The sequence below is a fragment of the Flavobacterium movens genome (genome assembly GCF_039581425.1).
Classification (GTDB): Bacteria; Bacteroidota; Bacteroidia; order Flavobacteriales; family Flavobacteriaceae; genus Flavobacterium; species Flavobacterium luteolum.
The window spans coordinates 115,343-346,028 of record NZ_JBCPXY010000005.1 but is presented as its reverse complement, the minus strand read 5'-3'; the positions used below and the strand labels follow the sequence as shown (position 1 = coordinate 346,028).

Here is a 230,686-nt window from a genome sequence, read left to right as displayed (position 1 = left end):
TCTAAGATGCTAAGATTCTAAGGTTTCTGTAGCAACTTTTTATTTTTTAGTTTCTAAGGTTTCGAGATTCTAAGAGGCTAAGATTAGTTTTTTAAAAAAAAACTCAGAACCTTAGCATCTTAGAACCTTAGCATCTTTAAATATTTCCTATTCTAATAACGTCTGCAAAAATTCCTGATGCAGTCACCGCAGCTCCAGCTCCGGCTCCTTTGATCAATAAAGGCTGATCTACGTAACGATCTGTGTAGAACAATACGATATTGTCTTTTCCTTCTAGATTGTAGAAAGGATGATCTTTTGGAATGAATTGCAGACCTACGCTTGCTTTTCCGTTTTCGAATTGCGCTACGTATTTCAATCTTGAATCTTTGGTTAAAGCTTCTTTATAAATACCTTCAAAATGCGAAGCGTGTTTGATTAACGATGCAAAGAAATCTTCGTTGTTTGTTGTAGCTAAACATTCTGCTGGCAGGAACGATTCGTTTGCAATGGCGTCAATATCCATTTCGTAACCGCTTTCGCGAATTAAGATCAGGATTTTACGTGCTACGTCGATTCCGCTTAAATCGATTTTTGGATCTGGTTCTGTGAAGCCTTGAACTCCAGCTTCTTTTACCACATCGTGGAAAGAGTTGTTTTCGTCAAAATTGTTGAAAATAAAGTTCAAACTTCCAGATAAAACTGCTTGAATTTTGTGCACTTTATCTCCAGATGCAATTAAGTTTTTTACCGTATCGATAATTGGCAATCCAGCACCAACATTCGTTTCAAATAAGAAAGGAGCATTGTATTGGCGTGATAAGCTTTTTAGTTTTTTATAGTTGTCGTAAGCAGATGAACAAGCAATTTTATTGCAAGTTACAACCGCAATACTTTCTTTTAAGAATTTCTCGTATGCTTCAGAAACCGTTGCGTTTGCTGTAATATCCACAAAAATGCTGTTACGTAAATTCAGCTCTTTTGCTTTTTTGATAAATTCTTCAATGCTTGCTGGTTCGCCTTCGCTTAAAGCGGCATCCCAATTTTTTAAAGAAATTCCGTCTTCATCAAATACCATTTTTCTTGAATTAGACAAAGCAATTACGCGAACGTTGATCTTTAAATTATCTTTTAAAAACTTTCTTTGGTTGTGGATCTGCTCGATGAATTTTTCTCCCACATTTCCAACTCCCATTACAAATAAGTTCAGCTGTTTGGTGTTTTCTTCAAAGAAGTTTTCGTGTAAAGTATTCAATGCTTTTTTAACATCTCTTTCGTTAATTACAGTCGAAATGTTTCTTTCAGAAGCACCTTGCGCAATGGCACGAATGTTTACGTTATTTTTTCCTAAAGTAGAAAACATTCTTCCGCTTAAACCTTGGTGGTTTTTCATGTTTTCACCTACCAAAGCAATAATGCAAAGATCTTTTTCTACATAACAAGGATCGATTTTGTTTTGAGAAATTTCGATTTCAAAAGCCCTATTAATTGCTGCTTCAGCATTATCAGCATCCGAATTCAGGATTCCGATACAAATTGAATGCTCAGAAGAAGCTTGAGTAATAAAAATTACGTTGATTTTTTCCTGAGACAAAACTTCAAACAAACGTCTAGAAGAACCCGCAACTCCAATCATTCCTGGACCTTCAAGCGTTAAAAGCGAAATATGATCGATATGGCTAATTCCTTTTACAACAGTATCTTTTGATGAAACCTGATTCGAAATCAAAGTTCCCTCAGCTTCTGGCTCAAAAGTATTTTTGATTAAAATTGGAATGTTTTTTCTTAAAACAGGCTGAATTGTTGGCGGATACAACACTTTTGCACCAAAATGCGACAATTCCATCGCTTCTTGATACGAAATGTTTGCAATTGGCTGAGCTTGTTTCACAATTTTAGGGTTGGCAGTAAACATACCGTTTACGTCAGTCCAGATTTCCAATTGTTCCGCATTGATTGCGCCAGCGATAATGGCAGCAGTATAATCTGAACCTCCGCGACCTAAAGTCGAAGTGATTCCGTCAAGAGTCTGCGCTATAAATCCAGGCATGATATTGATTTTCGCTTCATTCGAACCAAAATATTCCTGAATCAATTTATTTGAAACTTCGAAGTTTACAGCTGCTTTTCCGAAGTTATTATCTGTTTTAATTAATTCTCGACTGTCTTTGTAAACCGCATCTTTACTAATTTGCTCATAAGCTTTAGCAATAATGAATGACGATAGCAATTCTCCAAAACTTAAAATTGTATCGGCAGTTCTAGGAGATAATTCACCAAGCAAGAAACACCCGTCCAATAAAGTTTCTAAATGGTTAATGATTCTTTTTACATGGCTTAACAAACTGCTTTGCTCGCTTACAGGAATCAGTTCTTTTAGTGTGTCAAGGTGTTTTTTCTCGATTTCAGCCACAACATCTCTAAAGCTTTCGTCGTTTGCCGCTGCTTTTGCCGCCGCAGATTGCAATAAATCGGTTACTTTACTAAGAGCAGAAACTACTACAACTAATTGATCCTGCTTAGATTTTTGATTGACAATTTCGAGAACGAGTTTTATATTTTGAGCATTGGCAACCGAAGTTCCGCCAAATTTTAATACTTTCATTTTGTGATATTTTTTTTCTTTTGATGCAAATATTTTTATGTATCCAATAACTCTCTTCTTTCAAGAAAAAAGTATAGGTAACCTAGGATTATATGTAAAAATGTATACCCCTAAGGGGTAGTAGTTGTTGTAGTAGTAATAATGGTAGCAGCAATTGCAACTCCTGTTTGAGTTGTAATAATTGTAGATTGATATTTTATGCTGTTACTTTTCATTTTTGATTTTTCAAAAGTACAGCTTTTTATACGAGTTAAAAACTTAGAAGGCGTTTTTACGAATATTTTAATAATTCAAATCTCTATAAATCAATATTGAGTATTTGTTAAAATTGAATATGCTAAATTGATGTTTTGATATATTTTGGATCGCTTTTTTTTGGAATTTAGTCAGTGCAAATGATTGATGTTTAACTCAAAAAGACCTTAAAAATGAGATATAACAGTATATTTTGATCTGAAAAGCGATTTGAAATAGTTAAACCGCTTTTAAAGAAATCTTAATTATTGTGATAAAATGTTGCTTTTTAATATTGATTTGTTGAATTTTGGCGTTTAAAATTTACAATCATCATGAGAGAGATCCATTATATAAGTTCAGAAACGATTACTTTAGAAACATTACAAGAAATTTTAAGTCAGAACAAAATTCTTGAATTATCTGAGGAAGCTAAAGTAAATGTTCAGAAATGCCGCGATTATTTAGATAAGAAAATGGCATCGCATACTGCACCAATTTACGGTATCAATACAGGTTTCGGGTCTTTATATAGTGTGAAAATCTCTAACGAAAACTTATCTAAGCTTCAAGAAAACTTGGTAAAATCGCACTCTTGCGGTACTGGTGAGGAAGTTCCTGCCGAAATTGTAAAAATGATGCTTTTACTGAAAATCCAATCTTTAAGTTACGGACATTCTGGAATTCAACTAATCACATTGCAGCGTTTGGTTGATTTTTACAATAATGATATTCTGCCTATTATTTACACGCAAGGTTCGCTTGGAGCTTCTGGAGATTTAGCTCCTTTGGCACATTTGTCTTTGCCATTAATTGGAGAAGGAATTGTATTATTTGAAGGAAAAAAAGTGGCTTCTGCTGAAGTTTTAAAACATTTTAATTGGGAACCGATCGTTTTACAGTCAAAAGAAGGTTTGGCTTTATTGAACGGAACTCAGTTTATGAGTGCTTATGGAGCTCATATTTTAATTAAAGCTTATAAATATTCGTATTTAGCAGATTTAATCGGAACTATTTCTCTAGAAGGTTTTGATGGAAGAATCGAGCCATTCAACGAATTGATACATTATATACGTCCGCACAAAGGACAAATCGTAACGGCACAAAGAATAACTGAATTCTTAGACGGAAGTGAAATTATCGCTCAGGAAAAGAAACACGTTCAAGATCCGTATTCTTTCCGTTGTATGCCACAAGTTCATGGAGCTTCAAAAGATGCAATTGATTATGTTCGAAAAGTATTCAAAACAGAAATCAATTCGGTAACTGATAATCCTAATATATTTATAGAAGCCGATCAGATTATTTCTGGCGGAAATTTCCACGGACAGCCATTAGCTTTAGCTTTAGACTTTATGGCAATTGCTTTGGCCGAATTAGGAAGTATTTCTGAAAGAAGAACCTATCAGTTAATTTCAGGATTACGTAATCTACCAGCATTTTTGGTTGATAATCCAGGATTAAATTCAGGTTTCATGATTCCGCAATATACTGCAGCAAGTATTGCAAGTCAAAACAAGCAATTAGCAACACCTGCTAGTATCGATAGTATTGTTTCCAGCAACGGTCAGGAAGACCACGTGAGCATGGGAGCAAACGGTGCTACAAAAGCCTTACGTATTTTAGATAATTTGGAACGTATTTTGGCAATCGAATTATTAAATGCTTCTCAGGCAATTGCCTATAGAGAGCCTTTAAAATCAAGCGATTTCATTGAAATGTTCTTAAACAGCTACAGAGAAGTTGTGCCTTTGGTAAAAGAAGACAGAATCTTACATAATGACATAGAAAACACGGTGTTATTCCTTGAGAGTTTTCAAATTGAAAACGATTTGTTAACAATGGCTTAACACTGAAACGTGTTATTGAAGGTAATTTTGCGCTATCAAAAATAAAACAATGTCAATAAACAGTATTTTCCAATTTTTAGTGCCGAAAGACAAAAAATTCTTTCCACTTTTTGAAGAGGCTTCTAGCAATTTAATTGAATTAGCTTCTAACTTACACGAAGCTGTAAATTTACCATTAAAAGAAAGAGAAATTCTTTTTCAAAAGATTGACGAATTAGAACAAAAAGGAGAAGACATTACACGTCAGACTAACCTTGAGTTAAGCAGAAACTTTATTACTCCATTTGATAGAGAAGACATTCACACGTTAATTACTTCAATTGACAACGTTGCAGATTACCTTCATGGTGCATCTAGCCGTATGAGATTGTATCAAGTTGATAAGATTACAAAATCTATCAGAAAGATGACAGAAATCAACCTTGAAGCTTGTCAAAACATTGACAGTGCTGTAAAAGAGTTGAGAAACTTACAAAACTTTAAAGTTATTAAAGATGCTTGTGCTAGAATCAACAAACTAGAAAACAAGTCTGATAACGTATATAACAAAGCAGTTTTTGAAATTTTTGAAAACGAAACAGACGCTAAAAATATTATTAAATATAAAGAAGTGTTATCTGTTTTAGAATCAGCAACAGACAAATGTAAGAGTGTTGCGAACATACTAGAATCTATTTCTGTAAAACATTCTTAATTCAATTTTTCATTCTGAAGTTATAATTTTATGACGCTACTTATATTAATTATAGTACTTGCCTTAATTTTTGATTACATCAATGGTTTTCATGATGCGGCAAATGCTATAGCGACTGTTGTTGCAACAAAGGTTTTGACACCTTTTCAGGCGGTTGTCTGGGCAGCATTTTTTAACTTTCTGGCTTATTGGGTTTTTGGATTTGGTGTTGCGGATACTGTTGCCAAAACAGCGCACACAATGGAAATTAACCTTGTTGTTATCCTAGCCGGAGTAATTGCAGCAATCTGTTGGAATTTATTGACTTGGTGGTTAGGAATCCCTTCAAGTTCTTCGCATACCTTAATTGGAGGTTTTGCAGGAGCAGCTGTAGCGCACGCTATTGCAGTTCATGGCTTCTCTGGATATGTTGGAGAAGACGGAGCAACTCACTACTGGTATGAAATTGTAAGCTGGTATAAGGCCGGTAAAGATGGCGGAATGCCTTCGGGAGTCCTCATTATTATTGCATTTATTGTATTAGCACCGCTTTTAGGAGTTATTGCATCTTATTTGATTTCTATTTGGCTATTAAATGCTTCACGTAAAAGTATCGGACCAAAAATATTTACTGTAGCTTTAATGCTTGCAACGATTTGGTTTGTTTACGTTCAAATGGTTTCTTATGAAGAAATTGTAGAGCATGGAAAACCTCGTTTCGAATCTCATTTTTGGAGTGTAGTATTTGATTCTCATAATATTAAATGGTTTTTAGTTGCCTTTATTATTTTAACAGTTAGTGCATTTTGTTTAATATTCAGCAGTTTAAATCTTCATCAGGCCGATGCTGCTTTAAAGAAAATGCAATTATTATCTTCTGCGGCATTTAGTTTAGGCCACGGAGGAAATGATTCTCAAAAAGTAATGGGTATTATTGCTGCAGCTGTAGCAGTATATATCAATACTAATCCAGGAGTTCATATGGATGCTTGGTTAGATGTTGTGCTTCCGAATGATGATGCAGGTATTAAAGGTGTAATGCCAAGCTGGATTCCCTTAGCGTGTTATTCTGCAATTGCAGCAGGAACTTTGAGTGGTGGATGGAAAATTGTGAAAACAATGGGTTCTAAAATCACTAAAGTAAGCTCGTTTGAAGGTGTTGCAGCAGAAACTGCAGGAGCTTTGACACTTTACTTTACAGAACACTTAAAAATTCCAGTAAGTACAACACATACTATTACAGGATCTATTATTGGAGTTGGATTAACAAAACGTGTTTCTGCCGTTAGATGGGGGGTTACAGTAAGTTTAATCTGGGCTTGGATCTTAACTATTCCAATTTCGGCTTTATTGGCAGGTTTGGTTTATTTTATTCTAAGCGTCTTTATTTAATCTGAGAAAATGAATTTTGTAAAATGTGAAAAGTAAATCACATTTTGTTAATATAGAAAACCGATTTCAAATCTGAAATCGGTTTTTTTTGTTTTAATTTGTTTTAAAGTGAAAGAATAAAAACTTTTGAAGGTTATAGATAAAACCGATTTCACAGACTTTTGTAAATAGCTTAATATTTAAAATAATGAAGAGAATAATTTTGTTGGTTTTGATGCTGATTGTAAAAGTTGGTTTTGCTCAGGCAAATGACAAAACTTTTAAATATGGTTTTGTTGATCAGACAGGAAAAGAAATAGTTCCTTGCAAATACGACGGTATTACTGCTTTTGAAAATGGGTTTGCTGTTGTGCAATTAAAAGGCAAAAGCGGGGTGGTTGATAAAACTGGGAAAGAAGTAATTCGCTGTATTTATGATGAAATAGTTAATAAGCAGAATTGGGTAACTGTAAGCAATAAAAATGCTAAAACTCAATATTTAATCAAGTCTTCAGATATTTTGCTAACTAAAAAATACGATGATGCAAAAACTTTATCTCCAGAAATTACAGCTGTAAAACTAAATAATAAATGGGGTTTTATAGATGTGGTTGGAGAAGAAATAACTCCGAAATATGACGAAATAATTGACTTTGCAGATCGATTTGCAGTTGTGAAACTAAATGGCAAATTTGGTATTGTGGATCAGATTGGGAAAGAGGTTGTTCCTCCAATTTATGATCAAGTTCAAAATTTTAAAGATGGTTTTGCAGTAGTAGAATCTAATAATAAGTTTGGAGTAATTAGTGAAGAAGGGAAAATTATAGTGCCTGTTAAGTACGATATGAATTTTTATTTTAAGGATAATGTATCTATTGTAAAGCAGGAAAATAAATATGGCATTTTGGATAACGATGGAAAAGAAATCGTTCCAATAAAATACGATTTTATGGTTTTAAATGATGACTTAATTCAAGTGAAAATAGGCAATAAATACGGATTGATTGATAAAACAGGAAAAGAAATTGCTCCAATTAAATATTATGCAATTGAATCGTTTAAAGACGGAATTGCTGTGGTAAAGTTGGATGGGAAATATGGTTTTATTGATAAAGAAGGAAAAGAAATCGTAGTGCCTAAATATGAAAAAGCAGATGATTTTAAAGATGGTTTAGGTGTTGTTAGAATCCAGATCGGAAAATAAAAATCAAAACTTTTGAAGGTTTTTATGATTGTGTTTTCGTTTATAATGCGTCTGCTTAAGGTGTTTCTGGTCTTTTGAAATAATACTTATTGTTCCGTCAATCTCAAGCATGGCAAGTTTAATGTCTGTTAGATGTTCTAAACCGTGTTCACGTGCTGCTTCTTTTAGTTCTTCGTGCGAAACATCTAATCTGCTCAAGGTTTGAAAGTCTAATATACCATCGTGAATTAATATTTCAGGTTTGTCGAGTAGTAAATCGCCAAGAGTTTTAAATCTCTTCGTTAATTTCTTAATGGCAAAGTTGATCGAAAACAAAACCAATGCAGCAACCAATCCTCCTATTAAACTTGTATCAGGACCAACCATCGCATTTTGAACAGAGTTGCTGATCAATAAAATTAGAATTATGTCGGCAGTATTTAATTGCGAAAGTTCTTTTTTGCCAAAAACGCGAAGCGCAATTGTCATAAAGAAATACACAGCAACGCTTCTGATAATAATATCTAAATAAGGAAAAGTCATGTTTTTTATTTTAAAGTTAAATAAAAAAGCTTTGCCAAAGTTTTAAACTTTGGCAAAGCTGCTAAATTATTTATGAGAAATTAAGTTTAAATGAACTTAATTATAGTTTAAAATTCTTTTCAATAGCTCTAATCATTTCGCCAGCTACATCTTTATTAGTTGCGCCTTCAATTCCTTCCAGACCTGGTGAAGAATTTACTTCAAGCAATAATGGGCCTTTAGAAGAGCGAATAATATCAACACCAGCGACTTTTAAATCCATTGCTTTTGCGGCTTTTATGGCAATCTTTTTTTCTTCGGCAGTTACTTTAATGACAGATGCGGTTCCGCCCAAATGAATATTAGCTCTAAATTCGCCAGGCATTGCTTCACGCTGAATTGCGGCAACCACTTTTCCGTCGATTACAAAACAACGAATATCTTTTCCGTTGGCTTCTTTAATAAATTCTTGGACTAAGATATTAGCATTTAAACTTTTAAAAGCATTGATAACACTTTCTGCAGCTTTTTTGGTTTCGGCCAAAACAACGCCTTTTCCTTGTGTTCCTTCCAATAATTTTACAATTAAAGGCGATCCGCCTACCATTTTAATTAAATTGTCTGTATCAAGCGGAGAATTAGCAAATCCTGTAGTTGGAATGTCGATTCCGCTGTTTAAAAGTAATTGCAGTGAATATAATTTATCTCTCGATTGCGTAATTGCTGTCGCTGAATTTAGTACAAAGACTTTTAAAGCTTCAAATTGACGTGTCAAAGCGCAACCATAAAAAGTAATACTTGGTCGGATTCTTGGAATAATAGCGTCAAATTCGTTTAAGATTTTACCGCCTCTATAATGAATTTCGGGTTTTTTAGCGTCCAGTTTCATGTAGCATTCCTTAATATTTAAGAAATGCATTTCGTGCCCGCGCATTTCGCCAGCTTCCATGATTCTTTTATTGCTGTATAATTCTGGATTACTGGCTAAAAGACCAATTCGTAAACCTGTCGTTGCTTTTTCTGAGTTCTGGTATAATTCTTTTAAAGATTCTGCTGTAGGTTGTCCTAAAAGATATTTTTGTTCTGGATCGACTAAAACCCTTCCGCTCATCGCTTCGCGTCCTAAAAGCATTCTAAATCCCATAGAATCACGATTAGTCAAAGTCATTTCGATTGGCCATTTTGCATCGCCAATTTTTAAGTTGGTTTGGATCACATAGCGATGTTCTCTAAATCCGCTCGAACTTTTTACAATTCGCTTATCAACCAAAGGTGCTTCGCAATGAATAATGGTTTTGATATTATTCTGAATCGGGTTAATGTCGAATTTTACCCAATTCGCATCATTTTTTATAAAAGGAGCTATGTTTAGAGCGTGCATTGCCGAAGTTTTGGCGCCAGAATCTACGCGAGCCTTAATTGTCGGGATTCCTAGTTCTGGAAATGAGCACCATTCTTCGCTGCCTAAAATGACTTTGTTTTGAAGCATATTTTGTTTTGTATTATAGAATTTAAATTCAAAAATAGCTATTTGCTTTTATTAAAGATAGTGATTTTTGATAAAAAAAATACCCGTTATGTTATGAAAACGTAACGGGCATATTATGAATGTTATAAATTTTAACTAATTTATTGATTCGATGGTTCTTCGGCTTTGTGAATTTCAACTGATAATTCTTGAGAATCATCTTTTAAGTCCATCATGATTTCGTCGCCAGAATGAATTTTTGAAGTGATGATTTCTTCAGCCAACAAATCTTCAACATATTTCTGAATTGCTCTTTTCAGTGGTCTAGCTCCAAACTGTTTGTCAAAACCTTTTTCAGCAATAAATGCTTTGGCTTTGTCTGTTAAGGTTAATTTGTAGCCTAACTCTGCAATACGGGAATATAGTTTTTTCAATTCGATTTCGATAATCAAATCAATATCTGATTTTTCTAAACTGTTGAATACAATTACGTCATCAATTCTGTTTAAGAACTCAGGAGCAAAGGTTTTCTTCAATGCATTTTCGATAATGCTTTTTGAGTTTTCATCAGCTTGTGCTGTTCTTGCAGCAGTACCGAATCCAACGCCTTGTCCGAAATCTTTTAGCTGACGTGCACCAACGTTAGATGTCATGATGATGATAGTGTTTTTAAAGTCAATTTTACGACCTAAACTATCTGTTAAATATCCGTCATCTAAAACCTGAAGCATCATGTTGAATACATCTGGGTGCGCTTTTTCAATCTCATCTAAAAGAACCACACAGTAAGGTTTTCTACGGACTTTCTCAGTCAATTGACCACCTTCTTCATATCCAACGTATCCTGGAGGCGCTCCAACTAAACGAGAGATCGCAAATTTCTCCATGTATTCGCTCATGTCAATACGAACTAAAGCATCTTCAGAATCAAATAATTCTTTTGCTAAAACTTTAGCCAATTGCGTTTTACCAACACCAGTTTGGCCTAAGAAAATGAACGAACCAATTGGTTTGTTCGGATCTTTAAGACCAGCTCTGTTACGCTGAATAGAACGAGCAATTTTAAGAACCGCTTCGTTTTGGCCAATTACTTTGTTTTGAATTAGTTCAGGCAAGTGCGCTAATTTATTGCTTTCTGTCTGTGCAATTCTGTTTACAGGAATTCCAGTCATCATAGAAACAACATCGGCTACATTATCTTCTGTAACTTCAATTCTGTTGTTTTTAGAATCTTCTTCCCATTGTTCTTGTGCTAAAGCAAGATCTTTTTCGATACGTTTTTCATCATCGCGAAGTTTGGCTGCTTCTTCATATTTTTGTTTTTTAACAACCATATTTTTCATTTCGCGAACTTCTTCCAACTGACGTTCTAAATCCAAAATTTGTTTCGGAACATCGATGTTGGTAATGTGTACGCGAGAACCAGCCTCATCCATAGCATCAATAGCTTTGTCCGGTAGGAAACGCTCAGACATATATCTGTTTGTTAATTTAACGCAGGCTTCAATAGCTTCTGGAGTATAAGTTACGTTGTGGTGATCTTCGTATTTATCTTTTACGTTGTTCAAAATTGCAATAGTTTCTTCAACAGAAGTTGGTTCTACAATTACTTTTTGGAAACGTCTTTCTAAAGCACCGTCTTTTTCAATATATTGTCTGTACTCATCAAGAGTAGTAGCACCAATACATTGGATTTCACCTCTTGCTAAAGCAGGTTTGAACATGTTTGAAGCATCAAGCGAACCTGTTGCTCCACCAGCGCCTACAATAGTATGGATTTCATCAATAAAAAGAATAATATCATCATTTTTTTCAAGCTCGTTCATCACGGCTTTCATTCTTTCTTCAAATTGTCCTCTGTATTTAGTTCCAGCTACTAAACTTGCTAAATCTAAAGTAACAACACGTTTGTGGAAAAGAATACGAGATACTTTCTTTTGAATAATGCGCAAAGCAAGTCCTTCTGCAATAGCAGATTTACCAACTCCAGGCTCTCCAATAAGAAGCGGATTGTTCTTTTTTCTACGGCTTAAAATTTGCGATACACGCTCAATTTCTTTTTCTCGTCCTACAACAGGGTCTAATTTCCCTTCCTCAGCCATTTCTGTTAAATCTCTCCCAAAATTGTCTAAAACTGGGGTTTTAGATTTTTTGTTTGACTTATTGGCGGGATTATTAAAACTGCTTTCTTTTAGACTGTCATCTTGTCCTGAATCGTCATTATACGATTCGTTTCTTGGCAAGTTTTCTAAGAATTCTTCTTCGTTTGGAGTCATATTTAAGTACTGTTCTTTAGCTACGTCATAATCTATTTTTAGTTTATTCAATAGCTTGGTTGTTGGATCGTTTTCGTTTCGTAAGATGCATAACAGCAAATGTGCGGTGCTAATCGATGAACTTTGAAATACTTTTGCTTCCAGAAAAGTGGTCTTCAGGGCTCTTTCGGCCTGTCGGGTAAGATGAAGGTTTTTCTTTTCGGCATTTACTTCAACGCTCAGGTTGGCAGGGCTCAGTATTTCTACTTTTCTGCGTAAATGATCTAAATCGACATCTAGGTTATTAAGTATATGAATAGCTTTTCCGTTACCATCTCTTAAAATACCTAGCATAAGATGTTCTGTACCAATAAAGTCGTGCCCTAGACGTAGAGCTTCCTCTTTACTGTACGTAATAACATCTTTTACTCTTGGTGAAAAATTATCATCCATAATATATAATTGGTATTGTAAATTTAGTGAATTACAGTTTTAAAAACAAAAACCGTACCCATCGACATCTCCTGTCAGCTAATAGACGAAAAAAAAGACAATAAAAGAGTTAAAAAACGTTTAATTTATTAACTAAAAGCCAAAATAAAGTTGTTAATAAATCATTTAAATAAGTGTAAGGAAATAGCTGAAAAAATTTTAAAAAAACGTATCTTGGCACGCTTTGAAACTATTATAATTATTTAATATAACAACTTATGTCTGAAGGAGAAAAGTTAATTCCTATTAACATTGAAGATGAAATGAAATCAGCTTACATCGATTATTCGATGTCAGTAATTGTATCGAGAGCACTTCCTGATGTTAGAGATGGCTTGAAACCAGTGCATCGAAGAGTTCTTTACGGAATGTATGATTTAGGTGTAACATCAAGATCTGCCCATAAAAAATCTGCAAGAATCGTGGGAGAGGTTCTGGGTAAGTATCACCCGCACGGAGATACCTCTGTTTACGACGCAATGGTTCGTATGGCTCAAGAGTGGAGTATGCGATATTTATTAGTTGATGGTCAGGGTAACTTTGGTTCTGTCGATGGAGATAGTCCTGCAGCAATGCGTTATACTGAAGCCAGAATGCGTAAAATTTCTGAAGAGATTATGGCCGATATCGAAAAAGAAACAGTTGATTTTCAATTGAACTTTGACGATACAATATATGAGCCAAAAGTAATGCCAACAAGAGTTCCTACTTTATTAGTAAATGGAGCAACAGGTATTGCAGTTGGTATGGCGACAAACATGCCGCCACACAATTTAACTGAAGTTATCAATGGTACTTTAGCATATCTTGATAATAACGATATTGAAGTAGATGAATTAATAACTCATATTAAAGCACCTGATTTCCCTACAGGAGGTATTATCTACGGATATGAAGGTGTTCGTGAAGCTTTTAAAACAGGTAGAGGGCGTATTGTAATGCGTGCTAAAGTCGGTTTTGAAGAAGTAGACGGAAGAGAATGTATTATTGTTACAGAAATTCCATATCAAGTTAACAAAGCCGAAATGATCAAACGTACGGCTGATTTGGTTAACGATAAAAAAATTGAAGGTATTGCCAATATTCGTGATGAATCGGATAGAAATGGTATGCGTATCGTTTATATCTTAAAACGTGATGCTACGCCAAACGTAGTTTTAAATACTTTATACAAATACACTCAATTACAATCTTCATTTAGTGTTAATAATATTGCATTAGTAAAAGGACGTCCTCAATTACTGAATCTAAAAGACATGATTCATTACTTTATTGAGCACCGTCACGATGTGGTAGTTAGAAGAACGCAATTTGAATTACGCAAAGCAGAAGAAAGAGCACATATTTTAGAAGGATTAATTATTGCTTCTGATAATATCGACGAAGTAATTGCGTTAATTAGAGGTTCTAAAAACACAGATGAAGCAAGAGAGAAATTAATAGAAAGATTTAAATTGTCAGATATTCAGGCTCGTGCAATTGTAGAGATGCGTCTACGTCAGTTAACAGGTCTGGAGCAAGATAAATTAAGAGCGGAGTTTGATGAGTTAATGAAGTTAATCGAGCATTTAAAAGCTTTATTAGCAGATGTTAATTTGAGAATTGATTTGATTAAAGAAGAGCTTACAGAAATCCGTGATAAATACGGTGATGAGCGTCGTTCTAAAATTGAATATTCTGGAGGTGATGTAAGTATTGAAGATTTGATTGCTGATGAAAATGTGGTAATTACCATTTCGCATGCAGGTTACATCAAACGTACGAACTTGACAGAATACAAAACTCAGAATAGAGGAGGAGTTGGTCAAAAAAGTGCAGGAACAAGAGATCAAGATTTCTTGGAGCACATGTTCGTAGCAACAAACCACCAATATATGATGTTCTTTACGCAAAAAGGAAAATGTTTCTGGATGCGTGTTTATGAAATTCCAGAAGGAAGCAAAACGGCAAAAGGTAGAGCAATTCAGAACTTGGTGAATATTGAAAGTGATGATAAAGTAAAAGCTTTCATTTGTACGCAAGATTTAAAAGATAAAGATTATATCAATACTCATAATCTTGTAATGGTGACTAAACAAGGACAGGTTAAGAAAACTTCTTTAGAGAAATATTCTAAACCTCGTGTAAATGGAGTTGCCGCAATTACAATTAAAGAAGGTGATGAGTTGCTTGGTGCTCAGTTAACAAATGGTGAAAGCCAAATTATCTTAGCGGTTAAATCTGGTAAATTAGTTCGTTTTGAAGAAACTAAAACTCGTCCGATGGGAAGAACAGCTTCTGGAGTACGTGGAATTACCTTAAAAGATGAAACTGACGAAGTAATCGGAATGGTTACGGTTGATAAAAATGATATTTCTGAATCGCAAATCTTAGTGGTAACTGAAAATGGTTACGGAAAACGTACTAAATTGGTTGACGAAGATGGAGAAGATGTTTACAGAATTACAAACCGTGGAGGTAAAGGAGTTAAAACGCTTAATATTACTGAAAAAACCGGTAAATTAATCTCTATTAATGCGGTAACTGACTCAGATGATTTGATGATTATCAATAAATCAGGATTGACAATTAGAATGGCAATCGAAGATTTACGTGTTATGGGACGTGCAACTCAAGGTGTTAGATTGATCAATTTAAAAGGAAAAGATTCTATTGCTGCTGTAACAACTGTAATGAAAGATGATGTAGAAGAAGTAGAAGTGGATGAAGATGGAAATGTAATTGGAGCAATCGAGAGAGTTAAGCCAGACTTGGAAGTTCTTGAAGATGACGGATCTGCAGAAGATGACGATGATTCTGATGATGAAGAGGTAGAAGATGAAGACGATGCTGAGGCAGAAGATGAAGAGTCTGAAGAATAAGTAAAAAACAAAAAATTAAATACAAATAAATACCATTATGAAAAGTAAATATGTAATACTTGCATCAGCATTACTGATCTCTGTAGCTACGTTTGCTCAAAAAGATCAAATTAAAAATGCTGAAAAAGCATTAAAAGGAGGAGATGCGCAAGGTGCTCTTGCTCAATTAAAAGATGCAGAGAACTTAATTGTGAATGCTAAAGATACTGAGCAGGCACAGTATTATTTCGTTCAAGGAAATGCTTTTCTTGAACTTGCAAACAAAAAAGTTGAAGAAAGTAAAAATTTATTAGCTGCAGCTGACAGCTACAAAAAATTAATTGAAGTAGAAAAAACTTCTGGAAAACAAAAATATTCAACTCAAGCTGCTGCTTCAATCACAAACATTAAAGGTTTATTGATCAATTCTGCAATTGCTGATACACAAGCTAGCAAACATGTTGAAGGTGCAAAAAAATTGTACGAAGCATATGAATTAGACAAAAAAGATACTATTAACTTGTACTATGCAGCTTCTACAGCTGTAAATTCACAAGATTTTGATCTTGCTTTGCCAATGTACGAAGTGTTGAAAAAAATAAATTATTCAGGAAAAGGAACTTTGTATACAGCTGTAAACAAAGCTTCTGGAAATGATGATAGTTTTGCTAATGCTAAAGAAAGAGATTTAGCTGTTAAATTAGGTACTCACGAAAAACCTAAAACTGAAGCTATTGCTTCTAAAAGAGGTGAGATCTACAAAAACTTAGCATTAATCTTAGTTCAAAAAGGACGTACAGAAGATGCTAAAAAAGCAATCGCCGATGCTAGAAAAGCAAATCCAGAAGATTCTTCTTTAATTTTAACAGAAGCTAATTTATATCTAGAGACTAAAGACTACGATATGTACAAAAAATTAGTTAATGAAGCTTTAGAGAAAGATCCTAAAAATGCTGACTTAGTATTCAATTTAGGGGTAATCAGTGCTGGGGCTAAAAACAATGCTGACGCAGAGAAATATTACTTAAAAGCAATCGAAATCAATCCTGAGTATACAAATGCTTATTTGAATCTTGCTGCATTAAAATTAGAAGCTGAAAAACCAATTATTGATGAAATGAATAAATTAGGTACTTCTGCTAAAGATATGAAACGTTACGATGTTTTAAAAGCGCAAAGAGAGGCTGTTTTCAAAGGAGTTATTCCTTACCTTAAAAAAGCGAATGAATTAGATCCTAAAAATGAGGATGTTTCTAAAACATTATTAGGAGTTTATAGCGCTCTTGAGATGACTGCAGAAGCTAAAGCCTTAAAAGCAAAAATGTAATTATTGGCATTATAAAATAAAAAAAAACCATTCACAATTGTGAATGGTTTTTTTTATGTCTTTAACTGATTAGTTCAGCAGATAAAGTAATGGTTGTATTTAGCAGTTTTGAAATCGGACAGATTTCTTTGGCTTTAGCAGCTGTTGAAGCAAATTCCTCCGCAGATATGGATGGAACTTTACCTTTTAAATCTAAGTGAATCAAAGTGATTGATCCATCTTCAAAAGTTACTGTAGCTTCTGTAGTTAAATCGTCGGCTGTAAACCCAGCTTCATTTAGTAAAAAACTTAATTGCATCGTAAAACAGCCAGAATGAGCTGCAGCAACCAATTCTTCAGGATTTGTTCCAACGCCATCAGCGAATCTTGTTTTGAAAGACAATTGTGCATTATCTAAAGTTGTACTTTGTGTACTGATTGTTCCTTTTCCTTCCATACCGGTTCCTTTCCAGTTGGCGTGTGCTTTTCTTGTAAATTTCATATTCTCCTTATTTAAAATTAGTATTAAATGTTATTTGCTTGATTGCTAGTTAATAGTGGTAACTCAAATATAATCAATATTTTGCAGAATAATTTTATGAAATTTAATTGTTGTTAAGTTTTGGGTTTTAGGTTAGAGTGAGTTTTAACCGCAAAGCGCGAAATCACGATGGCTATCGGGATACGCAAAGTTGGCAAAGTCTTTAAGTAAAGCTTTGTGGACTTTACGTTAAAAAATAAGCGCAAAAAAAAAGTGTAACAATTGCTCGTTACACTTTATTATTCTTTAGAATTCGACTAGAATTACTCTTGTCCTAAGTTTCTTAATTGTTTCAATTTGTCCTTCCAAACTTCAAGGCTTTCTTTGTGAATTGCAATGTTTTTGCGTACTTCAGTAACTATAGAGTTTTCTTTTTTAGCATTTTTTGTATTGGTAAAGAACTGAATGTTATTTTCTAATTGAAAAATTTCATTTTGAACTTCTTCAATTTTACGCATAATAAAGATCTTTTCATTGTCTAATTTACGCGTATCATTGCTGTCAGATAAAGAATCAAGACGATTTGCAAAACGCATCATTTCAGATTCTTTTTTGCTTAAACTTAGTTTTTCAAAAAGAGCATCTAAGATTTTATTAAATTTCCCTTCAATATGTCTTCTGGAAAAAGGAACTTTTCCAAAACCTTTCCAAGTTTCTATATGTGCTTTAATGGCATCTAAATCAGTTTTGTGATCTCCAGTTAGTTGGAAAGCTCTTAAAACATCCAAATAAGCTTTCTTATTGTCAAAAGCAGTTACTTCATCACTGTTTTCTTCAGATTTATGCTCTTTTAATTTATCAAAATAATGGTTGCAAGCATCCTTAAATTCTTTCCAGATTTTGTCTGAATATTTTTTAGGAACATGTCCAATTTGTTTCCATTCTTCCTGGATTTGTTTCATTACAGGTGTAGTAGCTTGGAAATCGGTGCTTTCCTGCAATTCTTTAGCTTTTGCTACAAGAGCCAGTTTTTTATTTAAATTATCGTTTTGGTCTTTTTTAATGTCTTTATAAAACGAATTTTTAAAAGCATTGAAATTTCTAACCGCAGTTTTAAAAGTAGCCCAAGTTTCTTCATTAACTTCAGAAGGTACTTTTCCAGCTGCAAAAAACTCATTTCTTAGCTCTTCTACTTTTTGAATTTGAATAAGCCATTGAGAATGAGAATTTACTTTTTCGCTTCCCAGTGCTTCAATTTTAGCAATAATTTCTTTTTTGGCTTCAAGATTTTTTTGCTCATTTGCTCTTTGGCTTTCAAATAAAAGTTCTCGCTTGTCATGTATTTTCTTAGTCAGTTCACTAAACTGATTCCAGATGGCATCACGATGTTCTTTAGAAACAGGCCCGATTTCTTCTTTCCAGATTCTGTGTAAATCTTGTAACTCACGGAAAGATTTGCTCACATCGGCATCGTTTGCCAATTCTTCAACGCGCGCTATAATTTTTTGTTTTAATTCTAAGTTATGTTTAAAATCTAAATCTCTAGCCTCACGGTCTAAATGAAGATAATCGTAGAAATTTTCTACGTGGAAGTGGTAATTATTCCAAACGTGATTGTATTTGTCTTTTGGAATAGCTCCGGCATTTTTCCATCTTTCTCTTAATTCATTAAAATGCTTAAGAGTATCTTTTATATTTTCCTGCGGATTAATTAATTCTTTTAATTCTTCAACAATAGCTAGACGATTTTCTAAATTGCTTTTTAAATTCGTCTGTAAATGTTTAAAATGAGCATTTCTTTTCTCTCTAAAAACATTATAATATTCGTCGAATTTTGATTTTAACGGAAGGTGATACTCAAATTCTTCATTCGGATCTGGATTGGAAGCTAAAAATTCTTCTTTTTTCTCTTCTATAAGATGATGATATTGCAGCAAGAAAGCTTTTTTGATTTCTTCAATATGATCTTTTACAGACATTACCTTGTCTATATTCACCAATTTTTTCAGTTCATCAACAAGTGCATCCAGGGTAAATGTATTGTAATCTTGCATAGGAATGTCGTGACGTTCCTTTAGCGTTTCGTCTTCACTTTCAGCAGCGTTCGAATTGGTAATAACATCTAATGCCTCCTGATGGGCATCTTCTTGTTTTGTTACTTCATTTTCGGTTTCTGAGACCAAATCTTCGGTCAAAGTTTCAGAATCTGAGATTTCGATTGCATCATTTGCTACAGAATCATTTATTTCGATTCCTGATTTTCCGTCTGCTTCATGCAGGTTATCATTCTTTTCTTCTAACATCTTTAAAAATGTATAAGGTTTTTATTTTAAACAGTGCGAAAGATAGTAAAGGTGTTTCTAACTACAAAATAAATCCTTTGTTTATACGCTAATTTGCGATGAAATTCTTATTGTTTACTTCAATTTGATAGTATGATATATTAATTTTTGTTGTTTTAATTGATAAGTTAGAAATAATATTTTTTTCGATTTTTAATTGAAAAACATATAAATCCTAAAAAGTCAAGCTGAAATAGCAGTTTGTTCAAAATCAAAACAAAATCAGCATCCCGACTTCCATACCAAAATTATATGATTTTTCGCCACCAAAAGCTACGCTGGGGTGTACATAAACTAAGTTTGTTGGAGTTATTTTTCGGCCAAATTCCATAAAAGCATTATTTTGAAAGCCATCCAAAATGTAATTGTATCTAAAAGCTACATCTGTAGCAATCCAATTTTTCCCGAAGAACCATAACAAGTTGTTTTCTAGTAATGTTACACTTACATCGCTTCGATTGCTTGATCCCGCAAAACTTTGGGAATGTTCAATGGTCGCAATCCATAAAAATTTCTTTTGATTGAAGTATTTTGCAAAAATACCAGCAGGAATTACCACCCATTTTCCGCTTCCAAAACTTGGATCTACAGCAGAATTTGAGATTACACGGGTTCTAAGGCCAATGCCATTATTTTTCTTAAAATAGGGTATGAAACTTAGTCCCGCACCAATATCACCAAGTCCAGTTTGATTGATAGAATTGGAGTTGGTTGAAATTAAAGGTAAATCAAATCTCAGATTCCAAGCTTTGTTGCCTATTGGTTGTAAGACACGCAAATTTGTAGTGTTAAAAGAGCCATTCTTAGTGTCTAAATATTCATTGTACAATAGAATAGTTTGCAGAAAATAATGATATCTAGGCTCGGCAAACGGACTATTGCTTCTGTCTATATCTTCGTCTTGAGCAGCTGCAAGAAATGTAATAAGAAAAAAAATGCTAAAGTAAAGTAGTTGTTTTTTCATAACTGTCTGCAAATGAGTAGACTAATTTACGAAAAATACTTTAACATTTTAATTTTTTATTTGTTCCAAATTTTCCAAGCTTTCTCCGCCTGAAAAATAAGCATATCATGTCCATTTTTAATTACAGCTCCCATTTCTTTTGCTTTTCTTAGGAAAGTGGTTTCTGCTGGATTGTAGATTAAATCGTATGCAATATGTTTTTCTGTAAAGAATTCATAAGGCAAATTTGGACAAGCATCCACATTTGGACTCGTTCCAACTGGCGTACAATTAATTATAATTTGAAAATTATCAAAAGTGGTTGCATTAATCAAATCATAGTCAATAATGTTTTCTTTTGCTTCTCTTGAAACAAAAGTATACGGAATGTCTAATTCATCCAAAGCAAAAGCAACGCCTTTAGAAGCGCCTCCTGTACCTAAGATAAGAGCTTTCTTATGATGTGGTTCTAATAATGGCTTTAAAGACTTTTTAAATCCGTAATAATCGGTGTTGTAACCCTTTAATTTGCCGTTTTTAGTAAATTTAATTGTATTGACAGCGCCAATTAGAGCGGCTTTTTTTGATAATTTATCTAAGAAAGGAATAACTTGTTCTTTGTACGGAATCGTAACATTTAATCCCTTTAAATCAGGATTATTTTTAATTAATTCTGTGAAGTAATTAATCTCAGAAATGTCAAAATTCTCATAGCTGTTGCCAGCAAAAACTTCATTATTAAATTTCTCTGTAAAATAACCTTTTGAAAAAGAGTAGCTTATGTTGCGTCCTAATAATCCAAAACGTCTTCTTAATAAAATATCAACCATTCTTATTTACGATGTTTTTCTATATAATTTTTTACTGTTTTTTTTGTCCAAACCACAGGAAACAAATCTTCTATCAAGATATAATTGTCAAAATTTAGACGCAAACCATTGCTTAAATGAAATTTAGCTTTTGTATTGTCCTGAATCATGAAATACAATCCTGCTAAACGGTATTCGATTTCATTTTCTTCTGGAAAATATTCTGTCGCCTGCAATAAAGTCTGTATAGCAGTTTCAAATTCTCCCAAAAACTGAAGAATATCAACCCAGTATAACCAAGTATCTAATGCATAATCTCCAAATTCAACTGCTTTTCTAAAACCAAATTCGGCTTCTTCAAAGAAATTCATTTGTTTGTTGATTGTTGCATATCTTTTCCAGTACAAACGATTTTGATTATCAATCGCTAAAGCTTTATTCACAAAGAACAATGCTTTCTGATAGTTTTTCTGGCGAAGATGAAAATCTGTTATCGCAATCCAGCCTTTATCTAAAAGAGGATCTTCATGAACAGTTTGGTTATAGTATTGGATTGCTTTTGCTAAATTTCCAAGTTTTTCATAACATTTTCCAATTCGAAGCAATGCATACGATGTTGCATCGTCCAATTCAATGGTTCTGTTATAGCTTTCAATTGCTTCATTGTATTTTTTAAGGCGTTCATAAGCTTTTGCTTTTTCCATGAAAGCACCTAAAAATTCGTCATCAATCAATGTTGCGTAGTCAAATGCGCGAATAGCATTTTCATATTCTTTTACGCCATAATGAAGACGTCCAAGCTGATGCCACGCAATTTCGCTATACGGATTTCTGTTAATATATTCGTTAAGATATACAATAGCCTCTTGGTTCTGATCTAAAAATTCAAAACAATAGACTACATTATAAAGAGCAGATTGGTCTTCTAAGTCTTCTTCAAGACATTTGATAAAATTCTCCTTTGCCAGCTCGAGATTGTCCATAAATAGATATTCCATTCCGATCAAATTGTACACGTCAGCATAATCATCAGTGTATTGAAGCGCGATTTTTAACAGTTCGACTGCTTTTTCGTGCTGATCTCTTTTTGAACAGATATTGGCTTTCTGGATATAGATTTCCTCGTTGTTAGGTTCAATTGCGTATAACTCATTCAAAAGCTTTTCAGCAATCTCGAGTTTGTCATCATAAACTAGCATTTCTACTTGTACTAATTTTAAGCCTGTAGATTTTGGATGCTGGTCTAATGCAAGTTTTAAGGCCTTTTTTGCTAAATTAGCCTTACCTATGTCTAAATAATGAAGAATTATTTCTTCGAATTCTTCAGAATCAAAAAAGAGCACTTTGTTAGTTTTTAACATCGACTCAAATTTGGATAGGGATAGGTTATAATCTTCTTCTTCGTTGCTTAATTGCATACTTCGTATATTTGAAATTAGCCTGTTATAAATTTAGGCAACCATATAATTGTTGTAAGGATAGGAAATTAATTGTTTTGAACAATTTAATTAACAAAATATGGCGTTTTTTATTCTGTTTTGGGAAGAAATCTCCTTTATAATTAAGGGGTTAACTTCGATTTTGTCATTTTTTTAATTAAGCCGAAAGATTATAGTGAAATATAAATGGAATGGTACTTCCTGTCGTTTTTATTAAAAAGCACCGAAATATTTCAAAAATAATTTTTCATTTTAGCTGTTGCTCTTTTGCATTATCCCATCCATAACCTCTAAAATAATGGCGCATCCTTCTCTAATTTCGTCTTCAGAAATGGTCAAAGGAGGTGTAATTCGTATAGCACATCCTTCAAATAAAAGCCAAAATAAAATAAGTCCTCTGTCTTGACAGGTTAAAATGACTTCGTTGGTAATGTCTGCTGATTCTGTCATAGCAGCAAGCATTAATCCTTTTCCTCTAACTTCTTTAATCAAAGGGTGTACCAAAAGCGATCTGAAGAGTTTTTCCTTCTCCAACGTTTCTGCCATTAAATTTGTTTCAGTTAATTCTTGCAAAGTAGCCAAACAAGCTGACGCAATGACAGGGTGACCACCAAAAGTGGTAATATGTCCTAATTTTGGATTTTCTGTTAAAAGATCCATTTTTTCAGCAGAAGCAGTAAAAGCACCAACTGGCATACCTCCGCCCATTCCTTTTCCCATAACTACGATATCTGGAACAACATCATAATTTTGGAAACCAAAAAGTTTTCCTGTTCTTCCAAAACCAGGCTGTATTTCGTCAACAATCATTAAAGTTCCAACTTCATCACAGCGTTTACGCACTTTTTGAAGGAAATTGTTTTCTGGCTGAATAAAACCTGCTCCACCTTGGATGGTTTCTAAAAGAATGGCTGCTGTTCTGGTAGTTATTTTTTGTAGATCTTCTTCGTTATTGAAAGTAATAAAATCAACATCTGGCAATAAAGGTCTAAAAGCCTGTTTACGCTCTTCAAATCCCATAACGCTCATAGAACCCATCGTGTTTCCGTGATACGCATTGTGGCAAGAAATAAGCTGACTGCGGCCTGTAACTCGTTTTGCTAATTTTAGCGAACCTTCGATTGCTTCCGTACCTGAATTAACCAAATAGGTTTTATTTAAAGATTCAGGCAGGAGAGAAGCCATTAATTTGCAGTATTGAACTGCTGGACTCTGAGAATATTCTCCGTATACCATTACGTGCGAATATTTATCCAACTGATCTTTTATAGCCTGATTTACTCTAGGATGCTGATGTCCTAAAGTACAAGCCGAAACTCCGGCAACAAAATCTAAATATTTTTTATCGTCTGTGTCGTAAATGTAAGAGCCGATGGCATGCGAAACTTCCATTCCTAGTGGGTAAGGAGAGGTTTGCGCTTGGTATTTTATAAAATCTGGATTCATTTTTTTAGCTTCTAAGTTGCTGAGATACTAAGATTCTGAGCTTCTATGTTTTTAACTGTACACTGTGACTGCGACTGAAAACTTTTTTAGGTTCAAAGTGGCGAAGGTACTAAGGTTCTAAGTTTTTTTACTTTACGCTTAAGTTAACTTTGTGGTTTAAACAATCGTAAAGCACTGTAAACTGTAACTGCGACTGAAAACTACTTGTTTTTAGCTTTCGTGTCTGTCTTAGTGGCTGGGTTTTTCTTATCGTAATTCAAGGTTTCCTTCCTGACTTTCAGAGGAACATTTTTGCCTTTTTCTTCTTCGTCTTTACCCTGTTTAATCAGTTTTTCATTCATTTCATTTTCTTCGGCGGTAAAAATATCATCTTTCGACTTTATTCTTTCGTTTCCACGCCAATTCATGCCTCGCAGTTTACGCGCGTTTTCGGGAAGTTCATCCTCAGGAAAAATATCTCCATCAACTTTATTGAAGAACGTAATGGTTTCAATAGCATTGTTTTCCAATATCATATTAATTTTACTGCTGACATTTTTATTGATTCCGATTAGTTCATGAGCATCGTTCCGCATATAATAAATTACTTCGGTGTTTTTGATGACATCAACATCATGAAGTTTCCCATCCCGGAATTTTCCAAACAAATTGAGTCCCTTGACTTGATTAAAACCGGTTCCGAGCGTGTCCTTGGATAAGACAAAAGTATTGTTTAGAACTTTCAAAGAATCAATTTTTCTTGTTTTATTGTCGCCAATTAAGTGCATTAAATCACCAGTAATCTGGTTGTCACCATTCCAAAGAATCGGATTTCCAATCAATTTCGTTAAAGCAGTTTTAGAATTCGAATGAATAGAATCGCATTTACCGCTCATGTCTGTTTTATAGAAGCGAACATTTTTAAAAGCTCTAAGGATTCTTTCTCCTTCTTTACCTGTAACCATTAATTTTTGTCCATGAATGTAAACCGAATCATTTTCAACTAGGTTTACAGCGACAGCTCTTTTGGTAACAAACATGGAATCTTTCAGTTTGTAAAGTTCTGCATAATGGCCTTTTACAATTCCTCTGTTAATAGAATCGGTAATTTTTACATTTCGAGTTGCTGAAGCAAATTCGGTATTTCGATTATAATATAAACTATCGCCTTCTATACGTCTATCGTCATATTTGATATACGATTTTCGAAGAAAATGTGCTAAGTTTTTCTTTGTATCGTAAAAGCCTTTTTCGGTATAAATGTAATTGGCTTTACTGGTAATAGTTGAAGGTCCAAGAAGATAAGTATGTCCCGAATTACTGTAATAATCCAAATGATTGGATTTAATTACATATTTTGGATTGGTAATGGTAACTTCGGTTAAAAACTGAAACTTCTTTTCTTTTACAAAATACCTTCCCGATTTGCTGACCAAAGTATTGTCTTTGTTTACAATCGTTCCTTTTGTATTGTAAAATGCTTCTTGAATATTTCTATCAAAATTAATAGTATCAGTCTGTAAAGTAGCATCAGGTGAAGTTAGAACTGCATTTCCTGTTGCAAAAGCTTTTTTTTCATTACCGCTATACTCAGCATATTTACTATTTAAAAACAAAGTATCTCCCTGTACCAATTGTACATTTCCAAATGCTTTTAGATAATTTTCTTTTTGAAAAAAATAAGCTTTGTTGCAAGTTAAAACAACTCCATCATGGTTTACTTTTACATTTCCGGTAAGTAAAAGCGCATCAGGTACATTAACTTGATCCACGTCGGAAAAGTCAGCATTCTCGATAACAATTGTTTTTGGAGATTGTGCAGGTTTTTTTGCTTGCGCGAAAGTAAATTGAACGCTTAAAAAAGACAGGCAAATAAATATGAAAAAGAGTGATTTCTTCAACTGATTAAATTTTTGTCAAATTTATAAAAAAGGTTAGAACCTGTGGCGGTTATTAGCATTAATTTATAATTAGTCATTAACAGTCTAATGTTGAATTTGGATGCGATTTAATTTTTCAACAAAATCTCTAACTCTCACGTTGTAGTAGTTGTATTTTAAGCAGAAAAGGGTGTAAATTAGATAAATCGTTTTCGGGGTTTTAAAAAATGAGCTATTTTTAGAAAATTGTTCTGATACTTTTTGGTATCAAAATTAGATAGACAAGACAAGAATAGCCCAAAATATATGATAAGTAAAAAAATAATTGCAGCCGGAATCACATTAACTATACTTTTTTCGGCCTGTAAAACAAAAGATCTAAAAATGAGTACTGCAAAAGAGCAAACTGCAACTGATAGAAAAGTTGTAGTGTATCAAGTTTTTACACGCCTATTTGGAAATAAAAATACAAACAATAAACCATGGGGAACAATTGAAGAAAATGGTGTAGGGAAGTTTAATGATTTTACAGATAAAGCGCTTCACGAAATAAAAGATTTAGGGGTTACCTATATTTGGTATACCGGAGTTCCGCATCATGCTTTAGTACGTGATTATACAGCTTACGGAATTTCAAATGATGATCCAGAAGTAGTGAAAGGCCGTGCGGGTTCTCCATATGCCGTAAAAGATTACTACAATGTAAATCCAGATTTGGCCGTAAATCCTGCAAAACGATTAGAAGAATTTGAGGCTTTAATCAAACGTACTCATAATGCCGGTTTGAAAGTGATTATTGATATTGTTCCAAATCATATTGCCAGAAAATATGAAGGAAAATCGAATCCAGAAGGTATAAAAGATTTTGGAGCAGATGATGATGTTACAGTTGAATATAAACGAGATAATAATTTCTATTATATTCCACAGCAACATTTTGAAATTCCTGACGGAGATATTCCTTTAAACGGAGAAAAAAATGTGCTTATTGATGGAAAATTTGACGAAAACCCTGCTAAATGGACAGGAAATGGTTCCCGTAAAATTAAACCAGACCAAAATGACTGGTACGAAACGGTAAAAGTAAACTACGGAGTGCGTCCAGATGGCACCAAAGATTTTCCTGAACTCCCTGCTGGTTTTGACCAGAAATCGTATGAAGAACATTTTACTTTTTGGCAAGATAAAGATGTTCCTGATTCCTGGAAAAAGTTTAGAGACATTGCGTTATACTGGACAGCAAAAGGTGTAGATGGATTTCGTTATGATATGGCAGAAATGGTTCCGTACGAATTTTGGAGTTATATGAACTCTTCTATTAAAATGAAAAATCCGAATGCATTTTTATTGGCTGAAGTTTATAATCCGAATGAGTACCGCAATTACATTCGTTTAGGAAAAATGGATTATTTGTATGATAAAGTAGAAACGTACGATAAGCTGAAAGATGTAATTCGAGGAAAATCTTCGCCAGACGAATTAACCAAAATTCAAAACGGAATGGCAGATATAGAGCATCATATGCTTCATTTTTTGGATAATCATGATGAACAGCGTTTAGCAAGTCCGGAATTTGCAGGAACTCCAGAAAGAGGAAAACCCTTAATGGTGGTTTCGGCAACAATTAGCACCGCACCTACTATGATTTATTTTGGTCAAGAAGTAGGGGAGGCTGGAAACGAAGATGCTGGTTTTGGAAAACGCTCTAGAACATCAATTTTTGATTATATTGGAGTTCCGAATCATCAGCGTTGGGTGAATGATGGTAAATTTGATGGAGGACAGCTTTCTGAATCTGAAAAACAGCTTCGTGACTTTTACAAGCGCTTATTGAATTTTACGATTAATAGCAGTGCTTTAATGGGAAGTTTTGAAGAAATTCAAACCGTAAACCGACAAAACAATGGAGGTTATGATTCGTTGCTTTATTCTTATGCGCGCTGGTCAGAAAATCAGAAACTGATTGTAATTGCGAATTTTTCTTCTGAAAAAGGAAGTGAATTTAATCTAAAAGTCCCTTCATCGCTTATTTCTAAATGGAATTTGAAAGATGGAGAATATCAAATGAAAGATCAATTGTATCAGAATAAAACTTTTATGTTAAAGGTGCAAAATGGAGCAGGTGAGGCTACAATTTCGATTCAGCCTTCAGAATCTTTGATTTTGGAATTGAAATAAAAATAATTGAGATCATAGGAAAAACTTGTTTAGAATTGACTAAGCAAGTTTTTTGTTTTTAGACCTTTTTTAGCAAAGAAAAAATCTCTCTAATAGAAAATGTTGCGCCACAGACAAATTCGTCTGAAGCGCCGTAATAAACGGTTAGTGTGTCGCCGTCTGGTTCGACAATATGGCCGTTGGTAAAAACCACGTTTCCAAAGAAACCGCTTAACTCGTAACTCGTTTTTGGAAACATAATCGGTGTTTCTGTTCTTGAAATAACTTTTGTGGGGTCTTCTAAATCCATTAAAAAAGCCCCTAGACAATACTGGTGAAATTCATTGGCTCCGTGATAAATTTCAAGCCAGCCCAATTCTGTTTTTATAGGAGCAGCTCCAGCACCAACTCTTTTGCTGTCCCAGCTTTCTTTTCTGGTTTTGACAATGCATTTATGGTTTCCCCAATGAATGCCATCTGGAGAAGAAGCAATCCAAATATAATTTCCGCCAATATCTACGCTGCTTGGGCGATGTAAGGCGTAAAATAGGCCATTGATTTTCTCTTCAAAAATGGCGCAATCTTTATTATGTGGAGGAAATATTAATCCGTGTTTTTGAAAATTCTTCCAATTTGTAGTAGTTCTCAAACCAACGGCAACACCACTAGGAGAGACAGATGTAAAAGTGAGAAAATATTTTCCTTCAATGAGAGAGACACGACAATCTTCGATTCCAAAAGTTTCTAATATTCCTTCGCCAACCAAATGCGGATAATTTTCAGGTTCATAAAACCGTTTTCCGTCTTCACTGCACAATAATCGAATATGAGATAAAGTAGTTAAGTAGTCAATTCCTTGATAATTAATTACTCGAGCATCTGTTGCAATAAGTTCAGGATGATCTTTTAAAATTTCGATAATTTGAATGGTTCCTGCTTCTGTTAGGATTGGAAACGAGATAATGTTTTCAACTTGTTTTGGTCTTTCTGCAACACGTACTGCTAGCCATGTTTTATTTTGAAACTGAAACACACCAGGATTCAATAGACAAGTAATTTCTAAACCTTCTCTGCTGGGCGGTATATCTGATGGCGACAATAAAGGATTTTCTGTAAAACGATTGGCAATATCTTTCATGATCTTCGTTTAAGTACCTAAAAGGTATAAAAAAAAAGCTGATACTTACTTGTATCAGCTTCTTTTCTATACTTTTTTCACCTTTTTGAGTGCTTCAACGTAATATTCGTTTACTTTTTCCCAATTTATATGATTATAAAAGGCGTCAATGTAACTGCCTTTTCGATTTTGATAGTCTAAATAATAGGCATGTTCCCAAAGATCAATTCCCATAATTGGAGTTCCTGGAATCAAGGCGTTTTTCATTAACGGATTATCTTGGTTGTCTGTAGTGGTAATTTGCAATTTGCCATAACGGTCTACAACCAACCAAACCCATCCAGAACCGAATTGCTTTTCTGACTGTGCTTTAAATTGATTTGTCAGATTATTAAAAGAACCAAATTCTTTATCAATAGAACCTGCGAGAGTATCTTTTGGAGTCTGCTCTTTTGGAGTCAGAATGTTAAAATACAAAGTATGATTGTAGTATCCACCTGCATTCTGACGAAGTTTTAAATTAGTAAGAGGCATTTTCTTTAAAATGTCTTCAATAGGCATATTTTCAAACTCAGTCGATACAATTTCTTTATTAAAAGCGTTGGTGTATGACAAATAATGTTTAGAATAATGAGTCTCTAAAGTCAGAGTTCTAATGTCTGGCGCAAGTGCATCATAATTAAATGGCAGTTTTGTCATTTCAAAAGAACCGGGATCGGCTTTAACATCATTTGGTGAACCAATAGTTATTTTTTCTTCTTTTGTTGGAAGAGGAACTTCAACTACTTCAACCAGCTTATCTTCTTTACAGGAAAATAATAGTAAAAATGAAGCTAAAGTGCTGAAAAGAACAACGTTTTTCTTCATAATGTTTTTATTTTGATGTTAATGAATTGATGATTTCGATATAATTTTCTTTGGCTTCGTCTACAGACATATGGCTAATCTGCATCCAAGCATTGGTTTTAAAAGCATTTCGCAAATCAAAATTTTCAGATTGATTGTAGACTGCTGTACCAAAAGTAGCTTGTTTGTAAAAAGCGTAAAGTCTTAACTGCACATCTTGTGGCAGCGAAGCCTGAGTCATTGTCATAGCAGCTTCTACGGCTTTAGCGAAGCGAATATCTAAATCTTTATCGGCCATTTATGCTTTTGTAGCAATAATTGTTTTTCCTCCAATCGCTTTTTGATTCAACTCAACATTGATTGGTGTACCTAAAGGTAAAAATAAATCTACTCTTGAACCAAATTTAATAAAACCAGCATCGGTTCCTTGCACAACTTGCATTCCTTCTTTAGCATAGTTGACAATTCGGCGAGCCAAAGCTCCTGCGATTTGTCTGTATAGAACAGCGCCAAAAGTTTCGTTTTCGATTACTACAGTAGTTCTTTCGTTTTCTTCACTCGCTTTTGGGTGCCAAGCCACTAAGAATTTACCAGGGTGATATTTACTAAATTTAATAATACCATCCATTGCATAACGTGTTACGTGCACGTTGATTGGCGACATAAAAATAGAAACCTGTAAACGTTTATCTTTAAAATATTCTCCTTCATAAACTTCTTCGATCACCACCACTTTTCCATCAACTGGAGCTAGGATATGATCACTGTTTCTAACTGCAATTCTCTTCGGGTTTCTGAAGAATTGTAAAATAATAATCAAAATTACAAGCGCTGCAATTTGAACAAGCATTCTAAGCCAATTGATATCTATAAATCTTTCAGCAATTAAAAGTACAGCTACAGTAAATACAGTACCTAATAAAATGGACGGGCCTCCCTCTTTATGAAACATAATATAAAATTTGATAAAATAAAAATATAATTGGTGCTACAAATATAACACTATCTAATCGATCTAAAATACCTCCGTGGCCTGGCATTATCGAACCACTGTCTTTTATGCCAGCAATTCGCTTAAATTTGGATTCTATTAAGTCGCCAATAGTTCCAAAAATGCTCACAATTAATGCGATAATCGTCCAAATTAAGATCGATGTGTTGCTAAACTCAGGTTTAGGCTGAATATAGAGTTTAGAAATCAAAAATCCAGCAAAAGCTGCAAAAACAACCCCGCCAAGAAAACCTTCGATTGTTTTTTTAGGAGAAACTCTCTCGAATAATTTGTGTTTTCCCATTGATTTTCCAACTAGATAGGCAAAAGTATCGTTGGTCCAGATTAAAACAAATAGTCCTAAAATGATTTTCGGATTGTAATCATTTGTTCCAAAAGAGATTTTTACAATAAAAATAAATGGAAGCGTAATATATCCAAGCAGATATAAATACTTTGAAGAAGTGCTTATTTTCTGAATAGAATCATAAAATAAGAATATGATACATTTTATAGATACAACAATTGTGACAGCAAGAAGAATTAAGTCTAATTGTTTAATGTTAACTTCAAGGTTTATGTTGGAATTAAAAGTATCGTTTAAGAATTTGCTTGTCTGTTTATTGTAATGACTTACCAGAATAGTGGTCGAATAAATCAGAATTCCAAAAAGTATAGAAAACACTTTATTCAGGTTTACTATATTAGAAAATTCATATATCGTAATAATTAAGAAAACGCCAAAAAGAGTAATGAAGCTTTCAGTAGAAAACAATATTGAAGTTAATAATAAAGCGATATAAACAGCACCAGAAATGGTTCTCTTCAGTGTTTCGTTCATCTTAAAGATCTTCTAAAAGCAATAAATAAAGGTTTTTCGCAACACTTCCGTATTGTGTAAAATCTTCTTCTTTCGCTTTTTCGAAATATTTTATGGTAGTGATATTAGTAGGATAGTCCCTTTCGTATTTACGTTTAATTGCGCTTAATCCATCACTTTTCATGGGAAGGATTTGGCTGGTAGTGGCTATTATGACAATATTTGCGGGTAATTCGTTTGGTTTGTTTTGTTTAATTTGTCTAGACGAAAATAAGATAGAACCTTCATCGGCAATAAGGTTTTCGCAGCTTGCTAATAAGAACCTTGGCTTGGTTGGTGCGCTGTAAAAGAGTTTGTTTTCTTCTAATAAACCAAATAAAGCAGGTTCATAACATAAAACTTCTTGTTCGAACCAGTCATTTTCTTCTAAAATGTTTTCAAACTGTTCAGAAAGTTCTCCTGTGTTTTCGCAGTACAAAAATTTACCTCCATTTTTTTTGAAATTGAAAATAAATTGCTCATCTAAAGATAAATGACTGTTCTGCGCAGAAGTTCCTGCATATTCGCTTTCGTTCTCTTCGTCAGAAGCGGCTTCACTAGAGCCAAATATTTTTTTGAAAAAATTCATTTTTTATATGAAATGCTTTACATGTTAATTGAAAACGTTCAAAGATAAAAAAATCTTAATTCAAAAGGATGTTTTGAATTAAGATTTTAAAAAATTATTACGTATTTCGTAATTACTTATGAAACTACTTCTTCTAAATTTTTATCAAAAGTACGTTTTCCGAATATGTTTTCTAAGTCATCTTTAAAGATTACTTCTTTTTCAATCAGAATATCAGCAAGTTGGTTTAACTTATCTTTGTTTTCCTCTAAAATCTGAATTGCTCTCTGATATTGACCTTCAATTAACTCAGAAATTTCTTTGTCAATAATTTTTGCAGTCTCATCAGAGTATGGTTTAGAGAAGTTGTATTCGCCCTGTCCAGTTGAATCGTAATACGTAACATTACCGATTTTGTCATTCAATCCGTAAATAGTTACCATAGCACGAGCTTGACGAGTTACTTTTTCTAAATCACTTAATGCACCAGTCGAAATTCTGTCGAAAGTTACTTTTTCAGCAGCTCTACCTCCCATAGTAGCACACATTTCGTCTAACATTTGATCTGTTCTAACGATTTGTCTCTCTTCTGGTAAATACCATGCAGCTCCTAAACTTTGCCCACGAGGAACAATTGTTACTTTAATTAGTGGTGCAGCATGCTCCAGCATCCAGCTTACAGTAGCGTGACCGGCTTCATGAATTGCAATTGCTCTTTTTTCGTCTGGAGTAATGATTTTGTTTTTCTTTTCAAGACCACCAATAATTCTATCCACGGCATCAAGGAAATCTTGTCTGTCAACTGCGGCTTTGTTGTTACGAGCAGCAATAAGAGCAGCCTCGTTACAAACATTGGCAATATCAGCACCAGAGAATCCTGGAGTTTGTTTTGCTAAGAAATCTAAATCTAGACCTTCAACTTTTTTGATAGGAGCTAAGTGTACTTTGAAGATTTCAGCTCTTTCGCGAATATCTGGTAAGTCAACAAAAATTTGTCTGTCAAAACGTCCTGCACGCATTAAAGCTTTGTCTAGAACGTCAGCTCTGTTTGTTGCTGCCAAAACGATTACGTTAGAGTTTGTACCAAAACCGTCCATTTCTGTCAGTAATTGGTTCAAAGTATTTTCTCTTTCATCGTTTCCGCCAGACATATTGCTTTTTCCTCTCGCTCTCCCAACAGCATCGATCTCATCAATGAAAATGATAGCAGGAGATTTTTCTTTAGCTTGTTTGAATAAGTCACGTACACGTGAAGCACCAACACCTACAAACATTTCTACGAAATCTGAACCTGATAAAGAGAAGAAAGGTACCTGAGCTTCACCAGCAACAGCTTTTGCTAGTAAAGTTTTACCAGTTCCCGGAGGTCCTACAAGTAAAGCTCCTTTTGGAATTTTACCTCCAAGATTCGTGTATTTTTCAGGGTTTTTAAGGAATTCAACAATTTCTTGAATTTCTTCTTTAGCACCTTCTAAACCTGCAACATCTTTAAATGTAGTTTTAATGTCTGTTTTTTCATCAAACAATTTAGCTTTAGATTTTCCGATATTGAAAATCTGTCCGCCTCCGCCAGCGCCTCCACCAGACATTTTACGCATAATGAAAATCCATACACCAACAATGATGATGATAGGAAGTAAGCTAATTAAAATATCGCTCCAGTTATTTTTTTGAAGGAAGTTGAAATCTTTTAATTTTCCTTCGCTAACTGCTTTTTCTAATTTAGTCTGAAAGATTTGATCATTACCAATTTCCAAAGTATAGTGTGGGCCTTTGTTTGGCTGTTTGAAAATATCTTCAGCAACTTTTTTGTTTGCTGGGTCTTTAAGAGCCGCAGCATTCAAGTATACCTCAGCTTCTGCTTTGTTGTAAACAATTACTTTTTCAATTTGTCCTTTTTCTAGAAGGGTGTTGAATTTAGAAGAAGTTAATTGAGCAGGTTCGCTTAAGCTTGATCCTCCTGTGGCAAAACTTATGAATAAAAAAACTAAAAGTATTGCGGTGTATATTAACCAAGGACTTATTTTAAATTTATTCGGATTTGGATTATTATCTTTAGCCATTTAATGAAAGTTTCTTTAGTATTTGTTCTCGATTGAAGTTATTTTGGCATCGCCCCAAAGGCTTTCGATGTTGTAATATTCGCGAATATGTTTCTGGAAAACGTGTACTACAATATGTACATAGTCCATTAAAACCCATTCTGCATTATCGGTTCCTTCTACGTGCCAAGGTTTATCTTTTAAGTCTTTTGATACAATTTTTTGAATTGAGTTTACGATGGCGTTTACTTGGGTGTTTGAGCTACCGTTGCAAATAACAAAATAGTCGCATACAGCAGTATCTATTTCTCTTAAGTCAAGAATATCGATATCATTTCCTTTTACTTCCTCAATCCCTTTGATTATGTTCGCCAGTAGAACATCATTATTAACAGTCTTTTTCGCCATGAATTATTTTATATGAATTTGTAAAGTTACCAAATTTTGTGATTATTTTTGAACCTTAACAAAATATTAAATTAAGATATTTAAATTATTTAATGAAACTAATCAAACTCGATGCCATAGATTCTACAAATGACTTCTTAAAAGCTTTATCAAGTCAAGATGAACTGGAGAATTTTACAACGGTAACAGCTGAAAATCAGACAAAAGGCAAAGGACAAGTAGGTGGCGTATGGAAGACTGAAGCGGGTAAGAACTTAACTATGAGTGTCTTGGTGAAAGATTTCCTGTTTAATAACGACGAAGTTTTTAATTTGAGCGTCTTGGTATCTTTATCTGTTGCAGAGGTTTTAAAAGCATTAAATATTCCTGATATTTGTATTAAGTGGCCAAACGACATTCTGTCATACAATAAGAAATTGGTTGGCATATTAATCGAAAATACCTTAAAAAGCGATGGCAGAATCGTGTCAGTTGCTGGAATCGGAATCAATGTCAATCAAACCGATTTTACCGAATTGCCAACTGCTTCTTCTATGGCAGTAATTGCTGGTAAATCTTTCGATAAAGAAGAATTGGCAATTTTAATTGTCGAAAAACTAAAAGAGAAAATTCAATTATGGAAAACAGAATCACAAACCTTTTGGAACGATTATTTCAATTTTTTATTTAAAAAGGGAATTCCGACTGCATTTAGAGATAATAATAATCAAGATTTTATGGGAATCATTCAAGGCGTTTCTCCAATTGGTAAGCTACAGGTTTTGTTAGAAGATGATTCGATTTCCGAATTTGAGATTAAGGAAGTTAAGATGCTTTACTAAGGTGCTAAGGTTCTGAGATGCTAAGATTCTAAGTTTTTTATTTTTATCTCGCAAAGTCGCTAAGACGCTAAGTTATTAATGGTTTAATCTTAAAATAAATGTTTGAGTCTCTGCGACTTTGCGAGAGCATAAAAAAAAATGTCCAACAATAGTCGGACATTTTCATTTATAATTCACAATTAATAATTCACCATTATTAAAGCTTGTTCATATTGTTTGCTAAAGTTTCAATAAACTTACTAATTGGACCTTTAACCATTATCGCCATCATAGCGTTGAATTCTCCTTCAAAAAATAATTGAACAGCGCTTTCTGAATCAGAAACAGTGTCAATATTTGAAGTTAGTGTAAACGGAAGTTTATCACTTGCAGCACCCAAAACAATTTTGTTTGGAGCTACTTTATCTTTCATCTTTAATTTGATTTCAGGCATTCCTTTCAATCCAAAAATAAAAGCGTCTTCGCCAGTCACTTCAAATTTAGCAATATTGTCTGGCATTAATTTTTCGAAATTCTTTACGTCAGTCAATTGATCGAATAAATCTTGAGCTGATTTCTGAACAGTAACTTTTGGACTTTCTAAGTTCATATTGTTTTTTGTTTTTTTTTTGTTTTACCGCAAATGTTTTTTTACCGCAAAGGACGCAAGGTTTTTTATGTTACTTTGACTTTATTTAAATTCGCAAAGCTGAAATTTAAATAAAATCCCAATTTTTTAATCCCGATAGCTATCGGGACAAATTCCAAAAGGAGCAAAGCGATTTTAAAATCTAAAATCTAAAATCTTATTCCTGTCCCCAAGTAGACGGGCTTACGCTCCATTCTTGCAGAGTAGATTGCTGATCTTCTGTGATGTATTGTTTTTGAACTGCTAAATCTAACAAGTTTTCGTAGTTGCTTAAAGTGAACAAATCAACGTTAGCTTCTTTAAAGTTTGCTTCGGCAACACCAAAACCATAAGTAAATACAGCTGCCATACCTTTAACATTAGCACCTTCGTTTCTTAAAGCTTCAACAGCCAATAAACTACTTTTTCCGGTACTAATTAAATCCTCAACAACCACAACATTTTGTCCTTTTTGCAAAAAACCTTCTACTTGGTTTTGTCTACCGTGTTTTTTTGGTTCCGGACGCACGTATACGAACGGAAGACCTAAGCTTTCGGCAACCAAAATTCCAACTCCAATGGCTCCAGTAGCAACACCAGCAATCACATCAGGTTTTCCAAATTGTTTTTCGATGTTTTTAGCAAACTCATCACGAACATAGTTTCTAATGCTCGGAAATGAAAGAATTAACCTATTATCACAGTAAATAGGAGATTTCCAACCAGAAGCCCATGTAAAAGGATTTTCGGGATTCAATTTAATTGCATTTATTTGCAAAAGCAATTCGGCTGTTTTTTCGGCAGTATCTTTATTAAAAATCATAGTACAAATGTATAAAGTTTTTGTAAACGACAAACCACTTTTTTTGACAAATGAAATCTCGAAGGAAACAGATTTCCAATTGTTCTTGTTGGAGAGTATTGATATCGAACAGCTTATTATAAAAATTTTTCAAAATAAAATTCAAAAAGCGATTCTATATCATCCTGACGAAAGTGAGATAATGAAAACCCTTAAAGCCAAGATTCCCGTGAATAAAGCGGGCGGAGGTTTTGTCTACAATAAGAAAGGCGAAGTCTTGTTTATCTTTAGAAACGGAAAATGGGACCTGCCAAAAGGCGGAATCGAGAAAGGGGAAGACATTGAAGCGACGGCTATGCGTGAGGTAGAGGAGGAGACAGGAGTAAACCAGCTTCGTATTACGAATAAACTTCAAAAAACCTATCACATCTTTAAACGCAACGGAAAATACAAACTTAAAATCACGCATTGGTTCGAAATGTTCTCCGATTTTGAAGGAACACCACACGGACAAATCGAAGAAGGAATAGAAAAAGTAGCGTGGTTAAACCCAGAACAAATCAAAGAAGCGCTTAAAAACTCCTACGAAAACATCAAATTGTTATTCGAAGAAGAAAAAAAAATTCCAGTAGATTTAAAGACAAAGAAAGAAAATTTAGAATCTTAGTAGCTTAGCACCTTAGCATCTTTAAAATAAGGGCGTGCCACCAATAAAAAAAAGACCTAATCAACTTTGCGTTCATTGGGTCTTTTTTTTATTGCTGTCGGGCTTTCGCCGCTACTTCGGTAGCCTGGCTCTATCCCTCACGCGGGCACTCGTCTTTAAAAGTTCATTTTGTTTTTTGTGAGAACTTTTTTATTCGCTATCCTCGTTTTTAATGCCCTTAAGTAAAGCATAAATTGCCATTGCATGCCCTTGCCCTAAGGCAAAATCATTTTTAAGCCAGTTTACAATATCTCCAGCTTTTACTTCAGGTTTTAATTCGCCGTTTGCAGTAAAACCTTTTTGCTCTGCCAAAGTTCTAAACTCAGCTGGACCATTTCCTGTTTTTTCTTTAATCGTTTTTAAGTATCCTTGAAATGACATAAAATATAAGTTAGAAATTAAGTAAAACGAAAATACAAATTAAAAGTAGGATTAGTATTCGGTTTTTTAATTTGTTTAGTTCAGCTTTTTCATAAAAATAGTTCTAGCGAATTCGAGGACTAGTTATTTTATCGATATAACTTATTTAACTTTTTTATAAACTTTGTACAGCAAATAAAGTATTGCTATCCCAAAAAGTAAACAAAAAAATTGCCAAGCCATCAACGAATAATCGTAATCTTTTATAATTGCATCCATAATGTCTAAAGTTTCTGTTTTATGGTTAAAAAAAATAAGGTTAAGGTAATTTAAATGACCTTTTTATTAATTATCAAAAAAGATATTTTAGAAAGCAAATTAAGACTTTTTTTTAATCTAATTTTAAGTTTGTCAAAGTTTTAAATTTTGACAAACTTCCAGTTAGCACCGTAGAATTTCAGAAACTTAGAAACTTATTTAATTTCATATCTCAAAAATCGTACTTTTGTTTAATAAGCAATACATTACAATTATGAGCACACTATCAAAACCAAGCCATATAGGAAGAAAAATAAGCCGTATTCGTGAACTTCGTGACATGAAGCAAGAAGCTTTGGCACAGGCTTTAGGAATAAGCCAACAGGCAGTTTCTAATATAGAGAACAGTGAAAATGTTGATGACGAAAGACTTATTGATGTAGCAAAAGCTTTGGGAGTAACTGTAGAAGCTATAAAGAATTTTTCAGAAGAAAGTGTATTCAATTATTTCAATACATTTAATGACACAAATAATACAGGTGCGTTTAATTTTGGTACAAATAATTGCACTTTCAATCCATTAGATAAATTGATTGAAGCTTATGAAGAAAATAAAAAGCTTTACGAACGTTTGGTTCAAGCGGAAAAAGATAAAGTGGAGTATTTAGAAAAAATATTGAAGAATAAATAAGTTTTTTGTTCTTTGTGGAAATTAAAAAAGTCTAATAGAATTTATTTTTATTAGACTTTTTAAATATTTTTTGAGTTGTCATCTGTGATATTTTTTTGATTTCGAGCTTGATAATTTCGATGAAAATATTCTTCTCTTCCTTTGTATTTTTTCATCAAATTAGAATGATAATAAGATATTAAATCAGTTTGCAAGGAATTTAATTTCCATTTATATTTTTCATCTTCAACATTTTTTGAGATCATTAAAATCTGCTTATTCTCAAAAAGACTGGTTGTTGGAAATTGTTTAAATTTCTCGTGATAAATCAATTTAGTTTTTATCCTATGTTTTGAAAGAATATCATTAATTATTGGAACGATAACATTACTTTGCAAAACTGAAAGTTTTTCAAAAACACATTTTTCAGTTTGAGTTAATATTGCAATATTGGGCATCAAATCGAGTCCTTCAAAAATGAATCTAAAATTTTGAAAAATTTCTACAGCTATCATCATGCTTTGAATCACATCTATTTGATTTACGAAGAAAGGTTTTGAAGAAAAATTTGCGGTTTTAAACAATAGTTTATTTTTATCATTTAAATCCATATGCAGGTTGTTATGGATTAAAGTAAAATCAGAAAGCTTATCATATAATTTCTTTTCTAAAGTAGAGTTTTCTAGAAGTAGTATATCTAAAATTCTACAATATTTAGCTTCAATTGTCATGTCAGAATAATTATCGGTTATTCCTGTTTTTAGAGATAAAATTTTAAGAATTGTTCCCATGAAAGAATTCACAGAAAGGTACCACATATTTAAGGCTGGAACAGTATCAATTCCATTATTAAGACTATTTACTGATAATTCTAAATCGCTTAGGCACATTACTGTAAACTTATAGGCATGTGTTGAGTAAATGTCATATTTCAAGTTGATAATTGAATGAGGAATACTAGGAATTAATATTGCACATCGATCAAACTCATTATCTCTAAAATCTTCTAAGTACATTTTCTTTTTTCTTTTTATTATTTAAAATACATAAAATAATTTCAATGTCGCGGTAAACCCTTTTATTGTTGAATGCAAAAATCTTAAAATATTCTTTGATAGCCACATCGATGTGTGACATTTCACTATAAGCAAAATGACATTCTTTCAAAATAGAAATAAGATTTGTTGAAGCGGATTCTTGTGGATATCTATTTACAACATGAATAAGAGGTGAAACTAAATTTGTGAAAGAGTTTCTAAAACTGTTATTGGTATGTTTAATATTCCAAAGGTCAAACACTTCTATTAAATCATTTTTAAAATCATAATCAGAAACTTCAAGCTTATGAATAGTTTCGCTAAAAACCTCTAAATATAGCATATGTTTAATATAAGTTTCTTGTAGAGGCTTAATTATATTTAAATACATATTAATTTTCTCCTCATTGTCACCTTCAAAAATATTTGCTTGACCAATAACTTGAAATAGTCTGGTAGCAGCTTTGACTTTTTGCTTTTTGTTGCAACATCTGACGTAGTATTTTATAAATAAGGAATAGTCCATCTTATTTAAAAATTGTAAAGGAGCATATATCATCTGTCTTACTCCAATTGCCTTATCATCAAGTATACTATATGTTTTAAAATCTGAAATCGAAGCTAAATATTGTTTTTTACATACTCTTGCTAAATCAGAAAGAAGAAGATTAATTGTATGCTTATAATTTTTACGGAGTCTATTTTCTTTAAAATAGCTAATAAGTAAATTTATAGAAGTTCCAGCGCAGAATACAAATAATGTAATTGAAACTGTGAATAATGTCTCTTTTTTGATATCAAAAAAATTACTTAAAAAAACTAGCAGTCCATCTTTTTGAACTGAACAAATGATTAAGTCCATATCTTTTACTTTTGCAATGTCATTAAATAAGCCTATTTAATTTCTAATTTAATCTTTTTTAAAATAGTATTTTATAACGCAGTTTATTTATAAGGTTCTGATATATAGCTTTGCGACCTTAGCGTTTGCTCAACCCAGTCAAGATAAAAAAACTTTGCGCTCTTTGCGGTTAAAAAAAAAAATTACAAAACCCGATAAACAGGATACTGCATATGCGCCTTTTCATAATAAACAGAATGTTTGTAGATCCAATCCAATTGTGCTTCAGGATTTTTAGCAAAAGCCGGATCATTTTGTTTTTTAGCTTCTAATTCTGCTTTTAGAGGTAGATTTTCTTTTAAAAGTTGTCCAGCAGTATCTTCAAAAATATATTCTGAGTAATGTTCTTTTTGCTGTAAAATTGCATCGAAGAAATTCCAGTTAAAGAACGAATCAACGCCCTCTGGTTCAAAAGCTTCTACAAGATATTTTACACCTTTTTGGTTGGTTGGAACTAGGTAATCTCCTTTGGCGAAATCCATTTTAACGATTTTAGAAGTTACGGTTGTATTTCTGTGTATATAATGTCCTTCGTAAGCAGATGGAACGGTTTTAAAATCGGCAATTCTGTAACTTTCTACTTCTATAATCGTATCGTTTTTAATTTGTTTAAAGGAGATATTATTGTTTTTCAAAAGGTCAATAATATTCCAATATCCTCTTGGAACAACATAAGCCGTAGGAATTACAACTTCTTTAACCGATTTAAATTCTTTAATGTACGGAACGTCTTTTTTATACGGTTTGCTTCGGTCGTAATACAAACGATTTCCTGTTGTAGCGTCGCTTTTTTTGTAACCTGCTTCATAACCTAAAAACGAAAAAGTGGTGGCTTTTGTACTGTCCAATTCCCATTTTAAAGTGTATGATTTCTTAGGCTGATATTGCTCTAAATTTTGTACTCTTAATTCTTTTATTTTTTGATAGTTTGCATCGGTAAAATCCATCGTCGATTTCATGTATTCGTAGGTCATTTTTACACGTTCCGCGTATTTTTTCAGCATGTGCGTTTCGACTACAAAACCAATTGTATTAAATAGTGAAGTATAACCCGTTGTATATCGCGGACTATCAACAAACTGTCCGAAACCTTTGTCAGGAGTATCTTTAAACGAATCGACATAAGGCGTAGTTTCGATTTTCTTTTTCTGAAGATCTTTTACCAAAGCTGGCATCATTTCGTTATTCATAAAATCGCCCAAAACTGTTCCCAGTTTGTTGTGCTGCGTCATGATGTACGTCAGTTTGTATTGATAATCAGAACCGTTACTTACGTGATTATCGATAAAAACATCTGCATTTATTTTCTGAAAAATCTCCACAAAACTTTTTGTATTTCGAGTATCCGATTTCATTAAATCACGATTCAAATCGTAGTTTCTAGCATTTCCTCTAAAACCATAAATCTCTGGCCCGTCTTGGTTGGCACGAGTTGTCGAATTTCTATTTAAAGCACCACCAATATTATAAACTGGAATGGTAACCAAAACGGTGTTTTTTGGCGCTTTCATTTTTCCTGTTGCCAAATCTCTGTAGAATTGCATTGTGGCATCGATTCCGTCAGGTTCTCCTGCGTGGATTCCGTTATTGACAAAAAGAACGGCTTTGGTTTTCTGAATTTTATCAAAATCAAATTCCTTGTCAGGATTGAAAGTAATCATGTGCAAAGGTTCACCAGAATCCGTGAGTCCCATTTCTTTCATTTGAATCGTTGGGAAATCAGCAGCAAGCATCTTCCAGTAAGCGATAGCTTCCTGATACGAAGCCGATTGATTTCCGTTTCCTTTCTCAAAAAAGGTATCGTATTTCTTATTGTTTTGAGCGGAAATAGTGATGGTGAAAAGTGAAAAGAGAATGATGAAAAGTTTCATGGTTTTGGGTTTTTGATGGTCAAATATAATAGTTTTATTTGTTTCAGGTTTCAAGTTTCAAGTTGATATGCTTTGTGGTTATTAGTCTCTCGCAGATTTTGCAGATTTAGGAGATTTTTTACTTTGGTATTTAAAATTTAATCTGCTTGATCTGCCAAATCTGCGAGAAACAAAATTCAACAGCATTCAAATCCGAACATTAAAAACTGTAAACTGCCAACTATTTTTCTCTACTTTTGCAGAATGAATAAAAAACACCATTCCAACGATATACTTTCGAATTTAGGAATTCAGAGCCTGAACGAAATGCAGGAAATGGCACACGATGCTATTTTAAACGAAAACAACGTTTTATTACTTTCTCCAACAGGATCTGGAAAAACATTGGCGTTTTTGCTTCCTATTTTAGAATTGTTACAGCCTGAAATTCTTTCTGTTCAATGTTTGATTTTGGTTCCGTCTCGCGAATTGGGGCTTCAAATTGAACAGGTTTGGAAGAAAATGGGAACGCAGTACAAAGTAAATATTTGTTACGGGGGACATTCAATTGACACTGAAATTAAAAACTTAAGCAATCCGCCAGCAGTTTTAATTGGAACGCCTGGGAGAATTGCCGATCATATTGACAGAGAAACTTTTAGAACGGATAAAATTCAGACTCTGATTTTAGATGAATTTGATAAATCGCTTCAATTAGGGTTTCACGAGCAGATGTCTTTTATCATTGGTAGATTACCAAAAGTCAATAAAAGAGTTTTGGTTTCTGCAACTTCAGATATTGAGATTCCGAAATATACACGAGTGGTAAACCCGACGGTTTTAGATTTTATTCCAGAGGAAGAAGAAAAAGCCAATCTATCTATGAAAATGGTGATTTCGCCTTCAAAAGATAAATTGCAGAGTTTGTTCAATTTGATTTGTTCGTTGAAATCAGAATCGGCTATTATCTTTTGTAATCACAGAGATGCTGCAGAACGTATTAGTGATACTTTAAACGAAAAAGGAATCTATTCGGTTTATTATCACGGCGGAATGGATCAAGAAGAACGTGAGCGTGCTTTGATTCAGTTTAGAAACGGAAGTGTAACGTATTTGGTTACAACCGATTTGGCTGCCAGAGGTTTGGATATTCCAGAAATGAAACATGTTATTCATTATCATCTGCCTTTAAAAGAAGACGAGTTTACGCATAGAAACGGACGTACGGCGCGTATGCAAGCAACAGGAACGGCTTATGTTATCATTCACGAAAGTGAAAAGCAATTGGATTATATAGATTATGAAATGAAGGTTTTGGATGTTGAAGGAAAAGTTTCGCTTCCGAATCCGCCTCAATTTCAGACTATTTACATCAGCGGCGGAAAGAAAACTAAGTTGAATAAATTTGATATCGTAGGATTCTTTTCTCAAAAAGGAAAATTAGAAAAAGACGATTTAGGTTTAATTGAAGTAAAAGATTTTGTTTCGTTTGCCGCAGTTAAATACAATAAAGTAAAAGAACTTCTGAAAAATATCAAGGATGAAAAAATGAAAGGCAAGAAGTTTAAAATAGAAGTTGCCCGTAATGTTATCAAAAAAGTAGAGGAGGAGAAGAAAGGGAAATATTGATTTTAGATAATTAAGAGGAAAGATGCGATAAGCAAGATGTAGATATGAAGATTGGAATTTGTAATTTTAATTTTTTCTGTTTATTTTATTGTATTTCAACAGTTTAGAAGTGGGTGGCTAAGTTTTACAATTTTATGTTAAAAAAATAACGAATTGATAGGTGTTTTTTCAATATTTCTATGTTTTTTTGTGTTCGTAAAATTGTAACCCCAAATACTATATGAAAAAGATTATTACTCTTGCCGCATTGTTTTTTACTTTTATTTCGTTTGCACAGGTTAAGGTTCTAGAAACAGTTCCTGTAGAAAAATTAGGAAAAGTAAATAACAACTACATTCAGAAAATTGGTGACGAATACACTGTGTATTACACTATCGTTCAAAGTGATGACGATTCGACTTTGAGAAAATTTTCATTTAAAAACATAGATAATGCTTATAATTCTTTATACAACATTATCATGGGCGGATTTACAGCTTCTCCGTTGTACGATATCAAATTAGAGTTACCTAACAACTACATTTGGTTGCACTACACAGGAAATGTGGTTCCAGACAAAGCTACAGTTCAATTTATGGTTTCTGGTAAAGAAAGAGACGCAGCAACAAACAATGTTTCTGAGCCATTTGTAAAAGACCAAATCAATAAATTATTCCAGAAATAATTTTTCGTTAGAAACAATATATTTAAAAAGCCCGTTCAGTTTTATGAACGGGCTTTTTTTTGTTTCAAGTTTCAGGTTGATATACATTGTTTTTGATTTTATCGCAATCCCGATAGCTATCGGGAGCAAAGTTTTTTTCTAATTTAAGGCTTTATAAAAGCGCAAAGTTCGCAAAGCTTTGTGAATAAAACTTTGCGAACTTTGCGTGTTTCTTTGTGTGCTTTGCGGTTAAATTATTAGTATTCTAAAAAAGCTTAGAATCTTAGCATCTCAGCACCTTTTTTAAATCTTCTTCACATATTGCGTAATAATCACAATCTGCTGTCCGTCTACTTTTCCTTCAATATATTCAGCGTTTTCGTGGTCTAAACGGATGTTTCTAACAGCAGTTCCTTGTTTAGCAACCATGCTCGAACCTTTAACTTTAAGATCTTTGATTAAAACAACCGAATCTCCGTGTTGTAGTACTACGCCGTTACTGTCACGGTGAACTAATTTATTTTCGTCATCTTCGCCTTCTCCTGTTGCTTTTGCCCATTCTAGAGTGTCTTCATCTAAATACATCATATCAAGCAATTCTTGTGGCCACCCTGCTGAACGCATACGGCTTAACATTCTCCAAGCCACAACTTGAACAGGAATATTTTCGTTCCACATACTGTCGTTAAGGCATCTCCAGTGATTTAAATCAACATTATCTGGATTTTCGATTTGGTCAATACAAGTATTACATGCTAATATAGCTTCATCAATTCCGCCTTTTTTAGTTGGCAGGACTTGATAAACTTTTAAATTTTCTTCATTTCCGCAAAGTTCACATTTTGATCCGCTTCGTTTGCTTAATTCTCTCTCGATACTCATTGTTTGGTGTTTATTTTAAAAATGCGAAATTACTTATAATTGATAAGCATTGCAAATTTAATGATTAGAACTATTTTTGATTTAAATCGGGTTTAAGGTTTTTAATCCAAGTAATAATTTCGGTCAAGGCTTTTTGGTCCATGCCATATAAATCATTGTATTTTTTTGTTTCTTTCCAGTCATCATTACCTTTTATTAAGAAGTGATTTAAGCCATCGATTATTCTAACATCAATGTTTTTATTATTGACTGAACGTAAAAGATCGGCAGTTTTTTCACTTTCTAAGAAACTATCATTAGAACCTGCTATGAATAATAAGGGGATATTTATGTTTTCAAATACAGTTTTGGCACTTACTTTTTTAATGCTATTAAAAGGGAATTGTGATTTAGTAAATCTTCCATATTTTTCAAATGGAGTTGACATCAGTACAATAAAATCTAAATTCAGACCTTTTTGATAATTATCGATAGTTGCAATTCCTCCCAAACTATGTCCCAAAATTCCAATACTTTTTTGAGATAAATTGCTTGCTTTTTTAATATTAGTATAAGCATAATATAGATCACGTATTATTTGATCTACACTAAAATTAATATTTCCTTCTGATTCTCCAACTCCACGATCATCAAATCGGTAAACAGCAATATTGTTTTTTAATATTTCTTCTGCTAAAACGTAATGAGAATTTTTTGTATTCTTTCCACTACCAGGAACAATTATAATGATCTTTGAATATTCTGTTTTGGGAGATATTAAAGTACCGCTTAATTTTTCATTATTTTCGGAATCAATAAAATCAATTTTGTCAAAATTGTATTGACTAGGATTTTCTATTTCTTTTTCAAAATCCTTATCTTTTTGTGCTAGTAATTTGTGTGATGAAATTGTCAGAAAAAATACATGTGTAATAATGTAGAAAAGAATTTGTTTCTTATTCATATTATTTTTTCACTCTAACTGCTTCTGGAACCAGCATTTCATATTCTCCACCATGACGCAATACATCGCGTACAATGCTCGAACTGATAAATGAGGTACTTGCAGCTGTTAGCAAGAAAACGGTTTCTATTTTCGAAAGTTTTCTGTTGGTGTGGGCAATGGCTTTTTCAAATTCGAAATCGGCAGGATTGCGCAAACCTCTTAAGATGAAATTGGCTTTTTCTTTTTTAGCCAAATCAATTGTTAAGCCTTCATAGGTAATCACAGAAACTTTTGGTTCGTCTTTGAAAGTTTCTTCAATAAAGCGTTTTCTTTCTTCTAACGAAAACATGTATTTTTTTTCGGCATTGACACCAATTGCAATTATAATTTCATCAAATAAAGGAATTCCTCTTTTGATGATATCTTCATGTCCTAATGTAATTGGGTCAAATGATCCTGGGAATATGGCTTTTCGCATTTTTTTAAGGTTCTAAGGTTTTGAGATGCTAAGATTCTAAGCTTGATTAGGATTATGATGAATCTTAGTTTTTATTTTTTTGGAATTTGTTTAAGTGATTCTTTTTGAGTTTATTGCTGTTACCCATTCATCTTTGTGGCAGATTTCGCAGTTTGCAGTTCCTTTTAGCAACTCTTGTGTGTGTCCGCAGAAGGAACAAGCATAGATTCCGTTGGTTGGAATTAATTTGCTCTTAGCGTTAAATAAAGAAGGTAAAATAGGCAATCCGTATTTTACTTTTTCGTCGGGATAAAAAAATACGCTTATTTCTCCGCTTGGTTCTATAAAAGCATGTTTTACTTGTCCTAAATGTTCGATTGATTTTACGCGAAGTTCTGAGAAAAATTCATCTTGTGCCAAAGTTTCTTTTTTAAAACTCGATATGGAAAATTTTCCATCATTAATTAAACATTCGGTTTTGCCTTCTATAAACTCTTCGAATTTTTTGCTTTTTCCAGTAAGCCATGTCACAGAACGGTACAAGATAATAATGACCAAAAAGACAATTGCTGCCGGAATGATTCCGACATCTTCATAAAACATAGGATCGCCAGCAGCAGAACCTAATGCAATAATGATTACAGTTTCAAAAATTGATAATTGTTTTACACCTCGTTTACCAGCCAATTTTAATGTTAGCAATAAAATAGTGAACATTACTGTCGAACGAAATATTACTTCCAAAAGGAAAACTTCTGGCAATTCATTAAAAAAAAGTCTATTCCATTCGAAGATTTCTTTCATTTTCTTTTAGTTACTAAGTTTCTAAGTTGCTGAGATTCTAAGTTTTTATTTTGTTGCTGGAATTTTGTATTCAAGTTCTTTCGCTTCTAACGGGTATTTAGCTCGTTTGATTTTTATTATTTCATTATTATCATAAAGTTCAATGATTGCTTTTTTTGAATAAGATACTTTTCGATCTGAATAGTTTTCATTTTTATCTAAATCATCTACTTCGTAAGGCATATAAGCATCAAAATCATTATGTGTTGTAAAAATGCTGTCGGTTGTTATTCTATCTATTTTAAAAGATGAATAATAACCGTTTGAAAACTTTAAATTATAAACATCACCTACCTGAGGTTTTTTTATTAAAATTGCTGTTTTGTTATTGTTGTTAATATAAGTATTTATACTATAAATAATGGCTAAAAGCATTATAATGCTTCCAGAAAACATCCAAACTGAACTTTCTAATTTTTGATTTCGTAATTTTTCTTGCGCGTTGGAAGATAAATCATTGTAATCAAATAAAATTTCACAGTTACTGCATTGTATATTTACATATTTCCCGACGGGAAAAAGAGGAATCATAGTAATATGAGTATACGTTTTGTATATACTAAAATGCAGAGTGTTTTTAATCTCGCATTTGGGACATTTTTCATTTGAAATTATCCCATTTTTCACATTTGAATCTCGAGTTCCGACTAGAAAGAGCATATTTTATTAAGGTTCAGAGAGGCAAAAAATTAAATTGTGTTATAAAAAAACAAAGGTGCTAAAATCTTAGAATCTTAGCACCTCAGTATCTTAGTGTCTATTTTAAAGCTAACTCAATTGCATTTGTGAACAAATCTTCTAGTGAAATTCCAGCTGCTTTTGCTTGCTGCGGAATTAAACTTTCGGTTGTTAAACCTGGAATAGTGTTCATTTCCAGCATGTACGGTTCGTCGTTTACGATAATGAATTCGCTTCTTGAGAAACCTTTCATTTTTAAAACTTCGTAAGCGCGTTTTGCTGTTTCGCTTACTTTTTTAGTCAATTCGTCAGAGATTCTTGCTGGTGTGATTTCCTGAGATTTTCCTTCGTATTTCGCTTCGTAATCGAAGAAATCATTGTCTGATACAATTTCTGTAATTGGCAATACTTTAATTTCTCCCTGATAGTTAATTACACCAACAGAAACTTCAGTTCCGTCAAGGAAACTTTCAATGATGATTTCGTTATCTTCTTTATACGCAACTTCAATTGCAATTGGCAATTCCGCTTCGGTTTTTACTTTTGAGATTCCGAAACTTGAACCTGCTTTGTTTGGTTTTACGAAACATGGCAATCCAACTTTTTTTACGATTTCGGCTGTATTGATTTCATCTCCTTTGTTTAGATAATAAGAAATAGCAGTTTTGATTCCGTATGGTTTTAAAACAGATAATAAATCTCTTTTATTGAATGTTAATGCAGATTGGTAATAATCGCAAGAAGATTGTGGCATGCCGATTAATTCAAAGTAAGCTTGCATTAATCCGTCTTCGCCCGGAGTTCCGTGAATGGCGTTGAAAACACAGTCAAAAGTAATTTTCTCGCCGTTTACTGTTACAGAAAAGTCATTTTTATCGATTGGGAATTCGGCATCGTTTTGGTCTACATAAACCCATTTTTCTTTGAAAATGTGAATACGGAATCCGTTGTATTTTGTTTTGTCAAGATATTGATACACGACATTCCCGCTGATTAATGATATTTTGTATTCGCTGGAATAGCCGCCCATGATGATGGCAATGTTTTTCATGTTTTTGTTTCAGGTTTTAATTTGTTTCAAGTTTCAGGTTTTGCCGTAAATCGTTTAAATCTGTTTTGAAACTTTATTTGATATATGTTTTTTTAATAAATAATGTTCTTATGAAATAGAGTGCCCTAGCCCTGATAGGAGCGGCATCTCCCGATTTAGAAAAACAAGGCTTTTTAGCCGTAGTTTTTGTTTATCGGGAATACAGCGGATAGCAGGAAGCAGCTCCTGAAAATTATCCTTCGGCTTTGCTCAGGATGACAATCATGGCACTTTCTTGTTTTAAACAAAATTATCATTTTTTTTGAAACGAAATACTTTATCTTTGTCGCTATTAAAAATAAATTTATGAGTTTACGTCAGTATTTAACAAGCCGAGTTTTTTTCTTGCAATTGCTTGCGGCCGCAGCTATAATTGCGGTTATTGGTTATTTATTTATGCATTGGTTAACTTTTACAACAGATCACGGACATGAAATTGCTGTTCCGAATTTGTCAAAACTAACTGAGGAACAAGTGGAAAACAAATTGGATGAACTTGATTTAGATTACGTTCTTTTGGATAGTGTTGATTACAGAAGTGAATACCCAAAATATAGTGTTGTGGAGCAAGATCCATTGCCTGGGACAATGGTAAAAGTGGGTAGAAAAATTTATATCAAGATTAATGCTTCTGGTTTTTCTTCTGTGAAAATTCCAGATTTAATCGAGAAAACATATCGTGAAGCTGTACCAACGTTAAAAGCATTAGGTCTTGAGCCTGGAACGATTACGTATATTCCGAATCTTGGAAAAGACATGGTTTTGGAAATGCGTTTGAAAGGAAGAAACTTAAAAGTAGGAGATAGAGTGCTTAAAGCTTCTAAAATTGATTTGGTTTTAGGAGACGGAAAAGCAAGTTATGTAGATGAAAGTCAGGCAACAGATAGTACTGCGGTGCCTGCAGAAACCCCAAATGATGAACAATAATATTGAAGAAAATTTAGATCTGGAAGACGAATTATTTGAGCACTACAGATTTGAAGTACCAAAAGGTCAGGCGTTTTTGCGTATTGACAAATATTTAATGTATTTGATTCCGAATGCCACGAGAAATAAAATTCAGAATGCGGCAACTAACGGAAATATCTTTGTAAATGATATTCCGGTAAAATCAAATTACAAAGTAAAACCTTTTGATGTGATAACGGTTATGTTGTCGCATCCTCCATTTGAAAATCATATTCTTCCTGAAGATATTCCGTTGAATATTGTTTATGAAGACGATGCTCTTTTATTGATTAATAAAGAGCCTGGAATGGTTGTACATCCTGGTCACGGAAATTATACGGGAACTTTGGTAAATGCTTTGGCACATCATTTTGATAATCTGCCAATGAATAGCAGTGAGCGTCCAGGTTTGGTTCATAGAATTGACAAGGACACTTCTGGTCTTTTGGTTGTGGCTAAAACAGAAGCCGCTATGACGCATTTAGCAAAGCAGTTTGAAGCGAAAACGACCGAACGTGAGTATATTGCTCTGGTTTGGGGGAATGTTGTGGCTGAGAGCGGTACAATTGAAGGAAATTTAGCGAGGCATTTAAAAGACAGAATGCAGATGGCGGTTTTTGATGATCCAGAAGTTGGAAAACCTGCTATTACGCATTATAAAGTTTTGGAGCGTTTTGGTTATGTGACTCTTATTTCTTGTAAATTAGAAACAGGAAGAACGCATCAGATTCGTGCACATATGAAACATATTGGTCATCCGTTATTTAATGATGAGCGTTATGGAGGTCATCTGATTTTGAAAGGAACGACTTTTACAAAATACAAACAGTTTATAGAAAATTGTTTTAAAGCTTTACCACGTCAAGCACTGCATGCTAAAACGCTTGGATTTGTTCACCCAACTACGGGAGAAATGATGCGTTTTGATACAGAATTGCCTCAGGATTTTCAGGATTGTATCGAGAAATGGCGTGTTTATGTGAAATCGCATAATACGGAAGAAGAGAATTAATTAGATAATTTGTCAATTTGAAAATTAGATAATTCTTATACTAAATAAAAAAAGCTCCTTTTTGGGAGCTTTTTTTATGATTCTATTTTTACATTTCTGTTTAGAAATATTGAGATTTTTTCTGCTATTTCATATGCATCTTTTTCTTTTAATTGTTTTTTAATGATGTAATCATTAGAAGAAATAGGAAAAACATCCAAGTATACTTTCCAGCCTAAACTATATTTCTCGTTGAGATAAACTACATTTACAGATTGTAATTTATATAATTTGCAGTGAAGTTTATTATTAATATACAAATCTTCATCTCTAATACTAAACACATGAAATTTGTTTTTGTACCATTCAAAATAATCATTAAACAGTACATATGTGAGTGCTGGCATTGCAATGATTATTGAGATAAAGGTTTCAGCGATTAGGTCAGGTTTTAATTTGCTTATAATTAATAGCAATATTGAAAAGAAAATTATCCAAGGAACAATCAGTGATTTTTTATTGAAATAAAATGAAATAGTCATTTCGTTATCACCATTTTGCAAGATCTCGTATTTTTCCATTCGTTATGACTGTTTTTAGAAAGATTTAATTCTTAAATCAGTTATTTTGACTTCTCCGTTGCTTATGAAACCTAATTTCCCTTTTTGATTTAAATTGCTTTTTTCAAGGGAACATTCTAATGAAGTCTGGTTGTCTACAGAAAAGTATAATTGGTTGTTTTGAACTCTAATTTTTATAACATACCATTTGTTGTTTTCCAACTTCATTGGTTTTTTGAATAGGGTTGGACCGCCTCGTTTGCCATACGAATCGTCTTTTTTATCATAAAGTCCGTCGCCAATTACTAGGTTTTGATCAATTTGATATAAATATGTTCTAATGTATTTTCCTTTATTCAAATTGAGCATGGTTTCGAATAAAGATGCATTTGTCATGTTGACTTTAAAATCAATTTCATAATTCTCTGGAAGCTGTTTCTTTGAAATTAAAACTCCCCAAGGTGAAAGAGAACCATTTCCAGTAAGGGTATCATTTTTTAAAATCCATTCTTTAGAATCAATTGTCCAATCTGATTTTAATTCTTTTGATGTATTAAACGTATATTCTTTTTTTACTGTTGAAATGGTGCTAGAACAAGAAATCAACACGAATGGTAACAGTAGAAATACTGCAAATTTTATTTTCATTTAATTTGATTCTGAGTGATGTTTTATTTTTCCGATTGAACCTGTTTCAGATGGCAAAAGTTCAAAAACAGAAGTAGGAGCAAGACCTTGTTCGATTCGGTGCGAAACATAGAGTATGGAAACGTTTGTTTCTTGTTTTATGGTGTTGATAAGCTGAATTACCAAATCTACATTTTCGTCGTCTAAACCTTCTACGGGTTCGTCTAAAATTAATAATGGCGGGTGTTTTAAAACTGCACGAACGATTAATGCAACGCGTTGTTGGCCAATAGAAAGATCAATAAAACGTTTTTTGCGTAAATGCGTCATTTCGATTACTTCGAGCCATTGTGTTACAATATTTTTCTGATGTGTTGTAGGTTCTGTATACAATCCGATTTGGTCAAAGAATCCTGATAATATCATCTGTTCAACCGTATGGCTTTTCTGGAACAGATCCATCATAGAAGTAGCGTAAATCCCGATTTGTTTTTTAATATCCCAAACACTTTCGCCAGTTCCTTTTTTTCTTCCAAATAAAAATAAATTCTGTCCAAAACCTTTCGGATTGTCTCCTGTAATCAAAGACAAAATAGTACTTTTTCCGGAACCATTTGGACCGACTAACTGCCAGAATTCGCCTTGTTTTATTGTCCAAGAAATATTGTTGAGAATCTTTCTTTCGTCATAACTAACTGAAACATTTTCGAGTCTGATTAATTCGTCTTCTGGAAAAGTATGGACTTCCGTTGCTTTTGGAATTGCAGTTGTGTTTAATGTTTTGAAATGATTTTCGGCTTTTTTAAATGGATGCAATTCGAATGTATTGTCTTTAATTTGAGCTTTATTGGGCACAAATTCTAGCACATCAACGGTACGATTTAAAAGCTGAATAATTGCAATATCGTGGGTTAGATCTTTTAACGAATTGGCTAAAACAACTCTTGAAGCCTGATCCAAATGGTCAAAAGGATTGTCGAAAATAATGTAATCCGGTTTCTGATTGATACAGTATTTTAAAAACTCTTTTTTTCGCTCGCCGGAAGAAAAAGTTCGAAGTTGTCTGTGCGAATCTGGAGAAGCTTCAACGCTGTCGTATTGAAACTCTTTTTCGATAAATTTTTCAATTGCAATATCAGAAAATAGTATTCCTTTTTGATTGTTAAAAACAGCTAATTCTCCAGTTGCTTCGCCGTTTAATATATTTTCTATTAATTTCTTTTTATTTACCTGATTTGATAAAAGTATATCCCAGTGTTGCATTGTAATTTTTATTTGTATTTTTTTTTAGCCACAGATTATAAGGATTAGAGAAGATTAATCATTCGAATCTTTTTAATCTGTGGCAAAAAAATATATTTTATTCTGTTTTTTGTGTTGCCATTTCGCGGTTGTTTCTTGACCATTCGCTCCAAGAACCAGCATATAATTTAGGAATTGAAAGTCCAGCGTAATCCATCGCCAATAAAGTATGGCAGGCCGTAACGCCAGAACCGCAATGTACGATTGTATTTTCTGGTTTTTTATCTTTTAAAACGGCTTTGTACTTTTCTGCTAATTCATTGGCTGGTTTAAAGAATCCGTTTTCATCCAGATTTTCTGTTAGTGGAACATTAACAGCTCCTGGAATATGTCCTGCAATTAAATCAAGCGGTTCTACTAAGCCATCATATCTGTTTTTATCACGAACATCGATTACAATATTTTGATTGTTTTTACGAGCTTTTTCGACTTCTTCGATATCGGCTAAAAGCAATTTCCATTCTTGAGAAGGATATGTTGTTTTATCAAAAGTCTCAATTCCAGAAATGGTAGGAAAACCTGCTTGAATTGCTGCTTGATAACCGCCATTTAAAACCTGAATTTTTTCATGTCCAATGGCGCGCATCATCCACCAGAAACGAGCAGCAAAATTAGAACCGTTTTTATCATCGTAAACGACAACATGATCGGAAGGTGAAATTCCTAATGAAGAAAGTACTTTAGAAAAATCTTCTGGAGATGGCAAAGGGTGTCGTCCACCATTTGCTGGATTTTCTGGAATCGCAGCCAGATCGCGATTTAAATCTACAAAACGAGCGCCTTTCAAATGTTCTTTTTGATAATTTTCGAAAGTATTCGCGCCGGCTCTAGCATCAACTAAAATGATTCTAGTATTAGCAATTAATTCTTGAGCTGAAATTATAGGAGAAAGGATAGTTGACATTTTTTATTTTTTCTTTGAATTGCCAAGCCAGAGCAAGGCATTTAAAATTAATTGACTTTGTGTTTTGTTTTCAAAAGTATAGGATAAAGTCTTGTTTGTTCCTCCTTCATAATCAATATCATTATGCCCCATATTTACATACAGCATTTTGTATTTTTTATTGGTCCAAACAACGGGATAATAACCGCTGTGCCAGATTTCATGTGCTTTTGGACCAGTTCCTAAAGGAAAACTAGATTCGTCTATTGCTAATAAAATTTCAATATCAGGATTTTTAGTCAAATCATTCGACCATCTATACCATTCGTTTGGAGCCGAAGAGAAGGTTTTAGGCAGATTTTTAGTCACAGGATGCTGATTTTCTATTCTTAAAACTGCCGAAGTCGGTTTCCATGTATTGCTTCCGTATTCGCCAGAACCTAAAAAAGTATTATGATACCAGTTCCAATCTTGATTATAGCTCGAATTATTTAAAGCAAATGCCGAAAAGTGAAATCCGATGAAACCGCCGCCATTTTCCATATATTTTTGAAAAGCTTCACGCTGTTCCTTTTTCTCAGGTCTTGTGTCTAAAAACAAAACAATTTGATATTTAGACAAGAACTTCGCATTTAGATTATCCCAATTGCTAGTTGAATCATATTGAAAATGATTCTCTTCTGCTAGCTTTGGAAAGTATTTATTGGCTTCATGTACAAAACTGATATGTGCTTGATCGTTTTTTGCGGTATAAAAAGCAATGACTTTAAATTTAGTATTTTCTTTTTTGTTTTGCGAAAAGCCAAAAAATGAAATAAGGAAAAGAATTAATAAAAGGCTTTTTTTAAAATTGGTTTGGTGGTTTTGGTTAAAAATAGTCATAAATGCTTAGGAAATTATACTGGAATTTTTTCGATTAAAATTTCATTCTCAGATTTGTCAAAATATGTGCAAGTCATTTCCACTATATCAACTCTCCATTTTGCAATTCCTGCTTGTGCACAGTGCTTACAGAAAGTCATATAATCGGTTTCGCCGTGCTGATGTTTTACCAAGTTTTCTATAAAAAGTTCTTTGTTAGGAAAATCGGCTACTTTCATTTCAGGATATTTTTCTTCTGCAGCAGCGGTGTAATTGTTTAATCCGTAATAAACAACGCTTCCGTCATGTACAAAAGTGTCATATCCTTTCACACCCAGAATTATTAAATCTTGAATATAATTAGGAAAATCTGCGCCCGTTTTTACTTTTGAATGGGCTTCTTTTATTTGTTCTATTGTAAACATATTTATATGATTTTTAAGTTAGGGTTTGCCACGAATTGCACTAATTTACACGAATTTTTTATTTAAAAATTTCGGAAAATTAATTAGTGTCAATTCGCGAAATTCGTGGCGAAAAAAAAATTATTTCAAAAATACGATTAATGCTTTTATAAATGAATCAAAAGATTCAATATGTGGCAAATGTCCTGTATTTGGAATTTCTACCAATTTTGAGTTCGGAATTTCTTTTTGAGTTCTTTTACCCAGCTCGGCATAATTTCCCATTGTTTTTCTCACTTCTTCAGAAACCAATGGTTTGCCTAAAGCCGTTTTATCTCTTGTTCCGATAATCAATAGTGTTTGGCATTTGATATTTTTAAATTCATATAATACAGGCTGTGTAAAAATCATATCGTACAAAAGAGCCGAATTCCAAGCCACAAGATCATAATCTGGTGCTGTGGTCCAGCCTGCGCCAAGTTCAGCCCATTTTTGATAATCGGCATTCCATTTTCCGTCATAATAATTTGCCATTTGGTACTGTTTAATGCCTTCGTAATTCTGTTTCAATTCTGCTTCGTACCACCAATCAACAGGTTTGTACGGAACAACCAATTTCCAGTCTTCTAAACCAATCGGATTTTCTAGAACCAGTTTTTCTGTAGTTTCTGGATACATCAATGCAAAGCGCGTTGCCAGCATTCCGCCCATAGAATGTCCTAATACAGTCGTCTTGCTAATTCCTAAGTGATCTAAAAGTTTTTTGGTGTTTTCTGCTAGCTGCTGAAAAGTGTATTGAAAATGATCTGGTTTTGTCGATTTTCCGAAACCAATCTGATCGGGAACAATTACGCGATAACCTTCTTTTGTCAACGCTTTAATAGTAGTTTCCCAATAAGCGCCATTGAAGTTTTTTCCGTGCAGTAAAACGATATTTTTCTGGTTATAGTTTTCGGGAATAATATCCATATAACTCATTTTTAGATACTGTCGCTGACTGCTCAGCTCTATAAAATGAACAGGAAATGGATATTCGTAATTGCTTAAATTAATATCTAATGCTTTTATATTTCCCTGTTGGGCAAAACTTAAGCATGGAATAAGTATGAATAATAGTCTTAGAATTTTCATTTTAGAAGGCATTGTTTTTATGATTTATAAAGTTAAACCGAACCATTTTTAAAACAAAGCTTAAAATCTTAAAGTTATCAGAAAAAAAGAGTTTGAAATGATTTTCTTGTTTTTAGTGCCAATAATCGATGTTTTGTTGAAATTTTATCGATTAAATGATGCTGATTATGAAAATAATGTATTTTAACGAATAATGGAGCACTTCAAAGGACTTCTTTTATTAATAGGAAAATAGGACGTAATTTAGTGTAAGAATGTTGTAAGCCTTAAATGATAGTATTATGAAAAAAACTATACTTTTACTCCTGCTCACAGTCCCCACATTTGCCCAAGAACTCAATACTTTTGATTTCGCCGTTATAAACTCAACCTTAATTTCTGCCAATATAGATCTTGACAAAGGTCGGAGCGTTGTTGCGGCAAATCAAGATCAATATTCAGCTTATTTTCAATACGCTCTTACAATGTGTGAAGACGATATCATTTTTGGCGCTGGAATTGACAAGTCCGAAATCGATCGTACCTATGTAGGTTATATCGGAAAGATTTGCGATAAATTTAGAGCTACAATTGGCATAGGATATGTCGATTCTAGAAGTGGTTACGAGGGAACTTTTACAGGTTTTAGCATCTCATGGCATTTTTCTGAAAATGCCTATATTGGTGGAAACTTAGAAAATTTACATTCGTCAATAATTGATTATGATACCGACGAAAGTTTTGATTATTATAAGAAACTTGTTCCCAAAGTTTTTGGAAGTTATGAAATTATTCCAAATGTGATTGCTTTTGGACAGCTGAGTTCGAGAGTAAATGATATCGCTTTAAAATATCAGGTTCGCCGATTTTCAGCGGGAGGGTTTTATTCTGGACATTCGTTTGGTGGGATTTTCGGAACCGTTAATGTCGGACGATTTGCCTTTTCTTGCAGTACCACTTTTGAAAGAGTAAATTTTGGGTTAAAGTTTGAATAACGAAATTAAAGATAAAGTTTGATTAAGAGAAAAATCCCAAAGACAATATCAGCAATTGTTTTTGGGATTTTTTATAAAATTAATTTGCTTGTTATAGTCCAACAAAATCATCGCTTTTCGGGAAAATGCTCAAAGCTTGAATTGCAATTTCTGGAGTAGGAGAAGCTAATTTTCTAAGTTTTGTATCCATCCATGCACCATCAACCGTAATGGTTGCGCAAAGCGTATCATCTTCTCTTCTAAATTCGTGAATGATAGACCAGCGAGAAGCATCGGCTTTCATTTTTGAAGTTTTGGTATGAATGAATATTTTGTCTGAAAGTTTTAATTCTTTTCTGAAAACACATTCTTCTCTAAATAAAACAGGACCAAAACCTTGTGTCTGCATTACTTTTAAAGTTAAACCTAGTTCTTCTAAGATTTCGATACGATGCTGTGCACCAAAATCGTAATAAGCACTGTGACGAACGTGAAAATTTGGGTCAAGATCTGACCAGCGGAAAGATATTTCTTTTACAAATGAAGCCATTTTATAATTGTAATTTTAATGAGAAATCGAAATTACGAATAAAAAATAAAAGAAAATTATAAAATTACTATGCGTGCATATTTTTTTATTGTTATTTGTACTCATTTACATGATGTGGAAATTCTTCTTCGTAAAACGGATAAGAAATTCCAATAATAGCTATTTCATAATGTTCTGAATCCATTCCAGCAATATAGCAACCAATTCCTTTTATTTCTTTACTACTTTCATTATAAACTTTTAGATTAGGAATAGTTTGAGTTGAAATAAGCAGATTTTCTGGATGTTTTTCTGCTTTAATTGAATTCTTTTTACAGTACTCTGTGAAGAAATTATAATTGAAATTTTCGCTTACAAAGGTAATTTTTCCAGATACAACTCCCATAGGAGCATCTGCATTTTCAAGATTGCAGGTGCCAATTTTTTTATTATCAAGAAATATAGTGTAGTTCATTTAAATTTTCATCTTCGATAATTCTACCTCCAATTTATCAAAATTCTCCTCGTTTTTGTCGACTACATATTGTTTGAGCTTCTGGCATTCTGCTTCGGTTTCAAAAAGCATTTTGAAGACTACTTTAGTTTGGTTTTCAGCAACAGTTTCAAAAGTTGTTAGAATTTGAAAAAGCGGTTTAGAATGACGTTTCCACGCAATAAGATTCGGTTTGTCAATTTTGATAAATTCACACTCATTTTCAAAATTTCCTCTTTCTGGGCCATGCATGGTAAATTTCCATATTCCACCTTCGCGAAAATCAAATTCATGAAATGTATTGGTAAAACCTTTTGGTCCCCACCAATTTTTTAAGTGTTCTGGATGACTCCAGGCTTTAAAAACTAGTTCTTGAGGGAAATTCAAAATACGTGTGGTAATAATTTCTGAATCTGGGGTTGTCGAAAGAATCTCTGAAGTCATTTTTTTAAGTTTTAAATTAAACAAAAATTCACGGTTATAAAATTACGTCTATTTTTAAATACTTTCAAGATTGTCCCATTCGTATTCGATTTTATTAATTTTCATGAAATATGGAATTAATAGCAGAATTTCTAGTCTAAAAGAAAAATGATCTTTTCCTGCACTGAATGGAAGTATGAAAAGTGAAGCAATGCATATTGCAATTCCAACTATGGCATCTATTTTGGCAATTATAATGGCGTTGGGCTTTTCAAACCAAAGAGAATATGCTGCAAATCCTTTAAGAAGCATGATAGAAATTATAAAAATTCCGGTTCCAGAATAAGCGGTATCGGTTGAGAATCCGTAAAGAGATAAATTTACGTTTGGAACAAAAAGATTTGTAATAAGAGAGCCTATCGCACATATAGCCATAAACATAAAAATCCAGCAGAAAACTTTTATCCACCAAGACAGAAGTTTACGTCTTATTATTTCTGGTTTTTCAAATTCATCAAAATTGCTTTTTAATTCTTGTTCCATGGTTTGTTTTTGGTATAGATCGATTGGTTAGATATATTTTGAGTTTAATTTTTAAGCTGTCTTTTCTCTTCTATCTTGTTTATTTTTTTGACAATCCATGGGAGTGTTAATCCTTGGCCAATTAAAGTAAGAAGTACAACTGCAATAGAAATGAAAATAATAGCATTTCTAAGCGGAAATGGCGTTCCATCTTCTAAAAATTTTGGCAATCCAATTGCAATGGCAAGCGAAACAATACCGCGCATTCCTGACCAGCTTATAATTAAGCTGTTTCCGAAGTCGAGAAGAGCATTTTCGCTTACTTTTCGCTTTTTCTTGTCGTTATTTCTAAAAGCTTTCTGAAGGTTTATTTTTTGAATAAATATTCTGACCATTCTTGTTAGCAATGCTACAATTGTTATTATTACGGCATAACCAATATAAGGCAAAATCATGTCATTTTCTATATCTTCTAAAACGTATCTGAAATTTAGTCCGATTAAGATAAAAATTAATCCGTTGAGTAAAAAGATAATAACATCCCAAAGGCTTTTAGAACTGTTTTTTAAGTGCTCTGGAAAAACTTTACTGCTTAAACGGGCCATTGCCAAACCTAAGAAAACAACTGCTATAACTCCAGAAACGTGTAAATGCTCGGCAACAAGGTAGGTGACAAAAGGCATTAAAAGCATAAAACTCACCACAACATTAGTATTTTTTCTAACCGTCCTTAGTATAATACCTAATACTTTCCCCATTACCGCACCTACCAAAAAACCTCCTCCTAATAAAAAAACAAATTGAAAAGCGGCTTTCCAGATTACAAAAGTAGCACCCATAACGGCAGCAACTGCAAAATGATAGGCAACCAAAGCAGAGGCATCGTTTATTAAGCTTTCGCCTTCGAGTATAGTTAAAGTCTTTTGAGGTATTCCGAGTCCTTTTGTAATGTTTATGGCAGCGACAGCATCGGTGGCTGATAGTACAGCTCCAAGTACAAACGATAGAGGCCATGTCATGCCGGGAATCATATAATGAGAAACGACTGCGATCCAAAAAGTAGTGAAAAAAACTAATGGTATTGCTAGTGAACTAATTGTGCCTATATTGGTTTTGAAGTGTTTAGGCGAAATATTAAAAGAAGCATCATATAAGAGCGGAGGAAGAAAAATCAGGAAAATGATTTCAGGATTGATTTCGATTTCATTGATCGTTGGAATAAATCCGATGGCAACGCCAACAATTACAAGCAGAATCGGGTAGGGAAGTTTGGCTTTGTCTGCAAAAGCAGAAATACCGATAACGATGGCTAATATGAAAATGATTATGGTGTAGTTTTCCATTTTGCTGATGCGCTAAATTTAGTTTTTAGATTTTTACCACTACAGTTCCGCTAATAATGTCATGGATTGCCCTTTTCTTTGAACTCGAAAAAATAGATATAAAAGAAAGCCATCCTAATAATAATTTGAATGAATATCGAATTATTGCCTGTAAAATATTTATTGATTTTGTTTCGTCTGAATTTTTTCTAATTCTAATGCTTTTAATATTATTTCCAATTGTTCCTCCAAAAGTTGTTGCAATAGGTTCATACATAAATAAAGCTATCAATAAAACAGCTCTTAGCCAATCAGGAACATTTTTAAAATTAGATAAAACATCCGAAAAAATGATCATGCAAGCGATTATTAATACTGAATCAATTAAAATAGATTGTATTCTTTCTAATAAAAAAGGGTATTTTTCTTTCATTGATTTTTTTAACGAATATAATTAATTCTCTTTTATGCAGGAGTGATAAAAATTTTTTATCAACCCGAATGAAAAATATATTTTATCTTATTTAATGTTCTAATAATGACACCTAAAAAGGAATATGCCACATCTGTCAGGTATGTAAAATGTCATGTTGTCAGATGATTTTTTTGGCACTGACGCAAAACTGACAATTTTATTTGGTTTTTTATATTGGCACAAAGATTGACTTATGCCACCTGAGTTATTAAAATAAAATCAAAAATTAAATATATAAAAAATGGGTAAAATAATCGGAATTGACTTAGGTACGACGAACTCTTGTGTTTCTGTAATGGAAGGTAACGAAGCAGTTGTTATCCCTAACGCAGAAGGAAAAAGAACTACACCATCTATCATCGCTTTTGTTGAAGGTGGAGAAATTAAAGTAGGTGATCCTGCAAAAAGACAAGCAGTAACTAACCCTACAAAAACGATTGCTTCTATTAAACGTTTTATGGGACACACTTTTGCTGAAACTACAGAAGAAGCAAAAAGAGTTCCTTACAGTGTTGTAAAAGGTGACAACAATACTCCACGTGTGGATATTGATGGACGTTTATACACTCCACAAGAATTGTCTGCAATGACACTTCAAAAAATGAAAAAAACTGCTGAAGACTATTTAGGTCAGACAGTTACTGAGGCAGTTATCACTGTTCCTGCTTACTTTAACGATGCGCAACGTCAAGCTACAAAAGAAGCTGGTGAAATCGCTGGTCTTAAAGTTATGCGTATCATCAACGAGCCAACTGCTGCTGCACTTGCTTACGGATTAGATAAAAAAGGAACTGATCAAAAAATTGCTGTTTACGATTTAGGTGGAGGTACTTTTGATATCTCTGTTCTTGAATTAGGAGACGGTGTATTTGAAGTATTATCTACAAATGGTGATACTCACTTAGGTGGTGATGATTTTGACCAAGTTATTATTGACTGGTTAGCTGACGAATTCAAAACTGAAGAAGGAATTGATTTACGTTTAGATCCAATGTCATTACAGCGTTTGAAAGAAGCTGCTGAGAAAGCTAAGATTGAATTATCATCTTCTGCTGAAACAGAAATCAACTTACCATACGTAACTGCTACTGCTTCTGGACCAAAACACTTAGTAAAAAAATTAACTAGAGCTAAATTTGAGCAATTATCTGATTCTTTAGTAAAACGTTCTATGGAGCCAGTTGCTAAAGCATTAAAAGATGCAGGTTTATCTACATCTGATATCGACGAAGTAATCCTTGTAGGAGGTTCTACTCGTATGCCAAGAATCGCTGACGAAGTTGAAAAATTCTTCGGTAAAAAAGCGTCTAAAGGTGTTAACCCTGATGAGGTTGTTGCTATTGGAGCTGCTATTCAAGGTGGAGTTTTATCTGGAGATGTAAAAGATGTATTGTTACTTGACGTAACTCCTCTTTCTTTAGGTATCGAAACTATGGGTGGTGTATTGACTAAATTAATTGAGTCTAACACAACTATTCCAACTAAAAAATCTCAAGTATTCTCTACTGCTGCTGATTCTCAACCATCTGTTGAAATCCACGTATTACAAGGAGAAAGAGCGATGGCTGCTGATAACAAAACTATCGGTCGTTTCCACTTAGACGGTATTCCACCAGCACCAAGAGGAGTTCCTCAAATCGAAGTAACTTTCGATATCGATGCTAATGGTATCATCAAAGTTTCTGCAACTGACAAAGGAACAGGAAAATCTCACGATATTCGTATCGAAGCTTCTTCTGGATTAACAGCTGAAGAAATCGAAAAAATGAAAAAAGATGCTGAAGCTAACGCTGATGCTGACAGAATTGCAAAAGAAAGAGCTGAGAAATTGAACGAAGCTGATAGTACTATCTTCCAAACTGAATCTCAATTGAAAGAATTAGGAGATAAATTAACAGACGATCAAAAAACAGCTATTGAATATGCTTTAACTGAATTGAGAATGGCTCACCAATCTCAAGATCTTGATGCAATCCAAAAAGGATTAGACAATGTTAATGCAGCTTGGAAAACAGCTACAGAAGCAATGTACGCTCAAGGAGGTGAAGGACAACAAGCTGCTCCACAACAAGAGCAGTCTTCTGGAGATAACGTTGAAGACGTTGAATTCGAAGAAGTAAAATAATTTACTCCGTAAAGACGTATTGCGTCTTTACAATTGAATATGAAAACCGAGTCAGAAATGGCTCGGTTTTTTTGTTTGTATCAATTAACGTAGATACGCACCACAGTTCGTCCAAATCTAGGTTTTTCACAAACTGATAATTGTCATTTCCTGTTCGGAATCTTTTTCGTAATATTACTATTGTAAATTTTCATGAATGAGAAAGATCAAATACAAGAAAGGACGCAAGCTGCAACACATTACTTTAGAGTATACAGGCTCACATAAAGAGCATGAGACCGAAATGCAGCTTTTTGTATACGATGATGCCGATGTTATTGAATACGATAAGTTTACCGTCTTGGCTCTAAATTCTTGTTTTGATTATACTAAAAACAATTGGCTTAATATTCATGGCTTAAATGACATTGATCTTATTAAAACGATTGGTGCTCATTTTAAACTTGATGATTTTCTTTTGGCCGATATATTAAATACCACCAAAAGAACCAAGCTAGAAGAACAGCAAAACGTTTTATTCTTCAATATAAAATCACTTTTACCTTCTGAGTATTCGGACAATCTTAGTGTAGAACAAATCAGTTTTATTTTGAAAGATGGACTTCTAATCTCTTTTCAAGAAAAACGAAGCGATTTTTTTGCGCATATCAGAGAGCGTCTTCGCACACACGCAGGAATTGTTAGAACTAAAAAAGTAGATTACCTCCTTTATTTATTGCTTGATGCTGTAATGGAAAACTTCTATATTACTATTGAAGATGAAGAAGATAAAATTGAAGAATTAATTAATCAGGCTAAAAAAGGGGCACATCCTGTTATTCTTGAAAAAATTGAAAACCATCGTGATAATTTTAATTTTTTAAAACGTTCCATTGTGCCACTTCGAGATTCACTTTATTATCTAAAAACAATTAAAGATGATGATGAATCAAACGGCTTAATTCAGAAAGAAACATTTAATTTCTTTATCAGGCTACATCAAAAAAGTCTGGAACTTTTAGAACAGGTAGAATCGGATATGAGCGCACTAGAAAGTGCCTCAAACTTTTATTTTTCGGAACAAAGCCGAAAAATGAATGAAATCATGAAAACGTTGACTATCATTTCAGCGATATTTATTCCGCTTACTTTTATTGTGGGAGTGTACGGAATGAACTTTGAAAACATGCCAGAACTTAAAACCCAGAACGGCTATTTTGTGGTCATGGGCATTATGTTTCTGCTGGTAATAGCCCTAATTATCTATTTCAAAAAAAGACGCTGGTTTTAACGTTTGTTACAGTCGTGAAGAATTAGGATTTATGTAATTTTGTTATTTAGAATAAATATAAATAATTATGAGTAAAGCAATATATATTGCCACTAGCGACCATAATAGTGGAAAATCAATTATTACGCTCGGTTTGATGAGCATCTTAATTGGTAAAACAGCCAAAGTAGGGTATTTTAGACCTATAATCGAAGATTTTGTGGATGGTGAAGTAGATAATCATATCGAGACTGTTTTGTCGTATTTTAACCTTGATATTGCGTTTGAAGATGCTTATGCTATTACCAAAAGCAGATTAATTAAGAAAAAGAACAAAGGGAAAATAGGAGAGGTTCTAGATTTAATTATCGAGAAGTATAAAAAACTAGAAGAACGTTTTGATTTTGTTTTGGTTGAAGGAACAAGCTTTACGGGAGAAGGAACTTCTATCGAATTAGATTTGAATGTTTTGATTGCCAAAAATCTCGGAATTCCAACCATAATTGTAGGTTCAGGAGTTGGTAAGACTTTAGAAGAACTTTTAGATAGTCTGTATTTGGTTTACGATTCTTTCAAAGTAAAAGAGGTTGAAGTTTTATCTGTTTTTGCTAATAAAGTACAGCCCGAAAATATTGAATTGGTGACAAAAAGCTTGCAGAAAAGTTTGCCTTCCAATGTTTTGATAAATACAATTCCGCTTATTTCAAGTTTGAATAATCCGACCATGCAGGAAATTGTAAACGAATTGAATGCCAAAGTTTTGTTTGGAGAAAATTATCTGAATAACGAAATCGGACATTACAGTGTTGGAGCAATGCAACTTCATAATTATTTGGTGCATTTGCATAACAATGCTTTAGTAATTACTCCTGGAGACCGTTCTGATATTATTTTAGGAGCTTTACAAGCTAATGAATCGGCAAATTATCCGACGATTTCAGGAATTATCCTGACAGGAAATATTGTTCCAGAGGAAAGTATTTTAAAGCTTATTGAAGGGCTTTCGGCTATTGTTCCGATTATTGCTGTAGATGGAGGAACTTACCATATTACAAATAAAATAGGCTCTATAAAATCGGAGATTTACGCCAACAATACACACAAGATTGAAACCTCAATTAATACTTTTGAAAAATACGTCGAAATTGAAGCTTTATCGCAAAGAGTAATTACTTTTCAGCCGGAAGGTATGACGCCAAAAATGTTTCAGTATAACATGGTTAAAAGAGCCAAACAGCATAGAAAACATATTGTGTTGCCAGAAGGAAATGATGACAGAATTATTACAGCAGCGTCAAGATTGTTGGATATGGATGTAGTGGATATTTCAATCATTGGAGATAAAAAACAAATCGAAAGTAAAGTCGCAGAACTTGGACTTACATTTGATTTTTCTAAAGTAAATATTATCAATCCGATCGAGTCTGAAATGTATGAAGATTATGCTAATACGTACTATGAGCTTAGAAAAGCTAAAAACGTAAGTATTACAATGGCAAGAGATTTAATGGAAGATGTTTCGTATTTCGGAACCATGATGGTCTATAAAGGCCATGCAGACGGAATGGTTTCTGGAGCGGCTCACACCACACAGCATACGATTTTACCAGCATTACAATTCATTAAAACCAAACCTAATTCATCTGTAGTTTCTTCAGTATTTTTTATGTGTTTAGAAGATCGAGTTTCTGTTTTTGGAGATTGCGCTATTAATCCAAACCCAACAGCAGAACAATTGGCAGAAATTGCAATTTCGTCAGCAGAATCAAGTCTGGCATTCGGAATTGAACCAAAAATAGCCATGCTTTCTTATTCTTCTGGATCATCAGGAAAAGGAGATGAGGTAGACAAAGTAAGAACAGCAACGGCAATTGTAAAAGAAAAAAGACCCGACTTAAAAATTGAAGGTCCAATTCAGTACGATGCTGCGGTTGATTTAAGCGTTGGAAAAAGCAAAATGCCAGATTCAGAAGTCGCAGGACAGGCTAGCGTATTGATTTTCCCAGATTTAAATACAGGAAATAATACTTACAAAGCCGTTCAGAGAGAAACAGGAGCTTTGGCAATTGGCCCAATGTTACAAGGTTTAAATAAACCAGTAAATGACCTAAGCCGAGGATGTACTGTTGATGATATTATTAATACAGTCGTAATTACAGCCATTCAGGCTCAAGGAATGTAGTTAATTGTGAATTGTTAATGGTAAAGATTAATTAATTATAATTTGCCTTAAAAATCACTTTTATTGACTATAAATTTGTGAAACAAAAACAGAAAGTTTGAGTCTTTTAAGAAAACTCAGCACCTTAGAAACTTAGCATCTTAGAATCTTTTAAAAAAATGAAAATATTAATTATAAATTCAGGAAGTTCTTCAATTAAATACCAATTAATGGTAATGCCAGAAAACGTAGTAATCTGTTCTGGAATGATTGACAGAATTGGTTTAGAAACTTCAAATATTACTTTTAAAACAGCTGTTGCTTCACGAGAAGAAACACTTCCAATTCCGAATCACAAAATAGGTTTGCAGAAAGTGGCTAATATGCTTTTAGATCCTGAAAAAGGAGTAATTAAATCTACTTCAGAGATTGCTGCTGTTGGTCATCGTGTGGTGCATGGTGGAAGCGACTTTAGCGCTACAGTAAAAATTGATAACAAAGTTAAAGAAAAAATCAAACAGCTTTTTGAATTGGCACCTTTGCACAATCCTGCCAATTTAGAGGGAATTAATGTGGCAGAAGAAATTTTCAGTTCGGCAGAGCAAATTGCTGTTTTTGATACTGCATTTCATCAAACTATGCCAGAAGTAGCATATAAATATGCAATTCCGAATTACCTTTTGACAGAAAATAAAGTTCGTGTTTACGGTTTTCATGGAACAAGTCATAAATATGTTTCTGAAAAGGCAATTAAATACTTAAAAGATAATTCTAAAGTAATTACCATCCACTTAGGAAATGGCTGTAGTATGGCCGCAGTTAAAAACGGAAAGTGTATTGACACTTCAATGGGATTTTCTCCTTCAAATGGCTTAATTATGGGAACTCGCGCTGGAGATATTGACCAGTCTGTTGTTTTTTATATGATTAAAAATTTAGGTTATACTCCAGATGAGGTAAATGCTGTTTTATTGAAACAAAGCGGTATGCTTGGCCTTACTGGTTATAGTGATTTGCGTGACATTGAAGGTGAAGCCGAAAAAGGAAATAAAGAATGTCTCTTGGCATTGCAAATGAATGCTTATAGAATTAGAAAAACAATAGGGGCTTATGTCGCAGCTCTAAACGGATTAGATGCAATTGTTTTTACTGCAGGAATTGGAGAAAACTCATCGTATATGCGTAATTTGATTTGTACAGACATGGATTATTTCGGAATTGAAATTGATACAGAAAAGAATCAAATTCGTTCTAAAGAATTAAGAGAAATCAGCTCAGAGAAGTCTAAAGTAAAAGTTTTGGTAGTTCCGACTGATGAAGAATATGAAATTGCAAATCAGGTATTTCAATTGCTTGAAAATTAGAATGTTTTACATTTCGTAGTTAAAGGCTCCTTTCTTAAGGAGCCTTTTTTATGCTTTCAGTTTAAGTTTTTTGTCAGTATCTTTGAATTTAAAAAATAATATCTTGAAATCGATACTTTTTAAATCCGTTTTCTTCTTTTTCATCGCTTTACAGCTTCAGGCACAAGAATTACTTCCCTTTGTAGAAAATTATAGCAAATCTGATTATCAGGGAGATAATCAAATCTGGAATGTTGTACAAGGCAATGATAATGCCATGTATTTTGCTAATAATCACTATTTGCTTCGTTACGACGGAGTAAAATGGGAAAAATATACACTGCCAAACAAAACAATTATTAGATCAATTCTGATTGAAGGAGATAAAATCTATTCTGGTTCTTATAAAGAATTTGGCTATTGGTATCGAAAAGATGGAACAATGCATTATGTTTCTATTACCAAAAACCTCAGATTATTTGATGAAAAAGACAACGAAGAAATCTGGAAAATTTTCAGATTCAAAGGTTCCCTTTATTTTCAGTCTTTTAATGATGTTTTTATTTATGATGGAAAAACAATTAAGAAAATTAAATTTCCGTTTCTTATTTCCTATTGTTTTGGTGTAGATAACAATTTATATGTTGCTTCTGTTAAAGATGGAATTTATAAAATGAATGGCAAACATATTGCCAATCCAAAAGGATGGGATATTCTAAAAAACACAGTTGTTCATGCTATCGAAAAGGTTCAAAACACGACTTATATTTTTACTCAGAAAAAAGGTGTTTTTATTGTAGAAAAAAATGGACTAAGAAGCTGGGAACATCCAATAAATGAAACTTTAAAAGCGGCAACCGTCAATGTGGCAAAATTTGTTAAAAATGATAAGCTGATTATTGGAACCGGAAATCGCGGAATTTTCATTTTAGATTTAAAAAACAACACCTATAAAAATATCGAACGCGATAATGTTTTAATGAACAATTCGGTTCTCAGTATAGGATTGGATAAAGAAAATGATTTGTGGGTTGGTTTAGATAATGGTATTGCACATGTTGAGGTTAATTCTCCTATTTCTTTCTTTTACGATAATTCAGGACTTTTAGGATCTGTATATGCTGTGGCTACAATTAATAAAGGATATTTAATTGCATCCAATCACGGTATTTTTGAATACAGTGCAGGAAAATTTAATATGATGCCGAATACGCAAGGCCAGGGTTGGAATATCTCTCTAATTGACGGAAAATATATTATAGGTCATAATGACGGCACTTTTTCATACGAAAATGGTACTTTGACGAAAATAAATGGTGTCAGCGGTGGCTGGAACATGTCTAAAAGCAGTATTAATAATACTTATTTTCAATCTACATATAGTGGTATTCTGGTTTACGATGATCCTTCAAATATGTCTCATTATAAGATTATCAAGGATCTGGCAAAACCCATAAAGTATGTTGCTCAAAACAAAAAGAATGAAATTTGGGCGGCCGATAATTATCGCGGTTTATATCGTGTTTTGCTAGATGACAATTATAATACATTAAAAGTTGAAAATGTCACACAGCAAAGCAAAATACAAAACGATTTTGGAATAAAGATTTTTGAATTTAGAAAAGAAATACTTTTTCTAATTAATAACTCTTGGTATACGTACAATTCTATATCTAATAGATTAGAGGAAAATGAACTGTTCAATACAAATTTTAGAAATGTAACAGATGTAGTTTCTATAGATGAAGATCATTTCATGGTTTTGCAAAACGGAATCTTGTATCATATTTATGCACAAGGAAACAAATTTGTCTGGAATATTATTCAAGAGAAATATTATAAAGGAAAATTGATTAATGAGAATCTAAGAATTTTTAAAAAAGACAATTATTACTTGTTTAATCTAGATGACGGATTTATATCTCTTAAACTTGAGTATGAAAATAAACAAAATTCGGGAGTAAAAGTTGAAGCATTTAGTAATGGTGTTTTAGTTCCGAATGATGAAAAAATTAAATTCAATACTGAATTGCAGATTAATGTAATCTCTGGAATTTACGGAGCAAGTAAACCTAATTTATTTTACAAGCTAGATAAGGAAAAAGATTTTGTTCCAATTTCTGACGGATTAATCGTTTTGAATAATTTGGGAAGTGGTTATCATACTGTAGAAATTTTCAAACATGATGGAGCTACTTATGACAAAGTTTCTTTCTATAAATTTAAAGTTGCCGAACCATGGTATTTTTCTTTTTGGATGATTCTGCTATATTTTCTTGTTGTTGGAGCAGTTTTATTTTTCTACTATAAATGGAATAAGCTTCGTTATATGCAAAAACTGAAATTGCAGGCAGAGGAATTAAAACATCAGAGAGAAATTCTTGAAATGGAATTGAAGAAAGAAAACGAACTTAATATCCAAGAATACGAAAAACACATTTTAGAATTAGAATTACAAGCGAAATCTTCAGAAGTAGCTGGTAAGTCATTGTCAATTGCAAAACAAACCGAAATGATAGATAAAATTCAAGGTATTTTGGAAAGTGAAAAAGACTTTAGTAAACTTAAAAATGAAATTAGAAAAGCAATAAAGATTAATGAAGTAAATAAACACGAATGGGAGACATTTGAGACCAATTTGAACCAAATTCATAATGAGTTTATTATTAATCTATCAAAAAAATATCCGCATCTAACTCCAAAGGATATTAAACTATGTGTTTACCTTAAAATGAACCTTTCTTCTAAAGAAATTGCTCCTATGATGAATATCTCTTTTAGAGGTGTAGAATTACACAGATATCGTCTTAGAAAGAAGCTAAACCTTACTCAAGACGAAAACCTATCAAAGTTTTTATTAACTCTGTAAGATTCCATTTTATTTTTTACAGAATTTATATTTTTCCATATCATTTTTTATATAATTACGATACATCATTACTACATCATAATGTTATGTTAAACCAATTTTGTTAACATTTATGGTATTGATAATCATGGTAATAAGATAAAATTTTAACACATTGATGTAGCTATGTTGTAGTGGTAACTGATGTACTACAACGTTGTAATTGCTTAATTTGGCTCTACTAACTTAAACGATTACGTACTGTATGAAAAATTTTATTTTTAGCTTTTTAGCGCTCTTGCTGCTGCCTACCTATATGATGGGGCAAGCTCAAGCAATTAAAGGAAAAGTAGTAGACAGTAATGGAATGGGAATTCCAGGAGCAATTATCGCTTCAGCTGATGCTAGAGCAACTGCAGATGCAGATTTCGACGGAAACTTTACAATTAATGCAAAACCTGGGGATATTTTAAAAATCTCTATGTTAGGTTTTGATTCGGTTTCTGTACCGGCTACAGCCGCACCAATGACAATAACCTTAAAAGAAGCAGGTGATACTGCTTTAAAAGAAGTAGTTGTAATTGGATACGGTACAAGAAAGAAAATTGATAATACTTCGGCGGTTAGCTCAATTAAGTCCGAAGAGATTACCAAAATGAAAGTAATGAATGCCTCTCAGGCTATTCAAGGTAAAGCTGCAGGGGTTCAGGTGTCTACTTCAGATGCGCCAGGAAGTACGCCTTCAGTTGTGATCAGGGGAGCTGGTACTGCATTAGGAGGAAGAAATCCTCTTTATGTTGTAGACGGTATGCCTACTGACAATATTAATAACATTAATACTAATGATATCACATCTTATGAAGTATTAAAAGATGCTTCTTCATTAGCGATTTATGGTACAAGAGGTGCAAATGGTGTAATTATGATTACAACCAAAGCAGGAAAAGGTAAGCTTACTGTTGATGTAGAAAGTTTTGCAGGAATTAGAACTCCACTAAAAACTGTAAAAATGGCAAATGCTGACGAGTATGTTCGTTACAGTAATGCTGCTTATAGCAATGATTTTCCTCAAGGAAGATTTTCTGCAAATCAGCCATATAACACAAATTGGCTAGATGCGATCACAAGAACAGGATCTTATACTCAAAATAACATTGCAATTTCAGGATCTTCAGACAATGTAAAATACTTTTTTAGTGCTGGAAATTATGAAGAAAAAGGAATTTTGAACGGATCTGATTATGGACGTACAACTTTTAGAAATAACAACGAATTTAAACTTTCTGAGAAAGTTAAAATTAGCCAAAATTTCAGTGTAAGTAGCATTAAAAATACGCCAATGCCTTTGAGCGCTTTTACTAATGCTTACAGACAATCTCCTTTAGTTCCTGTTCGTTATGCTGATGGAAAATATGGAGTTCCATTTATTTCTAATGGAGTTGTAGCAGAAACAGGATCATCATTTAATAATGTTGCAAATCCAGTGGCTCAATTAGATTACACAAATGAGCAGCAGCAATCGGTAACTTTACAAGGGGGATTAAAATTAGATTGGGATATTTTTAAATCTTTGAAATTCACATCACAATTTAATGGGGAATATTATACTTACAAACAATATAATTATGTAGACAATTTAGCACTTTGGCTTTCTGCAGACCCTACTCGTATAGCTTCTGGTTATCCTTCAGATTTGAATAAAAACACTTTAACAAGAGGTAGAGACGAATATTTTAACTGGAACTTGTCTAACTATTTAACGTATAACAAAGTTTTTGCTGAAATTCATGATGTTGAAGTTACTGCAGGTATTGAAGCAAATGTACAAGGAACTAGAGAAAAGTTAACGATTGATAGAAAGAATGTAAATGCAAATTCAAATTATTGGTCTTTAAAAGATGTTAACGTTGCAGGTAATGTTACAGGTTATAAAGATGAAGCACTTAATCAAAGAAGATTAGCATCTTATTTCGCTCGTTTTCAATATAAATTAATGGACAGATATTTGGTTACAGGTACTGTAAGACGTGACGGTTCATCTCAGTTTGCTGAAGACAAACGTTGGGGAACTTTTCCATCAGTTGGTTTAGGGTGGATCATTTCTAAAGAAAGCTTCTTAAGCAACGTAGAACCAATTAATTTATTAAAAATTAGAGGTTCTTGGGGTAGATTAGGAAATCAAAATGTGCCTCTTAATACACAATTATTAACTTCTGGACTAGATTATTCTGGTTTAGGTTCTGGTACTACAATTAATTCTCAAGTAGATCCTAATTTATCTTGGGAGATTGTTGAAGAACTTTCAGGAGGTTTTGATTTTGAATTGCTTAACAGCAGATTAAAAGGGTCATTTGATTTGTATGATAAAAACACAAACAATACAATTTTGAATGTTAAGCCTTATTCAACTTCTGGAATTACGCTAGCTACGCCAGCGCATGTTGGAGAAGTGTCAAATAAAGGATACGAGATCTCTTTACGTTGGGATGATAAAATAAACGATAATTTAAGTTATTGGATTGGAGGGAATTTTTCTCATAATAAAAATGAACTTACAAGCCTTAAAAATGTTCAGTTAAATCCAATTATTGGAGGAAGTTTAGGAAACGGTCAAAATACCAAAATTCTAGATAACACTTCTGTAGGTCAGCCATTGGGTAGTTTCTTTATGTATGAATATGCAGGAGTTGACCCAATAAATGGCCAAATGTTATACTACAAAGCAGATGGTTCTAAAGTTGCTCAATCAGGTTTAGATGAACTTAAAGATAAAAAATACGTTGGTTCTCTTTTACCGACTTCTAACTATGGTGTTACTTTAGGAGTAAATTACAAAAACATTGATTTTTCTGTTGACGGTTATGGAACTGGCGGAGCAAAAGTATACAATGGAAAAAAAGCACAAAGATTTGGAGGAGAAAATGTAGAAGCTTCTATGGCTAATGGCTTTTGGACGCCTACAAACACTACATCTTCAATTCCAGCACCTTCTAATTTAGTTCCTTATGCTTCAACATATTATTTAGAATCTGCGGACTTCTTTAGAATCAATAATATTACGTTAGGATACAAACTTCCACTTAAAGAAGATCAGTTTTTAAGCTATTGCCGTCTTTATGTAAACGCAATGAATCCATTTATCACACAAAAATTCTCTGGGTTCTCACCAGATGTTGTGTCTGATGGTAAGTTAGTTGAAGGCACTCAAGGGGTTGAATTAGATGCTTATCCATCATTGAGATCATTTGTTGTTGGTGTTAATTTAAAATTTTAAAATTATGAAAAGAATATATATATCAATGTTTGTACTTTCTGGATTATTATTATCTGGTTGTTCAAATGATTTTTTAGATGTAGAGCCAAGTGAGGCTATTCCTGCTGATCCAGCTTTGGTCAATAGTGATGAAGGAGCTAAAAGTTTTGTAACAGCAATCTACAATCAGTTTTTAGGTTGGGAAATGTCTTCTTTTGGATGGAATGCAGTTTCAAGTATAATCTCAGATGATGCTGATAAAGGATCAGATCCTGGAGATACAGGGGGAGATAAAGATATTGTAGACGCATTGACATATAATGCTTCAACTCCTTCATTTGAATCTACTTGGAATGCAAATTATGCTGGAATTAATAGATGTAATCAAGCATTAGCAATGTTTCCTAAATTAGATCAGGCATCACCAGATTTGAAAGCAAGATTAGTTGGAGAAACAAAATTCATGAGAGCTTTTATGTATTTTACTTTAGTTAAAGGATACGGAGGAGTTCCTATTGTAGATCATTTAGCTACAGTTCCAATTTCTGAGGAAGATAGAAAAATGCAATTGACACGTAAATCAGTAGCAGAAGTTTATGCTTTTATAGAACAAGATTTAAATGATGCTATTGAAGCTTTGCCTTTAAAATCTGCCTACACTGGAGCAGATGTTGTTAGGGCTTCTAAAGGAGCGGCGTATGCTTTATTAGCAAAAGTAAACCTATATCAAAAAAATTGGCAAAAAGTAATTGACAATTGTGATAAAGTAACAGGTTACTCTTTAGTTACCGATTATGCATTACAATTTAAAAAAGAAGGAGAATTTGGTCCAGAATCTATTTTTGAAATTAATGGAGTAGGTTCTACTTCTAGCCCTGGATTTGGAATTGGAAATTATACTGTTTCTCAAGCGCCTCGTGGTGCTGGAGGTTGGGGTTGGGGATTCAATACACCAACTAAAGGTTTAGCAGATGCTTATGAAGCTGGAGACGTTAGAAAAGATGCTACAATTATTTTTAGAGGTTCAGTTTTATATGACGGAAGAATAGTGGCATCAACTGTAGCTAATCCAAGATACAATTATAAGGCATATTCATCATCTTTCTATAATCAAGAATTTACAGACACTAATCTTAGATATTTAAGATATGCTGAAGTAATTTTAATGAAAGCTGAGGCATTAAATGAATTAGGAGAAACATCAGCAGCTATTCCTTTGGTAAATCAGATTCGTAAAAGAGCTGGTTTAGGAGATACTCCTTATACTTCACAGGCAGATATTAGAAAAGCAATTTATAAAGAAAGAAGGTTAGAATTTGCTTTTGAGCACGACAGATGGTTTGATATTGTTAGAACTGGGCAAGCAGAAGCGGCTATGGCTGCAGATGGAAAAACTTTTATTGTTGGAAAACATGAGTTATGGCCTATACCAACTTCATTCTTGAGAGAAGCAAATGGGCTTTCTGAACAAAACCCTGGTGGTTATTAATCAAAATCTTAAAAATCACTTCCTTCAGATTTCCTGAGGGAAGTGATTATTTATCAAAAATCTTAAATTTTTATAATGGTTAGAATTTCAGTTTTATTTTTAGCTTTTGCTTTTTTTAGTTGTGGATCAAAGGAAGATAAGTCAAAAGAAAATGTACAGGAAAATACTTCTGGCGTTACTGCATTAACAGATGAGCAGCTTTTAGATGCTGTTCAAAAACAAACATTTAAATATTTCTGGGATTATGCAGAACCAAATTCTGGATTAGCTAGAGAACGTTATCATCCAGACGGAGTTTATCCTGAAAACGATTCAAATATTGTAACAACAGGTGGCTCAGGTTTCGGATTAATGGCTCTTGTTTCAGGAATGTCTCAAGGATATATTACTAAAGAACAAGGTGTAGAACGTCTTAACAAAATTGCAGATTTTTTAGGCAAAGCTGATCGTTTTCACGGAGCATGGCCACATTGGATGGACGGAAATACAGGAAAAGTAAAGCCTTTTGGAACCAAGGATAATGGTGGAGATTTAGTCGAAACCTCATTTTTGGTTGCAGGAATGATTACGGTTCGTGAATATCTTAAAGATGGTTCTGAAAAAGAAAAAGCAGTAGCTCAAAAATTTGATGCACTTTGGAAAGGTGTTGAATGGCAATGGTACACAAATAATAAAAATGTATTGTATTGGCACTGGTCGCCAAACTACGCGTGGCAAATGAATTTTCCTTTGCAAGGATATAATGAATGTCTTATTACGTACGTAATGGCAGCGTCTTCGCCAACACATACAATTGATGTGAAAGCATATCATGAAGGTTGGGCGAGAAGCGGCGGCATAGTTTCTTCAAAAACAAAATATAATATTCCACTTATTTTAAAGCACAATGGGGCAGAAGAATTTGGCGGTCCATTATTTTGGGCTCATTATTCTTATGTAGGTTTAGATCCAAATCAGTTAACAGATAAATATGCAAACTACTGGGATTTAAATGTAAATCAGACTAAAATCAATTATGAGTATTGTGTTCAAAATCCAAATAAAAATACAGGTTATGGTCCTGAATATTGGGGTTTAACTGCTTCTTATTCTAGAAACCCCGATGGATCGATTGGATACAATGCACATATGCCAAGTAATGATCAAGGTGTGATTTCTCCAACAGCAGCAATTAGCTCAATTGTTTACACGCCAAAAGAATCTATGGCCGTAATTAGAAATTTATACGAAAATCATAAAGAAGAAGCTTGGGGAGATGCAGGTTTTTATGATGCTTTGAGTTTAGGAAATAAATGGGTTGCAAAACGTTATTTAGCAATAGATCAAGGTCCTGAAGTTGTAATGATCGAAAATTACAGAACAGGATTGATATGGAAATTGTTTATGAACGCGCCAGAAGTAAAACAAGGTTTAACAAAACTTGGATTTAAATCTGGAAAATACGGGATTCAATAATTGACATGAAATACAAATTAGCTTTTTTATCTTTTTTGATTTCACTTTTAGGCTTTAGCCAGAGTGAGACAACCGGAAAAATAAATACAGTCGTAATGGCAAAGTATGAACTTGGCTATGTTTTGCATAAACCGGCAAATACAAAAGAGAAAAAACCTTTGATAGTTTTTATTTCTGGAGATGGAGAAAAAGGAACTGATCTTGAGAAAGTAAAAATTAACGGACCTTTAAAATATTTAAAGACACATCAAATAGATGCTTACGTTCTTGCTCCACAATGTAAAGAAGATGAAAACTGGGATATAGAATCAATTTATCAGCTGATTCTAAAAATTCAGAAAGAAAATAAAATTGATTCAGAAAGAATATATGTTACTGGTTTGAGCTCAGGAGGTTGGGCTTCTTGGAATTTGGCTTTTGCACATCCAGATCTATTTGCCGCAAATGTACCTGTCGCTGGCTTTGTAGATTTGATTCAGTTAGAAAAAGCATGTGAAATTGCCAATATTCCAACCAGGATTTTTCATGGATTACTCGATGATGTGGTAAATGTGAATTATGCAATCACGATTTACAAAGAATTAAAAAAATGTAATGCTAAAGATGTGAAGCTGACCATTTTTGATGATGCAGGTCATGACAGCTGGACAAAAGTATATGATAATCAAGAAATCTATGACTGGATGTTGCAGCAAAGAAAAACGAATACAAACAAATAAATAGAATAGAATGAAAAACAAATTAGTCTTACTTTTTTTAGGATGCGCTGTTTTGGGTTATGCTCAAAAAAAGCCAGCTAAAAATACAGTGAAAATTAAACCAAAGTCTGAATTTGTGGCGGAATTAATGTCAAAAATGACTTTAGACGAGAAATTGGGTCAGTTAAACTTGCCAACATCTGGTGATATTACCACTGGGCAGGCAAACAGCTCAAATGTGGCAAAAAATATTGCTGAAGGAAAAGTGGGCGGTTTGTTCAATATTAAATCAGTTCAAAAAATTAAAGAAGTACAGAAAATTGCGGTTGAAAAAAGCCGTTTAAAAATTCCGTTGCTTTTTGGTATGGACGTTATTCACGGTTACGAAACAACATTCCCAATTCCGTTAGGATTATCTTGTACTTGGGATATGGGTTTAATTGAAAGAAGTGCTCAAATCGCTGCAAAAGAAGCAAGTGCAGACGGTATCAACTGGACATTCTCTCCAATGGTTGACATTTCTCGTGACCCAAGATGGGGTAGAGTTTCTGAAGGTTCAGGAGAAGATCCATATTTAGGAAGCCAAATTGCAAAAGCAATGGTTAACGGTTACCAACAACACGATCTTACTAAAAATAACTCAATCTTAGCATGTGTTAAACACTTCGCATTATATGGTGCTCCAGAAGGTGGACGTGATTACAACACTGTTGATATGAGCCATATTAGAATGTTTAATGACTATTTTCCTCCTTATAAAGCTGCAGTTGATGCAGGTGTAGGTTCGGTTATGGCTTCTTTCAACGAAGTTGACGGAATTCCAGCAACTGGAAACAAATGGTTAATGACAGATGTTTTAAGAAAACAATGGGGTTTCAAAGGTTTTGTAGTAACAGATTTTACAGGAATTCCTGAAATGATTCCTCACGGAATGGGAGATTTACAGCAAGTTTCAGCTTTAGCATTAAATGCTGGAGTTGAAATGGATATGGTTGGAGAAGGTTTCTTAGGAACTTTGAAAAAATCTTTAGATGAAGGAAAAGTAAAAATCGAAACAATCGATAACGCTGTTAAACTTGTTTTAGAAGCAAAATATGATTTAGGATTATTCCAAGATCCATATAAATATTGTGACGAGAAAAGAGCAAAAACTGAAATCTTTACAACAGATAGCAGAAAAGAAGCACGTGATATTGCTGCTCAATCTTTAGTTTTATTAAAAAACCAAAACCAGCTTTTACCTCTTAAAAAATCTGGAACAATTGGTTTAATCGGACCATTGGCAGATGCTAAAGAAAACATGCCAGGAACTTGGAGTGTGGCTACAAAAATGGAAAATGCGGTTTCATTATTGAGAGGTATCAAAGAAGTAGCTGGAACAGGAACTAAAGTTTTATATGCTAAAGGAAGTAATTTAGATTACGATGAAACTTTTGAAACTAATGCAACAATGTTTGGTAAAACGTTACACCGTGATGCTCGTACAAAAGAAGAATTATTAGCAGAAGCTTTAAAAGTTGCTGAACAATCTGATGTAATTGTTGCTGCTTTAGGAGAATCTGCAGAAATGAGTGGAGAATCTAGCAGCCGTACAAATTTAGAAATTCCACAAGCTCAAAAAGAGTTATTAAACGCTTTATTAAAAACAGGAAAACCAGTTGTTTTAGTTTTATTTGACGGGCGTCCGTTAGTAATTACAGACGAAGAAAAAACAGTTCCTGCAATTTTGAATGTTTGGTTCGCAGGTACAGAAGCTGGTTACGCTATTGCTGATGTTTTATTTGGAGATGTTAATCCTTCAGGAAAATTGACTTCAACTTTCCCAAGAAGCGTTGGACAATTGCCAATTTACTACGCACACAAAAATACAGGAAGACCTCTTTCTAACACAGAAGGGAAATTTGAAAAATTCAGATCAAATTATATTGACGAAAGAAATGAGCCTTTATTCCCATTCGGATTTGGTTTAAGCTATACCAATTTTGATTATTCAAACTTGAAAATTTCTTCTGATAAGATGGATTCAAACGGGAAATTGAAAGTAACTGTTGATGTAACAAACACTGGAAATTTTGACGGTAAAGAAACAGTTCAATTATACATTAGAGATTTAGTTGGTTCAGTAACAAGACCAGTTAGAGAATTGAAGGGTTTCCAAAAAATAGCACTTAAAAAAGGTGAAAAACAGACAGTAAGTTTTGATATTACTGTTGAAGATTTAAAGTTTTATAACTCTGATTTAAAATTCGTAGCAGAGCCAGGGCAGTTTGATATTTTCGTTGGAGGAAATTCAAACGCCGATAAGAAAGTTAGTTTTGAGTTAACTAAATAGTTGGTTTATTTGATTAGTGAAAAGCCCTTCGTTTGGAGGGCTTTTTTTCTAAAATGAATAACCTTTTTTTGTAATTTTTTAACTGCGATTATTATGAATAAATTAAAAATATTTAGTGCAGCATGCCTTATTGCTTTTTCATTTTGTAATGCACAAAAGAATGCAATTGTCGCGCATCGCGGTGCATGGAAAAAAAACAATCTGCCTGAAAATTCTATTGCATCTTTAAGACATGCCATCGATTTAAAATTGCCAGGTTCAGAATTTGATGTTTGGAGAACAGCAGACGATTCACTTGTAATCAATCATGATGCACATTATAACAAACTGCTTATTGAAGAGACGAATTATGCCGATTTGATAAAATTTAAACTTTCAAACGGAGAAAAACTTCCAACGCTTCACGAATATATTTCAGAAGGAATGCGAAATAACAAGCACACACTTTTGGTGTGCGAAATTAAAACTTCAGAAATTAGTAAAGAAAGAGGGCAAAAAACGGGTGTAGCAGCAGTCGAAACCATTAAAAAATTAAAAGCCAATAAAAATACCTGCTACATCAGTTTTGATTATGATATTCTAAAGAAAATTAGAGAAATAGATTCTAAGACGTCTTTACAATATTTAGAAGGAAATAAATCTCCAAAAGAAGTCAAAGCAGATAAAATCAATGGTGTAGATTATCATTATTCAGTTTTTCAAAAGCATCCAGAATGGATTCAGGAAGCTAAAGACAATAAGATTATTCTAAATGCTTGGACTGTCAATGACGCAAAAGATATGGATTGGATTATTGCTCATAAATTCAATTACATCACTACAAATGAACCTGAACTTTTAAAGGAAAGAAAGGAAGTTAAAAACTAATCTTCTAAAACTTTACTAAAGAAATCTAACCATGAAAAAGATATATAAACAACTTACGCCGATTTTGTTTTCGATGCTTTTCGGAAGTACTCTTTTGGCACAAAATTCTGGTAAAACAGAATGGTTTGACCCTAGCAGACCCGCAACAACCTATTGTAATCCGATCAATATTGGGTACAATTATACGACTCATAATCACAATGGAATTCCAGAATCACGTCGTTCAAGCGCCGATCCTGTAATTATTACCTATAAAGGCGAATATTATTTGTTTGCTACCAATCAAGCAGGTTTCTTTTGGAGTAAAGACATGTCCGACTGGAATTTTGTTTATGGAAGTTTCCAAAGACAACCGGGCGACGATGACCAGTGTGCTCCTGCGGCTTGGGTTGTTAACGATACATTATTTTATGTTGGTTCAACTTGGAAAAGAGATCATCCTATTTGGAAAACAGCTGATCCAAAATCAGGAAGATGGACACGCCATGTAGATAAAGCAATGCTTCCAACTTGGGATCCAGCGATTTTTCAAGATGATGATAAAAAAGTATACATGTACTACGGTTCAAGCGGAAAATTACCACTTGTTGGAGTAGAAGTTGATTATAATACTTGGCTTCCAAAAGGAAATCAGGCTGATTATGCTACCTTATACAAAGCGACAGAAGTTGAAGATATTCAGAAACCATACGGACAAATAAAAGAAGTTGCAATTCTTGATCCTTCAGCTCACGGATGGGAACGTTTTGGGCCAAATAATGATATGGAACCAGCGCCATGGGGAAATTTTATTGAAGGAGCTTGGATGACGAAACATAATGGAAAATATTATATGCAATACGGAGCTCCTGCAACCGAGTTTAAAGGTTATGCAAATGGAGTTCATGTGGGAGATAATCCGTTAGGACCGTTTACGTATCAAAAACACAATCCGATGTCTTATAAACCAGGCGGATTTGTAATTGGAGCTGGACACGGAAATACTTTTGCCGATAATTATGGAAATTATTGGAATACTGGAACATGTAAAATTTCTATAAAAGATCGTTTCGAGCGCCGTATAGATATGTTTCCAGCAGGATTTGATAAAGACGATGTAATGTATTCGATCACAGCTTATGGAGATTTTCCAATTGTATTGCCAACGAGTGAGCGTGATCAGACAAAAGGCGCTTCATCTGGATGGATGTTGCTTTCATATAAAAAGCCTGTTACTGTTTCTTCTTCTGAGGAATGTATGGAAGTGGAAACGCATAGAATGGATAATGGAGGTAAAAAAGTGTATGAGAAATTCTGCTACGGGCCTGAAAATCTAACAGATGAAAATATCCAAACGTATTGGTCGGCAAAAACTAATAATCCGGGGGAATGGCTTCAAATGGATTTAGGAAGACCAATGGAAATTAATGCTTTGCAGATTAACTACGCAGACCATAAAGCGACGCAGTTTAATAAAGCTATGGATATTTATTATCAATATAAAATATTCATGTCTGACGATGCTCAAAATTGGACTTTGGTTGTAGATAAATCTAAAAATGATAAAGATGCACCACATGATTATGTAGAGCTTTCAAAATCAATTAAAGCACGTTACATTAAAATGGAGAACATTCACAATGCATCTGGTTTATTTGCCATTTCTGATTTCAGAGTTTTTGGAAATGGTTTAGGAGCACAACCAAAAGCGGTTACTTCTTTTAAAGTAGACAGAAATAAAGCAGATTCTAGAAATGCTATGATTTCATGGAAAAAACAAACAGATGCAATTGGTTACAATATTTATTACGGAATTGCTCCTGATAAATTGTATAACAGTATTATGGTTTACGGTGACAATACATACGATTTTAGAGGTTTGGATAAAGGCACAAAATATTATTTCACAATAGAGCCTTTTAATGAAAACGGAATTGGAACAAAAAATAAGATTATTGAAGTAAAATAATCTTTATTTAAAGAATACGTAAAAGCTCCGATTGCAAATTGAAGAATTTGTAATTGGAGCTTTTTTTGTGAAAAGGTTGAGGAAAAAACTTCAGAAATGTCAATAATTTTGTTCCTTTGCGAATATGCCATTGGCATGCTAAACTCCAAATTACTACAAAAACTATGAAAAAAACGATTCTTTTAACTGCTTTAGTTTTAAACGGATTGACATCTTTTGCGCAGACAAATGATGAAAAAAACATTAAATTATTTTACAAAAAAGCTTTAACCGAAGCAAAATGCTACACTTGGCTAGAATACTTGTCAAATGATATTGGCGCTCGTTTGTCTGGATCTAAAGGAGCAGAACAAGCCGTTGAGTACACTAAAAGCCAATTAGAAAGTTTAGGGCTTGATAAAGTATATTTGCAAGAAGTTATGGTGCCACATTGGGTTCGTGGCGAAAAAGAAACAGCTTATATTCTGGATGGAAAAGTAAAAACCACTGTACCAATTTGTGCATTAGGAGGTTCAGTAGCAACTCCAAAAACGGGTCTTACAGCAGAAATAATCGAAGTTCAAGGAATAAAAGAATTGAACGAACTTGGAGCTGATAAAGTAAAAGGTAAAATTGTTTTCTATAACAGACCAATGAATCCTGAAAATATTGAAACCTTTACTTCTTACGGAGCTTGCGTTGATCAAAGATATGCAGGGGCAAAAGAAGCTGCAAAATTAGGAGCAGTAGGAACAATTGTTCGTTCTATGAATTTAAGATTAGACGATTTTCCTCATACAGGAGCTCAAAGTTATGGTGACTTGCCAAAGGCGCAATATATTCCAACTGCGGCAATCAGTACAAATGGAGCTGAATTGTTAAGTAAATCTTTAAAGGCAAATCCTGCTTTAAAATTTTATTTCAAACAATCTTGTGAGACTTTACCAGATGCGTTGTCATATAATGTAATTGGTGAATTGACAGGAACGGTGACTCCAGAAAACATTATGGTTGTTGGAGGGCATTTAGATTCTTGGGATTTAGCAGATGGTTCTCACGATGATGGAGCAGGAGTAGTGCAAAGTATGGAAGTAATCCGTATTTTGAAAAACTTAAATTATAAACCTAAAAATACCATTCGTGTTGTATTGTTTATGAACGAAGAAAACGGCGGAAAAGGTGGTGCTAAATACGAAGAAGTTTCAAAACAAAACAAAGAGAATCATATTTTTGCTTTAGAAAGTGATTCAGGCGGATTCTCTCCAAGAGGATTTTCAATTGAAGCTGATAATGTTAATTTGAAAAAGATTCAAGGTTACAAAGATCTTTTTGAGCCTTATTTGGTGCACAGTTTTACAATTGGTCATGCAGGTTCTGATATTAATCATTTGACTTCACAAGCTATTGTTAAAGCAGGTTTGAAACCAGATTCTCAGCGTTATTTTGATTATCACCACGCTGCAAATGATAAATTTGATGCAATCAATAAAAGAGAATTAGAGCTTGGAGCTGCAACAATGACTACATTAATGTATTTATTAGACCAAAACGGAATCGAGACTAAAAAAGCAAATTAAGATTTATTTTGAAGCTGTTTTTAAATTTTATCGGGATCTTATTTGTAACATTCGTATTTGGACAGCATAAATCTGAAGACACCTCTGGGAAATTATATATAAGCGAAAAAAAATATTCAGTATTATTTCCTTATAACTGGCATCTTCAACAATCAGATTCTTTGCAAAAGAAGTTCATGCTTTTAAGCGAAAAAAGTTCGGCAAATGATAATTTTATTGAAAATGTAAGTTTGTGGATTTCTGATATTGGATATTCAGGAGTTAAAGCAAAAACAGTAAAAAAGATAATTGATAAAAGATTCGGAGTAAGCAGCGAAATTATTTCTAATCGAAAGGTTGTAAAAAACGGTTTACATGGTCAAGAAATTGTTTACAAGCAATTAATGAGTAATGGTGTTTTCGGTACTATTTTGCAATACTATTTTATTAAAGAGCGAGATTTATATATACTTACCTTTTGCAGTAAAAGTGAAGAGTACTTGTCTTATATGCCCGTTTTTCAATACATGTATGAAAATTTTGATATAAGATAAAACAGTATATTGTTATAAAAAAAACAGCAATCAGGTATTGATTGCTGTTTTTTTTATATAATTATTATCGATTGGGATTAAAGTTTCATTACAATCAAATAAAATATAAAGGTGAGAGGAATATTAGAAAGTAAGATCAGAATTTTGGTTCCTATATCTCTTCGCTGTTCTGGAAGATGAATAAACCGGTCTGTTAAATGTACAAACATAATTGCATTTACAATTATTGCGCCCAACGCAAATGGCCAAGCGATAACCAAAACCATCGGATTTCCGTTTGAAATGATATAAAGGATAAACAGAATTGTGCTGATTATAAATGTGCCAATAGCCAATTCAATAGATTGTTTTTCTTCAAAAGGGTTGTGAATTGTTTTCATATGTTTTTAAATTTTAAAAGTTTGCTGAATAGTTTGAACAGGCATAAAAAGCATTTTTGAAAAATCGAGATAATGAAATGAATTTGCTTTTCTTCCTCTTTTAAATTGATGAATAAAATAGTTAATGCGCTTCGGGTAAAAAATAGTTCCAGTTGCTATTACCATAAACAGATACATGCTTTTCTTTCCATTCCCAAGCAAATAATACTGCATGCCAATTTCTTCATAAACCGAAACGCCAGTATTTGTCAAAACATGGATAATATCATGATCTTCGAGTTTTTCCTGAATATCAAAATGGTTTTTGTAAAGAAAGCTTCCTAAGCCAAATCCTAAACTTTCTTCAGGATAATCCATTAGAGTGTTTTTATCAATATTCCAAGGTTCATTCTTTTTAAAATATTTTTGATACGGTTTTTTAGAACATTCATACAGTTTTTCAATCAAATAATCTCTCATAAGGTATTAGTTTAAAAGTTCTTTGAATTTCAAAGTTAATTAGCAAATAAAAAAGCTAGAATGAATAAAGGACTAGCTTTTTTGAAATATTAGTAAGTGTCTACTACTGTTTTTAGTATATTAGATTCGGCAATATCAGAAGGAGCAACGACTTTTTCTTCTAATGGAATATCATTGCCATAACGCTCTTTTAGTATTTTCTGAACTCTTGGATCTTGCAAATTAAAATCTTTCAACTCTCTAAGTTTAGACAATTCGATTCCTGCAGCGTTTTTATAAATCTTCCAAATCAATTCAGAGCAATATATTCTGCTGTCAGTCCATTCAAAATAAGCATCATATTCTTTACCGTCAAATTGCTGACTGTAATCTTTCATTTTTTGCAAAATCTGCGGACTTAAAGCATTTTCGTCTTTTAACCTTTTTACGACATATTTGCTGTCTTTTCCGTGTTTAATCCAATCTTCAAGCGGAGTAAGTTTTACTGGCTGAACGGCTTCAAAAACAAACCAATTTCCGTTAATATTGTAAATAATGCCACAATGTGAGAATTTCGAATTAGTTGCAATTCGAACGGCCTCGCATTGTTTAGATTCTGAGGTCTGAAAAATTAGATCACCATCCTTAAACTTGCTTGCCACCATTTTTTCTTCTTTGGTTCCAGTAAACGGATTGTTCGGAAAAACTTTTATAGCCACAAACAAGGCACAGCCAAAGCTTATGATAAAAGTAATGATTGGGAATAGGTATTTTTTGAATTTCATAAAGTAAAATTTAAAGTACTTTGAGTTACAAAGTAAATAATAAAAAAAATAGCTGCCAAATAAAATGACAGCTATTTTCTAAAATATATTTTGAGAAATATTAGATTCTGAAAATACCTCCAACAGCAATAATTCGTTGAAAATAAGTAAAGTGTTGAGACGCTTTATCTTCAGGGCTTGTTGTTGTTTTAATATCCGGCATGTTGATATAACCTCCTTTTAACTCTCCTTGAACATAAAAATGTTTGAAAAAAGTAATGTTAAGACCTGCTTTTGCAGAAACCCCATAACCAGAAACATGAAAATCATCGTGACGTTCTTTACCTAAAATCGTAGTATTAGTTTTTGGATATAAAACCCCAGCGCCAATACCTTCAGTTAAGTTAATCTGAACTTTATCGATATTTGGCAAACCAAACCATTTAGAAATATCATCAAATCTGGCAACTTCCGTATTAATGTAGTTTAAACCATCTGTATGTTCGTACATTAAAAAAGCTGGACCGTTTACATTTACTTCACCATTGCCATAACCACCTTCTTTGGCTCCTCCTTGAGACATATCGACAGGAGTGTTGTTGTAGTTACCATTGTAGATTGATGCAGGATCATCTGAAGGTAAATTGATGTTTCCGTTAACATTTGCAATTTGATTCTGAGCCATTACATATTTCATGTGATCAACACCGATTGTAACACTATAATGATCACTAAAAAAGTAACCAAGTCTCAAATTCGTTTGAGGAATAGTCATATTTGCAGGATTAACATAGTCAACATGCCATCCTTTTGGTTTGTCATGAGCTGACATATTTTCAACAGTAAAGTTGTAATCCTTACCTCTAAAGTTAACATCAGATTTTGAGTAACTTTCTCTATTACCACCCCACATAACAAAGAATTTTCCTTTATTGTGTGCAGCATATTTTTGTACTGGTATTTCCTCCTGAGCAAATGTGTTTAAAGAAACACAAGCCAGTAAGAAAAATAAAATTTTTGTTTTCAAAGAACTTAAGTATTATAAAAAATTAAAATGAGTTAACTGTTTTTCTAATAGCTACTAATTTATTCATCAAACCTTCAAAATAGTCTAAATGAAGCATATTAGCACCATCACTTTTTGCATTAGCAGGATCAAAATGCGTTTCGATAAAAATACCATCAACACCAACTGCGATACCCGCTTTTGCTACTGTTTCGATCATGTCAGGTCTTCCGCCCGTAACTCCAGCAGTTTGATTTGGTTGTTGAAGTGAATGCGTTACGTCTAGAACTGTAGAAGCATATTGTTGCATAGTAGGAATTCCTCTAAAATCTACAATCATGTCTTGGTAGCCAAACATAGTACCGCGATCTGTAACCATAACATTCTCGTTATTACAGTCTAAAACTTTTTGAACAGCATGTTTCATGCTTTCTGGGCTCATAAATTGTCCTTTTTTCAAGTTTACGGTTTTTCCTGTGTTGGCAGCAGCTACAACAAGATCAGTTTGACGAACTAAGAAAGCAGGAATTTGCAATACATCTACATATTGTGCAGCCATATCAGCATCTTCATTGGTGTGAATATCTGTTACAGTCGGAACGTGAAAAGTTTCTGAAACTTTTCTTAAGATTTTTAATGCTTTTTCGTCACCAATTCCAGAAAAACTGTCAATTCTAGAACGGTTTGCTTTTTTAAAAGATCCTTTAAATACATAAGGAATCTGAAGATTGTCGGTAATACCAACTAATTTTTCAGCAATTCTAAGAGCCATTTCTTCTCCTTCAATAGCGCAAGGTCCTGCTAATAAAAAGAAATTTCCGCTGTCAGTATGCTTAATTTGTGGAATATGTTGTAAGTTCATAAAATTATTTTTTTGCAATGCAAAGGTAGTTATGATTTATGAATAGCGGATGAAGATTTAAGATTATTTTAAGAAGTCGAATAACTGACTAGGAGCTTACTAGAATTAACGAATTTCTAAAACTTCTTCTAAATGATTAAATGCTTTTTCCGAGGCAATATTAAAGTATGGAAAGAACATGATGAATGACATTTATCATGTTCTGAAGTTTTGCCGTTTAATGTTGTTTTTTAGTTTTGACTAATATGTCTTTTTGATTTATTTTCTTTCCATCTTTTAATCAAAAATTGAGTGACAATAATCAAAATGAGAACAAAAAGAAAAAAGAAACAAGCTACAGCAATTCCGACAAGAGGCATTCCGCATCTGACGGGATTTGGATATTGTTCGTATTGTTTAGAAAAATTATAATCCGCAATATTAAAAGCCACAAAGGCAAGTACAATTTGAAGGATAAAATTTATCCAAGAAATAATAGTGAATTTTAGAGAAGACGGTTTATAGATTGAAAAACTTCCCAGTATTAATTGTGATAAGACAGGTAAAATAATGAGAAGCAAGGGTAGTAAATTAAGCATAATTTTAATTTGAGACTGTTTATTTCAGCCTCAAACCTAGAGGAACCATTAAAATCCCTTTTTCATAAATATTCAAATACAGTTTTACCGGTTTTTTCTGTCCTTCCCATTTTAACTCGTAAACGTTCAAAAATCCAGCGCCCATATTACTTCTTTTAGTCGGGAACGGGCAGCACGTTTCTAATCTGGAATACGTTATTTTTTCGCCATTTGGGCCAGCCAAGGCGTTTAAGAAACGGGTTTCGTTTAGAGCTTCGTTATTTGTGTTTTGAAAAAAGATATTAATTGGATAATCAGGATCATAACCGTACTTTTTATCTTTAGCAAATTGCGTTATAGCAAAAGTATTGTCCTTTTTTAGAATCAAATCAGGTGCGTTATCGTCGACATTCTTTAAAGTCGATTTTGTGCTTACGCAAGAAGAAACACTGATTAATAAAACAATTAAAAAAGCTATTTTTTTCATGGTCGAGATTGTTGGATAATTAAACTGCTTGTTCTGTTGTTTTTGGATTTAGCCTTAAAGTACCAACTACAATCAGATATTGTGCCAGAAGATAAGTCAGCATAATAAAAAAGGAACTTTTAGGAATGGGAGCATAAAATTTATTCACTGCCAAAATACTATCAGAAATAATAAAGAAAATGGCGCCTAAAAATACAAGTTTATTCCCTGGTTTTTCCCATACCAAAAATCCGTTGAAAGCAAATAAAAGCATAATTGAAATCACAGAAGCATAAATGGAAACAGGAATTTCAAGTTCTCCTAAATAAGGCATTAAAACAGAAACCATTCCGATTAAGTAGAATGCAATAAAGACACTTCCAAATATAAAAAGCGGTTTGTTTTGTTTTTTTCTGATTCTTTTCTGTTTATTAAAAAGTACACAGTAAACAATGTGTGCCATTAAAAAAAATACAAGCCCCAGAATAAAATAAATTTCACCAAGATCAGTAAAAAGCAAAATGACATCTCCAAGCCAAGAAAGCGCAAGTGCGGCCAATAAAATATTCTGAGTTGGAAATTTCCTGTAAAAGTAAGCTCCAAACCCAATAATTGGTATTAGGATGGGTTTAAGAAAAAGGTCAAAACGTTCGTAGCCAAAGAGTAGAATAATGAGATAAACTATACTAAATGCTACATAAATTTTAAAAAAAAATGAGTTTCTCATAATAGGGGTTATGAATTGGTATATTGGTTTTGGTTGGTTTTAAAGTCAAAATTAACAAAATAAAGTGTTGTCAAGAAAGATAAAATTAGGTAAGTAAAAATAATATAATTACTAATTGGAATTGTACGATTTAAACCAAACCAATCTCCATAATAACCAATGATACAAATTACAATTCCTAATCGGATAGCTTCCCATAAAATAGCAAACCGATTTTTATCCATTAGCTCTGTGTAGCTATATATGGTTACAAAAATAAAAAAGCCATAGATGAAGATGTTTGGAAGACCAATTTTAGCAATATTTTCAAACAGATAACTTACAAATAGTAATGTTACCAACATTTGAATAACAGACCAGTAAATTAGTTTTTGAGAGTTCTGTGTGCCATATTTCTCAAAATTAAAAACATTCTCGATTTTGTTTACGGGATATTTTTCTTCAAAGTTTTCCGGACGCCAGCCTGTTGGTTTAAACCAAATTGTCAATTTGTCTTTCCATTTTGGAGCGCGCCAGGCATCTTTTATTAATAAACTCAGATGCTGAAAATTTATCTTTATAGGATTCCAAGTATTGGCTGGTCTTGTGATTCCGAAAACAGGAGGTACGTCTTCTAATTCTTCTTGAAAAGTACCAAAAAGCTTGTCCCAAAAAATAAAAATCTGCGAATGATTTTTATCTAGATATTCTGGATTAATGGCATGATGCACGCGATGATGTGAAGGAGTTACCAAAATATACTCAACAAATCCCATTTTTTTAATATGTTTGGTGTGATACCAAAATTGTAAAAATAAATGAATAGGTAGCGTAATTGCAATTACAGAAGCAGGAACGCCTAACAAAGCTGCGGGAATCAATAAAAAAGTAAATAAATTGACTAAACTAGCAATGGGCTGACGCAATGCACAAGCAAGATTAAACTCTTCACTACTATGATGAATGGCATGTTTGTTCCATAGAAAATTAATCTGATGCGCCAAACGATGGCTCCAATAGCCATAAAAATCGATAACAAAAAAGGCAATGCAATAGGAGAGAACATTAGCATCTAAATGCTGTAATGCAATTTTAGAAACTAGCCATTCGTAAGAAAGAAAAGTCACGCTCAGTCCTAAAACATCTTTAACCGAATTGGTAATGCCAGAACTGATGCTGGAAACGCTGTCTATTAATGGTGCAGTGTCGTTCTTTTTGTAAATGCCGTAAATTTTTTCAATGATAATCAAGGCTAAAAAAACCGGCATTGCAATAATCAATATCTTTCCGTATTCTTCCATAAAAAATGCATTCTATTTCGTTCAAATATATAATAAAATCAAATGCATTTTGAATTATTTGTAATTAAACAGTTATGATTGTGTTATTTATTCAAAATAAAATTGCAAATTATTGAGACTCAAAAGGATATTTTACAGGATGAAATTTTACCGTTTTTGGATTCTTTATATTAAATCGTACCGATTCTTTTATGATTTGAAATGAGTCGTATTTTATATCTAAAAGTATTTGATTATCAGAACTGACAACTCCGTACTTATTGTTTTTCTTTACAACAAATTCTCCCGTTCCGTAAATCTCTGTAATCGCATCATATTCTGCCGGAATTGCTAACGTATTGTTATTGCTGTAAACACCAAATTTGTTCTTGTCTTTAAAAACTTGATAGTTGCTCTTTGCAAATCCTCTAAAAATAGAATTATCCTTTACAAATTCATCTACAAAAATTTCGGTCTCAGTGTAATTATTGTTTTCAATTGTAAGAAGATATTTTTTAGACTTTTTTGCAGCAAAAATTTTGTTTTGAGAAGCACTATAAAAATCATACTCTTCCGGAATTATAACTTCTTCTTTGGCAGAAAGTATACCTTCTTTGTTTTCAGGGTTAGTTGTGATATAGTATTTAGAAAAAGGATTAATATACTGATACGAAATTGGAATAATTTCTTTTTCCAGATATGGATTTACAATGCCTTGTAAATTATTTTTATAAGCAAAATAATGATCTTTGAATGAAATACTATCTTTAGAATAAACAGCATAAATGTTATCGTAAACTAAAGGTTTCAAAACAGAATCTTTTTGATCGACCAGACCATTTTTTGCATTGTTTTTTACAATATAAATTGAATTAGAAGGATAAATTTCATCGTATTTGCACTCAATATTATATTTTCCATTTGAATTTATAATGCCTTTCTTTTTGGTCAATTTGTTTAAAATAAGGAAAGCATCTTGAGCAAGTATTCTTTCAAACTTATGATCTTTAATAGTATTTAAAACAATGTTTCCAAGAGTATCAATTATTAAAGTGTTTTTGTTTTGAAGCGTTACAATCGATCTTTTATGCTGGAAATATTCAATATCAAAAGCCTGAAAATTGGTAATCTGTTTTCCTTCAGCATTAAATAAATCAATGCTATTATTACTCTGGACAAATAAAATAGCATTGCTGTCTATTATATTATCATATTTAATCGGCAGTATGATTTTATTTTTCAGGTCAATAACTCCGCTTTTGTTGTTTTTTGAAACTCTTACCAGATTATTTCCTAAGTAGAAAACATCTTCATAATCAAATGGAATTTTAATATTGCCCTGCAAATCAATAAATCCTCTTTTGAATTTTTTATTGACTATTTTGCCAGCTTCAAATATATTTTTAAGATCTTTTCTATTATGGATGAATTGATATGTGGGCTTTATAACTACATTTCCGAGAGAATCAATTAATCCCATTTTTTCGTTAAAAGTTCTAAATACAGCATAATTATTTTCAAAACCATACACATATTCGTAAGTCTTATTTTCCGTCAACTGCTTGCGAAGATCCTCAAATTTTGCTTGCCCTTTTGAGATAAAAGACAATAATAGAATTACTAAAAGAAAGATATTTCTCATAATTTTAAATTAATAAAAATAAAAACGCATTCTGTTCAATTCTAGTATAGAATAAAACAGAATGCGTTTAAAAATTATATGCAATTAAACAATTTCGGCGCTAAGACCAGCCTCGAGAAGTTGTGTGCATTGCGGTTTCAGTTTTTCTATCGGGCCTGTTTTCACAGTGCATTTTCCGTTGTAATGTACAATCAAAGAGCATTGCTCAGCTTGTTCTGCTGTGTGGCTGCAAACACGCATAAGAGTATCAATTACGTGATCAAAAGTGTTTACATCATCATTATACACAATGATCTCGTTATTAAAAGCAATGGCTTCTTTTTCGCGAACTCTTTCTCTTACTTTTTCTTTAGTACTCATATCTTATAGTTTTTGTACTGAATTGATTATCAGTATCTAATTTACGTATTTTAAAGATACCCAATTGTTTCTTTGAAGCTTTTTAACATAAGTTAAACCCTTTTCGACGCATGATGCATCGATAAATGGAATATCTTCTTCGTAAAAACCGCTAAAAAGAATAATTCCTTTTGGATTTAAAGCATCTACATATGCTTGCATATCATTCAGCAAAATATTTCTGTTGATATTGGCAATAATTAAATCGTATTTTTTGCCTGCTAATAATGCCGCATCGCCTTCATAAACGCTGATGTGTTTGCAATTATTGCGTTCCGCATTTTCGATAGAGTTCAAATAACACCAATTATCAATATCAATCGCATCAATAGGTTCAGCACCTTTCATTTCAGCTAAAATAGCTAAAATGGCAGTTCCACATCCCATATCAAGTGTTTTTAAACCTTTAACATCCATTTCAAGTAAATGCTGAATCATCATGTGAGTGGTTTCATGATGTCCAGTTCCAAAACTCATTTTTGGCTCAATTACGATATCAAATTCAGCGTCTGTTTTTTCGTGAAAAGGAGCACGAACGTGACATTTTCCGTCTACATCAATTGGTTCAAAATTCTTTTCCCATTCTTCGTTCCAGTTTACCTGATCGATCTCTTCAATCGTATATTCAATTTTAAACTCTTCAGATTGCAAAATATAGATATCATCTAGAATATTTTCATCCCATAAATCTTTCTTCACAAAAGCCGAAATTCCGTTTTCAGTTTCTGTAAAACTTTCAAATGCTTTTTCGCCTAGTTCAGCCACTAAAATTTCAGAACCCAATTCTTTTGGCTCAATTGTAAAATGATATCCTAAATAGATGTTTGACATAAATTAAATTTTTTGCAAAGGTAAGAATACAAAGTAAAAGTTGTTCATAAATAAATCATATTGTTCTAAATTTTAATGCTAATTTTGAATTAAAATTTGTAAGTTTTTTATTATGGCGAAAAATGTTGTTTTGGTGCTTTTATTGGTTGTTTTGAGCTCTGCAAGTTGCGAAAAAGAGCACGATGTTATTCGATCTTTTTGTTTTTGGAAAACCAATCTTTATTTGCAAGATGAAGAAGATTCTTTAGTAAATAAAATGGGAGTCAAACATATGTATGTCCGTTTTTTTGATGTAGATTATAATCCCTATTCAAAAGAATCGCTTCCTGTTGCTACTATTTGGGATATTTCGTTTAATAAAAGTAATCCTGATATAACGCCAAGCATTTTTATTACAAACGAAGTTGTTTTAAAATCAGATACAAAACAATTGGATAGTTTGGCGATTAGAATGGCAAAACGAATAGAGCAGATCGGTAAAAGGATGAACGATCGAAAAGCCGAAATATTGGCTTCAAACATTGTGTATCCTAAAGATTATTACAAACAAAAAGACTTTAAACAATTAAATTACGATTCAGTAAAATCAGCCGAATCAGCCAAATTGAAAGTTGATTTTAAAGAAATCCTAATTGATTGTGATTGGACCGAAAAATCTCAGAAGAATTATTTCTATTTATTAAAGCAGATTAAAAAGCAGTTTCCGTCGTCAAAACTTGTGGCAACTATAAGGCTTTGGCAATATAAATATGCTTCAAAAGCTGGAATTCCACCAGTTGATAAAGGTTTGCTGATGTGTTATAATATTACGAAACCAGATGATTTTCAGACTAAAAACTCAATTGGCACCAGTGAAGAATTGGCGCAATATATAACACATAGCGATTATATACTCAAATTAGATATTGCATTGCCATTATACAGTTGGGCAGTTGCTTTTAGAGGAAATCAGTTTAAAGGCATCTTGTCCGATTATGATAAATTGATAAAAGATACGATTAAAGTAAAGAAAACTTCAGATTCAAAATATGTTTTGCAAGATGATGTTTTAGTAGGTCAGACGTATCTTAGAAATGGTGACGAAATTAGAATCGAGAAAATTTCAGACAATGAGATAGAAAAAATGATTTCGATTGTTAAAAACAAAATTCAGATTGATAATGAGACAAAAGTGACCTTTTTCTCTTTTGATAAAAAATATATAAACGATTATGGAACCGAAAATATCTCCAATTTTTATGCGCGCTTTTAGCAGTTTACTTTTACTTTTAAGCGTTCAGTTTTCATTTGCCTGCGGATGGGGTGTTTCTCCAGAAACCAGCCGATTAGCTTTGTTTAAGGCGCAACGTGAAGGATTCTTTAAGCTTACGCCATTCTACTATTCAGCAGATTATTATTATTCAACCAATACTATTTCTAGTGTCGATCAGGAAAAGAATTGTTTAGAATGGAAAAAGAAATTAGGAAACAGTATTAATCCAGACGACGTTCATAAGATTTTGTATGAAACAGATTCTGAACAATTTCAAACAGCATTTGAAAACAAAACTTTGAAAAATGCATTCCCTAAAAACACTTTTGTAGAAGCTTTATTATTGTCTAAAAACAAAACCTTTTTAAATTATATTCTGTTGGCTAAAAAACTGGAATATGGTAATGTAGAATATACAAAATGGGAATCTTGGGATCAAGTGGGGAGTAATTATGATAATAGTCAATCAGAAGATAATTTCGATTTTGAAAAGAAAATAAAATCTGCGAAAGATTCATTTTTAAAACAGCGTTACGCCTTTTTGGCATTGCGATATTATTTTTATGCGCAGCAAAAGCAAAAAGTTGTGGAATTATATAATGACTATTTTGCTTCAGAATCAAATACAATTCTTAATCCTTGGGCATTATATTATAAGGCTTTATGTATTGATAATCTGCCTTTGCAAAATTATTTATTGAGTAAAGTTTTTAATTCCTGCGAAGAAAAATCGTTTGCCGTTCTACAGCATTACAATTGGAAATTGACCGAAGAAACTTTGGCTTTGGCACAAAATGACGAAGAGCGAAGTGTTATTTTGTCTATTGAAAGTCTTAGAAACCCAGCACCAGATTTAAAATCTATTAAAGAAATTTATGAATTAAGTCCGAACAGTTTGTTTTTGAGTTTCTTGATAGGAAGAGAAGTAAATAAACTCGAAGATTGGATTTTTACGCCTCAGTATACCAATGACGGAACACCATCTGTTGTTTTTAACAGTACAGATTGGTATGAAAATTATGCTAAAGCGAAAGAGGAAAACTTCAATAAAGATATTTTATACTTGAGAGAATTAGAATATTTCCTGATTTCTATTCGTGAACAGACTTCTGGCGAGCAGAAAGATTATATTACAGCGGCAATTGCTCAATTGTGTTTTATTGATGATCAGGTTGACGAAGGAAAAAAATATACTGATTTGATTTCTAATAAAGCAAATCCTTCAATACAAATGCAGAAAAATATTCAATTGGCTTTGGTTTCATTAAAACAAGATAATTTAAAAGATGAGAAAGTTCAGAATCAGCTTTATACTTATTTCAGTTCTGTTGAAGATCTAGTAGAAACCGATCACGGACTGTTTAAAAATTTATATAGTTTGTACCGAATTGCAAGTAGTGAATTTCTTAAAAGAGGTGATATGGTTACAGCTGGTTTACTTTCAATGAAATCGGATATTAAAAATGAAGGCGAATATTCTCAAATTGAACTGGAAGAAAATGTTTATGATCCTTATTTGTATAGTTATATTGGTTATTTTGATAGGACTGCAACAGTTGAGGATATGGATCGCTTAATTGCTTTAAAACTCAAGCGAGATAAAACACCTTTTGAAAAATATATTTGCTCAGGTACAATTGCTCCAAATATTAATTATTATAAAGATTTAAAAGGAACAATCGCTTTTAGAAATAATAATCTGGAATTAGCTTATGCAACGTTTTCAAGCATGCCTCAGGATTTTTGGGAAAAGAGTTATGAGTATAAGAATTATTTAAACGAAAACCCTTTTACACCTAAAATTCTTCAAAATGACATAGAGCGTAAATTCGATTATCGTTTCAATAAAACCGATTTTATTGCGAAATTAATTCAGCTTAAAAAACAAAATACAGCAAGTAGTAATCTGCAATTGGCACATGCTTATTTTAATGTATCGTATTTAGGTAATTCATGGATGATGACGGCTTACGATTGGAGTTCAGGAGGGTCATATACAGATTATGTTTACGGAAATAATACTGAAAACGAAAAGAAATATCAAAGTGGTAATTATTACAATCTGAAAATGGCCAAAATATATTACGAAAAGGCTCTAAAGATGTCTAAAAACAGCAACGAAAAAGCAATGGCCAGTTTAATGATTTTTGAGTGTAATTATTTTAATCATTACGCAGAATTGATTTCTGAGGAGGAAGAGGCTAAAAATCCTTTTAAAGCAGGGAAGGAACTAGTTAATTTTTATTCAATTTACAAATCAACGCCAACGTTTAAAAAGTACAATTGTCCGCTTTTGAAATCGTTTATCAATTAGTCGAAGGTCAAAAGTCAAAAGCTGAAAGTCAAAGAGAGAATATAAAAAAAGCGTCCCGATGCATCGGGACGCTTTTTTTATATAGGGATTTCAAAATTTAAAATTAGATAGCGGTTACAATTGCTAGGAAATCGTCAGCTTTTAAAGCAGCACCTCCAATTAAACCACCGTCTACGTCTGGTTTAGAGAAGATTTCTTTAGCGTTTTCTGGTTTTACAGAACCACCGTATAAAATAGAAACTTCGTCAGCGATATCAGCTCCAAAAGCTTTACGGATAACTTCTCTGATAAATTCGTGCATTTCTTGAGCTTGTTCTGGTGAAGCAGTTTCTCCAGTTCCAATAGCCCAAACTGGTTCGTAAGCTAAAACAATTTTAGACCAAGATTCTTTTGCGATTTGAAAAACACCATCACGTAATTGATTCTCAACAATGTTAAAGTGATTTCCAGACTGACGATCTTTTAATTCTTCTCCAAAACAGAAGATTACTGTCATATCATGTTTTAAAGCTGTATCAACTTTATCTGCGATTAGAGCATCAGTTTCGTGGAAAATAGCTCTGCGCTCAGAGTGACCTAAGATTACTGTATTAACGCCAATGCTTGTTAACATATCTGCAGAAATTTCTCCTGTAAAAGCACCGCCTTCTGCTTGGTGAACGTTTTGAGCAGAAACTCCAATAGTTGTATTTTTCAACTTAGCAGCAGCAGCTTGTAAGTTTACAAAAGTTGGAGCTACAATTACTTGTGCATTTGTTTTTGCTGGAATTTTAGCAATTAATTCGTTTAATAACTCTTCAGTTTGTGCAGCATTTTTATGCATTTTCCAGTTTCCTGCAACAATCGATTTTCTCATTTTGGTAGTTTTATATTATTTTTTTTTGTTTTTTATTTTGAAAGAAGTCAAAATTTAAATTGAATTTTGATATTCTTATTGAAAGATTATTTCAATGATTGTAAAGTAGAATTAATTTTTTCGAAATCAGTTTCGATCGCTCTGTATAAAACAATTTTTCCTGTTTTGTCAACTACGATATATCTTGGAATCCAGTCCAAATCAATAGCTTTTCCGAAAAGACCTTTCATGCCATCGTTCATCATATAATGATCGCCTTTATTTAACTCATGTTTTTCGATTCCAGCTTTCCATTTATCAGCTGTTTTATCAGCTGAAACAAATAGGTAAGAAACATCAGGATTATTGGCTTGTAATTCTTTTAATTTTGGCATTGCTTTTACACAGTCACCACACCAAGAAGCCCAAACTTCGATAACCAAAGTTTTTCCTTTATATTTTTTTAAAATGTTTTTGAAAGTAACCTGACTTCCGTCAGTGGCTAGTAATTTCTCAGACAGAGCTTCTTTAGAAAAAGCAGTTTTCTGAGCTTGAGTGCATGAAAAAGAAATAAATGCAATTACGGCTAGGACTAATTGTTTCATATTTGATTAAAATTATTTTTTATTAGGGTACTGAATTCACAAAGTTAAACAAACAAATCGAATGCCAATTGCAGATTAACAAAATTTGAAGAGTCGTTTATTTTGTAACAAAACAACGTTTTTTGGTTGAAAAAAGTGTTTTGAAATCGTAATAGTAGAGATGAAAAAAGGTGTTTTTTTCTAGCGAAGATATTTTGCAAATAAAAAAATGATAAAAAATTTATTTTTAGAAAAAGATTTTAATCAAAAAAACGTCAGATTGCAATAAAGAAAGCCTTCAATAATTTTGATTTTATTGAAGGCTTTCTTTATATTTTCAAATACTTAATTTAATTCATAATTGCCATTTGCCCATTTTTTGCTTGGAGCAATCCAATTGTCTGTGGCTTTGTACAAAAAGCCATGTTTTAGGCCAGTATTCAATTCAATTTCCTTGAAATGATCTATTTTGCATTTAGAAGTTTCTTTTCTTTTAATAGCAGAAACTCCGTAAATATCTGATTTCTCATAAATAGTCAAAATATTTCCGCACCAATTAATATCTGTGATTTGTTGTATATCGGTGTCCATAAAACAACCTATAAAAACAAAATTCACATCTGGATTAGAAAGATAAGTTGAAACAAATTGAGCGATATAACCACCTTGGGACGTTCCGATTACTGTAATGTGATTTGGTGAAACGCCTTTCTTTATAAGACTTTTGATTTGCTTTGCCATCTTCTGGGCATATTCAGCAGAGTTTGTGTTTTTCTTTCTTTTTTCACTAAAAACAATAAAATTATCCTTTCTGAATGATTCTAATATTTCGTTATACTCGGCTTTTCCATATTCAGGATGAGCGACATTTAGATCGTTTTCTTGTACAAATTTGTTGTGAAAAAAGAAGATATAGCGTTGATTTTCATTTTTTGTTTGACCGAAACCCGCAATGCAAAATAAAATGGAGAACGTGAAAGTAAGTGTTTGAAAGAGTTTTTTCATGAGTAGATTATGTAGAATATAAAAATGGATTTAAATCGATTTTAGTTTTTTGTATCCATTAAAATTTTATAAATCCCAGTTGTTTTTTCTTCTTCATATTCAGCATTTTTAACTTCAAATGCCTTTTTTACGATACTACTGCATTGACTTCCTTTTACATTTTCTGTAACAACAAGTAATTCAAAAACAGGTTTGCCTCCAATATTTACAGCATAATTAAATGTTCCTGCTTCAAATGCTAATACTAACAAAGCACGATCTGAATTGTTGCTTTTCAGATAAGTGGTCTGAATTATCTTATTTTGATTTAAATCTGTTACTGTCACAGGTGTTTGCGGGGTAAAGGTGCCATTGTTAAACAAATTAGCTCCGGAATCTTTATCAACAAATTCGAAAGTAAGTCCAAAAGGTCCTGTTGAACAGTTTGTTTCAGCAGAATCACAGCCTGCAGCAAAAAATAAAACTAGAATAGCGGAAATCTTTAGCAATTTTTTCATGGTTAAAATAGTTTTTGGTTTGCTCAAATGTAGGATTATTATTCGTAATCTAAAAGTTAACTTTTAACAAGAATCCTAAAAATCAAAAGCGCCAGCAAACGTATTGTTTGCTGGCGCTTTTGATTTTTTTTGAAGTATTACAATTTCAAATCATCAACATCATTGTAATGTACTTTTTGAGCGATAGTTCCGTCATGAACCACAACAATGCTTGGATTGGCTCTTTCAACCGTTTTTAAAGCTGTTCCATCGCAGAAATAGAAATCAATATCTAAAGCGTAATCTTTTTTAGCTTTAGCAATTTCGTCAGCTCCAGAAGCGGTCATCCCAATTACTTTGTAGCCTTTTGCTTTTGCATCTGCAGTAACTTTAGCTAATTTTTTCATTCCTTCAGGATTTGACAAATTCAAATCGTAAGTTACATAGATTAGTAATTTTGGTTCCTTTAATAATTCTTCTTTATAGTCAGAATCATCTTTTGTCATCGTAAAATCATGAATTGGCGGAACATATCCCTCAGAAATTACTTTGTCTTTTCTGTCAACAAATACAGCGCCTTCGGGAATATTCATTAAATCCTTTTCTGTAAATTCTTTGTCAACGCCATTTACTTTATAGATAAAAATCATTTCTACAACCGATTTTGGGGCACCTTCTGGAATTTCCATTCCTTTCTCGATGTTTGTTCCTACTTTATATGGGCGGAAATCTTTGATTGGGTTATGATTGATAACCCAAACAGCCATAAATACACATAAAATAATGCTGATTAAAGTAATAATATTGGTAACCAATTTTGAAAATAAAGGTTTTACCAATTTTTTATTGATGAATAAAATCAAGATAAAGAATAATAAAACAACGTCTTTTGTGAATGATTGCCAAGGCGTTAAGTGTAAAGCGTCTCCAAAACAGCCACAATCTTTTACGACATCAAAATAAGCAGAGTAGAAAGTAAGGAATGTAAAGAAAACGATTAGCAATAATAAAGCCCAGATTGTTAGTTTTGATTTGTAGCCAACCAAAAGCATTACACCTAAAACTACTTCTAAAATCACTAAAAAGATCGCTAATCCTAAAGCCAATGGTTCTAAGAAAGGCATATTGAAAACAGGCTCACTAAAATATTCAGCTAGTTTATAAGAGAAACCAATAGGGTCGTTTAGTTTTATTAATCCAGAAATAATAAATAAGACGCCGACAAATAATCGGGAGAATTGGGTAATGATGTTTTTCATAAAAATAATGATTTTAAAATTCCAAAACTAAAATTCCAAATTCCAACTTTTCGATAAAATTTTGGGATTTTTTAAAATTGAAATTTTATTTATTTATAGGGTTTAAGATTAAAGCAAAAACAGAATAATTAATCATATCCTGATAATTGGCATCGATTCCTTCAGAGACGATTGTTTTTCCTTTATTGTCTTCAATTTGTTTAACGCGGAGTAGTTTTTGAAGAATCAAATCTGTTAAAGAGCTAACGCGCATATCACGCCAAGCTTCGCCATAATCGTGGTTTTTGGCTTCCATTAATTCTTTTGTCAATTTTACTTTAGCATCGTATAATTCAGTTGCTTTTTCAACATCAAGATCCGGCTGATCCACAACGCCCAACTCTAACTGAATTAAAGCCATGATAGAATAATTGATGATTCCGATAAATTCTCCTTTTTCATCCTCATCGACTTTACGGACTTCATTTTCCTGTAAACTTCTGATTCGTTGTGCTTTTATAAAAATTTGATCAGTCAGCGATGGCAATCTTAAAATTCTCCATGCACTGCCGTAATCTTTCATTTTATTGATAAACAAAGTGCGACAAACCGCTATAACATTATCAAATTCTTGGGAAGTATTCTTCATTTATATGCTGTATATTTGCTAAAATTTCTTCAAAAATAAGGATAATTTTTTAAGAGTTTCAAGTTTAAGGTTCGCTTTGTTTCAAGTTTTTTCTAAACAAAGTGTTAATGCAGAACTTGGAACTTGGAACCTGAAACAAAATAAACAATGACAATTAACTGCAAAGGTGAACTTATAGATTTATCGATTCCTAAAGTAATGGGGATTCTAAACGTTACACCAAATTCTTTCTTTGACGGAGGAAAATATAAAAACGAAGACGAAATTATTTCGCAAGTAGATAAAATGCTTTCTGAAGGTGCAACATTCATTGATATTGGAGCATATTCTAGCAAACCAAGTGCAGAATTTGTAACGGAACAAGAAGAAATTGACCGAATTGTTCCTGCAATTGAATTGATTTTAAAGCATTTTCCAGAAGCTTTATTATCAATTGATACTTTTAGAGCTGAGGTTGCAAAAGCAAGTATAGAAAGTGGTGCTGCAATTATTAATGATATTGCTTCGGGAGAACTAGATGATAAAATGTTTGATGTTATTGCGCATTACAACGTTCCGTACATTATGATGCATATGCGAGGAAATCCGCAGACGATGCAGAGTTTGACGCAATATGACGATATTATTAAAGAAATGCTTTCCTATTTTTCTGAAAAAGTGAAAAAAGCAAGAGCATTAGGCATCAACGACTTGATTTTAGATCCAGGTTTTGGTTTTGCTAAAACAACCGATCAGAATTATGAAGTAATGCAGAAAATGGAACTTTTTAATTTGTTAGAATTGCCTGTTTTGGTAGGAATTTCAAGAAAATCGATGATTTATAAAACGCTTGATATTACACCACAAGAAGCTTTAAACGGAACAACTTTCTTAAATACTATTGCTTTGACAAAAGGAGCAAAAATTCTTCGTGTTCATGACGTGAAAGAAGCTGTGGAATGTGTTACTTTGTTTAATAAAATGAGTTTATAAATCGCCAGTTTTGTCATTTCGATGAAGGAGAAATCTTCGTTGCTATATTGACAAAGAATGGATTCTTGTTACGGAGTTACTTGCGAAGATTTCTCCTTAGTCGAAATGACAAACTTTGTGTAAAATGAATTTTAAAAATATGAAATACTTTACCCTAATTGTAGCTTTCCTACTTTTCTCCTGCGGAAAAAAAGAAGACGTTTTACTGCCAAAATCAAATGTTTCAATTGTAAAAGATGTACAAGATCATTCGCCGATTTACATCTTTTTTAAAGTCGAAGGAAAAGATACAATTGCCGATTTAAATCGGAAAAGTGCCATAATTTCAACCAATTGGATTTTAAATATAGACAAACGTCTTCCATTGAAATTAGTGATTCCGCAAGTAATGAAAATGCAGGAAAAAAAGCGTAACGAGAAAATGCACCAGAATGAAGAATCTGAAAACTATTATTCTTATGCAGATTCTATTGGAAAGAATTTAACTTTTCTTCCTTTCACGAAAGTGTTCTATAAAATGGAGAAACCTACTGCAGGAAGTTTTGTGGTTTACTTTAGTAAAGGAAAGAAACGAGTTTTTATGGGAAATCAGGAAATAAAAATATCAGAAATATTAAAGCATTTTTATAGTATAAAGTTTGATAAAGTGCCAGATTTGGTATTTTTATTTGATAAGAATATGAGTTATGAAGAATACATTCAATATAAAATTCTACTGCAAAAAGATGTGACTTACAATCTTGATGTACTTCCAGTAGAATTCATTTTCTAACCTGAAACCTGAAACTTGAAACAAAACCTTATTGGTGATGATAAGGTTCGTTGCGTAAAATGGTAAATCCGCGGTATAATTGTTCGATAAAAAATAAACGAACCATTTGGTGTGAAAATGTCATTAGCGAAAGCGAGACTTTTCCCTGGGCTTTTTTATAAACCGTTTCAGAAAATCCGTAAGGACCACCAATTACGAAAACTAAAGTTTTAACTCCAGAATTCATTTTCTTCTGTAATTCTTCAGAAAAACCAACGCTTGAGAATGTTTTTCCGTTTTCATCCAATAAAATTAACTGATCGGTTGCTGAAAGTTTAGAAAGAATCAATTCGCCTTCTTTTTCTTTCTGCTGACTTTCAGATAAGTTTTTTACGTTTTTGATATCGGGAATAATTTCCAAATCAAATTTGATGTAAAATGACAGGCGTTTGGTGTAATCGTCTATCAAAGTCTGAAGCGATTTATTATCTGTTTTGCCTATTGCTATAAGTTTGATGTTCATTGGTTAAGTTTTTTTGCCACGAATTGCATTAATTCGCACGAATTTATTTTTTTGCCACAGATTAAAAGGATTTTCACAGATTATTTAAAGGGAAATAAAAAATCCTTTTTAATCATTTTAATCTGTGGCAAAATGAAAAACTTTATTTTTTATTCTCAAAAACGGTTTCAAAATGTTCTACAATTGGAAACGATTCGTAATAATGATGTAAAATCTTTTTCCATTCTAAATAAGCTTCAGAAGTTCTAAAGCCTACTGTATGATCTTCTAATGTATTCCAATCGACCAACAAAAGATATTTATGTTCAATTTCAAGACATTTCTCTAATCGATGCCCTAAATAACCATCAATTGAAGAAATGTATTGACCTGCCTTTGCAAAATCAGCTTCAAATTGATTGGCTAAGTCTGGTTTTACGTAAAGAAATGCTGCTTCTAATATCATAGTTTACTGTTATCAAACCCGACAGGTTTTTAAAACCTGTCGGATTTCGTTTAGTTGTTAAACTTCGCTTCAAAAGTTTTAAAACGGTTATCTAGATCTTTGATTAATTGCTTTTTTACCGAAGCATCTTGAATAAAACTGTAATTGATGCTGTTGTAAACGTATTTTTTAATTGTTTCATAATTTACATCAGGATATCTTTTTGCCAGTAAAACATATTGCTCTGTCATATTACTTCTCAAAATTCCTGCATCGTCTGTGCTAATCACAATTGGAACATTAAATTCTTTATAAAGTGTAAACGGATGTCTGTTTTCTTTTACTTTTAAGATGAATTCGTTGCTCGTTAAATTGATTTCAACTGGAATATTGTTTTTAGACATATATTTTAATAAATCATACGAATTGGCTTCATAAGCAATATCAACTCCGTGACCAATTCTATTTGCGCCTGCAACATAAATCGCATCGTTGATGTGCCAGGTCAATTCTTCTGGCTGCACTAAACCTAAAGTCAATTCGCCTGCATGAAGCGTATATTTTACATCAGGAAATTTATCGTGGCAGTATTTAAACATCACCATGTGTAACCAGTAATCTTTCATAGAAGTTTGTCCGTGTTCTGGAGAAACGATATTTACACCTGCTGTTAGTTTACTTTCGCTTGACGAAATAAAAGCAATCACCAAATTTTTGAATAAATCTACTGGATCCATAAAACGAAGTACAAAGTTTTGATAACGCATTGTAAAACGTTCGTCGTCCATTTTTAAATCTTTATGCAATTTGGCTATGAAATTATTGTTGAAATCTTCAGCATATTTTTTTGCATCTTTTTTCTGAAGCGATTTATACAATTCATCCAAAAGTTTCAAAACTGCTTTTTCATCTTTTTGTTCTGAAGCTTGGCGAAGTTTAGTATTGAAATCAGCTAAATCTGAAACATTCATATCACAAGGAATTGTAGATAATTGTGTTTCAATGTAAGTTACATTTTCTGCAATGGCGCGTTTCTTTAATTCTAGCATTCCTTCTGCAAAATGACCTTGAATAGTAGGCTCAAATTTCATAAAAGAATCAAAAAACTGATCGTCAGAAGGAACCGACCCGTTATAATCTTTTACCGACCAAGTCTGCATGATCTGCTGTTCGTAATACTCTAATTTTCCTTTATTTTTAAGAGATGAAAAGTTTTCCCAGTTTCCGTTTGCAGGTTTGGTTTTAGAAACTGCCATTGTTTCAAGATTCAAATAAAAGTCTTCTGCAATAGCTCTTTCCAAAAGAGGTTCTGCATAAACTGATCCTGAAAAATGGTGGTGTAAATCGCCTCCTTTAGGCATTTGTTGAAAGAAAGCTGTTAAGAGAGCTTCATTATTTCTGATTTTTTCTAAATAACTCTCAGCCGATTGAGAAAAGCCGATTTGTGCTATGAAAAAACAGAAAAGCGTAATTATTCTTGTCATACTCTAAGATTAAATTACGCGCAAATATACGAGTTTTCGGAGAAATTTGAAAATTTGTTTTTTGTTGTGGTGAGTTTTACCGCAAAGAGCGCAAGGTTTTCTGATATACTAAACCTAATATAAACGCAAAGTCCGCAAAGTTTTGTGTTAAAAAACTTTGCGAACCTTACGTAATTCTTCGCTCCCGATAGCTATCGGGATTGCGGTTAAAAAAAACTTAGAACCTTAGCATCTCAGAGTCTTAGAAACTCAAGAAAAAAGTACATCATGTATTTCAGGAAGTTTATCAAAAACGCTTTTTGCGAAAGGGCAAAGTGGAATAATTTTTAAGTTGTTATTTCTCGCATATTCTACGGCGGCCATAACCAGTTTTTTGCCGACACCTTTTCCGTTAAAATCAGGGCTTACTTCGGTATGGTCAATGATGAATTTTGAATCTCCTGCCCAAGTGTAGGTCATTTTTCCAGCTTCCTTTCCGTCTTCGATGGCTTCAAAATAGCCTTTTCTTATATCGTTTATTTGTTGAATTTCCATATTGTTTTATACTAAAGAAGTTTCTATTTTAATTGTGTTTATAAGTGTTTTATGGACAGGACAGCTGTTAGCAATTTTCAAAATTCGCTGTTTCTGAGCATCGTCTACATTTCCGGTAATTAAAATTTTGGTCGAAAATAAAGAAACAGTATGTTCTTCATTCTTTTCAAAATCCACCCAAATTGTAAGTTCTGAAACATCCCAAGCTTTGCGGTCAATGTACATTCTTAATGTAATTAAAGTGCAGGAAGCAAGAGAGGAAGCCAAAAGCTCAAACGGACTAAATCCTAAATTTTTTCCGCCCACATCTTGCGGTTCGTCAGCAATTAGAATATTCCCTGTTTTAGAAGTTATTTCTGTGCGATATTTTCGTGTGTCTATTGTTGCTTTTACAGTATCCATAAGTTATTTAATTCTTGGTTCTGGTAATGGAACAAATTCTGTTTCTCCTGGAACTTTTAGAAAAGTTTGGTTTGTCCAGTCAGTTTTTGCTTTTTCGATGAGGTTTTTGTCTGATGAAACAAAGTTCCAAAAGATAAAATGCTCTTCAGGAAAAGGTTCTCCTCCAAAAATATAAACTGTTGAGTTTTCAGCAATTTCAAATTCACAAAGAGAAGCTTCGGTTGTAATTAAAATTTGTCTTGGATCGTATGTATGTTCGCCATTTTTAATGCTTCCATCTAAAATATACAATCCGCTTTCTCCGAACAAATGATGTCCGATATTAATTTTCTTAGCTTCTTTGCTTTTAATTTCAATAAAATATAATGGACTGTAAACAGGAACAGGTGATTTTCTGCCAAATGCTTCGCCAGCAATTAATTTGTATGAAACGCCATCTTCTTCCCAAGCTGGAATGTCATCTGCTTCAACATGTGTGAAATTAGGCTCCATTTGTTCCAATTCTTTCGGGAGCGCCACCCAAATCTGCAATCCGTGAAGCATTTTATCTGAATGTCTTAAATATTCTGGAGTTCTTTCGGAATGAACGATTCCTTTTCCAGCCGTCATCCAGTTTACTGCTCCCGGTTTTATTTCTAATTCTGTTCCTAAACTATCGCGATGCATAATGCTTCCTTCAAACAAAAATGTCAAAGTAGAAAGTCCGATATGCGGATGCGGAGGAACATCCATATTTTCATGATCACTTAAATGTGCGGGTCCCATATGATCGATAAAGACAAATGGTCCAACTGCTCTTTTTTCGCGGAAAGGCAATAAACGGCCTACCATAAAATTGCCAATATTGGCAGCGCGTTCTTCGATAATTAAACTAATATTTGACATGTGGTATTTTTTATTTGAAAACAAAATTACGGTGGTGATAGAAATCTGTAACTTAATTTAGATTAAGAAAAGTTGTTTTTGATTTTTTTTGAATTATAAAAGTAAGGAAAAACGTTGGTTAAGTTTTTAGTTGATGATTAAATTTAGTTTTAAAAAGTCCCAGAGGGACGAAATATTTGTAGAATAATAAGGTTGCCACAACGACAAAGCCCCAGCGGGGCGAAATAAATATGCCGCTCCGCTGGAGCTCTTTTGTGGAAGATGACGATATTAGACTATAAATATTCTGCTCCGCTGGAGCATTAAAATGGGAGCATTAATCAATCAATTCAAACTCCAAAACTTCACTCTCAGTTCCATTAATAATAATCGATAATTGATGAATTCCAGTATGAAAAACTCGCGTTGTGATGACTTTAAAAGACTGGTTTCTCTCAATCTTAGTTAATTGATTCGGTTGAAAAATTTTCTCACTGATTTTGAATACTTTTTTAGCCAAATGTCCTTTTGCTTTTTTATAATGGACAGCATATTCTAAACGAACTGTTTTTGGGGCTTCGTTTTTATTATTCAAGTGAAAATGAAACTGAAGATAATCTCCAATTTTTACAGTTGGCGTTTTGATTTCGAAAGACGAAAGTTCAATATTTGTGCTTTCTAAACCATAATGGCTTAAAATTTCAGGATGTCCTTGTTTCAGTAAAGTTCGGCTTCCATGTTTAATAATTCCGTCTGTTTCTTTGCTGTGGCCTTTCCACATTGAAGCAATTTCTAATACAATCTGCGGATTATCTTTAGCAATATCATTTAAATTATTGGCTACGCTTCTTCGGACGTATTCTGAAGGATCGTTTTTTAAGTTCTCTAAAATAGGAAGAATAGGAGAAGGGTCTTTCTTCAAAAACGGAATTGCCATTGCCCACGGTAATCTCGGTCGTGAACCTTCACTTGCCAATCTGCGAACGTGATGATTTTCGTGTAAGGACCATTTTATCATTTCGTCAATCATTCTTTCTTTATATTTTAAAATGAAAGGACGAACTGCAAATTCGCAACTTATAAATTGTGTGATAGAAACAAAGGCTTTTACAGATGTTTCAAAATCGTCTAAACCGTAATTTTCAATATAATCGGCAAAAAAAATGAAAGCCAAATTGCCATCAGTAAAACTATTTTTCTTTAAATTTTCGATGATTTTATCAATTAAAGCAACGGCTTCAGGAAAATTTTGTGGCATAAACTGATGCAAAACCACTGTTGTGTGCTTCATTCTTTCTTTCCATTCTTTTTGAGCAAAATTGCCTTCGTAAATTGCTTCAATGAATTTCTCTTTTTTGAATGATGGATGCGCTCCGGCGACAGCCTGACCAAATTTTTCGTAAAAAGAAACCGAGTAAATATCTTTAATTAATCCCATAAATTTTGCTTGATTGAACTCCAAAGATATTTAATTGATCTCTTATTAAGAGATTAAGTATTGTTAAGAATTGTAACTTTATTTTTGTGAATATCCTAATGTTTAAAAAAGAGATATTTGATGTTTTATCTAATTTTTCATGTTGTTAGAACTTTCAAATCCATAAAATATATCCTAATTTAGCATTATTATTAAAAACAGAAAAATGATAAGCGAAGCTCAATTTCAAGCAGAATTACAACTTTTAATCAGTAATGCCATTAGAGAAGATGTAGGACCAGGCGATTATAGTTCGCTAGCATGTATTCCAGATACTGCCCATGGTAAGGCAAAACTATTAGTAAAAGATCAGGGAATCATTGCTGGAGTTGAACTTGCTAAAATGATATTTGAACATGTTGACCCAAAATTAAAAGTAAAAACATTTATTGAAGATGGGACACGTGTTGAATATGGCGAAATTGTTTTTGAAGTTTCAGGAAGCTCTCAATCTATTTTAAAAGCCGAAAGAGTGGTTTTAAATACCATGCAGAGAATGTCGGCGATTGCTACTAAAACAAACCATTTAATGCAGCTTCTAGAAGGAACAAACGCTAAAATACTAGACACTCGTAAAACGACTCCAAATTTTAGAGTTGCTGAGAAATGGGCTGTAAAAATTGGTGGTGGCGAAAATCATCGTTATGCTTTGTATGATATGATTATGCTGAAAGACAATCATATTGATTTTGCTGGGGGAATCACGCGCGCTATTTCTAAAACAAAGGAATATTTAAAGGAAAATAATCTAGATCTTAAAATTATTGTTGAAGCCCGCAATTTAGATGAAATCAGAGAAATTTTATTGAGCGACGGAGTTCATAGAATCCTGATAGACAACTTTAATTATGAAGATACCAAAACGGCAGTAAATTTGATTGGTTCAAAATGTCAAACTGAATCTTCTGGAAATATCAGCGAAAAAACAGTTCGTGAATATGCTTTATGTGGTGTAAATTATATTTCGTCAGGTGCTTTAACGCATTCTGTTTACAATATGGATTTGAGTTTGAAAGCTTTTTAATGGAGTTATGGTTTTTGTAAATCTAAAATCTCCCGATAGCTATCGGGACTAAAATCTAAAATCAAAAAATATGTCGCAAGAGATAGAAGATCGGATTGAGAAACTGCCTGTGGTGCGGTCATTAGCCCGACTTTTGAAGAAAATTAAACTGCCTTGGCTAGAGGGATTTTCATTGTATGATTTGTTGGAAATGTACACCATAGGAATTGTTGATGGTGCTTTTTCATATCATGCAAGTGCGGTTTCGTTTAGCTTTTTCATGGCTTTGTTTCCTTTTGCGCTATTTATTTTAAACTTGATTCCGTTTATTCCGATAGATAATTTTCAGGAAGATTTTTTGCAGTTCGTACAGCAGAGTGTTCCTCCAAATACGTTTGATGCAATCAGCAAAATTATCAGCGATATTTTAAATAATAGTCATTCGGGTTTGCTTTCGTCTGGATTTTTTCTTTCGATTTTTTTAATGGCAAATGGAATTAATGGCATTCTAAGCGGTTTTGAATCTTCTAAACATGTCTTTGATAAAAGAGGTTTTTTCAAGCAATATTTAGTTGCGTTGGCGATATCTATTGTGATGACTATTATTTTGTTTGTAACAGTCGCAACAATTGTAGTCTTTGAGGTTTTTATTCAAAAAACAATTATTCAGGATGTACTGAGTGATCGAATTCCGCTTATTATTTTAGGGCGTTATTTGTTTGTTGTTTTAATGATCTTGATAACATCTTCAATATTATTGCGTTATGGTACAAAACAGTATAATAAAGTTCCTTTTATAAGCATTGGTTCTGTTTTTACCACAATCTTAATTGTTATATCTTCGTTCTTTTTTGGGATTTGGGTTATAAAATTTTCAAAATACAACGAACTTTATGGTTCAATTGGAACATTATTAATTCTAATGTTTTATATTTGGATAAACTGTATGATTCTGCTTTTAGGGTTCGAATTGAATGCTTCTATCAGAAAATTAAAACAAAAAAAAGAAAAATAATATGAAAAACTTGATGCTAACTATCGGAGTGTTCTTCTTTGCCCTAACCATGCAAAGTCAAAGTGTAATTGGAAAATGGAAAACAATTGACGATGAAACGGGTGAAGCAAAATCTATAGTAGAAATTTACGAAAAATCTGGAAAAATTTATGGAAAGATTGTAGATATACTTCGCGAAGGCCACAAAAAAGATGTTTGTGTAAAATGTGATGGTGCTGAAAAAAACAAACCGATTTTAGGAATGGTTATTATAAACGGACTTAAAAAAGATGGTTCTGAATATAACGGAGGAACAATCTTAGATCCTACAAGCGGTAAAAAATACAAATGTTATGTTACTTTAGAATCTGCAGATAAATTGAAACTTCGTGGTTATGTTGGAATTTCTTTAATGGGAAGAACACAATACTGGACGAGAATAAAAAATTAATTAATATTTAAATGCGAAAATTAGCTTCGATAGTTTTATTCTTAGCAGTAGTTTCAAACAGCTTTGGACAATCTAAGAATTCGCCATTACAAATAAGTCATCTAACAGGTGACTTTTATGTTTATAAAACATTTCATGATTACAATGGAACGTTGATTTCTGCCAATGCTATGTATCTAGTTACAGATAAAGGTGTTGTGCTTTTTGATGCACCTTGGGATAAAACACAGTTTCAGCCTTTATTGGATAGTATAAAAATAAAACACAATAAAGAAGTTGTAATGCTTTTTGGCACACATTCTCATGAAGATCGTGCAGGCGGATTTGATTTTTACAGAAAAAAAGGAATCAAAACCTATTCAATTAAATTGACAGATGATATTCTGAAAGAAAAGAATGAGCCAAGAGCTGAATTTATAATTCCAAATGATACCACTTTTGCGCTTGGGCAGTATAAATTTGAAGTATATTATCCAGGCAAAGGGCATGCGCCAGACAATATTGTAGCATGGTTTGCTAAAGATAAAATTCTTTATGGCGGATGTTTTATAAAAAGTGAAGAAGCAAAAGATTTGGGATATTTAGGAGATGCAGATGTTAAAGAATGGGAGAAATCAATAAAAAAGGTTCAGTCGAAATTTAAAAACCCAAAATACGTTATTCCCGGACATGATGGCGGAACAACGAATAAATCTATAAATCATACTTTGGAGCTGGTGAAGGAATATAATCTTTCAAAAAATGCTTCTCTTAAAACCGGTCAGAAATAATTACTGACTTATAAAAATTTTTCATGTATTTCATCGAAGTTATTTTACCACTTTCCTTAGCAAAGACTTTTACTTATAGTATTTCTGAGGCCGAATATCATTTCATTAAAAAAGGAATGCGTGTTGCGGTGCCTTTTGGTAAAAATAAAATATATACGGGGCTTGTTTTGGATGTTCATGAAAATGCTCCGACATTATATGAAGCAAAAGAAATCCATCAGATTTTAGATGAAAAACCAATCGCAACCGAAATTCAGATTAAACACTGGCTTTGGATTGCAGATTATTATATGTGCGGCATTGGTGATGTGTATCGCGGAGCATTTCCTAGTGGATTATTGCTGGAAAGTGAAACGATTATTTCGCATAAACCCGATGTTGTGGTAAACGACAGCGAACTTTCTGACGATGAGTTTTTGATTTATGAAGCATTGCATCATCAGAGTTCATTAAAGGTTCAGGAAATTGCTTCGATTTTAAATAAAAAAAATATACTTCCGATTTTGCAAAAACTGATTGCGAAAGATATTATATTTTTAGAGGAAGAAATAAAAGAAACGTACAAGCCAAAGTTGGTTCGTTATGTTAAACTGCATTCAAAATATGAATCGGATAGTGGTTTGGAAGAATTGCTGGCAGCATTAAAAAATGCCAACAAGCAAAGGGAAATTGTTTTGGCTTATTTTCAGATTAGTGCTTCAGAAAAAAAGCCTATTACAGTAAAAAAACTTACAGAAGTTTCAAATGCAGGTTCGGCAGCTGTAAAGTCTTTAGTTGAAAAGGAAATATTTGAAGAGTATTATTTACAGCAGGATCGTATTATATTTAATGGTGAAAAATCAGAAAAAGAATTACAGCTGAGTGAAGCTCAAGAAAATGCTTTTTCTGGAATAAAGAATAGTTTTTCAGAAAAAGAAGTGTGTCTGCTTCACGGGGTAACTTCGAGCGGAAAAACGGAAATTTATATAAAGCTGATTGAAGAGTATTTGGAAACAGGAAAGCAGGTTTTGTATCTGTTGCCAGAAATAGCGCTTACGACACAGCTGGTTACTAGATTGCGCCTTCATTTTGGCGATAGAGTTGCAGTTTTTCATTCAAAATACAGTAATAATGAAAGAGTTGAGGTTTGGAGGCAAACGCTTGAAAATTCACCGAAAGCTCAAATTGTAATAGGAGCGAGGTCGGCTTTGTTCTTGCCTTTTAATGACCTAGGATTATTAATTGTTGACGAAGAACATGAGCAGACTTTTAAGCAGACTGATCCAGCGCCAAGATATCATGCAAGAGATGCCGCAATAGTTTTGGCTAATTTTCATAAAGCTAAAGTATTATTAGGTTCTGCAACACCTAGCATTGAAACCTATTTTAATACGCAAAATAATAAATACGGATTGGTAACTCTTTCTGAACGTTACAAAAATGTCCGTTTGCCTGAAGTGGTTTTAGTTGATATAAAAGACAAGCATTTCAGAAAAAGAATGACAGGACATTTTAGTGATCTTCTAATTGAAGAAATTACCGAGTCATTGTCATTGGGCGAGCAGGTTATTTTATTCCAAAATAGGAGAGGATATTCGCCTATAATTGAATGTTTAACCTGTGGTCACGTTCCGCATTGCCAACAGTGCGATGTGAGTTTAACTTATCATAAGCATAAAAATCAGCTTCGTTGCCATTATTGTGGCTATTCGATTGCAAAGCCTACTAATTGCCATAGCTGTTCAAGTATAGATTTAACTACAAAAGGTTTTGGTACGGAACAAATAGAGCAGGAATTAACTTCTCTTTTTCCTAAAGCGAAAACAGCCAGAATGGATCAAGATACTACGCGAGGCAAATTTGGTTTTGAAAAGATAATAGATGCGTTTAAAAATCGTGAAATTGATATTTTGGTCGGTACACAAATGCTAGCCAAAGGACTTGATTTTGATAATGTGGGCTTGGTTGGAATTATGAATGCTGACAATATGCTTCATCATCCCGATTTTAGGGCTTTTGAGCGAAGTTTTCAAATGATGACACAAGTCGCAGGAAGAGCAGGAAGATCGGAAAAACAAGGGAAAGTGGTTATTCAGACTTACAATCCGAATCATAATACAATTCAGCAAGTTACAAACCATAATTATATAGGTATGTATAAAGAGCAGTTGTATGACAGGTTAATCTATAAATATCCGCCCTATTTTAGAATCATAAAGCTTACTTTAAAGCACAAAGATTTTGATAAACTAAAAGAAGGAGCGATGTGGCTGTATCAGGTTTTGAATCAAAATCTAGGAATACCAGTTTTAGGTCCGGAAGAACCTGCAATAAGCAGAATACGAAATGAATATATTAGGACTATATTAATTAAGATTCCGCAAAATCTTCATTTAGGGAATACAAAAAAAACTATCCAGAAAATGCTGAATAGTTTTGAAGCTGTGGCTCAATATAGAGCTATAAAAGTTGTGATTAATGTAGATTTCTACTAAGACGAGCTAAATTAAGAAGAAGTTGAAAGTGCTTTTACAAGATCTTCTTTTTTATTGCGGCTTAAAGGTATTTTGGTGATGCCTATTTCGGCAAATTTACTATTGAAACGTTCAACTTTATCGATATTGATAATATATGATTTGTGGACACGGATAAACTTGTCTTTCGATAAATCATTTTCAAAAGATTTCATAGTTGAAAGAACCAGATTACTATCGTCTTCAGTTACTACTCTTACATAATCTCCAAAAGCTTCAATCCATTTTATTTTTGAAGTAAAGATTTTAAGTTTTTTTAGATTACTTTTGATGAATATATGTTCTCCTTCTTCTTCTTTGATATCTTTTTTAAGCAAATGCATATCAATTGCCCTTTTTACAGAGGCGTTAAAACGATCCACTGCAATAGGCTTTTGAAGATAGTCGGTAGCATCATAGTCGAAAGCTTTTAAAGCATATTCGGCTTTAGAAGTGATAAATATAATCTGCGGTTTTGATTTTAATCCGTCTAGAAAATCAAAGCCGTTAATAACTGGCATTTCTATATCAAGAAATATTAAATCGATATTATTTAATGAGATACAACTTTTTGCTTCAATTGCATTAGAAAAATCCCCGATTAAATGCAAGCCTGGGTGATTATTTACCAATTTGGCAATAATTGTCCTTTGTATAGAACTATCATCTACAACAACACAGTTTAGTTTCATAACATTTAAATTTAGAATAAATTCAGGATAGCAGTAGTAAATGTATTATTTTTTTGTAAAAAAAACTAAAGTTGAGGCATCTTTTTTGCATTATGACGAATAAAAGAAAAAAACTGTTGCATATATAAATTAAATGCTTACTTTTGCACCCAATTTTAACAAATAAATTTTTTATTTATGAATCATTATGAAACTGTTTTCATTTTAAATCCCGTTTTATCTGAGGTTCAGGTGAAGGAAACAGTAACGAAATTTGAAGAATTTCTTACTAGTAGAGGAGCTGAAATGGTATCGAAAGAGGATTGGGGTCTTAAAAAAATGGCTTACGAAATCCAAAACAAAAAAAGTGGTTTTTATCACTTATTCGAATTCAAAGTAGCTGGAGAAGTTCTTTTAGCTTTTGAAACTGAATTCAGACGTGATGAAAGAGTTATGCGTTTCTTAACTGTAAGTTTAGATAAACATGCTATTTCATGGGCTGAGAGAAGAAGAGCAAAATTAAAATCTACTAAAGCGTAATTATTATGTCTACAATCGAGCAATCTGCAAAAGGAAAAAAAGACGGAGATATCAGATATTTAACGCCTTTAAACATTGAAACTAACAAAACTAAAAAGTATTGCCGTTTCAAAAAATCAGGAATCAAATACATCGATTATAAAGATGCTGATTTCTTATTGAAATTCGTTAACGAGCAAGGAAAAATTCTTCCTCGTCGTTTAACTGGAACTTCATTAAAATACCAAAGAAAAGTTTCTGTAGCTGTAAAAAGAGCTCGTCACTTAGCTTTAATGCCATACGTGGCCGATTTATTAAAATAGTATAAAAATCTAGTCGCTGGTTTCTGTTCAAGCAGAACCTAACTTCTAAAAATAAGGACAACAACATGGAAATTATTTTAAAACAAGACGTACAAAACTTAGGATTTAAAGATGATGTAGTATCTGTAAAGCCTGGTTACGGTCGTAACTTTTTAATTCCTCAAGGTTTTGCTACTTTAGCAACTCCTTCTGCTAAAAAAGTTTTAGCTGAAAACCTAAAACAAAGAGCACACAAAGAAGCTAAAGTTGTTGCTGATGCTAAATCATTGGCTGAAGCAATTAAAGCTCTTGAAATTAAAATTTCTGCAAAAGCTGGTGGAGAAAAACTTTTTGGTTCTATCACAAACATCGACATTGCTGAAGCTTTAGAAAAATCTGGAAACGCTATCGACAGAAAATTCATCACTAGTGGTATTGTAAAACGTACTGGAAAATACAGTGCAAGTATCCGTTTACACAGAGATGTAATTGTTGAGTTACCATACGAAATTGTTGCTGAAAAGTAATAGTTTTTAAATCTATACTAAAATCCCGATGCAAATCGGGATTTTTTTGTTTAATATAGAAAGAATAGTTAATAATTAGACTTATAGCTATAAAGCTATAGTATAAAGCCTAAAATGAAATGAAATACGCAAGATTAACAAAAGAACAATTTGATGAATTACATGCTGAATTTGCAAGTTTTTTGGCTACACAAGCTATAGATAGAAAAGAGTGGGAGGAGCTTAAAGTTAATAAACCAGAAGTAGCAGAACAGGAGCTTGACGTCTTTTCAGATTTAATTTGGGAAGGTGTATTGACTAGAGCAGAATATTTAGAGCATTTTTCTAGAAACCATATATTTTTATTTCATTGTTTTGATACTTACATCCAATCGATTGTTTTGAAATCTCTTTCTTCAGATGTTGATTTTTTGACAAAAGAAGGACTGCAATGGTTAAGCGATAATATGTTTACCGACAATATTGAAATGAAAGTAGGGAAAAAAGTATTTACAGAAGAACGTAATTCTTCGATTTTTGAGTTGATTAAACAAGGGGCTTTTTTAAGTGATGGTCAATTATTTAGTCAAATTAATACAATTATAGAATCGTAATTTAGTTTTAATAACTTTTTAAGATGGCAAGCAATTAATAATAATTGTTTGCCATTTTTTGTTTTTTAACTTTTGTTTAATTTTTTTATAAATTTTAACCCCGTATTTCTACGCGTTTTTTTTGAATCTTTCAAAGAATTCGAAAATTTATGCTTGTTTGAAAAACAACAGATGTATTTGGTCTGCATTACGGATAATTTTGTCGATAAAATTGTGCTTATTGTAAGATTATACTTTATTTAAATCGATTTAACATATTTTGTTTAATATTTTGTTTAATTAATAAAAGGAGACAAAATTATGTTAAATGTAGCGTTTTTTCTACTGTTTTAGGAGGCCTGTAATTTTAAGACAGGAGATTTAAGATTAAATTATAAGAATTTTAGGCTTGTTTTATGTTTTTGTTTTTTCTAATTTTAGGTAACAAAAGTTAAACAAAGTTTTGCTTTTGTTTTTTCTAAACATGAGGGGTAAATTATTTTTCCCGAAAAGTTGAGATTGAAATTCAAAAAAATTAAATAATAACTTAATAAGTCTGTGTATGGAATTGACAATTACTTTCTTTATCAAATTTACTTTAGTTGTTTACTTTGTTTTAGCTTTATATGTTATCCTATTAAGCTTACTTCATCTCAACGAAATTTTTAATCGTTATACGATATTTAATTTTTTTTCAAAAGGTTTACATTTTAGTTTGCTCTCTTATAGCTGCCCCATTTTGCGGGCTGATTATAAGGAGCAATAATTTTATTGGATATAAAGAGATTCCTGTTAGCTTTTATAGCTAGATAATTTAGAATGCCTAATCAACTTTCTAATGAACGAATCGACATATATATAGAATCCCCATTCTACTTTAAACTAAAATTTTCATTATGAAAATTAGGCCTGCAACAAATCACTCCTCTTGGAAAATTGACTACAATCAGTTTTCCTCAAAAAAAACGGAATTTATTTTATCTCTTGGAGATAGAATAAGTTCACCGGTATATTTCGATGTACCGAATTCAACATAATTTTTTTTACTAAAACAGAATTTAGTGGCTTTTTTATAAGTCACTAGTCTTTGTTTTAACTGTTTGATTTTTAATTGATTGTTTAATTGCGTAAGTGCGTGCACTTACTGCAAGAGGTGTTTTATTGTCCATTTTCTAATCTTCCAAATTATGAAAAAAAAATTTACTTTTTATGATCTCATCATCCAGAAGAGATTATTTGCCGTATGGCTTTTATTGTTTTTATTGCTTTTGAGTAATAAAAACTTTGCGCAAACATTTTGCCGACCAACAGCAAACACTACCAGTATTGGTGGAGTTTGTTTGGGTACTACTGGAGTGACTAATGCTGCTTTGGCTTACGATTCCAGTTTAAGTACATATGCAACAATAACAAACTCATTGGGAGTTGCTTGTTTTGCCCAGGAAACGGTAACCTTTAATCAAACTGCGAAAGCAGGAGATGAAATTGTGCTATATTATGGTAACGGAAGTGCTGTAATAAGTGCGGGGGTATTGGCAAATTCGACTTTGCAACCTTTGTTATCTGGTACTCCTGCAGGAGATGCAGTTCCGTTAAGCGGACTAGTTAATCTTCAACTGTTAGATAATGGAGATAATATTAATGTTGTAAAGTATACGTTAACATCAGATGCTAATCAGATAAAAATTCAAACAGGGGGACTTGTTAGTTTGCTGATTAATTTAAGAATTTATGATGTGCGTTTGCAGTTTGCAAAACCGACAATTGCAAATGGAGAGACACAATCAGTGTGTTTTGGACAATCTGTAGCACTTTCTGCCACAGCTGCCACTGGTACAACAGTGGCTTGGTATGATTCGCCAACAGCAACTACACCACTTTCGAGTGTAGGAACATATACTACACCAGCTTTAACAGCTACAACTACATATTACGTAAGTACTTCAAGAAATGCTGGTTGCGAAAGTGATCAGCGATTACCTGTAACGATTAATGTTATTCAGCCGATTGTGCCTGTCATTAGTACTACTGGTACAACTATTTGCTCTGCTGGAGCAACGCAGGCAACGACATTATCTGTTATAAATCCGGTATTAGGTACAACTTATAATTGGTATGATGCTGCAACAGGAGGAACTCTTTTGGCAACAGGAAGTACTTATACGCCAACAGTGCCATTAGGTACTAGTACTTTTTACGTAGAAGCTTCAATTGGAACTTGTAAATCGACCCGTACTCCAGTTACGGTTACGTCGACTTCAGTTCCTGCTTTGGCGACAGTTTTAACACAAAGCGTATCGATACTTTCTGGTCAGAATGCAACTTTAAGTGCTTCGACTACAGAACCAGGTGTTGGTTTAGATTGGTATGATGTTCCGACAGGAGGAACAAAATTATTAGCTAATTCTAATACTTTTACAACTCCAATTTTAACAGCAACTAAGACTTATTATGTTGAATCAGTTAATCTTACTGGAGGTTGTGTTAGCGCAACAAGAGTGCCTGTAACTGTAACGGTTCAACCAACAGCTTCGGGAGGATGTCTTGAAGCTAGCAGTCAGGTAACTACTCAAATAGGAGTCTGTTTATTGTGTAATGCTACAAATCCGAATTTTTCCGTAGACGGAAATCCTGCAACTGCAGCAAGACTGACTATTCCTGCTAATGTAGTAGGATCTATGCAGCAAACATTACAATTCACAAATCCAGGAAAAGCTGGAGATAATGTTGATGTTGATTTAGAATTACCGGGAGGTCTCGCAGATGTTCAGCTTTTAAGTGCTATTAGTTTAGCAACCTATAATGGTGCAACTTATAATAATGATAGAGTTACGATTAATAATCCTCTTATTACTTTACAGTTATTAAGTGGTACTAAATATAGAGCAAGTGTTAAGGCAGGTGCTAACTTCGACCGTGTGGAAGTTCGTTTAGGAGGAGTTTTAGGTCTTTTAACTAATTTAGATATTTATCAGGCTACTTATAGATATCAAGCTCCAACTGTTTCTGGAAATACTACAATTTGCAGTGGACAAACGGCAACTTTAAATGCTAGTCTAGCTTTGGGTGAAACTATTAAATGGTATGATGCTTTAACAGGTGGAAATTTATTAGCAAGCACAGCTTCATTTACTACTCCAGCTTTAACAGCGAATACAACTTATTATGTTGAGCTAACTCGTAATGGTTGTGTTAATAGTGAAAGAAACCCTGTTGTAGTTACTGTAAATAATCCAGTGGCACCAACATCGATTTCTACTGTTCCTACAAATTTATGTAGCGGAGAAACTACAACGATAACAATTCAATCTCCAGTTGCTGGTACAACATATAATTGGTATGATGCAGCTACAGGAGGAACTTTGGTATTTACAGGAACCTCTTTTGTAACTCCAAGTTTGACCGTTCCAACGACTTATCATATCGAAGCGGTAATTGGATCTTGTTTAAGTGCTCGTACACCGGTTAATGTAAATGTTAACCCAAGACCAGCACCTCCAGTTCCTGTATCTGCGAATGTTATTATTCAGTCAGGTCAGAATGTACAGTTGGCTGTTGTGAGTAATCCAGGGGTTTCTTATTTATGGTATGATGCTCCAACAGGAGGAAATCTTTTGCAAGGTTCTGGCAGCAACATCTATACGCCAAATCCAGTTTTAACTGCAAATAAAACATTTTATGTTGAAGCTGTGAGTACTGCATCGGATTGTAAAAGTACTTCAAGAGCTGCAATTAATGTAATGGTAACCAATACGGTTAGTACTTGTTTGCAGCCAAGTTCAGAAGCAATAACTGTTGACCCTGGCATATTGTGTGTTTCATGTAATGGCGCTAACGGACCTAATGCTGTTGATGGAAACCCAAATACATTTTCTTCTTTGACTATAACTTTAGGAGTACTTAATTCATACATACAACAAGAATTAAATTTCCTAACACCTGGTCAAGCGGGAGATATTGTTGATGTAGAATTAGAATTACCAGGCGGTCTTGCTGATGCTGCATTGTTAGGATCTGTAAGTATAGGAACTTCTTTAGGAGGAGTCGAAAATCCTGGAAGGCTTGCGGTAAATAATAGTTTATTGAATTTACAAGTATTGTCAGGAAATAAATTTAAAGTGAGTTACCCAACAACTGCCGCATTCGATAGGGTAGATATTAGATTTGGGGCATTGCTTGGTTTAACAACTACTTTAAATATTTATGGAGCTTCTTATAGATTTCCAAATGCTACAATAACAGGAGCAGCAACGCCAATTTGTGCTGGACAAACGGCAACATTAGCAGCTACGTCTACAGGAACCGAAACATTTACATGGTACGATGCTCCTACAGGTGGAAATATTGTGTCAGTTAGCCCAACTCTTCCATTAACTGCTACTACAATTTATTATTTAGAAGCAACTCGCGGAGGAACTTGTATTAATAGCGTTCGCCAGCCTGTTACTGTTAACGTATTGTCTATTCCAACAGATGCAGATATTTCAATTGCGAGTCCTTTGACTGCTTCTTGTGCGGGAGGAATTGTACTAGCTCCAACATCTGCTTTAGCAGGAGCGACATTTAGATATTACACAGACCAAAATAAAGGACAAGAAATCACTACAGGTACAGTGGCAGGAATAACTTATGTAAAAGATCCTACAACTGGTGCGTTAACAATTAGCGGGCTTACTTCTGCTAATCCTACTAATACTTATTATGTATCTGTTTCTAATGGAGGACTTTGTGAAAACGTAAATGGGACATTAAAAGAAGTAGTTGTAAATTATCCAACTGGTTCAAATTTAACTGTTACAAGCCCATTTGCGGGATGTACTAAAGTGAATCTAAAAGATGCTATTACAAATTTTGATGCAAATGTAACTTACACTTTCTTTGATTCAGCCAATAATCCAATTACAGATCAAGCTGCAGCAAATATAACAGTAAGTGGAAATTATTTTATTCAGGCTCAGCAAACAGGTGTTGCTTGTCCATCAGTAAAAGTACCGGTTACCGTAAATGTAACTCCATTACCAACTTTAACAGGGGTAACAAATTCAATAGCAGTTACAAAAGGTTCATCAGTTACTTTGACAGCAACATCAAACGGAACTATAACCTGGTACGATCCACAAGGAAATGCTTTAGGATCTAATAGTACAGGTTCTCTTAATACAGTAGGAGTTTTCACTTATACTGTAGTTGCTAGCAACGGATCTTGTACTACAAGCCAAACAGTAACTATTAGCGTTATTGATCCTGCGACTTGTGATACTCTTTTAGAAAGAGTTTATGCAAATTCTCAATTGTCAGGTTCAGTTATTACAGGTAATGTGACAAATGGAGCTTTGGCTGTAGATGCTGACCCAAGTACTTTTTCAACTATTACGACTGGCTTAGGAGTTTTAGGTGTTGGAACTACATGGCAGAATTTACAATGGCCAACCACTATACCAAAAGGAACTCCGGTAACAGTAAAATTAGGTCTAGAAAATAGTCTGATTGCTGTTGGTCAAAGTGTTACTGTGATAGGTACTAAACGTGACGGATCTAATAATCCAATTGACATTGGAACTTTACAATCGGTATCAAGTTCATTATTGAATTTATTGCCAGGTCAAAATTCATTCGAATACACATTTGTGCCTTCTAATGCTTCGGGCGTTCAGGATTATGATGGTATTCGTGTACAATTAGGAGCAGTTTTGGGTGTGGCACAAAATATTAATGTTTATGATGCTTATTACAAAAAACAAGTTTCACAAATAGCTTGTGGTCAAGGAGATATTGAAGATATTTTCTCTGGCGTAAAAGATGTAGGCGTTGGTGCTTTAACTGCTACTGTAGGTGTTTCTAATCCATGGAATGTGGCAGATCGCGATGTCGCTACTTATGCTACAATGTTTAACGGTGTAGGTGTACTTGCAGATGCAGAACTAACAGCTGTTTTTAGAACACCATCTATGGTTGGGGATAGTTTAAGAATTACAATTTCTAAACCAGGAACTCTTTTAAATATTGGTTTACTTTCAGGATTTAAAATTCAACTTTATTCTGGAAATATTGCCGTTGGTGCACCAATACAAAGTAATAGTCCTTTGTTGACTTTAAAATTGCTTGCCGGAGATACTATGGCAATGACAATTGTGGCGCCTCAAACACAGCCGTATGATAGAGTTGTGATTACTTTAGGAGGAGCAGCAAATGTTTTAGATCAGCTAAGAGTTCATACTATTGATCGTGTAACCAATACGAAAGTCATTGGAAGCGACTTAGATAATAAATTAACCGTATGTCCCGGCGATAATATTACCCTCCAAGTACCGCCTAAATCGTGTGCTGATTACGCTTGGTATGACTCGCCAACAGGAGGGAATCTTGTAGCTAGTGGTCAAACTTATACAATTCCGGTTACATTGCCTGCTGGGACTTATAAATATTATGTTCAGCCAATTCGTTACGGTTGTGCGGCTTTAGAAAGAGGAGAGGTAACAGTAGTTGTTAGAGCTACTACTCCTGTATCTGCAGTAGCAAACGTAACTATCAATGGAGGAAATAGTACTATTATTTGCTCTGAAACAGGAACAGTAACATTAGATGCGATTTTAAGCAATACACCAGTTCTTACGAATCCAGTATATCATTGGTATAGTTTTGATGGAACAACAAGCCAGTTAATTGCAGGTGAAACAACATCTAAATTAGTAATAAACGGATTAGCTCCTGGAACTTATACTTATTATTTAGGAGTTAGTTCAGATGAATATTGTGAAACTATACCGGCAAATAGAAAACAAATAACATTTACAATCTTGCCAACTTCTCTTGAATCGGATATAGTGGTAAATAACGCTTCTATTTGTCATAGTACAGATGCAGTATTAACGCCAACAAGTACGTTGCCAACTCCTGTTTTCTTTTGGTATTTAGATGCCAATAAAACACAGCCAATTTTAAATGGAACTGTAAGTGGCGTAACGTATGCTGTTGATAGCACTACGGGAGTTTTAACCATATCAGGTTTAACACCTGCTATGAGTCCTCTTACTTATTATGTGGCTGTTACAAGTGACAATACATGTCAAAATAAAAACGGAGAGCTAAAAGCGGCTACTGTAATAGTTAATGATCCTCCAACACCAACATCCACAGATAATCCGCAGAATTTCTGTTTAATCAATGCACCAACGGTTGCTAATCTTCAAGCAAATGAAGCTAATGTAGTTTGGTATCTTTCTGATATGGGAGGAACTGCATTAGATCCAACAACAGCATTGGTCGATGGAACAATTTATTATGGAGCTATAAAGGATTTATTAGGTTGTGAGAGTTCAGTTAGATCAAAAATAACAGTACATGTAAATGATCCAGGAACACCGACTTTAGTAACAGCAGGAGTGCAAAATTTCTGTAAAGAAGATCTTCCGACATTTGCAAGCATTCAATTCAATCAGGCAAATATAGTTTGGTACACGGCTTTAACAGGCGGAACATTGATTCCATCGACAACAGCTTTAACCACAGGCCAGTATTTTGCGGCAATTTCAGATCCGTTAACTAGATGTGAAAGCGCTACGAGATTACCAGTTGATGTGAATGTAACTGATCCTGGAACACCGACTTTGGTGACAGCAGGAGTGCAAACTTTCTGTAAAGAAGATCTTCCGACATTTGCAAGCATTCAGACAAATGAAGCAAATATAGTTTGGTATACAGCTATAACAGGCGGAACATTGATTCCATCTACAACAGCTCTGACAACAGGCCAATATTTTGCAGCAATCTCAGATCCAGCGACAGGCTGCGAAAGTGCTGCGAGATTAACAGTTGATGTAATTGTAAACGATCCAGGAACACCGACTTTAGTAACAGCGGGAGTGCAAAATTTCTGTCAAGTAGATCAGCCTACATTTGCGAGCATCCAGAGTAATCAAGCTAACATTGTTTGGTATACAGCTATAACAGGCGGAACATTGATTCCACCAACAACAGCTCTGACAACAGGGCAGTATTTTGCAGCGATCTCAGATCCAGCGACAGGCTGCGAAAGCGCTTCAAGATTGACAGTTGATGTAATTGTAAACGATCCGGGAACACCGACTCTAGTAACAGCAGGAGTGCAAAATTTCTGTAAAGAAGATCTTCCGACATTTGCAAGCATTCAATTCAATCAGGCAAATATAGTTTGGTACACGGCTTTAACAGGCGGAACATTGATTCCATCGACAACAGCTCTGACAACAGGGCAGTATTTTGCAGCAATCTCAGATCTATTAACAGGCTGTGAAAGCGCTACAAGATTACCAGTTGATGTGAATGTAAATGATCCAGGAACACCGACTTTGGCGACAGCAGGAGTGCAAAATTTCTGTAAAGAAGATCTTCCAACATTTGCAAGCATTCAGACAAATGAAGCAAATATAGTTTGGTATACAGCTATAACAGGCGGAACATTGATTCCATCTACAACAGCTCTGACAACAGGCCAATATTTTGCAGCAATCTCCGACCCAGCGACAGGCTGCGAAAGTACCGCGAGATTAACAGTTGATGTAATTGTAAATGATCCAGGAACTCCAACATTGGTGACTGCGGGAACACAAAACTTCTGTTTGGCAAATGCTCCTACGTTTGCAAGCATCCAGACTAATGAAGCTAACATTGTTTGGTATACAGCATTAACAGGCGGAACATTGATTCCATCTACTACAGCTCTGACGACAGGACAGTATTTTGCAGCGATCTCAGATCCAGCGACAGGCTGTGAAAGTGCTTCAAGATTGACAGTTGATGTAATTGTAAGCGATCCGGGAACACCGACTTTAGTGACAGCAGGAACACAAAACTTCTGTTTGGTTAATGTACCAACGTTTGCTAGTGTTCAGTTCAATCAGGCAAATATTGTTTGGTATACAGCTTTAACAGGCGGAACAGTAATTCCGTCAACAACAGCTTTAACCACGGGCCAGTATTTTGCGGCAATTTCAGATCCGTTAACTAGATGTGAAAGCGTTACGAGATTACCAGTTGATGTGAATGTAACTGATCCTGCAATGCCAACAACAAATAGTACAGCACAAAATTTCTGTTCGGGAACAAATCCGACTGTTGCCAATCTTCAAGTGAATGAAAGTAATGTAGTTTGGTATACAGCACAAGTAGGAGGAACTGCTTTAGCTGCAACAGATGCTTTAACAACGACATCTTACTTTGGAGCAATTAAAGATTTAGCAACAGGATGTGAAAGCAGCGTAAGATTGCAAGTGGCTGTAACGGTTGGTAATCCAGCAAATCCAACAACAAACAATACAGCACAGACTTTCTGTTCTGTAAATGCGCCAACGATTGCAAACATTCAAGTAAATGAAAGCAATGTAACTTGGTTTACAACTGCCACAGGAGGAACAGCAATTCCTGCGGGAACAGCTCTTGCTTCTGGAGTATATTTTGGAAGTATTGTAGACGGAATAGGTTGCGAAAGTTCAACTCGTCTTCAGGTAACTGTTACCGTAGTTAATCCAAGCGCGACACCGACTACAGCCAACACAACACAAAACTTCTGTACTTTAAATTCGCCAACAGTGGCAAACATTCAAGTAAACGAAGCAAATGTTGTTTGGTATAGTACAGCAATAGGAGGAACAGCGATTCCGCCAACAACAGCACTTGTAACAGGCACATATTATGGTGCAGTTTCAAGTACGATTGGTTGCGAAAATCCAGCTAGATTGGCTGTTGTAGTAAATGTAAATTCACCAAGTGTGATAACAACACCAAGAACAACGCAAACTTTCTGTTTATCTGCAGTGCCAACATTGGCTAATATTTTGGTAAACGAAACAAATGTAGTTTGGTATGCATCAGCAACTGGTGGAACACCATTGGCTAATACAACTCCACTTGCAGCAACTACTTATTATGCTGGAGCGTTGACCAACACATTTAATGGCTGTGATAACGGACCAAGACTAGGAATTACAATTGCATTCGAAAATGATGCTGCAGTTCAAATTGCTTCAACAGATGATACTCCATGTGTATTCAAAGGAGTAACATATTCAATTGCAAATGGAAAATCTAATTATGTATGGACTATTAACGGAGGTACAATTGTTTCTGGCGGAGGTACAAATGACGGATCTGTAACCGTTTCTTGGTCAGATATTGGACCAGGAACTGTAACGGTGGCTTATGTTAATAATTGTGATGAGAGAACTATAAAAACTCTAAATGTTACTGTAGCAAGCTGTTCAGATCTAACGATTACTCATACAGTTGATAATCCAACTCCAAATTTTGGTGATCAAGTAACATTTACTATAACTGTAAATAATGTTGGTGAAGGAGATTTTATCAACACTCTTGTTAGTGATTTACTTCCTAGCGGTTTACAATTAGTGAGTTCATCTGCAACATCAGGAACATACGATCCGGCAACACAGCTTTGGACAATACCAACGCTTAATGCAGGTCAGAGTGTAGTATTGACAATAGTGGCAGAAGTTTTACCAAATGGTACTTATACAAGTGTAGCAACTGTAGAGACTTCAACTCCTTTAGATGTTGATGCATCAAACAATTCAGCTTCAGTTACATTAGAACCAATTTGTTTAACTGTTTACAATGAGTTTACTCCAAATAATGATGGTAAAAACGATTTGTTCAGAATAGACTGTATTGAGTCTTATCCAAACAACGAGTTGAAAGTGTTCAACAGATACGGAGCATTAGTGTATAGTAAAGCACATTATGAAAATGATTGGAACGGAACAGCAAATGTATCCGGTGTAATTAATAGAGGAGATATGCTGCCAACAGGTACTTATTTTTATGTGATAACCATTGGAGATGGAACGGTTAAAAAAGGCTGGTTGTCTATCATGAGATAACCCACTTCTATTAATCATCTAATTAATTAAACTAAATAAGTATCGTTATGAAACTATATATAAAATCATTAGAAACATATTTTATTTTAATATGTTCTTTTATTACGGTTTGCGCTTCGGCACAGCAAGATCCCGAATATACACAGTATATGTATAACACTATGGCGGTAAATCCAGCGTATGCTGGATCTACCGGAACCATAGAAGCAGCACTTTTATATCGTTCTCAATGGGTAGGAATGCCTGGCGCACCAGAAACACAATCATTCTCCATTCATTCTCCACTTAGAAATGAAAAACTTGGATTGGGTTTAAGCATTGTAAATGATAAAATAGGACCTTCCAACGAACTATATCTTGATGGAAATTTTTCTTATTCATTGCCTCTTGGTTATGAAAAAAGATTGGCTTTTGGTATTAAAGCAGGAACAAGAATGTTAAACATCGATTGGTCTAAAGGAAGATATTATGATAATGATGATGTTTTATTAAATCAGAACATTAACAATCAGATGAAATTAGCTGTAGGAGCAGGGATTTACTATTATACAGATAAATGGTATGTAGGATTTTCGATTCCAAGTTTTATTCAGAATGATTACTATGACGATGTTCGTGAATCTATTGATTATGATCGTATGCATTACTATTTAATGGGAGGTTATGTTTTTGATTTGAATCCAAATTTGAAATTTAAACCAGCATTTTTAGTAAAAGCAGTAAGTGGTGCTCCGCTTACCGCAGATATATCGGCAAATTTCATGATTCAGGAAAAGTTTGTTATAGGGGGAGCATATCGAACAGATGATTCGATAAGCATACTGGCAGGTTTTCAAATTTCACCAAGTTTCTTTCTTGGATATGCTTTTGATTACACTGTAAGCCAATTGAACAAATACAATGATGGTTCACACGAATTCATCTTGCGTTATCAATTTGTGCAAAAACAAAGTAAAATTAAATCTCCTCGATTCTTCTAAAAATAAAACTTATGAGAAAACTATATATCCTATGTTTAATTTTGAGCGTTACGTTTAGTTTCGCTCAAAAAACTAATTTGAAGAAAGCTGATGCTCTATTTAGAAGCTTTTCTTATTTGGATGCTTCCAAAGCTTATGAAGAGTGTTTGCAAAACATAAAAGATCCATCAGCGCAGACTTTGAAGAATGCGGCAGATTCCTACTATTTTATTTCCGATTCTAGAAATGCACTTAAATGGTACAGAAAATTATATGAAGTGCAAGGAAATAATCTGACTGATATTTACTATTTGCGTTACATTCAATCCATGAAAGCAGTTATGGATTATGATGAAGCAGATAAAATGACAAAAGAATATTTAGATAAAAAAGGTGATAAAGCAGAGATTAACCGATATGTTGCCCAAAAGAAATATATGGACAGCGTAGCAAAGGCAAAACCTTTATATACCATTAAAAATTTAGATATTAATACGAGTAAATCAGACTTTGGAGCTACATTTTTTAAAGACAATGTAGTATTTACATCGGCTCGCGATACCACAAAGTTTAGCGAAAAATTGTATACTTGGAACAACCAGCCCTTTCTTAACCTGTATATCGCAGAAAGAAATCCAGCAGATGGAAGTTTATTTAACGAAACAGTTTTTCTGCCGAATATAATGACAAAATATCATGAAGCTACGGCAAGTTTTGATAATCAGGGAAAAACAATTTATTATTCAACCAATATTGTAAAGAAAAACAAATTGGTTGTTGATGAAGCGAGAGTCAATAATTTCCAGATTGTTAAAGGCTCGATCGTTAATAATAAATTAGAAAATCCAGAGAAAGTATTTTTTGATAGTGATGATTATTCCGTAGGGCATCCCGCATTAAGTGAAGACGGACGACTGCTTTTCTTTGCTTCAGATATGCCTGGAGGGCAAGGTGAAACTGATCTTTATATGGTAAAAATTGCGGCAGATGGGACTATGAGTTCGCCTCAGAATTTAGGGCCAAATATCAATACAATTGGTAATGAAGTTTTTCCATTCTTCCAAAACGGAGTCTTGTACTTTTCTTCTGATGGACATTATGGCTGGGGAGATCTGGATGTATACGAAAGTAAGCTTCAGGCAGACGGAACTTTTTCAGTGCCAAAAAACCTTGGAGCGCCTATCAACAGCAATAAAGACGATTTTTCTTTTATAATTGACAAAACAGATGCTTATGGCTATTTTTCTTCAAATCGAGCAGGAGGAAAAGGTGATGATGATATCTATTCTTTTGTAAAAGGAAAACCAATTTGTAACCAAAGTATATCTGGAATGGCTATCGATCATAAAACCAAAAAGCCTTTGACCGATGTTACCATAATGGCGTACAACTCTTTTAGCGAAGTTTTAGGTGAAACCAAAACAAATTTTGACGGTAAGTATGCCATTGAAGTTCCTTGTAACAAAGTAATCAAAATGATTGCAGCAAAACCAAATTACAGTAGTGATGACAAAACTGTAGAAACAACAGAGCAAAATGGTGGCGAAATAAAAGATGTAAACTTTGAATTAAGCAATTACGACGATTTGGTTGTGAAAAAACAAGGAGTAGAAAAAGTAGATGTTAACCCAATTTATTTTGACTACGACAAATTCGATATTACTCCAAAAGCTGTAGAAGAATTAGCTAAGGTTGTATTTATAATGCAGAAATTTCCAAACATCAGAATCAAAATTGAATCTCACACAGATTCACGCGGAAAAGATGCATATAATTTAAAACTTTCAGACAATAGGGCAAAATCGACACGAGATTATATTCTTTCGCAAGGCATAGATGCTTCTCGAATTGAAAGTGCCATTGGGTATGGAGAGACTCGTTTAATTAATAAATGTAAAAATGGGGTAAAATGTACCGAAGAAGAACATTTGTTAAATAGACGGTCAGACTTTATCATTATTCAAAAATAATTTTATATTTTCGCTGTAAGATATTGATTTTCAGTTTAAAATATAAAACGTCGAAACCATTTGGAAGTTGGTTTTTTTAATTCTTTTTTAAGAATAATGGACAAGGAGAGAATCAGGCTGCATGAATTTGCAGTCTGATTTTTGATTTTCTAAAACTTTTATTTTTTCTGCATTTGAACAAAAATAAATTCTAATTTTGATATTCAGTTTTTCATCACAATAATCTGCAATATATTACTATTTATGAGCATTCAAGAGACCATTCAAACATTACGAAATGAACTTAATCAGCACAACTATAATTATTATGTGTTAGACAATGCCACGATTTCAGATTACGATTTTGACATTAAGCTGAAAGAGCTTCAGGATTTAGAAAACAAGCATCCAGAATTTTTTGACGAAAACTCACCAACGCAAAGAGTAGGTGGAACTGTAACCAAAAACTTTAAAACAGTTGCACATCAATACAGAATGTATTCTTTAGATAATTCTTATTCTAAAGAAGATCTTTTAGATTGGGAAAACCGTATTCAGAAAGTTTTAGGAAATGTTAGTTTGCAGTATACTTGTGAATTAAAATATGATGGAGCTTCAATAAGCATTACATACGAAAACGGAAAATTAGTTCAGGCATTAACCCGCGGAGATGGTTTTCAGGGAGATGAGGTAACAACCAATATTAAAACGATAAAATCAGTTCCTTTGCATTTAAAAGGAAATTATCCAGATAAGTTTGATATTCGAGGAGAAATTATTCTTCCATTTGCTGGTTTTGAAAAGATGAACCAGGAATTAATCGAAATTGGAGAAACTCCATATTCAAATCCAAGAAATACGGCTTCAGGAAGTTTAAAATTACAAGATAGCGCTGAGGTTGCTAAGCGTCCGCTTGAGTGTTTGCTTTATTTTGTAACAGGAAACAACCTGCCTTTTAAAACGCAATTTGAAGGATTAGAACTAGCTAGAAGCTGGGGCTTTAAAGTGCCAAAAGAAGCAAAATTAGTCAATAGCATGCAAGAAGTTTTTGACTTCATTGACTATTGGGATGTTCACCGTCATAATCTTCCATACGAAACAGATGGTGTGGTTATCAAAGTGAATAGCATTCAGCATCAGGAAGAATTAGGCTATACTGCAAAATCTCCACGCTGGGCAATTGCTTATAAATTCAAATCAGAACAGGTTTCAACCAAATTAAAATCAATTTCGTATCAAGTTGGAAGAACCGGAGCAATAACGCCAGTTGCCAATTTAGAACCTGTGCAGCTTGCTGGAACTATTGTAAAAAGAGCTTCTCTTCACAATGCCGATCAGATTGAAAAATTAGATATCAGAATAAATGATACTGTTTTTGTTGAAAAAGGAGGAGAGATTATACCAAAAATTATAGCGGTTGATTTAGACAAGCGTCCAGAAGATTCGGAAAAAACGCATTATATTACGCATTGTCCTGAATGCCAAACGGAATTGATTAGAAACGAAGGAGAAGCGAATCATTATTGTCCTAATTTTTACGGATGTCCTCCGCAGATTATTGGAAGAATCCAGCATTACATTTCAAGAAAAGCGATGGATATCGAAGGGCTTGGAGGAGAAACTGTTGCTTTATTGTTTAAAAATGGATTAGTGCACAATTATGCTGATTTATATGAGTTGAAAGTAGAAGACATTCTGCATTTAGAAAGAATGGCTCAGAAATCGGCAGAAAACTTGGTAAATGGAGTTCAGAAATCAAAAGAAATTCCGTTTGAAAGTGTTTTGTTTGCGCTTGGAATTCGTTTTGTAGGAGAAACTGTGGCTAAAAAACTTGCAAAACATTATAAAAATATCGATGCTTTGAGTCAGGCTTCGCTGATGGATTTGGTTTTAGTTGATGAAATTGGAGAAAGAATTGCTAAAAGTGTTATCGAATTCTTCGAAAATGAAGAAAATAAAAAAATTATTGAACGTTTAAAAAGTTATGGAATTCAATTTGAAATTGAAGAAAAAGTAAACCCAAATGCTACTGATAAATTTGTTGGAAAAACTTTTGTGGTTTCTGGCGTTTTTAGTCAATTTTCTAGAGACGAACTAAAGAAAGCCATCGAAGATAACGGAGGAAAAGTAGGAAGCTCAATTTCTGCAAAAACAGATTTTGTAGTGGCGGGAGATAATATGGGACCAGCAAAACTGGAAAAAGCAACAAAATTAAATATTACCATATTGTCTGAAGAAGATTTTATAAACAAATTGAATGAAGCCTAATAAACCATCATTAATTTTGTTCTTCCTGGCATTGTTCTGTACCATCATTTTTGATTGGACAGGACAGGATTTTTTTGCGACATACGCAAAAGCAATTGTTCTTCCTGCGATTTTTATTTATTATCTAATCAGCAGTGAGTTCGAAATAAAAAAAACAGAAGGTTTAATTTTTTTCTTCTGTTTTGTTGGCCAGGTTTATGACTTGATGGATATTGAAAGCTCTGAAATAGGAGGAGTACTGAGTTTTCTGATTGTTTATGTTTTAATCGTGACCATATTTATTCGGGAACACGAGAGAATAAAATTAACCAAAAGGGATATTTTGCCTATTTCTATCGTAGTTGTTTTTATTGTCTACTTGTTAATCTCTGTTTTAAGCTTACAGCTTGACAGCATGAGAAAATTTATTATGCTTTATACTGTATACGGAATTGTTTTGAGCGTACTGAGTTATTTTTGCTTCGTTAGTTACATTACAAAAGGAACACACATGGCTTTGCTGATGTCGCTAATGGCAATAAGCTATATTTTCTCTGATATCTTTTACATTTTTAATGAGTATTTCTCGTATTCGGTTGTTCTAGTCCTAATAAGAGATACAACTCAAATTCTAGCTTATTTCTTTATGGTAGAATACTTTTTAGAAAAAGCTAGAATTCAAAGAAAGACTATACAACAATAGTTGCGCTTTGGTTTGTGTAAGCTTTGTCTTTATCAAAATAGAAATCGATACGACCTAAATTAATTCCGTAGCATCCCACCTGATTTACCAGTACATCTTTTCCTGCTTTATTCTTTACGATTGTAGGTTTGTCTAAGAAAGTATGCGTGTGACCGCCAATAATCAAATCAATATCTTGAGTTTGTGCAGCAAATGTTAAATCACTTATTTTACTTGGCTCGTCTTTGTATTTGTAGCCTAAATGCGAAAGACAAATTACCAAATCACATTTTTGTTCTTGTTTTAAAAATTTCGTCATGTCCTGAGCAACTTCAACAGGATTGTTGTAAACTGTTTCAAGGTATAATTTTTTATCTACTAAACCTTGAAGTTCAATTCCGACACCAAAAACTCCAACTTTAATTCCGTTTTTATTAAAGATTTTGTACGGTTTAACATGCCCGTCCATAACCGTGTTTTTAAAATCGTAGTTAGAGTTGATAAAGTCAAAAGTTGCATGCGGAAGCTGAGCGTATAATCCGTCAAGACCATTGTCAAAATCATGATTTCCAATTGTTGAAGCATCATATTTCATCATGCTCATCAATTTAAATTCCAATTCACCTCCATAATAATTGAAATATGGTGTTCCTTGAAAAATATCTCCAGCATCCAATAAAAGAACATTTGGGTTCTCTTTACGGATAGCTTCAATTAATGTTGCACGGCGAGAAACGCCTCCTTTATTCGGATTGCGGGGATCATCAGCAGGAAAAGGATCAATGTGGCTATGCACATCATTAGTATGTAGAATTGTTAGATGCTTAATATCGTTACTTTCAAAACTGCTCAAAGACAATCCTAAACTTAATAGGGCAGTACTCGCTGCTGTTTTTTCGATAAACTCTCTTCTTTTCATTTTATATATTTTTTGCCAGAGGCTATGTAGTTTAATGTTTTTTTTCTAGCCACTAATTTCACGAATTAACACGAATTATTTTTTTTAAAGAATTTTTTAATTTGTGCGAATTTGTGTAATTCGTGGCGAACCCTTTTTATTCTTCTGTAATTCTGATATTTTTAGGAGCAACCACTGTGTCTACTTCTTTAAAATAATCAATCAGTACATCTCTTAATTTGTAATTTAAATCAAACTTTTGAGTACTTTTTGCAAAGAAAGTCATGCTGTCTCCTCCATTTGCCAAATAATCGTTTGTAGCAACGTAATACGTTTTGTTTAGATCAAGCGGTTTGCCTTGTACCATGAGATCTTTTGCTTTATTATCTTTTGTAATAGTAAAAGTCATTCCAGACAATGGCTGAGGTTTTTTCTCCTTAATAATGTAAGCCGCAATTTCTAAGATCTGATCGCCCTTTAAAGCTAAAACAACCAAACTGTTTTCAAAAGGCATAATTTCAAAAGCTGTTCTGGTTGTAACATTTCCTTTTGGCAAAATAGCGCGAATACCGCCATGATTTAAAAGACATATATCAATATCTTTTTTTTCTCTAGCGTTAAAAACAATGTTTCCTCTCTGCACGCAAACATCTGCCATTAAGCTTCCAATGCCAGTTTGCCACTTTCCGGTGCTTTTGTCAAGAGTTTCAGGGCAATACGCCAATACATTGTCCAGATCCTTGTTAATATGATCGCGATAAGGTTTAATAAAGTTTTCAATTTCAGCAGTTTCTCCAGTCTTTTCGGTAACTGGAAGTTGTTTTCCTTCAATTTTAGTTAAATTGTAGTTTTTAGTGCTACAAGAAGAGATTGAAAAAAGTGTTAAGAATATAACAAAAAGTTTTAAAAATCCGTTATACTTTTTTAGTTTTACCATTTTAAATGCAACTTAAATAATTAATTTTGTAATCTAGTAAAAGTACTATGTTTTTAAATTATATAAAGGAATTTTTTGTAAAAAAATCATTAAATGTTAATTTAAATAATGAAAAAAGCGGAGTATTAGCTAAAAACGTTCAAACAATTGGTTTATTGATAGATGAAAGCACTTTTGAAAATTCAGAAGCACTAATTAAGGAGTTAACGCTCCACGGAATTGCTTTAGAAAATATAAAAGTTCTTGCCTACAGAGAAAGATTTAAGGAAAAAGAAACCTATTTTCGTCCGACTTTTGGTAAAAAACATATCGATTGGAAAGGTGAAATTATAGAAGAATATTTAAATGAATTTGTAAAATCAGAATTTGATCTTTTGCTGAGTTATTACGATGTTGAAAATGTCTTTTTAATGTCCATCACAAACAAGTCAAAAGCTAAATTTAAAGTCGGATTTTCGGCTGTAGATCAAAAATTAAACCGTTTAGTGATTAATACAGAATTAGGGAGCTATAAACTATTCATTTCAGAATTGTTTAGGTATTTAAAAAATATAAAATAAATTATAATAATTAATATGCAATCATTGATAGGTACTGGTGTTGCACTTGTGACGCCATTTAAAAAAGATTTTTCAGTTGACATTGAAGCTTTACAGAGAGTTGTAAACTTTTCTATAGATGGTGGAGTGGAGTATCTTGTTGTAATGGGAACAACAGCAGAAAATGCAACCCTTACAGCAGAAGAGAAAGAATTGGTTATAAAGACTGTAATCGATGTGAATAAAGGAAGATTGCCTCTAGTTTTAGGAGTGGGAGGTAATAATACTATGCAGATTGTAGAAGAGTTGAAAACAAGAGATTTTTCTGCTTTTGAAGCGATATTGTCTGTTTCACCTTATTATAATAAACCAACTCAGGAAGGAATTTATCAGCACTTTAAAGCGATTGCTGAAGCTTCTCCAATTCCAGTAATCCTATATAACGTTCCAGGAAGAACGGCAAGCAATATGCTTCCTTCAACAGTGGTGCGTTTGGCTAATGATTTTAAAAATGTCGTAGCTATTAAAGAAGCTGCTGGAGATATGGCTCAGGCTATGCAGATTATTAAAAATGCTCCAAAAGATTTCTTAGTGATTTCTGGAGATGATATGCTGGCATTGCCGATCGTTTTAGCGGGAGGAGCTGGCGTTATTTCGGTAATTGGGCAAGGTTTTCCTAAAGAATTTTCAGAAATGATTCGTTTAGGATTGAATAAAAAAGCAACGGACGCTTACAAAACACATTACTTTTTGTCAGACAGTATCGATATGATTTTTGAGCAAGGAAATCCAGCGGGAATCAAACAAATCTTCCAAGCCCTTGGAATTGCTGAGAATACTGTTCGTCTACCATTGGTTTCTGTTGATGAATCTCTTGCAACAAGACTAAATGACTTTGTAAAAAACAGCATTAAATAATTGTTAAAGTGTTAGTATTTTAAGATACTAAAAAATTATTTTGCAGTAGCTAAATTAATAACTAAATTTGCCATCGAAACTTCGGTGCGATTTCACTTTGGCATAATTAATTGTCTGAGATTGTAATAACAGTAAGAAAATGAAAAAAATACTATCGCTATTAATTGTTGTAACTCTTTTTTATTCTTGTGGAGAATATCAAAAAGCATTGAAAAATGAAGATGTTGCAGCAAAATTTGAAATGGCAACAAAAATGTATGATGCCGGTAAATACACAAAAGCGATTCGTCTTTTTGAGCAATTAGCAACTTCTTACCGAGGAAAACCTCAGGCAGAAAAGCTGTTTTACATGTTTTCGCAATCGTATTATAAAACAAAACAATATTATTTGGCTGGCTATCAGTTTGAAGCGTTTGTTTCAGGTTATCCGCGAAGTGAAAAAGTGCAGGAAGCTGCTTTCTTAGGAGCTTATAGCTATTCTAAGTTGTCGCCAGTTTACAGTTTAGATCAAGCAGATACTGTAAAAGCATTAGAAAAATTACAAGCATTTATTGATAATTATCCAAATTCAGAATACATCCCTCAGGCAAATGAGGCTGTGCAGAAACTGAATGGTAAATTAGAGAAAAAAGCATACGAAAACGCTAAAGGATATAATACCATTTCAGATTATAAATCGGCATTAATTGCTTTTGATAATTTTATCGCTGATTTTCCTGGAACACCTTTAAAAGAAGATGCATTGTTTTATAAATATGATTCAGCATATCAACTGGCAATTAATAGTATTCCTTCAAAAATGGAAGAACGTTTACATGTTGCACAAGCGGCTTATGCTAATTTGATGAAATTTAAAAGCGATACAAAGTATAAAGAAAAGGCAGACGAGATGAATGCCAGAGTTGAAACAGATTTACAAAAATTTACTAAATAAAATAAAGTCATGGATTTAAAAAAGACGAATGCTCCTGTAAACACAATAACTTACAATAAAACAGTTATTGAAGAGCCAACAGGAAATGTGTATGAGGCAATTACCATTATGGCTAAAAGAGCAAATCAAATTAATTCAGAGATTAAAAAAGAATTGACTGAAAAATTAGAAGAGTTTGCTACTTACAATGATAGTCTAGAAGAAGTTTTTGAAAATAAAGAACAAATTGAAGTTTCTAAATTTTACGAAAAATTACCAAAACCACACGCTTTAGCTGTTCAAGAATGGTTAGACGGTAAAACTTACCACAGAAGTTCAAACAAATAATAGTACAATGTCAGTTTTAAACGGGAAAAAGATTTTACTGGGTGTTTCCGGTGGAATTGCAGCCTATAAAACAGCCACTTTAGTACGACTTTTTATAAAAGCAGGTGCACATGTCCAAGTGATCATGACACCTGCTTCTAAGGATTTTGTAACCCCACTTACATTATCAACCTTATCAAAAAATCCAGTACATTCAAGTTTCTTTAATCAAGATGATGAAGATGAAGTTTGGAACAATCACGTTGAATTGGGGCTTTGGGCCGATTTAATGTTGGTTGCGCCTGCGACTGCCAATACTTTATCTAAAATGGCAACGGGAAACTGTGATAATCTTTTAATTGCGGCCTATTTATCGGCAAAATGTCCAGTCTATTTTGCACCTGCAATGGACTTGGATATGTATAAACACCCTTCAACTTTATCGAGTTTTGCTGCGTTAAAGCAGTATGGAAATATTATGATTCCTGCTGAAAGCGGAGAATTGGCAAGTGGTTTGTCTGGAGAAGGCCGAATGGCTGAACCTGAGAATATTGTTGCTTTTCTAGAAGCCGATTTGGAGAGTAAACTGCCTTTGAAAGGAAAAAAGATACTAGTTACGGCCGGTCCGACATACGAAGCGATAGACCCTGTACGTTTTATTGGAAATCATTCTTCTGGAAAAATGGGATTTGATATTGCTAATGAAGCGGCAAACTTAGGAGCAGAAGTATTTTTAATTGCAGGTCCGACTCATTTTAAGACTAAAAATAGTTTGATAAAAGTGGTTGATGTTGTTTCTGCTCAAGAAATGTATGATGCTTGCCATCTGTATTTTAATGAAGTTGATGCCGCAATTGCGGCCGCAGCTGTTGCAGATTACAGACCGAAATTTGTAGCAGATCAAAAGATTAAGAAAAATACAGAAGAGTTTTCGATCGAACTGGAAAAGACAAAAGATATATTGTCTTCTTTGGGTGCTATCAAAAAAAATCAGTTTTTAATTGGTTTTGCATTGGAGACTGAAAATGAAATTGAAAATGCTAAGTTGAAAATTCAGAAAAAAAACTTAGATTTGATTGTTTTAAATTCCTTACAAGATAAAGGTGCCGGTTTTAAAAAAGATACCAATAAAGTAACTTTTATTGATAAAAATTTTGAAATAGAACCAATGGAATTGAAATCAAAAGAATCTGTAGCGGCTGATATTTTGAATAAAGTTATTCTGCATTTTTCAAAATCATAATTTAGAATATACGCCGAAAACATAAATTGGAAACGAATTATGTTTTGTAAAATTAAATATCTAGACGATTATGAATAAAATAGTTACACTATTAGTATTTTTAAGCTTTGGTTTTGTACAAGCTCAACAGCTAAATTGTACAGTAACTATTAATACAGAACGACTAACAAATCCAAATAATCAGGTTTTTAAAACACTTCAAACTTCTTTGTCTGAATTTGTAAATAAAACAGACTGGACGGGATCTGTTTTGAAACAAAACGAAAGAATAAACTGTTCGATGTACATTACTTTATCATCAAATAGTTCAGATCAATTCACAGGAACCATTCAGGTTCAATCTTCCAGATTGATTTTTAATTCAACTTATTCTTCTCCTGTTTTAAATTACAATGATAAAGATTTTAATTTCAGATATACAGAATACGAGCCATTGTTGTTTAACCCAAATACCTACGACTCAAATTTAGTTTCTGTTGTATCTTTTTACTGTTATCTAATTTTAGGTATGGACGCCGATACTTTTCAAATGGGCGCAGGAAATCCATATCTTCAAACTGCCCAAAATATTGCAAATGTGGCGCAGCAAGGCGGGTTTAAAGGCTGGAATCAATCTGATGGACTTCAAAATAGATATTATTTAATTAACGATATGATTGCGCCAACTTATAGCGATTTACGTCAGACAACTTATGCTTATCATACAGGATTGGATGCAATGACTATGGATCAGAAAGCGGCAAAGGAGAAAATAAAAAATGCTTTGCTGTTAATTGGAAAATTAAATTCGGTGAAACCAAATGCTTTTATTACCCGAGTTTTCTTCGATGCAAAATCAGACGAAATTGTCTCTATTTTTTCTGGCGGACCAAGTATTCCAATTACAGATTTAACAGATGTCTTAAATAAGGTTTCTCCGTTAAACTCTACTAAATGGTCGCAGATTAAATATTAATCTCGTTTTCGTTTTTATAATTCCCTTAAAACTCTTTAACTCTTATTTTTACAAAATTGCCCTATGATTACATCGCTGTCAATTAAAAATTATGCTCTTATTGAAAAACTAGCTATAGATTTTTCTAAAGGTTTTTCTATAATTACAGGTGAAACAGGTGCGGGAAAGTCAATCATTTTAGGAGCTATTGGTCTTGTTCTGGGTAAAAGGGCTGATCTCACTTCGCTAAAAAATAAAGAAGAAAAATGTGTTATTGAAGCACAATTTGAAATTGGGAAATATAATCTAAAAGACTTTTTTGAAGCCAATGATTTAGATTATGAAGACGAAGCTATTATTAGACGTGAAATTTTGCCTTCAGGTAAATCTCGTGCTTTTATAAATGACAGCCCTGTAAATCTTCAGGAATTGCAAGATTTAAGTTTGTACTTAATTGATATTCATTCGCAGCAGCAAACACAGGAATTGTCAGATGAGAATGTGCAATTTAAAATTATTGACGCTATTGCTAATAATGCAGAAATAATTGTTGAATATCAAAAATTACTAAAATCTTATAAAGCCGATAAAGCGAAATTAAATGCGTTGCTAAAAAAACAAAGCGATGCAGGAAAAGAGCAGGAATATCATACATTTTTATTAAATGAATTGGTAGCTGCTCAATTAAAATCTGGTGAACAAGAAGAATTAGAAGAGGACTACGAAAAATTGAATAATGTTGAGATTATCAAAGAATCTCTAGATAAATCATTGTCAATTGCAAATGAAGAGCAGTTTGGTGTTTTTCATAATTTAAATGAAATTAAAAATGCATTGCAAAAAGTAGCTCCGTTTTCATCAGAATATCAAAATTTATTCGAGAGAATTACAAGCTTAACGATAGAATTTGATGACGTTTCTAAAGAATTGCAAAATTGCTCTGAGAAATTGTTAAATGATCCTGTGCAGCTGGAGTTAATAAATCAAAAATTGCAATTGATTTATAATTTACAGAAAAAGCACCAAGCAAGCTCTGTAGATGAACTTCTTCAGATTCAATCAGACTTAGGGAATTCTTTATTAGAGTTGGATAATATGGATGAAGAAATTGCTTCTTTATCTAATATTATAGGTGAAAAAGCAACTGAGTTGGATAATTATGCATCTAAAATCCATGAAAATAGAGTAAATGCGATTCCGAGATTATCAGAACAGCTAACTTCAATTTTAGAAACATTAGGAATGCCAAATGCTCGCTTTAATATGGAATTATTGCCTTCTGAAACGTATTTTCAAAACGGAAAAGACGAACTGCAATTCTTGTTTTCTGCAAATAAAGGAACCGATTTTGGACTGCTGAAAAAAGTAGCCTCAGGAGGAGAGATGTCTCGTATTATGCTGGCTGTAAAAGCCATTTTGGCTAAATACTCTAAATTGCCTACATTGATTTTTGATGAAATTGACACAGGGGTTTCAGGAGAGATTGCAATTAGAATGGGAGAAATCATGAAAGAAATGAGTAATACAATGCAGATTTTTGCCATTACACATTTACCTCAAATTGCGGCAAAAGGAGATTCTCATTTTAAAGTTTCTAAATCTACAATTGGAGACGACACGCAATCTGAGTTAAAACTTTTGTCTCATAACGAAAGAGTTACCGAAATAGCTCAAATGTTATCAGGTGCAAACATCTCTGATTCGGCATTAAATCATGCAAAAGAATTATTAAATTAAATAATTAAATTATATTTGCCACTAACCAAATTAGTATAAACAGGAGGAAATATGATTAAAAAAATACATGTTTTATTTTTTCTTTGCCTATTTGTTAGCAAGATTAGCGCGCAGGATCAGATTTCAAATGAAGTAGCCGTGGCTAATAATGGGGAAGCTAAATCTTATATAGCAAAAGATTTTCCAGAAGGCGTTTATAGAACCTATGAAGATTTTATAGAAAAGAACGCAATCAACATGGGAGATGGCATAATAAGAAAAACAGTAGTTGGTTATAAAACTCTTGATAGAACATTTCTTTCAGATCAAGTCTTTTTTGCTTGGACAAGAACTGATGTGAAAATTACTGATTTTTTTGCCATTAGTTATAATGGCAGTCTTTACATACAGCAAAAATATTTTCATAAATTTTCTGTAAAAGAAGATAAAAACCAAGATGGAGATAATCCGAATTCTTATCATAGAGTTATAAATGATGGGAAGTTTTTCTATTTAGAAGGATTGTTTGCAAATTCTTGGTCAAAAGCGTTTGCTTATGGTAGTGGAGGAGCAGTTGGAGGGACAATAGGCGCAAACTTGAATAGGTTAAAAGGTGTTGTTTTTGATGTGGATAAAAAAGAAACTAATTTTATTAGAAATTGCGAAGATTTGAATCTTTTAATCGAAAAATACAACGGCAATAAAATTGAATGTAAAGAAAAAGATGTCGATATCTTGACGGTACGTGAAAACATTCAGAAAATTATAAAATAGTTTTAGAAGCTCTTTTTGAAAAAAAAAACAAATTAAAATAGAAAAATAAAGAATATGATTATAGAACCTAGAATGAGAGGATTTATTTGTTTGACTGCCCATCCAACGGGAGCTGAACAAAATGTAAAAAATCAAATCGAGTACGTAAAATCTAAAGGAGAAATCGCTGGTGCTAAAAAAGTTTTAGTAATTGGTGCTTCTACAGGTTTCGGATTAGCTTCAAGAATTACTAGTGCTTTTGGTTCTGGTGCATCTACAATTGGTGTATTTTTTGAAAAACCACCAGTTGAAGGAAAAACAGCTTCTCCAGGATGGTATAATTCTGCAGCATTCGAAAAGGAGGCCCATAAAGCAGGTTTGTATGCAAAAAGTATCAATGGAGATGCATTTTCAAACGAAATTAAAAGAGAAACTTTAGATTTAATCAAAGCAGATTTAGGGCAAGTAGATCTTATAATTTATAGTTTAGCTTCTCCAGTAAGAACTAATCCAAATACAGGTGTTACACACCGTTCAGTTTTAAAACCGATCGGACAAACATTTACAAATAAAACAGTTGATTTTCACACAGGAAAAGTTTCAGATGTTTCAATCGCTCCAGCAAATGAGGAAGATATTGAAAATACTGTTGCTGTTATGGGTGGAGAAGACTGGGCAATGTGGATTGATGCTTTGAAAGCTGAAAATTTATTAGCTGAAGGTGCTACAACAGTTGCTTATTCTTATATTGGACCATCATTAACAGAAGCAGTTTACCGTAAAGGAACTATCGGTCGTGCAAAAGATCATTTAGAAGCTACAGCGTTTACTATTTCAGATTCTTTAGAATCTATCGGAGGAAAAGCTTATGTTTCTGTAAATAAGGCTTTAGTTACTCAAGCAAGTTCTGCAATTCCGGTAATTCCACTATATATTTCTCTTTTATATAAAATTATGAAAGAAGAAGGAATTCATGAAGGTTGTATTGAGCAAATCCAGCGTTTATTCCAAGACAGATTATACAATGGTTCTGAAGTTCCTGTTGATGAAAAAGGAAGAATCAGAATTGATGATTGGGAAATGCGTGAAGATGTTCAGGAAAAAGTGGCTAAATTATGGTTGGAAGCTACAACAGAAACATTACCAGAAATTGGAGATTTAGCTGGATATAGAAGTGATTTCTTAAATTTATTCGGATTTGAAGTGCCTGGTGTTGATTACAACGCAGATACAAACGAAGTTGTTGAGATTGAAAGTATCAAATAACATATTTTACTACTAGTAAACGAAAAACCATCAGCCAAAAGTTGATGGTTTTTTTGTTAATATAACATATCTTTGTTAAAATTTTGAAACAATAAAAATATACCCTTTAATAACGCGCATTCTGCTATGATTTTTTCTTTAATTATACCCGTGTATAATCGTCCAGATGAAGTTGATGAGCTTTTAGAAAGTCTCTCAAAATCTGATTATAATGAAGCTTTTGAAATTGTTCTTGTCGAAGATGGATCTTCAATTCCATGTCGAGATGTGGTGATGAATTATCAAGGAAAATTAAATATATCATATTACTTCAAAGAGAATTCTGGTCCAGGCGATTCTAGAAATTTCGGAATGCAGAGAGCCAGAGGTGATTACTTTATCATTTTTGATTCAGATTGTATTATTCCTTCACAATATTTGACAGAAGTTCGTAAAGAATTAGATGCAAATTATGTGGATTGTTTTGGAGGGCCAGATAAAGCGCTTGATAGTTTTTCTGATATTCAAAAAGCTATCAATTTTGCTATGACTTCATTCCTTACAACAGGAGGAATTAGAGGTGGCTCTGAGAAAATTAACAAGTTTCAGCCTCGCAGCTTTAACATGGGTATATCTAAGAAAGCTTTTGAAGCCTCAAAAGGTTTTGGAAATATTCATCCAGGAGAAGATCCAGATTTATCTATTCGTTTATGGAATCTCGGATTTGAAACTAGGCTGTTTAAGGAGGCTTACGTATATCATAAAAGAAGAATTGACTGGGAGAAATTCTCTATTCAGGTTAATAAATTTGGTATTGCAAGACCAATTTTAAATAGTTGGTATCCAGAACATAATAAGCTTACTTTTTTCTTTCCGACCCTTTTTATGCTAGGATTATTATTAGCTTTTTTATTGTTAATTTTCAATATCGATATTTTATTACAATTATATTTCGTATATTTCGTTATAATTTTTCTTACAGCTAGTATTCAAAACAAAAGCATTAAAATTGGGTATCTATCTGTAATAGCTGTGTGGAAACAATTTTATGGTTACGGAACTGGATTTTTAAAGTCATATGTAAAAGTGATTTTACTAAAGAAGAAACCACAGGAAGCTTTTCCACGTATGTTTTTTAAATTATAAGAATGACAAAAGTTATCGGTCTTACAGGAGGAATTGGCAGCGGTAAAACCACTGTAGCAAACTATTTTGAAGAAATGGGGGTTCCTGTTTATATTGCTGATGACGGTGCAAAAAGAGTAATGCAGTCAAAAAATATCCTTGAAGAAGTAAAATCTACTTTTGGTGGCAATATTTTTGATGGTGAAGTTTTAAATCGTGCCAAATTAGCACAGGTTGTTTTTAATGATAAAGAACAATTGGCAAAATTAAATGCTATTGTTCATCCAGCTGTAAAACTGGATTTTGAAGTTTGGTTGAAAAAGCATGAAGATTATGATTATGTGATTTACGAAGCGGCTATTCTATTTGAAAGTGGCCGTTACAAAGAATGCGACGTAATTATAACCGTTACAGCTCCAGAGGAGGTGAGAATTGAACGAGTTATAAAACGAGATAAAACCACGAGAGAACAAGTTTTAAGTAGAATGAAAATGCAGTGGGATGATGAAAAACGAATTTCTAAGAGCAATTTCGTGATTAATAACAATAATCTTAAAAATGCTAAAGAAGAAGTTGTTAAAATTCTTAAAATTTTAAATATAAAACAAAAACAGTCTTAAATGTTAATATTTGGTTAATGTATTATTTAGTATATTGTTAAAATATTAATTTTGTTTCGATGAATAAATTATTTTTTAGAATACTTGTTTTATTGATGAGTCTGTCCTTAATAGGGATAATTCTGGTACAAGTGTTTTGGTTCAATTCTTCGTTCAAAAATAATGAAGAGCAGTTTAAATACCACGTTACTCAAGTAATTGGAAATGTTGCAGATAAGCTGGAACAACAAGAAGAGTACAGTTTCTACGACAAATACAACCGTATTAAAGATAGTACGGGTAAAATTCCAAAAAAAGAAGATTTGTTGCAAGTATTTTATGTTCAAAGAAATACTAAAACAAACAAAACAATTGTTTATTCGAATACATTGACATCTGAGGATTATGATATTAATGGTTCGGTTTTTAACAAAAAATTCAGCAGCGAGCGTTTTAAAAATTTTAGTTCAAGAAGAGTAACTGAAGTTTATAATAATAACAATGGAATTGATAATAATAGCTTAGGACAAAGTATTATTCCTGATCTTAAAATTGAAAAATCAGGAAGTTTAGATATATTAAATAAAGTTCAACAGCAAATTCAATATAAAGACATCGCTTCTTTGACTCCAATAGAAGGTAGGATTACAAAAGATAAGCTGAGTAAATTATTGAAGAAAGAACTTGAAGAATATGGTGTAAAAACCAAATTTGAATTCGGAATATACAGCAGTGGCAATCCAACAAAAATAAAATCTGACGGATTTCATTACGATAAAGAAGCTACTTATAGCATTCCGATTTATACAGACAATGAAGGGAATAGCAAATATGAACTCTCAGTTACTTTTCCTCATAAAAAGAAGTTCTTATTGTCCGAGTTATTAAGTATTACTATTTTATCGATAGTTTTTACTTTGATTATAATTGTAGCCTATACAAGTGCATTAAATCAATTGTTGCGTCAGAAACATATTTCTGAAATTAAAACAGATTTCATTAATAACATGACGCACGAGTTTAAAACTCCGATTGCTACAATAAACCTAGCTTTAGATGCTATTAGAAGCCCTAAGGTTATTGAAGATAAAGAAAAAGTTTATCGTTATCTTCAAATGATTCGGGATGAAAATAAAAGAATGCACGCTCAGGTTGAAAATGTATTGCGTATTTCTAAATTAGAAAAAAGAGAGCTTGATATTACAAAAGAACCTACAGTAGTTACAGATATAATAGATGATGCAATTGAGCACGTTAATCTAATTTTAGAAGACAGACAAGGAACTGTCGAAAAACATTACAATGCAGCCAGAACAACAGTTCTAATTAACGAAGTTCATTTTACAAACGTACTGGTTAATATTTTAGAAAATGCAATAAAATATTCTCCAGATATTCCAAAGATTGAGATTTTTACAGAAAATGTGAAAGACATGATTCTGATAAAAGTAAAAGATCATGGTCTAGGAATGAGTAAGATAGCTCAAAAACGAGTTTTTGAGAAGTTTTATAGAGAACATACCGGAGATCTTCACAATGTAAAAGGGCACGGTTTAGGATTGGCTTATGTAAAAAGAATAGTAGAGGATCACAATGGTCAAGTATATGTAGAAAGCGAAAAAGGAAAAGGTAGCACCTTTATAATAAAAATACCATTAATAAATTAAAATATGGAAAATACTAACAAAAGAATACTTTTAGTAGAAGATGACCTAAATTTTGGGGCGGTTCTTAAAGATTATCTAATGTTAAATGACTTTGAAGTTACTTTAGCTAAAAACGGTATGGAAGGTTTCGAGAAATTCAAGAAAGATGTATATGATTTATGCATTTTGGATGTAATGATGCCTTATAAAGATGGTTACACTTTGGCCAAAGAAATTAGAGAGAAGAACAGTGAAGTGCCAATTATCTTTTTAACAGCAAAATCTATGAAAGAGGATGTATTAAAAGGTTACAAAGCTGGTGCTGATGACTATTTAAATAAACCTTTTGATTCTGAAGTTCTTTTAATGAAAATTAAAGCAATCATTCAAAGAAAATCAGCAGATACAAAAGCAGAACAAGTACAGTTTGAGTTTAATATTGGTAAATTCCACTTAAATTCAAAATTAAGATTCTTAACTTTCCAAGATGAAGAACCAATAAAATTATCTCCAAAAGAGAATGAATTGCTTAAAATGTTAATTCTTCATGAAAATGATTTAATGCCAAGAGAATTAGCTTTAACTAAAATTTGGAGAGATGACAATTACTTCACATCAAGAAGTATGGACGTTTATATCGCTAAATTGAGAAAATACCTAAAAGCCGATGAAGATGTTGAAATCTTGAACATTCACGGTGAGGGTTTCAGATTAGTTGTAAAAAGTAAAGTTTCTGAATAATTGAATTCACTAAAAAAAAATATAAGCTCTGAGAAATCAGGGCTTTTTTTTGCTACAAAACGAAGTGTTTTTTATCAGTATAATGTTTTGATTACTTGGGTAATATGTTGATTTTGATCATTAATTTGTTTCTGGTTTAAAATTATTTTAAAGAATTTTCTTTAAAATAATTTGGAAAATCAAAAAACAATTCTGAATATTTGCACACGAAAAAAAATAATAACCCTTTAAAACGAAGAAAAAATGTTTGTACTTACATCGACATCACAAAGCTTCACACCAAACAGATTTGGTGAAGCAGTTCTTCGTGGCCTATTTCAATCTTAGAAATACATTTTTAGATATATAAAAAAGCCCGAAGACAATAAGTTTCGGGCTTTTTTTATTCTAGACACTTCAAAATTTTCCCGAAAAAGCGATTTTAAAATTTATCCTTTTGGATAAGATGGTTAGCCTAGTTTGGCTATTAATTTAATGCATGATAATTTTTTATGGAAAATTATACTGTAGATGAGTATGCTTTGTGTGCTCGTTTTAAAAGTAAAAGAAGAAAAAAAAGATTAGTAAAAGAAGATTTTGAAAAACATTTAATTCAGTTAAGAAAGCTTGAAGTTGAACTTTGGAAAAAGCGTAGAGATTTACCATTAGTTCCTTTAGAAATTCCTTATCAAAAAGGCTGGCAACGCAACTTTAAATTAAGAGATGACATTGCAAGATCAAGTGAAGCTTCATTCTACAAGGAATTATTAGAAAAAATAAATACTTGGCAGTTCTCTCCTGAAAAATCTTTTGAGAGAAAGAAAAAAAGAAAAAAGAAACATGTTTATGTGGAGAAATTCCAAACTGTAAAAGAATTTTCAGAGTGGGAATGGAAAAGTTCAAAATTAGAATTGACTGAAAAAGAAAAAACACATTTTTATAAAAGAGAGCGTTGGTGTGGCAATTGTAAACGATACAAAATTCATTATGTATTTAATGAGCCTTGGCGATATGTGCTTCGTGTTAGCCCTTATATGATAACACATACAAAAATGGTTGATTCGGATTTGGAAAGTGAAATTCAAGTTATTGAAAATTATATTGTTAATCATAATCTTAGAGATAAAACAAACAGATTAATACACGGCAGTTCTCGTAAATGGAGTTACTATGAAAAAGAAAACCCAAAAGAGACAAGTCCAATTAAAAATAAAAGTCTACATATATTGTATCAGCAATATACAGATGAAATGATATAAATCATGGGAAATAAATTATCTGGAAAAGACCTGATTAAATTAGGTTTTCCAAAGAACAATTCAATAAACATTGCCTTAGGGCAAATAAACAGATATAGAAAAAGAGAAAAAAAAGAATCTATTCTAATAGAAGCAAAAGACGTTTTATTGCATCCTGAAAAATATGAAGGAAATGGAACGTGGGGAAAAGTAGCAGAAGGTTTAATTAAACCGGTTCAGGTAAGAATGCATCAGCTGAAAAATACTAGAGCGCCGTTTAAAATTTTTGGAGAAAATGAAATCGATGAGCAGGCTAAATTTCAATTGTATGATTCATTGAAACTGCCAATTTCTGTTGCAGGAGCTCTAATGCCAGATGCACATTCTGGTTACGGATTGCCAATTGGGGGAGTTCTGGCAACTGACAATGCCGTGATTCCGTATGGAGTTGGTGTTGACATTGGATGTCGAATGAGCCTTTCGATTTTTGATTTGCCAGCTTCTCATTTTAAAGGAAAAGAACATCAATTGGAAGCAATTTTAAAAGATAATACAAAATTTGGAATGTATGAAACTCATGTTTCTAGAGTTGATCATGAGGTATTTTACAATAGTGGATTTCAGGATATTCCGTTGTTAAAAAATCTTTTGCCAAAAGCTTATAAACAATTAGGAACTTCAGGCGGAGGAAATCATTTTGTAGAATTTGGAGTTGCCAAAATTGAAAACCCAGAGAACGAATGGAAATTAGAAAAAGGTGAATATTTCGCGGTTCTTTCCCATAGTGGTTCTCGCGGATTAGGCGCAAATATTGCGAAGCATTATACTTATTTGGCAACAAAACAATGTCCGCTGCCAAAAAACGTACAGCATTTAGCTTGGCTGGATTTGAATACGCATGACGGTCAGGAATACTGGCTGGCGATGAATTTAGCTGGAGAATATGCAAAAGCTTGCCATGATGATATTCACAGAAGAATTGCGAAAGCTATTGGAAAAAGAGTGGTAGTAACGATTGAAAATCACCACAATTTCGCTTGGAAAGAAATCGTAAACGGTCAGGAATGTATTGTACATAGAAAAGGTGCAACTCCGGCGGGAGAAGGACAATTAGGAATTATTCCTGGCTCAATGACTGCTCCCGGTTTTATTGTGAAAGGAAAAGGAAATTCTGAAAGTTTAAATTCGGCTTCGCATGGTGCGGGACGTTTGTTTTCAAGAGCGAAATGTAAAAGTACATTTACACAAAGTGAAGTTAAAAAGGTTTTGAAAGCAAATGAGGTAACCTTGATTGGAGGAAATATTGATGAAGCACCAATGGCATACAAAAACATTACAAAAGTAATGGCAAATCAAACCGATTTGGTTGAAGTTCTGGGAACTTTTACGCCAAAGATTGTTAGAATGGACCGTTAAAAAGAGAAAAGATTATGGAAAAAATAATTCAGATAACAGCAGGTCGCGGACCTGCAGAATGCACTTGGGTTGTTGCCCAAGTGCTTAAAAAAATTTTGGAGGAAGCTCAAGATCAGGATTTAGATGTCGTTTTACTCCAAAGAGAAAAAGGAGAAGAGAACGGAACGATTGAAACTGCATCGATTTCTGTAAAAGGAAAAAATACCGATAAGTTTATGAAATCTTGGGTCGGAACAATTCAATGGATTGGTCAGAGCCAGTTTAGGAAAATGCATAAACGGAAAAACTGGTTTGTTGGAATTTTTGAAATTGAACCACAAAAAAATACATCAGTTTCAGAGAATGACATTCAATATCAAGCGATGCGAAGTTCAGGTGCTGGCGGTCAGCATGTAAACAAAGTGAGTTCGGCAATTCGTGCGACACATATTCCAACAGGAATTGCTGTAGTAGCAATGGATAGCCGTTCGCAGCACCAAAACAAAAAACTGGCAACAGAAAGATTATTAAAAAAACTAGAAGACGAGAAACTAGTTCAGCTTAAAAGTCACGTAGAAAAACAATGGGAAAACCAACTCAATGTAGAGCGTGGAAATCCGATTAGAGTTTTTACGGGAAGTGATTTTAAAAAGAATAAAGTTGAGAAAAGCTACAAAGGAACTCGTCAGAAATTAAAAAACGATTTAAGAAATGAAAACAACTGATAAATACCTTTTTCAGGCTTTAGATAATTATCCGTTTTGGCTTGAAGGAACAATAGAGTCTTTAGATTATGCTTTTTCTTATGATGACAAAAATACAATGGTTTTGTGTTTGTATGGAAGAATTCAGGCTGAACAATTAATGAATTATGAAGAAGCGAAATCTTATTTTCAGCAAGCTTTATCGATTAATATTCATGCTCTTGAAGTGTATCCGTATTATTTGAAAACATTGATTTTAAATGAAGATTATGAAGAAGCTCAAAAGTTGATTGATTTTGCCTTAACGGTGAAAGGAATCAACAAAACTGAAATTTATATCAAAAAAGCTATTCTTTTAGAAGCGCAAAATGAGTTTAAGAAAGCATTAAAAGAGATTAAAAATGCCAAACTTCATTTATTGCAATTTAATTATGAGTCTGATATTTGAGATGTTGAGAAGAGAATTGAGAATAAAATTGATTTGCTTAAAAAGAAGAAAGAGAAAAAATCTAAGAAAGGTTCTAAAAAGAAATCGAAATGATAAAAACAAAAAACGATGCAATTTGCATCGTTTTTTGTTTTTTTAAAGTAGATATGTAAAGTTTTTAAGATAAATGAAATCTTACTTCCAATGCAATTCCAAAGCAAAGCATGTTTTTTCGCCTTTTGTAATGCTGAATGTTGCTGTTGTATGATCGTCGTCTTCGCTTTCGTGAATAACAACATTATCTTGCAGTGAAAGTTCTTTCATAAAATTCATTTCGAAGCTTTTTACTTCTTGTTTCATGATTCTTTTTGGATCAACATGATCCAAACACCATTCCAGATATTTTACGTTATTTACATGATTTACAATGTCTAAATCGGATAGATAAACTGTTTTTTCGAAAACGGCTTCTTTTTCGTGATTGATGTTTATTTTAGAAAAACCTGCTTCCGTTGCTCTGTTTTCTGGGAATAGCTCGAAATGTTCAAAAGGCAGTGCTAAAGCTTCTGGCCTACGTGCTTTTGTATTGAAAACTGCCCAATAGGTTTCGCAACCTACGATTTTTTTTCCGTTTACATACATTTCCAAAGCACGAACTGAACGTGAATTTTCTAAACTGTTAATCCATGTTTTTACCGTTACAACGTCCTGCCATTTTGGTAAAGCATGAACTTCAACGCGCATTCGGCTTAGAACCCAAGCTTGATGGAATTCCTGCATATCGTAAAAACTAATTCCGCCAACTTCTGAATGTGCTGCCGCAGTTAATTGTAAAATATTACACAAATCGGTATATTTTAAGAAACCAGTTGGTGTGCATTGCGTGAAATTGATTTCCCAGTCTTTGCTTAAAACTGATGTGAAATTGGGAGATATTGGCATTTTTTAATTTTAGATTTATTTTTTAGAAAATAGAGTAAAGAGTATAGATAAAAGAATTTCTCTTATTTTAGAAGATTTTCTATGTAATTTATAATTTCTTTTCTATCTGTTGCGTAATCAAACCATTTGGTGTTTTCGTTTCGTTTGAACCACGTTAATTGTCTTTTCGAGAATCTTCGTGTGTTTTTTTTGATTTCTTCTATCGCAAAAGGCAAAGTGAATTCTTCGTCAAAATAACTAAATAATTCTCTATAACCGACTGTTTGAAGTGCATTTAACGCTTTGTTAGGATAAAGTGCTTCGGCTTCTTTTAATAATCCTTCGTTCATCATAATGTCAACTCTTTGGTTGATTCTGCTGTATATGATTTCTCTGTCGGCATCTAAACCGATTAGAATAGGCGTGAAGTTTCTATTATTTTTCTTCTGATTTAAAAAGGAAGAATAAGGTTTTTGAGCTCCAATGCAAACTTCAACAAAACGCATCATTCGCTGTGGATTTTGTAAAGTCTGCGGATTTTCTACAGTTATTTTTTGATAATATTCTGGGTCCAAATTTTTGAGTTGTTCCTGAAGATATTCGATTCCGAGTTTTTCGTAGTTTAAATTTACTTCATGTCGAACTTTTGGATCAATTTCTGGAAACTCGTCAAACCCTTTTAAAATGGCATCTACATATAATCCTGAACCACCGATAAGAATAACAAAATCATTGGTTTGAAATAGTTCTTCGATTTTAGCTAAAGCTTCTTTTTCGTAGTCGCCAACTGTGTAGCTTTCAAAAATAGATTTATTTTGGATAAAATGGTGCTTAGCCGAATTTAATTCTTCTTGATTGGGAACTGCGGTTCCAATGGTCATTTCTTTGAAAAATTGACGGCTGTCGCAAGAAACGATTTCGCATTTAAAATGTTGTGCCAAAGCAATACTTAAGGCTGTTTTGCCTATAGCTGTTGGTCCGACAATGGTGATTAGGTATTTCATATTTTTTAGCCCAGATGGAAATGGAAACCCCGGACTTATATTTGTTGAATTTTTTTTGGTGTAAAAGAGCGACCAACGGAAGCTCCTTTTATGCCTTAAAAAAATACAAATATAAGGAGGAGTTGGAATGTACAGCTGGATTAGCTTCTATAATTAATTATTTGGCAGTTCGGTTCCGCATTCGTAGCAATATTTTGCATTATCGAAATGGACTTGCGACTGACATTTTCTACATGTTTTTTTTGTGCCTACAAAACTACCTTTCAGACTGCTTTTTGCAAATTCGGCGGTTACAATTCCGGTTGGAACGGCGATGATTCCGTAACCTAAAATCATAACAAAAGCGGCGATAAATTGTCCAAGTGGCGTTTGCGGTGAAATATCTCCATAACCAACCGTTGTAAGCGTAACAATTGTCCAGTAGATTCCCATTGGAATACTGGTAAATCCAGATTCTCTACCTTCAACTAGATACATGATTGTACCGATAATTACAGTGCTGATTAAGACAAAATAAATAAAAACCAGAATTTTTTCTTTGCTGGCTTCGATAGCTTCTTTTAGTTGTAGGGATTGATGATTGATTTGCGGAATATGCAGAATCTTGAATAATCGGAGAAAACGCAACGCTCTTACGATTGATAAAATACTCGCACCAGGGAAAAAAATGGACAGATACATTGGTAAAACAGCAAGTAAATCGATAATTCCGTAAAAGCTGAAAATGTATTTGAGTGGTTTTTGGATTGAAATAATTCTTAATACATATTCGATGGTAAAGAATATGGTAATTATCCATTCACAGACTAGTAATTGTTCGTGATATTTAGAACTTACGCCTTCAACAGTATCAAGCATTATTAAAAGAACGCTCAATAAGATTAAACCTAACAATACTAAATCGAACATTCTTCCTAAAATGGTATTGGTGCCATATAGAACGATTTTGACTTTTTCTCTGAAGATTTCGTATTGTGATTTTGTCTTTTTCATATCCTTAAAGATAATCAAAGTTTTGTTTTGTTAAAAATGAAGGATTTTCAATGACTTGCTCTTGCGAATGTAATTCTGAATGATGTTTTTGACATCTCGGTTGTGCTGCATTGGTGTTAGAATATTTTTTAGGATGTCGATGTTTGTAATCTGATAATTAAGATCGTAATAGGCGTAACCTTTGTAAATTCCGTTTTCGATCAAAACAGCGCTTCTTTCATTTACATTTCGGCCTCTATCTATAAGAATCAAGCTTTTGTTTTCGAAACTGTTTTCAGAAATGAATTGCTGTACTCTCAGATTATAAACTTCGGGAGTCACTTCGCCAATACAGGCGCCATCGCATTCTTTGATTTTATATTGAAAACATTCTTTTTTGGTTTGATATAAACCTGTTAGTTTTTGGCACAAATGATATTTTGCAGTATACCTGAAAAGAGCATTTTTGCCTTCTTGAAGTGAAGCAAAAGAAGTTATTTCTTTTTTTCGTCCGTCGGCTTTTTCCAGTTTTAAATTTAAATACCCTTGAGTGTCTTTTTCGGCATACAAGGCGTATTGAAAAATTGTTTTTCTCTGAGCACGATTGTATCTCGGTCTGTTTATTTTTATTTCTTCACTTTCTTTTAAAAGTGCGATTAATTCACTTCCAGTTTCATCATACGTAATCGTAAAAACTTCTGCCTGAATTTTTTTGCTTTTGGTGGTAACTCCTGTAAAGTGCTGATTGACTCTTTTTTTGATGTTTTGGCTTTTGCCAATGTAGATTAAAGTGCCGCTTTCGTTATAGATATAATAAACACCAGTTTTTGTTGGCATTTGGCTTAAAATGTCTAAAAATTTTGGAGAAATCCCTTTTTCGACTTCGAGTTTTATAAAATCTTTTACGATCGTTTTTTCGACATCTTTTTCTAAAAGCATTTTAAAAAGCTTGGTTGTAGCCATAGCATCTCCGCTAGCGCGATGTCTATCGGCCATTGGAATTCCAAGTGCACGGACTAGCTTCCCTAAACTGTATGAAGGCTGTTCTGGAATTAGTTTTTTTGCTAATTCAACTGTACAGAGTGTTTTAGCTTCAAAATCGTAACCTAAGCGACGAAATTCAGTTCTAAGGATTCTATAATCGAAAGAAGCGTTGTGAGCAACAATTACGCAATCTGAAGTAATTTCGATAATGCGTTTTGCAACTTCATAAAATTTCGGCGCTGACTGCAACATAGCGTTATTGATTCCAGTCAGTTTTACAACGAAAGGCTGGATTGGAATTTCAGGATTGACAAGGCTGATGAATTGATCAACTACTTCATGTCCATCAAATTTGTAGATGGCGATTTCGGTAATTCCCTCTTCATTAAACTGTCCTCCAGTTGTTTCTATGTCAAGTATTGCGTACAAATTATGTGTTCAGTGTTCAGTTTCGATTATTATCGAAATTAGTGTTCAGTTTTCTACGTATTGCAGTGCACCCTTAAAACAGTTATTAACGTCCGCCAAAAATGCTGCTTCCAATTCTTACCATTGTGCTTCCGCATTCTATAGCTAGCTTATAATCTCCAGACATTCCCATAGATATGATGCTAAAATCGTTAATGGTCTGCAGTTTTTGAGTTGAATCAAAAATCGATTTTAAATGTGTAAATTCTTTTTTTATCTGGTTTTGATCTTCTGTGAATGTTGCCATTCCCATTAAACCTAAGATACGAATATTTTTTAACTCTTTAAACTCCACAGAAGTTAAAAGTTCATTTAATTCGTTTTCGTCCAAACCAAATTTAGATTCTTCTTCAGCAATATAAATTTGAAGAAGACAGTCTATTGTTCTATTGTTTTTTACAGCTTGTTTGTTGATTTCTTGTAGTAATTTCAAACTATCAACCCCATGAATCAAACTCACAAACGGAGCCATAAATTTGACTTTATTTGACTGAACATGACCAATCATGTGCCATTGGATATCTTTTGGCATTTGTTCCCATTTTTCAGTCATTTCCTGAATTTTGTTTTCACCAAAAATACGTTGTCCAGCTTCGTAAGCCTGCATCAAGTCTGAAACAGGTTTTGTTTTTGAAACGGCAACAAGAGTTACATGTTCAGGTAAACTTTTTTTTATATTTTGTAAATTTGATTTAATGCTCATTATAATCTTGTTTTATCATTTCTGATCTCAATCTATCGGCTAATTCAAAGTTTTTATTAGCATTTAATTTATGATTTCCTAATCGTAAAATACGTCTTTTCCAGTCATAAATACCTGGAAAAGAAGCAATAATTCTATCTTTTAAAGAATTACAAGGAATAATATGAATGTGACAATGAAATATTGACTGTCCCGCTTCTTTATTAATGGCTGTCCATATCCTAATTCCTTTACAATTGTATGCCTTTTGCATGGCATAATTTATATTGTTGAGAATTGGAATTAACTCTTTAGAATGATCAGCAGAAAGTTCTAAAATGTTCTTGAAATGTTTTTTCGGAATTAATAAACAAATAGAACCAATGCTTGTTTGTCGATATTTATCTGTAAGAATTATAAATAAATCATTTTCAAAAATAACTTCTTCATTAAACCGATCTCCTTCTATTATTTTACAAAAACGACATTCTTGCATTAAAAAGCTAAATATTTAGATTTAAATAAACTGTTTCGAGATTTTCTCTGCTTTTTTGCTTTCGCTATAATCGTAAAAACCTTCTCCAGATTTAACTCCTAGTTTTCCGGCTCTAACCATATTTACTAAAAGCGGGCAAGGAGCATATTTAGGATTTTTGAATCCGTCGTACATTACATTTAGAATAGCAAGACAAACGTCAAGACCAATAAAATCGGCTAATTGAAGCGGTCCCATAGGATGTCCCATTCCTAATTTCATTACCGTATCGATTTCGTAAACTCCAGCAACTTTATTGTATAACGTTTCGATTGCTTCATTTAGCATTGGCATTAAAATTCTGTTCGCCACAAAACCTGGATAATCATTTACTTCAACAGGAACTTTACCTAATTTTTCAGATAAATCCATGATGATTTTGGTTACTTCATCACTTGTATTGTATCCACGGATGATTTCGACCAATTTCATAATCGGCACGGGATTCATAAAATGCATCCCGATAACACGCTCAGGATGTGCTACAACAGCTCCAATTTGTGTAATTGAGATAGAAGACGTGTTTGTTGCTAAAATCGTATTGTGAGAGCAATATTCGTTTAACTGCTTGAAAATATTTAGTTTTAATTCAACGTTTTCAGTTGCTGCTTCAACAACAAGATCAACACCTACAACACCGTCTTTAATATCAGTATAAGTTATGATGTTAGTTATAGTTTTGGTAACATCTTCTTGAGTTATTGTACCTTTAGATAACATACGATCCAAATTGGCAGCAATAGTTGCCATTCCTTTGTCTAAAGATTTTTCAGAAACATCGATTAATTTTACGGTAAAACCGCTTTGTGCAAAGGTATGAGCAATTCCGTTACCCATTGTTCCTGCTCCAATTACAGCTATTGTTTTCATTTTATACTAGATATTTTTTTATGATTTAGCCACGAATTCACCAAATAATTCGTGAATTCGTGGCTATTTATTTTGATTTTTTTTTACTATTTATTGAAACAATCAATAATTTGATACGCCACACGTAATGCGTCTGTTGCTTGTTCAAGTGTTACAACTGGAGTTGTATTGTTGTTTATTGAATCTGCAAACGAATTCAATTCATCCAAAATAGCATTGTTTTGCTCAACATCTGGATTAGTGAAATAAATTTGTTTTTTTACTCCTTCAGCATTTTGAAGAATCATATCAAAATCTCCTGGTACTTCTGGGGCATCTTTCATACGAACTACTTCACATTTTTTTTCTAAAAAGTCGACAGAAATATAAGCGTCTTTTTGAAAGAAACGTGATTTGCGCATGTTTTTCAAAGAAATTCTGCTTGCAGTTAAATTGGCAACACAGCCATTTTCGAATTCAATTCTAGCATTGGCAATATCAGGAGTATCACTAATTACAGATACACCGCTTGCATGAATATCTTTTACTTTTGAATTAACAACGCTTAAAATAGCATCAATATCATGAATCATTAAATCTAAAACCACAGGAACATCTGTACCACGCGGGTTAAATTCTGCCAAACGATGCGTTTCTATAAACATCGGATTTTCAATCATGTTTTTCGTAGCAATAAAAGCGGGATTAAAACGCTCTACGTGACCTACTTGCCCTTTTACATTGTATTCATTTGCTAAAGCGATAATTTCTTCGGCTTCTTCTACAGTGTTAGCAATTGGTTTTTCTATAAAAATGTGTTTTCCTGATTTTATAGCAACCTTAGCACATTTATAGTGTGAAAGGGTTGGAGTTACAATATCAATCACATCAACAGCGTGAATGAGTTTTGCAATTGTACTGAAGTTTTTATAGCCAAACTCTTTTGAGATTTTTTCGGCATTTTCTTGATTTTCGTCGTAAAATCCAACTAATTCGTATTTGTCAGATTGTTGTAATAAGCGTAAATGTATTTTACCAAGATGACCAGCACCTAAAACTCCTACTTTTAACATGAGAATGTATTTTAAACAAAAATAGAATTTATTTGTTGAAAGTAAAAAAGAATTTAGTGAATTGTGAGTTGTGAGTTGTGAATTGTAAATTATGACTTTCGGCTTTCGGCTTTCGACTTTCCACTGTATTAATTTATTATTTAAAAATCAATATTTGAAATCCTGTTTTGTTTCTTATTTTTGCGAAAATAAAACCTACCTATTTTGAAAGACACTGCCAAACATCAAGGACTTCGTAATCAATTAGTAACTACTTTAGAACAAAAAGGAATTACTGATAGAGCGGTGCTGGATGCGATAAAAAAAATCCCGAGACACCTTTTTTTAAATTCAAGTTTTGAAGATTATGCTTATCAAGATAAGGCTTTTCCTATTGGGGCAGGACAAACTATTTCGCAGCCATACACAGTTGCTTTCCAATCGCAGTTGTTGGAAGTAAAAAGAGATCATAAAGTTCTTGAAATCGGGACTGGTTCTGGTTATCAGACTGCTGTTTTGTTTATGCTTGGGGCTAAAGTATATACTGTTGAAAGACAAAGTGAATTGTTTAAAAAAACGTCAAACTTATTTCCAAAATTAAATATTCGTCCTAAGCACGTTACATTTGGAGATGGATATAAAGGATTGCCAAATTTTGCGCCATTTGACAGTATTATAGTTACAGCAGGTGCGCCTTTTATTCCACAGCCTTTAATGGCACAATTGAAAATAGGAGGGCGATTGGTTATTCCGTTAGGAGAAGATGTTCAGATTATGACTTTATTGATTAGAAAGAACGAAACTCAATTTGAAAAACATGAGTTTGGAGAATTTAGATTTGTTCCTCTTTTAGAAGATAAAAATTAATGAGAAAGCCCAGTTTAGCTGGGCTTTTTTATTTTTCGATTAATTGTATCGCTTTTTTTAGATTTTCTTTTTCAATTTGAATGATATAATTAATAAAAATAGATTTGTCATTCTGAATCTGACTTTCCTCCAAAATAGAAAAATATTCATCCATACTCTTTTGATTTTCGTCAATTGTGACGTATGTATAATTATGTTGGATTAAAATCCAGTTCAATGCTAAGTTTGACATTTGCAGATTTCCATTTTCAAAAGGCTTAATTTCAGCTATTTTTAGGTGAGCTTCAGAAGCGAGAATTATGGGATGCAGAATGTTTTTTTGTGATTCATACCAATTAAAAAATAAATTCATTTCGCGTATAATAAGAGCATCATTGATATATTTTCCAGAGTTTTCAAATTCAAATCCTTTAAAAAGAAAAGTGTGAAGCAAAAGAAAATCTTTTTCATTTAATGCCGTTTTCTTTTGAATTAGGTCTTTAATGTAAAATGTTGCTTCTTGAAAATTAATAGCTTCAAGATGATTTTGTATGCTTTTTCCAGAAATAGTCAATCCTTCATTTAAAACTAGTTTGGTTTCTTCTAATGTTAATGGATTCTTGTTTAAATGGATACTTTTAAATATAAATTCTAATTCTAAAGTTTTTGAGATTTGACGGAATTCAAAATGATTAAAAGAATGGATTTTATTTTTTAAGACTTCAATCTCATCCAAGATATTTTGAATAGAAAATATTAATGCTGAGTTGATTTCTTTTTTATTGTTTTGAATTTCTTGTTCAGCTAAAATTAAGGCTTTTAAGGCAAATTCTTCGTCGCCAATTTCATAAAGAATCTTTTCTTTAAGCCAGACAATCATTAAAGTTTCATAATCAATTTCTAGAAGCTGAGCCAGTTTTGAAATCTGTTCTTTTGTTGGTTTTCGTGTTCCTGATTCAAATTTACTGATTAAAGCCTGATCTATTCCGGCCAATTGTGCCAATTCACGGGTTTTAAAACCTTTTTGTTCTCGTGCATTTTTTAAAAGTGATTTCATTTTTGATGAAAATTATAGTCTTGACAAAACTAGTCATAAAATTAGTCATAAAAAAAGCAACATTTTTACGTTGCTTTTCTTTTCATTTTATTTGGGAGGTAAAGAACCATCTTTACGCATTTCTTTTACTACAGTCTGCATAATCGCGTCTACTGTTTGTCCTAGATCGGTTACATATTGTGATTCTGTAGTTCCTGTCCAAATTAATTTGTTTTGTTTTAATGAAAATACATTGGTTTCAACCATGTAAGAAGTAGTTTCTTGGTAATAACCCGGATCATAAAAGTTTGGAGAGTACATGCCATACCAGTTTCCAAAGCCGTATCCGTACATGCCTGTATACATTCCGTCAAAACCGCCATAATACATTCCTGTATAAGTGCCGGGAACATAATTAACTTCTTTTTCTTTGCTGACCAAACGCATACTGATTACGCCATCAAAGTTTTCGTCTTGTAAGACCTTTAGTTTTTGTTCTTGCGTTAATTGGGAGGTTGCATTTAAATACTGATATGAAGTTTTAAAAACCGGATTACCAGCAGCAATTCTGTTTTCAATAATTCGTCTCGAAGCTTCATCTTTGACTAAAGCTACCACCAAAACTTTTTTAAATTGTTCTTGTGTGATCGTTACATCTGGATCTCTCCAGCTGTTTACAATTGATGTATTACTGCCGCAACTTGAAAACGCTGCTATAGCGAAAAACAAAACTAAGTACTTTTTCATATTTTACAGTTAAATTATTTTGTAATAAAAATAACGATAAAATATTATAAATGTATCATTTAGAGAAAATTAAATTTGGTTTTAATTATAAGCTTTTTTAATACGGTCCAAATCACGTTTGGTGTCTTGTTCTTTTAAAGATTCACGTTTATCATAATTCTTTTTCCCTTTACAAAGGCCAATTTGTAGTTTAGCCAAACCTTTTTCGTTTGTAAATAGCTTTAAAGGGACAATCGTTAAACCTTTTGCCTGAACATTTTTATGGAGCGTTTTTAATTCTTTTTTATTTAAAAGCAATTTTCTTTCACTTCTGGATTTATGATTGAATTGATTTCCAAAAGAATATTCTTCAATATAAGTATTAATGGCAAAAAGTTCCATGCCACTGAATTCGCAAAAACTTTCGGTAATGTTTGCTTTTCCTAGACGTATAGATTTAATTTCTGTTCCCGCCAAAACAATTCCAGCAGTATAAGTGTCGATTATTTCATAATCGAATCGGGCTCTTTTGTTAAGTATATTGACTGATTTTATCATGGTTGCAAATGTAAGACAAAATTGAAAAATGTGGCAGTTAAAGATAATTAAAGTTTTTTTTTAATCTATGATTTTAATCAGCCTTAAGCAGAAAGCTTACATATAAGTTTGTCCTGTAATTAAAAAAAAACGAAATAAAATGAAAAAGATTGTAACATTAGTGAGTATGGTATTAATCGGTTTAACTGCTAGAGCTCAAGATTCGTCTCAAGGACTAAAAGGAGCTTGGTTTGCAACTTCTCAGTTTGGTTATCAGCAAACTAAAAGTGGAGATGTAAAAGGGACTAATTTATCGGTGCTCCCAATTGTAGGGACATTTATTACCCCATCTGTGGCTGTAGGTGCGGGAATAGGTTATATTAACATTAAATCAGATGGGTATCCGCAAGGAAGTACAGATGTTAAAACACTTGCTAAAACAGATTTATTTGTTTTTCAGCCTTTAGTTAGAAAATATTGGAATGTAGCGGGGTCTTTATATTTCTTCGGACAAGCTGCGATACCTGTTATCACTGGAAAAGAAAAAGAAAGCGACTTAAAAGTAAATCAAGTTGGAGTTTCTGTATCAGGAGGTTTTGATTATTTTGTAACTAAGAATTTCTCAGTTGAGTTTTCTTATGATTTAGTAAACTTCACTTCTACAACTCTAAAGCCAGAGAATGGAGAGAAAACCACTGTTACAAATTTTGGATTAGCACATGTTGCCAATGTTGATTCTTATTATAATACGGAATTGGGTGGAAGTGCTCCAAATTTAACAACCCCAATTTCTGTAGGTTTTAAATTTATATTCTAATTTATTCTTTATTTGATTAACGTAAAATTCTTTTAGTAATTTTGCAAAAAAGAAGACCGTACTTTTTTGAAGTACGGTCTTTTGATATTATTAAAAAAGTATAAGATGCAAAATCAATCCAAAGATCCTTTACACGGAATTACACTTCAAAAAATTGTTGAAACCTTAGTCGATTATTATGGGTTTGATACTTTAGGTGAATTAATTCCAATAAAATGCTTTAATTCAAGCCCAAGTGTAAAATCAAGTCTTACTTTTTTAAGAAAAACAGATTGGGCTCGTAAGAAAGTAGAGGAGCTTTACATCAAAACACTTCCTAAGTTAAGCTGATTTATAATTTGTATGAAATCATAACTCCGCCACGATACGGTAGCCACTCGCCACTTTTGTTCCAGTGCACTGCTTTTTCATATCTTCCTGGAGTTCCATCATTATAATATCCATGATAAAATCCTTGATGCCATCCACCACCTACAAAAAAGTCAAGTAAAAATTTATCACTTAATTTTAGATTATAACCTACTGTAGCTCCAATTCTATAACCGAAGCCATGCTCATACATGTTAGTGTCCCAATAATTCCATTTTTGGATGTCATATTTATCTGCACCTATATGAGCTCCCGCATAAAATCCATTGTATTTTTCTTTAAAATGATAACGAATTTCGGGAGTAACAGTAATAAATTTCATAGGGCTATGGCCATTAAAAGACTCCCAAAAAGAAGCCATTACATCGGCACTAAAAGTTGTTTTTTCTCCAATACTGGTTTCAATACCGATGTTCGGGATAGCCAATAAAGCCGTAGCTCCATTAAATTTTACAAAAGTCTGACTTTGCATTTGCACACAAAATAAAAGAACAATTAGGGCGAATAATTTTTTCATAAGATATTTTTGGAATTCAAAAGCAACTTTTTTTGCTGATTTTGAGCGCAAATATAACGTATAATGGTAGATAACTATTGGCTATAAGATTTTTTTAACAAGTATAAAAACCTACTTTTCTAATAATGAGTAAATTACCTTGTCTAAAAATTTTCCGTTCCAAAATTCTACTTCTTTTAGATGAGCTTCTTTAACAAAACCACATTTTTGCAATACCTTTTCAGAGGCATAATTTTCTGGATCAATTACGGCTTCAATTGAATGAAGCTTTAAAACTTCAAAGCCGTATTTAATCAGGTGATTTACTGCTTCTGTGACAATTCCTTTTCCATGATGATCGGGTGAAAGAATATAACCAATTTCAGCACGGTAATTTTCGGGTTGCATTCTATAATACCCAATAATTCCGATTAATTTAGAATCATTTTTAAATCGGACACTCCAGTTTATTCCTTCATTAGTATCAATTTTTTCATCAATCATTCTAATGAGCTCCAAAGCATCCTCATGATCTTTTGCCAGAGGTCTAGGAATATATTTCATGTTTTCAGGATTAGAGCGTAATTCAAAGACCTCCTGAACATCTTTATCTGTTAGTCTGTCTAAAATTAAACGTTCTGTTTCTATTATTGGAAATGGAGTAAAGTTAAAATCTAACATTTTGTTTTGTTATAATATAGTAATACTAAATTTTACACTGAAACTTTTGTTTCCATCGAGAATCAAAATTCCTTCTTTTTTGTATAAGTCGCCTGTGTTTTCATCAGTGTCTGAGTAACCTAGCCAAGGCTCAATGCAGATAAATGGTGCATTTTCTTTAGTCCAGATTCCTAAACTTGGAAAATCATTATAGCTGACTTTTACATACGGTTTTGAGTTGTTGCGAATAGTCAATGATTTGGATTCTAATGTTTTGAAAATTAAAGCGTCATTTTTGAAAAGCTCATAATTTAAAGGAACCGAGTTGTTTTTTGTTTCTAAAACTTTGGTCTTAGGAGAAATCAAATCGTTTTCAAGTAGATAATATTTTAAATTTTCCTCTTTTTCAAATTCAATAGAGTAGTTTTCAAAATGATCAGCAAGCGCAATAGCAGGATGCGCTCCAATTGAAAAAGGCATTTTTTCTTTTCCGTTATTTATTACTTTGTATTCAAGTTCTAATGCGTTTTCATTAAGTGTATAAATAAGTTGTAATTCAAACTCAAAAGGATATTTCTGTAATGTTTCTGCAGAAGATTTCAGGGAGAAAACAGCTTTATTCTCTGTTTGTTCAATCAATTCAAAATTCATGTCACGCGCGAATCCATGACGCGATAGGTGATATTCTTTTTCATTGATTGTGTAAGTGTTATTTTTTAAAGTTCCTACAATTGGAAAAAGAACAGGAGAGTGCTTGCCCCAAAAATCTGGATTGCCTTCCCAGATATACTCGTTGTTTTGATTGTCTTTTATAGAAAATAATTCGGCTCCAGCATGTTTAATAGAAGCTTTTAATATAGAATTTGAGATAGTTGTAGTCACAATGTTGAATCTAAAATGAATATTCTTTTAATAGATGTAAATATATTTTATAAAATTTATTTTTTTTAGGAAAAAGGCTTAAATTATTTTATTGGTAAAATTTTGCTAAAATTGAATTTATGTTTTGAAATATCTCTGTAAATAGCTTTTTTTTTCATTAATTTGCTACATAAACAGCTAAAAAATATGAAAAAGCAATCTGCAAAAGCCATTTTAACCGCGGCTTTATTTTTTGGGATTTCTTCAGTTTGGGCGCAGCAAACTCCGTCAGCGACAGCAGCAAATCCAGTAAACAATTACAATTACCATGATGCCTTTGGACCTCATTTCTACACCAAAAATGCTACATCAACACGTACTGCGAGCGGTGAGCCAGGAGTAGAATATTGGCAGAATAGAGCCGATTACCAGATTACGGCAAAATTAAATGGAACTACAAATGAGATTGTAGGGACAGATGAAATTACTTATACTAATAATAGTCCTAATAAATTGTCTTTTCTTTGGTTGAATTTAGATCAGAACTTATTTAAAGAAGATTCTAGAGGGAATGCTGTTGTGCCTTTAACAGGAAGCCGTAACGGTGCTCAAGGACAAGTTTTTGATGGCGGAAATAAAATTAAATCTGTAAAGGTAATTTCTGGAGGAAAAAACAAAACAGAAGTTGATGCTAAATATATAGTTACAGATACTAGAATGCAGATTTTCCTTCCTCAGGAATTGGCTGCAAAAGGAGCTTCTGTAAAAATTAAAATTGAGTTCTCTTTCATCGCACCTTTTGAAGGATCGGATAGAATGGGAGTTTTAGAAACCAAAAACGGAAAAATCTTTACAATCGCACAATGGTATCCACGTATGTGTGTGTACGATGATGTGAGAGGATGGAATACAGCTCCTTATTTAGGTGCATCTGAGTTTTACCTAGAATATGGTGATTTTGATGTAAAATTAACCGTTCCAGGGAATCACTTTGTAGTTGCTTCTGGTGAATTATTAAATGGTCAGGAAGTGCTTTCTGCAGATCATTTCAAAAAATATAAAGATGCGGCAAACAGTGATAAAACGGTAACAATTCGTTCTGAGCAAGAAGTAAATTCAGCCTCAAATGCAAATGCAGGAGCAGATAAAACATGGCATTATAAAATTAAAAATGCACGTGATTTCTCTTGGGCATCATCTCCAGCTTTCATATTAGATGGAGCAAAAATTAATCTTCCTAGCGGTAAAAAAGCATTAGCATTATCTGCTTATCCTGTTGAAAGTGCTGGGCAAGGTGCTTACGGGCGTTCAACGGAATATGTAAAAGCATCAATCGAACATTATTCTAAGCAATGGTTTGAATATCCTTATCCAGTAGCGACAAACGTTGCGGGGAATGAAGGAGGAATGGAATATCCTGGGATCGTTTTCTGCGGATGGAAATCTAAAGGACAAGATCTTTGGGGAGTTACAGATCACGAATTTGGTCATATCTGGTTCCCAATGATTGTTGGGTCAAACGAAAGATTGTTTGCTTGGATGGATGAAGGATTTAATACTTTCATTAACTCATTAAGTACTGCTGCATTTAACAATGGTGAATATAAAGAAGCGCCAACAAATTTGCATGATATGGCAGAACCTTTTACTAGACCTGACTTAGAAACGATTATGAGTTCTCCTGACAACATGAAGGAAGCTAATATTGGTATGTTGTGCTACTTTAAACCAAGTGCAGGTTTAGTAATTTTAAGAGAACAAATTTTAGGTAAAGAACGTTTTGATACTGCTTTTAGAACTTATATTCAACGTTGGGCATACAAACATCCGCAACCTGACGATTTCTTTAGATCTATGGAGAATGTAGCAGGAGAAGACTTAAGCTGGTTCTGGAGAAGCTGGTATGTAAACAACTGGCGTTTTGACCAAGGTGTTAATTCTGTGAAATATGTAAAAAATGATCCAGCTAAAGGTGCCGTAATTACAGTTGAAAACTTTGATAAAATGCCAATGCCAATTGTTTTAGATGTAAAAACAAAAAGCGGAAAAGTGACAAGAGTTAATTTGCCAGTAGAAATTTGGCAAAGAAATAATTCTTGGTCTTTCAAACACAATTCGACTGAAGAGATCGAAAGCATCACTTTAGATCCAGATAATGCTTTTCCAGACAACAATACGTCTAATAATGTTTGGACGGCGGGAAAAGGTAAAGTAGAAAAAGATATTATTTTAGATCCGTATATAGGAAACTACATTACTGCAAAATCGCCTTTAACAATTGAATTGACAGAGAAAAATAGTGTTTTAAATGCAGAACTTCCAAACTATCCTAAGTTTGCATTAGAGCCTGTTGCAAACGAAAAAGATACTTTCGAATCTGCTAGAGCTGGCTTAAAACTTAAATTTAATGAGGCAAAAACTGGTTTCGATTTGATACTTATAGGAAATGGGCAAGTTATTCCATTTACAAAAAAGTAATATTTAAAAAGTTTAATATCTTAAAAACCCGATAATTAGAATTAATTATCGGGTTTTGTATTTTTAGTATATTCACAAAACGTAAAAAAAATGTTAGAATTTTTATTTTTTGTTTTGAAAATAAAAAAATAATGTACTTTTGCACCGATGAATAAAATAAGTTTACATATAACTTCTTTGTCACGGACAAACTCACCGATTACTTCTCCCGAAGTACGGACACTATCTCTATAGTGTTCACTGAGTTTTATAGCCGTATATTTATTCATATCCATTTTTCATTTTGAAATCACATAATTTGTCCATTGGACAAACATATCCTAAAAGTATTTATTATTTTGTAAATTTTCTTGATCAAGTTTTTGATTTTGAGAATGTTACTTCTATTTTGCTTAATTTTATTGGATTCAATTCTGGATTTCAAACGAATCAATATGCTTTAATTTTTAACTCTAACTTCAATAATTGAAATGAAGATCTCTATTGTTGTTACCCAGGAAGAACACTTCAAATACGCACAAGAAATCTGCGATACGATAGAATCATCTGCCTTGCTAAGAGGCACGGGGATTGCTAAAAGAACTCCTGAGTACATTCAGAAAAAAATGGCAAACGGTGATGCAATGATTGCTTTGGCTGATGGAAAGTTTGCAGGTTTTTGTTACATAGAAAGCTGGCAGCACGGAAAATTTGTTGCGCATTCTGGATTAATTGTACATCCAGATTATAGAAGTCATGGTTTAGCCAAAAAAATAAAATCAAAAGTTTTTGAATATTCTTTGAAGAGATTCCCAGATGCTAAAATATTTGGAATTACAACTGGTTTGGCTGTAATGAAAATTAACTCTGAATTAGGTTATAAGCCAGTTCCGTTTTCAGAATTGACAACCGATCCGAGTTTTTGGGCAGGCTGTAAAACATGTACAAACTATCATATTCTGCAAAGCAAAGAAAACAAAATGTGCCTTTGTACAGGAATGTTATACGATCCAAAAGAAAAACAAAAAACACCGCCAAGACATCCTTTTAATGAGGCTGTCTTAAACAGACTTAGAAAAATAAAACAAGCTTTATTTTTAAATAAAATATTGTCATTGTTTGTTTAAGTCAAATTAATTAGAAAAAATCTCAAACTGCTAAATACGAAAGTATTAGCCAAAATTATAAAAAATGAAAAAAGTAGTATTAGCTTATAGCGGAGGATTAGATACCTCGTATTGTTTGAAATATTTAAAAAATGAAAAAGGATACGAAGTTCACACTGTACTTGTAGATACAGGAGGATTTTCTGCTGAAGAATTAACAGCTATTGAAAAAAGAGCTTATGAGTTAGGAAGTGCTCAGCATGCCAACTTAACGATTTTAGACAAATATTACGATAAAGCTATCAAATACTTGATTTTCGGAAACGTATTAAAAAATAACACATATCCATTATCAGTAAGTGCTGAGCGTGTTTTTCAAGCAATTGAAGCTATAAAATATGCGAAAAAAGTAGGAGCAACTGCAATCGCTCACGGAAGTACAGGTGCAGGAAACGACCAAATTCGTTTCGATTTGATTTTCCAAACTATTGCTCCAGAAATCGAAATTATTACTCCAATTAGAGATTTAAAATTATCAAGACAAGAAGAAGTTGATTATTTGGCTCAAAACGGAGTTCACTATTCTTGGGAAAAAGCACAATATTCTATCAATAAAGGACTTTGGGGAACAAGTGTTGGAGGAAAAGAAACTCTAACTTCAAGTCAGCCATTGCCAAGTGAAGCGTATCCTTCGCAATTGCAAAAAGAAGGTGAAGAAAAAGTAACACTTCATTTTGAACAAGGAGAATTAGTTGGTTTAAACGGAAAAACAGATAAACCATCAAACAATATTGTAGCTCTTGAAAAGCTGGCAAGTGCTTATGCAATTGGTAGAGATATTCACGTTGGTGATACAATTATCGGAATTAAAGGAAGAGTTGGTTTTGAAGCTGCTGCTCCGTTAATTATTATCAAAGCACACCATTTATTAGAGAAACATACTCTTGGAAAATGGCAGCAATACTGGAAAGAGCAATTAGGAAACTGGTACGGAATGTTATTCCACGAAGGTCAGTTCTTAGATCCAGTAATGAGAAATATCGAAACTTTCTTGCAAGACACACAAAAAACAGTAAATGGAACGGTAACGGTTTCATTAAAGCCATACCATTTCTCACTTGACGGAATTGAATCTGAAAATGATTTAATGAACACAGGTTTCGGTCAATACGGAGAAATGAACAATGCCTGGACATCTGACGATGCAAAAGGATTTATCAAGATTTTAGGAAATGCACAAAACATATTCTCATCTGTAAACAAATTAGATCATGATTAATGTCGGAATTATTGGTGGTTCGGGCTACACGGCCGGAGAACTCATCAGAATTTTAATGTATCATCCCAAAGTAAACATCGATTTTGTTTACAGTACAACAAACGCTGGGAAACCGCTTTCGATAGCGCACCACGATTTGATGGGCGATATTGAAATGAATTTCACGGATGAAATCAATCCAAATGTGAATGTTGTTTTTTTGTGTTTAGGTCACGGAAAATCAATCTCATTTTTGAAAGAAAATCAGTTTGCGAGTCATACCAAAATTATTGATTTAGGAAATGATTTCAGATTGAATAAGGATGCTCATTTTGAAGGAAAAGATTTCGTTTACGGTTTACCTGAAATCAATAAAGCCGAAATCAAAAAGACAAATTATATCGCCAATCCAGGTTGTTTCGCAACCGCTATTCAATTGGCATTATTGCCTTTAGCAAAACATAATTTGTTAAATAATGATGTTCATATTAACGCGACAACCGGAAGTACAGGAGCGGGGGTAAGTCTTTCAGAAACTTCTCATTTCAGTTGGAGAAATAATAATATGTCACATTACAAAGCTTTTGAACACCAGCATTTAGGTGAAATCGGAGAAAGCTTAGTTCAGTTGCAAGACGATTTCGACAGCGAATTGCTTTTTATTCCGAATAGAGGAGATTTTCCAAGAGGAATTTTCGCGACGCTATATACATTATGTGATGATAGTTTGGAACAATTGGTTGCTAAATATGAAGAGTTTTATAAAGATGAACCTTTTGTAACCGTTACAACAACAAACATCAATATGAAACAAGTGGTGCAAACGAACAAATGTATTATTAGTTTATTGAAAAAAGGAAACCGGGTTCTCATAACATCAATTATCGATAACTTAACCAAAGGTGCTTCAGGACAAGCGATTCAAAACATGAATTTAATGTTCGGTTTAGAAGAAACCACAGGTTTACATTTGAAACCAAGCGGATTTTAGGAAAAAATTGTTTCAGGTTTCAGGTTTCAAGTTTCACGTTCTGTCCGTGACTTGAAATAGATACAAAGAAATATAAACAAGTTTCAAGTTTAAAGTTTCACGTTGCAAGTTAACTTGAAACCTGAAACCTGAAACAAAATAAACAAAAAAATGAACTTATTCAACGTTTACCCATTATACGACATAACTCCAGTAAAAGCAGTAGATTGTACAATTATTGACGACAAAGGAGTAGAATATTTAGATTTATACAGCGGACATGGTGTGATTTCTATCGGACACACACAGCCGGATTATGTAGCAAAATTAAAGAATCAGATAGATAATTTAGGATTTTATTCGAATGCAATTCAGAATCCTTTGCAGGTAGAATTGGCTCAAAAATTAGGAAAACTTTCTGGTCTTGAGGACTATGAATTATTTTTATGCAGTTCTGGTGCTGAAGCAAATGAAAATGCTTTAAAACTAGCTTCTTTCCACAACGGAAAATCAAGAGTGGTAGCTTTTCATAATTCTTTCCATGGAAGAACTTCTGCAGCCGTTGCTGTTACAGATAACAAAAAAATTGTTGCACCAATAAATGCACAGCAAGTAGTTACTTTTTTACCATTAAACCAAATAGAATTAGTTGAAGCTGAATTAGCGAAAGGCGATGTTACAGCAGTAATTATAGAAGGAATTCAAGGAGTTGGAGGTTTAGATCAGGGAACAACTGAGTTTTTTCAAGCTTTAGAAAAAGTATGTAAAAAACATGATGTTGTTTTGATTTTAGACGAAGTACAGTCAGGCTACGGAAGAAGCGGTAAATTCTTCGCGTTCCAACACCACGGAATCAACGCTGATATTATTTCAGTTGCAAAAGGAATGGGGAATGGTTTTCCTGTTGGAGCTATTTTAATTTCTCCAAAATTCGAAGCAAGTTTCGGATTATTAGGAACTACTTTCGGCGGAAGCCACTTGTCTTGTGCAGCAGGAATTGCAGTTTTGGATGTAATTGAAAAACTAGATTTACAAAAGAATGTAAACGAAGTTTATGAATATTTCTTAGGAAAAATCAAAGAAGTTGAAGGCATCAAACAAGTAAAAGGAAAAGGATTAATGCTTGGAGTTGAATTTGATTTTGATGTTGCCGCTTTAAGAAAGAAATTAATCATCGAAAAACACATTTTTACAGGAAGTGCGAACAATAAAAATCTATTGAGAATTTTACCGCCTTTAACTGTGAAAAAAGCTGATATTGATACGTTTGTAAAAGCCTTGAAAGAAAGTTTAGAAGAGCTATAATGTTAATTTGTTTAATCGTTTAACTGTTTAATTGACTAAACAAATTACCGATTAACCAGTTAAACGATTAAACCAACTAACCAATTAAACCAAAAAAAATGAAACCATTATCAATTGAAACACGCAATGCGGTTTTGCGGACCATGGCAAAGCTGGTCGAGCAGGAGCGGAATGAGATAATCCTGACCAATCAGGAAGATCTTGCCGATTACGACGGCTCAGATTTAGCAATGGAAGAACGCTTAAAAGTAGATGATAAAAAAGTTGACGAAATGATTTTATCATTAAACCAATTGGCTTCTCAAGAAGACCCCATTGGCGTTGAGCGTTTTCATTTTACTCATGATAATGGAATAAAAGTGGTTAATAAAACGGCTGCTTTTGGAACGATTTTAATTATTTATGAATCTCGTCCTGATGTTACAATCGAAGCGGGCGGAATTGCTTTTAAATCTGGAAATAAGATTTTATTGAAAGGTGGGAAAGAGTCTTTAAAATCAAACTTGAAGATCGTAAGTCTTTGGCATAAAGCTTTAGAAGAAAACGGAGTTTCGAAAGACTGGGTGGAATATCTGAACTATAACAGAACAGAAACTCAAGCTTTCTTAGAAAAACCAACTCAAAAAGTTGATTTAATTGTTCCAAGAGGTGGAGAAAAACTAATTGAGTTTGTAAAAGCGCATGCAACCTGCCCAGTAATCGTAAGCGGACGCGGAAATAATTTTGTTTACGTTCATGAAGATGCAGATACAGATTTAGCCTTAAAAGTAATTTTAAATGCTAAAACAGCTAAAATTTCAGCTTGTAATGCATTAGATAAAGTTTTGATAAATTCTAAACTGCCAAATTTTGAGGGTTTCGCGGCAATGTTAATTGAAGCTTTAATCGAATCAAAAGTAGAAATTATTGTAGATAAATCTTTAGAGAATTTTGAAAATACAAAAACTATTGAAAACGAAGATATTTGGTACGAAGAGTTTCTAGATTATAAAATTGTAATAGGAACCATCGATTCTCAGGAACATGCCATTGATATGATTAATAAGTACTGCGGAGGACATTCTGCAGCAATTATTACAAGAGATAACGAAGTTGCACAGCAGTTTATGGAATCGATAGATGCAGCAGCGGTGTACCAAAATGCTTCAACCCGTTTCACAGACGGCGGACAATTTGGTCTTGGTGGAGAATTAGCAATAAGTACTGATAAATTGCATCAACGCGGTCCAATTGGTCTTCAACATCTCGTAACAAATAAATGGTACGTTTACGGAGAAGGACAGATTAGATAATTTTAGATTTTAGAGTTCAGATTTTAGATTAAAAAAACTTAGAATCTCAGCATCTTAGAACCTTAGCACCTTTAAAAAAAATGGGTAAGAAACGGATTTTATTAAAAATAGGAAGTAATACATTAACCAAAGAAACCAATCATATTTCGCGGGGAAAGATTGAAGACCTCGGAATACAGATTGCAGCTTTAAATGACGAATATGAGTTTATCATAGTGAGTTCAGGAGCAATTGCGGCAGCAAAGCAGTTTGTGAAATTGGATAATCAGGATAAAGATGTTTTTGTAAAACAAGCTTTGGCTTCAATCGGACAGCCTCATTTAATGCGGATTTACAATGAAAACTTCAAGGATTTAGGATTAAATACTTCACAGTGTTTACTTTCTTATTCTGATTTTGAAAAAGAGCAGACCAAAAAGAACATCGTAAATACCATTAATGTATTAGTCAAAAATAATTACATTCCGATTATTAATGAAAATGATACCGTTGCGACAGATGAGATTCGGTTTGGAGATAACGACAAATTAGCAGCTTTAACAGCGGTTTTGCTAAATGTTGATATTCTGATTATTGCTACCAACACAAACGGAATTTACACAAAGAATTCAATTCACGATGAAAATCCGGAGACGATAAAATTGGTAAATGATTTAAAAACGCTCGAAAAAGAAATCGGCGATTCAAAATCATCACACGGAACAGGGGGAATGCAGTCCAAAATAGAAGCAGCCGCAATTTCAAAAGCAGCCAATATCGAAACCTGGATTGTCAATGGGCTGAATGATAATTTTATTTTAAAAGCATTAAAGGATGAAATTCCGTTTACTAAAATAATCTAAATGAGTCAATTAGAAAATTAGAAAATTAGATAATGCACAATTATCAAATTTTCTAATTATCACATTATCTAAATTAATAAAGAAAACAAATGAACTACATATCAATAAAAGACATCAACTCATTATCAAAATGGGTAAAACAAGCGATTAAAATCAAAAAGAATCCGCTTAAAAATCAAAGTTTAGGAAAGAATAAAACTCTTGGAATGTTATTCTTCAATCCGAGTTTAAGAACCCGTTTGAGTACTCAAAAAGCAGCTTTAAATTTGGGAATGAACGTTATGGTAATGAATTTTACCAACGAAGGATGGACATTAGAATTCGAAGACGGAGCGATTATGAATTCTGGTGCTTCAGAACATATCAAAGAAGCTGCAGAAGTAGTTTCTCAATACTGTGATATTATTGCGATTCGTGCTTTTGCAGGTTTAGTAGATAAGGAAAAAGATTATCAAGAGACTGTAATTGCAGGATTTTTGAAATATGCTACAGTGCCAATCGTAAACATGGAAAGTGCTGTTCGTCATCCATTACAATCTTTGGCAGATGCCATTACAATGGAAGAATTTAAAACGAAACACAAACCAAAAGTGGTTCTGTCGTGGGCGCCGCATCCAAAAGCTTTGCCTCAGGCAGTTGCAAATTCTTTCGTAGAAATGATGCAAATGCAAAAAGATATGGATTTTGTAATTACTCATCCAGAAGGTTATGAATTGAGTCCAGAAATCACAAAAGACTGTAAAATTGAATACGATCAAAACAAAGCTTTTGAAAATGCCGATTTCGTTTACGTTAAAAACTGGAGCAATTTCAACGATTACGGAAAAGTAACCAACAGCGATCCAAATTGGACGGTTACAGCCGAAAAAATGGCTTTAACCAACAACGGAAAATTCATGCACTGTCTTCCAGTTCGTCGTAATGTAATTGTAAGCGACGAAGTTTTAGACGGAGAAAATTCAATCGTAATCGAACAAGCGAATAATAGAACTTATTCAGCACAATTAGTTTTACAAAAGATTCTTAAGAAAATATAATTTTTTGAGGTGCTAAGGTTCTAAGTTTCTAAGATGCTAAGAAACGATGAGCAAAAACCTTAGTCCCTTAGAACCTTAGCATCTTAGAACCTCAGAAAAAATGAAAGTATCAGTAATCAAAATAGGTGGAAACATCATCGATAATCCAGCAGAGTTAGAACAATTTTTAACCGATTTTTCTAAAATTGAAGGCTATAAAGTTTTAGCTCACGGTGGTGGAAAATCAGCTACAAAGATGGCGCAGAGTATTGGTTTGGCTCCGCAAATGATTGACGGGCGACGAATTACAGATGCTCCAATGTTGGATGTTGTAGTCATGATTTACGCTGGACAAATCAACAAACATATTGTAGCGCAGTTACAGGCAAAAGATAATAACGCAATTGGTTTCTCAGGAGCTGACGGGAATTTAATTCAATCCACAAAAAGAAATCACCCAACAATCGATTACGGATTTGTAGGCGATGTAAAACAAGTCAACACCAAATTACTGGCAACTTTATTAGAAGCAGGAGTTGTTCCTGTTTTCTGTGCCATCACACACGATAAAAACGGACAATTATTAAACACCAATGCCGATACTATTGCAAGTGAATTATCAATTGCATTGTCAGAAGTTTTTGATGTTACGCTAACGTATTGTTTTGAAAAACAAGGTGTTTTGCAAGATTCAGAAGACGATTCATCTGTAATAAAAGAAATCAACGAAGCCTTATACAATAAGCTGAAAGAAGAAAAAGTAATCCATTCTGGAATGATTCCAAAACTGGATAACTGTTTCAATAGTCTATCAAGAGGCGTACAGAAAATCAAAATTGGACATCACAGTATGCTCCAGAATTCAGATATTCCGCATACAACGATTACATTATAAAAAATGTTGCCACGAATTGACATTAATTTTTGCTGTTAAAAGACAAAATAATTTTAGATATACATCAAAAAGTTTATTTTGATTTTAAATCTGTGATAAAAAAATAATGTTTGAAAATCCGTGTAATTAGTGGCAAAAAAATAGAGCGCACGAGGTATTTTAAATAAATTTGCGCAAGTAAAAATGGTCAAAGGAAAGCTCAAAAACTTTGTTGCTTTGTCCCTTTGAGCCTTTGAACCTTATTAAAATGAAAAATATAGATACGCTTACCCAGGAAGCAATTAGTTTATTAAAAAGCTTAATCGAAACTCCTTCATTCTCAAGTGAAGAAGACCAAACAGCTCTTTTAATCGAAAATTGGTTCAATCAGAATGAAATTCCTTTCAAGAGAGAAAACAACAATGTGTGGGCTTTCAACAAATATTTCGACGAGAATAAACCAACACTTTTACTAAACTCACATCACGATACTGTACGCCCAAATCAGGCATATACCAACGATCCGTTTAAAGCAATCGAAAAAGATGGAAAATTATTCGGATTAGGGAGTAATGATGCAGGCGGATGCTTGGTTTCGTTATTAGCAACCTTTGTACATTTCTACGAAAATCAAAATCTTTCTCACAATATTGTAATTGTAGCTTCTGCCGAAGAAGAAAGTAGTGGAAAAAATGGTTTAAACAGTGTTTTAAAACATTTACCAGAACTAGATTGCGCAATTGTAGGAGAACCAACTTTAATGCAGTTAGCAGTTGCAGAAAAAGGATTGTTAGTTTTAGATGTAAAAGTAAAAGGAACCGCAAGCCACGCCGCACATCAAAATGACGACAACGCTTTATACAAATCAATTCCAGTAATGGAATGGTTTAAAAACTATAAATTCGACAAAATCTCTGATGTTTTAGGTCCCGTAAAAATGACCGTAACGCAGATTAATGCAGGAAAACAGCACAATGTCGTGCCGTCAGAATGTGATTTGGTTGTAGATATTCGTGTAACAGATCGTTATACAAATGCTGAAATTCTAGAAGTTGTAAAAGTAAATGTAAATGCCGAAGTGACGCCAAGATCAATGCATTTAAATGCTTCTTCTATTCCAGTTGCACACGGTTTGGTTCAAGCAGGAATTGCTTTAGGAAGAACAACGTATGGTTCGCCAACACTTTCAGATCAATCGGTTTTAAGCTGTCAGTCTTTAAAACTTGGACCAGGAGAAACATTGCGTTCGCATTCAGCAGACGAATTTATTTTTGTAAATGAAATTGTAGAAGGAGTCGATTTGTACATTAAAATACTAACCGATTTCTTTAAATTATAAGAAAAGAAAAACCGCCACGAATTCACGAATTTTATGTTCAAAGATTTGAAAAAATTAATTCGTGAATTCGTGGCGAAAAAAAAACATAATCTATGAAACTTTGGGAAAAAGGAATACCAACAGATAAACAAATCGAACAATTCACCGTTGGGAACGATCGTGAACTGGATTTAGTTTTAGCAAAATACGATGCTTTAGGTTCAATCGCGCACGCCAAAATGTTGGGACAGATTGGTTTATTAACTGCTGACGAAACAACATCTTTAGTTGATGCATTAAACGAAATTATCGCTGATATTGTAGTTGGAAATTTCGAAATCGAAGACAGTTTTGAAGACGTGCATTCTAAAATCGAATATCTTTTAACAGTAAAACTAGGCGATGCAGGAAAGAAAATCCACACCGCACGTTCTCGTAACGATCAAGTTTTAGTCGATGTTCATCTGTACTTAAAAGATGAATTAAAAGCAATCAAAGAGCAGGTAAAAACTTTGTTTGATTTGTTGATGGAATCGGCAGAAAAACATCAAAATGTACTATTGCCAGGTTATACACATTTACAAATCGCAATGCCATCGTCTTTCGGAATGTGGTTTTCTGCTTACGCCGAAAGTTTAATTGATGATATTACAATGTTGAACGCTGCGTCTAAAATTGTAGACCAAAATCCGTTAGGTTCTGCTGCAGGTTATGGAAGTTCTTTCCCAATCAACAGAACCTTTACAACGAAAGAATTAGGCTTCGAAACCTTAAAATACAATGCCGTTGCAGCACAAATGAGCCGCGGAAAAGCAGAAAAAACGGTTGCTTTTGCGATGACAAGTGTTGCAGGAACATTATCAAAATTTGCGATGGATGTTTGTTTGTATATGAGTCAGAATTTCGATTTCATTGGTCTTCCAGCACATCTTACAACAGGTTCAAGCATTATGCCTCATAAGAAAAACCCAGACGTTTTCGAGTTAATCAGAGGAAAATGCAATAAGATTCAAGCACTTCCTTACGAGATTACTTTAATTACGAATAATCTTCCAAGTGGTTATCATAGAGATTTACAGCTTTTAAAAGAAGGTTTATTTCCAGCGATTCAAAATTTGAAAGCTTGTTTGGATATTGCTATATTTTCAATAAAAGATATTACGGTTAAAGATCATATTTTAGAAGATAAAAAATATGATTATTTGTTTACGGTAGATACTTTAAACGAAATGGTAGTAGAAGGAATGCCGTTTAGAGATGCTTACAAAGCAGTTGCTGAACAACTAGAAGCAGGAACATACAAATCTCCAAAAGAAACAAAACATACGCATGAAGGCAGTATTAATAATTTATGTCTTGATGCGATTAAAGATAAAATGAAAGCTGCTTTTTAATGTTTTCGTGAAATTGTAAAAAGTAAGCAGTAAAAAGCAAAAGGTCATTGATTATTTCAATGACCTTTTGCTTTTTTTAAGGTTTAATTTTTTACGAGTTTAAAAGTTTTGCTTCTGTTGTCTATTTGAACTTTGCATACATAAATGCCTTTTGCAAGATTTCCGACGTTTAATTCTAATTTTTCATCTGGAGAAACATTTTGGGAATGTGAATATATTTTTGATCCATTAGATGAAAACAGATTCACTTCAGCTAAACCATTATCAGAACTTGAAAAATAGATATTTAACAAACGATTTATAATTGATGGATAATACTTCAAATCCAGATTATTTACATTGTCGTTTAGTCCTAAATTATTGCAGCTTGTAGATACGGCACCTTGAGCGGTAACCTGAAGCGTTGCACCAGCACCGCATGAAGCGTTCGAAATATATCCTGCAACATTACCGATAGGCAAAACGCTATACATGTATGAAGGTTTTGTTACTGCTGTTCCTGAATTGGTTGGAGCATTCAAACAATCTGTAAAGGCAATTCCAATTGTGCCGCCGTCAGTACTCACGTAATTTTTAAAAGCAGTTCCGATTTTAGCAAAATCAGTCCCTTCTACGTAACAAGTTGTATTATTGCTTCCACCGCCTAAACCAATTGCAAGTGAACCCGATACAGAAGTGTTATAATAGCAATTCAAAATATGAAGTTCAGCATTTCTGGCTCTTGGCATTCTTTCTTTACAGCCTTCTGCCCAGTAACAGTTTTTAAAAGTAATGCTATAATGCCCGTCAGAAGGAGCGTCGGTTTTAGAAGAACCTACTAAGTCAGAAAAACGGTGATCATCGGCACCGCCAGACCCTCCAGCTTTTGGTGCTTTTAGATAAATAAATTTACACCATGAAACCGTTACGTTATCAGCAGCGCCTTTGTTGTCAAAATTTCCGTCCATTCCGTCCTGAAATTCACAATGGTCCACCCAGATATTAGTCGCTTCTGAAGTAAGATTATCACGTCCGTCAACATCGTAAGCGCCTGGGCCCTCAAAAATTAAATTCCTTATGATAATATTATTTGAACCTGGTTTAAGATTTAAAATTCCTGAACCGGCTGCAGTTTGATCCAGATTAACCAAACGAGCACCAGGAAGTCCGATAATAGTTTTGTCATTTACTTGAAGACTGGTGTAAGTGCAATTTATGGTTCCCGAGACCAAAATTACTTGCGGAGTAGTTAATTTTAATTTTGCTATTAAATCAGTCAGGTTTGTTACAGTGACAGGAGTAGCTGTTCCTCCGCCAGTTGCAGATGCACCAAATCCTTCAGGAGCGCTCATGTAATAATTTTGAGCAAACAAAAAGGAGCAAGGCAGAAGCAATGCTAATAAAATAAGTTTTGTTTTCATTTTAAGCGTGGTTTTTGTGGTTTCAATAGTTAATGTAATCGATTGCACAAATGTAAAAGAATTAAAATAATTTCAAATTAATTTATTAAATATTTATGTTTTAAACTTTTGATATCTAGAATTGTAAATTTTGTTTTAACAGCAATAATTTGCAAAACAATCTGTGATAATGTTTTAGAAAACAAAAAAAGGTTTTAAAATTAAAAGCAGAATTTTCATGCTAAATACATATATTTGATATGCCAGTTTAAAACATATCAATGAAAAAATTTAATGAACAATCTACCTTAAATCTTTTTGAGAAAGGTTTGATTACAGAAAATCAATTCGAAGAAGTTAAGACCTATCGAAACCTAAATATCTTTTCGTTAAATGCAGAATTAAAGCTATTTCTTTATTTGTCAGTATTGTTATTTACTTCAGGAATTGGAATTCTGATTTATGAAAATATTGATACAATTGGACATATCGCCATTCTATCATTGCTTTTAATAGTTATTGCAGTTTGTTTTTTTTATTGTTTTAAATATTCTAAAGGTTTCCAGAAAGGCGAAGTTACTTTTGAGCATCCGGTTTTAGAATATCTGGTTTTGGCGGGAAACATTCTAACTTGTATCTTTATCGGATATCTACAATTTCAGTACAAACCTTTTGGAGATCACTACGGGTTGGCTACTTTAATTCCAACAATAGTAAGTTTCTTTTGTGCTTATTATTTTGATAATAGAAGTGTCTTGACTATTGCTGTTACAGGTTTAGCGGCGTATGTGGGACTTTCGGTTACACCACAGGATATATTTAATGACAGTAATAATTTGTACGCTAGCCAAAGTTTGAGTTATTCTGCAGTAATGTTAGGGGTTTTGTTGGTTTTGTGGACTATTTACAGCCATAGAATTTCGCTCAAAACACACTTTAGCTTGGTTTTTCTGACTTTTGCATTGCATATTGTAAGTATCGCTGCAATTAGTAATTTGACAGGTTATGATACTTTAATATGGATAATATTTGCTTTGATTTTAGCTGGTTCAACATATTATTTTTATAAAGCCAGCTACGAATATAAAGCAATGTCTTTATATGTATTTATGATTGTGTATGCTTACATCGGCGGAAATATTGTTTTGTTTAGAATTTTTGAAAACGTTGATTTCTCTGATGTTTGGGAATTGCTTATTTTTCTATTGCCAGCATATTTCATTGGCTCAATTGTAATGTTTATTAAATTAATTAAAAACTTCCATAAAGTTATTGCAGAATGATAGTATACAACAAACAATTATTAGATAATGAGGCTTTAACAGATGAAGCAGATGCTTTATTTCAAGGTGGTTTTATAAGTAAAGATCAGAAGAAATTTATAGAAAAGGAATTACCAGTTTTAAAAAGCCAAAGTAATATTTTAGTTAGAATAGGATTCTTTTTACTTGGTTGCTTGTTATACGGTTCAATTTGCGGAGCAATTTCTTTGTTTGGACTAAGCGCTGAGAATGCATTTTTTAAAATCTGCTGTTATATTTTTGCTGCAATTGGATTTGTGGGAGTAGAATTGCTTGCCAATCTGGAGTATCATAATCACGGTTTAGACGATGCTTTTATATTGAATGCACTTTTATGCTTAGGCGCAGCAATAGGAATAACAACAGAAGGGTACGAAATGGTAATTGCTTTTTTTGTTGCAATTGGATCGCTTTTTATGTTTCTAAGGTATTTGCATGTGCTGTCAATGCTTGTGTTTTGCCTTTCAGCAACTGCTTTTTTGTTTTGCGGAATGTTTGAATTTGGAGATATAGGAAAAGCAATTTTGCCATTTATAGCAATGATTTTTGCGGCTGTATTTTATTTCTTGACAAAAAAAAGGATGAATTGTTTAAACGAAAGCTATTATTACAATGGACTTTTGTTAGCTAATAGTTTTTGTTTGGTGTTATTTTATCTTTCTTGCAATTATCTGGTGGTAAGAGAACTTTCTGCAGCGCTTTTAGATGTTGAAATAAAACCAGGAACCGATATTCCGTTTGCATTTTTCTTTTATGCATTTACATTTCTTGTTCCGATAGTGTATCTAATTCAGGCTTTAAAAACAAAAGATAGAATAATGCTTTGGTTGAGTTTTTTAGCGGTCGCATTTTCAATTTATACGATTAGATTTTACCATTCCGTTTTGCCAATCGAAGTTGCGCTTACATTGGGAGGGATAATTCTTTTTGCAATAGCTTATTTTTCAATTAAAAAATTAAAAGAAAAAGAGAGTGGATTAACCTTTAAGCCAGATAGAATTAACCATTCAGATAGCCTATTAAATGCAGAAGCTTTAGTTGTAGCTTCAACTTTCGGTATGAAACCAGGAGTTAAAACAGATTCTCCAATGGAATTTGGAGGAGGAGGTTTCAGTGGAGGAGGCTCTGAGGGAAGTTTTTAATAATGTAAAATGTAAAATGTAAAATGCAATAGGTAAAGTGTTTTACTTCTCACATTTGACATTTTACATTTCACAAAAAAAAACATTATACTTTACTCTTCAATGCTTCTGCATCAATATCACTGTGCGAAACATCGTAAACTGCTTTTCCGTTTTTGATTAAAATCAATTGTGGAGATTCGTGATATACTCCAAATCTGCTAGCAATTTCATTTGAAATGTCTCTATGTGCGATCAAGTCCAAAAAGTAGGCATCAACAACACCCTCAAGATCAAATTCTCTTTCAAATTGTTTTAAGGCCATTCGACTAATGCTACATCTTGTGCTATGTTTGAAAATTACAACTGGTTTTTCATTTGAAATGGCTTCAATTTCCATTAATTGAAGAATATCTGTTAATTCTGTCCAGTTAACTTTACTTTTTGCTGCTTCTGAGTTCTCTGAACTTCCGAAGATTGAATTAAAAAAACTCATATTTGGCTTGCTTTATGACTTTTTGACGTGTTAAAACGATAAAATCTTGATTTTAACCGTCATTTTGTCTGTTTTTTTACTGTGGAATATAATTTGTCTATTAGAATACAAAGTTAAATTATTTGAGTTAACTATTTACCTCAATAAATCGTAACTTTAATCCTATTTAATTTATAAAGTTAAATCAATCAAAATCAGAAAGATATGAATATAAATAAGTTTACTATTAAATCGCAGGAAGCCATTCAGTTGTCTCAGCAGTTAGCACAACGAAATGGCCAGCAGCAAATTGAAAATGAGCACATTTTCAAAGCAATATTTGAAGTTGATGAAAACGTGGCGCCATTTATTCTAAAAAAATTGAATGTAAATGTGCCGTTGTTTTTGCAAATTTTAGACAGTACAATTCAGAGTTTTCCAAAAGTTTCTGGAGGAGATGTTATGCTTTCTCGAGACGCGAACAAAGCTTTGAATGAAGCTGAAATCATTGCACAAAAAATGAACGACGAATACGTTTCGATCGAGCATTTAATTTTAGCCATTTTTGACTCAAAAAGTAAAGTTTCTCAGATTTTAAAAGATCAGGGAGTTACAGGAAAAGGTTTGAAAGCGGCTATTGAGGAACTTAGAAAAGGCGAAAGAGTAACTTCGGCATCGGCAGAAGAAACGTATAATTCGCTTAATAAATTCGCTAAAAACTTAAACGAATTAGCTCGTACAGGAAAATTAGATCCAGTTATTGGGCGTGATGAAGAAATTCGTCGTGTATTGCAGATTCTAACTCGTAGAACAAAAAACAACCCAATGCTTATTGGGGAACCTGGAGTTGGTAAAACTGCAATTGCAGAAGGTTTGGCACATAGAATTGTGGATGGCGACGTTCCAGAAAACCTAAAAGATAAAATCGTTTTCTCTCTAGATATGGGAGCTTTGATTGCCGGAGCCAAATATAAAGGAGAATTTGAGGAACGTCTGAAATCAGTTGTAAAAGAGGTTACCGCCGCAGATGGAGATATTGTTTTGTTTATTGATGAGATTCATACGCTTGTAGGAGCGGGTGGAGGTGAAGGCGCGATGGATGCGGCTAACATCTTGAAACCAGCTTTAGCTCGTGGAGAATTGAGAGCGATTGGTGCTACAACTTTAGATGAATATCAAAAATATTTCGAAAAAGATAAAGCGCTTGAAAGACGTTTCCAGAAAGTTCTTATTGATGAACCAGATACAGAAAGTGCTATTTCGATCTTGCGTGGTATCAAAGAGAAATACGAAACACACCACAAAGTTCAGATTAAAGACGAAGCAATTATTGCTGCGGTTGAACTTTCGCAAAGATATATCACCAATCGTTTCCTACCAGATAAGGCGATTGACTTAATGGATGAAGCGGCTTCTAAATTGCGTATGGAAATCAATTCGAAACCAGAAGAGTTAGATGTTTTGGATCGTAAAATTATGCAGTTGGAAATTGAAATTGAAGCCATCAAACGTGAGAAAGAAGAGAGCAAGCTGAAAATTTTGGGTATGGAATTAGCCAACCTTAAAGAAGAGCGCAACGAAATCTATGCAAAATGGAAACAGGAAAAAGATATCGTTGACGGAATTCAGGCTGTAAAACATGAAATTGAAGACTTTAAATACGAAGCAGAACGTGCAGAACGTGAAGGCGATTATGGAAAAGTAGCTGAGATTCGTTATGGAAAAATAAAAGAAGCACAGGAACGTCAGGAAAGTCTGCAAAAACAGTTGTTGGAATTTCAATCTGGAAACTCTTTGATCAAAGAAGAAGTAACAAGAGAAGATATTGCAGAAGTTGTAGCAAAATGGACAGGAATTCCAGTAACCAAAATGCTTCAGACAGAAAGAGAAAAATTATTGCACCTTGAAGACGAATTGCACAAACGTGTAGTAGGTCAGGAAGAAGCGATAGAAGCGGTGAGTGATGCTGTTCGTAGAAGCCGTGCCGGTTTACAGGACATGAAAAAACCTGTTGGTTCATTCTTATTCTTAGGAACAACCGGAGTTGGTAAAACGGAGCTAGCAAAAGCATTGGCTGAATATCTTTTTGATGATGAAAACGCTATGACTCGTATTGATATGAGTGAGTACCAAGAACGCCACAGTGTGAGCCGTTTAGTTGGTGCACCTCCAGGATATGTAGGTTATGATGAAGGAGGTCAATTGACAGAGGCTGTTCGTAGAAAACCTTATTCTGTTGTGTTGCTAGACGAGATTGAAAAAGCGCATCCAGATACTTTCAATATTTTATTGCAGGTTCTAGATGAAGGTCGTTTGACAGACAACAAAGGGCGTCTGGCAGATTTCAGAAATACGATTATTATTATGACCTCAAATATGGGAAGTAATATCATTCAGGAGAAATTTGAAAACCTAAAAGGAGGTGTTGAAGCGGCAACAGAAGCGGCTAAAAACGAAGTTTTAGGATTATTAAAACAAACTGTTCGTCCTGAGTTTATAAACCGTATCGATGAGATTGTAATGTTTACACCGCTTACAGTAGAGAACATCTCAAGAATCGTAAACTTACAGTTAAAGAGTGTTACAAAAATGTTGGCTTTGCAAGGCATTACAATGGATGCAACTCCAGAAGCTATTGCTTACTTGGCCGACAAAGGTTACGATCCGCACTTTGGGGCAAGACCTGTAAAACGTGTAGTTCAAAGAGAAGTTTTAAATCAATTGTCAAAAGAGATTTTGGCAGGAAATATTACAACAGACAGCATCATTTTATTGGATGCTTTCGATGGCAAACTGGTTTTTAGAAACCAGACAGTTAAATAATTATTTTTTTAGTTAATCTTGAAAAAGCATCAGTGTCAAAGCTGGTGCTTTTTTTTGCCGTAAATTCTGAAACTTTTAGTCTGATTGTTATAACAATTCTTTTTGAAAAAATATTCAATTTTAAGTTCATAAAAATCAGCAAATTATTAATTTAAAAAATAGAGACATGAATAATATTTTCAGAGGATTATTAGCAGGATATGGAGCAAAGAAGTTAGGTGGCGGGTGTTTCGGAACCATTATAGTTTTTATCATTCTTTGGGTTCTTTTAGGACAATGTAATTAAAGATTCTAGTACAGAAAAATACGAATAAAAAGATAAATTTTGATGCAATATAATTGGGCAGATTAAGGCAAAATGTCTAGATTCGCATCACTAAAAATAAATTTAAAAAATGGGTTCAGGTTTTTTCGCTCTATTAGATGATATCGCAGCAATTATGGATGATGTTGCAGTAATGAGTAAAGTTGCTGCAAAAAAAACAGCCGGAATTTTGGGCGATGATTTAGCTGTAAATGCAGAAAAAGCTTCTGGATTTGCATCTTCACGAGAGTTGCCTGTTTTATGGGCAATTAGTAAAGGTTCGCTTCTAAATAAAATAATTATTCTGCCAATTGCTTTTTTATTAAGTGCGTTTTTTCCAGTTGCCATCATGATAATTTTAGTTTTGGGAGGATTATTTTTAGCATATGAAGGGGCTGAAAAAATCTACGAATTTATTGTGCCTCACAAACACGAAGAATCGGAAGGAATAACTGATGAAGTATTGACAGAAGAAGAAATTTTAGTAATTGAAAAAGAAAAAGTGAAATCGGCAATTGTTACTGATTTCATTTTATCAGTCGAAATTGTAATTATTGCTTTGGGAACCGTAATTGGAAAACCATTGTTGTCACAAATCATTACCGTGTCCATTATCGCTTTAATTGCTACGGTTGGAGTTTACGGAATTGTAGCGCTTATTGTTCGTATGGATGAAGTTGGTTTTAAGATGATTCAGCACAGTAAAAAAGAAAAAAGCCTTTTAAAAAGTGTTGGAAATGTATTGGTTCAAGCGCTTCCAAAAGTAATTAAAGCACTAACGGTTATCGGAACTATTGCGTTGATTTTGGTTGCTGGCGGGTTATTTGTACATAACATCGAATTTTTTCACCACCTTTTACCAAACTTCCCATCAATTATAAAAGAATTTGCAATCGGACTTATAATGGGCTTTATAGTTTTGGCAATTGTAAATCTCTTCAAAAAGATTTTTCAAAAGAAAACAGCATAATTTTACATTAAAATATACTTTAACGAAAACATCAGCTCACAGCTGATGTTTTTTTTTTTTGGAGCAGATTGATTCATTTTAAAGCCTCTCTATGTACTATGTTTTTGTTTCGGATTGCTATCATAACTGCTACAAAAAGATGCCATTTCTAAAGGGGTTGTTTAATGTTATTTTTGTTTTTATAGGAAATAACAGTAATTTTTAAATATTTTTTTATAAAATAAATTACTGATTTATAGTTGTTTAATGATACGTTGTAACTTTTTAACATTTTTTATAAGCAACCTTTGCAACCAAGGCGCGTCTTCATAGTAATTAACAATTAATTATTATTTTATATGAAAAGTTTTAGATTAAAAACAGCTTTAGTAGTATTATTTTTATCAATTGGATTTGTTTCTTGCAGTAGCGACGATGATAAAGTAGAATCGACAGTTAAAACAAAAACAGCATTTGTAACCGAAATTAAAGGTCCAGAAACTGGAAAAGTAAATGAGGAATTAAGTTATGACGTGACTTTTATTGTAGATAACGCTTGTGGAGAATTTGATAAAATTAGCGAAACAACAATTGGTACAGACAAAGGATTGCAAGTTATAGCAAAATACGCTTCAGATGTTTGTACACAGCAAATTCCAGATCCTAAAAAAACAGTTTATAAATTTAAATCTGCTGAAAAAGGAACTTTTGAAATTAAATTTAAGAAATCAGAAACTGAATTCCTTACTCAAAAGGTAGTGATCGAATAACAACTTGTTTAGTTGATATTTTTTTAGGTTGAAAGCCATTTTGCGGAAGTTTTATTTTAAACGGACGTGAAATGGTTTTTTAATTTGAGGAATTGGTACTGATTTATTAGTTGTTATATAAAAGTTATCTACTTTGACATTCCTTTAAAAAGTATTATTTTTGCACTCTAAATTTTATGTCATGCCGAAAAGAAAGTATAAAATATCAGTAATTCAGTTAAATCTGAATGATGTTGCCGAAAATAATGTTAAAAAATGTATCAGCTGGGTAAGAGATGCTGCAAGTCAAGGTGCAGAAGTTATTTTATTACCTGAATTATATAGCAGTCATTATTTTTGTCAAAGTGAAGATGTAGATAATTTTGCATTAGCAGAGCCACTTTACAGCACTTCATTTATTGCATTCAGCGAGTTGGCAAAAGAATTAGGAGTAGTAATTATTGTTCCTTTCTTCGAGAAAAGAATGGCAGGAATCTATCATAATAGTGCTTATATCATTGATACTGACGGAACAGAGGCTGGTTTATACCGTAAAATGCACATTCCAGATGATCCTCATTTCTATGAAAAATTCTATTTCACTCCAGGTGATTTAGGTTTCCAGGCAATCGAAACTAAAAAAGGAACTGTTGGAACTTTAATCTGCTGGGATCAATGGTATCCAGAAGCGGCTCGTATTACAGCGCTTAAAGGAGCAGAAGTTTTATTCTATCCGACAGCAATTGGATGGCATCCAAAAGAAAAAGAGCAATATGGAGAGAATCAATATGGTGCTTGGATGAACGTAATGAAAGGTCATGCAGTAGCAAATGGTGTTTTCGTTGCAGCAGCAAACCGAATTGGTCTTGAAAAATACCTTGAAGGAACAGAAGGAATTCAGTTCTGGGGAGCTTCTTTTATTGCGGGACCGCAAGGAGAAATTTTAGCTCAGGCTTCTCATGATAAAGAAGAAATCTTAATTGCTGAGGTTGATTTAGATCTTCAGGAAAATGTTCGTCAAAACTGGCCGTTCTTTAGAGACAGAAGAATTGACGCTTTTGGAGACATTACAAAAAGAGCAATTGATAAATAATTTGATTTATCTAAAACATATAAAAAGGACAAAATATACATTTTGTCCTTTTTTTTGTAAGCTTCGGAGAAGCGAAATATTTATAACACCTCAATAAAACAAAATGATAAAGCTCCAGTGGAGCGACATGCATTAGATTGTAAAAGAACATCTCGCTCTTCTGGAGCTTTATATCGTAAACGTATTTTTTTTTGCTATAAATATTTGGCTTCTCCGAAGCTTTAAATAAGTATTCAAAATTATTTTTTATAATAAAAAGGAGCTATTTCAACACGAAATAGCTCCTTTTCTGCTTTTAGCTTTATATATAGATTACTTTACTTGGAAAGTAACTCGTCTCACGATTTGACGTGCTTCTTTAGAGCTTTTGTTAACAGAAGTATCTTCTCCGTTAGCAATAACATTCAATCTTGAAGCATCGATTCCAGCATTAACGGCTACTTTTTTCACAGCTTCAGCTCGTTTTCTAGATAATTCAGTGTTGTAGCTTGAGCTTCCAATTTCATCAGCATAACCAATAATGTCGGCAGATTTTCCAGGGTTGTTTTTCAAGTATTTCACTAAGAAATCAACACCAGATAATGAAGCGTTTGTTGGTTTAGACGAATTGAAATCGAAATAAACATTTACATAGCCACCGTTGATTAATTCTTCAACTGTATTGTTTGTAGCTGTTCCAGCACCTTTTCTCTCGTAAGTTTTGTCTAAGTAGCTTTCTAACTCATCTGGGACACCATTTTGATTGGTATCAATAGATTGTCCTTTTGTATTAACAGCAACTCCTGCAATACTGTTTGGTTCTAAATCGTATAAATCAGCAACTCCATCTTTGTCTGAATCTATAAGACCAGTTTCGATTAAGTCAACTCTTTGTTCCAATTCACTGATTCTATCTTCTTCACCAACCCAGTCAGCATGTTTTTGGTTTTTACCTAGGTAGAAAGTTAAACCTATAGAAGCATTTAATAAAACGCCATCAAAAGAACCTGTGGTAGTATTTCCCATTCCGTCAAAGTTCCAGTTTTGTCTTCCGTTAACAATTCCGGTAAGATCACCTGTCAATGCTACTCGGTCGCTTAATCTAATTTGTCCTGTTAAACCAGCAATTCCGTGAGCCATGTAATCTTGTCCGCCAAATCCTGTTTCAGTACTAATTTGCGAAACCCCAAAACCACCATGCGCCAAAAGACCTATTGTGTTTGTCCAAGTTTCAAAATTTAAAGCACGTCCAACATTGATAACCCCTTGTAAACTCGCTCTAACGTAGCGGCTTTCAAAATCTGGAGTATCTTTTTTCTCTTTGAATTGATCGTAACCAACATCTAATTTTACCCCAAACTTTGGACTAAACATATATCTTACACCCAAATCTCCGTGAAAAAAGTTTAACGATTCTGTAGTATAACCTGGAGTCATTGTTCTGGTTGGTTTGTTAACCCCACCATTAAGTTCGATCGACCATTTGTTGTATTCTTGATCTACATTTGGTTTTGTAGAAGTAGTAGCCATATTTTGAGCACCTGCAGCAAATGATAGTAATAATAAGGATACTGATACTAATTTCTTTTTCATGATATCAAAAATTAAATTGTTTTTATTTTAAACTCTGAAACAAAATTAGAGGTCGAATTCTAGAAAGTGTTGTATATACCCTTACATAATTCCCATATTTTGGCTTTTAATTATGTAAATTCGTTAAAATAAGTACAATAGAAGGCAAAAAAAAGGACAAAATTCACATTTTGTCCTTTTGCTATCCTTAAAAAAGAGTTATTATTTTAAATCAGGCTGATAAATTTTAACAGATCCGTCTCCTTCGCTGCTTACTACCAACAAGCTTCTTTTTGTCGGACTTTTTGAAGCTGGAATAAAAAGAATACCTTCTGGAGCATCTCCTGTTTTCACAGTTTGCAAATACTGAGGAGAAGTTGGGTTTGTAGCATCATATACCATAAAAGCATCAGATCTTTCAAGTCCTACAAACAGAATATTTTGATTTCCCATTTTAGCCACAACTACAGCTTCTGGTTCAGAACCTTTATCATCACTTCTTTTATCATCATATGTGCCAATTTCGTTAGTCTTTTTGTCAACATCATTTTTGCTGTCAAAAACAATTTTCCCTGTATTTCCGTTCCAGATAGAAAAAGATCTTCCTCCAAAACTTACCATTTGATCTAAATCTCCATCTCCATCAGTATCTCCCATGTCAGCAACAAGATTTAATCTTCCTAAATTGGTGTCTAATTTTAAAGTAGCTGCATCAGGGAAAGCTGTTGCGTCAAGTGTCATGCTTTTCATACGCTTCACATCAGTGTAAGCAGTGTATTCTCTTGCATCACCTTCGTTAGCGGTTACAAAATAAGGAACATTGTTTACAGTATAATGGCTGATCGCATCTGGCATATACAATCCTTTTACTTTCCAAGGATTAAAAGCAATTTTATTATCGCTATCACTTACATCAATTGCGTTTTCAGCTGTGTTATAATCTTTCATTCCTAAAGGATAAATAGCAGTAATCGTTTTAGAAGTTAAATCGACTTTAGCGACACCATTGTTTTCCTGTAAGGTTACCCAAGCCGTTTTAGAATCGTCTGAAATTGTAATATATTCAGGTTCGATATCTTGAGCAAAACTGGTTTTAGCAAATTTTGAAATTCTGAAGCCATCTTTTACCAATGTCGCAGCCTGACCGGCAAATGAAGCGAAGTCTAAAGTTGTAACATTGTAAGTGCTTGTTTCAATAATAGAAACGGTTCCGTTTGGATCTTGTGTGTAATCTGTATTTGGCTCGCCTTCATTTGCCGTCATAATATATTTTCCGTCTGGAGAAAAAGTAATCATATCTGGCAAAGCACCAACCGTTACTTGTTTAATTAAGCTATAATCTGAAGTATTAAAAACAACTACTTTTCCGTTTCCTTGTTTGTTTACAGTAGATTCTAAAGCAACAGCCAGTTTTCCATCAAAAACAGAAACGCTATTTGCAGCACCTTCATAAGCAACTAAATCAATTTTTCCGATTTTAAGTGGTTTTGTGGGATCACTAATATCGATAACGTCAATTTGATTAACACCGCTATTGTTTACTGTAAAAAGTCTTTTCGTTTTTTCGCAATAAGCAGAAATTTCAGCAGCAGCTTCTCCGCCAATTGTAATCGAACCAATTTCTTTAAAAGTTCCTGGATTTTCGTTTACAACAACTTCTGGTTCGGTGTTTGAATTTTCATCATTGTTACAGCTTGCCAATAAAAAAAGAGCAGCTAATAATGAGAGAGATAAATTTTTCATGTGTTAGTTTTTAGTTTTGGCAAAAGTAATTCTGAGCTCTCTGTTAAATATTAAGTGTGTATTATTTAATCTTTAACTTAAATTTTGCAGGATAAGTTTTGTGAAATCACATAGGAATTTCAACCAAATGTTTTATAATCCTAACGAATGCTTATCTTTGCACTTTCTAAATTAGAACCTATTTATGTCAACAAATAATAGAAGATTTCCAGCAGAATGGGAAAAGCAACAAGGAATTGTATTGTGTTTTCCGCACAATGGTAACGATTGGCCAGGAAAATATGAAGCCGTTCAATGGGCTTTTGTAGAGTTTATTAAAAAAGTAGCCACTCTTGAAACTGTTTTTTTGCTTGTAGCCGATGAAAAACTGAAAGAGAAAGTTGCTGATATGCTTGAAAGAGCTCGCGTTAATACTGAAAACGTTTCTTATATTGTTCATAAAACAAACAGAAGCTGGATGCGCGATTCGGGACCAATTATTGTAAAAAATGGTTCAAAAAGAGAAGCGCTTAACTTCAACTTTAACGGTTGGGCAAAATATAAAAACTATCAATTAGATAAATTTGTTCCTGTTAAAGTAGCTGATTTTATTGATGTTCCTTTAACTCAAGTAATGTACAAAGGAAAACCTGTAATTGTTGAAGGTGGGGCGATTGATGTAAACGGAAAAGGAACTTTACTGACTTCTGAAGAGTGTTTGATGCACCCAACAATTCAAGTAAGAAATCCTGGTTTTACAAAAGAAGATTACGAAGCTGTTTTTAAAGAATATCTTGGAGTTACCAATGTAATTTGGTTAGGAGATGGAATAGAAGGAGATGATACTCATGGTCATATCGACGATTTATGCCGATTTGTAAACGAAGATACGATTGTAACAATTGTAGAAACAGATAAAAACGATTCAAATTACAAACCTTTACAGGACAATTTGAAACGTTTGCAGAATGCTAAATTAGAAAACGGAAAATCTCCAGTTATTGTAGCATTGCCAATGCCAAAACGTGTTGATTTTGAAGATTTAAGATTGCCGGCAAGTTATGCTAATTTCTTAATTTTGAATAATTGCGTTTTAGTACCAACATTCAACGACAGCAACGACCGAGTAGCTTTAAACATATTAGCAGAATGTTTTCCAGATCGTGAAGTAATAGGTATTAGCTGTATCGATTTTATCTGGGGATTCGGAACTTTACATTGTTTAAGTCAGCAGATTCCTGCATAAAAATATTAATCACAGATTATAAAATAATCGTTTTGATATTTTTAATCTGTGATAAAATTATCAGATATTCAGAGACTTTCTTATATAGTTTAAGCTGTCACCAAATGTGGCAGCTTTTTTTTGTTGTATATTTAACAGACAGATTTGCCGTGTGTCCACACATCCTTCTTATATTCGTATGTTCAATAATGCAGAAATGCAGATCTAATTTTATATGAAGAAAATATTTTTTATCCTTTCCGTGCTTTCTTCCGGAGTTCTTTTTTCGCAGTCTGATTCACAAGACAAAAATGAACTTACATTTGCCACCTACAATGTAAGTATGGAATCTGACAATTATTCTCCCAAAGGTGCAATGGGAAAATCGGAGCAGATGTTGATTAATCAACTTAGTTTAGGGCATAATACTCAAATCAGAAATATTGCCCAGATTATTCAGACCGTTAGACCAGATGTTATTTTGCTAAACGAATTTGATTATATTAAAGACCCTGAACTTGGTGTAAAGGCGTTTATAAAAAATTATTTGAACGTCGGCCAAGGTGGAGCAGCCGCTATTGATTATCCTTATTACTATTATTCGACAGTAAATACAGGCCAGCCAAGTCCTTATGATTTGAACAATGATGGAAAGTTGGATAATTTTGGAAATGATGCATGGGCATTTGGCATGTATCCTGGACAATACGGGATGATGCTTTTATCTAAATATCCTATTGATGTTAAGGCTGTTCGTACTTTTCAGCATTTTAAATGGAAAGACATGCCGGGAGCATTGATTACCAAAAAAGCAGATGGATCGGATTGGTACAGTAAGAAAGCATGGAAGGAATTTCCATTATCTTCAAAATCTCACTGGGATGTTCCTGTAGAGATTGGGAATAAAACAGTTCACGTTTTAGTCAGTCATCCAACTCCTCCTACTTTTGATGGAGATGAAGATCGAAACGGAAAAAGAAATCATGATGAAATCCGATTCTGGAGAGATTATATTTCAGACAATTCTGCTTCGTATATTTACGATGATAAAGGAGTAAAAGGAGGTTTGCCTCCAGATTCTCGATTTGTCATCATGGGTGATCAAAACGCTTCGCCAGTTGAAGGAGATGCTATGAGAGAAGGTATAAAATCCTTAATAGAAAGTCCGAAAATTAATAGCGACTTTACGCCTGCTAGTAAAGGTGGTGCTGAATTTAGTCCTAAAAATCCTTTTGGAGTTAATCATACGGCTTTTTGGAGAATGCGAGCTGATTATGTATTGCCATCCAGACTTGGTTTTAAGGTTGTTAATAGCGGTGTATTCTGGCCTGCAAAAGGTGAGGCAATGTCAGAATTGGTAGAAAAACGAGAATCAAGCTCAGATCATCGTTTGGTTTGGGTTAAGGTGGTTTTAGAATAAATAGCTTTTTCTTTCAACTTTTTCCAGATTAAATATAAAGCATAAAAAAAACCTTGGATTTCCAAGGTTTTTTTGTTTTTCTATATCTCTTCAGATTGCTCTGCTCTTCATTGTCTCGTAAATGGAGGTAAAAGCTGGCTTGAAACTTCTCCAAATCCAATTCTTACTTCGTTGTTTTCACAGAAACCGCGAATAATAACAGTATCATTATCTTCAATAAATTTACGTTCACTTCCGTCACTTAGTTTAAGCGGATTTTTTCCTCCCCAAGTTAATTCCAGCATAGAACCAAAACTATCAGGAGTTGGGCCAGAAATAGTTCCAGAACCCATCATGTCTCCAGAATTCACGCGACATCCATTTGAAGTATGATGCGTTAATTGCTGAGCCATAGACCAGTACATGTACTTGAAGTTAGATTTTGAAATTATCGTTTCTTCTTGATTTTCTGGTTGTAAAGAAACTTCTAAATGAATATCAAAAGCTTTTTTTCCTTTTGTTTGCAAATACGGAAGCGGAGACGGATCTTGTTTTGGTCCTTTAGTTCTAAAAGGTTCCAAAGCATCCATAGTCACAATCCAAGGCGAAATTGAAGTAGCGAAGTTTTTAGCTAAGAATGGCCCTAGAGGCACATATTCCCATTTCTGCATATCTCGCGCACTCCAGTCATTTAGTAAAACCATTCCGAAAATATAATCTTCAGCTTCATAAGTTGAAATATTCTCGCCCATTACATTTACATCTGTAGTAATAAAAGCAGTTTCTAATTCAAAATCTACTAAACGAGATGCTCCGAAAACTGGTGTATCATGTCCAGCGGGTAAAGTTTGTCCCATTGGTCTGTGAACTGGAATTCCAGAAGGAACAATTGTAGAGCTTCTACCGTGATATCCAACCGGAATGTGTAGCCAGTTTGGCAATAAAGCATTATCTGGATCACGGAACATTTTTCCTACGTTTGTAGCATGTTCTCTACTTGAATAAAAGTCAGTATAATCACCAATTAAAACTGGCAATTGCATTTCTACGTCTTCGATTTTAAATATAACAATATCGCGATGTTTTGTTGTATCTCTTAATTGAGGATTAGTTTCGTCGAAAATCTCAGCAATGCGATTTCGCACCAGGCGCCATGTTTTTTTTCCATCAGAAATAAAATCATTTAGCGTATCCTGCATAAACATATCATCGGTTAATTCTATTCCTTCAAAATAATTTAATTGCTGTAAAGCTCCTAAATCTATGGCATAATCGCCAATTCTTGTTCCTACAGTAACGACATTTTCTTTGGTAAGAAATACACCGAAAGGAATATTCTGAATAGGGAAGTCGCTATTTTGTGGCACTTCTAACCATGATTTTCTATTGGTATCGTTGGCGGTTATTGGCATGTTTAATGTTAATTGTTTGTTGAAAAATTACATGTCAAATATATCATAATCTAGCTGTTTGACAAACGTTTTTTTGTATTTTTGCGTGAAATTAACGAAAAACAAAAAAATGCAACGCGACGAACAAATTTTTGATCTTATCCAAGAGGAGAAAGAAAGACAAATTCACGGACTAGAGCTTATTGCTTCTGAGAATTTTGTAAGTGATGAAGTAATGGCAGCAGCAGGGTCTGTTTTAACTAATAAATATGCTGAGGGTTATCCTGGCAAAAGATACTACGGCGGTTGCGAAGTAGTGGACGTTATTGAGCAGATTGCAATTGACAGAGCTAAAGAATTATTTGGAGCTGAATATGCAAACGTACAGCCTCACTCAGGTTCTCAGGCAAATACATCTGTTTACCATGCTTGTTTAAATCCAGGTGATACTATTTTAGGTTTCGATTTATCTCATGGAGGTCACTTAACTCACGGTTCTCCTGTAAATTTCTCTGGACGTTTATACCGTCCTGTATTTTACGGTGTAGATGCTGAAACTGGTCGTTTAGATTATGATAAAATTCAAGAAATTGCAACTAAAGAACAGCCAAAATTAATTATCGCTGGAGCTTCGGCTTATTCTCGTGATATGGATTTTGCTCGTTTCAGACAAATTGCTGACAGCGTAGGAGCAATCTTATTTGCTGATATTTCTCACCCAGCAGGTCTTATTGCAAAAGGATTAATGAACGATCCAATTCCTCATTGCCACATTGTTTCTACAACAACTCACAAAACATTGAGAGGACCGCGTGGAGGTTTGATTTTAATGGGTAAAGATTTCCCAAATCCACAAGGATTAACAACTCCAAAAGGAGAAATCAGAATGATGTCTTCATTATTAGACTTAGCTGTTTTCCCTGGAAACCAAGGAGGACCTTTAATGCACATTATTGCGGCTAAAGCAGTTGCTTTTGGAGAAGCATTAAAAGATGATTTCTTTACTTATGCAATGCAATTAAAAAAGAATGCAAATGCAATGGCTGATGCTTTCGTAAAAAGAGGTTACAATATTATCTCTGGCGGAACTGATAACCATATGATGCTTATTGATTTAAGAAACAAAGGTATTTCTGGTAAAGAAGCTGAAAATGCATTAGTAAAAGCTGAAATTACAGTAAATAAAAACATGGTTCCTTTTGACGATAAATCTCCATTTATCACTTCTGGAATTCGTGTTGGAACAGCTGCAATCACAACTCGTGGTTTAGTTGAAAAAGATATGGAAACTATTGTTGAGCTTATTGATAAAGTTTTATCGAACCATACAGATGAAGCAGTTATCGAAGAAGTGGCTGAACAAGTAAATGATATGATGAGCGAAAAACCGATTTTTGCGTATTAAGAAATAGTTTCAAGTTTAAAGTTTCAAGTTTAAAGTTTTACGCTGTCCGAAAAACAGTTTGAAACTTTAAACTTTTTTAGTTCCTAAAAGAACGTGAAACCTGAAACCTGAAACAAAATAAACAAAAGACTATGGGCGTATTAAGATTACAATTGCCAACCGACCCAAGATGGGTAAATATTGTTGAGAAAAACATTGAAGAGATCTTAACAGATCACGCTTGGTGCGAGCAAAAAGCAGCAACAAACGCAATTACAATTATCACAAACAATTCTGAACATCAGGATTTAGTGAAAGATTTATTGGCTTTAGCCAAAGAAGAAATCGATCATTTTGAGCAGGTTCATAATATCATCATTAAACGTGGATTGAAATTAGGACGTGAGCGTAAAGATGATTACGTAAACGAACTTTACCAATATATGAAAAGAAGCGGCGACGGAAGCCGTGTTTCTGGACTTGTAGAAAGGTTATTGTTTTCAGCTATGATTGAAGCACGAAGCTGTGAACGTTTTAAAGTGCTTTCTGAAAATATTAAAGATGAAGAATTAGCGCTTTTCTACAGAGAATTAATGGAAAGTGAAGCAGGACATTACACTACTTTCATCACATACGCACGTAAATACGGAACAGGAATCGATGTTGAAAAACGTTGGAGAGAATGGCTCGCTTTTGAAGAATCAATCATTACCAATTACGGAAAAGGAGAGACGATTCACGGGTAGTTTTTGATTTTGTTTATTTTGTTTGCTTCGCCAATTCGGCTAAAGCCTCGTGTCAGGTTTCAAGTTTCAAGTTTGTTAGGCTGAGCGAAGTCGAAGCCTGCGCAATGTATTTCTCAGTTTAAAAAAAATCCGTTTTCATCCGCGTTTTTGCGAAAGCGAATGTTTCATCCGCGTTACAATTTATGCATTTAGATTTAATCTAAAATCTGCATTCTTTGAAATGAATTTTAATCAGCACTTTCGCAAAAGTGAATTGATAATTGTTCAAAAGTTCGAGTTTTTGTTAATCTAAAATCTAAAGTCTACAATCTAAAATTCCTTACATTTGAGAGTAACCAAAATCTCGAACTATGAGAATAGAAATGGACCTCAAATTGGGTTTTAAAGACGTAATGTTTAGACCTAAAAGATCAACGCTTAAAAGTAGATCTGAAGTTTCCCTAGAACAAAATTTCAAGTTTTTGCATAGTGCTGCAAATTGGACGGGTATTCCGATTATGGCCGCCAATATGGATACTGTTGGAACTTTTGAAATAGCAAAGGTTTTGGCACAAGAAAAACTTTTTACGGCCATTCATAAACACTACACTTTAGAAGAGTGGAATAACTTTCTAAAAAATGTAACTCCAGATTTCTACAATTATATTGCCGTAAGCACTGGGACAGGAAAAGAAGATTTTGAGAAAATAGAAACAATAATTACTGCAAATCCTGCATTGAAATTTATTTGTATTGATGTTGCAAACGGCTATTCAGAACATTTTGTTCAGTTTTTAAAGAAAACCCGAAAACAATATCCAGACAAAATAATTATTGCTGGAAATGTAGTTACTGGCGAAATGACTGAAGAACTACTTTTGGCAGGAGCAGACATTGTAAAAGTCGGAATTGGACCTGGTTCTGTCTGTACAACGCGTGTTAAAACAGGTGTTGGTTATCCGCAGTTATCGGCCATTATCGAATGTGCCGATGCAGCGCACGGTTTAGGCGGTCATATTATCAGTGATGGCGGTTGTACAACTCCAGGCGATGTGGCGAAAGCTTTTGGTGCAGGAGCCGATTTTGTAATGTTGGGAGGAATGCTCGCAGGACATACAGAAAGCGGCGGTGAACTAATAGAAGTCAAAGGAGAAAAATTCAAACAATTTTACGGAATGAGTTCAAAAACCGCCATGGATAAACATTCCGGCGGTGTTGCAGAATACAGAGCAAGTGAAGGAAAAACAGTTCAAGTTCCGTTTAAAGGAGATGTCATTCATACTGTTTTAGATATATTAGGCGGAATAAGAAGCACATGCACTTATGTTGGAGCTTCAAGATTAAAAGAATTGACTAAACGAACGACTTTCATCCGCGTAAGCGAACAGGAAAATCAAGTTTTTACTAAATAAAAATATATTTCAAAATACATTATGATTAGCATTTCAGAAGCAGGGTTAGGTGATATCTCTACAATTCAGAAAATTACAAACATCACTTGGCCTATTACTTACGGTGAAATTTTATCTAAATCGCAATTAGATTATATGTTAGGTTTGTTTTATTCTAATGAAGCTTTGGCAAAACAAATTGAGAATAAAGAACAATTATTCTATCTTATTTTAGATTCTGAATCTACAATTGGCTTTATAGGAATTGAGCATCATTATAAAAATGAAGCCATTACGAAAATTCATAAAATCTACTTGTTACCAGAAACACAAGGAAAAGGTTATGGAAAAAAAGTATTTGATTTTATAGAAAAACTGGCTTTAGAAAACAATTCAAAACAATTGTCATTGAATGTAAACCGATTTAATACAGCATTGGATTTTTATAAAAAAATAGGTTTCGAAATTAAAGAAACCGTTGATATAGAAATTGGGAATGGATATTTGATGGAGGATTATGTGATGGGAAAATCAGTCTCAACGTAATTTTTTAGCATTTTTGTTATTTCGACGAAGGAGAAATCTTCGTAAGAAGCTCTATAAAGATTGGCTTTTCGTTGCGGAGTTACTCGCGAAGATTTCTCCTTCGTCGAAATGACAAACTATGCGTTAATTCACAACCACATCATGCGTAAACAATAATCCCTTCACTTCCTTCAAAGAAAAAATAGCTTTCTTCAATTTAGTTTTAGAAGGATCAATCGTATAATTATAACTGGTTCTAAAATCAGCTTTGTTAGCGATGGCTTTGTTGAATTCAGAACGATATAAGTCACAATTATCGAAAATTACGCTCGTTAAATCTGCGGCCATAAAATCTACGGCTATTAAACTGCAATTGGTAAAAGGAGTTCCTTTCAGTTTTAAAGTATAGAACTTAGAAAAATCGAGGATGCAATCATTAAACTGAACTTCAAAAATTAGTTTGTCGCACATAGCGAAATTCACTTCTTTAATTTCACATCGATTAAAAGTAACAGTTCTTAATGCCACATAATTAATTTTTGCTTCGCTGAAAATACAGTCATTAAAAATACAATCAATGAAAGTAACGGCTAAAAACGTGCACGCAGAAAAGTTACAATTGTTAAAAACGCAAGATTCAAAGTCTTTAAAATTCAAATCGTCTTTGGCGTAAACAATTGTATTGTATTCTTTATCAAGAAAATATTCGCTTTCTTTTTTCAACCCTTTTCTATAATTATTTGAAGGTGAAAAGGTAATAATTTACCATAGAATAATGGGAACAAATTATAAATGATTTTGATTTCATTCACATTTTTAATCGGTAAAATGCTGTAGCTTTACACTTATTTTTTTAAGTCAAAACATATCAATTTTATTATATGGAACCAACAAGAAAGGAACATGATTTTTTAGGAGAATTAGAAATTCCGAATCATTTATACTACGGAATCCAGACTTTTAGAGCTGTAGAAAATTTCAATATTACAGGAATTCCGATTTCAAAAGAACCTTTATTTATCAAAGCTTTAGGATATGTAAAAAAGGCTGCTGCTTTAGCCAATAAAGATTGCGGCGCAATTGATTCTAAAATTGCCGAAGCAATCTGTTACGGAAGTGATCAGGTCATTGCGGGCAAATTTGATCAAGAATTTGTGAGCGATTTAATTCAGGGTGGAGCAGGAACTTCTGTAAACATGAATGCGAACGAAGTCATTGCTAATATTGGTTTGGAATATTTAGGGCATAAAAAAGGCGAATACAATTTTCTTCATCCAAACAATCATGTAAACTGTTCTCAATCGACAAATGATGCTTATCCATCGGCTTTTAGAATTGCTTTGTATTTGAAAATGGAAAGTTTTATTAAAACTTTAGCAGGTTTAGAAGTTGCTTTCGCCAAAAAAGGAGAGGAGTTTAAAGAAGTTCTGAAAATGGGAAGAACGCAATTGCAAGATGCGGTTCCAATGACTTTAGGACAGGAATTTAAAGCTTATGCCACAACAATTGGAGAAGATATTCAGCGTTTAAAAAATGCTCAGGAATTGCTCTTAGAAATCAATATGGGAGCAACAGCCATTGGAACAAAAGTAAATGCTCCAGAAGGTTATCCAGAAATCTGCGTAAAATATTTGGCAGATGAGGTGGGAATTCCGTTAACACTTTCCCCAGATTTAATTGAGGCAACGGTTGATACAGGCGCTTACGTTCAGATTATGGGAACTTTAAAACGTTCTGCGGTTAAGATTTCTAAAATCTGTAATGATTTACGATTATTAAGTTCAGGGCCAAGAACAGGTTTTAATGAAATCAATCTTCCAGCGCGTCAGCCAGGGTCATCTATTATGCCAGGAAAAGTAAATCCGGTAATTCCAGAAGTGGTAAATCAGACTTGCTTTTATGTAATCGGTCAGGATTTAACGGTGACAATGGCGGCAGAAGCGGGACAATTGCAATTAAATGTAATGGAACCTGTAATTGCTTTCGCAATGTTTACTTCGTTGGATTATCTTTCAAATGCTATTCAGACTTTAATCGATAAATGTATTAACGGAATTACAGCAAATGTGGACCATTGCTATAATATGGTGATGAACAGCATCGGAATTGTAACGCAATTGAATCCAATTTTAGGTTACGAAGAAAGTGCGAGTATTGCTGGAGAAGCTTTAAAAACGGGTAAAAGTGTACATCAAATTGCAGTTTTGGAAAGAAAGCTGATTACACAAGAAAAATGGGATGAAATTTATTCTCTTGAGAATCTGATTCACCCAAAATTTATTACCAAGTAATATTTGAGATGATATTTCCAAGCCGTCAAATTTATTTTTGACGGCTTTTTTTGTTAAAATATTTTTGAATTAATTAGTTTTAGTTCGTAAGATGTTGAAAATAAGACTTATATTTACAGTAGGATTAAGCTTTTATCTATAAAACTAAACTTTGTAAATGGTAATTTTTTTTAAAAATAATGCCGATAAGTACAAGTCTAAAATCTTAGGATTATTGCTTCTTATTTCTTTTAATTTATTCGCTCAAGAGGAAATTCAAAGTCCTGAAATTCAAAATCCAAATATTTGTCTTCCCAAAACAATATTCGATATTTTTAAAAAAGATGATGATGCGCTAGTCGTTAAACCTACAAAAAACAATTTCTTTTTAGTAATTCCAGCAATAGGTTCTCAGCCTGCAACTGGTTTCTTTTTTGGAGCCGTTGCCCAATATACTTTTAAAGGAAAAGAAGAAAAAGACAAATATTCGATTGCTAATATCGGAATTACTTACACTCTTAAAAATCAGTGGTTAGTTAATGTAAAAAATAATATTCTGCTCAAGAATAATAAAATCTTTCTGAGCGGAGATTATCGTTTATATCTGTTTTCACAACCCAATTATGGGTTAGGAACCGATATAATTCCGCCAAGACGTGACCGCCCGTCTGGATTTAGTGTCGATTCGCTAGCTCAGGATATGGATTATAATTATTTCAAGTTCCATCAGACAGTTTCTTTTGAAGTTAAGGAAAACTATTATGTTGGAGGAGGAATTAATATTGATTGGTATTCAAGCATTGATGACAAAGAACTAGATATTGATACAGGAAGTTATACTTATCATTATAATTACAGTCAGAAATATGGTTTTGATCATAATGAATATTTCTTGAATGGAGTAAGTCTTAATTTAGTTCACGATTCACGAGATAATCAGGTAAATGCATCAAAAGGTTGGTTTGCCAATATTAATTATAGATTTAATCCAGTACTGTTTAATAATCAGGAATATAGTAATGTTTTGTTTGCAGAATACCGTCATTTTATTCCTGTTTCGCATAAGAATCCGCGTTATATTTTGGCAATTTGGACTTATGGACAGTTTGTGACTAGAGGAAAAGTTCCGTACTTAAACCTGCCAGCAATTGGCTGGGATCAGCGTAGCAGAAGCGGGGAAGGGTATACGCAGGGATTGTTTAGAGGAAATGGGTTGGTTTATTTATCGACAGAATTTCGATTTCCAATTACCTGCAACCAATTGCTAAGCGGTACTGTTTTTACCAATTTTGTAACGACGAGTAATTCTGATAATGATCTTAAATTATTCAAATCCATTCAGCCCGCAGCAGGCATTGGTTTAAGACTTTTAATTGATAAAGCATCCAAAACCAATCTGATTTTCGATTATGCTTGGGGTAATAATTCTAAAGGATTTTATTTGAATGCTGGAGAAACTTTTTAATTTTAAAAAATTTAGGCACAAAATAATAGTAAAAAGCAGGCTATCGAGTCTGCTTTTTTTATTGTTCACAATAAAATCATAATTTGTAAAGTTGTTTAAAATTATTTTAAATAGTATTCTTATTTTTGTTGTATATACAAACTTCTTAATATGAAATTACTGATAGTCGAAGACGAGCCAAATCTATTATCGATATTACGAAAAGGTTTTGCAGAAAATAATAATGAAGTAAGCGTTGCTATGGATGGTCAAACTGCGATAGAAATGATTCATAATTATACTTTCGATGTTGTAATTTTAGACGTTATGCTTCCTGATGTTAACGGAATCGAAATTTGCAGAAGACTTCGGGCAGCTAAAAACTTTGTGCCCATTTTACTTTTAACGGCTCTTGGAACTTCAGAAAACATTGTAACTGGTCTTAATTCTGGTGCAGATGATTATCTGGTGAAGCCTTTTAAATTTGGTGAATTAGACGCTAGAGTAAATGCTTTATATAGAAGATCACAGCAGGAAACAGAAAAAATAGACACTATCACAATTGCTGATTTAGAAATAAACGGACGCGCCAAAACAGTCAAAAGAGATGGCGAGAATATTGTATTAACTGCTAAAGAATTTAAACTGCTATACTATTTAGCTAAAAATACTGGGCGTATTGTTTCGCGCGATCAGATTTTGGACAATGTTTGGGATATTAATTTTGATATGAATACCAACGTTGTCGATGTGTATATTACGTACTTAAGAAGAAAGATAGATAAGCCTTTTTCAACCAAACTGATTCATACCATGAAGGGTTTAGGTTATGTAATTAAGCCATAATATGGATATTAGAAAAAAAATCACTTTCAATTATGTTGCCCTTTCTACATTTAGCACTTCGCTATTGTGTATTATCGTATTTTTTCTTTTTAGAGAAAACAATCGATATCACTTTTTAAAGCGATTAGACGATAGAGCAAAAATTGTCGCTTCAATTCATTTTCAAAAAGACCCAGAGAAAATTAAATATTATAAAAATCTTCAAAAAAATGGTCTTGAAGAATTAATTGAAGAAGAAGAATATGTATTAAAAATAAATAGCCATAATAGTTTTGATTATAATACTAATCTCAATCTTCCAAACACCTTTTATACCAATATCTTAAGAACGGGAAAAGATTCTTATGAAAGGGATAATAAATATTATTTAGGACAGATTTTTCAAGAAAACAATCAGAAATATATTGTGATTGTTGGTGCGAGAGACCGCAAAGGTAGAGATACAACCGTTTATATTGTCAAAATTATGCTTTTTGGCGGAATTGGATTTGTAATTCTTGCTTTTCTTTTAGGACGATTTCTAGCAAAACGTGTTATTAATCCTGTCGCGAGAATTACTAAAGAAGTAAAAAGAATTAGTGCTTCTAATTTACATAACCGTCTTCCCGAAGTTAAAAATTCTGATGAAATATCAGATTTGACCAATACGTTCAATAATATGTTGGATCGATTGGAAACTTCTTTTGAAATTCAGGCTAACTTTATCAATAATGCTTCTCATGAATTAAAAACGCCAATTACAACCATTATTGCCGAATCTGAGATTATGCTGCTAAAAGAGAGAGAAAAGCATGAATATGTAGAATCTTTACAAAATATTTACAGCCAAGCTTCTAGATTAGGAAACTTAACAGAAAGCCTTCTTAAATTGACGCAGACAGGATATGACGGACAAAAACAAGTTTCAGATATTGCCCGAATGGATGAATTGTTATTGGATGTAAAATCAGATTTAGATAAAATTTATCCAGATAACCGCGTAAGCATTAAACTTAATTTTGCTCCAGAAGATTCTAATCTATTATTGTTACCATGCAATAAACCACTTTTAGAATTGGCTATTAATAATATTATTACTAATGGGGTAAAATATTCAGACAACAACGAAGTCTTTGTAAATCTTACAGCCAATAAAGAAATGATCAAAATCACGATCAATGATATTGGTATCGGAATTCCGCCAGAAGATATTCCGCATTTATATGAGCCTTTCTTTAGGGGCAAAATTGCGGCTAAGTATATTGGCTATGGTTTAGGATTGCCCTTAGCGTCTAAAATCATTAGAATGCACGATGGTGAACTTCAAGTACAGTCAGAACAAAACAAGGGAACAATCGTTACGATCATCTTCAAAAAAGGCAACATTAAAAAATCTAATGTTTAATTTTAGAAAATTCTAATTTTAAATTAATTAAGGTCTAATTTGCGGACAGTTATTTTGTAGGTATAAACTAAAAGATATACTTATGAAAAATTTTCTTATACCTACAACTTTAAAAGATGATACTATTTCGGCTGTTAAATCTGCGGTAAATCAGTCTAAGAATACGGAATCGGAAATTATTTTAGTATTAGTTTCAGAAGCTCCTGATACGTTTTCTTCTTCTGGTTTTTTGAGAGAAATGAGATCTGGACTTAGCAAAAGTCAGGAAGAAGTTCTGGAAACTTGCCGATATATTATAGAACATACTTCAAATATTAAGCTAAAAGTTCACAACCAATACGGACTTTCAGCACCAATTTTCAAACGTCTCATTGAAGCTTTTTCGGTAAAGCTGGTTATTCTTACGCACTCTTATAAGCAAGAAAGCAAAAGAATTCATCAGTATTTAGTGCAATTGGCTGGGAACCAAAAATGCCCGATTCTGCATTTAAGCACAGAAATCAATAAAGAGGTTTTTCATAAAGCTTTATATGTAGAAAATTCCAGTAAAAATATCCATGTAAAAGATGTACAGGAATTCTTAAGCGCCAATTTCTCTTTTGAAATTGTGAGTCAAACAGCCAGTTTTGAAGATAACTACGAAAATGTTGCACCGTTTTTATCAGAAGCCATTTCAAAACATAATATTGATATGTTAGTAGAAACGCGTAAAGGCGAAAAAATCAAATTTAAAAAAGTCAAAAAAGAAAATGTCAATGAAAAGCTAGGGCTTCCGGTTCTTTCATTGTACGAAGAGATGGTTTGATATTTAAGAATCTAAGCTTCTGAGGTTCTAAGTTTCTAAGTTTTTTAATTCGTAGACCTTAATGCCTTAGCATCTTAGCTCCTTAGTTTCTTAGCACCTTAAAAAAATATTAATTTAATTATAACCGAAAATATGTTATTAAAGAAAAGAATACCAATGAAGTACGTTCTCGGGAAAATTAAGGTAGAAATTGCTCTAGTACTGGCGTATACAGTACTATTTGAAATTTTTCATCATTATTTCATCAATCTTCCTGTAGATATCCCGATTGCGATTCCAACCATGATTGGAACAATTATTTCCTTATTATTAGCTTTTAAGTCCAATCAAGCTTACGATAGATGGTGGGAAGCGAGAATAGTTTGGGGAGCTGTAGTGAATGATTCAAGAACACTTATTCGTCAAGTTTTAACCTTTTACAATGATCCTGGTTATTCAGTTGAAGCCAGCGAATTCAAAGAAAATTTTGCCAAAAGGCAAATTGCATGGTGTTACAGTTTAGGAGAATCGCTTAGAAAAAGAGATGCCATAAAACCGCTTGAAGGTTTAATTAGCGAAGAAGAAATCAAATACATCAAAAATCATCAGAACGTTCCAAATGCGATTTTGATGTTGCATGCAAGAGATTTAAGAACCGCTAAAAACGAAAAGAAAATCAACATGTATCAGCAGGTAGAAATTGATAATACATTGTCTAGATTATGTGATGAAATGGGAAAATGTGAGCGTATTAAAAACACGATTTTCCCAACAACATACAGCATGTACATTAGATTGACTTTATGTTTATTCATTTTTGTATTGCCTTTCGGATTAACAAGCGTATTAAGCTGGTTCGCAATTCCGTTGATTACTGCAATTGGTGCCGCTTTCTTTTTAATCGAAAGAATGGCAATTCACTTGCAAGATCCGTTTGAAAACCGACCAACAGATACTCCAGTTACGGCAATTGCAAATACAATTGAAAAAAATATCAAGCAAATGCTGAATGAATATCAAAGTGAATTTGATATCCTGAAAGAATTTGAATTAAATGACGAACCTAAGAAAGTCGAGAAAGACGCTTATTTTGTCTTATAACTATTTAATTTTGGTCTTCTTTTAATTGTTGGCTGGACAGTGTGTAATTGCGCTGTCCAGTTTTTTTTGTTTTGTCATTTTAAAAAATGAATATAGACAACAATTATAACGCAAACATCTTAAATATAGCCAGCGGTTTCAACCGCTGGAACACAAAGAATATCAAAAACTATCATGCGTTCCCGTGGTTGAAACCACGAGCTATGTTAATTTGACGATGTTGATAATATTGTGTTGATTTTCTTAGTCTACAATTGCTTCGCCAGCCTTCCCAACGTCTGAATAGCAGTTCTCAATTCATTAGACCAAGGCAATCCAAAACTTAATCGCATGCAGTTAGAAAACTGATTTTGAAACGAAAAAATCCTTCCAGGCGCAATACTAATATTATGCTGTAACGCTAAATGATAAAAAGCAGCAGTATCTATTTTTTTATTCAATTCGACCCAAAGGAAAAAACCACCTTGAGGCTGACTCACTTTTGTTCCTGCAGGAAAAGATTCTAAAACCGTATTGATGTAATTGGTACAGTTGCGATTCAGAATTTGGCGAATTTTTCTAAGATGGTTTTCATAGCGACCGTTTTTTAGAAAGTCACCAACGACTTCGTGAGTAATAGTTGAATTGGAGATCGTATGGTACAATTTGGTTCTCAGAACTTCTTTTTTAAACTTCCCTGGAGAAACCCAACCCACACGATAGCCTGGTGCCAGACTTTTAGAAACTGAACTGCAGCACAAAACGATACCGCTTTCATCATACGTTTTACAGTTTGTTGGACGGCTTGTTCCAAAATACAAATCGCCGTGAATATCATCTTCAATTAGCGGAACATTATAAAAATCCATTAAACGGACGATTTCCTTTTTATGTTCATTTGGCAGCATGCTTCCTGACGGATTACTGAAATTACTCATCAAAACACAAGCTTTTACTTTATTCGTAGAAAGTGTTTTTTTGACCGCTTCCAATTCGATTCCCGTTGTCATATTAGTTGGAAGTTCCATTACGTACAAACCCAATGATCTCGCCAATTGCAGAATTCCAAAGTAAACCGGACTTTCTGTAATAATGGTGTCTCCCGGTTTTGTCAGCGTTAATAAACAATCTGAAATAGCCGAAATACAGCCTGGAGTCGTTATAATATCATCTTCAGTCAAAGAACCGCCCCAAGTAAACGACCAACGCGCAATTTCTTTTCTTAAATTACTATTTCCTTCAATTTCCTCATAACTTGTTCCGCTGTTGGGTAATTGACGCATGGCTTGAACCATTCCTTTATTCAGTTTCGCAATCGGAAGTAATTCATTGGATGGAAAACCAAGCGAAAGCATCGTAATATCTTTTTTGCGCATATCTCCATAAACCAAATCGACTAAATCCTCGCGTTCAATGTTTTCAAGGGTTAAAAGCGGTTTGCTTGCCGATGGTTCTGGAATTTTTCTAGCCGAAATATTACTTACATAATAACCCGATTGTGGTCTAGATTCGATCAAGGAACGGCTTTCAACTTCGTAATATGCCTTGCTGACAGTACTCATGCTGTAACCAGTTTCAGCGCACACTTCTCGTATAGATGGCAGTTTGTCGCCTACATTTAAAAGTCCAGATTTGATCTGTTTTTCGATCAGATCAGCAAATTGAAGATATAAGTAATTGGAATTTTTCATTGTAAAAATAAAAACTGTTATGCTGCAATTTACAAAAACTGTATCTGTATTGCTGTTTAATTTTTTAGAAATTTGCTTCATCAAAAGAAAACAAATCAAATCGGAGTTTTTGTGAAAACAACAAAGTATTATATAGCAGCAATTATTGCCTTTACTACATGGGGACTTTTCAGCTTGGTTTTAAGACCAATTCATGAATATCCATCATTAGATATTTTGTTTTATCGCGTTTTCAGCTGTAGTATTTTAATGCTTTTGATTGCTCTTATCTTCAAAAGAAAACAAATAAAAGAAACCGTTCAAATCTTTAAAGCATTGCCAAAATCAGAAAAAACAAAATCTGTTTTATTGAATATTGGGGGAAGCGCTTTTTTGATGGGAAATTGGTTTACGTATATTTATGTAATGAATCATGTCAGTGTTAAAGCAACTTCTCTGGCATATTTAGTTTGTCCAATTCTGACTACCATATTAGCTTATTTTATATTACAAGAGAAACTGTCTAAAATGCAGTGGATTTCTGTAGGATTAAGTATTTCAGGCTGTGTATTATTGTCGTACGCTGCTATTATGGATATGGTTTTCAGTATCATTATCGGATTAACTTATGCTTCTTATTTAGTAAGTCAGCGTGCCAATAAAGGTTTTGACAAATTTATTGTACTGACTTTTCATATTACCTTGGCAGCAATAGTATTATTACCGTTTTATCCGGTTTTTGGGGGACCGGTTCCAACGGAATTTAAGTTTTATCTCTGCATTGAAACCATTGCAATTGTATTTACTATAATTCCGTTATTTCTCAATTTATATGCACTTTCAGGAATCAACTCTTCAACAGTTGGAATGTTATTAAACATTAATCCGATGATTGCATTTGGTTTGGCAGCCTTTTTCTTCAAAGAAAATATCACGCCTTTGCAAATTACAGCGTACGGTATCATTTTTACCGCAGTGTTAGTTTTTAATTCGCATCATATTTTTGCCATAAAGCAAAAAATGACCTCAATATCCAAAGGTTCTTAATTCTTAGTTTTCATATTTTTTATTGGTTTAAAATCGAAAATTGTCAGAATCTTAACAGGATGTTTAAACAGGAATGAGTATATTTCATTCCTGTTTTTTTATGCGATAACGCGTAATAAAAGATAGCCACGAATTCACGAATTTTTTTAAAAAAATAGATTAAAAAAATTCGTGAATTCGTGGCTAAAAAAAACTATTTCCAAACCGAATACCATTGATATGAAAAATACCAAACTTCAAGCCTTTACTCCGTTATTTTATTTAGTATGGTCAGATGATTTACTGACGCAAAAAGAGTTTACAACTTTACAAGGATTTATAAATTCTCTAAATGTATTATCTCAAGAAGAAAAAGAATATTTACTTTCTAAAGTAGATATTTCAAATCCACCTTCGCGAAATGAACTCACACAATGGAAATCGGATATTGAAAAAAGCATTCAAGATAAATCTTCTGTTAAGTCGATTTTTGATATTGCAAAAGCACTTTCAGGAACCGATTTAGATTTAACACCAATAGAATCCGATTTCAAGAAATTGGAGAATGATTTAGGAATTTTAGGCGAAGAAGCATTGCAGAATTTCAAAACCAAATCAGGTTCTTTTACTGCCGATTCTCATACCAATGCCAGTTTTGATATTCAGAAAATCACTCAGATTTTAGACGGAAAAGAAGCCGCAATAATCAAAAGAGTAAAATCGGTGATTTCAAGACCCGAATTTGCGTATGAAACTTCTACAGATATTAACGTTTTCAGACAAACCGTTTACAAATGGTGTAAAATTCTGGCCGATGAAAACCTCGGAAGTATGGCATATCCGAAGGAATACGGAGGCGGAGGAAATGTAGAAGATTATTTTGCGATTATGGAAACGCTGAGCTATCACGATTTAAGTCTGGTAATTAAATTTGGTGTTCAGTTTGGACTTTGGGGAATGAGCGTTCAGTCTCTTGGAACTGAAAAACATTATGCTAAATATTTAAAAGATATTGGCTCGCTGAAACTTCCTGGCTGTTTTGCAATGACTGAAACACATCACGGATCGAACGTAAAAGGTTTAGAAACTACAGCAACTTACAATCATAGCGATCAAACTTTTAATATTCACACACCAAACAAAAATGCGCAAAAAGAATATATTGGCAACGCAGCTGTTCACGGACAAAAAGCAACTGTTTTTGCGAAATTAATTATTGACGATCACGATTATGGTGTCAATGCGTTTGTGGTTCCGTTACGCGATCCAAATGGAAATGTCGTAAATGGCGTAACAATTGGCGATTGTGGCCATAAAATGGGATTAAATGGCGTAGATAACGGAACAATTAGTTTTGATAATGTAGTAATTCCGAAAGAAGATATGCTCGATCGTTTTGCTTCTGTGAATGACAAAGGCGAATTCGAAAGTCCGATTCCGAGTGATAACCGTAGATTTTTTACCATGTTGGGCACTTTGGTAGGAGGAAGAATTGGGATTCCGCGTTCGGCCTTAGCGGCAGCAAAATCTGGATTGACAATTGCCATTCGCTACAGCGATCAAAGAAGGCAATTTGGACCAGAAGGAGGTTCTGAAGTTCCGATCTTAAATTATAGAATGCATCAACGCAGATTGTTGCCGCCTCTGGCTAAAACATACGCGGTTCATTTTGCATTACAATATCTAACCAACAGATTTTTGAACAGAACCGAAGCCGAAATGCAAGAAATTGAAGCACTAGCTGCGGGAATGAAATCATATTCTACTTGGAGCACAAGAGATATTCTGCAGGAATGCCGTGAAGCGTGTGGAGGAAAAGGATATTTGTCTGAAAACCGAATCGATGCACTTAAAAATGATACTGAAATTTACACCACTTTTGAGGGCGATAATACGGTTTTGATGCAATTGGTAGCCAAAAATCGTTTGGCAGAATTCAGAAAATCGTTTGGAGAAATGGGTTCGCTTGGAATCATTAATTATGTATATGAAAATGCTAAAACAGCTATTGCTGAGAAAAATCCAATTGCAACCAGAAGAACAGATGATGAGCATTTGTTAGATAGAGAATTTCATCTTCAGGCATTTGTTCACAGAGAAAAGACAATTCTGGCTTCTGCAGCGCGACGTATCAAGAAATTAATTGATGGCGGATTAGAACCTTATGATGCATTTAATGTCGTTCAGCACCAAATGATTGATGTTGCGCAGGCATATTTAGAAAGAATAGTTTTAGAACAATTTCAGCTTGCAATAAAAGCGGTTGAAGATGAACCATCAAAAGCAATTTTGACAAAACTGAATCAGCTATACGCACTTTCTACAATCGAAAAAAATAAAGCTTGGTATCTGGAAGACGGTTATATGGAAGCGGTTAAAACCAAAGCAGTCCGTAAAATTGTAAATCAGCTTTGCTGGGATATTCGTCCCGACGCGGTGGCTTTGGTAAATGCTTTTGATATTCCAGAAAGCTGTTTGGCAGCGCCAATTGCGGTTTGATTTTAAACCATATAAGTGATATAAGTTTTAAAAAAATCTTTGTCAAAATTTTAAACTTTGGCAAAGATTTTTTTATGCCATTAAAGCTTGAGATATAAAATGGATGATAGCATAAGAGCTTTTATATCATTGTTTTATTAAAATAATTTGATTTTTCAAATTCTTGGACATTCATAGAAATTACAGAAACTTCTGGAAGTAAGTCATTCAGTTTTGTGACAATTACTTTTGATAGGTTACCCTTTTGCTCATCATTTCTCCCTTCCATAATGTAGCCGAAAACATGAATAAAATCATCTAAGGTATTTCCGTTGTTATAATTTGTAAAAGGATTAATACGAACTTTAATTTCCGAAGCAGTAAAAAGATCAGTTGATAAAGCGGCATCAAAAACTCCCTGTATTATTTCGTCTGCAGCTAGTCGGCGCAGTACATTTTCTGAACAGTCAATTATAAAGTGTGGCATAATTTTTAAGTTTTATAGGGTTTGTTAAAACAAAATTATAAAAAAGCTTACTTGTAATATTTTAGAATACACACTTTATTATATTTGTATATCTTATTTTATTTTTTTGTCAGTTTGAAAAATCTATTTCTTTCCCTTTTTACAGTTCTTATTAGCTTTCCTCTTTTTGCATCGGAGAGCACAGATGTTATTTTAAAAGAACTAAACGAAGCAATCAAAAATAAACAGCATTACGTAAAGATTAAAGAAGAACGAATTGCGAATTTCAAGAAAATAAAATCTGAAAATCTTACGAAAGAACAGGAGTATAATTACAACAAAACACTGTACTTTGAATATCAGAAACTAAATTCAGATTCTGCCATTCAATACGTAAAAAAGAACCTCAAAATTGCAGAAGAACTTCAGAATAAAGAGCTTTTCAATTTGGCTCAATTGGAATTGGTAACGCTTTATTCCTCTTCTGGAAAATACCGTGAATCTGAAGCTATTTTAAAGAGTATTAATAAAAAAAGCCTTCCTGCTTCCTTACTTCCAAATTATTATATTTCGTATCGTGAGTTTTTCGAGCATTATGCTGCAAATAGTTACAGTCCAGAATATAGAAAACAGATAGGAAAATATAGAGATTCATTATTAAGTATTCTAAATCCGAATACATTGGATTTTCAAATTAATAGAATTCAGCAGGATATTTTTATTGATAAAAAATACAATGACCCTAAAAAGCAGTTATTGGCTTTATTGAATAAAACAAAAGAAGAAAGTCCGCAATATGCGATGATTACTTATTTGTTAGGAAAAATTGGTGAAGCGACACATGATTTGGAAGCCAGAAAAAGATACTACGCACTTTCTGCTACTTCAGATATTAAAAACGCCAATAAAGATAATGCTTCTTTACAGGAACTGGCTTTGGTTTTTTATGAAATCGGAGATGTTGATATGGCCTATAAACTGACACAGTCTGCTATTGAAGACGCGCTTTATTGCAATGTTCAGTTCAGGACTTTGCTCATGTCAGAAGTATATTCGATTATCAATACCGTGTATTTAGAGCGTGAAGCGCAAAGAAAAAGCGAATTGCAGATTTACTTGCTTTGCATTAGTCTGCTTTCTTTGTTTTTGATTGTTGCGGTTATTTATGTGTATTTACAGATGAAAAAGGTTTCGAGAATTCGATCAGAACTTTACGAAACCAGCCAGAAATTAGCAGAATTAAACAAAGATATTACCGAAACAAACAGTCAGCTTCAAGAAAGTAACCTGCAATTGTCTGAATCTAATTTGGTTAAAGAAGAATACATTGCACATTTCTTCAATCTTTGTTCGACTTATATCAATAAACTAGAAAACTACCGTATTATTTTAAACAAGAAAGCTACAGCAAAACAATTTGATGAAATTTACAAAATTCTAAAGTCAACTACTTTGGTTGATAATGAGTTGGAAGAGTTGTACAAAAACTTCGATATTATCTTTCTGAATTTATACCCAACATTTGTCAAAGATTTCAATGCTTTATTAATACCAGAAGAACAGATTGTTCTCAAGCAAAATGAATTGCTAAATACCGAGCTTCGAATTTTTGCTTTAATCAGATTAGGAATTACTGATAGTGTTAAAATAGCGGCATTTTTGCGTTATTCTTTAAGCACAATTTATAACTATCGCACAAGAGCTCGAAATAAGGCTGCAGTTTCGCGAAATGATTTCGAAGAAAAGGTCATGAAAATCGGTTCAAAGACTTTGAAAGTGTAAAAAAATGTTTTAAAACCACTACTTTTTTTAGTGTTTTTAAAATGTTAAGTTTTTGTAAATCAATATTTTAGTTTTTTAATCTACTACTTTTTTCTGTCTAAAAATGTAACATGTACGATAACGTTTTAGTTTTACAATATGATAAAAAAAGTTTTTCGGTAAGAAGACTTTCCTATTATAAACTAATGCTTTAATAAATACTGTTATGTTAAAAAACGTTAAAACAATTGTTGTTTTACTTTTACTAAGTTCTGTTGGAATGAATGCCCAGAACAAAGTGCCAGTTTATCTAGACGATAAAAAACCGATTGAAGAGCGTGTAGAAGATGCGCTTAGACGAATGACTACCGAAGAGAAAATTGCCATGATTCATGCGCAATCTAAATTTAGTTCTCCAGGTGTAAAACGTCTTGGGATTCCAGAAAACTGGATGACCGATGGACCACACGGAATTCGTGCAGAGGTAAAATGGGACGAATGGGATCAGGCAGGATGGACAAACGATTCTTGTATTGCTTTTCCAGCGCTTACGGCACTTTCATCAACATGGAACAAAGAATTGGCTTCTTTATATGGTAAATCTATTGGAGAAGAAGCACGTTATCGCAACAAAAACGTATTATTAGGGCCTGGTGTAAACATTTACAGAAGTCCATTAAACGGACGTAACTTCGAATATATGGGAGAAGATCCGTTTTTAGCTTCAAAAATGGTTGTTCCTTATATTAAAGGAGTGCAGTCAAATGGAGTTGCGGCTTGCGTAAAACATTTTGCTTTAAACAATCAGGAAACTAAACGTAATTCTGTTGACGTAATTGTTGACGATCGTACATTATACGAAATTTATCTTCCTGCTTTTAAAGCGGCAGTTCAAGAAGGTGACGTTTGGTCAATTATGGGAGCATACAACAAATACAAAGGACAGCAATGTTGCCATAACGAATATTTGTTAAACGATATTCTTCGCGGAGAATGGGGCTTCAAAGGAGTTGTAGTTTCTGACTGGGGTGGTGTAAACGACACTAAACAAGCTATCCACAATGGTTTAGATATGGAATTTGGTTCTTGGACAAATGGTTTGTCTTGGGGAACAAGTAATGCCTATGACAACTATTACTTAGCAAAACCATATTCTGAAATGATTAGAAAAGGAGAAGTTGGAACTAAAGAATTAGACGAAAAAGTGCGTCGTATTCTACGTTTATCTTTCTTGACAACAATGGATAGAAATCGTCCTTTTGGATCTTTTGGAACAGAAGAGCATGCCTTGGCAGGACGTAAAATTGCTGAAGAAGGAATTGTTTTATTGCAAAACAACAACAACATTTTGCCAATCAATCTTTCTAAAACTAAAAAGATTGCTGTAATTGGAGAAAATGCGATTAAAATGATGACTGTTGGTGGAGGAAGTTCTTCGCTTAAAGCAAGATACGAAATCACACCATTAGAAGGTTTGAAGAAAAGAATCGGAAATCAAGCTGAAATTGTATACGCAAGAGGTTATGTAGGAGATCCGACAAGTAACTATAACGGAGTTGTTGCTAAAGTAAGTTTAGAAGACAAACGTTCTCCAGCTGAGTTAACTGCAGAAGCTTTAAAAGTGGCTAAAGATGCAGATATTGTTCTTTTCATCGGTGGATTGAACAAAAGCCCAAATCAAGATGACGAAGGACATGATCGTAATGAATTAAATTTATCTTATGGTCAGGATAAACTAATCAGCGATTTAGCGAAAGTAAACAAAAACATTGTTTTCGTAAATATTTCTGGAAATGCAATTGCAATGCCTTGGATTAAAGAAGTTCCAGGAATTGTTCAAGGATGGTTTTTAGGAACTGAAGCTGGAAATGCTTTAGCAAATGTTTTGGTTGGAGATGTGAATCCGTCAGGAAAATTATCTTTCACTTTCCCAGTAAAATTATCTGATAACGGAGCTCACGCTTTAGGTGAATTCCCAGGTGGTGATTCAGTAAAATATAATGAAGGAATTTTTGTAGGGTACCGTTGGGCTGATAAAAACAAAATCAAACCATTATTCTCTTTCGGACACGGTTTAAGCTACACGACTTTTGCTTACGGAAAAGTAACAGCAGACAAAAAACAAATGAATGCTGGAGATAAAATCACATTCTCTGTAAATGTGAAAAATACTGGAAGCAGAGAAGGTTCTGAAGTAGTTCAATTGTATATTTCTGATTTAAAATCTTCATTACCACGTCCGGTAAAAGAATTAAAAGGTTTTGAGAAAGTAGCTCTTAAAGCTGGAGAAGAAAAAACAGTAACATTTACAGTTGATAAAGCGGCTTTAAGTTTCTTTGACGATAAAAAACACGACTGGGTTGCTGAACCTGGTGATTTTGAAGCAATTATTGGTGCTTCTTCAACAGATATAAAATCTAAAGTGAATTTTTCACTTAAATAAGTTTTTTTATTTCTAAAAATTGGTTGGTTTGTAAAGCTGCAAGTGTAAAAATTTGCAGCTTTGCTTTTGTCTTAAAAAGTTAGATGCAAAAATGTTAAATGTGAAACGTTAGAAGTTTTGCTTTTTATAAAATAAAGAATCAAATTATAATGAAACGAATACTACTATTTACGATTGGGTTTGTTCTATTTCAAAACCTTTCGGCTCAAAGTCTGAATAAAATGCAATGGTTTAATGAACCTGAAAAATGGGAAATTAAAAACAATGCTTTAATTATGAATGTCACTGCGAATAGCGATTACTGGAGAATTTCGCATTATGGTTTTACAGTCGATGATGCTCCTTTTTACTATGCAACCTATGGAGGAGAATTTGAAGCAAAAGTAAAATTGACAGGAAATTACATTGCCCGTTTTGACCAGATGGGATTAATGATTCGTATTGACGAAAAGAATTACATTAAAACTGGAGTTGAATTCGTTGATGGAAAATTCAATATCAGTACCGTTGTAACGCACGATAAAAGTGATTGGAGTGTAACAACTCTAGAAAAAGTGCCTCCTTTTATCTGGATAAAAGCCGTACGAAGATTAGATGCTGTTGAGATATTTTATTCTTTTGATGATAAAAATTACATCATGACCAGAAATGCGCCTTTGCAAGATAACACGCCAGTAATGGTAGGATTAATGGCAGCTTCTCCAGACGGAAAAGGTTTTGAAGCTAAATTTGAAAACTTCTCAGTAAAACACTTGCCAGACCAAAGAAGATTAGAATGGCTTAAAAATCACCAATAGATTAAACTTCAATTTTTAAATTCCAAATACCAAACTTAATTTTCGAATTTTAAGAGTGCAGAAAATCTAAAATCTGCAATCTAAAATCTACAATTATAACTTAACTTAAACCAAAAACAAATGAGTTCAATTTCATCTGACATTAAACCAAAAAAACATTACGAAATACTTGATGGTCTTCGTGGCGTAGCGGCTATTCTGGTAGTTGCTTTTCATATTTTTGAAGCTTTTGCTGGCGGAAACCGTTTTAAACAAATTATAAATCACGGATATCTAGCAGTAGATTTCTTTTTCCTTTTGTCAGGATTTGTTGTCGCTTACGCGTACGACGATCGTTGGGTAAAAATGGGACAATGGGAGTTTTACAAACGCCGATTAATCCGTTTACAGCCAATGGTAATCATGGGGATGATCATTGGTGCTATCTTTTACTACTTTCAAGCTTCAGACATACTTTTCCCTCAAATTGCAGGGATGGAAGTCTGGAAAGTTATTCTAACAATGGTAATCGGATTTACATTACTGCCAATTCCTCCTTCATTAGAAATTAGAGGTTGGGGAGAAATGCATCCTTTAAATGGTCCGGCATGGTCGCTTTTTTTCGAATATATTGCAAACATCTTGTACGCCTTAATCTTCCGTAAATTTTCGAATAAAGTAATGTCAGTTTTTGTATTGATATTTGCCGGGCTATTAATTAATTATACTGTTTTTGGACCAAAAGGTGACGTAATCGGAGGATGGTCACTAAATCTAGAGCAGCTGAATGTTGGTTTTACCCGATTATTGTATCCGTTTTTTGCTGGGGTTTTATTATGCCGATTAGGAAAATTAATCCATGTAAAAAATGCTTTCTGGATTTGCAGTATTTTGATAACAATTGTTTTGGCGTTGCCGAGATTTGGAGATGAAAACAGTCTTTGGATAAATGGTCTGTATGAATCAATCTGTATTATTTTTATTTTCCCGATAATTGTTGCAATTGGAGCAGGAGGAGAAATTAAAAACGAATTTTCTCTTAAGATTTGCAAGCTTCTAGGTGATATCTCCTATCCAATTTACATTACACATTATCCGTTAATCTATTGGTTTACAGCATGGGTTGTTGATAATAAAGTTTCAATGGAAAACGGTTATCTAGAAGGAATAGGAGTTTTAATTGTAAGCATCGTTCTAGCTTTCGTATGCTTAAAATTATACGATGAACCAGTTAGAAAATGGCTGATGAAGAAATTTCAGAGAAAAAAAGTTTCTGAGGTTCTAAGTAACTAAGGTTCTAAGATAATAAAGATTGGTCAAAAAGGATTCTAAGATAACTTGGTCACTTAGAATCTTAGTTTCTTAGCGTCTTTTAAAAAATTGAATTTCTAAATTTTGTTAGTTATAGATATTCAAAAAGGGATGAAGTTTTAAACTTCATCCCTTTCTTATTTCAGCATAGTTCGATTTTCAGTAAGAAGCAAAAAAAACTTAGCATCTTAGTCCCGATAACTATCGGGATAGAACCTTAGTACCTTCAAAAAAATTATTCTAGAACCAATTGTCCTAAAGCTTCTTTAGTAAAACCTTTTAACTCATCAGTTTTTCCTGCTTTGATTTTAGCCACCCAGTTTGGATCTGATAAAAGAGGTCTTCCAACGGCAACCAAATCAAAATCGCCTCTATCGAAACGTCTGTTTAATTCCTCTAAAGAAGTTGGCTGAGAGCTTTCTCCAGCAAATGCACCAAAGAAATCGCCAGAAAGACCAACAGAACCTACAGTAATAGTTGGAGCGCCAGTTACTTTTTTAGCCCAACCAGCAAAGTTCAAATCAGAATCTTCAAATTCAGGTTCCCAGAAACGACGTTGTGAAGCGTGAATAATATCAACACCAGCATCAACAAGAGGAGTAAGCCAAGCTTCTAATTCCTGTGGATTCTTAGCCAGTTTATAATTATAATCAGAAGGTTTAAATTGAGAGAATCGCATGATAACAGCAAAATCATTGCCCACTTGTTTCCTCACTTCTTTGATCACTTCAATTGCAAAACGATTACGTTCTGGTAATGTTTTTCCGCCGTAGATATCTTCACGTAAATTCGTTTCAGCTCTAAAAAACTGATCGATTAAATAACCGTGTGCACCGTGAATTTCTACAGTATCAAAACCTAATCTTTTAGCATCGGCAGCAGCTTTACCAAAAGCTAGAATAGTATCTTCAATATCTTTTTCAGACATGGCAATACCATTTCTAAAATCAGGTCGGTTTAATCCAGACGGACCTTCAAATGGAACAGGAGGAACCCATCCAGAATGGTGATTATCCATAATTCCCATATGCCAAATCTGCGGACCCATTTTTCCACCAGCAGCATGAACTCCATCAATTACTTTTTTCCATCCATTTAGAGCTAAATCGCCATAAAAATGAGGAACATTAGCATCATTAGAAGATGATTTTCTGTCAATAACAGTCCCTTCAGACAGAATTAATCCAACTTCGCCTTCAGCTCTTTTTTGGTAATAAGCTGCGACTTCGTCAGTTGGAATTCCGTTAGGAGAAAAAGAGCGCGTCATTGGCGCCATTACGATTCGGTTTTTCAGATTTAACGACTTTAAGTTAAATTCAGAAAAGAGGTTGTTTGTACTCATAGTAATTTTACAAATTAGATTGAATTAATTTACTAAGTGCTTCAAAGGCACCTTCGTTACGTTTATAATAAGTCCATTGTCCAACACGTTTGGCTTCAATAAAACCAGCACGCTGTAAAATAGACAGGTATTCTGACACGGTTGATTGTGTCAAGCCAGCTTTGGCTTGAATCTGCCCAACACAGACTCCATGCTCAAATCCTGCATGTTCCAGCTGGCCAGGAAAGTTAATTTCAGGCTCTTTTAGCCATTCCAACATCTGTAGTCGGGACTTGTTAGATAATGCTTTAAAAATTTCTATCGTTTCCATAGTGCAAATATATCGACTTTTCCCGATATGTGGATTTAGAGAAAAATATTTAGCATAATTTTATGATTGGGGAGGAAGAAACTTTTTGTTACGCAAAGATATTTTATTAAAGAAAAATTATATTTGTTTTAGTTTTAATCAAAGAAAAACGTAGAGTTTTATTCTCATTTTATGTCATTTCGACGAAGGAGAAATCTTCGCGAGAAGCTTGACAAAGATTAGACATTCGTTGCGGAGTTACTTGCAAAGATTTGCTTCGCCTGTTCGCTATCGCTCGGGTCTCCTTCGTCGAAATGATAAACTATTATGCTGATTATGAGATTAAAATAATCCTCAAACAAACAAAACTTAATCTATTATGAAAAAAACTTTACTTATTCTAGCATTCTTATGTTGTGTAGTTAACAATTCTAAAGCTCAAGTTGTAGGCGTAGATGTTGGAGATATTGCTCCAGAAATTGATCTTCCGGATACAAAAGGAGAAAAAGTTGCGCTTTCTTCTTTGCGAGGTTCCTTGGTTTTAGTCGACTTCTGGGCTTCTTGGTGCGGACCTTGCATTAAAGAACAGCCTTTATTAATAAAATTGCACAATGCGTACCCAGATAAACTATCTATTTACGGAGTTTCTATGGATACCAAAAAGCCATTATGGACAGGAGCAATAGCAAAAGCAAAATTGCCGTGGACAAACGTTAGTGATTTAAAATACTGGCAGTCTCCAGTTGTGGGAGATTATATGCTGCAATCGGTTCCTTTGAACTTTTTGGTAGATAAAAACGGAATTATTTTAGCAAAAAATATTCACGGACAGGCTTTAGAAGCAAAAATTAAAGAGCTTTTAGAGGTGCAATAAATTTTCCTTAACCGCAAAGAGCGCAAAGGTTTATGCAATCCCGGTGACTATCGGGAGCAACGTTTTTTATTTGAAAAATAGAACTCTCGCAAAGCCGCAGAGTTTATTATTCTTAGCGACTCTGCGACTTTGCGAGATTCTTTAAAAATGTAGCGTGCTTAGCGTAAACCTTTGCGCTCTTTGCGGTTAAAAAACAAAAGTCCAGCTAACAGCCAGACTTTTAATTTTTAAATTACAGATTTTTAATTCTTTTCTTAAGACTCTTTAATAACTTTCTTTACACCTCCAAAACTCGTTTTCAGCATTTCTCTAATCTGAAATTGCGTTTTGTTTCCCGATGCACTTTTCCAATCTTTGAGATCAAAAATATGAATTTGATCTGCATAAGGATTCGTTAAGAATGAAATTCTCGAAATGGTATATTTATAATATTTCAGTTCATGAGAAACGTGTCGATTTGGAACTACAATAAGTATGTTTTCCCAATTCAAGAAGTCTCTCGGAACATCTTTTCTTTCTAACAATCCTAAAGATTCAAAAAAAGCCACAATCTTTTGATCATTAAGCTTATTAATCTTATGATCTAGGTTTTTAAAAGTTGTCTGGAGTCTATTTTCATTAATAATAGTACTCATAATGGTAATTGCTTTTTATGATTTTCAATATAAAATTACATTAAAAGAAAATCAATTTTGAATCTGAAGCCATTAGATTCATTCTAAATTTTAGATCACCTTCTGGAAGTATTTGTATGAAAGAGTTATCAGACTTTGATAAAATACTATTAATCTTTCTTCTTTAAAAGCTTTATTTTTATCGCTATCTGATTTTACTAACAACCAACCTTATGAAAACCACTTTTAGCTTAAGCACAATTGCTTACTTTTTATTCGCATTTTCAATTCATATTGCCGCGCAGAACAAATCAGGAAGAGAATTGATTTTGATTGATAAAGACTGGACATTTTCATTTGGACATCAATACGATACAAAAAAAGACTTTGGTCATGCCGAAGGTTATTTTTCCTATTTAACCAAAACAGGATTTGCTGACGGACCAGCAGCATCAGGGTTTGATGACCGCGCTTGGAGAAAATTAGATTTGCCGCACGATTGGGCAGTCGAACAGCCTTTTAGCGAAAGCGCAAGTTTTAGTCACGGATTTAAAGCAACAGGAAAAAATTTTCCAGAAAAAAGTATTGGTTGGTACAGAAAAAAGATAACGATTCCGAATGAAGATTTAGGAAGAACAATTTCTTTAAAATTTGATGGTGTTTTCAGAAACTCAAAAGTGTTTTTTAACGGATTTTACCTAGGAACGGAGGAAAGCGGTTACAATGGTTTTGAGTATGATGTAACGGCTTACGTAAACTATGGAAGCGAAAATACAATCGTAGTCCGCGTTGATGCTTCGATGGAAGAAGGCTGGTTTTATGAAGGAGCAGGGATTTACAGACATGTTTATTTGCAGAAAACCAATCCGCTTCATGTGGCACAGAACGGAACTTATGTAATTTCAGAAATTGAAAATAATAATGCGATCATTACTGCAGAAGTAAAATTAGAAAACAAAGGACATTTTAAAGGAAATGTGGATATAAGCCAAACCATTTTAGATGCATCTGGAAAACAGATTGTTTCAAATGCAGAAAATGTGGAAGCTCCAGAATTTTATAAAACAAATAGTTATACATCAAAATTAAATGTCAAAAATCCGCTTTTGTGGGATATTGAAAATCCAAATTTGTATAAGCTGATTACCGAAATAAAAAGTGAAGGGAAAACAATTGACAAATATGAAACTTCATTTGGAATTAGAACGATAAAATTTGACCCTGAAAATGGTTTTTTCCTTAACGGAAAACATGTAAAACTAAAAGGAACAAACAACCATCAGGATCATGCTGGAATTGGAACAGCGCTTCCAGATGAAATTCAATATTATAGAATTGCAAAACTGAAAGAAATGGGGTCTAACGCCTATAGATGCTCGCATCATCCGCCAACACCCGAATTATTGGATGCCTGCGATAAATTAGGAATGTTGGTTATTGATGAAACTCGTTTAATGGGAATTAACGATTACCATTTGAATGATTTGCAGCGAATGATGGAGCGCGACCGAAATCACCCGAGTATTTTCTGCTGGTCTGTTGGAAATGAAGAATGGCAGATTGAGGGCGGAATTATTGGTGAAAGAATTACCAATACAATGCAAGATTTTTCTAAAAGTATTGACCCAACAAGACCTGTTACCGTAGGAATAAGCAGCGGATTTAAAAGCGGAATTTCTTCAGTTGTAGAAATTATGGGCTATAATTATCTCGGAAATGGAGATATCGATGCGCATCGAAATCAGTTTAAAAATCAGCCGGGAATGGGAACCGAAGAAGGTTCAACTTTTGCCACACGCGGTATCTATTTTACTGATGATGCTAAACATTACCAAAGTGCTTACGATAAAAAACCTCGTCCGACTTTTTATAGCATCGAAGAAGGTTGGAAATTCTATGCCGAAAGACCTTATTTGGCAGGAATGTTTATTTGGACAGGTTTTGATTATCGAGGCGAACCAACGCCTTACGGCTGGCCTTCTGTAACTTCGTATTTCGGAATGATGGATGTTTGTGGTTTCCCGAAAGACAATGTTTTTTATTTAAAATCGTGGTGGGGAAAAGAACCTGTTTTACACCTATTGCCACATTGGAACTGGAGCGGAATGGAGGATGCAGCAATTGATGTTTGGGCTTATTCGAATTGCGATGAAGTAGAGCTTTTTCTCAATAAAAAGAGTTTAGGAAAAAAGAAAATGCAGCAAAACGGTCATTTGGAGTGGAAAGTAAATTATGTTGCAGGAACTTTGGAAGCAGTTGGTTATAAAAACGGTAAAAAAGTACTTTCTGATATTCAAAAAACAACTGGAAAATCAGAAAATATTAAATTGTCATTAGATAAAGAAAATGTCTTAAAAGGAAATGTTTCTGTTTTAACGGTGGAAACCACAGATAAAAATGGCTTGCATGTTCCGACAGCAAACGATGAAATTATGTTTTCTATCAAAGGGGGTAAAATTTTAGGAGTAGGAAACGGTGATCCAACTTCATTAGAAAGCGATCAATTTATTGATGACATCGCCTTGGTTGCTATAAATAATTTTAAGGAACAGAAAGGAACAAGTGCATCTTTGCCTCAGCAATTATCAGATTATCCAGAGAGCGAATGGAAAGAAGCATTTAAAGACCGTGATTACAAAAAACAAGCGCCGTCTTATATTTACAAAGGAGAATTTGATTTGAAAAGCAATTCAGGTTCTTCGATTGTTAGTTTCTTTTACAAAAAGATCGGAGTTGAAACCGTTGTTTTCGTAAATGGAAAAAAGATAGAACCAAGCGCTGAAGATGCTCAGAAATATATTTTTGATACAGCCATTTTAAAACAAGGAAAAAACACTATTTATATTGCAGCAACTCCATTGCAAAAAGTAAAAGATTGGGATGTTATGAATACCGATCCTGGAATCATTCAAGTAGTTACTCCTGCTGAACCTTGGAAGAGAAAGTTGTTTAATGGTTATGCTCAAATCATTATTCAGAAAGATGAAAATGTGAAGGAAGTTGTTTTATCTGCTTCTGGGAAAGGGTTGCGAGCAGTAAGTTTAGTTGTTAAATAGTTTTAAGTTTCAGGTTTCAAGTTATGTAGCTTTGAGAAATATGCTCGCAAAGTCGCTAAGACGCAAAGTCTCTTTTAAAATAGTTATAAATGGATTGCGTCCAGCTTTAGCTGGATGCGAAATGATTGTAATGTTATCAGGGCTTTAGCCAAACAGTTCTTGGTTTGGCTAAAGCCTTTTTTATGCTTATCTCTTTTAAACCTCCAGTTAAAACTGGAGTCAATTCAAAAAGAGTTTTGCATCTTAGCGACTTTGCGAGCATTGGTTTCTCTCAAAATAAAAACTTTGCTCCCGATAGCTATCGGGATTGCGTAATTCTTTGCGCTCTTTGCGGTAAAAAAACGAACAAAAAATTAACAAAAGAATAATGTTTGATTTTCATAACTTTGCAAAATGAATAATCAGACAGAAACTCAGAGTTGCGATTTTACTTCAGATTTAAAAATGAAGGGATTTAAAGTGTATCCTATAAATGGGGATTTTAGTAAAGTTCCCGTTTACAGCCGAAGAGACTTTTATAAAATCTGCATCAACACCAGTAAAAGCATCATACAATATGCCGACCGCGGAATAGAAACCGACGGGACGATTCTGTTTTTCGGCAATCCGATTATTCCTTATTCTTGGGAAACTATTTCAGAGAAATTTGAAGGTTATGCCTGTGTATTTACCGAAGAATTTTTTAAAAC

General features: G+C 33.4%; 203 protein-coding genes (1 of these 203 only partly in view). 105 read left to right on the top strand and 98 right to left on the bottom strand.

Annotated elements, in window-relative coordinates; genetic code table 11:
* Window positions 1–136: 136 nt before the first annotated feature.
* On the bottom strand, window positions 137–2,584 hold the full coding sequence (thrA, locus tag AAYQ05_RS11840) for a bifunctional aspartate kinase/homoserine dehydrogenase I (protein ID WP_343543537.1): 2,448 nt from the start codon (window positions 2,582–2,584) through the stop codon (window positions 137–139).
* Window positions 2,585–3,153: 569 nt separating this feature from the next.
* On the opposite strand from thrA, the gene hutH reads away from it, so the two are divergent.
* The 4 genes from hutH to AAYQ05_RS11820 all read left to right on the top strand — a co-directional run bounded on the left by hutH (window position 3,154) and on the right by AAYQ05_RS11820 (window position 7,916).
* On the top strand, window positions 3,154–4,668 hold the full coding sequence (hutH, locus tag AAYQ05_RS11835) for a histidine ammonia-lyase (RefSeq protein WP_343543535.1): 1,515 nt from the start codon (window positions 3,154–3,156) through the stop codon (window positions 4,666–4,668).
* Window positions 4,669–4,717: 49 nt separating this feature from the next.
* Entirely contained in the window at window positions 4,718–5,362 is a 645-nt protein-coding gene (locus AAYQ05_RS11830) for a DUF47 domain-containing protein (protein WP_008462731.1), read from the top strand.
* A gap of 30 nt (window positions 5,363–5,392) precedes the next feature.
* On the top strand, window positions 5,393–6,733 hold the full coding sequence (locus tag AAYQ05_RS11825; protein WP_343543531.1) for an inorganic phosphate transporter: 1,341 nt from the start codon (window positions 5,393–5,395) through the stop codon (window positions 6,731–6,733).
* A 187-nt stretch (window positions 6,734–6,920) separates the two neighbouring features.
* Window positions 6,921–7,916: a WG repeat-containing protein gene (locus tag AAYQ05_RS11820; protein WP_343543530.1), complete on the top strand. Its 996-nt coding sequence runs from the start codon at window positions 6,921–6,923 to the stop codon at window positions 7,914–7,916.
* A 3-nt stretch (window positions 7,917–7,919) separates the two neighbouring features.
* Here the strand turns inward: AAYQ05_RS11820 and AAYQ05_RS11815 are convergent, their stop codons facing one another.
* The 3 genes from AAYQ05_RS11815 to AAYQ05_RS11805 form a co-directional block, all read right to left on the bottom strand.
* Window positions 7,920–8,438: a DUF421 domain-containing protein gene (locus AAYQ05_RS11815; RefSeq protein ID WP_343543528.1), complete on the bottom strand. Its 519-nt coding sequence runs from the start codon at window positions 8,436–8,438 to the stop codon at window positions 7,920–7,922.
* 100 nt (window positions 8,439–8,538) lie between these two features.
* Window positions 8,539–9,906, bottom strand: coding sequence for a 30S ribosomal protein S6--L-glutamate ligase (gene rimK, locus AAYQ05_RS11810; protein ID WP_095930862.1), 1,368 nt, complete (start codon window positions 9,904–9,906; stop codon window positions 8,539–8,541).
* Between the two features lie 140 nt (window positions 9,907–10,046).
* Entirely contained in the window at window positions 10,047–12,593 is a 2,547-nt protein-coding gene (locus AAYQ05_RS11805; RefSeq protein WP_177210107.1) for an ATP-dependent Clp protease ATP-binding subunit, read from the bottom strand.
* A 257-nt stretch (window positions 12,594–12,850) separates the two neighbouring features.
* Between AAYQ05_RS11805 and gyrA the strand changes: the two genes are divergently transcribed.
* On the top strand, window positions 12,851–15,493 hold the full coding sequence (gene gyrA / locus AAYQ05_RS11800; RefSeq protein WP_281632086.1) for a DNA gyrase subunit A: 2,643 nt from the start codon (window positions 12,851–12,853) through the stop codon (window positions 15,491–15,493).
* Window positions 15,494–15,530: 37 nt separating this feature from the next.
* Window positions 15,531–16,799 carry a tetratricopeptide repeat protein gene (locus tag AAYQ05_RS11795; RefSeq protein ID WP_343543524.1) on the top strand — a complete coding sequence of 423 codons (1,269 nt, stop codon included), beginning with the start codon at window positions 15,531–15,533 and terminating at the stop codon, window positions 16,797–16,799.
* Window positions 16,800–16,860: 61 nt separating this feature from the next.
* On the opposite strand, the gene AAYQ05_RS11790 is transcribed toward AAYQ05_RS11795, so the two are convergent.
* From AAYQ05_RS11790 to AAYQ05_RS11760, 7 genes are all read right to left on the bottom strand, one after another.
* On the bottom strand, window positions 16,861–17,280 hold the full coding sequence (locus tag AAYQ05_RS11790) for an OsmC family protein (RefSeq protein WP_111283188.1): 420 nt from the start codon (window positions 17,278–17,280) through the stop codon (window positions 16,861–16,863).
* 302 nt (window positions 17,281–17,582) lie between these two features.
* A complete protein-coding gene (locus AAYQ05_RS11785) occupies window positions 17,583–19,562 on the bottom strand; it encodes a DUF349 domain-containing protein (RefSeq protein ID WP_343543522.1) in 1,980 nt (659 codons plus the stop codon).
* 250 nt (window positions 19,563–19,812) lie between these two features.
* The gene (locus AAYQ05_RS11780; RefSeq protein WP_343543521.1) at window positions 19,813–20,565 is read right to left on the bottom strand and encodes a lipid A phosphoethanolamine transferase; all 753 of its coding nucleotides are present in this window, start codon (window positions 20,563–20,565) and stop codon (window positions 19,813–19,815) included.
* Window positions 20,566–20,621: 56 nt separating this feature from the next.
* A complete protein-coding gene (locus AAYQ05_RS11775; RefSeq protein WP_177210101.1) occupies window positions 20,622–21,374 on the bottom strand; it encodes a shikimate dehydrogenase family protein in 753 nt (250 codons plus the stop codon).
* Between the two features lie 2 nt (window positions 21,375–21,376).
* A complete protein-coding gene (locus AAYQ05_RS11770) occupies window positions 21,377–22,771 on the bottom strand; it encodes a tetratricopeptide repeat protein (protein ID WP_177210100.1) in 1,395 nt (464 codons plus the stop codon).
* A gap of 273 nt (window positions 22,772–23,044) precedes the next feature.
* Complete coding sequence (locus tag AAYQ05_RS11765) at window positions 23,045–24,238, bottom strand: aspartate aminotransferase family protein (RefSeq protein ID WP_343543520.1); 1,194 nt, start codon at window positions 24,236–24,238, stop codon at window positions 23,045–23,047.
* Between the two features lie 200 nt (window positions 24,239–24,438).
* Entirely contained in the window at window positions 24,439–26,118 is a 1,680-nt protein-coding gene (locus AAYQ05_RS11760; protein WP_343543518.1) for an OstA-like protein, read from the bottom strand.
* A 285-nt stretch (window positions 26,119–26,403) separates the two neighbouring features.
* Here AAYQ05_RS11760 and AAYQ05_RS11755 point away from each other — a divergent pair, with 285 nt between their 5' ends.
* Complete coding sequence (locus tag AAYQ05_RS11755; RefSeq protein ID WP_343543516.1) at window positions 26,404–28,275, top strand: alpha-amylase family protein; 1,872 nt, start codon at window positions 26,404–26,406, stop codon at window positions 28,273–28,275.
* 58 nt (window positions 28,276–28,333) lie between these two features.
* Here AAYQ05_RS11755 and AAYQ05_RS11750 read toward each other — a convergent pair whose 3' ends face one another.
* From AAYQ05_RS11750 to rsfS, 8 genes are all read right to left on the bottom strand, one after another.
* Window positions 28,334–29,392, bottom strand: coding sequence for a glycoside hydrolase family 130 protein (locus AAYQ05_RS11750; RefSeq protein ID WP_343543514.1), 1,059 nt, complete (start codon window positions 29,390–29,392; stop codon window positions 28,334–28,336).
* Window positions 29,393–29,458: 66 nt separating this feature from the next.
* A complete protein-coding gene (locus tag AAYQ05_RS11745) occupies window positions 29,459–30,238 on the bottom strand; it encodes a superoxide dismutase (RefSeq protein ID WP_177210096.1) in 780 nt (259 codons plus the stop codon).
* A 7-nt stretch (window positions 30,239–30,245) separates the two neighbouring features.
* Entirely contained in the window at window positions 30,246–30,515 is a 270-nt protein-coding gene (locus tag AAYQ05_RS11740) for an acyl-CoA-binding protein (protein WP_177210095.1), read from the bottom strand.
* Entirely contained in the window at window positions 30,516–31,169 is a 654-nt protein-coding gene (locus AAYQ05_RS11735) for a phosphatidylserine decarboxylase family protein (protein WP_177210094.1), read from the bottom strand.
* Window positions 31,159–32,049 carry a phosphatidate cytidylyltransferase gene (locus AAYQ05_RS11730; RefSeq protein WP_177210093.1) on the bottom strand — a complete coding sequence of 297 codons (891 nt, stop codon included), beginning with the start codon at window positions 32,047–32,049 and terminating at the stop codon, window positions 31,159–31,161. The genes AAYQ05_RS11735 and AAYQ05_RS11730 overlap by 11 nt, the downstream gene beginning before the upstream one ends.
* A 1-nt stretch (window position 32,050) precedes the next feature.
* Window positions 32,051–32,656: a lactate utilization protein B/C gene (locus AAYQ05_RS11725; protein WP_343543511.1), complete on the bottom strand. Its 606-nt coding sequence runs from the start codon at window positions 32,654–32,656 to the stop codon at window positions 32,051–32,053.
* Between the two features lie 116 nt (window positions 32,657–32,772).
* A complete protein-coding gene (gene ftsH, locus AAYQ05_RS11720) occupies window positions 32,773–34,698 on the bottom strand; it encodes an ATP-dependent zinc metalloprotease FtsH (RefSeq protein WP_343543510.1) in 1,926 nt (641 codons plus the stop codon).
* Window positions 34,699–34,713: 15 nt separating this feature from the next.
* Complete coding sequence (rsfS, locus tag AAYQ05_RS11715) at window positions 34,714–35,085, bottom strand: ribosome silencing factor (RefSeq protein ID WP_177210090.1); 372 nt, start codon at window positions 35,083–35,085, stop codon at window positions 34,714–34,716.
* A 92-nt stretch (window positions 35,086–35,177) separates the two neighbouring features.
* Here rsfS and AAYQ05_RS11710 point away from each other — a divergent pair, with 92 nt between their 5' ends.
* Window positions 35,178–35,906: a biotin--[acetyl-CoA-carboxylase] ligase gene (locus AAYQ05_RS11710; protein WP_343543509.1), complete on the top strand. Its 729-nt coding sequence runs from the start codon at window positions 35,178–35,180 to the stop codon at window positions 35,904–35,906.
* A 196-nt stretch (window positions 35,907–36,102) separates the two neighbouring features.
* Here the strand turns inward: AAYQ05_RS11710 and AAYQ05_RS11705 are convergent, their stop codons facing one another.
* Entirely contained in the window at window positions 36,103–36,495 is a 393-nt protein-coding gene (locus tag AAYQ05_RS11705; protein ID WP_343543507.1) for an SRPBCC family protein, read from the bottom strand.
* Window positions 36,496–36,691: 196 nt separating this feature from the next.
* The gene (gene pyrE, locus AAYQ05_RS11700; protein WP_343543505.1) at window positions 36,692–37,336 is read right to left on the bottom strand and encodes an orotate phosphoribosyltransferase; all 645 of its coding nucleotides are present in this window, start codon (window positions 37,334–37,336) and stop codon (window positions 36,692–36,694) included.
* A 7-nt stretch (window positions 37,337–37,343) separates the two neighbouring features.
* Between pyrE and AAYQ05_RS11695 the strand changes: the two genes are divergently transcribed.
* Window positions 37,344–37,982: an NUDIX hydrolase gene (locus AAYQ05_RS11695; RefSeq protein WP_343543503.1), complete on the top strand. Its 639-nt coding sequence runs from the start codon at window positions 37,344–37,346 to the stop codon at window positions 37,980–37,982.
* Between the two features lie 189 nt (window positions 37,983–38,171).
* Here the strand turns inward: AAYQ05_RS11695 and AAYQ05_RS11690 are convergent, their stop codons facing one another.
* Window positions 38,172–38,402, bottom strand: a complete 231-nt coding sequence (locus AAYQ05_RS11690; protein WP_250835607.1) for a DUF4287 domain-containing protein — start codon at window positions 38,400–38,402, stop codon at window positions 38,172–38,174.
* A gap of 511 nt (window positions 38,403–38,913) precedes the next feature.
* Here AAYQ05_RS11690 and AAYQ05_RS11685 point away from each other — a divergent pair.
* A complete protein-coding gene (locus AAYQ05_RS11685; RefSeq protein WP_343543501.1) occupies window positions 38,914–39,330 on the top strand; it encodes a helix-turn-helix domain-containing protein in 417 nt (138 codons plus the stop codon).
* Between the two features lie 59 nt (window positions 39,331–39,389).
* On the opposite strand, the gene AAYQ05_RS11680 is transcribed toward AAYQ05_RS11685, so the two are convergent.
* From AAYQ05_RS11680 to AAYQ05_RS11670, 3 genes are all read right to left on the bottom strand, one after another.
* Window positions 39,390–40,325, bottom strand: coding sequence for a hypothetical protein (locus AAYQ05_RS11680; protein WP_343543500.1), 936 nt, complete (start codon window positions 40,323–40,325; stop codon window positions 39,390–39,392).
* On the bottom strand, window positions 40,306–41,208 hold the full coding sequence (locus AAYQ05_RS11675; protein ID WP_343543498.1) for a hypothetical protein: 903 nt from the start codon (window positions 41,206–41,208) through the stop codon (window positions 40,306–40,308). The genes AAYQ05_RS11680 and AAYQ05_RS11675 overlap by 20 nt, the downstream gene beginning before the upstream one ends.
* A 182-nt stretch (window positions 41,209–41,390) precedes the next feature.
* Window positions 41,391–43,118: a M14 family metallopeptidase gene (locus AAYQ05_RS11670; RefSeq protein ID WP_343543496.1), complete on the bottom strand. Its 1,728-nt coding sequence runs from the start codon at window positions 43,116–43,118 to the stop codon at window positions 41,391–41,393.
* Between the two features lie 243 nt (window positions 43,119–43,361).
* Between AAYQ05_RS11670 and AAYQ05_RS11665 the strand changes: the two genes are divergently transcribed.
* Window positions 43,362–44,726 (top strand): DEAD/DEAH box helicase, encoded by a 1,365-nt coding sequence (locus AAYQ05_RS11665; RefSeq protein ID WP_343543495.1) that lies wholly within the window; start codon window positions 43,362–43,364, stop codon window positions 44,724–44,726.
* 220 nt (window positions 44,727–44,946) lie between these two features.
* Window positions 44,947–45,390, top strand: a complete 444-nt coding sequence (locus tag AAYQ05_RS11660; protein ID WP_109192792.1) for a hypothetical protein — start codon at window positions 44,947–44,949, stop codon at window positions 45,388–45,390.
* Window positions 45,391–45,672: 282 nt separating this feature from the next.
* Here AAYQ05_RS11660 and AAYQ05_RS11655 read toward each other — a convergent pair whose 3' ends face one another.
* The 6 genes from AAYQ05_RS11655 to AAYQ05_RS11630 form a co-directional block, all read right to left on the bottom strand.
* Entirely contained in the window at window positions 45,673–46,251 is a 579-nt protein-coding gene (locus AAYQ05_RS11655) for a PhnA domain-containing protein (RefSeq protein WP_343543493.1), read from the bottom strand.
* Between the two features lie 70 nt (window positions 46,252–46,321).
* Window positions 46,322–47,194, bottom strand: coding sequence for an alpha/beta hydrolase (locus AAYQ05_RS11650; RefSeq protein WP_343543491.1), 873 nt, complete (start codon window positions 47,192–47,194; stop codon window positions 46,322–46,324).
* Window position 47,195: 1 nt separating this feature from the next.
* Window positions 47,196–47,654, bottom strand: a complete 459-nt coding sequence (coaD, locus tag AAYQ05_RS11645; RefSeq protein ID WP_111377084.1) for a pantetheine-phosphate adenylyltransferase — start codon at window positions 47,652–47,654, stop codon at window positions 47,196–47,198.
* A gap of 90 nt (window positions 47,655–47,744) precedes the next feature.
* Window positions 47,745–48,437: a DUF421 domain-containing protein gene (locus AAYQ05_RS11640; protein WP_343543488.1), complete on the bottom strand. Its 693-nt coding sequence runs from the start codon at window positions 48,435–48,437 to the stop codon at window positions 47,745–47,747.
* A 45-nt stretch (window positions 48,438–48,482) separates the two neighbouring features.
* Complete coding sequence (locus AAYQ05_RS11635) at window positions 48,483–49,136, bottom strand: zinc ribbon domain-containing protein (RefSeq protein ID WP_343543486.1); 654 nt, start codon at window positions 49,134–49,136, stop codon at window positions 48,483–48,485.
* Between the two features lie 97 nt (window positions 49,137–49,233).
* Entirely contained in the window at window positions 49,234–50,205 is a 972-nt protein-coding gene (locus tag AAYQ05_RS11630; protein ID WP_343543485.1) for a D-alanine--D-alanine ligase, read from the bottom strand.
* Window positions 50,206–50,550: 345 nt separating this feature from the next.
* Here AAYQ05_RS11630 and AAYQ05_RS11625 point away from each other — a divergent pair, with 345 nt between their 5' ends.
* Window positions 50,551–51,171 carry a PASTA domain-containing protein gene (locus AAYQ05_RS11625; protein ID WP_281632108.1) on the top strand — a complete coding sequence of 207 codons (621 nt, stop codon included), beginning with the start codon at window positions 50,551–50,553 and terminating at the stop codon, window positions 51,169–51,171.
* Window positions 51,161–52,204: an RluA family pseudouridine synthase gene (locus AAYQ05_RS11620; RefSeq protein ID WP_343543483.1), complete on the top strand. Its 1,044-nt coding sequence runs from the start codon at window positions 51,161–51,163 to the stop codon at window positions 52,202–52,204. The genes AAYQ05_RS11625 and AAYQ05_RS11620 overlap by 11 nt, the downstream gene beginning before the upstream one ends.
* Before the next feature lie 74 nt (window positions 52,205–52,278).
* Here the strand turns inward: AAYQ05_RS11620 and AAYQ05_RS11615 are convergent, their stop codons facing one another.
* The 7 genes from AAYQ05_RS11615 to AAYQ05_RS11585 all read right to left on the bottom strand — a co-directional run bounded on the left by AAYQ05_RS11615 (window position 52,279) and on the right by AAYQ05_RS11585 (window position 57,951).
* Window positions 52,279–52,764 carry a hypothetical protein gene (locus tag AAYQ05_RS11615; protein WP_343543481.1) on the bottom strand — a complete coding sequence of 162 codons (486 nt, stop codon included), beginning with the start codon at window positions 52,762–52,764 and terminating at the stop codon, window positions 52,279–52,281.
* 15 nt (window positions 52,765–52,779) lie between these two features.
* The gene (locus AAYQ05_RS11610) at window positions 52,780–53,391 is read right to left on the bottom strand and encodes a 3-keto-alpha-glucoside-1,2-lyase-like domain-containing protein (protein WP_343543480.1); all 612 of its coding nucleotides are present in this window, start codon (window positions 53,389–53,391) and stop codon (window positions 52,780–52,782) included.
* The gene (locus tag AAYQ05_RS11605) at window positions 53,392–54,633 is read right to left on the bottom strand and encodes an ATP-binding cassette domain-containing protein (RefSeq protein WP_343543478.1); all 1,242 of its coding nucleotides are present in this window, start codon (window positions 54,631–54,633) and stop codon (window positions 53,392–53,394) included.
* 97 nt (window positions 54,634–54,730) lie between these two features.
* Window positions 54,731–55,576, bottom strand: coding sequence for a sulfurtransferase (locus tag AAYQ05_RS11600; RefSeq protein ID WP_343543476.1), 846 nt, complete (start codon window positions 55,574–55,576; stop codon window positions 54,731–54,733).
* 3 nt (window positions 55,577–55,579) lie between these two features.
* A complete protein-coding gene (locus tag AAYQ05_RS11595) occupies window positions 55,580–56,437 on the bottom strand; it encodes a ThuA domain-containing protein (protein ID WP_343543474.1) in 858 nt (285 codons plus the stop codon).
* A 14-nt stretch (window positions 56,438–56,451) separates the two neighbouring features.
* Window positions 56,452–56,841 carry a DUF1398 domain-containing protein gene (locus AAYQ05_RS11590; protein WP_343543473.1) on the bottom strand — a complete coding sequence of 130 codons (390 nt, stop codon included), beginning with the start codon at window positions 56,839–56,841 and terminating at the stop codon, window positions 56,452–56,454.
* Window positions 56,842–56,961: 120 nt separating this feature from the next.
* Complete coding sequence (locus tag AAYQ05_RS11585) at window positions 56,962–57,951, bottom strand: alpha/beta fold hydrolase (protein WP_343543471.1); 990 nt, start codon at window positions 57,949–57,951, stop codon at window positions 56,962–56,964.
* A 281-nt stretch (window positions 57,952–58,232) separates the two neighbouring features.
* On the opposite strand from AAYQ05_RS11585, the gene AAYQ05_RS11580 reads away from it, so the two are divergent.
* Window positions 58,233–58,925, top strand: coding sequence for a hypothetical protein (locus AAYQ05_RS11580; RefSeq protein ID WP_343543470.1), 693 nt, complete (start codon window positions 58,233–58,235; stop codon window positions 58,923–58,925).
* Window positions 58,926–59,016: 91 nt separating this feature from the next.
* Here the strand turns inward: AAYQ05_RS11580 and AAYQ05_RS11575 are convergent, their stop codons facing one another.
* From AAYQ05_RS11575 to AAYQ05_RS21850, 6 genes are all read right to left on the bottom strand, one after another.
* Window positions 59,017–59,454, bottom strand: coding sequence for an acyl-CoA thioesterase (locus AAYQ05_RS11575; RefSeq protein WP_111366488.1), 438 nt, complete (start codon window positions 59,452–59,454; stop codon window positions 59,017–59,019).
* Between the two features lie 91 nt (window positions 59,455–59,545).
* On the bottom strand, window positions 59,546–59,908 hold the full coding sequence (locus AAYQ05_RS11570; RefSeq protein ID WP_343543466.1) for a hypothetical protein: 363 nt from the start codon (window positions 59,906–59,908) through the stop codon (window positions 59,546–59,548).
* On the bottom strand, window positions 59,909–60,370 hold the full coding sequence (locus AAYQ05_RS11565) for an SRPBCC family protein (protein ID WP_343543465.1): 462 nt from the start codon (window positions 60,368–60,370) through the stop codon (window positions 59,909–59,911).
* A gap of 54 nt (window positions 60,371–60,424) precedes the next feature.
* Entirely contained in the window at window positions 60,425–60,892 is a 468-nt protein-coding gene (locus AAYQ05_RS11560) for a hypothetical protein (protein ID WP_343543463.1), read from the bottom strand.
* A gap of 44 nt (window positions 60,893–60,936) precedes the next feature.
* On the bottom strand, window positions 60,937–62,214 hold the full coding sequence (locus tag AAYQ05_RS11555; protein WP_343543462.1) for a Na+/H+ antiporter: 1,278 nt from the start codon (window positions 62,212–62,214) through the stop codon (window positions 60,937–60,939).
* A 25-nt stretch (window positions 62,215–62,239) separates the two neighbouring features.
* A complete protein-coding gene (locus AAYQ05_RS21850; RefSeq protein WP_445709712.1) occupies window positions 62,240–62,626 on the bottom strand; it encodes an RDD family protein in 387 nt (128 codons plus the stop codon).
* 283 nt (window positions 62,627–62,909) lie between these two features.
* Here AAYQ05_RS21850 and dnaK point away from each other — a divergent pair, with 283 nt between their 5' ends.
* The 14 genes from dnaK (at window position 62,910) to AAYQ05_RS11480 (ending at window position 86,525) form a co-directional block, all read left to right on the top strand.
* Window positions 62,910–64,793 carry a molecular chaperone DnaK gene (dnaK, locus tag AAYQ05_RS11545; protein ID WP_177210065.1) on the top strand — a complete coding sequence of 628 codons (1,884 nt, stop codon included), beginning with the start codon at window positions 62,910–62,912 and terminating at the stop codon, window positions 64,791–64,793.
* Between the two features lie 196 nt (window positions 64,794–64,989).
* Complete coding sequence (gene corA, locus AAYQ05_RS11540; RefSeq protein WP_343543457.1) at window positions 64,990–66,063, top strand: magnesium/cobalt transporter CorA; 1,074 nt, start codon at window positions 64,990–64,992, stop codon at window positions 66,061–66,063.
* Window positions 66,064–66,130: 67 nt separating this feature from the next.
* Window positions 66,131–68,224 (top strand): phosphate acetyltransferase, encoded by a 2,094-nt coding sequence (pta, locus tag AAYQ05_RS11535; RefSeq protein WP_177210063.1) that lies wholly within the window; start codon window positions 66,131–66,133, stop codon window positions 68,222–68,224.
* A gap of 158 nt (window positions 68,225–68,382) precedes the next feature.
* Window positions 68,383–69,567 carry an acetate/propionate family kinase gene (locus AAYQ05_RS11530; RefSeq protein ID WP_343543456.1) on the top strand — a complete coding sequence of 395 codons (1,185 nt, stop codon included), beginning with the start codon at window positions 68,383–68,385 and terminating at the stop codon, window positions 69,565–69,567.
* A 103-nt stretch (window positions 69,568–69,670) separates the two neighbouring features.
* Window positions 69,671–72,415 (top strand): helix-turn-helix and ligand-binding sensor domain-containing protein, encoded by a 2,745-nt coding sequence (locus tag AAYQ05_RS11525; RefSeq protein ID WP_343543455.1) that lies wholly within the window; start codon window positions 69,671–69,673, stop codon window positions 72,413–72,415.
* Window positions 72,416–72,659: 244 nt separating this feature from the next.
* The gene (locus tag AAYQ05_RS11520; protein WP_343543453.1) at window positions 72,660–75,668 is read left to right on the top strand and encodes a SusC/RagA family TonB-linked outer membrane protein; all 3,009 of its coding nucleotides are present in this window, start codon (window positions 72,660–72,662) and stop codon (window positions 75,666–75,668) included.
* A gap of 4 nt (window positions 75,669–75,672) precedes the next feature.
* Window positions 75,673–77,136 (top strand): RagB/SusD family nutrient uptake outer membrane protein, encoded by a 1,464-nt coding sequence (locus AAYQ05_RS11515; protein ID WP_281632128.1) that lies wholly within the window; start codon window positions 75,673–75,675, stop codon window positions 77,134–77,136.
* A gap of 75 nt (window positions 77,137–77,211) precedes the next feature.
* Complete coding sequence (locus AAYQ05_RS11510) at window positions 77,212–78,591, top strand: glucoamylase family protein (RefSeq protein WP_343543451.1); 1,380 nt, start codon at window positions 77,212–77,214, stop codon at window positions 78,589–78,591.
* 5 nt (window positions 78,592–78,596) lie between these two features.
* Window positions 78,597–79,310 carry a carboxylesterase family protein gene (locus AAYQ05_RS11505; protein WP_343543450.1) on the top strand — a complete coding sequence of 238 codons (714 nt, stop codon included), beginning with the start codon at window positions 78,597–78,599 and terminating at the stop codon, window positions 79,308–79,310.
* A 10-nt stretch (window positions 79,311–79,320) separates the two neighbouring features.
* A complete protein-coding gene (gene bglX, locus AAYQ05_RS11500) occupies window positions 79,321–81,621 on the top strand; it encodes a beta-glucosidase BglX (RefSeq protein WP_343543448.1) in 2,301 nt (766 codons plus the stop codon).
* Window positions 81,622–81,714: 93 nt separating this feature from the next.
* A complete protein-coding gene (locus AAYQ05_RS11495; protein ID WP_343543447.1) occupies window positions 81,715–82,488 on the top strand; it encodes a glycerophosphodiester phosphodiesterase family protein in 774 nt (257 codons plus the stop codon).
* A gap of 31 nt (window positions 82,489–82,519) precedes the next feature.
* A complete protein-coding gene (locus AAYQ05_RS11490; RefSeq protein WP_343543445.1) occupies window positions 82,520–84,436 on the top strand; it encodes a discoidin domain-containing protein in 1,917 nt (638 codons plus the stop codon).
* Between the two features lie 164 nt (window positions 84,437–84,600).
* Entirely contained in the window at window positions 84,601–85,992 is a 1,392-nt protein-coding gene (locus AAYQ05_RS11485; RefSeq protein ID WP_343543443.1) for a M20/M25/M40 family metallo-hydrolase, read from the top strand.
* Window positions 85,993–86,000: 8 nt separating this feature from the next.
* Window positions 86,001–86,525 carry a PsbP-related protein gene (locus tag AAYQ05_RS11480; RefSeq protein WP_343543441.1) on the top strand — a complete coding sequence of 175 codons (525 nt, stop codon included), beginning with the start codon at window positions 86,001–86,003 and terminating at the stop codon, window positions 86,523–86,525.
* Between the two features lie 77 nt (window positions 86,526–86,602).
* Here AAYQ05_RS11480 and AAYQ05_RS11475 read toward each other — a convergent pair whose 3' ends face one another.
* The 12 genes from AAYQ05_RS11475 to prmA all read right to left on the bottom strand — a co-directional run bounded on the left by AAYQ05_RS11475 (window position 86,603) and on the right by prmA (window position 95,856).
* Window positions 86,603–86,905, bottom strand: a complete 303-nt coding sequence (locus AAYQ05_RS11475) for a hypothetical protein (RefSeq protein WP_343543439.1) — start codon at window positions 86,903–86,905, stop codon at window positions 86,603–86,605.
* 6 nt (window positions 86,906–86,911) lie between these two features.
* The gene (locus tag AAYQ05_RS11470; protein WP_281632137.1) at window positions 86,912–87,364 is read right to left on the bottom strand and encodes a hypothetical protein; all 453 of its coding nucleotides are present in this window, start codon (window positions 87,362–87,364) and stop codon (window positions 86,912–86,914) included.
* A gap of 89 nt (window positions 87,365–87,453) precedes the next feature.
* On the bottom strand, window positions 87,454–88,128 hold the full coding sequence (locus AAYQ05_RS11465; RefSeq protein WP_343543437.1) for a YiiX family permuted papain-like enzyme: 675 nt from the start codon (window positions 88,126–88,128) through the stop codon (window positions 87,454–87,456).
* Between the two features lie 100 nt (window positions 88,129–88,228).
* On the bottom strand, window positions 88,229–89,134 hold the full coding sequence (locus tag AAYQ05_RS11460) for a hypothetical protein (RefSeq protein ID WP_343543435.1): 906 nt from the start codon (window positions 89,132–89,134) through the stop codon (window positions 88,229–88,231).
* 22 nt (window positions 89,135–89,156) lie between these two features.
* Entirely contained in the window at window positions 89,157–89,975 is an 819-nt protein-coding gene (kdsA, locus tag AAYQ05_RS11455; RefSeq protein ID WP_132990404.1) for a 3-deoxy-8-phosphooctulonate synthase, read from the bottom strand.
* 230 nt (window positions 89,976–90,205) lie between these two features.
* Window positions 90,206–90,553 (bottom strand): hypothetical protein, encoded by a 348-nt coding sequence (locus AAYQ05_RS11450; RefSeq protein ID WP_343543433.1) that lies wholly within the window; start codon window positions 90,551–90,553, stop codon window positions 90,206–90,208.
* A 19-nt stretch (window positions 90,554–90,572) separates the two neighbouring features.
* The gene (locus AAYQ05_RS11445; protein ID WP_177210046.1) at window positions 90,573–91,019 is read right to left on the bottom strand and encodes a 2-dehydro-3-deoxyphosphooctonate aldolase; all 447 of its coding nucleotides are present in this window, start codon (window positions 91,017–91,019) and stop codon (window positions 90,573–90,575) included.
* 19 nt (window positions 91,020–91,038) lie between these two features.
* Window positions 91,039–91,725 carry a lysoplasmalogenase gene (locus AAYQ05_RS11440; protein ID WP_343543431.1) on the bottom strand — a complete coding sequence of 229 codons (687 nt, stop codon included), beginning with the start codon at window positions 91,723–91,725 and terminating at the stop codon, window positions 91,039–91,041.
* Window positions 91,726–91,733: 8 nt separating this feature from the next.
* Entirely contained in the window at window positions 91,734–93,005 is a 1,272-nt protein-coding gene (locus AAYQ05_RS11435; RefSeq protein WP_343543430.1) for a sterol desaturase family protein, read from the bottom strand.
* Window positions 93,006–93,114: 109 nt separating this feature from the next.
* Window positions 93,115–94,626: a WG repeat-containing protein gene (locus AAYQ05_RS11430; RefSeq protein WP_343543428.1), complete on the bottom strand. Its 1,512-nt coding sequence runs from the start codon at window positions 94,624–94,626 to the stop codon at window positions 93,115–93,117.
* A gap of 84 nt (window positions 94,627–94,710) precedes the next feature.
* On the bottom strand, window positions 94,711–94,986 hold the full coding sequence (locus tag AAYQ05_RS11425; RefSeq protein ID WP_111376979.1) for an ATP-dependent Clp protease adaptor ClpS: 276 nt from the start codon (window positions 94,984–94,986) through the stop codon (window positions 94,711–94,713).
* 36 nt (window positions 94,987–95,022) lie between these two features.
* Window positions 95,023–95,856, bottom strand: a complete 834-nt coding sequence (gene prmA, locus AAYQ05_RS11420) for a 50S ribosomal protein L11 methyltransferase (protein WP_008462980.1) — start codon at window positions 95,854–95,856, stop codon at window positions 95,023–95,025.
* Between the two features lie 112 nt (window positions 95,857–95,968).
* On the opposite strand from prmA, the gene AAYQ05_RS11415 reads away from it, so the two are divergent.
* Together AAYQ05_RS11415 and AAYQ05_RS11410 are read left to right on the top strand one after the other, a co-directional pair.
* Window positions 95,969–97,108: a hypothetical protein gene (locus tag AAYQ05_RS11415; RefSeq protein WP_343543425.1), complete on the top strand. Its 1,140-nt coding sequence runs from the start codon at window positions 95,969–95,971 to the stop codon at window positions 97,106–97,108.
* Entirely contained in the window at window positions 97,068–99,422 is a 2,355-nt protein-coding gene (locus tag AAYQ05_RS11410) for a hypothetical protein (protein WP_343543423.1), read from the top strand. The genes AAYQ05_RS11415 and AAYQ05_RS11410 overlap by 41 nt, the downstream gene beginning before the upstream one ends.
* Window positions 99,423–99,525: 103 nt before the next feature.
* On the opposite strand, the gene tpiA is transcribed toward AAYQ05_RS11410, so the two are convergent.
* From tpiA to AAYQ05_RS11380, 6 genes are all read right to left on the bottom strand, one after another.
* Window positions 99,526–100,278 (bottom strand): triose-phosphate isomerase, encoded by a 753-nt coding sequence (gene tpiA / locus AAYQ05_RS11405; protein WP_343543421.1) that lies wholly within the window; start codon window positions 100,276–100,278, stop codon window positions 99,526–99,528.
* Between the two features lie 86 nt (window positions 100,279–100,364).
* Window positions 100,365–100,862 (bottom strand): TlpA family protein disulfide reductase, encoded by a 498-nt coding sequence (locus tag AAYQ05_RS11400; protein ID WP_343543420.1) that lies wholly within the window; start codon window positions 100,860–100,862, stop codon window positions 100,365–100,367.
* 324 nt (window positions 100,863–101,186) lie between these two features.
* The gene (locus AAYQ05_RS11395; RefSeq protein ID WP_343543419.1) at window positions 101,187–101,846 is read right to left on the bottom strand and encodes an alpha/beta hydrolase; all 660 of its coding nucleotides are present in this window, start codon (window positions 101,844–101,846) and stop codon (window positions 101,187–101,189) included.
* 41 nt (window positions 101,847–101,887) lie between these two features.
* Complete coding sequence (locus AAYQ05_RS11390; RefSeq protein WP_343543418.1) at window positions 101,888–102,343, bottom strand: hypothetical protein; 456 nt, start codon at window positions 102,341–102,343, stop codon at window positions 101,888–101,890.
* Window positions 102,344–102,480: 137 nt separating this feature from the next.
* The gene (locus AAYQ05_RS11385) at window positions 102,481–103,581 is read right to left on the bottom strand and encodes a BT_3928 family protein (RefSeq protein WP_343543416.1); all 1,101 of its coding nucleotides are present in this window, start codon (window positions 103,579–103,581) and stop codon (window positions 102,481–102,483) included.
* An 85-nt stretch (window positions 103,582–103,666) separates the two neighbouring features.
* On the bottom strand, window positions 103,667–104,209 hold the full coding sequence (locus AAYQ05_RS11380; protein WP_177210035.1) for a DUF1599 domain-containing protein: 543 nt from the start codon (window positions 104,207–104,209) through the stop codon (window positions 103,667–103,669).
* A 147-nt stretch (window positions 104,210–104,356) separates the two neighbouring features.
* Here AAYQ05_RS11380 and folP point away from each other — a divergent pair, with 147 nt between their 5' ends.
* Complete coding sequence (folP, locus tag AAYQ05_RS11375; protein WP_343543414.1) at window positions 104,357–105,181, top strand: dihydropteroate synthase; 825 nt, start codon at window positions 104,357–104,359, stop codon at window positions 105,179–105,181.
* A 139-nt stretch (window positions 105,182–105,320) separates the two neighbouring features.
* Window positions 105,321–105,953, top strand: a complete 633-nt coding sequence (locus AAYQ05_RS11370; protein ID WP_343543413.1) for a hypothetical protein — start codon at window positions 105,321–105,323, stop codon at window positions 105,951–105,953.
* A 28-nt stretch (window positions 105,954–105,981) separates the two neighbouring features.
* Here the strand turns inward: AAYQ05_RS11370 and rlmH are convergent, their stop codons facing one another.
* The 7 genes from rlmH to AAYQ05_RS11335 form a co-directional block, all read right to left on the bottom strand.
* Window positions 105,982–106,455: a 23S rRNA (pseudouridine(1915)-N(3))-methyltransferase RlmH gene (gene rlmH, locus AAYQ05_RS11365; RefSeq protein ID WP_035648259.1), complete on the bottom strand. Its 474-nt coding sequence runs from the start codon at window positions 106,453–106,455 to the stop codon at window positions 105,982–105,984.
* A gap of 142 nt (window positions 106,456–106,597) precedes the next feature.
* The gene (locus AAYQ05_RS11360; protein WP_343543410.1) at window positions 106,598–106,900 is read right to left on the bottom strand and encodes an antibiotic biosynthesis monooxygenase family protein; all 303 of its coding nucleotides are present in this window, start codon (window positions 106,898–106,900) and stop codon (window positions 106,598–106,600) included.
* A gap of 50 nt (window positions 106,901–106,950) precedes the next feature.
* A complete protein-coding gene (locus AAYQ05_RS11355; protein ID WP_343543408.1) occupies window positions 106,951–108,363 on the bottom strand; it encodes an adenosine deaminase in 1,413 nt (470 codons plus the stop codon).
* A 249-nt stretch (window positions 108,364–108,612) separates the two neighbouring features.
* A complete protein-coding gene (locus AAYQ05_RS11350; RefSeq protein WP_343543406.1) occupies window positions 108,613–108,897 on the bottom strand; it encodes a GNAT family N-acetyltransferase in 285 nt (94 codons plus the stop codon).
* Between the two features lie 6 nt (window positions 108,898–108,903).
* Window positions 108,904–109,299, bottom strand: coding sequence for an OsmC family protein (locus AAYQ05_RS11345; protein WP_343543404.1), 396 nt, complete (start codon window positions 109,297–109,299; stop codon window positions 108,904–108,906).
* 3 nt (window positions 109,300–109,302) lie between these two features.
* Window positions 109,303–110,184: a pirin family protein gene (locus tag AAYQ05_RS11340; RefSeq protein WP_343543402.1), complete on the bottom strand. Its 882-nt coding sequence runs from the start codon at window positions 110,182–110,184 to the stop codon at window positions 109,303–109,305.
* A gap of 316 nt (window positions 110,185–110,500) precedes the next feature.
* Complete coding sequence (locus AAYQ05_RS11335; protein WP_343543400.1) at window positions 110,501–111,601, bottom strand: DNA alkylation repair protein; 1,101 nt, start codon at window positions 111,599–111,601, stop codon at window positions 110,501–110,503.
* Between the two features lie 205 nt (window positions 111,602–111,806).
* On the opposite strand from AAYQ05_RS11335, the gene nadC reads away from it, so the two are divergent.
* The 5 genes from nadC (at window position 111,807) to priA (ending at window position 117,332) form a co-directional block, all read left to right on the top strand.
* Window positions 111,807–112,664, top strand: coding sequence for a carboxylating nicotinate-nucleotide diphosphorylase (nadC, locus tag AAYQ05_RS11330; protein WP_343543399.1), 858 nt, complete (start codon window positions 111,807–111,809; stop codon window positions 112,662–112,664).
* 70 nt (window positions 112,665–112,734) lie between these two features.
* Window positions 112,735–113,658 carry a YihY/virulence factor BrkB family protein gene (locus AAYQ05_RS11325; RefSeq protein WP_177210024.1) on the top strand — a complete coding sequence of 308 codons (924 nt, stop codon included), beginning with the start codon at window positions 112,735–112,737 and terminating at the stop codon, window positions 113,656–113,658.
* Window position 113,659: 1 nt separating this feature from the next.
* Window positions 113,660–114,088, top strand: a complete 429-nt coding sequence (locus AAYQ05_RS11320; protein ID WP_177210023.1) for a DUF2147 domain-containing protein — start codon at window positions 113,660–113,662, stop codon at window positions 114,086–114,088.
* A gap of 11 nt (window positions 114,089–114,099) precedes the next feature.
* Window positions 114,100–114,858, top strand: coding sequence for a subclass B1 metallo-beta-lactamase (gene bla-B1-FLAV / locus AAYQ05_RS11315; protein ID WP_343543397.1), 759 nt, complete (start codon window positions 114,100–114,102; stop codon window positions 114,856–114,858).
* Between the two features lie 23 nt (window positions 114,859–114,881).
* Window positions 114,882–117,332: a replication restart helicase PriA gene (gene priA, locus AAYQ05_RS11310; protein ID WP_343543395.1), complete on the top strand. Its 2,451-nt coding sequence runs from the start codon at window positions 114,882–114,884 to the stop codon at window positions 117,330–117,332.
* Between the two features lie 11 nt (window positions 117,333–117,343).
* Here the strand turns inward: priA and AAYQ05_RS11305 are convergent, their stop codons facing one another.
* Window positions 117,344–118,042 (bottom strand): LytR/AlgR family response regulator transcription factor, encoded by a 699-nt coding sequence (locus AAYQ05_RS11305; RefSeq protein WP_008463025.1) that lies wholly within the window; start codon window positions 118,040–118,042, stop codon window positions 117,344–117,346.
* A 177-nt stretch (window positions 118,043–118,219) separates the two neighbouring features.
* Between AAYQ05_RS11305 and rpsF the strand changes: the two genes are divergently transcribed.
* The 9 genes from rpsF to AAYQ05_RS11260 all read left to right on the top strand — a co-directional run bounded on the left by rpsF (window position 118,220) and on the right by AAYQ05_RS11260 (window position 136,673).
* On the top strand, window positions 118,220–118,561 hold the full coding sequence (rpsF, locus tag AAYQ05_RS11300; RefSeq protein ID WP_068842999.1) for a 30S ribosomal protein S6: 342 nt from the start codon (window positions 118,220–118,222) through the stop codon (window positions 118,559–118,561).
* 5 nt (window positions 118,562–118,566) lie between these two features.
* Window positions 118,567–118,863, top strand: a complete 297-nt coding sequence (rpsR, locus tag AAYQ05_RS11295; protein ID WP_002987043.1) for a 30S ribosomal protein S18 — start codon at window positions 118,567–118,569, stop codon at window positions 118,861–118,863.
* A 65-nt stretch (window positions 118,864–118,928) separates the two neighbouring features.
* Window positions 118,929–119,369: a 50S ribosomal protein L9 gene (rplI, locus tag AAYQ05_RS11290; protein WP_177210020.1), complete on the top strand. Its 441-nt coding sequence runs from the start codon at window positions 118,929–118,931 to the stop codon at window positions 119,367–119,369.
* A 119-nt stretch (window positions 119,370–119,488) separates the two neighbouring features.
* Window positions 119,489–119,962, top strand: a complete 474-nt coding sequence (locus tag AAYQ05_RS11285; protein WP_343543391.1) for a DUF6495 family protein — start codon at window positions 119,489–119,491, stop codon at window positions 119,960–119,962.
* A 1,166-nt stretch (window positions 119,963–121,128) separates the two neighbouring features.
* Window positions 121,129–130,815, top strand: a complete 9,687-nt coding sequence (locus AAYQ05_RS11280; protein WP_343543389.1) for an Ig-like domain-containing protein — start codon at window positions 121,129–121,131, stop codon at window positions 130,813–130,815.
* Between the two features lie 47 nt (window positions 130,816–130,862).
* On the top strand, window positions 130,863–131,795 hold the full coding sequence (locus AAYQ05_RS11275; protein ID WP_343543387.1) for a PorP/SprF family type IX secretion system membrane protein: 933 nt from the start codon (window positions 130,863–130,865) through the stop codon (window positions 131,793–131,795).
* 11 nt (window positions 131,796–131,806) lie between these two features.
* Window positions 131,807–133,744: an OmpA family protein gene (locus AAYQ05_RS11270; protein WP_343543386.1), complete on the top strand. Its 1,938-nt coding sequence runs from the start codon at window positions 131,807–131,809 to the stop codon at window positions 133,742–133,744.
* A 243-nt stretch (window positions 133,745–133,987) separates the two neighbouring features.
* Complete coding sequence (gene ligA / locus AAYQ05_RS11265) at window positions 133,988–135,991, top strand: NAD-dependent DNA ligase LigA (protein WP_281632167.1); 2,004 nt, start codon at window positions 133,988–133,990, stop codon at window positions 135,989–135,991.
* The gene (locus tag AAYQ05_RS11260; RefSeq protein ID WP_281632168.1) at window positions 135,981–136,673 is read left to right on the top strand and encodes a hypothetical protein; all 693 of its coding nucleotides are present in this window, start codon (window positions 135,981–135,983) and stop codon (window positions 136,671–136,673) included. Before ligA ends, AAYQ05_RS11260 begins: the two co-directional genes overlap by 11 nt.
* Here AAYQ05_RS11260 and AAYQ05_RS11255 read toward each other — a convergent pair.
* Entirely contained in the window at window positions 136,660–137,571 is a 912-nt protein-coding gene (locus AAYQ05_RS11255) for a bifunctional metallophosphatase/5'-nucleotidase (protein ID WP_343543384.1), read from the bottom strand. The genes AAYQ05_RS11260 and AAYQ05_RS11255 overlap by 14 nt on opposite strands.
* 136 nt (window positions 137,572–137,707) lie before the next feature.
* Window positions 137,708–138,487, bottom strand: coding sequence for a 5'-nucleotidase C-terminal domain-containing protein (locus AAYQ05_RS11250; protein WP_343543383.1), 780 nt, complete (start codon window positions 138,485–138,487; stop codon window positions 137,708–137,710).
* A gap of 47 nt (window positions 138,488–138,534) precedes the next feature.
* Between AAYQ05_RS11250 and AAYQ05_RS11245 the strand changes: the two genes are divergently transcribed.
* The 17 genes from AAYQ05_RS11245 (at window position 138,535) to AAYQ05_RS11165 (ending at window position 154,950) form a co-directional block, all read left to right on the top strand.
* Window positions 138,535–139,047 (top strand): DUF6913 domain-containing protein, encoded by a 513-nt coding sequence (locus AAYQ05_RS11245; protein ID WP_343543381.1) that lies wholly within the window; start codon window positions 138,535–138,537, stop codon window positions 139,045–139,047.
* Between the two features lie 15 nt (window positions 139,048–139,062).
* Entirely contained in the window at window positions 139,063–139,944 is an 882-nt protein-coding gene (gene dapA / locus AAYQ05_RS11240; protein WP_177210010.1) for a 4-hydroxy-tetrahydrodipicolinate synthase, read from the top strand.
* Window positions 139,945–140,083: 139 nt separating this feature from the next.
* Window positions 140,084–140,878 carry an outer membrane protein assembly factor BamD gene (locus AAYQ05_RS11235; RefSeq protein ID WP_281632172.1) on the top strand — a complete coding sequence of 265 codons (795 nt, stop codon included), beginning with the start codon at window positions 140,084–140,086 and terminating at the stop codon, window positions 140,876–140,878.
* 9 nt (window positions 140,879–140,887) lie between these two features.
* Window positions 140,888–141,205, top strand: coding sequence for a DNA-directed RNA polymerase subunit omega (locus tag AAYQ05_RS11230; RefSeq protein ID WP_008463064.1), 318 nt, complete (start codon window positions 140,888–140,890; stop codon window positions 141,203–141,205).
* Window positions 141,206–141,212: 7 nt separating this feature from the next.
* The gene (gene coaBC, locus AAYQ05_RS11225; protein ID WP_343543377.1) at window positions 141,213–142,427 is read left to right on the top strand and encodes a bifunctional phosphopantothenoylcysteine decarboxylase/phosphopantothenate--cysteine ligase CoaBC; all 1,215 of its coding nucleotides are present in this window, start codon (window positions 141,213–141,215) and stop codon (window positions 142,425–142,427) included.
* 70 nt (window positions 142,428–142,497) lie between these two features.
* Window positions 142,498–143,382: a type IX secretion system protein PorD gene (gene porD / locus AAYQ05_RS11220; RefSeq protein WP_281632174.1), complete on the top strand. Its 885-nt coding sequence runs from the start codon at window positions 142,498–142,500 to the stop codon at window positions 143,380–143,382.
* Window positions 143,383–143,445: 63 nt separating this feature from the next.
* On the top strand, window positions 143,446–145,098 hold the full coding sequence (gene recN / locus AAYQ05_RS11215) for a DNA repair protein RecN (protein WP_343543374.1): 1,653 nt from the start codon (window positions 143,446–143,448) through the stop codon (window positions 145,096–145,098).
* Window positions 145,099–145,149: 51 nt separating this feature from the next.
* On the top strand, window positions 145,150–145,851 hold the full coding sequence (locus AAYQ05_RS11210) for a hypothetical protein (protein WP_343543373.1): 702 nt from the start codon (window positions 145,150–145,152) through the stop codon (window positions 145,849–145,851).
* Between the two features lie 54 nt (window positions 145,852–145,905).
* Complete coding sequence (gene fabV / locus AAYQ05_RS11205) at window positions 145,906–147,096, top strand: enoyl-ACP reductase FabV (protein WP_177210004.1); 1,191 nt, start codon at window positions 145,906–145,908, stop codon at window positions 147,094–147,096.
* Window positions 147,097–147,222: 126 nt separating this feature from the next.
* Complete coding sequence (locus AAYQ05_RS11200) at window positions 147,223–148,221, top strand: glycosyltransferase family 2 protein (protein ID WP_343543371.1); 999 nt, start codon at window positions 147,223–147,225, stop codon at window positions 148,219–148,221.
* A 2-nt stretch (window positions 148,222–148,223) separates the two neighbouring features.
* Window positions 148,224–148,820, top strand: coding sequence for a dephospho-CoA kinase (coaE, locus tag AAYQ05_RS11195; RefSeq protein WP_343543370.1), 597 nt, complete (start codon window positions 148,224–148,226; stop codon window positions 148,818–148,820).
* A gap of 59 nt (window positions 148,821–148,879) precedes the next feature.
* A complete protein-coding gene (locus AAYQ05_RS11190; protein WP_343543369.1) occupies window positions 148,880–150,466 on the top strand; it encodes a sensor histidine kinase in 1,587 nt (528 codons plus the stop codon).
* Between the two features lie 3 nt (window positions 150,467–150,469).
* A complete protein-coding gene (locus AAYQ05_RS11185; protein ID WP_008463080.1) occupies window positions 150,470–151,186 on the top strand; it encodes a response regulator transcription factor in 717 nt (238 codons plus the stop codon).
* Between the two features lie 491 nt (window positions 151,187–151,677).
* Window positions 151,678–152,424, top strand: a complete 747-nt coding sequence (locus tag AAYQ05_RS11180) for a hypothetical protein (protein ID WP_343543367.1) — start codon at window positions 151,678–151,680, stop codon at window positions 152,422–152,424.
* A 3-nt stretch (window positions 152,425–152,427) separates the two neighbouring features.
* Window positions 152,428–153,819 (top strand): RtcB family protein, encoded by a 1,392-nt coding sequence (locus AAYQ05_RS11175; RefSeq protein ID WP_343543366.1) that lies wholly within the window; start codon window positions 152,428–152,430, stop codon window positions 153,817–153,819.
* A 14-nt stretch (window positions 153,820–153,833) separates the two neighbouring features.
* The gene (prfH, locus tag AAYQ05_RS11170; protein WP_343543365.1) at window positions 153,834–154,523 is read left to right on the top strand and encodes a peptide chain release factor H; all 690 of its coding nucleotides are present in this window, start codon (window positions 153,834–153,836) and stop codon (window positions 154,521–154,523) included.
* Complete coding sequence (locus AAYQ05_RS11165; protein WP_343543363.1) at window positions 154,510–154,950, top strand: hypothetical protein; 441 nt, start codon at window positions 154,510–154,512, stop codon at window positions 154,948–154,950. Before prfH ends, AAYQ05_RS11165 begins: the two co-directional genes overlap by 14 nt.
* 174 nt (window positions 154,951–155,124) lie before the next feature.
* On the opposite strand, the gene AAYQ05_RS11160 is transcribed toward AAYQ05_RS11165, so the two are convergent.
* The 8 genes from AAYQ05_RS11160 to AAYQ05_RS11125 form a co-directional block, all read right to left on the bottom strand.
* The gene (locus AAYQ05_RS11160; RefSeq protein ID WP_343543361.1) at window positions 155,125–155,871 is read right to left on the bottom strand and encodes an acyl-[acyl-carrier-protein] thioesterase; all 747 of its coding nucleotides are present in this window, start codon (window positions 155,869–155,871) and stop codon (window positions 155,125–155,127) included.
* A gap of 62 nt (window positions 155,872–155,933) precedes the next feature.
* Entirely contained in the window at window positions 155,934–156,854 is a 921-nt protein-coding gene (gene miaA / locus AAYQ05_RS11155) for a tRNA (adenosine(37)-N6)-dimethylallyltransferase MiaA (protein ID WP_343543359.1), read from the bottom strand.
* A 153-nt stretch (window positions 156,855–157,007) separates the two neighbouring features.
* Complete coding sequence (locus AAYQ05_RS11150) at window positions 157,008–157,847, bottom strand: ion transporter (RefSeq protein ID WP_343543358.1); 840 nt, start codon at window positions 157,845–157,847, stop codon at window positions 157,008–157,010.
* Between the two features lie 30 nt (window positions 157,848–157,877).
* Complete coding sequence (locus AAYQ05_RS11145) at window positions 157,878–159,239, bottom strand: exonuclease domain-containing protein (RefSeq protein ID WP_343543356.1); 1,362 nt, start codon at window positions 159,237–159,239, stop codon at window positions 157,878–157,880.
* An 85-nt stretch (window positions 159,240–159,324) separates the two neighbouring features.
* The gene (locus tag AAYQ05_RS11140) at window positions 159,325–159,981 is read right to left on the bottom strand and encodes a YggS family pyridoxal phosphate-dependent enzyme (protein WP_343543355.1); all 657 of its coding nucleotides are present in this window, start codon (window positions 159,979–159,981) and stop codon (window positions 159,325–159,327) included.
* On the bottom strand, window positions 159,971–160,456 hold the full coding sequence (locus AAYQ05_RS11135; protein WP_343543354.1) for an HIT family protein: 486 nt from the start codon (window positions 160,454–160,456) through the stop codon (window positions 159,971–159,973). The genes AAYQ05_RS11140 and AAYQ05_RS11135 overlap by 11 nt, the downstream gene beginning before the upstream one ends.
* A gap of 21 nt (window positions 160,457–160,477) precedes the next feature.
* Complete coding sequence (locus AAYQ05_RS11130) at window positions 160,478–161,365, bottom strand: 3-hydroxyacyl-CoA dehydrogenase family protein (RefSeq protein ID WP_177209990.1); 888 nt, start codon at window positions 161,363–161,365, stop codon at window positions 160,478–160,480.
* An 86-nt stretch (window positions 161,366–161,451) separates the two neighbouring features.
* Window positions 161,452–162,417 (bottom strand): Gfo/Idh/MocA family protein, encoded by a 966-nt coding sequence (locus tag AAYQ05_RS11125; RefSeq protein ID WP_343543351.1) that lies wholly within the window; start codon window positions 162,415–162,417, stop codon window positions 161,452–161,454.
* Window positions 162,418–162,621: 204 nt separating this feature from the next.
* Here AAYQ05_RS11125 and AAYQ05_RS11120 point away from each other — a divergent pair, with 204 nt between their 5' ends.
* Window positions 162,622–163,263 carry a protein-L-isoaspartate(D-aspartate) O-methyltransferase gene (locus AAYQ05_RS11120; RefSeq protein ID WP_343543349.1) on the top strand — a complete coding sequence of 214 codons (642 nt, stop codon included), beginning with the start codon at window positions 162,622–162,624 and terminating at the stop codon, window positions 163,261–163,263.
* A 28-nt stretch (window positions 163,264–163,291) separates the two neighbouring features.
* On the opposite strand, the gene AAYQ05_RS11115 is transcribed toward AAYQ05_RS11120, so the two are convergent.
* The 3 genes from AAYQ05_RS11115 to smpB form a co-directional block, all read right to left on the bottom strand.
* On the bottom strand, window positions 163,292–164,299 hold the full coding sequence (locus AAYQ05_RS11115) for a helix-turn-helix domain-containing protein (RefSeq protein ID WP_343543347.1): 1,008 nt from the start codon (window positions 164,297–164,299) through the stop codon (window positions 163,292–163,294).
* A gap of 87 nt (window positions 164,300–164,386) precedes the next feature.
* Window positions 164,387–165,025, bottom strand: a complete 639-nt coding sequence (locus AAYQ05_RS11110) for a putative periplasmic lipoprotein (protein WP_281632192.1) — start codon at window positions 165,023–165,025, stop codon at window positions 164,387–164,389.
* 81 nt (window positions 165,026–165,106) lie between these two features.
* Entirely contained in the window at window positions 165,107–165,562 is a 456-nt protein-coding gene (gene smpB / locus AAYQ05_RS11105; protein ID WP_177209986.1) for an SsrA-binding protein SmpB, read from the bottom strand.
* A 139-nt stretch (window positions 165,563–165,701) separates the two neighbouring features.
* Between smpB and AAYQ05_RS11100 the strand changes: the two genes are divergently transcribed.
* Together AAYQ05_RS11100 and AAYQ05_RS11095 are read left to right on the top strand one after the other, a co-directional pair.
* Window positions 165,702–166,358, top strand: a complete 657-nt coding sequence (locus tag AAYQ05_RS11100; RefSeq protein ID WP_343543345.1) for a hypothetical protein — start codon at window positions 165,702–165,704, stop codon at window positions 166,356–166,358.
* A 105-nt stretch (window positions 166,359–166,463) separates the two neighbouring features.
* Window positions 166,464–166,688 (top strand): VF530 family protein, encoded by a 225-nt coding sequence (locus tag AAYQ05_RS11095; protein WP_343543343.1) that lies wholly within the window; start codon window positions 166,464–166,466, stop codon window positions 166,686–166,688.
* 1 nt (window position 166,689) lies between these two features.
* Here AAYQ05_RS11095 and AAYQ05_RS11090 read toward each other — a convergent pair whose 3' ends face one another.
* The 3 genes from AAYQ05_RS11090 to AAYQ05_RS11080 form a co-directional block, all read right to left on the bottom strand.
* Window positions 166,690–167,244, bottom strand: coding sequence for a DUF3575 domain-containing protein (locus tag AAYQ05_RS11090; protein WP_343543341.1), 555 nt, complete (start codon window positions 167,242–167,244; stop codon window positions 166,690–166,692).
* A 111-nt stretch (window positions 167,245–167,355) separates the two neighbouring features.
* Window positions 167,356–167,904, bottom strand: a complete 549-nt coding sequence (locus AAYQ05_RS11085; RefSeq protein ID WP_343543340.1) for a GNAT family N-acetyltransferase — start codon at window positions 167,902–167,904, stop codon at window positions 167,356–167,358.
* Between the two features lie 9 nt (window positions 167,905–167,913).
* On the bottom strand, window positions 167,914–168,765 hold the full coding sequence (locus AAYQ05_RS11080) for an aldose 1-epimerase family protein (RefSeq protein ID WP_343543339.1): 852 nt from the start codon (window positions 168,763–168,765) through the stop codon (window positions 167,914–167,916).
* A gap of 186 nt (window positions 168,766–168,951) precedes the next feature.
* On the opposite strand from AAYQ05_RS11080, the gene AAYQ05_RS11075 reads away from it, so the two are divergent.
* Window positions 168,952–171,222 carry a M1 family metallopeptidase gene (locus tag AAYQ05_RS11075; protein ID WP_343543338.1) on the top strand — a complete coding sequence of 757 codons (2,271 nt, stop codon included), beginning with the start codon at window positions 168,952–168,954 and terminating at the stop codon, window positions 171,220–171,222.
* A 41-nt stretch (window positions 171,223–171,263) separates the two neighbouring features.
* Here the strand turns inward: AAYQ05_RS11075 and AAYQ05_RS11070 are convergent, their stop codons facing one another.
* Entirely contained in the window at window positions 171,264–171,491 is a 228-nt protein-coding gene (locus AAYQ05_RS11070; RefSeq protein ID WP_343543336.1) for a hypothetical protein, read from the bottom strand.
* Between the two features lie 201 nt (window positions 171,492–171,692).
* Here AAYQ05_RS11070 and AAYQ05_RS11065 point away from each other — a divergent pair, with 201 nt between their 5' ends.
* The 10 genes from AAYQ05_RS11065 to argH all read left to right on the top strand — a co-directional run bounded on the left by AAYQ05_RS11065 (window position 171,693) and on the right by argH (window position 182,576).
* Window positions 171,693–172,328 (top strand): GNAT family N-acetyltransferase, encoded by a 636-nt coding sequence (locus tag AAYQ05_RS11065; RefSeq protein WP_111423417.1) that lies wholly within the window; start codon window positions 171,693–171,695, stop codon window positions 172,326–172,328.
* A gap of 64 nt (window positions 172,329–172,392) precedes the next feature.
* The gene (locus AAYQ05_RS11060) at window positions 172,393–173,586 is read left to right on the top strand and encodes an argininosuccinate synthase (RefSeq protein ID WP_073409232.1); all 1,194 of its coding nucleotides are present in this window, start codon (window positions 172,393–172,395) and stop codon (window positions 173,584–173,586) included.
* On the top strand, window positions 173,579–174,556 hold the full coding sequence (gene argC / locus AAYQ05_RS11055; RefSeq protein WP_343543333.1) for an N-acetyl-gamma-glutamyl-phosphate reductase: 978 nt from the start codon (window positions 173,579–173,581) through the stop codon (window positions 174,554–174,556). The genes AAYQ05_RS11060 and argC overlap by 8 nt, the downstream gene beginning before the upstream one ends.
* Window positions 174,557–174,706: 150 nt before the next feature.
* Window positions 174,707–175,840 (top strand): aspartate aminotransferase family protein, encoded by a 1,134-nt coding sequence (locus tag AAYQ05_RS11050; RefSeq protein WP_343543332.1) that lies wholly within the window; start codon window positions 174,707–174,709, stop codon window positions 175,838–175,840.
* A 98-nt stretch (window positions 175,841–175,938) separates the two neighbouring features.
* Entirely contained in the window at window positions 175,939–177,132 is a 1,194-nt protein-coding gene (locus AAYQ05_RS11045) for a glutamate-5-semialdehyde dehydrogenase (RefSeq protein ID WP_343543330.1), read from the top strand.
* An 80-nt stretch (window positions 177,133–177,212) separates the two neighbouring features.
* Window positions 177,213–177,974, top strand: a complete 762-nt coding sequence (gene proB / locus AAYQ05_RS11040; protein ID WP_343543329.1) for a glutamate 5-kinase — start codon at window positions 177,213–177,215, stop codon at window positions 177,972–177,974.
* A gap of 89 nt (window positions 177,975–178,063) precedes the next feature.
* Entirely contained in the window at window positions 178,064–179,011 is a 948-nt protein-coding gene (locus tag AAYQ05_RS11035) for an N-acetylornithine carbamoyltransferase (RefSeq protein WP_343543328.1), read from the top strand.
* A 100-nt stretch (window positions 179,012–179,111) separates the two neighbouring features.
* Complete coding sequence (argB, locus tag AAYQ05_RS11030; RefSeq protein WP_343543326.1) at window positions 179,112–179,885, top strand: acetylglutamate kinase; 774 nt, start codon at window positions 179,112–179,114, stop codon at window positions 179,883–179,885.
* Window positions 179,886–180,132: 247 nt separating this feature from the next.
* Window positions 180,133–181,203 (top strand): M20 family metallo-hydrolase, encoded by a 1,071-nt coding sequence (locus AAYQ05_RS11025; protein ID WP_343543324.1) that lies wholly within the window; start codon window positions 180,133–180,135, stop codon window positions 181,201–181,203.
* Between the two features lie 92 nt (window positions 181,204–181,295).
* Window positions 181,296–182,576 (top strand): argininosuccinate lyase, encoded by a 1,281-nt coding sequence (argH, locus tag AAYQ05_RS11020; protein ID WP_343543323.1) that lies wholly within the window; start codon window positions 181,296–181,298, stop codon window positions 182,574–182,576.
* Window positions 182,577–182,659: 83 nt separating this feature from the next.
* Here argH and AAYQ05_RS11015 read toward each other — a convergent pair whose 3' ends face one another.
* Window positions 182,660–183,976, bottom strand: coding sequence for a pectate lyase family protein (locus AAYQ05_RS11015; RefSeq protein ID WP_343543322.1), 1,317 nt, complete (start codon window positions 183,974–183,976; stop codon window positions 182,660–182,662).
* A gap of 260 nt (window positions 183,977–184,236) precedes the next feature.
* Between AAYQ05_RS11015 and AAYQ05_RS11010 the strand changes: the two genes are divergently transcribed.
* Window positions 184,237–185,238, top strand: coding sequence for a DUF2157 domain-containing protein (locus tag AAYQ05_RS11010; protein ID WP_343543320.1), 1,002 nt, complete (start codon window positions 184,237–184,239; stop codon window positions 185,236–185,238).
* Entirely contained in the window at window positions 185,235–186,398 is a 1,164-nt protein-coding gene (locus tag AAYQ05_RS11005; protein WP_343543318.1) for a hypothetical protein, read from the top strand. Before AAYQ05_RS11010 ends, AAYQ05_RS11005 begins: the two co-directional genes overlap by 4 nt.
* 85 nt (window positions 186,399–186,483) lie before the next feature.
* Here AAYQ05_RS11005 and ytxJ read toward each other — a convergent pair whose 3' ends face one another.
* Complete coding sequence (gene ytxJ / locus AAYQ05_RS11000; RefSeq protein ID WP_343543316.1) at window positions 186,484–186,873, bottom strand: bacillithiol system redox-active protein YtxJ; 390 nt, start codon at window positions 186,871–186,873, stop codon at window positions 186,484–186,486.
* A gap of 204 nt (window positions 186,874–187,077) precedes the next feature.
* Here ytxJ and clpB point away from each other — a divergent pair, with 204 nt between their 5' ends.
* The 4 genes from clpB (at window position 187,078) to AAYQ05_RS10980 (ending at window position 192,770) form a co-directional block, all read left to right on the top strand.
* Window positions 187,078–189,675 carry an ATP-dependent chaperone ClpB gene (clpB, locus tag AAYQ05_RS10995; protein WP_281632211.1) on the top strand — a complete coding sequence of 866 codons (2,598 nt, stop codon included), beginning with the start codon at window positions 187,078–187,080 and terminating at the stop codon, window positions 189,673–189,675.
* 395 nt (window positions 189,676–190,070) lie between these two features.
* Window positions 190,071–190,949 carry a DUF808 domain-containing protein gene (locus AAYQ05_RS10990; RefSeq protein ID WP_343543315.1) on the top strand — a complete coding sequence of 293 codons (879 nt, stop codon included), beginning with the start codon at window positions 190,071–190,073 and terminating at the stop codon, window positions 190,947–190,949.
* 338 nt (window positions 190,950–191,287) lie between these two features.
* On the top strand, window positions 191,288–191,698 hold the full coding sequence (locus AAYQ05_RS10985; RefSeq protein ID WP_343543314.1) for a hypothetical protein: 411 nt from the start codon (window positions 191,288–191,290) through the stop codon (window positions 191,696–191,698).
* 181 nt (window positions 191,699–191,879) lie between these two features.
* A complete protein-coding gene (locus AAYQ05_RS10980; RefSeq protein WP_343543313.1) occupies window positions 191,880–192,770 on the top strand; it encodes a carbon-nitrogen hydrolase in 891 nt (296 codons plus the stop codon).
* Between the two features lie 312 nt (window positions 192,771–193,082).
* Here the strand turns inward: AAYQ05_RS10980 and AAYQ05_RS10975 are convergent, their stop codons facing one another.
* Complete coding sequence (locus tag AAYQ05_RS10975; protein WP_343543311.1) at window positions 193,083–194,342, bottom strand: OmpA family protein; 1,260 nt, start codon at window positions 194,340–194,342, stop codon at window positions 193,083–193,085.
* Window positions 194,343–194,543: 201 nt separating this feature from the next.
* On the bottom strand, window positions 194,544–196,064 hold the full coding sequence (locus AAYQ05_RS10970; RefSeq protein WP_343543310.1) for a choice-of-anchor I family protein: 1,521 nt from the start codon (window positions 196,062–196,064) through the stop codon (window positions 194,544–194,546).
* A gap of 184 nt (window positions 196,065–196,248) precedes the next feature.
* Between AAYQ05_RS10970 and AAYQ05_RS10965 the strand changes: the two genes are divergently transcribed.
* The gene (locus tag AAYQ05_RS10965; RefSeq protein ID WP_343543309.1) at window positions 196,249–197,289 is read left to right on the top strand and encodes an agmatine deiminase family protein; all 1,041 of its coding nucleotides are present in this window, start codon (window positions 196,249–196,251) and stop codon (window positions 197,287–197,289) included.
* 214 nt (window positions 197,290–197,503) lie between these two features.
* Window positions 197,504–198,688: an endonuclease/exonuclease/phosphatase family protein gene (locus tag AAYQ05_RS10960; RefSeq protein WP_343543307.1), complete on the top strand. Its 1,185-nt coding sequence runs from the start codon at window positions 197,504–197,506 to the stop codon at window positions 198,686–198,688.
* Window positions 198,689–198,795: 107 nt separating this feature from the next.
* On the opposite strand, the gene fahA is transcribed toward AAYQ05_RS10960, so the two are convergent.
* Window positions 198,796–200,079, bottom strand: a complete 1,284-nt coding sequence (gene fahA / locus AAYQ05_RS10955) for a fumarylacetoacetase (RefSeq protein WP_177209956.1) — start codon at window positions 200,077–200,079, stop codon at window positions 198,796–198,798.
* Window positions 200,080–200,188: 109 nt separating this feature from the next.
* Between fahA and glyA the strand changes: the two genes are divergently transcribed.
* From glyA to AAYQ05_RS10935, 4 genes are all read left to right on the top strand, one after another.
* A complete protein-coding gene (glyA, locus tag AAYQ05_RS10950; RefSeq protein ID WP_281632219.1) occupies window positions 200,189–201,463 on the top strand; it encodes a serine hydroxymethyltransferase in 1,275 nt (424 codons plus the stop codon).
* Between the two features lie 131 nt (window positions 201,464–201,594).
* Window positions 201,595–202,188, top strand: a complete 594-nt coding sequence (locus tag AAYQ05_RS10945; protein ID WP_057122755.1) for a MiaE family protein — start codon at window positions 201,595–201,597, stop codon at window positions 202,186–202,188.
* Between the two features lie 350 nt (window positions 202,189–202,538).
* Window positions 202,539–203,579 carry a GMP reductase gene (locus tag AAYQ05_RS10940; RefSeq protein WP_343543304.1) on the top strand — a complete coding sequence of 347 codons (1,041 nt, stop codon included), beginning with the start codon at window positions 202,539–202,541 and terminating at the stop codon, window positions 203,577–203,579.
* A 21-nt stretch (window positions 203,580–203,600) separates the two neighbouring features.
* Window positions 203,601–204,104, top strand: coding sequence for a GNAT family N-acetyltransferase (locus AAYQ05_RS10935; RefSeq protein WP_343543303.1), 504 nt, complete (start codon window positions 203,601–203,603; stop codon window positions 204,102–204,104).
* A 123-nt stretch (window positions 204,105–204,227) separates the two neighbouring features.
* On the opposite strand, the gene AAYQ05_RS10930 is transcribed toward AAYQ05_RS10935, so the two are convergent.
* Window positions 204,228–204,806: a pentapeptide repeat-containing protein gene (locus AAYQ05_RS10930; RefSeq protein ID WP_343543302.1), complete on the bottom strand. Its 579-nt coding sequence runs from the start codon at window positions 204,804–204,806 to the stop codon at window positions 204,228–204,230.
* Window positions 204,807–204,964: 158 nt separating this feature from the next.
* On the opposite strand from AAYQ05_RS10930, the gene aspA reads away from it, so the two are divergent.
* The 6 genes from aspA (at window position 204,965) to AAYQ05_RS10900 (ending at window position 211,912) form a co-directional block, all read left to right on the top strand.
* Window positions 204,965–206,374 carry an aspartate ammonia-lyase gene (gene aspA / locus AAYQ05_RS10925; protein ID WP_177209949.1) on the top strand — a complete coding sequence of 470 codons (1,410 nt, stop codon included), beginning with the start codon at window positions 204,965–204,967 and terminating at the stop codon, window positions 206,372–206,374.
* 157 nt (window positions 206,375–206,531) lie between these two features.
* A complete protein-coding gene (locus tag AAYQ05_RS10920; RefSeq protein ID WP_343543298.1) occupies window positions 206,532–207,818 on the top strand; it encodes a BamA/TamA family outer membrane protein in 1,287 nt (428 codons plus the stop codon).
* Window positions 207,819–207,968: 150 nt separating this feature from the next.
* Window positions 207,969–208,643 carry a response regulator transcription factor gene (locus tag AAYQ05_RS10915; RefSeq protein ID WP_343543296.1) on the top strand — a complete coding sequence of 225 codons (675 nt, stop codon included), beginning with the start codon at window positions 207,969–207,971 and terminating at the stop codon, window positions 208,641–208,643.
* A gap of 1 nt (window position 208,644) precedes the next feature.
* Window positions 208,645–210,027, top strand: coding sequence for a HAMP domain-containing sensor histidine kinase (locus tag AAYQ05_RS10910; RefSeq protein ID WP_281632225.1), 1,383 nt, complete (start codon window positions 208,645–208,647; stop codon window positions 210,025–210,027).
* 82 nt (window positions 210,028–210,109) lie between these two features.
* On the top strand, window positions 210,110–210,832 hold the full coding sequence (locus AAYQ05_RS10905) for a hypothetical protein (protein WP_343543294.1): 723 nt from the start codon (window positions 210,110–210,112) through the stop codon (window positions 210,830–210,832).
* A gap of 132 nt (window positions 210,833–210,964) precedes the next feature.
* Window positions 210,965–211,912 carry a bestrophin family protein gene (locus AAYQ05_RS10900; protein WP_343543292.1) on the top strand — a complete coding sequence of 316 codons (948 nt, stop codon included), beginning with the start codon at window positions 210,965–210,967 and terminating at the stop codon, window positions 211,910–211,912.
* A 248-nt stretch (window positions 211,913–212,160) separates the two neighbouring features.
* Here AAYQ05_RS10900 and AAYQ05_RS10895 read toward each other — a convergent pair whose 3' ends face one another.
* Window positions 212,161–213,582 carry an aminotransferase-like domain-containing protein gene (locus AAYQ05_RS10895; protein WP_343543290.1) on the bottom strand — a complete coding sequence of 474 codons (1,422 nt, stop codon included), beginning with the start codon at window positions 213,580–213,582 and terminating at the stop codon, window positions 212,161–212,163.
* A gap of 111 nt (window positions 213,583–213,693) precedes the next feature.
* On the opposite strand from AAYQ05_RS10895, the gene AAYQ05_RS10890 reads away from it, so the two are divergent.
* Together AAYQ05_RS10890 and AAYQ05_RS10885 are read left to right on the top strand one after the other, a co-directional pair.
* Entirely contained in the window at window positions 213,694–214,608 is a 915-nt protein-coding gene (locus AAYQ05_RS10890) for an EamA family transporter (protein ID WP_343543288.1), read from the top strand.
* Between the two features lie 219 nt (window positions 214,609–214,827).
* Complete coding sequence (locus tag AAYQ05_RS10885) at window positions 214,828–217,086, top strand: acyl-CoA dehydrogenase family protein (RefSeq protein ID WP_343543287.1); 2,259 nt, start codon at window positions 214,828–214,830, stop codon at window positions 217,084–217,086.
* A gap of 121 nt (window positions 217,087–217,207) precedes the next feature.
* Here AAYQ05_RS10885 and AAYQ05_RS10880 read toward each other — a convergent pair whose 3' ends face one another.
* A complete protein-coding gene (locus AAYQ05_RS10880; protein ID WP_343543285.1) occupies window positions 217,208–217,552 on the bottom strand; it encodes a 5-carboxymethyl-2-hydroxymuconate Delta-isomerase in 345 nt (114 codons plus the stop codon).
* A 114-nt stretch (window positions 217,553–217,666) separates the two neighbouring features.
* On the opposite strand from AAYQ05_RS10880, the gene susR reads away from it, so the two are divergent.
* From susR to AAYQ05_RS10860, 4 genes are all read left to right on the top strand, one after another.
* Window positions 217,667–219,313: a SusR family glycan utilization regulator gene (gene susR, locus AAYQ05_RS10875; protein WP_343543283.1), complete on the top strand. Its 1,647-nt coding sequence runs from the start codon at window positions 217,667–217,669 to the stop codon at window positions 219,311–219,313.
* A gap of 205 nt (window positions 219,314–219,518) precedes the next feature.
* The gene (locus AAYQ05_RS10870; RefSeq protein ID WP_343543281.1) at window positions 219,519–221,735 is read left to right on the top strand and encodes a glycoside hydrolase family 3 C-terminal domain-containing protein; all 2,217 of its coding nucleotides are present in this window, start codon (window positions 219,519–219,521) and stop codon (window positions 221,733–221,735) included.
* A 149-nt stretch (window positions 221,736–221,884) separates the two neighbouring features.
* Window positions 221,885–222,532: a DUF1349 domain-containing protein gene (locus tag AAYQ05_RS10865; protein WP_343543280.1), complete on the top strand. Its 648-nt coding sequence runs from the start codon at window positions 221,885–221,887 to the stop codon at window positions 222,530–222,532.
* A 120-nt stretch (window positions 222,533–222,652) separates the two neighbouring features.
* Entirely contained in the window at window positions 222,653–223,804 is a 1,152-nt protein-coding gene (locus tag AAYQ05_RS10860) for an acyltransferase family protein (protein WP_343543279.1), read from the top strand.
* Window positions 223,805–224,057: 253 nt separating this feature from the next.
* Here AAYQ05_RS10860 and AAYQ05_RS10855 read toward each other — a convergent pair whose 3' ends face one another.
* Window positions 224,058–225,164 (bottom strand): NADH:flavin oxidoreductase, encoded by a 1,107-nt coding sequence (locus AAYQ05_RS10855; RefSeq protein ID WP_343543278.1) that lies wholly within the window; start codon window positions 225,162–225,164, stop codon window positions 224,058–224,060.
* A 7-nt stretch (window positions 225,165–225,171) separates the two neighbouring features.
* Window positions 225,172–225,474, bottom strand: coding sequence for an ArsR/SmtB family transcription factor (locus AAYQ05_RS10850; protein ID WP_091496855.1), 303 nt, complete (start codon window positions 225,472–225,474; stop codon window positions 225,172–225,174).
* A 358-nt stretch (window positions 225,475–225,832) separates the two neighbouring features.
* Here AAYQ05_RS10850 and AAYQ05_RS10845 point away from each other — a divergent pair, with 358 nt between their 5' ends.
* A complete protein-coding gene (locus AAYQ05_RS10845) occupies window positions 225,833–226,327 on the top strand; it encodes a TlpA family protein disulfide reductase (protein WP_343543275.1) in 495 nt (164 codons plus the stop codon).
* Window positions 226,328–226,581: 254 nt separating this feature from the next.
* Here AAYQ05_RS10845 and AAYQ05_RS10840 read toward each other — a convergent pair whose 3' ends face one another.
* Window positions 226,582–226,962 carry a hypothetical protein gene (locus tag AAYQ05_RS10840; RefSeq protein ID WP_177209932.1) on the bottom strand — a complete coding sequence of 127 codons (381 nt, stop codon included), beginning with the start codon at window positions 226,960–226,962 and terminating at the stop codon, window positions 226,582–226,584.
* A gap of 212 nt (window positions 226,963–227,174) precedes the next feature.
* Here AAYQ05_RS10840 and galA point away from each other — a divergent pair, with 212 nt between their 5' ends.
* On the top strand, window positions 227,175–229,997 hold the full coding sequence (galA, locus tag AAYQ05_RS10835; RefSeq protein WP_343543273.1) for a beta-galactosidase GalA: 2,823 nt from the start codon (window positions 227,175–227,177) through the stop codon (window positions 229,995–229,997).
* Window positions 229,998–230,390: 393 nt separating this feature from the next.
* On the top strand, window positions 230,391–230,686 hold the beginning of the coding sequence (locus AAYQ05_RS10830) for a helix-turn-helix domain-containing protein (RefSeq protein WP_343543271.1). Its footprint extends 574 nt past the window's final position; the window shows 296 of its 870 coding nt (coding positions 1–296); it begins with the start codon at window positions 230,391–230,393; its stop codon lies off the right edge, out of view.

Bases quoted from the DNA above. Each gene is read 5' to 3' on its own strand.
- AAYQ05_RS10985 (WP_343543314.1), top strand. From the start codon at position 191,288: ATGAAAAGTTTTAGATTAAAAACAGCTTTAGTAGTATTATTTTTATCA.
- AAYQ05_RS11600 (WP_343543476.1), bottom strand. From the start codon at position 55,576: ATGTCAACTATCCTTTCTCCTATAATTTCAGCTCAAGAATTAATTGCT.
- AAYQ05_RS11015 (WP_343543322.1), bottom strand. From the start codon at position 183,976: ATGAAAACAAAACTTATTTTATTAGCATTGCTTCTGCCTTGCTCCTTT.
- AAYQ05_RS11395 (WP_343543419.1), bottom strand. From the start codon at position 101,846: ATGAAAAAACTCTTTCAAACACTTACTTTCACGTTCTCCATTTTATTT.
- ligA (WP_281632167.1), top strand. From the start codon at position 133,988: ATGAGCATTCAAGAGACCATTCAAACATTACGAAATGAACTTAATCAG.
- AAYQ05_RS11530 (WP_343543456.1), top strand. From the start codon at position 68,383: ATGAAAATATTAATTATAAATTCAGGAAGTTCTTCAATTAAATACCAA.
- aspA (WP_177209949.1), top strand. From the start codon at position 204,965: ATGGAACCAACAAGAAAGGAACATGATTTTTTAGGAGAATTAGAAATT.
- AAYQ05_RS11750 (WP_343543514.1), bottom strand. From the start codon at position 29,392: ATGAAAGATATTGCCAATCGTTTTACAGAAAATCCTTTATTGTCGCCA.
- AAYQ05_RS11515 (WP_281632128.1), top strand. From the start codon at position 75,673: ATGAAAAGAATATATATATCAATGTTTGTACTTTCTGGATTATTATTA.
- AAYQ05_RS11625 (WP_281632108.1), top strand. From the start codon at position 50,551: ATGAGTTTACGTCAGTATTTAACAAGCCGAGTTTTTTTCTTGCAATTG.
- AAYQ05_RS11605 (WP_343543478.1), bottom strand. From the start codon at position 54,633: ATGCAACACTGGGATATACTTTTATCAAATCAGGTAAATAAAAAGAAA.
- AAYQ05_RS11140 (WP_343543355.1), bottom strand. From the start codon at position 159,981: ATGAGCATTAAATCAAATTTACAAAATATAAAAAAAAGTTTACCTGAA.
- AAYQ05_RS11575 (WP_111366488.1), bottom strand. From the start codon at position 59,454: ATGGCTTCATTTGTAAAAGAAATATCTTTCCGCTGGTCAGATCTTGAC.
- AAYQ05_RS11730 (WP_177210093.1), bottom strand. From the start codon at position 32,049: ATGAACGAAACACTGAAGAGAACCATTTCTGGTGCTGTTTATATCGCT.
- AAYQ05_RS11135 (WP_343543354.1), bottom strand. From the start codon at position 160,456: ATGCAAGAATGTCGTTTTTGTAAAATAATAGAAGGAGATCGGTTTAAT.
- AAYQ05_RS11590 (WP_343543473.1), bottom strand. From the start codon at position 56,841: ATGTTTACAATAGAACAAATAAAAGAAGCCCATTCAAAAGTAAAAACG.
- AAYQ05_RS10860 (WP_343543279.1), top strand. From the start codon at position 222,653: ATGAGTTCAATTTCATCTGACATTAAACCAAAAAAACATTACGAAATA.
- argC (WP_343543333.1), top strand. From the start codon at position 173,579: ATGATTAATGTCGGAATTATTGGTGGTTCGGGCTACACGGCCGGAGAA.
- AAYQ05_RS11090 (WP_343543341.1), bottom strand. From the start codon at position 167,244: ATGAAAAAATTATTCGCCCTAATTGTTCTTTTATTTTGTGTGCAAATG.
- AAYQ05_RS11485 (WP_343543443.1), top strand. From the start codon at position 84,601: ATGAAAAAAACGATTCTTTTAACTGCTTTAGTTTTAAACGGATTGACA.
- AAYQ05_RS11630 (WP_343543485.1), bottom strand. From the start codon at position 50,205: ATGAAAAACATTGCCATCATCATGGGCGGCTATTCCAGCGAATACAAA.
- bglX (WP_343543448.1), top strand. From the start codon at position 79,321: ATGAAAAACAAATTAGTCTTACTTTTTTTAGGATGCGCTGTTTTGGGT.
- AAYQ05_RS11470 (WP_281632137.1), bottom strand. From the start codon at position 87,364: ATGAGAGATTATTTGATTGAAAAACTGTATGAATGTTCTAAAAAACCG.
- AAYQ05_RS11450 (WP_343543433.1), bottom strand. From the start codon at position 90,553: ATGCTTAATTTACTACCCTTGCTTCTCATTATTTTACCTGTCTTATCA.
- AAYQ05_RS11785 (WP_343543522.1), bottom strand. From the start codon at position 19,562: ATGTTAGAAGAAAAGAATGATAACCTGCATGAAGCAGACGGAAAATCA.
- AAYQ05_RS11385 (WP_343543416.1), bottom strand. From the start codon at position 103,581: ATGAAAAACATCATTACCCAATTCTCCCGATTATTTGTCGGCGTCTTA.
- recN (WP_343543374.1), top strand. From the start codon at position 143,446: ATGATTACATCGCTGTCAATTAAAAATTATGCTCTTATTGAAAAACTA.
- AAYQ05_RS10940 (WP_343543304.1), top strand. From the start codon at position 202,539: ATGAGAATAGAAATGGACCTCAAATTGGGTTTTAAAGACGTAATGTTT.
- ytxJ (WP_343543316.1), bottom strand. From the start codon at position 186,873: ATGAGTTTTTTTAATTCAATCTTCGGAAGTTCAGAGAACTCAGAAGCA.
- AAYQ05_RS10980 (WP_343543313.1), top strand. From the start codon at position 191,880: ATGCCGAAAAGAAAGTATAAAATATCAGTAATTCAGTTAAATCTGAAT.
- argH (WP_343543323.1), top strand. From the start codon at position 181,296: ATGAAACTTTGGGAAAAAGGAATACCAACAGATAAACAAATCGAACAA.
- AAYQ05_RS11830 (WP_008462731.1), top strand. From the start codon at position 4,718: ATGTCAATAAACAGTATTTTCCAATTTTTAGTGCCGAAAGACAAAAAA.
- kdsA (WP_132990404.1), bottom strand. From the start codon at position 89,975: ATGAACTTACAACATATTCCACAAATTAAGCATACTGACAGCGGAAAT.
- AAYQ05_RS11735 (WP_177210094.1), bottom strand. From the start codon at position 31,169: ATGTTTCATAAAGAGGGAGGCCCGTCCATTTTATTAGGTACTGTATTT.
- AAYQ05_RS11095 (WP_343543343.1), top strand. From the start codon at position 166,464: ATGCAAAATCAATCCAAAGATCCTTTACACGGAATTACACTTCAAAAA.
- rpsF (WP_068842999.1), top strand. From the start codon at position 118,220: ATGAATCATTATGAAACTGTTTTCATTTTAAATCCCGTTTTATCTGAG.
- AAYQ05_RS10905 (WP_343543294.1), top strand. From the start codon at position 210,110: ATGAAAAATTTTCTTATACCTACAACTTTAAAAGATGATACTATTTCG.
- AAYQ05_RS11495 (WP_343543447.1), top strand. From the start codon at position 81,715: ATGAATAAATTAAAAATATTTAGTGCAGCATGCCTTATTGCTTTTTCA.
- AAYQ05_RS11065 (WP_111423417.1), top strand. From the start codon at position 171,693: ATGAAGATCTCTATTGTTGTTACCCAGGAAGAACACTTCAAATACGCA.
- AAYQ05_RS11465 (WP_343543437.1), bottom strand. From the start codon at position 88,128: ATGAAATTCAAAAAATACCTATTCCCAATCATTACTTTTATCATAAGC.
- AAYQ05_RS11690 (WP_250835607.1), bottom strand. From the start codon at position 38,402: ATGTCATTTCAAGGATACTTAAAAACGATTAAAGAAAAAACAGGAAAT.
- dapA (WP_177210010.1), top strand. From the start codon at position 139,063: ATGCAATCATTGATAGGTACTGGTGTTGCACTTGTGACGCCATTTAAA.
- coaD (WP_111377084.1), bottom strand. From the start codon at position 47,654: ATGCGAAAAGCCATATTCCCAGGATCATTTGACCCAATTACATTAGGA.
- AAYQ05_RS11585 (WP_343543471.1), bottom strand. From the start codon at position 57,951: ATGAAAATTCTAAGACTATTATTCATACTTATTCCATGCTTAAGTTTT.
- hutH (WP_343543535.1), top strand. From the start codon at position 3,154: ATGAGAGAGATCCATTATATAAGTTCAGAAACGATTACTTTAGAAACA.
- porD (WP_281632174.1), top strand. From the start codon at position 142,498: ATGAATAAAATAGTTACACTATTAGTATTTTTAAGCTTTGGTTTTGTA.
- AAYQ05_RS11180 (WP_343543367.1), top strand. From the start codon at position 151,678: ATGGAAAATTATACTGTAGATGAGTATGCTTTGTGTGCTCGTTTTAAA.
- AAYQ05_RS10900 (WP_343543292.1), top strand. From the start codon at position 210,965: ATGTTATTAAAGAAAAGAATACCAATGAAGTACGTTCTCGGGAAAATT.
- AAYQ05_RS11150 (WP_343543358.1), bottom strand. From the start codon at position 157,847: ATGAAAAAGACAAAATCACAATACGAAATCTTCAGAGAAAAAGTCAAA.
- fabV (WP_177210004.1), top strand. From the start codon at position 145,906: ATGATTATAGAACCTAGAATGAGAGGATTTATTTGTTTGACTGCCCAT.
- AAYQ05_RS11245 (WP_343543381.1), top strand. From the start codon at position 138,535: ATGTTTTTAAATTATATAAAGGAATTTTTTGTAAAAAAATCATTAAAT.
- AAYQ05_RS10960 (WP_343543307.1), top strand. From the start codon at position 197,504: ATGAAGAAAATATTTTTTATCCTTTCCGTGCTTTCTTCCGGAGTTCTT.
- AAYQ05_RS11165 (WP_343543363.1), top strand. From the start codon at position 154,510: ATGAAAACAACTGATAAATACCTTTTTCAGGCTTTAGATAATTATCCG.
- coaBC (WP_343543377.1), top strand. From the start codon at position 141,213: ATGTCAGTTTTAAACGGGAAAAAGATTTTACTGGGTGTTTCCGGTGGA.
- AAYQ05_RS11175 (WP_343543366.1), top strand. From the start codon at position 152,428: ATGGGAAATAAATTATCTGGAAAAGACCTGATTAAATTAGGTTTTCCA.
- AAYQ05_RS11435 (WP_343543430.1), bottom strand. From the start codon at position 93,005: ATGGAAGAATACGGAAAGATATTGATTATTGCAATGCCGGTTTTTTTA.
- AAYQ05_RS11260 (WP_281632168.1), top strand. From the start codon at position 135,981: ATGAAGCCTAATAAACCATCATTAATTTTGTTCTTCCTGGCATTGTTC.
- AAYQ05_RS11640 (WP_343543488.1), bottom strand. From the start codon at position 48,437: ATGAAAGAAATCTTCGAATGGAATAGACTTTTTTTTAATGAATTGCCA.
- AAYQ05_RS11765 (WP_343543520.1), bottom strand. From the start codon at position 24,238: ATGAATCCAGATTTTATAAAATACCAAGCGCAAACCTCTCCTTACCCA.
- pta (WP_177210063.1), top strand. From the start codon at position 66,131: ATGAGTAAAGCAATATATATTGCCACTAGCGACCATAATAGTGGAAAA.
- AAYQ05_RS11005 (WP_343543318.1), top strand. From the start codon at position 185,235: ATGATAGTATACAACAAACAATTATTAGATAATGAGGCTTTAACAGAT.
- AAYQ05_RS11665 (WP_343543495.1), top strand. From the start codon at position 43,362: ATGAATAAAAAACACCATTCCAACGATATACTTTCGAATTTAGGAATT.
- AAYQ05_RS11160 (WP_343543361.1), bottom strand. From the start codon at position 155,871: ATGCCAATATCTCCCAATTTCACATCAGTTTTAAGCAAAGACTGGGAA.
- AAYQ05_RS11445 (WP_177210046.1), bottom strand. From the start codon at position 91,019: ATGAAAAAAATAGCTTTTTTAATTGTTTTATTAATCAGTGTTTCTTCT.
- AAYQ05_RS11475 (WP_343543439.1), bottom strand. From the start codon at position 86,905: ATGAAAACAATTCACAACCCTTTTGAAGAAAAACAATCTATTGAATTG.
- AAYQ05_RS10855 (WP_343543278.1), bottom strand. From the start codon at position 225,164: ATGAGTACAAACAACCTCTTTTCTGAATTTAACTTAAAGTCGTTAAAT.
- AAYQ05_RS11235 (WP_281632172.1), top strand. From the start codon at position 140,084: ATGAAAAAAATACTATCGCTATTAATTGTTGTAACTCTTTTTTATTCT.
- AAYQ05_RS11510 (WP_343543451.1), top strand. From the start codon at position 77,212: ATGGTTAGAATTTCAGTTTTATTTTTAGCTTTTGCTTTTTTTAGTTGT.
- coaE (WP_343543370.1), top strand. From the start codon at position 148,224: ATGACAAAAGTTATCGGTCTTACAGGAGGAATTGGCAGCGGTAAAACC.
- corA (WP_343543457.1), top strand. From the start codon at position 64,990: ATGAGAAAGATCAAATACAAGAAAGGACGCAAGCTGCAACACATTACT.
- AAYQ05_RS11410 (WP_343543423.1), top strand. From the start codon at position 97,068: ATGGAACCGAAAATATCTCCAATTTTTATGCGCGCTTTTAGCAGTTTA.
- AAYQ05_RS11335 (WP_343543400.1), bottom strand. From the start codon at position 111,601: ATGGGATTAATTAAAGATATTTACTCGGTTTCTTTTTACGAAAAATTT.
- AAYQ05_RS11755 (WP_343543516.1), top strand. From the start codon at position 26,404: ATGATAAGTAAAAAAATAATTGCAGCCGGAATCACATTAACTATACTT.
- AAYQ05_RS11680 (WP_343543500.1), bottom strand. From the start codon at position 40,325: ATGTACTTAGAAGATTTTAGAGATAATGAGTTTGATCGATGTGCAATA.
- proB (WP_343543329.1), top strand. From the start codon at position 177,213: ATGGGTAAGAAACGGATTTTATTAAAAATAGGAAGTAATACATTAACC.
- AAYQ05_RS10975 (WP_343543311.1), bottom strand. From the start codon at position 194,342: ATGAAAAAGAAATTAGTATCAGTATCCTTATTATTACTATCATTTGCT.
- rpsR (WP_002987043.1), top strand. From the start codon at position 118,567: ATGTCTACAATCGAGCAATCTGCAAAAGGAAAAAAAGACGGAGATATC.
- AAYQ05_RS11200 (WP_343543371.1), top strand. From the start codon at position 147,223: ATGATTTTTTCTTTAATTATACCCGTGTATAATCGTCCAGATGAAGTT.
- AAYQ05_RS11210 (WP_343543373.1), top strand. From the start codon at position 145,150: ATGATTAAAAAAATACATGTTTTATTTTTTCTTTGCCTATTTGTTAGC.
- AAYQ05_RS11110 (WP_281632192.1), bottom strand. From the start codon at position 165,025: ATGAAAAAGTACTTAGTTTTGTTTTTCGCTATAGCAGCGTTTTCAAGT.
- AAYQ05_RS11520 (WP_343543453.1), top strand. From the start codon at position 72,660: ATGAAAAATTTTATTTTTAGCTTTTTAGCGCTCTTGCTGCTGCCTACC.
- AAYQ05_RS11345 (WP_343543404.1), bottom strand. From the start codon at position 109,299: ATGGATACTGTAAAAGCAACAATAGACACACGAAAATATCGCACAGAA.
- AAYQ05_RS11390 (WP_343543418.1), bottom strand. From the start codon at position 102,343: ATGAAAAAATTGCTAAAGATTTCCGCTATTCTAGTTTTATTTTTTGCT.
- AAYQ05_RS11635 (WP_343543486.1), bottom strand. From the start codon at position 49,136: ATGCTCTTTCTAGTCGGAACTCGAGATTCAAATGTGAAAAATGGGATA.
- tpiA (WP_343543421.1), bottom strand. From the start codon at position 100,278: ATGAGAAAATCGATTGTTGCAGGAAACTGGAAAATGCATAAAAATGCT.
- AAYQ05_RS10885 (WP_343543287.1), top strand. From the start codon at position 214,828: ATGAAAAATACCAAACTTCAAGCCTTTACTCCGTTATTTTATTTAGTA.
- thrA (WP_343543537.1), bottom strand. From the start codon at position 2,584: ATGAAAGTATTAAAATTTGGCGGAACTTCGGTTGCCAATGCTCAAAAT.
- AAYQ05_RS11340 (WP_343543402.1), bottom strand. From the start codon at position 110,184: ATGTCAAATATTAGTTTAATTATCGAAGAACGCGCTGCCAATATTGGC.
- galA (WP_343543273.1), top strand. From the start codon at position 227,175: ATGAAAACCACTTTTAGCTTAAGCACAATTGCTTACTTTTTATTCGCA.
- nadC (WP_343543399.1), top strand. From the start codon at position 111,807: ATGATAAGCGAAGCTCAATTTCAAGCAGAATTACAACTTTTAATCAGT.
- AAYQ05_RS11725 (WP_343543511.1), bottom strand. From the start codon at position 32,656: ATGAATTTTTTCAAAAAAATATTTGGCTCTAGTGAAGCCGCTTCTGAC.
- AAYQ05_RS11620 (WP_343543483.1), top strand. From the start codon at position 51,161: ATGAACAATAATATTGAAGAAAATTTAGATCTGGAAGACGAATTATTT.
- pyrE (WP_343543505.1), bottom strand. From the start codon at position 37,336: ATGATTTTTAATAAAGATACTGCCGAAAAAACAGCCGAATTGCTTTTG.
- AAYQ05_RS10915 (WP_343543296.1), top strand. From the start codon at position 207,969: ATGAAATTACTGATAGTCGAAGACGAGCCAAATCTATTATCGATATTA.
- AAYQ05_RS11825 (WP_343543531.1), top strand. From the start codon at position 5,393: ATGACGCTACTTATATTAATTATAGTACTTGCCTTAATTTTTGATTAC.
- AAYQ05_RS11740 (WP_177210095.1), bottom strand. From the start codon at position 30,515: ATGGCCGATAAAGATTTAGATATTCGCTTCGCTAAAGCCGTAGAAGCT.
- AAYQ05_RS11415 (WP_343543425.1), top strand. From the start codon at position 95,969: ATGGCGAAAAATGTTGTTTTGGTGCTTTTATTGGTTGTTTTGAGCTCT.
- AAYQ05_RS11655 (WP_343543493.1), bottom strand. From the start codon at position 46,251: ATGAGTATCGAGAGAGAATTAAGCAAACGAAGCGGATCAAAATGTGAA.
- AAYQ05_RS11745 (WP_177210096.1), bottom strand. From the start codon at position 30,238: ATGAAGAAAAACGTTGTTCTTTTCAGCACTTTAGCTTCATTTTTACTA.
- AAYQ05_RS11010 (WP_343543320.1), top strand. From the start codon at position 184,237: ATGAAAAAATTTAATGAACAATCTACCTTAAATCTTTTTGAGAAAGGT.
- AAYQ05_RS11560 (WP_343543463.1), bottom strand. From the start codon at position 60,892: ATGGAACAAGAATTAAAAAGCAATTTTGATGAATTTGAAAAACCAGAA.
- AAYQ05_RS11695 (WP_343543503.1), top strand. From the start codon at position 37,344: ATGTATAAAGTTTTTGTAAACGACAAACCACTTTTTTTGACAAATGAA.
- AAYQ05_RS11670 (WP_343543496.1), bottom strand. From the start codon at position 43,118: ATGAAACTTTTCATCATTCTCTTTTCACTTTTCACCATCACTATTTCC.
- AAYQ05_RS11430 (WP_343543428.1), bottom strand. From the start codon at position 94,626: ATGAGAAATATCTTTCTTTTAGTAATTCTATTATTGTCTTTTATCTCA.
- AAYQ05_RS11775 (WP_177210101.1), bottom strand. From the start codon at position 21,374: ATGGTTGATATTTTATTAAGAAGACGTTTTGGATTATTAGGACGCAAC.
- AAYQ05_RS11255 (WP_343543384.1), bottom strand. From the start codon at position 137,571: ATGAAAAGAAGAGAGTTTATCGAAAAAACAGCAGCGAGTACTGCCCTA.
- AAYQ05_RS11130 (WP_177209990.1), bottom strand. From the start codon at position 161,365: ATGAAAACAATAGCTGTAATTGGAGCAGGAACAATGGGTAACGGAATT.
- AAYQ05_RS11370 (WP_343543413.1), top strand. From the start codon at position 105,321: ATGAAATACTTTACCCTAATTGTAGCTTTCCTACTTTTCTCCTGCGGA.
- prmA (WP_008462980.1), bottom strand. From the start codon at position 95,856: ATGTCAAACATCTATTTAGGATATCATTTTACAATTGAGCCAAAAGAA.
- AAYQ05_RS10970 (WP_343543310.1), bottom strand. From the start codon at position 196,064: ATGAAAAATTTATCTCTCTCATTATTAGCTGCTCTTTTTTTATTGGCA.
- AAYQ05_RS11060 (WP_073409232.1), top strand. From the start codon at position 172,393: ATGAAAAAAGTAGTATTAGCTTATAGCGGAGGATTAGATACCTCGTAT.
- AAYQ05_RS11705 (WP_343543507.1), bottom strand. From the start codon at position 36,495: ATGAACTTAGAAAGTCCAAAAGTTACTGTTCAGAAATCAGCTCAAGAT.
- ftsH (WP_343543510.1), bottom strand. From the start codon at position 34,698: ATGGCTAAAGATAATAATCCAAATCCGAATAAATTTAAAATAAGTCCT.
- AAYQ05_RS11250 (WP_343543383.1), bottom strand. From the start codon at position 138,487: ATGGTAAAACTAAAAAAGTATAACGGATTTTTAAAACTTTTTGTTATA.
- rplI (WP_177210020.1), top strand. From the start codon at position 118,929: ATGGAAATTATTTTAAAACAAGACGTACAAAACTTAGGATTTAAAGAT.
- AAYQ05_RS11085 (WP_343543340.1), bottom strand. From the start codon at position 167,904: ATGTTAGATTTTAACTTTACTCCATTTCCAATAATAGAAACAGAACGT.
- glyA (WP_281632219.1), top strand. From the start codon at position 200,189: ATGCAACGCGACGAACAAATTTTTGATCTTATCCAAGAGGAGAAAGAA.
- AAYQ05_RS10850 (WP_091496855.1), bottom strand. From the start codon at position 225,474: ATGGAAACGATAGAAATTTTTAAAGCATTATCTAACAAGTCCCGACTA.
- AAYQ05_RS11795 (WP_343543524.1), top strand. From the start codon at position 15,531: ATGAAAAGTAAATATGTAATACTTGCATCAGCATTACTGATCTCTGTA.
- dnaK (WP_177210065.1), top strand. From the start codon at position 62,910: ATGGGTAAAATAATCGGAATTGACTTAGGTACGACGAACTCTTGTGTT.
- AAYQ05_RS11685 (WP_343543501.1), top strand. From the start codon at position 38,914: ATGAGCACACTATCAAAACCAAGCCATATAGGAAGAAAAATAAGCCGT.
- AAYQ05_RS11440 (WP_343543431.1), bottom strand. From the start codon at position 91,725: ATGAGAAACTCATTTTTTTTTAAAATTTATGTAGCATTTAGTATAGTT.
- priA (WP_343543395.1), top strand. From the start codon at position 114,882: ATGTATTTCATCGAAGTTATTTTACCACTTTCCTTAGCAAAGACTTTT.
- AAYQ05_RS21850 (WP_445709712.1), bottom strand. From the start codon at position 62,626: ATGAAAGAAAAATACCCTTTTTTATTAGAAAGAATACAATCTATTTTA.
- AAYQ05_RS11075 (WP_343543338.1), top strand. From the start codon at position 168,952: ATGAAAAAGCAATCTGCAAAAGCCATTTTAACCGCGGCTTTATTTTTT.
- AAYQ05_RS10935 (WP_343543303.1), top strand. From the start codon at position 203,601: ATGATTAGCATTTCAGAAGCAGGGTTAGGTGATATCTCTACAATTCAG.
- AAYQ05_RS11025 (WP_343543324.1), top strand. From the start codon at position 180,133: ATGAAAAATATAGATACGCTTACCCAGGAAGCAATTAGTTTATTAAAA.
- AAYQ05_RS11350 (WP_343543406.1), bottom strand. From the start codon at position 108,897: ATGGAAATTCAACAAATAAACGATATAAGAAAAGGCTATTTTGAAGCC.
- AAYQ05_RS11045 (WP_343543330.1), top strand. From the start codon at position 175,939: ATGAAACCATTATCAATTGAAACACGCAATGCGGTTTTGCGGACCATG.
- AAYQ05_RS11325 (WP_177210024.1), top strand. From the start codon at position 112,735: ATGTCGCAAGAGATAGAAGATCGGATTGAGAAACTGCCTGTGGTGCGG.
- AAYQ05_RS11115 (WP_343543347.1), bottom strand. From the start codon at position 164,299: ATGAAATCACTTTTAAAAAATGCACGAGAACAAAAAGGTTTTAAAACC.
- AAYQ05_RS11285 (WP_343543391.1), top strand. From the start codon at position 119,489: ATGAAATACGCAAGATTAACAAAAGAACAATTTGATGAATTACATGCT.
- AAYQ05_RS11190 (WP_343543369.1), top strand. From the start codon at position 148,880: ATGAATAAATTATTTTTTAGAATACTTGTTTTATTGATGAGTCTGTCC.
- AAYQ05_RS11555 (WP_343543462.1), bottom strand. From the start codon at position 62,214: ATGGAAAACTACACCATAATCATTTTCATATTAGCCATCGTTATCGGT.
- AAYQ05_RS11305 (WP_008463025.1), bottom strand. From the start codon at position 118,042: ATGAAACTAAACTGTGTTGTTGTAGATGATAGTTCTATACAAAGGACA.
- AAYQ05_RS11660 (WP_109192792.1), top strand. From the start codon at position 44,947: ATGAAAAAGATTATTACTCTTGCCGCATTGTTTTTTACTTTTATTTCG.
- AAYQ05_RS11610 (WP_343543480.1), bottom strand. From the start codon at position 53,391: ATGAAAATAAAATTTGCAGTATTTCTACTGTTACCATTCGTGTTGATT.
- fahA (WP_177209956.1), bottom strand. From the start codon at position 200,079: ATGCCAATAACCGCCAACGATACCAATAGAAAATCATGGTTAGAAGTG.
- AAYQ05_RS11650 (WP_343543491.1), bottom strand. From the start codon at position 47,194: ATGAATAAGAAACAAATTCTTTTCTACATTATTACACATGTATTTTTT.
- AAYQ05_RS10965 (WP_343543309.1), top strand. From the start codon at position 196,249: ATGTCAACAAATAATAGAAGATTTCCAGCAGAATGGGAAAAGCAACAA.
- prfH (WP_343543365.1), top strand. From the start codon at position 153,834: ATGGAAAAAATAATTCAGATAACAGCAGGTCGCGGACCTGCAGAATGC.
- miaA (WP_343543359.1), bottom strand. From the start codon at position 156,854: ATGAAATACCTAATCACCATTGTCGGACCAACAGCTATAGGCAAAACA.
- AAYQ05_RS11570 (WP_343543466.1), bottom strand. From the start codon at position 59,908: ATGAACTACACTATATTTCTTGATAATAAAAAAATTGGCACCTGCAAT.
- AAYQ05_RS11230 (WP_008463064.1), top strand. From the start codon at position 140,888: ATGGATTTAAAAAAGACGAATGCTCCTGTAAACACAATAACTTACAAT.
- AAYQ05_RS10920 (WP_343543298.1), top strand. From the start codon at position 206,532: ATGGTAATTTTTTTTAAAAATAATGCCGATAAGTACAAGTCTAAAATC.
- AAYQ05_RS11595 (WP_343543474.1), bottom strand. From the start codon at position 56,437: ATGACTATTTTTAACCAAAACCACCAAACCAATTTTAAAAAAAGCCTT.
- gyrA (WP_281632086.1), top strand. From the start codon at position 12,851: ATGTCTGAAGGAGAAAAGTTAATTCCTATTAACATTGAAGATGAAATG.
- rimK (WP_095930862.1), bottom strand. From the start codon at position 9,906: ATGCTTCAAAACAAAGTCATTTTAGGCAGCGAAGAATGGTGCTCATTT.
- AAYQ05_RS11770 (WP_177210100.1), bottom strand. From the start codon at position 22,771: ATGCAATTAAGCAACGAAGAAGAAGATTATAACCTATCCCTATCCAAA.
- AAYQ05_RS10880 (WP_343543285.1), bottom strand. From the start codon at position 217,552: ATGCCACACTTTATAATTGACTGTTCAGAAAATGTACTGCGCCGACTA.
- rlmH (WP_035648259.1), bottom strand. From the start codon at position 106,455: ATGAACATCAAACTTATAGCAATAGGCAAAACAGATAATAAATCGCTT.
- AAYQ05_RS11710 (WP_343543509.1), top strand. From the start codon at position 35,178: ATGAAACTAATCAAACTCGATGCCATAGATTCTACAAATGACTTCTTA.
- AAYQ05_RS11070 (WP_343543336.1), bottom strand. From the start codon at position 171,491: ATGAATAAATATACGGCTATAAAACTCAGTGAACACTATAGAGATAGT.
- AAYQ05_RS11780 (WP_343543521.1), bottom strand. From the start codon at position 20,565: ATGAAAAAACAACTACTTTACTTTAGCATTTTTTTTCTTATTACATTT.
- AAYQ05_RS11270 (WP_343543386.1), top strand. From the start codon at position 131,807: ATGAGAAAACTATATATCCTATGTTTAATTTTGAGCGTTACGTTTAGT.
- AAYQ05_RS11320 (WP_177210023.1), top strand. From the start codon at position 113,660: ATGAAAAACTTGATGCTAACTATCGGAGTGTTCTTCTTTGCCCTAACC.
- AAYQ05_RS11615 (WP_343543481.1), bottom strand. From the start codon at position 52,764: ATGGAAAAATACGAGATCTTGCAAAATGGTGATAACGAAATGACTATT.
- AAYQ05_RS10845 (WP_343543275.1), top strand. From the start codon at position 225,833: ATGAAAAAAACTTTACTTATTCTAGCATTCTTATGTTGTGTAGTTAAC.
- AAYQ05_RS11675 (WP_343543498.1), bottom strand. From the start codon at position 41,208: ATGGACTTAATCATTTGTTCAGTTCAAAAAGATGGACTGCTAGTTTTT.
- bla-B1-FLAV (WP_343543397.1), top strand. From the start codon at position 114,100: ATGCGAAAATTAGCTTCGATAGTTTTATTCTTAGCAGTAGTTTCAAAC.
- argB (WP_343543326.1), top strand. From the start codon at position 179,112: ATGAAAGTATCAGTAATCAAAATAGGTGGAAACATCATCGATAATCCA.
- AAYQ05_RS11805 (WP_177210107.1), bottom strand. From the start codon at position 12,593: ATGGATGATAATTTTTCACCAAGAGTAAAAGATGTTATTACGTACAGT.
- AAYQ05_RS11280 (WP_343543389.1), top strand. From the start codon at position 121,129: ATGAAAAAAAAATTTACTTTTTATGATCTCATCATCCAGAAGAGATTA.
- AAYQ05_RS11035 (WP_343543328.1), top strand. From the start codon at position 178,064: ATGAACTACATATCAATAAAAGACATCAACTCATTATCAAAATGGGTA.
- AAYQ05_RS11125 (WP_343543351.1), bottom strand. From the start codon at position 162,417: ATGTTAAAAGTAGGAGTTTTAGGTGCTGGTCATCTTGGTAAAATACAT.
- AAYQ05_RS11380 (WP_177210035.1), bottom strand. From the start codon at position 104,209: ATGAAGAATACTTCCCAAGAATTTGATAATGTTATAGCGGTTTGTCGC.
- AAYQ05_RS11425 (WP_111376979.1), bottom strand. From the start codon at position 94,986: ATGAGTACTAAAGAAAAAGTAAGAGAAAGAGTTCGCGAAAAAGAAGCC.
- AAYQ05_RS11360 (WP_343543410.1), bottom strand. From the start codon at position 106,900: ATGATATTAGAAGCAGCATTTCTTTACGTAAAACCAGACTTAGCCAAT.
- AAYQ05_RS10840 (WP_177209932.1), bottom strand. From the start codon at position 226,962: ATGAGTACTATTATTAATGAAAATAGACTCCAGACAACTTTTAAAAAC.
- AAYQ05_RS11505 (WP_343543450.1), top strand. From the start codon at position 78,597: ATGAAATACAAATTAGCTTTTTTATCTTTTTTGATTTCACTTTTAGGC.
- AAYQ05_RS11355 (WP_343543408.1), bottom strand. From the start codon at position 108,363: ATGACAAGAATAATTACGCTTTTCTGTTTTTTCATAGCACAAATCGGC.
- AAYQ05_RS11185 (WP_008463080.1), top strand. From the start codon at position 150,470: ATGGAAAATACTAACAAAAGAATACTTTTAGTAGAAGATGACCTAAAT.
- AAYQ05_RS11100 (WP_343543345.1), top strand. From the start codon at position 165,702: ATGAAAAAGATTGTAACATTAGTGAGTATGGTATTAATCGGTTTAACT.
- AAYQ05_RS11565 (WP_343543465.1), bottom strand. From the start codon at position 60,370: ATGACTTCAGAGATTCTTTCGACAACCCCAGATTCAGAAATTATTACC.
- AAYQ05_RS11490 (WP_343543445.1), top strand. From the start codon at position 82,520: ATGAAAAAGATATATAAACAACTTACGCCGATTTTGTTTTCGATGCTT.
- AAYQ05_RS10865 (WP_343543280.1), top strand. From the start codon at position 221,885: ATGAAACGAATACTACTATTTACGATTGGGTTTGTTCTATTTCAAAAC.
- AAYQ05_RS11275 (WP_343543387.1), top strand. From the start codon at position 130,863: ATGAAACTATATATAAAATCATTAGAAACATATTTTATTTTAATATGT.
- clpB (WP_281632211.1), top strand. From the start codon at position 187,078: ATGAATATAAATAAGTTTACTATTAAATCGCAGGAAGCCATTCAGTTG.
- AAYQ05_RS11820 (WP_343543530.1), top strand. From the start codon at position 6,921: ATGAAGAGAATAATTTTGTTGGTTTTGATGCTGATTGTAAAAGTTGGT.
- AAYQ05_RS10990 (WP_343543315.1), top strand. From the start codon at position 190,071: ATGGGTTCAGGTTTTTTCGCTCTATTAGATGATATCGCAGCAATTATG.
- AAYQ05_RS10895 (WP_343543290.1), bottom strand. From the start codon at position 213,582: ATGAAAAATTCCAATTACTTATATCTTCAATTTGCTGATCTGATCGAA.
- AAYQ05_RS11815 (WP_343543528.1), bottom strand. From the start codon at position 8,438: ATGACTTTTCCTTATTTAGATATTATTATCAGAAGCGTTGCTGTGTAT.
- AAYQ05_RS10945 (WP_057122755.1), top strand. From the start codon at position 201,595: ATGGGCGTATTAAGATTACAATTGCCAACCGACCCAAGATGGGTAAAT.
- AAYQ05_RS10910 (WP_281632225.1), top strand. From the start codon at position 208,645: ATGGATATTAGAAAAAAAATCACTTTCAATTATGTTGCCCTTTCTACA.
- rsfS (WP_177210090.1), bottom strand. From the start codon at position 35,085: ATGGCGAAAAAGACTGTTAATAATGATGTTCTACTGGCGAACATAATC.
- AAYQ05_RS10870 (WP_343543281.1), top strand. From the start codon at position 219,519: ATGTTAAAAAACGTTAAAACAATTGTTGTTTTACTTTTACTAAGTTCT.
- folP (WP_343543414.1), top strand. From the start codon at position 104,357: ATGACAATTAACTGCAAAGGTGAACTTATAGATTTATCGATTCCTAAA.
- AAYQ05_RS11580 (WP_343543470.1), top strand. From the start codon at position 58,233: ATGAAAAAAACTATACTTTTACTCCTGCTCACAGTCCCCACATTTGCC.
- AAYQ05_RS11050 (WP_343543332.1), top strand. From the start codon at position 174,707: ATGAACTTATTCAACGTTTACCCATTATACGACATAACTCCAGTAAAA.
- AAYQ05_RS11400 (WP_343543420.1), bottom strand. From the start codon at position 100,862: ATGAAACAATTAGTCCTAGCCGTAATTGCATTTATTTCTTTTTCATGC.
- AAYQ05_RS11790 (WP_111283188.1), bottom strand. From the start codon at position 17,280: ATGAAATTTACAAGAAAAGCACACGCCAACTGGAAAGGAACCGGTATG.
- smpB (WP_177209986.1), bottom strand. From the start codon at position 165,562: ATGATAAAATCAGTCAATATACTTAACAAAAGAGCCCGATTCGATTAT.